The sequence below is a fragment of the Sphingomonas sp. 8AM genome, from assembly GCF_902506455.1.
Classification (GTDB): domain Bacteria; phylum Pseudomonadota; class Alphaproteobacteria; order Sphingomonadales; family Sphingomonadaceae; genus Sphingomonas.
In genome coordinates, this window is the sequence record NZ_LR733844.1 from 1,571,759 (window position 1) to 1,801,090 (window position 229,332).

Genomic DNA, 229,332 nt, shown 5'->3' on the forward strand with positions numbered 1-229,332 from the left:
TTACCGATTGCTTCAACCGCCCGGCGCGGGGCGGCGCGGCGGCAACGCCGGTGGTCGCGGAGAGGGCAAGGGAGGAAGCGAGCATGGTGCGCCGGGTCATCATGCCACAAGCGTAATCGAGATTCGGCGCGCCGCAAAGTGGCGCAGGCAAAAGCCTTGTCCGTGTAGCGAGGTGCGGGGTCCCGATCGTCATCGGTCGGGCAACGGTTGCTGCGTGCGACGCTCCCATTCGGCAGTCCGCAATGTGACATAGTCGCGCAGCATCTGCACCCGCCGCGGGCGGAAGCTGGTGTCGCCTCGCTCCAGACGCTCGATCCGCGGCACTTCGAACGTGCGATAACCATTTCGCAGCCGGCACCAGCCGACCAGCATCAGGGTTTGCGGACTGTACGACATGCCGAGCGGGAGGATCTCACGATCCGTTCGCTGGTCGCGCGCGTCGCGATAGGAGATGTGAACGCTAAACTCGTCCCAGCATGCGGCGCGCAGCAGCTCCAGGTCGATGCTGACAATCGCGCGCGGCGCCGGTGGCCGCCACGAGCGCATCGTGGCGTGCGCTGCCTGTCGCGCCTGCCGATCGGGCAAGCTCGCAATGATCCGCGCCAACGCATTGCGCCCGGCAACTGAGAGTGCTTCGTCGCCGAGATCGCCGAGACTGGCGACCCCGAGCAGCAACGCCTCGATCTCGAGCCGCGAGAAGCTCTGCGGCGGCAGCGTCGGATCCTCGGTCAACGTGTAGCCAAAGCCGGCGGTGCCGTCGATCAAGACGCCACCGGCGCGCAACGTCGCGATGTCGCGATACAGCTGCCGCACCGAAATCTCGGTCTCGGCCGCGAGCCGGAGCGCGGTGACCGGCTTGGGCAAGCGCCGCAGTGCCTCCAGCAGGCGCATCAAGCGGTCCGATCGCGCCATTCCCTGCTGCCCGATATTGTCAGGATGCCCTGCGTAGATCGACCGCATCGTTCAACACAAGGAGCAGAATGATGCGTACCCTCTACCACTCGCCCAGGTCGCGATCGGACACGATCGTCGCGCTGGTGCGGATGCTATCGGCCGATGTTGCATTGCGCGAAGTGACGATCGCCCGTCAGGACGGCACGGGCGGGCGCGATCCCGCCAACCCGCATCCGGAAGGCAAGGTCCCGTACCTGACCGACGGCGACGAAGCCGTGCGCGAACGCGGCGCGATCATCCTCTATCTGACCGATGCCTATCCCGCTGCGGGTCTGGGACCGCTGGCGGGTGAGCCGGGACGGGCGGACTATTTGTCGTGGTTGTTCTATTACCAGGGGATCATGGAACCGCTGTTGATCCTGAAATGGGCGAATGTCGACCATTCGGCGATCGCGGCAGGGCTGCGCGACTTCGATACAATGATCGAGCGGCTGCTGGAGCCGCTACGCCACGGACCGTGGTTGCTGGGCGAGCGCTTCTCCGCAGCGGACATGCTGTGCAGTTCGCCATTCCTCTGGTTCGCGGAAATGCTGCCCGAGGATCCCGCACTGCGCGACTGGGTGGCACGGTGTGGCGAACGGATGAGTGCTGTGGCGGCGTAGCGCGTGCGTCCCGCGTGATGGGGCCACCGGTGCCAAGGGAACTATTCCGGTGCGCGAAGCGGTTGCGGCTGTCGTCGACCATCACGCGGGACAATTCATGAGCATCGCATCGGCACTGGGACTAGGCGGACGCAAGGTCCGTTACGCAATCGTCGGGCTCGGCGACATCGCGCAGGAAGCGTTGATGCCGGGCGTTGCGCATACCGGCAATTCGGAGATGACCGCGCTGGTCTCGGGCGATCCCGAGAAACTGGCGGCGCTCGGCGATCGCTATGACATCGCGGCGCGCTATTCATACGAGCAGCTTCCGGAGCTGCTCCGCTCGGGCACGATCGACGCCATCTATCTGGCAACGCCCAATTGGCGTCACGCCGAGTTCGCCATCCCCGCGCTCGAGACAGGCATCCACGTGCTCTGTGAGAAGCCGCTCGACGTCTCGGCCGAGAAGGCGCGCGCGATCATCGCGGCGGCGGAGCGCGGCAGGGCGAAGCTGATGACAGCCTATCGTCTGCACTTCGAACCCGCCACGCTTGACGCAATACGCCGGATCCGCGCGGGCGAACTGGGCGAGTTGATCGCCTTCACCGCGTGCTTCACGCAGATGGTCGATCCCGCCAATCACCGCGCGTCAAACGGGATCGAGGCCGGGCCGCTGTTCGACATGGGCGCCTATCCGATCAACGCAATCCGCTATTTGTTCGGTGCGGAACCGATCGAGGTCGTATCGGCCGTCGGGACCCGCCATGCCGCCGCCGGCTTGGGCGACTTTGACGACACGATTGCGGTCACGCTGCGGCTGCCTGACGATCGCCTCGCGCAGTTCACCGTCAGCTATTACGCCAACAACGTCGACACCCTCACCATTGCGGGAACCAAGGGCTCGATCACGATGAACCCGGCCTTCGGATTCGGCCAGGGGCTCGAGCATTATCGCCAGATCGGGGAGAAACGCTCCCACGAGACTTATAAGGCGACCGACCAGTTTGGGGGCGAGCTTCGCTACTTCTCCGACTGCATCCTCGAAGATCGCGCCCCGGAGCCCGGCGGCGAGGAAGGGCTGGCCGATCTGCTGGTGATCGAGGCGATCGTCGCAGCGCTGCAATCGGGTGGCACGGCGCCAGTCGAACCGCTGGCGCGGAGCCGCCGCATCGACCCCGATGCGCAGGAGCAGACACTGCGCGGCATATCACCGCCACAGCCGGTAAACGCCGCGCCGCCAACCGGCGCCTGATCCTCTTTCCTTGTTTCAGGAGATGCCGATGTCGAACCCCGCCCGCCTGCTTTCCGATCATGTCGCGATCGTGACCGGCGCCAGCTCCGGCATCGGCCTCGCGGTCGCCGCCGGGCTGGCCGAGGCCGGAGCCGCTGTGGTCGTCAATTTCCACTCGGATGCGGAGGCTGCCGAGGATCTGGTGACAAATATTACCGCAGGCGGCGGACGTGCCGTCGCTGTCGGCGCCAATGTTTCGGAAGAGGATGAGGTCGGCCGTCTGTTCGACAAGGCGGTCGCGGCGTTCGGACGCGTCGATGTGCTGATCGCCAACTCCGGGGTGCAGAAGGACGCCGCGATCGCGAACATGACATTGGCGGACTGGAGCACCGTCATCGACGTCAACCTGACCGGCCAGTTCCTGTGCGCCCGCGAGGCGGTTCGCCGTTTCCGGAGTCAGCCCACGGACGCTCGGCCCGCTCGCAGTGCGGGCTCGATCATCACGATGAGTTCGGTCCACGAAGTGATCCCATGGGCGGGCCACGTCAATTACGCCGCTTCGAAGGGCGGCAGCCGGATGTTTACCCGCTCGCTTGCGCAGGAGGTGGCGGTCGACGGCATTCGCGTGAATGCGATCGCGCCCGGCGCAATCCGCACCCCCATCAACAAAGAGGCATGGGACAGCGACGCGGCACTGGAGAAATTGCTGCGGCTGATCCCCTACGGGCGGATCGGCGAACCCGAGGACGTTGCGCGCGCCGCGGTGTGGCTGTCGTCGGATCAGGCCGATTATGTGACGGGGACGACATTGTTCGTCGACGGTGGAATGACCCTGTACCCCGAGTTCCGCGATAATGGCTGATCCGCTCCATACGATCGGCGACCACGGCATCATCGGCGATCTCGAAACGGCGGCGCTCGTGGCAGGCGACGCGACGATCGACTATCTATGCTGGCCAGCACTCGACAGTCCGACAATCTTCGCGGAGCTGCTCGACGAACAAAAAGGCGGAGCGTTCATGCTTGCTCCCGTCCTCGACCGGTCCAGGCAACTGCAGCTCTATGTTCCCGACACCAACGTCCTGCTGACGCGCTGGATGGCAGAGGAGGGAAGCGCCGAAGTGCGCGATCTGATGCCCTTGCCGGATGCGCGAGCCCATCCGGATCGGGCCGCACGCTGCCTGATCCGTCGCGTCACCGTGACCCGCGGCTGCGTCCGATTTGTGATGCGCTGCGCGCCGCGCTTCGATTATGCGCGCGAGGTGCCCTCGGTCGAGGCAGCGCAAGGCGGCATTCGCTTTGCGGGGTCCGGGTTGTCGCTGCGCCTGTTCGCCTCGGTGCCGCTTGTTGCGGAAAGCGACGCGGCGGCTGCCGACTTCACGCTCCGTGCCGGCGAGAGCGCGTGGTTGGTGCTCGGCGACGACGCGCTGATCTGCCCGGACGATGCGGCGATTACGGCGGACATCGCCGCCACCAGTGAGGCGTGGCGCGCATGGACGCGCAAGTCGACATACGACGGTCGCTGGCGCGAGATGATGACGCGTTCGGCGCTGGCGCTGAAGCTGCTGACCTCGGCACGGCATGGTTCGATCGCGGCGGCGGCGACCTTCTCCTTGCCCGAGGCGACTGGCGCGGGCCGTAACTGGGATTATCGCGCAACCTGGATCCGCGACGCATCCTTCACCGTCTATGCGTTCCTGCGGCTCGGTTACGTGGACGAAGCCGAGCATTTCAATCGTTGGGCAGCGAAGCGCGTCATGGCGGCGGACCCGGAACACCCGATCAGAATCATGTACGCGATCGACGGATCGGAGGCGGCAGACGAACAGGAGCTGTCCCATCTCGCCGGCCACGCCGGCAGCCGCCCGGTACGGATCGGCAATGCCGCGCACGCCCAGACCCAGCTCGACATTTTTGGCGAGTTGCTCGACAGCGTCTACCTATCGAACAAATACGGGCACGCGATCAGCCACGAAGGGTGGCAGCACGTGCGCGGGATCGTCGATCACGTCATTGCCCATTGGCAGGAACCCGATGCCGGTATCTGGGAGATGCGCGGCGAACCGCGCCACTTCCTGCATTCGCGGGTGATGTGCTGGGTGGCGCTCGACCGCGCGATCCGGCTCGCGCACCAACGTTCGCTGCCCGCGCCGCTCGTCGCTTGGGCGGAAGCGCGCGACGCGATCGTCGACGATGTCTGGACGAACTTCCGTCATCCCGAACATGGCTATTTCGTCCAGGAGCGCGGCGGTCGCGAACTGGACGCCGCCGTGCTGATGATGCCGCTGGTCCGGTTCGTCTCCTCCACCGATCCGGTCTGGCTCACGACGCTGGATGCGATCGGCGCCGGGCTGCGCGATGACGGGCTGGTGTATCGTTACTGCAACGCCGACGGGCTCGAGGGCGGCGAGGGGGCCTTCACCACCTGCACCTTCTGGTATGCCGAGTGCCTCGCGCGGGCCGGACGCATGGAGGAGGCGGAGATGATCCTCGCCAAGGGCATGGCCTATGCCAACCCGCTGGGCTTGTTTTCGGAAGAAGTCGATCGCCGCGGGCTCGCGCTGGGAAATTTTCCGCAGGCGTTGACCCATCTCGCCTTCATCAGCGCGGCCTATTTCATCGACAGGCGGCTCGACCCGACCTACCGCCCGAACTGGCAGCCGTAGACCGTCATCGTTCTCGTTCCGCTTTTTTCGTCGAGCCGAACTTGATCCGGGTACATGCTTCTTGTCCACCGGCCTTGCAAAGCAGATTCCCGAAGCGGGCCCGGGATGATGCACGAAGACCGTCAATTGAGGGATGTCGATCGGCCACAGTACGGCGAAGGTCTGAATTGACGCGCGGGCGCAACGTGCGATGTCTGCAGCGATGAATCATCCCTGCCAGCATCCCGCGAGTGTCACCCTGCCTCTTTCGGAAGAGCGCGCATGATCCTGCTTTCGGTGGTGGTGGCGCTGGTGGTGCTGATTGCGCTGGTGTCACTGCGAGCGCCGCCGTTTCTCGCCTTCGTCGTTGCTGCGCTCTGCGCCGCCTTGTTGCTGGGCGTCCCGCTGGCGCGCGTGCCGGGTGCGATCGAAAAGGGCATTGGCGATACGATCGGCCCGGTTGTCATCACGATCGTGCTGGGCGCCTTCCTTGGCAAGCTGATCGCCGACAGCGGCGCCGCGCAGCGCATAGCGGACACATTAATCGGCTGGTGCGGCCCGTCGCGATTGCCGATCGCAATGGCGGCGACCGGGTTCCTCGTCGGCATCCCGTTGTTCTACAATGTCGGCTTCGTCCTGATGGTGCCGCTGATCTTCTCGATCGTTCTGCGCTCGGGACTGCCGGCGGTGCACGTCGGCATCCCGCTGCTCGCCGGTCTGTCAATCGCGCACGGCTTCCTGCCGCCGCACCCGTCACCAACCGCGGTCGTGGCGCAGCTCGGTGCCGATCTTGGCGTGACGTTGGCCTATGGGCTGATCGTTGGCATCCCGACGCTCGCGATCGCCGGGCCATTGTTCGCCAGGACGCTGAAGAGGATTACGTCACCGCCGTCGCCGCTGTTCGAGGCCGCCGCTGCGTCGCGCGACCGCGCGTTGCCGGGCGCCTTCGCCAGCTTCGCCTGCGCCCTGATGCCGGTCGTGCTGATCGCCGGCGCCACCGGCCTCCATTATGCGCCACTAGCGCCGGCGAGTGCCACATGGGTGGCCTTCATCGGGCATCCGACCAACGTCTTGCTGCTGTCGATTGCCGTCGGGATCGTTGCGCTGGGGCGCAGCGCGGGATTGACGCGGGTCGAGATCATGGATGGGTTCGCGGTGGCGATCCGCGATATCGCGCCGATCCTGCTCATCATCGCCGGAGCCGGCGCGCTCAAGCAGGTGCTGGTGGAAAGCGGCGCGGACAAGATCATGGCCGCGCAGCTCGCCGACCTGCCGCTGCCGCCGCTCGCGCTCGGCTGGCTGCTGGCGTGCGTGATCCGCATCGCGGTCGGCTCCGCGACAGTGGCGGGGCTTACCGCGGGCGGGCTGATCCAGCCGGTGATCGTCGCCACCGGGGCCGACGCCAATCTGATGGTGCTCGCGATCGGCGCGGGCAGCCTGATGTGCAGCCACGTCAATGATTCCGGCTTCTGGATGTTCAAGGAGTATTTTGGCCTCTCGCTGCGCAATACGTTCCGGTCGTGGTCGCTCATGGAGACGCTGGTCGGGGTGTTCGGGCTGATCTTCGTCCTGCTGCTCGACGCCGCGCTGCGCGTTTTCTAGACTTTCCTGAGCGCTCGGCCCGGACGCGCGCATCGTTACCGTAGCCATCGCGCGACTTTTCCGCGATGGCGCTCGGGATGCGATGGAGACGACGCAACCTGGCCTCGATGAGCGCCGATGTCGGAGACGGCCTCGCTCCTGCGGTGGAGGCGGTCACCGGTGCCCGGCTCCATGCCAGCGAAACGCCGCCCACGCGTGGCTATCGCGTCATCGCGCTGGTCGTCGCCTCGGCGCTGTTCATGCAGCAGCTCGACGGGACGGTGCTGACGATCGCGCTGCCGACGATGGCGCGCGATCTTGGCACTCCCGCCGCGAGCCTCAGTCTTGCGCTGACCAGCTATCTGCTCGCCCTCGCGCTGTTCATCCCCGCCAGCGGCACGCTTGCCGACCGGTTTGGGTCGCGCAGCGTCTTCTGCGCGGCGATCGGCGTGTTCCTGCTCGGCTCGATCGCGTGTGCGCAGGCCGGGTCGTTGCCGATGCTGGTCGCGGCGCGCTTCGTGCAGGGGATCGGCGGGGCGATGATGGTGCCGGTCGGCCGTCTCGTCCTGCTGCGCAGCGTCGCCAAGGAGGACATGGTGCAGGCGCTATCGTGGCTGGTGATGCCGGCGCTGATCGGCCCGATACTGGGACCGCCGCTCGGCGGGTTCATCGTCACCTGGCTCGACTGGCGGTGGATTTTCTACCTTAACCTCCCGATCGGCGTCATCGGCATGATCGGCGCCCTGCTGCTGGTGCCCGAGGTGCGCGGGGACGCGCGGGCGCGGTTCGACGGCGCTGGATTCGTGCTGTCCGGGCTGTCGCTCGGCTGCTTGTTGTTCGGGTTCGAGCTGGCGAGCCGGCCGGCGACCGGCTGGGTCGGCGCTGTGTTGCTGCTGGCCGGCGCGATGCTGGGACTCGGCTATGTCCGGCACGCACGCCACGCCGCCGATCCAATCCTCGACCTGACGCTGATGCGGGTTCCGACCTTCCGCCTGTCGGTGATCGGCGGCTCGCTGACCCGCATCACACAGGGTGCGCAGCCGTTCCTGCTCCCGCTGATGTTCCAGCTCGGCTTTGGCCTGTCGGCCGCGAAGACGGGTTCGATCACGATGGCGGGGGCGATCGGCGCACTGGCGATGAAGGCGCTGGCGCCGCGCGTGCTGCGCCGCTGGGGGTTCCGCCGCAGCCTGATCGTCGCCGGGCTGGCGAGCAGCGCTGGTTACGCCACCTGCGCCTTCGTCCGTCCCGACTGGCCGACCGCCGCGCTGCTGGCGGTGCTGGCGGTCTCCGGCTTCTTCACCTCGTTCCAGTTCACCGGCTTCAACGCGATCGCCTATGCCGATGTCGACAAGACGCGGATGAGCGCGGCGACCAGCTTCTACGCGACCTTTCAGCAACTGACGCTGTCATTGGGGATCTGCACCGCGGCGACGGTGCTCGAGCTCGGCACGCTGCTGAATGCCAGCCGCCAGCCGACGCTGGAGACCTTCTCGATCGCCTTCCTGCTCGTCGCGACGATCTCGGCCTCGGCGGTGATCTGGAACCGCAAGTTCGCGCCCGACGCCGGGGCCGAGATGAGCGGGCATCACGGCTGACCGGATACGGACCGAACCGCGATCCCAGCCGTTCCCGTTACATGGCGCTCGCAAGACAGGACCGCATAGCAGCGGGCGAGGGCTGGCGCCCGCGCCGGCTTCTGGTGACGCGGTCGTCGCTCGGCTTTGCGCAGGGGCGCGCGATCGTCGAGCGTGCGGCGGCGCTCGGTGTGGAGATCGTCGAGCTCCGCGGCGACCGCCTGGCGCTCGACCTCCCGAACGATCCGCGCCGCGCCTATGCGCTGGCCAAGTCGACGCTCGCGGTGGTGGTCGCGCCGCCATCGAAGCGGCGGCTCCAGCCGATCGCGCCGAGCGCCGACTGGCGCGTCGACCTTGCCGAAGGGTGTCCGGCGCATTGCAGCTATTGCTATCTCGCCGGCTCGTTGAAGGGCCCGCCGATCACGCGCGTCTATGCCAATCTCGACGAGATCCTCGACGGGTTGGCGGCCTATGTCGGGCAGGGGCGCGTCACGTCGGGCAGCCGGGATCGCGCGCATGAGGGAACCACCTTCGAGGCGTCTTGCTATACCGACCCGCTGGCACTGGAACCGATCACCGGCGCGCTGTCGACGACGATCGCGTGGTTCGGGCGGTGGGAGGCACCAGTGCAGCTGCGCTTTACGAGCAAGTTCGCCGATGTCGATCCACTGCTCCCGCTGAACCATCACGGCCGCACGCGGATGCGTGCCTCGATCAACCCGCCGCTGTTCGGACGCTTCGAAGGCGGGACCGCGCCGGTCGCTGCCCGCGTCGCGGCACTCGCGCGGATGGCGGCGGCGGGCTACCCGGTCGGATTGACGATCGCGCCGATCATCGCCGCGGATGGCTGGGAGGCAGCATACAGCGCGCTGCTCGACGACGTCGCGGCAAGCTTCGCCGCGGCGCGCGACATCGATCTGACCGTCGAGTTGATCACCCACCGCTTCACCGCCGCATCGAAGGCGGTGCTGGACAGCTGGTATCCGGGATCGTCGCTCGACATGGGCGCGGCAGGTCGAACCACCAAGCGCACGAAGTTCGGTACCGAGAAGCAGGTATATGACGCCGCGACGATGCGGGCCTTGCGCCGCTTTTTCGAGGAACGGATCGGCGTGGTGCTGCCCGCGGCGCGGATTCTCTACTGGACATGACGGTCTTCTTCACCGCCGACACGCATTTCGGCGACCACCGCACGATCAACATTCAGAAGCGGCCGTTTTCGAGCGTTACCGAGATGGACGATGTGTTAATCGCGCGCTGGAACGCGACCGTCGCGCCCGAAGATATCGTCTGGCATCTCGGCGACGTCGCGCGGCGCGCTGCCGACGTTCCAGCGTTGCTCGACCGGCTGCACGGGACCAAGCATCTGCTGCGTGGGAACAACGATCCCGAGGGCACGGTGGCTGCGAAGGGATGGGCGAGCGTTCGCGATTACGCCGAAATCGAGCTGGGCGACCGTCGGCTGGTGCTTTGCCACTATCCCTTTCGCAGCTGGAACGGTCAGCACAAGGGCGCGCTCAACCTGCACGGGCATAGCCATGGACGGTTGAAGCCGATGCCGCGCCAGTTCGACGTCGGGGTCGACGTCCATGACTTTGCACCGGTGCGACTGGACGCCCTCCGCGCCTAATCGATATCCCGTAAGTCGCGCCCGCGGGTCTCGCGGCCAAACCAACCGACCAGTACGAACGACAGTGCGGTCGGCACCATCACGACAAGGGCGGAACCGCTCATCGACAGCGCGAAGCCACTGATCGTAAGCCCCTGCGCGATCAGGCCACCTGCCTTGGTACAGGCCGCGACCCAGCCGGTGGCGCGCGCTCGAACGCGCAGCGGGAAGCTCTCCGCCGCATAAGGAAGAACGATGGCGATGATACCGTTCGTTCCGACGATCAGCAGCGCGACGGGCAGTACCGGGCTTCCGCTGCCCGCCACTTCGAGCCGCAGCACCAGCAGCAAGCCGACGAGCGTCAGCGCGATCATCGTCGCCAGCGCCCATTTGGTACTCCAGCGGCTGTACAGCAACGCCGCGACGAAGACGGTCGGAAAGGCGATCAGCGCGCTCTCGGCGAGCAGGCGGCTCGACACGCCGACCGAATAGCCTTTCGCGACCAGATCGGCGGGCAGCCAGAGCAGCAGCCCGAAATTGATGAGTCCCCACGACAGCGCGCAGATGCTGAGCGCCGCCAGTTTCCCGTAAAGGTGAAGCCCTTGGAGCGGCTGGGTATGCCGCGCAGCGGAATGCACCGGCCGCACCGTCTGTGCCGTCGCGCCGAAGCGTCGCATCACCACCTCGGCCTCCGCCACCCGCCCGCGCGCGAGCAGGAACTTGGCCGATTCCGGGATCAGCGCCCCCAGCAGCACCAGCGTCAGCCCGGTCGGCAAGTTCGCCAGCCACAGGATCCGCCACCCAAACACCGGTTGCAGCACCGCCGACATCCCGCTGGCGGCGAAATAGCCCCCGACCGCGCCCATCCCGCCGACGAGCACAAGGCTCCAGCCGCGGTGCCGGCTCGGCATCATCTCGGCGAGCAGCGCATAGGTGACGGGCAGCATCCCGCCCGCAGCGGCGCCCATCATGAAGCACATCGCGATGTTCCAGGCGAGGCTCGGCATCGCGCCGCAGATCGAGGTGCCGACGAACATCACCGCCGACAGCAGGATCGACGCCTTGCGCCCGTAGACGTCGGCGATCCAGCCCCACAGCACCGATCCGGTGACGGTGCCTGCCAGCGCGAAGAACGGCACCAGCGACACCGTCTTCTTTGGCACGCCATATTCGGCGATCATGCCGGGCACGGTGAAGCCGAGCGAGGCCGGCTTCATGACGTCGATCACCAGCGCGACCACCAGCACCGCCATCAATCCCCAATGCGCCGGCCCCAGCGGCGCATCCTCCGGTGCAGCGACGACAATCTCCGCCGCTGCGGCGCGCTGCGCGGCGACGTTGCGGGGCAGCAACCCGTAAGCCGCCACCAGCGTGCCGAGGACGATCAGCGCCATGCCGCCGACCATCAGATTGTCCATCGGCATTCCGGCGAGCTGGTAATGCATTGCGCGCGCCATCGCGAACATCGGCAGATGCGCAACCACTCCAATCGTCACCGCGACACAGCCGAGCACAAACGCCCACACCGCCTGCCGATCCGACAACGTGCTCTTGATCGAACCCATTCCCTACTCCCGGCCTTTGCGATACCCGCAGCGGCCGGCGCCGAAAAGCGGCAACGGCACAGATTCAGAGGTCGGCTGCATTGGCGGCGCAGGCACGCCCGTGCCGGCGACCGCAAGTCCTTGATGCGACAACCTGGACCTTTTACCGCGGCATGTGGGTAAGCTGCTGATCAGGCGCCCGATAAGGGGAAAATCGCCATGACCGCACCCGTGGAGGAAAGCATCGCGTCGCCGGGCACCACCGCGACCGGGCCGCGCGATCCGCATGACCGCGCCGGGCGGCGGCTGCGCTCGCTCGACCTGTTGCGCGGGGTGACGGTGGCGGGAATGATCACCGTCAACGCCACCGCCGGAGTGCAATCGCTTGACAAGCCGGTGTTCGCGACGCTCCTCCACGCCGAATGGGTGGGCTTCACGCTCGCTGATACGGTGTTCCCGGCCTTTCTGACGATGGTCGGCGTGTCGATTGCGATATCGTCGCGCGGCGGAGCGGGGAGTGCGGCGACGCAGCGGGTGCTGGCGCGCGCCGCACGGATGATCCTGATCGGGCTGCTGCTCGGCCATATGTTCTTCCTCGCCGATTTTCATAGATATGGCGTGCGGCTCCCCGGCGTGCTCCAGCGGATCGGTATCGTCTTCGCAGTCTGCGCTTTGCTGTATCCCCGCATGGGCACGCGCGCCCGCGCGATGACGGCGGGCGCGTTGTTGCTGGGCTATTGGGTGCTGTGCCTGCTGCCGGTTCCCGATGGTAGTGCGACCGACCTGTGGGTGCCGGGGCACAATTTCATCGCGTGGGTCGACCGTTTGGTGTTCGGCGAGTGGCGCTACGTTAAAGGGCCGTTCGGCTACGATCCCGAGGGACTGCTGGGCACGCTGCCTGCAGTGGCGCAGGCGTTGCTCGGCACGTTGGCAGGGGATTATCTCGGCCGCGGTTTGCGGGTCGACCGCGCCGCGAAGACGCTGCTCGTCGCTGGCGCGGCCGGCATCGCTGCGGGGCTGGTGTGGGGCGTGGTGTTCCCGATCGCCAAGAGCCTTTGGTCCAGCAGCTTCGTCCTTTTGTCGACCGGGCTGACCATCGTCCTGCTCGGGCTGTTTCACCGCTGGTTCGATCGCGACGACCGCCCTGCGCGCAAGGGCGACCTGTTTGGCAGCTTCGGCCGCAACGCCATCGCCGCCTATGTGCTTCACGAGGTCGCGTCGATTATCCTGACCGGCGACGCGATCCAGTTGCCCTTCAAATGGCTTGCTCCGCTGGTCGGGACGCAGGTGGCGGCGCTGGCGCCAGTCGCGCTGTTTGTCGCAATCGTCTGGTACCCGATTGCTTATATGGACAGGCGCGCCTGGTACTTGCGCGTCTGACCCGCTGCTGGCGTAATCATTGCGGATCGAGGCGGTCAGTCAGGAACGCGCGCAGCAGCGACGTCACCTCGCCCGGACGTTCCATCGGCGCGAGATGGCCGCAGTGTCGGATCAGCCGGAAGTACGCCGTCGGAATGCTCGCCGCCAACGCACGCGCATCATCGGGCAGACAGATCCGGTCGCGCTCCCCAACTGCCACCAACGTCGGAACGCGAACGCCGCGGATCGCCCCGTCGAGGTCTGGGCGGGCGAGCAGCGCCCGTTGCTGGCGCTCGAACACCGCCGCACCGACGCGCTCGGCCATCGCCTGGACCGGGCCGCTGATGATCGGGGTCAGCATCGGATCGGCGTGTGGCGCGGTTGCCAGCAAGCCCTGTTCGCCGAGCGTCCGCGCCCGCATCCGCAGCGAGGCGCGCGTGCCGAACAGCGCGATCCGCTCGATCCGCTCCGGCGCCTGCCGGATCATTTCGAGCGCGACGTAGCCGCCGAGGCTGACACCGGCGACCGCGAAGCGCGGCGGGGTGTGGGCGAGCACGCGCGCCGCCATCGCCTCCAGCGTTGTATCGACGGTCAGGTCGCCGAGTTCGGGATGGCTTACGTCGCCGAGGGCGATGATCTGCTGTGCCCAGAGCTGCCCGTCACACGCCATCGCGGGCAGCAGGACGAGCGGGAGGGTGGGGGAAAGCGGCATCCTATTTCCCCCTCAACCGACCAGCGGAAAGGCGAGCACCGCAACCCCGACCAGGGTCATGACCGTGCACACGGCGATGGCGGGGACCAGGGTAAAGCGCTGGTGGTCGGCAAGGTCGATCCCCGCGAGGCTGACCAGCAGATAGGTCGACGGGACCAGCGGACTGAGCAGATGCACCGGCTGCCCCATCAGCGAGGCACGCGCGATCGCTATCGGTGCGACGCCGTAATGCGTCCCCGCCTCGGCGAGGATCGGGAGCATCCCGAAATAAAAGGCATCGTTCGAGATGAAAAAGGTGAAGGGCAGGCTGAGCAGCGCGGTGATCGGCGCCATATACGGCCCGAGCACCGGCGGGATCATGCCCACCACTTCCTTGCTCATCGCCTCGACCATTCCGGTCCCCGACAGGATGCCCGTAAAGATGCCTGCCGCGAAGATCAGCGACACAACGGACAACACGTTGCCGGCGTGTGCGGCGATCCGCTCCTTCTGCTCGGCGACCTGCGGGTAATTGACGATCATCGCGACCGCGAACGCCAGCATCATCAGTACCGAGAGCGGCAGGATACCCGAAACAAGACCCGCGATCAGCGCGATCGTCAGCGCGGCGTTGAACCACCGCAGCTTCGGACGGCGTGCCTCGGGGAATTGCGAGACCGCCATGCCGGTAAAGCTGGTCGGCTCGTTTGCCTTCACATGCCCGATGCGGCGACGCTCCTTACGTCCAAACCAGATCGCCAGCCCGATCAGAAAGGCCAGTCCCGCGATCATGCCCGGGATCAGCGGCAGGAACAACGTCGCCGGGTCGAGTTTCAGCGCACTCGCTGCGCGCGCGGTCGGGCCACCCCATGGCGTCAGGTTCATGATCCCGCTGGTGCTCATCAAGAGGCAGCACAGGTACAGCCGGTTCATGTCGTAGTGCTTGTAGAGCGGGAGGAGTGCGGCGATCGTTATGATGTACGTGGTCGATCCGTCGCCATCGAGGCTGACGATCGCACACAGCACTACCGTGCCGATCAGGATCGCCAGAGGGTCGCCGTGCACCACGCGCAGCAGGCGGTTGACCAGCGGATCGAACAGCCCGGTATCGGTCATGATCGAGAAGAACAGGATCGCGAACAGCAGCATCACGCCGGTCGGCGCGAGGTTCTTGATCCCGTCGATCATCATGTCGCCCAGCCCGGAGGCGAAGCCGGCGAGCAGCGCGAACGCGGTCGGCACGACGATCAGTGCGACAAGCGGCGTCATCCGCTTTGTCATGATGAGCGTCATGAAAGTGGCCACCATCAGGAAGCCGAGCAGGGCAAGGTCCATCGAAAGGATGCTTTCGTCAGGAGGAAAGAAGATCAGAAGGTGACGGCGATGCGCGTGCCGAGCGTTTCGCCGCTATCGCCGCCCGTGTACGCACCCGCGCGATTGTCGGTGTTCCAATGGGCCAGGTTGATCTGGAACCGGGTAAAGCTGTTGAGGTACCAATTGGCCCCGATCGTCGCCGCCCAGCCGCGCCCGCCGCTGAGCAGGCTGGTGTAATCGAGATTCTCGTAGCGGGCGGTGAGTTCGATCGCGCCGGGGCCGCCGTCGAAGATCGGCTTCAGCACGCGTGGTTGCCCGAAGCTCCCGAGACGCGGGTTGTACGGGGGCAGGTCGCCGGTGACGAACCAGCCACCCGAGAGGCTCCACGCCTTGCTGACGAAATCGGGGCGTCCACCGTCAAGCCGCGCGTGGCGCTGACCCGCTTCGCCCATCACCCAGATCGGGCCGACGTAGCCGCCGGCTTCCACGCCGTACCCGGTCGTGCTGCGGCCGCCGGGCAGCGCGCCGGTCGACACGCGGAGTGCGCCGTTGAAGCGGCCGCCGATCACGGTGTTGCGGGTCAGCGTGGTGGCCGCCGACGACAGGGCTTCATCAAACCCCCAGAGTCCGAGGTGCAGCACGCCGCGCCCGGTCTTGATGGGGTTCCAGTGCGCGCGGGCGAGCGCGGTTCGGCTGTCGCTGACGCTTTGGTGCCGTCGATCCGGTCGCCGGTGACCGTCAGCGAGGCGTGCCCGCTCTTCCAGAACACTCGCGGCATAATACCGACACCGTAGAAGCCGCGCTGTGGGATGATCGCGGTGGCGACCACCGTCCGCTCCATGAACGGCGTCGAGTCCGATCCGGTCGCGCCCTCGGAGCCGCGATCGTTGAACAAATGGCCGGCGCGGACGTCATAGTCCAGCCCCTTGCCGATGCGGTCGCGCCAGCCGACGAAGGCGGTGACGATATCGACCTCGTTCTCGGAAAAGTCAGACTCGAACTGGTAGAAGAAGTGCGTACCGACTCCGCCTTCCAGTCCGAGGCGCAGCGCGCGCATCCCGGTGGTCGTGATGTTGCGCGCGCCGTACTTGGAGCCGAACGTCGAGCTGACATCGGTCAGGATGCGCCCGCGCGGCTTGAAGGTGTAGATGCCATCGGCGGAGTGGAACACCGGCAGCCCGGCGCCCCATTCGGTCGTAACCCCGGCCGCATTCGCCTGCCGTGCCTGCACGATATCGCGCTCGGCGGGGCCTGGCGGTACGAGCTGCGGGGCGAACGGCCGCGTCACGGTATCGCGCCCCGACCTGTCGGATTGTGCCAGCTGCGGCGCCGCCGGCGTTACAGGGGCAGGAGCAGGGACAGGGGTTGCGGTAATCTGCTGCGCGCCTTCCAGCCGATCAAGCCGCGCGCGCAGCGTCGCGATCTCGGCGGCCTGTTGGCGGACCAGCACGGCCAGCTCGTCGGCAGTCAGCGTCTGCGAGAGCGCCGGCGTCGCGGCGAGCAGCGCGACCAGCGCACTGGCGGTTCGGAACAAGGTCATGGCGTTCTGGCCCCTTCGGCGAGGATCGCGCGCCAGTCGGCAAGGAACCGTCGGCGGGTGATCGTATCAAGATTGACGAGCAGCTGCGGCCCGACGCGGATCGGTCGCTGTCGTTCGCGTGGCAGCCGCGGCGCACGCACGTCGGCGCGCACCGGCAGCAGCCATTCGCGCGCCAGCAGCGTCTGCCCGGGGCGCGACAGCAGAAAGTCGAGGAACAGCCGCGCCGCCGCGGGTCGCCGCGCGTCGCGGGCGATGAAGGCGACGCGCGAGGCGATGATCGTGTAGTCGCGCGGAAAGATGACGCCGATGCGCGGATCGCGACGCGCCCGCGTCAGCGCATAAGGCCCGACGACGTTGTAGGCGACCGCGATCCGCCCGGCGGCGATCGCGTCTAGCATCGGCCCGGTGGTCCGCGACAGGACCGGGCGTGTCGCGGCGATTGCCTGTACCAGCGAGCGCGTGTCGCGGGTGATCGCATGATCCTCGCTGAGATAGAGATAACCGACGTTCGACTGCGCGGGGTCATAAGTGGCGACCTTGCCCGTCAGCGCGCCGCGCCGGTCCCGCAGCAGCCGCTCAAATGCCTCGTGCGTGTACGGGATCAGTGCTGGCGGGATCAGCCGCCGGTTGACGACGAACGCCACCGGTTCGGCGGTGACGCCATAGCCCATGTTCTTCCACACTGCCGTTGGAGGCAGCGCCGGCTTCTCGGGGCTGAGATACGGCTGCGCATAGCCGTCGTTGATGAGCTTGGCCTGCAGGTCCATCGCGGATGACCACACCAGATCGGGTCCCGGCTTCCGCATGGCGGCATCGGTGACGACGCGGCGATAGATGTCGCGCGACTCGAGATCGTCGTACCGGACTGCGATCGCCGGATAGGTGCGCCGGAACGCGGCGATCACCGGCTGCATCGCAGCCGCATCGGCGTTGCCATAGACGTGCACCTCGCGCTCGGCCCGAGCCGCGGCGATCAGCGCGTCGTAGGAGCGGGGATAGCCCGCCGGGCGTTGCGCGGCGGCGGGGGTGACGATCCCCGCCGCCAGCATCAACAGGATCAGTTTCCGCATCGTTCAGGTCCTCTCGCTTCCCGCCTCTGAGTTCGGGTAAGCTGTTCAACATGAGTTATGCGGGCAAGCTGTCATCCACCTTTCACGGTTCGGCGGCGTAATGCGGATTCTGATCGTCGAGGATGATGCGGCGCTCGCCCGCGGGATCGTCGCGTTGCTGCGCGGCGCCGGCCATGCGGTCGATCATGTCGCGAGCGGCGAGGACGCGCTGATGATCGCCGGCGACGAGGCCTATGCCCTGATCGTGCTCGACGTCGGGCTGCCGGGAGTCGACGGCTTCGCGGTGCTTCAGGCGCTGCGCCGACAGGGCCATCGCGTGCCGGTGCTGATGCTGACCGCGCGCGACGCGCTGGACGATCGGGTGCGCGGGCTCGATCTCGGTGCCGACGATTACCTGCGAAAGCCGTTCGCGCCCGAGGAACTGGAGGCTCGCATTCGCGCCCTCGGACGGCGGCGCGGCGGCGATCCGACTCCAGAATTGGTGGTGGGGACGCTGGTGCTGGATCGCTCGGCCGGTGCGGCGCGCGTCGGCGAACGCGCGCTCGACCTGCGTCGTCGCGAATGGGCCGTGCTTGACGCGCTGGCGACGCGCGCCGGACAGATCGTGACGCGCGAGACGCTGCAGTCTGAGGTCTTCGGCTATGACGAGCCGGTTGGTCCCAACGCGATCGAGGTGAACATCACGCGCCTGCGCGGCAAGCTGGCACCCGACGGTCCGGCGATCCGTACCGTGCGCGGCGTCGGCTATCTGCTCGATGGCGGATGAGGCGCTGCGCGGTCGCGCGCTGGCGCTGCGGACGCGCCTGCTCGCGGCGCTGCTCGCCCCGTTGCTGGGAATTGCGGTTCTGCTCGGGCTGGCCGGGGCAACGCTGATCGCCGACACCGTTCAGCGCACCAACGATCGCGTGCTCGGCGGCGCGCTGGGCGCGATCGCCGAGACGGTGCAGGTCGAGCGCGGTGAGGTGACGATGGACTTGTCCCCCGCCGCCTTTGGGATGTTGGAGAACAGTGAGCGCGACAACGTCTATTACCGGATCGCGGTCGGTGGGCGCCTGCTGACGGGGTATGCGGACCTGCCGGCGCCGAACGATGCCGAGCTGACGCTGGACATGCCGCGCTTCCGCTCGGCGCGCTATCGCGGGCAGGACATCCGCATCGCGGAAGTCCGCCGTGCGCTGCCGCGGATCGCGGAACCGGTGGTGGTGCAGGTTGCCGAGACGCTCGACGGTCGGCGCGCATTGCGCCGCCGCCTGCTCGCCGCGCTGCTGCTGGGTGAGGTGGTGCTGGTCGGGGTCGCGCTGTTGCTGATCCGTCCCGCGCTCTCGTGGAGCCTGCGCCCGCTGTCGCGCCTGCGCGATGCCGTGGCAGCGCGGGACACGCGCGCCACGCCCGACCTGTCGCCGCTCGACGCCGGCCCGTTGCCCACCGAGTTGCGCCCGCTCGCCGATGCCTTCGACCATCTGCTCGCGCGGCTAGACACCGCCACCGCCGGGATGCGCCGCTTCACCGCCGACGCCTCGCACCAGATGCGCACGCCGTTGGCGGTGCTGAAGGTGCAGGTCGCGCTGGCGCGGCGCGGCGATCCTGCGGCATTGGGGGAGATCGCCGACGCCGGCAACCGGCTCGAACATCTCGTCAAGCAATTGCTGGCGCTGGCGCGCGCAGAGGAAGCCGGTATGGCTCCACCGTCGGAACGTGTCGACCTCCGCGAGGTCGCGATCGCGGTCATCAACCGGCGGATCGCGCAGGCAATAGATGCGTCGGTGGAGTTGCATCTGGATGCCCCCGAGCCGGTGGCGATCAACAGCCATCGGACGTTGGTCTTCGAGATCCTGTCCAATCTCGTCGACAATGGCATCCGCTACAACGGCGGCGGCGGGCAGGTCATTGTGGTGGTCGCGCAGGGCGACAGCGCCGCGTCGGTGATCGTCGCGGATGACGGTCCTGGGCTGCCCGACGCCGAGCTCGACAAAGCCGGACATCGCTTCGCACGCCTGTCCACCAGTCAGGGAACCGAAGGCACCGGCCTCGGGCTCGCGATCGCGCAAACGGCCGCGCAGCGCATCGGCGCGGAGCTGTCGCTGGTCAACACATACCCGGGCCTGCGCGCGACCCTGAGTTTCCCGGATATGCCTACGTCATCGGCTTAGCGGGGCATTAACGGGTTTTCGCTATCCTTGACTGAATAAGTCGAGGGGAATCCATGTTTTTTCGCAATCTGCCCATACCGCGGAAGCTGGCGCTCGCCTTTGCCTCGTTGGTTGCCACCTTCACGGCGGTCAGTGTGATCGTCTTCGTCAACGTCGCGCGGCTGCACGACGTTGCGGTGGTGCGCGACCAGGCCAAGCAGGCTTCGGACCATGCCGACGACATGCTCACCGGGGTCGTGGAGGGACAGAGCGCGATCCGCGGATATGTGCTGCTCGGCAAGCAGGCATTCCTCGACACGCATGACGAAAATCGTGCGGCGATCGGCTCGGCCGCCGCCAAGTTCAAGCAGAGCGCGCCGCGCCCGGACCAGTTGCGGCGCGTCGACGAGTTTCTCGCAGCCGTCGCGGAATGGCAGCGGATGAAGGTGGCGCCGACACTCGCGGCCTACGCGAACCCGGCAACGCGCGAGACCGCGCGCGAACTGGCCGGTGCCAAGCAACTGAGCGCGATCCGCAAGGCGCACAAGGAAATTCAGGCGGCGCAGGCGGAATGGGTCGTGCATCAGGATCTCGAGCAGCATCACGCCGAGTTGATGGTCGAGCTGGCGCTCGGGCTCGGCGGGCTGGTCGCGATCACGCTTGCGGGGGCGCTTGGCGTGCTCTTGTCGCGCGCGCTGGCGAAGCCGGTCGTCGATATGGCGGCGATCATGGTCGAGATGGCATCCGGACGCACCGACATCGCCGTCCCCAGCATCGACCGCAGCGACGAGATCGGCAGCATCGCCAAGGCGGTGCTCGTTTTCCGCGACTCGGCGGTGGAGAAACAACGCGGCGACCACGAACGCCAGATGGTAATGGAGCAGATGGCGACCGGGCTCCAGCGGCTTGCGGATGCCGATCTCGGCGCGCGGCTGTCGGGCTTCCCGCCGACCTATGCCCGGCTCGAGGCCGACTTCAATCGTGCGATCGAGGCGATGGCGCAGGTGATGACCGCCGTGATGCGCGCCTCCAGCGACATCCGGAGCGGGGCGGCGGACATCCGCTCCGCGTCCGACGATCTTTCGCAGCGCACCGAGCAGCAGGCCGCCAGCCTTGAGGAAACCGCAGCGGCGATGGAGGAGATCACCAGCACCGTGCGGCAGACCGCGAAGGATGCCGCACAGGCCGACACGATCGTCGCCGCCGCGCGCCGTGAGGCGGCGGTGTCCGGCGACGTCGTGCGGCGCGCGGTCGATGCGATGGGGGGAATCGAGCGGTCGTCGGGCGAGATCAGCGACATCATTAGCGTCATCGACGCGATCGCCTTCCAGACCAATTTGCTGGCGCTCAACGCCGGGGTCGAGGCGGCGCGCGCCGGCGATGCGGGCAGAGGTTTTGCGGTCGTTGCATCGGAAGTGCGCGCGCTGGCCCAACGCTCCGCGGACGCCGCCAAGGACGTCAAGACCCGGATCACTGCCTCGACCGAGCAGGTCGATCTGGGCGTGGGGCTGGTCGCCGAGGCCGGCACTGCCCTGCAAACGATCAACGCGCGCATAGATGAGATCAGCGCGTTGATGTCGGCGATCAGTGCGGCGGCGGAGCAACAGGCGACCGGGCTGCAGCAGGTCAATACCGCCGTGTCAGAGATGGACGGCGTGACCCAGCAGAACGCCGCGATGGTGGAGCAGGCGACCGCCGCTGCTCGCAGTCTGTCGAGCGAGGCGGACGAACTATCGCGACAGGTGTCGCGCTTTGCGGTGGCCGCGCCAGCGGATCGCGGTCGGTCGGGCGGACCCATTACGCGGCTGGCCGCCTGACCCTCGCGCGCCGGCCAGCGACCTGAGCCGTGAAAGCTCGCACTCTAATCAAATAATGAAATCAAAGGGCTGCTAAATTAGCGAAATTTTTATTGTTAAATCATCTTGGCAGTGACAAACCCGCGTCGCTGACGCCGGGAGATCAGCCTTTGCGACAAACGCTCACGATCCATCGTCAAGGTGGGCAGGGCATGTTCTTCCGGGCGCTTCAGGGAGCGTAAGGGGAAGATAATAATGATGACGATGAGGAATTTGCTGGCCAACGGCTGTTGCGTGGCCGCGCTGATGGCAATGCCGTCGATCGCCGCCGCACAGACCGACACTGGGCCTGCCACGTTGATCGGCGATCCGGTCGCCTCAGCCAAGCTGGCCGGCGATGCGGGTCGAATCAACAGCAGCGACAGCGCACAGGATGTCGTTGTCACCGGCACGCGCATCGTGCGTCCGAACAACCGCTCCGCTGCGCCGATCGTCACCACCACCGCCTTTGACATTGCCGCGCAGGGCGCGACGACGATCGAGGAAGTCGTCAACCGGCTGCCGCAGGTGCAGGTCAATTCCGAGCAGAATTTCAGCGACTCCGAAGGGCGCCAGCGAATTAAGCTGCGCAGCCTCGGCTATGAGCGCACGCTGATGCTGATCGACGGGCTGCGGATCGGCCTGCCGAACACCGTCGACGTCGGGATCATCCCCAACGCACTGGTCGAGCGAATCGACTTGCTGACTGGCGGCGCCTCGTCGGTCTATGGTTCGGACGCGGTCTCGGGTGTCGTCAATTTCATCCTGAAGAAGAATTTTTCGGGCATCCGGATCGATGCCAATTACAGCTTCTTCAACCATGACAACTCCGCCAACGCGGTGACCGAGGCGGCGCGACGCGCCGGCTTCGCCTCGCCGGACGGTTTGACCAACGACGGCGGGCGCAGCGACATCAGCCTAGCGGCCGGCACGAACCTGTTCGATGGCCGCGTCAATTTCAGCAGCTTCATCAACTATCGCCAGTCGAATATCGTCAAGCTCGGCGATCGTTCGACCGCGGTCTGCGAAGTGACGCAATCCGCCAACAACGCCCCACTCGGCTGCAACCGCGCCAGCTTCACGCCGGCCGGAACGATCATTCCGCAGTCCGGCCCGCGCAACGGCCAGCAACTCGTCAACAATCCCAACGGCGACGGCACGTTCATCCCGATCAACAGCGGACCGGCGGGCGCGTCGGCGAACCCGTATGACGATCACGCCTTTCAGCGGCCCTTTGAGCGCGTCAACGTCGGCGGCTTCCTGACCGCCGAGATTAGCGACAGCATCGAGCTCTACGCCAATGCGCTGTTCTATCGTGACAAGTCGTACAACACGATCCTGAACCGGACTTTCAACTTCGGCGCCTATGGCACCGACCCGTATCGGGTGAATTGCGACAATCCTTTCCTGTCGGCATCGCAGGCCGGCGATCTGTGCGGCGCCAACGCCGGGGTGGCGGGGCAGTATGCGCCGATCGACGTACGCTACCGTTTTGACGGTCTTCCGCTGGTCCGGTCAAAGTTCACCAACGAGGGGTATCGCATCGTTGCGGGCCTCCGTGGCAAGGGGTTGAACGACGTCTGGAGCTATGATGTGGCGGCGATGATCTCGCGCGCACGGCTCGACACGATCGACCAGCCGTTCGCGCAATTCGCCAACGTCAATCGCTCGCTCGACGTCGTCAACGTCGGTGGCGTGCCGACCTGCCGCTCAGTGGTGAACGGAAGCGACCCGGCATGCGTCCCGTTCAACGCCTTCGCCCCCTTTAACAAGGACCAGGCGCTCAACGACTACCTGTACGGCGGCGCGACCGGCGGCATCAGCACGCGCATCCCGCGGCTGTTGCAGTTCCTCGCGACCACCAGCGGCGATCTCGGCAAATACGGCATCACCTCGCCGTTCGCTGAGCAGGGCGTCGCGATCGCGCTCGGCGCCGAATATCGTGAGGAGATGGAGCGGACGATCGTCAACCAAATCTTCATCGACAACAACGGCGGCCAGAGCCAGCGCGTTACGCAGAATATTCTGGAGGCCAACGCCGAAATCCAGGCGCCGCTGGTCGAGAACCAGTCGTGGACGCGGCTGCTGCAGTTCAACGGTGGCTATCGCGTGTCCAAGTACAACCGGCTGGAGAATCGTTTCTCCACCTGGAAGGTCGAGGGTCTGTGGTCCCCGATCGAGGATATTACTTTCCGCGCCTCGTATAACAAGGCACAGGCGGCGCCGGGCGTGGGTGCGGCAGCGGGCGCATCGAACATCTTCTGGAACCAGGGTTTCTACGCCGATCCGTGCGCCCCGCGCGTCGACAGCAGCAACCCGAATGGTCCGCGTCTCGCACCGCTCTACAGTGCGGCGCAATGCGCCAACACCGGCCTGCCTGCCAACCTCTACGGCAGCACGACGCTGATCTGCCCCGATGATCGCTGCACGGTGCGTGAGGGCGGGTTCAACCTGAAGCCGGAGACCGCCTATACCAAGACGTTCGGCGTCGTCTTGCGTCCGCGGTTCATTCCCGGCCTGACGGTATCGGTCGATCGCTGGCTGATCGATCTCGAGGACCAACTGACGTTCCTCCAGCCGCAGGACATCATCAACGAATGCCTGACCACCGGGCTCGACTATTTCTGCCGTGGCATTATCCGCAACCCGGGCACTGGCACGCTGTCGAGTTCGCCGGCGACCAGCCCGTCGACCGGCTGGGTCGCGCGCGGATCGTCGAACGGCTATAAGGAACAGTCCTACGGCTGGGACTTTCAGGGTCAGTACAATGTCGGCCTGGGCGGCGCCGGTCTGCTTGATGTCAGCTTCAACGGCACACTCATGACCCGCAACGGCGGGCAGGCGTCGCCGGCCGCGATCCAGCGCAACTGCACCGGCTATTTCAGCAGCGGGTGCGGCGAGAGCATGCCGCGCTGGGCGCACCAGATGCGCGTGACGTGGTTCGCGCCGGAGCGGATCGCCAACGTCTCGGTCAATTGGCGTCACCGCAGCGGGATGCCGACGACCTTCTATGCGCCCGCAAGCACCGGCATCCCGGCGCAGGACGAGAGCCAGCGCCGCGATCAGTATCCGGGCATTGCCGCCTACGACTGGATCGACCTCGCCGTTGCTTTCGACATCAACAAGCGCATGACGTTCCGGATCGCCGCGAACAATCTGTTCGACCGCGACCCACCGATCGTGCCGGACAGCCGCTCGAAGATCGGGCTGCTGCGCGGCAACACGATCATGGGCTACGACCTGCTCGGCCGGCAGATCGTCGCGGGTGTCTCGTTGAAGCTGTAACATGCGTCGCCGCCCGTCCCGGCCGGGGCGGGCGGACATTTCTTCAGTTCACGGGATGAGCCGCGCAGTGCGCAACCGCTCGAACAGCAAGAAAAACGCGTCGTCGGTCGGCTGGTAACCGGTAAAGCCGAGCCGCCGGCTCTTGCTCATGTCCGTCACCACCTCGATCGGTCGACCAAGATCGGCGTCGGTGTGCCACGGCGAGGCGAGACGATCGAGATCCGGCTCGGCCAGACCTTCACGTGCCGCGATCTCGCGCCAGAGCGGGGCATCGTTCGCCATCTGCTGTTCCAGCGGGCGGACCACGCCGTCGAAGGGCGCCGCTTCCACGCCGAACCATTCCGCGATCCGCGCCCACATCCACTGCCAGCGAAAGACGTCGCCGTTGACGACGTTGAACGCCTGATCGTGCGCGGCTCCGGTCTCGGTGGCCCAGAGAAGATGCGCTGCGAGTTGCCCGGCGTCGGTCATGTCGGTCAGCCCCGACCATTGCGTCGCCGAACCCGGAAAGACGAACGGCCGCCCGGCTTCGCGACATAGCGTCGCATAGACCGCCAGCGTCGTTCCCATGTTCATCGCATTGCCGACCGCGAGCCCGATCACGGTATGCGGCCGGTGCACGCTCCATGTGAAGCCATCGCGCGCGGCGGCGGCGAACAGCTCATCCTCCTGCGCATAATAGAAGTTCTCGACGTCGAGCCGACCCTGTTCCTCACGGAACGGCGTCTGCGGAAGCGTGCCTTTGCCATAGGCCTCGAACGGCCCGAGATAATGTTTGAGGCCGGTGACCAGCGCGACATGGCGCGGCCCGGCCGCACGCGGCAGTCCATCCAGCAGGTGGCGGACCATCGCGCTGTTGACGCGAATGTTCTCCGCCTCGCTGTCCTGCCGCGCCCAGGTCGTGATGAACACCGCGTCGGGGTGGATGTCGCGCAGCGCCCCGGCAGTCGCTCCCGCATCCTGCAGGTCAGCCGCGACCGGCTGCACGCCCGGCTGTTCGACCGGACGGCGCCCGAGCCCGTGCACCGTCCAGCCCCGCTCGACCAGCAACGCCGCGGCGGCCGCGCCGACGATCCCGCTCGCGCCGACCACCAATGCTGTCTTCGCCATATAATCTCCTCATCTTCAAGACAGCTAGGCAGTGCGGTGGGTGTCTTCTAGACGGCACCATTCACCTCCCCAGGCACCGAAGGGTAACCACATGCAGCCCGGCACGCGCGACGAGGAATGGCGCGAGGATTGCGCGCCGCGCCGCGTGCTGGAACTGTTCGCCACCAAATGGACGAGCATGGTGCTCCACACGCTCCACGTCCGCCACGGTGGTGCGGCGCGCACCGGCGTGCTCCAGCGCAGCCTGCCCGGTATCTCCAAAAAGATGCTGACCCAGACGGTGCGCGACATGGAGGAAAGCGGTCTGCTCAGCCGGCATGTGCAAAGCGTGATGCCCCCGATGGTCGAATATCGTCTGACGCGGCTCGGCCGACGCTTCGTCGAGCCGATCGAGCTGCTCTATGCCTGGGGGCGCGACAATGCTGACGCGCTTGACCAGTTACGACCACGCGTCAGCTCGCGACGAGAGTGATGCTGATCTGCATCGGCGATCACGCCCGGTGACTTGGCGCGCGTGCCGCGCTACCGACGGGATGTGACGGCGATCCGCCATCTTCTCGCGCAACGCCGATGCGTCCTGCTGCTGTGCGCGGCGGCATTGTTGCTGAAATTGTTGGTGCCGGCCGGCTATATGATCGCGGCCGGGCAGGGACGGCTGGTGCTGGTCGCCTGCTCTGGGTTCGGTCCGGTCGCGACGATGCCGGCGATGAACGCGGCGATGCCGCGGCACGAGCGCCCCTCCGAGCACGGCCGCGCCGACCTGCCATGTGCGTTCGCGGGGCTGTCGGCGGCGACGCTGGGTGCAGCCGGTCCGTTGCTGCTCGCGGCGCTGATCGCCTTCGTGATCGCGACCGGCTTTGCGCCCGCCGTAATCCCTCCGCTTCGTCGCGCGCCATATCTTCGTCCCCCGTTGCGCGGACCACCCGCCACCTTCTGACCCGCCATCACGTGCCGTCGTCGACGGTATGCATCCGCTGTTCGCCCGGTACGCCCTGCCGGGCAGGTCGAAGGTTACCCTGAATGACGAGACATACCCTTTGGGCGGGATCCGTCCTGTGCTGCCTTTTGCTTGCCGTTCCCGCCACCGCACAGGATCGCGCCGACCCGACGGTGGTGGTCACCGGCCAGCGTGATCCCCTGCGCCTCAGGGAACGCCCGCAGGCGGCGAGCCGGCTGGGGCTGACGAGCCTGGAAACGCCGGCGAGCATCGAGATTCTGACTCAGGAAGATCTCCAGCGCCGTGGGTTGCGGACTATGCGCGAGACGTTCAACGACGTGGTCGGCGCGATCGCGGGCAACGTCCCCGGCAATCCGGCGGTCATCAGCCTGCGCGGCTTCTCCGGCAACACCGTCGCGATCCTGCAGGACGGCGTGCGTGTGTCGGCGTCGACTGTCGTACAGCGCGATACCAACAACTGGCATTACGACCACGTCGAGGTGCTGAAAGGCCCGGCCTCGGTGCTGTACGGTGAAGGAGCGTTGGCAGGTGTCGTCAACAAGGTGACGCGCAAGCCCGTGCTCGGCGAGCGGCGCGCCGACCTGCTGCTATCGGGCGGTAGCTTCGACACGCTCTTCGCGGCGGCGGGTGTGAACCTGCCGGTCGATGCGACGATCGCGATCCGCGCCGATGCAAGTTATCAGCGATCCGACAGCCTATATGATGTCGATCGCAACGCCACATTTTCGGGCGGGCTGACCACCAGCCTGTTGTGGCGCCCGGACGATCGCGTTTCGTTGCTGGTGGCGATCGACCATTTCGAGGATCGCTACGCCTCCAGCTATCAGGGATTGCCGCTGATCCCGGCCGCTTACGCCGAACGGCCGAGCGATGCGGTCCGCTCGACCGCCGGGCTGGTCGCCGATCGCGCGCTGCGACGGCGCAACTACAATCCGCTCGGCGCTTATTCGGGTGCTGACGACACGACGATTCGCTCGCGGCTCGACTGGGCGGCAGGTACCGGTTGGACCGTCGCAGTCGACCTGACCGCCTATACCGCCGACCGCGCCTTCCTGCTCGCCGACAGCCAGACCTTCGTCGCGCCCGGCGCCGCTTTTCCGCACGGCGGTTTCCGGCAGAGCTTCCAGGATTTTCGCCACGACCACCGCTTCTGGAACGCACGCGGCGTCATCGGTAACGACCGCAACGTCGCCGGGCTGCGCAACCGCTTCAGCCTTGGCCTGGAGCACAACGCTACCTACTTCATCAGCCTGCGCCGGCAGGCGCCCGCGGCGGTCCTGCCGACGCTGGATGTCCGCAACCCCGCGGTGGTGGCGGTGCCGGACGGGACGGGCGTCTTCACCAGCCTCAATGTCACGTTCGACTCCCGGCTGCGGCAGACGTCGTTGTTCGCGGAGGATGCGCTGAACATCACGCCGCGCTGGCTGCTGGTCGGTGGTGTCCGCTGGGACCATATCGCCCTTGATCGTGCGACGATCCAGAACGTCGGCGGAGCGATCGACCGGAACCAACCGGGCTTCGATCCGGTCTCCTGGCGCACTGGCACGACCCTGGAGGCAACGCGCGGCGTCACGCTATACGCGCAATATACCACCGCAGTGTCGCCGGTATCGTCGGTGCTGCTCGCCTCGATCGCCAACAGCCGCTTCCGGCTCACGAGCGGTCGTTCGTATGAGGCAGGGATCAAGGCCAGCGGCTGGAGCGACCGGGCCACGCTGACGGCCGCCGTCTTTCGCATCACGCAGCGCGACATCCTGACGCGTGATCCCGCTAATCCGACGTTGGCGGTGCAGGGCGGACGGCAATCATCGCAAGGTGTCGAGGCCAGCGTCGCGGTGGTGCCCCTCACGGCACTGCGATTGTCGGGCGGTGCTTCGTGGACCGATGCGCGTTATGACCGGCTGGTCGAGCTGATCGGCGGCGTGGCGGTCGACCGGACGGGCAAGCGGCCGATCAATGTGCCCGCGACGACCGTCAACGCGTCGGCGCTCTATAGTATCGGGCGGGCGGTGACGGTCGGCGGGTTCCTGCGGCATGCGGGGGCATTCTACACCAATACCGCAAACACGATCCGGGTGGCGGGCCACACGGTACTGGACGCGAGCGTATCGGCCCCGGTCGCGTCAGGGCTGACGCTTACCGCGCGCGTACGCAACCTGACCGACGCCTTTTACGGCGAATACTCCGGCTATCCCGCGACAAACGTCTATATCGGGGCGCCGCGCTCGTTCGACATCGCGTTATCCGCGCGGCTCTGATCCGTTTCGGGGAACCGCCGGGGGTTCTTTTACTATCCCCGGCGGTCGCCGCCCGCCGTCGTGGGCGCGGTCAGGCGCGCTCGAGCCATGCCGACAGGGGGAGCGCGTCACTGGCGGCGGTTTCGGCGCACATGCTGTGCCGCATCAGCTCAAGCGCCCATTGCTGATGCTCGCGCTGCTCGCTGGCGACCGTGTCCTCCGGCACCCACAGGTCATAGTCGCGCATATGCGCGTCGGCGGCGGTGAACAGCACGCAGATGTCGGCGGCGATGCCGGTCAGGATCAGCCGGCTAACCCCCAGTTGCGGAAGCAGCACCGGCAGGTTGGTCGCGTAAAAGCCGGAAAATTGCGGCTTCACGACAAAATAATCGCCGTCACGCGGGTGCAGCAGGTCGATCAACGGCTTGCCGCGGCTCGCTGCCGCGCGGCAATGGTCGACGATCGCACCGCGCTCGGACAACCAATCCCCGAAATTGTCGTTGACGTAGATCACTGGCACCTGTGCCGCGTCCGCGGCGTCGCGCACGTCACTGATACGCTTCGCCGCGGCGATCGCAGCGGGCGCGAGGTCTTCGCCACCATCGAACGCCAGATCGTTGATCATGTCGATGATGAGCAGCGCGGAGGCGCCCGGCGAGGGGGTCTGTGCATCGGCCATGGGGCCTCCTTCTCCTGGGGCCCTGTCATGCGCAGTCGCCACGCCGCTGTCGTTGATCCACATGAACGCTGCGACGGCGGCTCAGTAGATGTCGCGGCGGTAGCGCCCCTCCGACAACAGCTGTTCGAGCAGCTCCTCACCGAGGATGGTGGCGAGCGCAGCATGGACCCCAGGCGCCATGCCGGTGACGCTGCCGCACACATAGATCGCCGCGCCATCCGCCACGGCAGCCGCGATCCGCTCGCCGGCCAGCGCGACCGCATCCTGCACGTACCGCGAACCGTCGGCGTGGCGTGACCACGCGGACCACGTCTCCGTCAGCACGCCACACGCCGTCAACGCCGCGCGGACCTCGGCATAAAGGTCGTCGTGCGCGGCATGGCGCTCCCCGAAGAACAGCCATGCCGCCGCCCCGCCGTCGGCCGCGCGCTGCCGCAGGTGGGCGAGTAGCCCGGCTAGCCCCGTGCCGTTGCCGATCAGGATCAGCGGCGTCGCCGGATCGGCGGGCGCGTGGAAGGCCGGGTTGTTCCGGATCCGCGCCTGCACCACGCCATCGAGCGGCGCGCCGTCGATCAGCCACCCGGAGCCGAGCCCGGCGAACCCGTCCGCCGCCGCGCAGGCTCGGACAATCAGCTCGACCCGACCGTCCGCGGCGATCGACGCAATCGAATAGTCACGGTGCGGCAACGGCTTCAGCGTGGCCGGCTCAAAGCCGTCGTCGATGCTTGCCGGGAGCAGGCGGGTCATCAGCGTCGCACGCAGCGCAGGGGTAGCGACGAGATCGTGCGCGCGCAGGAACGCATCGACGCGTGCCGGATCTTGCTGCGGCAGCACTTCGAGGATGTCGCCAGCTTTCCATGTCGCCGGCCCGCCGACCGGCGTCAGCGCGATATGCCACGCCGCCCCGCCGACGCTGTCGGGATTGAGCAGCCGCCGCTCGATCAATCGCCATTCCGTCATCGGCGCTGGCGCCCAGTCGGGCTGGTCGGTCCGCGCGCCGATACCCGCCAGTTGCTGCTGCCATTGCCGTAGCGCGTCCGCATCCTCGCCGTCCGCTTCGATCAGGTCGAACGATCGCGCCGCGCCGGCCGTGTGCAACCACTGATCGATACGATGCCCGAAGGCGCAGAAGTCGCGATATTCCCGATCGCCGAGGGCCAGCACCGCATAGGAGAGATGCGAAAGTTCGCCGCCGCTATGCATCATCATGCGGGCGAACCTGCGAGCGGCGTCCGGCGGCTCGCCTTCGCCATAAGTGCTCGCGACGACGAACAGCTGCTTCGCGCTGGCCAGGGCTGTCGCATCGAGCGCAGCGACCGGCAGCGCAACCGCGCCCGGCAATGCCTGCGCGGTCAGGCGCGCGATCCGCTCCGCCGCGCCCGTCTGGCTCGCAAAGGCAACCAGCGTCGTCGCGTTACCCTGCGACGTCGAGGGAGGTGTCGGCGACACGACCGCTGCCAGCGCGCGCTTGCGACGGCGGCGTGCGAAGTACAGCAGGAAGCCGGTGATCGTGAACAGCGGCATTGTCAGGCTCGACAGCATGATCGCGATTCGCCCCGCGAGCCCGAAATAGGCTCCGCGGTGGATCTCGAGGACGCTCGCAACGATATCTGCCCCCGTCGATCGGTCGGCGTAGCGTGTGTCGGAAACGACCCGTCCGGTCTGGCTGTCGATCGTCAGTTCGTCGGATACCCGGTCGTGGCGAGCACCGGGCAAGGTGCCGCGGAATTGCACTTCCGGCCCGTTGCGGCCGGTGGCGGTGATCGTGTCGTAGCGCCGCCCCGCGGTAGCGCGCGCGAAAACCTCCCAGGCGCGGGGCAGGTCGGCGTCCGGTCCCGTGCCGGGGCGCGGGCGTGGGTCGTGCGGTCGCTCCACTGCCAGCAGCTGCTGCACGCCGCGGCGATACCAATCATAGGACCACCACAGCCCCGTCCCCGCGCTGACGAGATAGAAGACCAGCACCCAGCCGCCAACCACTGCATGAAGTGCACGGTACAGGTTGCGGCCGGTCATGCGCAGATCGAGCACCAGCCAGTTGCGCCAGTCGAGCGGGCGCCGTGGCCAGCGCAGGTAAAGCCCTGACAGCGCGAAGTAGATCAGTGACAGCGCGGCGAGGCCGGTGATCTGCCGGCCGAGGCCATTGCCGCCGCCGGGTAGCGCCAGCCAGCGGTGCAGGTCCTCATCGACGCGGTAGAAGCCTTCGCCGCGCGGCTCGCCGAGCAGTGTACCGGTCGCCGGGTCGATGAAGCTGCGAAGACGGGCCTTTGATCCCTTGACCGCAAAGGTCACCGCCGCGGCGCGGTGCGGGTCGCGCTCCAGCACCAGTCGCGTGATCGTCGCGTCGGGGCGCTGGGCACCGAAGCGCGCGATCAATGCGGTTGCGGGCAGGGGAGCGGTCGGCGCGGGCGTGACGATGACAACGCCGGGGTTGAGCGCGGCGAGGACTTCCGCCTCGAAGCTCATCAACGCGCCGGTCACTCCCATCACCGCCAGCACCACGCCCGCGGTGATCCCCAGAAACCAGTGAATTTGAAACAGAACCGAACGCGTCATCAACCCAGCACTTCCCCGCTAGTGCGAGTAAGTCGCGTTAACGGCAGGTCAGCGCCGGGTCAATGATCGTGGCGTTGCCACATGACGCCATCCCCGATCCGTCCGGGATGACGCGATCCGATCATGGTCGCGCCATTCCGCGCGTGCGATAGCGATCGAACCATGCGATGATTGCCGCCGCTTTCGCCGCCGATTGCGAGGGCCGCGACGTGAATCCGCCGTGACTGGCGCCGGGCACCTTCACCAGCGCGGTCGGCACGCCCCGGATCTGGAGCGCGGCATAATATTGCTCGGACTCGCTCACCGGCGTGCGATAGTCCTCGCTCCCGACGACGACCAGCGTGGGGGTCTTGACGTTGCCGACGAGACTGAGCGGTGAGCGGTTCCAGTAGCTCATCGGATCCTCCCAGGGCAACTTGCTGAACCAGTAGCGCGAGGTGAACAGCATCGCGTCCATGGTCAGGGCTTCGCTGGTCCAGTTGATGACCGGTTTCTGGGTCGCCGCCGCCTTGAAGCGATCGGTCTTGCCGACGATCCAGGCGGTCAGCACGCCGCCGCCCGATCCGCCGGTGACGAACAGATTGTCGGGGTCGGCGGTGCCGTCTGCAATCGCGGCGTCGACTGCGGCGATCAAGTCGTCATAGTCAGCGGAGGGATAATTCTTGTCGATGAGGTTCGCGAACTCCGCACCATAGGACGTGGAGCCGCGCGGATTGGTCCACAATACGGCATAGCCCGCCGCAGCGTAGAGCTGGACGTCGGAGGCGAAGCTGGGGCCATAGGCGCTGTTCGGCCCGCCGTGAATTTCCAGGATCAGCGGCACCCGCGCTCCCGGCGCGCGGCCGGCGGGGGTCGCGAGCCAGGCGTCGATCGCGCGACCGTCGGGGGCGGTGACCGCGATCTTGCGGACACTCGCCAGCGTCTTCGCGGATGTCAGCACGTCGTTGAGCTGCGTCAGCCGCCGCGGCTTGCCGCCGCTCCACACCCAGACGTCGGCAGGAGCGCTCGCGTCGCCGCCGGTATAGGCGATCGTCCCGCCCTTCGAGACCGAGAAGTCGCCGCCGGTATAGGGCCGGTCGATCCCGCCGCCCTCGACGTTGTCGATCAACGGCTGAACGCGCCCGTCGAGCCCGATCCGGGCGATCCGCCGCTGCCCGCGATCGTCGTAGCTGGCGTAGAGGCTCCGCCCGTCCGCCGCCCAGCTCGCCTCCTCGATCGCGCGGTCGAGCGGCGCGGTCAGGGAGCGCGGCGCGCCGGCATTGCGATCGCCGACGTAGAGCTGGGTGTTCTCATAGCTGCGCCGCTTGTCGTCGAAGCCGAGCCACGCGATCCGCGTGCCGTCGGGCGACACGCGCGGCTGTCCATCCGGCCCGTCGCGCGTCGTCAGCGTCCGCAGCGCGGCGGTGTTCACGTCGACCGCCATCACGTCGGAATTCAGGATCTGCCGCTCGGCATCCGGTCCGCGGATCGCCGCGAACACGATCTCGCGGCCATCGGGCGTCCACGACAGCGGCCCGCCGTCGTCGAACGCGCCGAACGTCAGCTGCCGCGCCGCCCCGCCTTCGGCTGCGACCACGAACAGATGGTCGCGCCCCGGCTTCACGTAACCGCCGCCATCGTTGCGATAGTTGATCCGGTCGATGACGGTCAGCGGCTCGGCCCATTTCGCGCCCTCCGGCCTCGCCGGTGCCTTGCCGAGTGTGGTCGGCTCGCCCGCGACCGTCGCGATATAGGCGAGCCGGGTGCCGTCCGGCGACCAGGCGAGCGCCTGCGGGTCGCCGGGAAAGCCCGTGACGCGCGCGCTCGCGCTGGTGGCGAGCCAGCGGACGAACAGCTGCGATCCGTTGCCGTCGCCCGCCACATACGCGACGCGCGTCCCGTCGGGCGACCAGCGCGGGCTCGATCCCTGCGTCGCGAACGGCGATTGCCGCCCGCTGGCGACATCGATCAGCCACAATGACGACTGCATCCGGTCGGTCATGATGTCGGCGCTGCGCCGGACGTAGACGATCGTGCGACCGTCCGGGCTGATCTGCGGATCGGCGGCGATCGACAGGCCGAACAGATCCTCACCGGTGAAGCGTCGGTTCGGCGCGTCGACGGGGGCGGCATTGGGCTGTTGCTGCGCGACAGCCGGGCTGGCGGCGAGCAGGGCGAGGGCGGGAATGAGGGTGGGGGTCAGGCGCAAGGAGGCGTTCCTTCAGAGATCAGCTGGCGGTGGCGGGAAGCGTCACGACGGTGCCGCGATGCATGACGAACGCGACATGCTCGAGCCGCGTGACGTCGTCGAGCGGCGAGCCACGCACCGCGATGATGTCGGCGGTCTTGCCCGGCGCGATCGTGCCGATGTCGTCGCGCCCCAGCAGGTCGGCGGCGCCGGTGGTCGCGGCGGCGATCGCCTGTGCCGCGGTGAGGCCGTTCTTGACGAGCACCGCGAACTCGGTGGCATTGTCGCCATGCTTGGAGACGCCGGTGTCGGTGCCGAACGCCACCTTGACGCCGGCGGCATAGGCGCGGCGGTGGCTGGCCGCCATCGCCGCCGCCGCCTGCTCGGCCTTGGCGATCGTCGCGGGTGGCAACGCGCCGCCGCGCGCCTGCGCCAGCGCCGCGACCGGCGCGATTTCGGTCGGGACCAGATACGCGCCCTTGGCCTTGAACAGTCGGATCGTATCGCCGTCGAGGAACGTGCCGTGCTCGATCGAGTCGACGCCGGCCTCCAGCGCGGCCTTCGTCCCCTCGGCGGCGTGGCTGTGCGCGGCGACCTTGCGGCCGAGCGCATGCGCGGTGTCGATGATCGCGCGCATCTCTTCCGGGGTCATCGCGCGCCCCAGCCCGCCGCTGACGTTCGACAGCACCCCGCCGGTCGCGGCGAACTTGATGACCTTCGCGCCCATCCCGACCTGCGCGCGCACCGCGCGGCGGCAGTCGTCGGGGCCGTCGCACAGGTTGATCTCATGTGCGTGAACCGCCTCGGCGAACTCTTCGGCAAGCCCGTTCCCGGCATCGCCGTGCCCGCCGGTCACCGAGATCATCTCGCCGGCATTGGTGATGCTCGGACCCTCGACCGTCCCGGCGTCGATCGCATCGCGCAGCGCACGGATGCCGCGCGGATCGCCGCCGAGGTCGCGCACCGACGTGAACCCTGCCGCCAGCGTCGCGCGCGCGTTGGCGACCGCGGTCATCTCGTCGTCGAAGCTGTCGCGCGTCAGCGCCTCCAGCCGCGCGCGCATCGGATCGCCGCCGATGCCCCACAGATGGACGTGCATGTCGACCATGCCCGGCATCACGAACGCATCGCGCAGGTCGACGAGCTTCGCCCCTTGCTCGGGCGCGACGAAGCCATCGCGCAGCTCCGCCACCTTGCCGTCGCGCACGACGATCGTGGTGCGCCCGCGCGGCGCCTGTCCTGGCCGGTCGAGCAATGCACCGGCCTGAATGTAGGTCACCGTGCCCGGCGCCGGGGCTTGAGCGAGCGCCGGCATTGCCGTCGTCATCGCAAGAGCCGCGAGTAAAGCCTTGAACATCCCTGAACCCCCCTTTTGCCGCATCGTTGCCGAGCCGGCGACCGAAGGCAAGCGGGCGTGTGCTCAGCCAGGCTGGTCGATATAGCGGGAGACGTTGTCGGCCAGCACGTTCAGCGGCACGTTGCCGCCGTCGACCACCGCCTGATCGAAGTCACGCAGGTCGTAGCGCGTGCCGAGCGCCGTCCGTGCCCGCGCGCGCTGCGCGACGATCTCGGCGCGCCCGACCTCATAGCCGCACGCCTGACCCGGCCATGCGCAGTACCGATCGACCTCGCTTTCGGCGTTGCTGCGCGGCAGCCCGGTCGCGGCGACGAACTCGGCCAGCGCCTTGTCGCGCGACCAGCCGAGCGCATGGATGCCGGTATCGACGATCAGCCGCACCGCGCGCCACGCCAGTCCCATCAGATAGCCGAGCCGTCCGGCCGGATCGCGCTCATACATGCCCAGCTCGTCGGCCAGTTGCTCGGCATAGAGCGCCCAGCCTTCCGAATAGGCGTTGAAGGCGAGGATCGAGCGGATCAGCGGCAGGCGCTGCGCATATTCGCCCTGCCAGACATGGCCGGGAATGCCCTCGTGATAGACGAGGTCGGGGATCGTCACGCGATTGTGGATCGAGGGATCGCCGAGGTTGATCCACACCTTGCCCGGCTCGCGCCCGTCGATCGTGCCGGGCCCGCCATACGCCGCGGGCGCCCCCGGTTCCTGCGCGAGCGGCATCCGCCGGATCTCAAGGTTGCCACGCGCCAGCCGACGGAACGCCTGTGGCAGCTTGGGACGGATCGCGCCGATGCGGCCCTGCATATAGGCGACGATCTGGCGTCGCCCTTCGTCGCCATCCGGAAAGCCGATGCCGGGGCGCTGCTGATAGGCGATCGTGCGCTCGGCGACGCTGCCTTGCGTCAGCCCTTCCTTGCGCAGGATCACGTCCATCTGCGCCTGAAGGTCGGCCAGCCGCGCACGCCCCATCGCGTGGAGGTCCGCTGCGCTCCGCCGCGTCGTGGTGCCCGCGCGCAGGCCCCAGGCGTACCATTGTTCGCCGTGCGGGCGCGCGTTCATCCCCGGCGCGGCGGTCGCCACCGCCCGCTGCGCACGGATCTCCGCCAGTTGCCGCTCCAGCGCCGGTACGATCGTGCTGCGCACGATCCCCGCGGCGCGCGCCGTCCAGTCGCCCGCAACCGCCTTGCCCTTGCGCGCCAGCGGGCCGATCAGCGGCCCGTCCGCGTTCGCTGCCTCGGCAAGCGTCCGCGTCATCCCCGCGATCGTCTTGTCGAGCAGGAACGACGGCGGCACGACCCCCATCGCGCGTGTCTGTCGAATCCGCTGCGTCTCACCGTCAAGCTGCGTCGGCATCGCCGCAAGCCGCGCGAGATAGGCTTCGGCATCGGCCTTGTCGCGCACCGGCTGGTCGCCGTCGAGCATCTGCGGCACGTCCAGCCATGCGCCGACGTTCTGCACGACACCATAGGGCGTGTTGCGCCAGTCACCGATCGTCGCCACGCCGTAAGGCAGCGCCATGCCGTCGAGCGCGGTCCGGAACGCGCTCTCGACCACCGCGAGGCTGGTCGCGGTCGAGGGGTCGAGCCCGGCGCGCGGCACCTTCGCCAGCTCGGCCAGCGCGCCGCTCAGGAAACGTTGCCGCGCCGCGACGCCGGTCGGGGAGCGATCTTCCAGCCGCCGCCGCAAGCCCGCATGCGCGCCTTCGTCGACGCCCAGCGTCGTCGCGCGTTCGGGCTGAAGTTCGAGCACCTGCCATGCGACCCGATCAAGGAACGCTTGCGCGTTCTCGCCGGACGGCGCCGCCCCGGCGGCGGTGGCAGCAGTAACGGCGGTCAGGCCGAGCAAGGTGTCGCGACGCGAGACGAGATGGTTCATCCGCCTGTGATGACCGGCACAGGCGGGAAGGTCAAACGACGGTGGGCGGGGAGGTGCCCCGCCCACACCCGCCTCATGCCGCCGGACAGGTCGCCCCGGCCGGATCGGTCGCGAGCCGCACGTCCGACACCGACAGCGCGAACGGCGCAGTGGCGTCGATCGTCATCGGGGTCGATACCTCCTCGACCGTCGCGCCGCGCTCGCGGAAGCATTTCAGCGGCACGCGCAGTACCTGCCACCCGCTCTTGCCGAGCAGCGGGGCGATGTCGACGCGCCCGCCACCCAGCGCCAGCCCGACCGGACCCGTCGCCGGCGTATCGACGCGATAGGTGATCTGCAGGTTCAGGTCGGCGTTGGTTTCGCGGAGCAGCGACAGCTCTGGACCGGCGATCTTCGCTGAGCCCTTGCCCTTCCACGTCAGCCGGGTTGCACCCTCCTGCGCGGTCGCGCTGTCGACCGCGGCGCGCGTGACCGCCGGATCGAGGTCGAGGCGGAACGGGGCAGGGACGCGCCCGCGCGCAAAGAACAGGCTGGTGTTGGCGAGGCTCGCATCGACGCCAGCGACTTCGCTGAGCGCGGGGACCTTGCCCGGCCTGGCGTAGCTGAGCCCATAGCCGAACGGGAACAGCGGGTCATAGCCGGGCGCGCCGCGGTTGAGGGTGAACTGCCCCGCGGTCTTCGGCCAGCTGAACGACAAGGTGCCGGTGAAGTCGCGCTTGCCGCCGATCAGCACGTCCGCGACGCCTTCGCCTTCCGAGCCGGGGAACCACGATGCGACGAATGCATCCGACTGGTTCAGCTCCGGGTTAACCCACAAGGGCCGGCCGGACAGGAACACCGACACCGTCGGGATGCCTGCCGCCTTCAATTGCTTGAGCAGCGCCAGCGCTTGCTTGTCGCCGGCCTCGAACTCCAGCGTGCGGACGTCGCCGCGCATTTCGGCATAGGGCTGTTCGCCGAACACGATGATCGCGACATCGGGCCTGGTCGTGAACCGACCATCGGCCGACAGCGTCGCGCTGCCGCCGCCCGCTTTGGCCACCGCGGCGATCCCGGCGAAGATCGACGTCGCGCCCGGGAAGTCGGCATTGGTGTTGCCGTCACCCTGCCATGACAGCGTCCAGCCGCCCGACTGCCGCCCGATATCGTCGGCCGCATCCCCCGCGACGAGGATGTTGGCGCTGGCCTTGATCGGCAGCACGCCGTTGTTCTTGAGCAGCACGAGGCTTTTGGCCACCGCCTCGCGCGCGATGGCGCGGTGCGCCGCCGACCCGAGTTGCTGCGGCTGCGTCTCATAGGGGCGGGCAGGGTCGAACAGCCCCAGCTTCATCTTGACGCGCAGGATACGGCGCACCGCATCGTCGATCCGCGCCATCGGGATCTTGCCCGCGCGCGCCGCGGCCAGCGTCGTGTCGAACAGTCCCTTCCAGCTATCCGGCGCCATCGCCATGTCGAGCCCGGCATTGAAGGTCGCCGGGCAGTCGGTGTTGGTGCAGCCGGGGATCTGCCCGTGGCCGTTCCAGTCGCCGACCACGAACCCCTCGAACCCCATTCGGCCCTTGAGCACGTCGGTCAACAGCGAGCGGTTGCCGTGCATCTTCTGCCCGTTCCAGCTCGAGAAGCTCGACATCACCGTCATCGCGCCGGCCTTGATCGCGGGCGGGTAGCCGGCGGCATGGATGCGGATCAGCGTGGCTTCGTCGACCTGCGTGTCGCCCTGATCGACGCCGTCCTTGGTGCCACCGTCACCGAGGAAGTGCTTGACGCTTGCAGCGACATGGCCGTGCTGGATGCCGCGATCGCCGCCCACGCCCTGCAATCCCTCGACCATCGCGCCCGAATAGGAGCCTACCACCGCGGGATCCTCCGAATAGCCCTCGTAGCTACGCCCCCAGCGGTCATCCTGCGGCACCGCCACGGTCGGCCCGAATGCCCAGTCGATCCCGGCTGCCGCCGTCTCTGCTGCGGTCGCCGCGCCGATCTGACGGATCAGTGCAGGGTCGCGCATTGCGCCAAGCGCAATATTGTGCGGGAAGATCGTTGCGCCGACGACATTGTTGTTGCCGTGCACCGCATCGACCCCGAACATCAGCGGGATCGCGACGTGCCCGGCGCGCTGTTCCATCGCCACCGCGTTGAACGCGCGCGACGTTTCCACCCACGGCGCGGCGGGCGAGCGGTCGGGGCTGCCGATCGGCGGCGAGCTGCCGCCGGCGAGGATCGAGCCGAGCGGATATTTGCGCAAATCCTCGGGCTTGATCGCCCCGATATCGGCCTGGATCATCTGGCCGATCTTTTCCTCCAGCGACAGCCGGGCGAGCAGGGCGGTGACCTTCGCCTCGGTCGCGGGATCGACCAGCCCGGTGCTCTTCGCGACCGGCCAGCGGTCTGGATGCGCGACCTGCGCTACGGCCCCGCCCGCCGCGACCGTCATCAACGCCACCGCCAGATAGCTCACGCCCCGCATCGTCATCCCCGCCCGTCCTGGTTCTCGATTGTGTCCGAACAATGCTGATAGCGCTATCCCGCTAGCGACGCCACAGGACGAAAGTCTTGGACGATGCCACCGCCGGTCACCGGCCGCGGGCGTGGCGATCCAGCGGTCCACGACCGCCTCGTTCCGGTCGTGGAGGCGGCTGAATTGTGCCACGCCGTCACGACGTCATCTCACCACCAGGTTGCGTAGAGCGCGATCAGGATCAGGACGATGCCGAGGCATGCGACGTTGAAGCCGGTGGTGGTACGGAAGTCGACGTCCTGCACGGTAACGCGATTGGCATTCGCGCGCGACGGTACCAGCAACGACAGCACCACTGCCAGCGCGAGGCTCAGCAGAAAAACCAGGCTCATGCGGTTGAGGAACGGCAGGTCGGGCAGCGCCGCACGCAGTACGTAGGACAACACCACCGATGCCACCGCCGCGCCGATCGCGCCCGCCTCGTTCGCGCGCTTCCAGAACAGGCCCAGCAGGAAGATCACCGTGATCCCCGGCGTGAAGAAGCCGGAGAACTCCTGGATGAACTGGAACGCCTGATCCGATTGCCCGATCAGCGGACGCGCGGTCAGCATCGCGATCACGATCGACACGCAGGCAGCGATCCGCCCGACCAGCACCAATCGGCGCTCCTGCGCCGGATCGGCGCGCCCGTTTTCGGCAACCGTCTTCCGGCCGAATTGCTTGGCGTAGAGGTCCAGGGTGAAGATTGTCGCGATCGCGTTGATCTTCGAGGCGGTCGACGCGATGATCGCCGCGATCAACGCCGCGAACACCAGCCCCAGCAGGCCGGGCGGCAGCAGCCGCAGCATCGCGGGATAGGCTTCGTCAGGCTTGGCGAGGTCCGGCGCCAGCACCACCGCGGCGATACCCGGCAGCACGATCACCAGCGGCATGAGCAGCTTCAGGAACGCGGCGAAGACGATGCCCTTCTGTGCTTCGGGCAGGCTCTTCGCGGCCAGGGCGCGCTGGATGATGTACTGGTTGAAACCCCAATAGCTCAGGTTGGCGATCCACATGCCACCGATGAGCACCGCAAGTCCCGGGAGCTCCTTATAATGCGGATTGTCCGGCGACAGGATCATGTCGAAATGATCCGGGACGCGCCGCGTCAGCTCCCCGAAACCTCCGATGATGCCGGCATCGCCGCCGATGGCCCGCAGCGTCAGCGCGGACACCAGCAATCCGCCGAACACCAGCAGCGTCACCTGCACGATATCGGTCAACGCCACCGCCTTGAGACCGCCACGCAGTTGGTACAGAACCGCAAAAGCACCCAACCCGACCAGCGCCAGATCCTGGTTGATCCCGGCGACCTGCGTCACCGCGATCGAGCCAAGCCAGATGATCGAGGTCAGATTGACGAAGATATACAGCGCCAGCCAGAACACCGCCATGATCGTCCGGATCGAGGTACCATACCGCTGCTCGAGAAACTGCGGCATGGTATAGATGCGGTTGTGCAGGAAGATCGGCAGAAAGAACTTCCCGACAATCAACAACGTAGCGCCGGCCATCCATTCGTAGGAGGCGATAGCCAGCCCGATTGCATAGCCCGATCCGGCCATGCCCACGATCTGCTCGGCGGAGATGTTGGCAGCGATAAGCGAGGCGCCGACCGCCCACCACGGCAACGACTTGGACGCCAGGAAATAATCGGACGTGTCCTTGGTCTCGCCGGCCTTGTCCCGGCTAACCCACTGCGCCAGCGCGAAGATGCCGATCGCATATCCAATAACCACGACCAGATCGATCGTTTGCAACGTCATTCATTTCCCTCCCGCAATCGGCGGCAGCGCGCGACCCCGGATCCTAGTGTAGCGTATGTCACCGTCACGTCCACGGCGCAGACGACGTTACCGTCGCCGCGCCGTGCCGCTCTGCCAACACTTCAGCGCCGGTCAGAATATGAAACGTGTTAGAATTTGGCGCGAACGCCAAAATTGTAACGTGCGCCGGTCTCCTGCTGCAGCAGATAGCGCTCCTTGATGGCCGACCATTCGTCGATATATTCATTCGTGACGTTCACGCCCTGCAGATAGACCTGGAAGTTGGGCGTGAGGTCATACGAGACGTTGAAGTCGAGCTGGCCATAGGAGGAACGGTTGCGTGGCCGCGACTGGCTGTCGCGACAATTGCGCAAATAGTCCGATCGCCAGTTGTAAGATACGCGCGCCGAAATGCCATATTTTTCGTAGAAGACGCTGCCATTCGCGGAGTGTGGTGACAGCCCGTTGTAACCACACTGAAAATCCGCAAGCACCTGATCGCGCTCGGCACTGCTGGCGACATAGGTGTAGTTGCCGGTGAGCCCAAAGCCGCCGACAAATCCGCCCAACGCGTCAAACGAATATTGTCCGCCGACCTCGATGCCTTTGATCGTGCCGCTCTGCCCGTTGCGCGTCCGGGTGTCCTGATAGACCCGGTCGAAGCGCTGGACCGGCAACGTCTGCAATTCGAGGAAGTCCGACAGGTCCTTATAGAAACCGCCGACGCTAATGTAGCTGACGCGCGAAAGGTACCATTCCAGTGAAAGATCGTAGTTGGTCGAGCGGAACGGCAACAGGTTCGGGTTGCCGCCGGACGATAGCGGCACCGCGATGCGCCCGCCGTAATCGTTGTTGACGCCGAGGTCGGTCAACGTCGGGCGCGTGATCGTCTGCGAGAAGGCGGCACGCGCGATCAGCTTGTCGGTCAGGTTGTACTTCAAATTGGCCGAGGGCAGCGCGTTGACGTAGCTGTTGCGCACCGCGATCGCGGTCGCCGGGCCATAGGTATATTGCAGCGTATCGTCGCCGGGAGTGTTCCTGATCCCCGTGACCGGCGTGTCGAAGCCCGCGGAGAGTACCTGAGTGCGGATCACGCGCACGCCGGCGTTGCCGGTCCAGCGATCATTGCCGAATTGCATGCTGATATAGCCTGCAGTCAGCCGCTCCTGCACGTTAACGGTGCCGCGAAGTTGCTCGCGCACGCCGAACGGACCGCCGTCTAACGCCTGAACCTGCGCCGCAAACGCCGCCTGCTGCTCGGGCGTGCGGCCGTTCGACGGGATGTTGAGCGTGGCGGGATCATTGAGATAGGCGAGGAAGGCCTGCGGATCGACTTCGAACAGCGAGGGCGGGATGTTCTGCCCGCCGCCGAGCAGGTCGCCCCATTCATAGGGCTGGAGCAGGCCGGAGGCGATCGGCACCTGATAGCCGCAGTAAGTGCAGTTGGAGTCGCTGTTGTTGAACTGGCGGTTGATCTTGCGCCGTTCGGTATAGGATCCCCCCAACGTGACATTGCGCATGATCGAGCCATCGACGTCCCACTTGGTGTCGAAATGGTATTCGGAGCCGCGATCGCGCGATCGGTTGGCGTCGATCCCCATGTAATGCAGCCGCATCAAATCGGGGTTGTTGATGATGTTGTTATCGTACGAAATTGACGGGATGCCCTTCCCGCCATCGAGCGAGAACTGGTAGCTGTAGGGTAGCAGCGCTCCGTAGACGTAATAAGCGTTTGGCGAATTGCGATTGGCGCCGGTGGTGGAAACGTCGAGTCGGAGCTCGACGTTCTCCGCCGGGTTCCACTTGATGTTGCCGCCGATCTGGTAGCTGTCCGACTTGCGGTTGGTCGTGTTGTAGACGTGATCGACCTTGGCGTTGACGCCATTGTTGGTGAGTGTCGGGTTGTCTGCCAGGAACTGCGGGTTGGCCGCGATGAAGTCACGCCCCAACATGGTCAGGCCGGTCGCGGTGTTGGTGCCGTCAAACGTCGGCTGATAGTAGGGGGCAGCCATGAAATTATCGAGCCGGCGCGTCACGCCCGAAATGTTGAAGCGCGAGTAGATGCCATCAACGGTGATTTCGAGATTGTCAGCCGGCCTGAATTGCACCGCCCCCGAGACGTTGATGCGCCCGCGCTCCTCCTGCGCGCGCTGATAGTAGACGCTTTGCGGCAGGTTGGCGTTGCCAGTAACCGGGTAGCGCGGGTCCGATCCGGTGATAATGGTAGGCACACCGCCGATCGTCTGCACGATGTCCGGCCGGCCGTTGATCCAGCCGTCGATCGCGATCGTGTCGGTCTGGCTCTCGCGCTTGGTGTACGAGCCGGCGAGTAAAATGCCGAAGGTCTTGTCCGGGTTCGCGTAGGAGACGGTCGCGGCGAGGTCGGGCGTAACGCGCTCGCGCGAGCGGTCATAAATGCCCCCGATCTGCGCCGCGGCATGGAGGCCGCTGCGGCCGTCAAGCGGTCGCGCGGTGACGATGTTGACGGTCGCGCCGATCCCGCCTTCCTGCAACTCCGGCACCGGCGACTTGAAGACGTCGGTACGCTGGATCATGTTCGACGACAGCACGTCGAACGAGAATTCGCGTCCGGCATTGTCGGTCGCCATCACACGGCCGTTGACGAGCACAGTGTTGAACTCTGGTCCAAGCCCGCGCACAGTGATGAACTGCCCTTCACCGCCCGAGCGGTCGATCGCGACGCCGGTAATCCGCTGGAGGGACTCCGCGATGTTCGCGTCGGGGAATTTGCCGACGTCCACCGCGGAGATCGAGTCAACGATTTGATTGGCGTCGCGCTTGGTCTGTGCCGACGAACTGAGACTGGCGCGGATGCCCGTCACGACGATATCACTGGCCGCGCCGGGCTCGGCCTGCGCGCTGGATTGGTCGCCTGCCGCCGGACCCGAGGCCTGCCCGGGCAGCGCCAGTGCGCCGGGGCCTTGCGGATCAGCCGGAGCAGGCGGTGCACTCTGCGCCAGTGCCAACGACGATACCGAGCAGCTGGCGCTCAAGGCAGCCAGCATCCACCACGATCTCATATTCCTCTCCCGACCTTATGTCTTCGTTCTCTCGAGCAGCGTGCGACGCTGTGTCCCTGTTCGTCCGCTGCGCGCACCAAGCGGAGCGGGCGGGCTTGGTAGCAGCAATGTTTTTGCGGCAAGCGACCGAATTTATACGATGAATGAACTCTGCATGAGGATTGTCGCCCGCGCCGCATGGTCAAGTCGTCGGGGCTCGCTATAGAAACGGCGAGTTGAGCTTCCCCGGGGGGTTGTGCGTGTCCAAATCGCGTTGTGCGGCATTCCTTTCGGGTGCGCTGCTGTTCGCCGCTCCTGCTGCGGCTCAGGTGGAAGACCAGCAATTCTGGGAGCAGGTGAACGTCAACGTTCCGCTTACGCCGGAAGTGCGCGTGACGCTTGAACAGATCGGACGGTGGGGCGAGCGGGCCGACGGGATCAGCCAGACCGAATATGGCGGACTGCTCGGCTGGAAAGTCAGCAAGGCGGTCGAGCTGGGCTTCGGTTATCGCCGGGTGGGGCTGTATAGCGCCTCCGGCCCGTCGGTACACGAGAACCGGCTGCGGCAGCAGATGGTGCTGACCCACGGCAATCTGTTCGCCCGTCTCCGTGTTGACGAGCGCTTCAATCCGGGTGGTGACGAGATAGGGGTCCGGATCAGACCCTTGCTACGCCGAAACTTCCCGCTGCGCCGCGCCGGGTTCGCGCTCTTCGCCTCGCACGAAAGCTTTGTCCTGCCGAATTCAACCCGCTGGGGCCAACGGTCAGGCTACGAGCGCATGCGCAACATGCTGGGCGTGACGATCCCGCTGATCACCCGCAAGGCGTTGCTGGATATCGGCTATCTCAACCAGTATCGCTTCGGGCGCAACGGGATCAGGCCGCAGATGGAGCATGCGCTGAGCCTGCAACTGACGATTAACGCCATCGGTCCGATCCTGCACGACTAGGCGTCGACGGGCGCCAGACTGGGCCAGCGCCGCGGTCGCCGCCCCGCGCTGATCGCGCCACGCTGATCGGTACGGGCCGTCGGCCTGCTATATTTGCGTCATGACCGTTCGCGCCAAATTGTTCGCTGCCCTGTGGGGCCTGGGGGTGTCGATCGCGCTCCTCGCCGGTTTTGCGTTCTGGAGCATGAGCACGAGCGAGGCGGCGATTGACACGATCGTTCAGGACCGCGTTGCGCCGATGCGCGACCTGAAGATCGTCGCGGACAGATATGCGGTCGACATCGTCAATGCGTCGCACAAGGCACGCAACGGGAATATGTCGTTCGAGGAAGCGGCCGAGAAGGTGCGGAAGGGGAGCGAGGCGCTGCATGAAAGCTGGCGGGCCTACACGCTGACCAAGGTCGTTCCGGAGGAGGAAGTGCTGGCGCGCGTCGCCGAGGCCCGGATGCGCGCAGCGGACGATCGTGTCGACGAGTTGCAGTCGATCCTCGATCATGGCGACCGCCCGGCGCTGGATCGCTTCGTACGGACGCGGCTTTACCAGACCATCGATCCGGTTTCGGCCGCCATCGCCAAGCTGGTGGACGTTCAGCTGAAGGTCGCTACCCAGGCCGGGAATGACGCCAGCGCGACGGCGCATCTTAGCGGATTATTGATGACGGCGCTGATCGTGGCGGCGGTTGGCGTGCTGGCGGCGTCGCTCTACATCATTTCCGGCCAAGTGGTCGCACCGATCCGGCGGCTGGCGAACACGCTGCCCTCGCTTGCGACGCAGCAGGGCGCGGTGACGATGCCGCATCTCGATCAACAGGATGAAATCGGCGAGATCGCGCGCGCCGTCGACGAGTTCCGCTGCGCGGTGATCGAAACCGAGCAGCAGAAGACGCTCGTGGTGGCGCGCGTTACCGAGGTTTTGGCCAGCGGGCTCGCCGCGCTGGCGCACGGCGACCTCACGTCACAGATCGTCGACGACTTCCCCGATGCTTACGCGAAGGTGCGCGCCGACTTCAACAAGGCCGCGGCAGCCCTGCATGACACTCTTGCGCAAGTCGCTGCGGCAGCTGCAGGCATCGACAGCGGCACCGGCGATATCTGGCAAGCGTCGGACGACCTGTCCCGGCGCACCGAGCAACAGGCCGCTTCGCTCGAACAAACCGCTGCGGCGATGGACGAGATCACCGCGACGGTACGGAGCACGGCCGGACACGCCTTCAGTGCGAATGCCGCCGTGCGCGACGCCGCCGTGGAGGCCGAGCGATCCGGCGCGATCGTGCGCCGAGCCATGGAGGCGATGGGCGGCATCGAACGTAGCTCGAGTGAAATCAGCGAGATCATCAGCGTCATCGATGGGATCGCCTTTCAGACCAACCTGCTCGCGCTAAACGCCGGGGTCGAGGCTGCGCGCGCCGGGGATGCCGGTCGGGGCTTTGCCGTCGTCGCCTCCGAGGTTCGCGCGCTCGCGCAGCGGTCGGCGGATGCGGCCAAGGATGTGAAAACACGGATCACGGCGTCGTCGGCGCAGGTCTCCGCGGGGGTCGAGTTGGTCGACGAGGCGGGGAGAGCGCTGGATCGTATCATCCGCAAGATCACTGAGGTCAACGAACTGATCGCGACCATCGCCAGCTCCGCCGAACAACAGTCCACGGGTCTGCAACAGATCAATGTGGCCGTGGCCGAGATGGACGGCGTGACACAGCAGAATGCCGCGATGGTTGAGCAGGCGACCGCCGCCGCGCGCAGTCTGGCCGGCGAAGTCGACGAAATGATGCAGCAGATCGCCCGCTTCCGGCTGCATGTCGCGCCATCGGTGCATCGCGCGCCGCCTCACAACCGGCAGCAACGCGTGGTCACCGCGCCAGTGCAAGCGGGTAGGGGTGCTGCGTCTTCGACCAGCCTTTCGCTTCGCCTTCGATCAAGGGTTACCGATGGCGTCCGCCTCGCGCAGCCGCCACTCTCCCCCGCCACCGACGTCGAGTCCGATGTCAACCCGCGTTGGCGAACCATCCCCGAACCTCCTGCACTCCCGCGGCCATCCGGCGCTCGAACGGGCCGTCGCAACCGCCTGACGGCGCCAAGATCGCGGGGAGCGTGAGGAGCGGGACTACGGTGACGAAGCGCGGCCTCGATGGCAATTGCGACGGGTCGGCGACGCGCAACGGCATGCTGCTGGTGCAAGCCGGGGGTTCAAAGCCGCGTCGCAGAGTGTCCAAGTGATCGCGCGGCGGGTCTAATTGCTTTGGAGCAGCATAAATCCCGGCGGCGTCATCAACATCGTCGCAAAGAAAACTGCTGCTCAATCCACAGCTCGCGATCGCGCTGATCGGGTCGAGTTAGCGGGCGCCACGTTGAATATCGGCCAGGCAACGGCGCAAGAGCTTCCGACTCCCGGCCTGTGTCGCAACCAGGGCGTTCCTCACCTGCAGTGCGCAACCGGCAGCACGGCGGATAACGCTTCCGTTCAACCTCAAGAACATTCTGGACGCGAGCTGTTACACGTCAGCGGCCGGTCGATGTGGCGTGGCAGTCAGCAATCCGCGTCGAGCGATCGAAACAATCCACTTAGCCGTGCAACGTCATATGCCGTACGATTTGTGAATGTTGACAGGCGGCCGCCTCGGCAACTCCGCCTACACTCCGCGCGCCGCTGGTGACCCCTACGAGAATCGAACTCGTGTTTTCGCCGTGAGAGGGCGACGTCCTAACCGCTAGACGAAGGGGCCGAGCGCGGTGTTGAGGCGCGCTGTTAGGAGGCGGGGGCAGGCGCGTCAAGCGACTTTAGCGACTGCCCGCGCTTTTGCAGCCTACCGGCGTGCACGTTGTGGCGCCGCCACCGTTCAGGCCGCCGCCTTGCGCCGCTCCGCCATCTCGGTGTTCAGCATCTCTGCCAGCAGGAACGCGAGCTCCAGGCTTTGCCCGGCGTTGAGGCGCGGATCACAATGCGTGTGGTAGCGATCAGCGAGGCTCTGCTCGGTGACGTCGATCGCGCCGCCGGTGCATTCGGTAACGTTCTGCCCCGTCATCTCGGCATGGATACCGCCGGCATGCGTGCCCTCGGCGCGGTGAACCGCGAAAAATCCACGCACCTCGGACAGGATGCGCTCGAACGGTCGCGTCTTGTAGCCGCTGGTCGCCTTGACCGTGTTGCCGTGCATAGGATCGCAGCTCCAAACAACCGAATGCCCTTCGCGCTTCACTGCGCGCACCAGCCTCGGCAGATGAGCCTCGATCTGGTCGTAGCCGTAGCGCGTGATGAGCGTCATCCGCCCCGGCACGCGTTGCGGATTGAGCGTGTCGAGCATCCGCAGCAGCGCATCCGGATCGAGTGATGGCCCGCACTTCACGCCGATCGGGTTGCCGATCCCACGCAGGAACTCGACGTGCGATGAGCCCTCGAACCGGGTGCGGTCCCCGATCCACAGGAAATGCGCCGACGTGTCGTACCAGTCGCCGGTCAACGAATCCTGCCGGGTCAGCGCTTCCTCGAACGGCAGCAGCAGCGCCTCGTGGCTGGTGTAGAAGGTGGTTTGCGAGAGCTGCGGCACCGTGTCCGGGCTGATCCCGCACGCTTCCATGAAGTCGAGCGCCTCGCCGATCCGGTCCGCGGTCTCGGCGTACTTTTTCGCCCACGGGCTGCGGCCCATGAAGTCGTGCGTCCAGCGGTGAACCTGGTGAAGGTTCGCATAGCCACCCTGCGCGAACGCGCGCAGCAGGTTCAGCGTCGCCGCCGATTGCGCGTAGGAACGGATCATTCGCTCCGGATCGGGGACGCGCGACTCCGCGGTGAAGGCGATGTCGTTAACGTTGTCACCGCGATAGCTGGGCAGCTCGACGCCATCGATCGTCTCGGTATTGGCCGAGCGCGGCTTGGCGAATTGTCCGGCCATGCGCCCGACCTTCACCACCGGCAATTTCGAGGCGAAGGTCAGCACCACCGCCATCTGCAGGATTACCCGGAAAGTGTCGCGGATGTTGTTGGGATGGAATTCCGCGAAGCTTTCCGCGCAATCGCCGCCTTGCAGAAGGAACGCCTTTCCGTCCGCCACCTTGGCGAGGTCAGCGGTCAGATTGCGGGCCTCACCGGCAAAGACCAATGGTGGGAAGGAGGCCAGCCGCCGGGTCGCATCATCCAGCGCGGCCGCGTCAGGATAGATGGGGAGCTGGCGCGCTTCGGCATTTGTCCAGCTGTGCGGGGCCCAGGTGGCCATGGTATTCATCCTTCCAAATAAGACCTGCGCCTTGGACCAACCATAGGCGGGTCGCAATCAACTTCCTCTTTACAACACGCCCGGATAGGCGCCGCCGTCGATCAGCAGACTTTGCCCCGTGATGAAACCGGACGAGGCCGCGCAGAGAAAGGCGCAGGCATCGCCGAACTCCTGCGGGTCGCCGAAGCGTTTCGCCGGAATGCGCGCGCGCGCGCTCGCCGCGGCTTCCTCGACCGACACGCCGTTCGTTTGCGCGTTGAAGGCATGAACGCCCGCCAGCCGCCGGGTCTCGAACAGACCGGGCAACAGGAAGTTGATCGTAACATTGGCGTGCGCGACCTGTCTTGCGACGCCGGCGAGAAATCCCGTTAGCCCGACTCGCGCGCCGCTCGAAAGGTCGAGGCCGGGGACGGGGGCCTTCACCGAACCGGAGGTGATACACACGACCCGCCCAAAGCGGCGCTCGATCATGCCGTCGATCACCTTCTGCACCAGCCGGATCGGAGTCACCATATTGGCGTCAACTCCGGCATGGATCGCAGCGCCGTCCAGCGCGCGAAAGTCGCGGAGCGGCGGACCGCCATTGTTGTTGACGAGAATGTCGACCCGACCATCCGCCGCGTCGATCAACGCCTGCTGCACGCATTCCTCGCCGACATCGCCCACGACCGTCAGAACATTGGCGCCAGCGTCGCGCAATTCACTGGCCGTCGCCCCGAGCGCGGCCGCGTCCCGACCGTTGAGCACCACCCTGCTGCCAGCCTGCGCCAGCGCAGCCGCGCAGGCGCGCCCCAGCCCGTGGCTAGATGCGCAAACGATCGCCGTTCGCCCGGTCAGTCCAAGATCCATTTCGATCCTCCTTCTCGCTCGCTCAGCCCGGCAGCTTCCAGTCCCAGCCGAGCGGATCGCCGTCCATTACCTCGACGCCGGCAGCGGCGAGTTCGTCGCGTATCGCATCGGAGCGTCCGAAGTCCTTGGCCGCGCGTGCCTCCTTCCGCTCGAGCAATCGCGCTGCGATTGCCGGTTCGTCAATCCGCGCGTCGGCCGGACGTACGCGCAGCGTCGCGCGGTCGAGGCGGGCGAGGTCGAGCCCCAGCACCTCGTCGAACGCGCGCAGCGTCGCCATCCGATCCGCGGCGGCGACCTTCTTGTCGCCCAGCAGTGCGTCGAGCACCGGCAAGGCACGCGGGGTCGCGAGATCGTCGCTGAGCGCAGTGTCGAGCTGGTCGAGATAGGACGCGGCCGGTTTGCCGGCGTCGCCGGCGCGCGGGCGCAATGTTTCGACCGCATGCACCCAGCGCTTGAGACGCACCTGCGCCGCCGCCAGATTTTCCCACGAGAATTCAAGCTCGCTGCGATAATGCGCCTGCAGGCACATCAACCGGTAGGAAAGCGGGTGGAAGCCGCGCGCCACCACGCGCGACAAGGTCAGGAAGTCGCCAGACGATTTGCTCATCTTTCCCGTGCGATCGACGAGGAAGTTGTTGTGCATCCAGAAGGTCGCGCCGGTGTCCGCGCACGCGCAATGCGCCTGGTTCTGAGCGATCTCGTTGGGATGGTGGATCTCCCGATGGTCGATCCCGCCAGTGTGGATATCGAACGACGGGCCGAGATATTTCGCCGCCATCACCGAACATTCGAGATGCCACCCCGGCGCCCCGCGCCCCCATGGCGAGTCCCACTCCATCTGCCGCGGTTCGCCCGGCGGGGTGGTGCGCCAGATCGCGAAATCCTGCGGGTGGCGCTTGCCGGCGACCGTTTCGATCCGCCCATGCGCAGCATCGTCAGCCGTTCCCGCGAGTCGGCCGTAATCGGGAACGCTGGTCGTGTCGAAATACAGCCCGTCGGCCAGTTGGTAGCAATGGCGGTCCGCGATCTTCTCGCCCCACGCGATCATCTCGCCGACGTGATCGGTGGCGAGCGGCATGTGCGTCGGCGTGCGGACGTTCAGGTCGGCGAGGTTCTGCCGGAAGGCGTCCGTGTAATGCCGCGCGATCGCCCAGATGTCCCGACCGCTTGCCCGGGCCGCGGCTTCCATCTTGTCGTCGCCCGCGTCGGCGTCGGAAGTCAGGTGGCCGACGTCGGTGATGTTGATGACATGCGTCAGCCGCCAGCCCTTCCACGCGATCGTCCGGCTGAGCGTGTCGGTGAACACATAGGCCCGCAGATTGCCGAGATGCGCATAATGATAGACGGTCGGGCCGCACGAATAGATGCGGACGTTGTCAGGATCGAGCGGCGCGAAGGTCTCGGCACGTCGCGAAAGGCTGTTGTAAAGGATGAGGGGAATGCCGGTCATGGCGCGCTCTTAATCCGCCCGCCCCGCTGCGCCAACCGTTTGCAGATGTTGCCGCGATGCAACACTTGCGCATGTGATGCGCTTGCTGTTCCGGAGCGTGCAGCAGCAAGGAGCCCCATGTGACGAAGATTGCCGTCGTTCAGACCACGACCGGGATCGATTCTGCGCAAAATGCGGCCGCGCTGGTGGCGGCGATCGACGAAGCCGGGAACGCCGGTGCCGCGATGGTCTTTACGCCGGAGATGTCGGGCCTGCTCGATCGCGACCGCGCGCGCGCGGCCCCGTCGCTGGTCCGCGAGGGCGAGGATCGCGTGCTGGTGGCGGTGCGCGAGGCGGCGGTGAGGGCGCGGGTCTGGGTTCACCTGGGCTCGCTCGCGCTCCGCCGACCCGACGGCCGGCTCGCCAATCGCAGCTTCGTCATCGATGCGATCGGCAACATCCGCGCGCGCTACGACAAGATGCATCTGTTCGATGTGGACCTTCCGAACGGCGAGAGCTGGCGCGAGTCGGCGAGCTATGCCGCTGGCGACCGACCGGTGGTGGTCGGCACGCCGCTTGGGCCGATGGGCCTGTCGATCTGCTACGACATGCGCTTTCCCGATCTGTATCGCGCGCTGACCGACGCCGGCGCACATGTTCTGTCGGTTCCTGCCAGTTTCACGCGCCCGACCGGCGCTGCGCACTGGCATGTGCTTTTGCGCGCCCGCGCGATCGAGGCGGGCGTCCATTTGGTCGCGGCGGCGCAGACGGGAGAGCACGAAGACGGCCGCGCCACCTACGGCCACTCGCTGGTGGTGGATCCCTGGGGCGAGGTGTTGCTCGACATGGGCGAGGCAGCCGGGATCGGCTATGCCGACATCGACCCGGTACGCGTTCAGGACGTGCGCAGCCGCGTGCCCGCGCTCAAGCACCGCCGTGTCGTAACCGCTCCGATCAGGATCGCGTGATCGCTTGCGGGACGTGAACGCTTGCGGGACGTGAACGCTTGCGGGACTGGGCACTTGCTGCTAGGGCCGGAGTGTTCGGCGCGGGCCTCGCTCGCCGCCGCATTACTTGTTTGATCCGGAGTTGAAGGTTCCAATGCAGATCATCGTTCGCGACAACAATGTTGACCAAGCCCTTCGCGCGCTCAAGAAGAAGCTGCAGCGTGAGGGCGTTTATCGCGAAATGAAGCTGCGCCGGCACTACGAGAAGCCGTCGGAGAAGCGTGCGCGTGAGCGTGCGGCGGCGGTGCGTCGTGCGCGCAAGCTGGAGCGCAAGCGTGCGGAGCGTGATGGCGCGCGGTAAGACGCTGCGTTGACTGCAGCGCCGTTCGACACGGTGCTGCGCTCACCCCGTTTCTGCCAGCGCGTCGTGGCCTCGACGCGTGCAAGCCTGAGGTTTCCCGCCGATGTCGACTGTCACCGCCGTTCCGATTGCGCCCGTCCGGCGCGCGTATGTGCTGTGGCTGGTGGTGGGCTTGCTGATCGCTCTGGTCGCGGGCGTGACGTTGGCGCGGCTCGGGAGCACCGGGATCGCGACGACCGCTTCGGGGCTGCGGTATCAGGTGCTCAAGGCCGGCGAAGGCAAGGGCAGCCAGCCGACCGACACTGATGTCGCGCTCATCAATTATGAGGGCCGGCTGGTCGATGGCACGGTCTTCGACAAGTCGCAGCAGCCGACCCCGCTGCCGGTTGCGGGTGTCGTGCCCGGCTTCTCCGAAGGCCTGAAGCTGATGCACAAGGGCGCCAAGTACCGGTTCTGGATCAAGCCGGAACTCGGCTATGGTGCGCGCGCCAACGGCCCGATCCCTGCCAATTCGACGCTCGTCTTCGATGTCGAGCTGCAGGACTTCCTTCCCGAGGCAACCGTTCGCCAGATGCAGATGCAGCAGAGCATGATGGGCGGAATGCCGGGCATGGGTGGGCCGGGCGGCGCGTCCGGCGGTCCGGCTGGGCCGGCGCCCGGCGGGCGCTGATACGGTTTGCTTCGGAGCTAGGTAAGGGCGGCCTGCGGGTCGCCCTTTTCGTATGTCGTTGAGATAGATGCACCTGGCGTCAGCCGAGATCTGACCGCAAGACGCGTCTTGATTTACGCTCATCGGACGTAGTGACAAACCAAGTCCCGCAATTTTCGCTATTGCAGTGCCTCGCGGGCCATGACGATTGAGACGGTAAACGTGTCGCCCCCACGATCCGGATGAGCGCGGCAGAAATCCACGGCGCCTCTCTTCTGTCACGTGGCCACGCCTCCAGCCGCCGTGATCTGGCGGACCAGGTTGTAAGCGGAATTCGGAAACACGTAAGCAGTGGCGAGATGCGGCGAAGGTCGCAGCGCCGCTCCCGCGACAAGGATGCGGCTCAGGGAAGCTTGATCGCCCCGGGCGTAGACGCCGGCACCTGTTCTTCGCGTCGACGCACCCCTTCCAGTCCGACGGTCCCGCGCAGCACCGGCGCACTGGTCGGCATTGCGACCGGCACTACCTGCCGGCGCATGCACAATCCCGGACCGGTGCGCGGAAACTCGCGGCAGTTCCATAGCTCGCGCTCCAGTCCGGCGTCCTTGTCGCGCAGATAGCTAAACGACATGCCGGCCATCTGCACCGGTGTCATTGCGGCACCGTTGGGCAGCATCGTCCGGTCGGTCCAGCCGAGGAACTTACACCTTGGACGCGCGCCACACGCCGCTTTCGCTACCGCCGGATAGCTTTCGGCTGCGCCGCCGCTCAGCAGGGCAGTGAAGCTGTCGGGTTCGCCCGCGATCGCGCTCGTCGCGATCGGCGGCGCCGCGACGAGCGGCGAGGCGGCAGCCACGGCGTCCCCAGCTTCCAGCAACGCGTCGCCCAGCCGGTGCACCGGCGAAATGGCTCCCAGCAGCGCAATGATCGGCTCGTCGCTCGAGACGGTGCGCCGGAACGCCGCGGGCGTACCCCACCAACCGGTCCAGCGGAAGAACAGATGCGTGTGAACCTCGGCGAGCTTGTCGAGGCTCGCGCTCCAATAGGGCACTACCCAGTCGGTATGGTAATGCGTGGCGTAGCCCACCTTCGCGAACACCGCGCCGTTCAGCGCCTTGGTCGCCACTTGCCGTGCGCGCTCCCACGCCGGCTCCGATGGCCGGCGCGTCAGCGCACCGTCGCAGGTGAAGGTGAACTGGCAACCGGTCGCGCGCTCCTGGCCCTGGAACACCACGCCGCACACCGTCTTCGGAAAGGCCGGATGACGCAGACGATTGAGCACCACCTGCACGACCGCCTGTTGACCGACTGGATCGTCGCCGGCCTCATACCAGGCAGCGGCCGCGAGGCAGTCGGTCGCGCGCGCGCGCTGCTCGTCATCTCCGGCAAACAGGAACGGGCGCGCCGCAGGCCGCGGACCGCGAACGAACGGAATCGCCGCATTGTAGGTTCGCGCGTCCTCGGGGGTCAGGTCCTGAAGCTCGACCGGCTCGACCGCCGGCACCTCGCCCGCCACCGCAACACGCTGCGGCCGCACGACCTTTTCCGCGATCGCGCTTGGCACGGCAGGCGCACGGCGCGCGACCAGCGCCGGAATTACAAGCGCCGACGTCGCGATTCCGCCAAGGATCGCGCGCATGGTCCAGCTCAGTTCGCGCAGTTCAATTCTCCGGGAGGAAATCCGGTACCGACAGGTAGCGCTCGCCGGTATCGTAGTTGAAGCCGAGCACCCGCACGTCGTCCGGAAGATCGGGCAGCTTCTGCAGGATTGCCGCCAGCGTCGCGCCCGACGAAATGCCGACCAGCAGCCCTTCCTCGCTCGCCGAGCGCCGCGCCATGTCCTTGGCGACGGCGGCATCGACCTCGATCACGCCGTCGAGCACCTGCGTATGGAGGTTTGCCGGGATGAAGCCGGCGCCGATCCCCTGGATCGGGTGTGGCCCGGCCTGACCGCCGCCGATCACCGGCGAGGCCTGCGGCTCGACGGCATAGACCTTCAGGTTTGGCCATTCCTTCTTCAACACCTCGGCGACGCCGGTGATGTGCCCGCCAGTGCCAACACCGGTGATGAGGACGTCGATCGGCGCGTCTCGAAAATCGTTGAGGATTTCCAGCGCGGTGGTGCGAACGTGCACGTCGATGTTCGCCGGATTTTCAAACTGCTGCGGCATCCAGGCGCCCGGGGTCTGCTCGACCAGCTCCAGCGCACGCTCGATCGCACCTTTCATGCCCTTCTCACGCGGCGTCAGGTCGAACTGGGCACCATAGGCGAGCATCAGGCGGCGACGCTCAAGGCTCATGCTCTCGGGCATGACGAGGATCAGCTTGTAGCCCTTGACCGCGGCGACCATTGCCAAACCGATGCCGGTATTGCCGCTGGTCGGCTCGATGATCGTCCCGCCGGGCTGAAGCGCGCCGGACTCTTCCGCCGCCTCGATCATCGCCAGTGCAATCCTGTCCTTGATCGAGCCGCCGGGGTTCGCCCGCTCGGACTTGATCCAGACCTCGGAGCCAGGGAACAGCTTCTGGATGCGGATATGCGGCGTGTTGCCGATCGTCGCGAGGACGTTCTGAACCTTCATGGCTGCGCTACTCCATGTTGTGGGACGGTATCGATCATGTCGGGCGGATCAAAGGTTCGCGCGCGGCGGAGTTCCGGGAACAGTCGGGACCAGAGCAAGGTCACCGCGATCGCGCCGACTCCGCCGAACACCACCGCGCCGACCGGGCCCAGCAGCGAGGCGAGCAAGCCGCTCTCCGCTTCGCCCAGCTCGTTCGACGCCGAAATCGTCAGCTGCGAGACCGCGCTGACCCGTCCACGCATCTCATCGGGCGTGTGAAGCTGGATCAGCGACGTTCGGACGTAGACCGACACCATGTCCGCGCCGCCCGCGACGATCAGCGCGATCAGGCTGATGACGAAATCGACCCGGATCGCGCCCTCCGCGCCGACGCGCGTAATGCCGAGCGCCTCGGTCACCTGCGTGGCGATGCCGAACGTGAGGATCGCCAATCCGAAGATGACCACCGCGCTCAGCATTTTGACGCCGACGTTCGACTTCATCGGTCGGAACGAGAACCATACTGCGGTTGTCCCAGCGCCAATCCCCATGCCGGCCGCGAGAAAGCCGAGCCCGCTGGCGCCAACGTGCAGGATGTCGCGGGCATAAATCGGCAGCAACGCCGTCGCACCGGCCAGCAGCACCGCAAACAGGTCCAGCGTAATCGCAGCCAGAACCAGCCGGTTACGACGCACATAGGAGAAACCGTCGAGGATGCGCTGGACCGGACGGCGGTCCTTTTGTGAAGGCGGCTGCGGTACCTTCCCGATCAGGAACATCGTGGCCAGTGCCAGCGCGAGCAAGGCCGAGATCACGCCATAAGCGACATCGGGATGGATCGCGTAGAGCAGGCCGCCGATACTCGGCCCTGCGACCGTCCCGAACTGCCATGCAATCGACGAGATCGCGATCGCGGTCGGCAGACTTTCCTTGGGAACGAGGTTAGGAGCGAGCGCCGAATAAGCCGGTCCGGAAAAGGCGCGCGCGATCCCGATCAACACCGCAGCGGAGAAAAGCGCCGGCAATGAAAGATTACCCGACCAGGTCAGCATGCCCAGGATTGCCGCGTTGACGACGAGCAGCGCGGTGGTCGCGCGCACGATCCAGCGGCGGTCGACGCTGTCGGCGACCAGCCCGACGACAGGGGTCAGCAGGAACAAGGGGATAAACTGTACCAGCCCGATCATGCCGAGCATGAAGGCGGCCTGCCGGATGTCCATCGTCTCGCGCGCGATGCCGTAGACCTGCCAGCCGATGATGATCGCCTGCGCGCTGACCGCGATCGTCCCGGCAAAGCGCGACAGCCAATAGGCGCGGAAGTTGGCGATCCGCAGCGGATGCTGCGGGGCAGGCGAGGGGTCCGGCGCACTCATCGACGTCCGCCTAGACCGCGCCCCAATCCCTTGCAAGCCGGTGGGGTTTGCAGTCTGTGCCGTGCCGTGGCTATAGGCCGCTACGTCTTTCAAGAAACGAGGTAGTGTCCATCGTGGCAAAAGCCCCAGCAGCACGCAGCGAAGCACCGGCTGCCGACCCGCAGAAAACGAATCGCGAGCGTCCCGCCGAGCCGCGCCCTTATGAAGCGAGCAAGGACGAACTCCTCAAATTCTACGAGGACATGCTGCTGATCCGCCGCTTCGAGGAGAAGGCCGGGCAGCTGTACGGCCTTGGCCTGATCGGGGGCTTTTGCCACCTGTATATCGGGCAGGAAGCCGTGGCGGTCGGTCTTCAGTCCGCGCTGACCGAGAAGGACTCGGTCATCACTGGCTATCGCGACCACGGCCACATGCTGTTGTGCGGGATCCCGCCCAAGGACGTCATGGCCGAGCTGACCGGACGTCAGGCCGGCATCTCGAAGGGCAAGGGCGGCTCGATGCACATGTTCAGCGTCGAGCACAAGTTCTACGGCGGTCACGGCATCGTCGGCGCGCAGGTCTCGCTCGGGGCCGGGCTGGCGTTCAGCCACAAGTACAACAACGACGGTGGGGTGTGCCTAGCCTATTTCGGTGACGGCGCGGCCAACCAGGGTCAGGTGTACGAAAGCTTCAACATGGCCGAGCTCTGGAAGCTCCCGATCATCTTCGTGATCGAGAATAACCAGTATGCGATGGGCACCAGCGTCAATCGCGCCTCGGCCGAGGATCAGCTGTATCGCCGCGGCGAAAGCTTCCGTATCCCCGGCATCCAGGTCGACGGAATGGACGTGCTGGCGTCGCGCGGCGCCGCCGAGGAAGCGCTGGCGTGGGTCCGCGCGGGCAAGGGGCCGATCATCCTGGAGATGAAGACCTATCGCTATCGCGGCCACTCGATGTCCGATCCGGCCAAGTACCGCTCGCGCGACGAAGTGCAGGCGGTTCGCGACAAGTCCGACCCGATCGAGCACGTGAAAAAGCTGCTGACCGAGGGCCACGGAGTCAAGGAAGAGGACTTCAAGGCGGTCGAGCAGCGCATCCGCAAGCAGGTCGCCGAGTCGGCCGATTTCGCCGAAAGCACGCCGGAGCCGGATCCGGCCGAACTGTATACCGATATTCTGGTGGAGAAGTATTGAGATGGCGATCGACATCAAGATGCCGGCGCTGTCGCCCACCATGGAGGAGGGCACGCTTGCCAAGTGGCTCGTCAAGGAAGGCGACACGGTGAAGTCGGGCGACATCATGGCCGAGATCGAGACCGACAAGGCGACCATGGAATTCGAGGCCGTTGACGAAGGCACCGTCGCGAAGATCCTCGTGGCCGAGGGAACCGACGGCGTAAAGGTTGGCACGGTCATTATGCAGCTCGCCGGTGAGGGCGAGGACGCCGGTGTTGTCACCAAGGACGACTCGCCCGCCGCGAACGCGCCGGCCGATGAGAAGAAGGCCGACACCGTCGAGGACTCGGCCCACCCGGCGCAGGAGAAGGTCGACACCGGCGCACGCCAGCTGTTCGAGGCGGCGGCGCACAAGGCGGAAGTCACCGACCCGGCGATTCCGGCCGGCACCGAAATGGTGAAGGTCACGGTCCGCGAAGCGCTGCGTGACGCGATGGCCGAGGAAATGCGTGCCGACGAGCGCGTGTTCGTGATGGGCGAGGAAGTCGCGCAATATCAGGGCGCCTACAAGGTTACGCAGGGCTTGCTCGACGAGTTCGGCGACAAGCGCGTCATCGACACGCCGATCACCGAATATGGCTTTGCCGGCGTCGGCACCGGCGCGGCGATGGGCGGGCTGAAGCCGATCGTCGAGTTCATGACGTTCAACTTTGCGATGCAAGCTATCGATCACATCATCAACTCGGCGGCCAAGACCAATTACATGTCCGGCGGCCAGATGCGCTGCCCGATCGTATTCCGTGGTCCGAACGGCGCGGCGAGCCGCGTCGGTGCGCAGCATTCGCAGAACTACGGCCCGTGGTACGCCTCGGTGCCGGGGCTGATCGTGATTGCGCCCTACGATGCCGCCGATGCCAAGGGTTTGCTCAAGGCCGCGATCCGCAGCCAGGATCCGGTCGTGTTCCTCGAGAACGAGCTGCTGTATGGTCGGTCGTTCGAGATCCCCAAGCTCGACGACTGGGTACTCCCGATCGGCAAGGCGCGGATCATGCGTCAGGGCACGGACGTGACGATCGTCAGCTATTCGATCGGTGTGGGGCTGGCGCTCGAAGCGGCCGAGAAGCTGGCGGGCGAGGGGATTGAGGCGGAGGTCGTCGACCTGCGCACGTTGCGTCCGCTGGACAAGCAGGCCGTGCTCAAGTCTCTCGCCAAGACCAACCGTCTGGTCGTGGTCGAGGAAGGCTGGCCGACCTGCTCGATCGCGTCTGAAATCGCGGCGATCGCGATGGAGGAAGGGTTCGACGACCTCGACGCGCCGGTGCTGCGTGTCACCAACGAAGACGTGCCGCTGCCCTATGCCGCCAATCTCGAGAAGCTCGCGCTGATCTCGACCGACAAGATCGTCAAGACGGTCAAGAAGGTTTGCTACCGCGGCTAAATGAAGGCCCGCCCTCTTCGCCGCCGCTCAGGTGGCGGAGAGGTGCGCGGCGTCGCACAGCCGACGTTGCGCATCGGTCATGTTGGTGCTGTTCGTCAACGTCTGTGACGAGCGGTCGCGCACCGTGAACGACTGCAACGACGACAGCTCGCGCGGCGCCATGAAGCCGCGGCCGACGATCGGCTGGTAGGTGTAGCGCAGCTCGGCGAAGATCAGCGCCGAATTGTCGACCGGCTTCACCTTGTTTGTCGCGGGTCCCATGCCGGTCGCGAGTGTGGCGTCGGTTGCTCCCGCCCCTTCCAGACCGAAGGAGGAGGCGACGTTCTTGGCACCGAAACAGCGTTGCCACGTAATTTTGTAGCCGGTCTGGGTGCCGGTTTGTCCGTTGCTCTCCATTGTCGAGACGATGACGCGCCCGCGTCCACCAAAGTCGATGTTGCGCCCGGCGAACGCGACCCCGGTCATCACCTCGTCGACCTGCGCCTCGTCGATGCTGCCGCGGTACCGCGCGACATTGTCGGCCACCATCATCGAAAGCTGGTTCAGGCGCAGCGTCACCACCGCCAGATTGGCCAGCTCGATCCCAATCATCGCGATCGGCACCAGAAAGATGAGCGACAGCGCGAATTCGAGCATCGCAACGCCCGATCGGTCGCCGACGAGCCGACGCCAGTTGCGCCGGCTGGTTGCTGCGGGAGTCACGAGCAGCGAACCCGGATTTGCTGATCGCCATAGGGTTGGTTGCGGATCAGCGTCCGTGCGTCGACGATCGCGAACGGGCCGAGCCCGATCGCGTTGGCCAGCGGGAACAGCCGCGGTACCTTCACCAGCACATCATAATACATGACGTCGTCGGCGCTCCCGAGGTCGTCACCACCGCCAACCGTGGCATCGTACCGCCCGTTGTTGTTGCGATCCTCGTAGCAATCGGTCGAATTATACTGACCGACCGGCGCGGTGTCGGCGACGATCCGCTCGCCTTTCCCGACCGAAGCGAAATTGGTGTAGCTGAGCGGTGTCACCGTCACGGCCGCCGGATCGTCGCGGGTGCCTTTGGGCAGGATCGTGCGGACCTCCGAGCGGATCACGGTCACCACCTGATCCTTGCTGATGCTCCCGACCGTCGCCTTGCGCGCCGCCCGCTCCATCGCGCCGTTGGTCAGCGCGCTGAGATAGACCTGATAACCAAGGTCGAGCGCGCCCATCACCAACGTGAAGAACGGCAGCACCACCAGCCCGAACTCGACCATGGTCGCGCCGTCACGCGCGCGGAACAACGCCCGCAAGGACCTTCGTGCACCGATCGTCACGACAGTCGCAATCCGCCGATCGTCTGCGCGATCTTGGCAAAGGAACGCCGCAAGGCCGTTGTATCGGAGGCGATTGACCAATGGTCCGGATCGGTCGCGCATTCCTTCAGTTCTTGCGACAGCCCTTCGGTCCCGAAACCCACGATCCAGATGATGAAGCCGCGCTTCTTCATTTCGTTGCAGATGATCTGGGTGCGGCGGAGATGGCTCGCATAGATCCGGTCCTCGCTCGCGTCTGCTGGCGCCACCGCATTGTCGGGCTGGACCTTGTCCATCATCCAGTTCACACCCCAGGCGTCCGAGATGGTCCCTTCTGTATCAAGCTGCCCATCAGTCATGAACACGATGTGGCGGGAGACCTGATATCCCCCCGGAGCTACTGCATCTGAGTTGGTCGCGCTGAATATTCCTGCTGGAGCAAGGAAACGGGCGCCCCAAGCCAGCCCGATGTCATGATAGGTCTTTCCGGTTGGAAAGAGCGTGTCGACGTAGGCATTGAAGGCTGCGGATGTCTTGGAGGTCGGGTTGTAATCGCCTGTATATTGCTGCAGCGGGCTGGCTTCTTGTGGGCAGCTATAGGACACGCTGAGAAGACGGTTGTTATAGGTCGCGTTATGATATTGAAGCTGTGACAATGCCGGCTTCCAGCGCGTTGCAGCGCTGTTCGGTTTGAGGTCGATTTGCAGGTCGTACGCAGTGGCGGGCGCCTCAAGCGAGGACGATCCATCGATGCCCTGCACGGTGCTTGCCTCTCGAATGCAGCCGTCCCAGGCGAACGAAGCAGGTGCACCATCGTTCTGGCCGGTCGGGTTACCCTGCCAGTACGCCGGATTTGTGATTTGATTGCCGGTTTGCACCCAGCTTTTGGTATTTACTGAAAGGCTCGTCCAATACCATTGCACATAGTCGCAGTTGTAATACCCCCCAGAGCTATTCTGGCAGGTCTGACGTCGGTACTCCCCACGCCGAGACGGGAAATTGACGTTCTCATCCCCGGCGCCGCCGGCGATATAGCTCGGATTGAGCCGGTAGATGACGCGGCCGACGTTGACGTTCTGCGCGTAGGGCACGAACCCGTAGCGGATTCGACCGGCCCCCGTCGTCGCACCGGGGCCAAGGGCCGCCAGAAAGTCTTTGACGGCTTGTTTCAAGCCATAGATGCGTGTCAGGGTCTGATTGCTGGTCGATTGACCGGATGGTGTCGCCGCCATCGAGCCGGTAACATCCAGCACGAACATGACGTCCGTGTTGGGGATGTTCAGCTCCGCCTGACACGTCGTGGTGACCGGGATCGACCCGAACCCGAACATCCGCATCAGCGTCGTAGGCATCGACAGCGAAGCCCGGCCGACGACCACGCCGTCCGCAGCCTTGTCGTAGACCGCATTGATCTGCTCCGCCGAATAGGTGCCGGCTGGGAAATTGAAACGGAAGAACTCGCTGGCCTTGGCCTTCTCGGCGTCGGTAAGCCGCGTAACGTTCGACATCGCCTTGCGGCCGGCGAGCGCTCCGGCATCACAGGCCTGTTGCAGGCGCGTATAGGCCATATAGGTGCGGCTGGTATCGATCGCGCCACCGATCATCGCCAGCAGCGGGATGACTGCAAACGCCGCCATGATCGCGACGTTGCCGGCAACGTCGCGCAGCAGGCGGGGCAGGGTACGCGACAGGAGAAACGACACGCGCATTTTCTCGTTACACATCAGATCGCTAGGGCGTGAAGCCATGGAGCAGGAACAGGTAAGGACTGCTAAACTTTGATGGTTAATCAGCCGTTTATTGGGTCCGGAACCGACCCCGAACGCACGCTGGCGATGACCTATGCGGCGCCGGAGCAGCGCCCCGCACTGGCCGCGCTGTGGGGGCTCGACGACCGGCTCGCCGACATCCTGCGCACGACGCGTGAGCCGATGGTTGGACAGATGCGGCTGACGTGGTGGCACACCGCACTGTCGGCGCTCGACGAGGCGCCACCGCCTGCCGAGCCGGTCCTGCAGGCACTTGCCCGTGATGTCGTTCCGCGGGTGAACGGCGCGCGACTCGCCACGCTGGTCGAGGGGTGGGAGGCGCTGCTCGAACCGGCGTTGAACCGCGACGCGATGCTTGCTTATGCCACGCACCGTGGCGGCGGGCTGTTCGCCGCGATCGGAACGATCGTCGGCGTCGACGATCCTGCGGTCGCAACGTCAGGCGAGGGCTGGGCGCTGGTCGACCTGGCGCGGCATATCGAAGCCCCCGACAAGGCGGCACTGGCGCGCGCCATGGCGCAGGAACTGCTTGAGATCACACGCGCCTTTCGCTGGCCGGCCGCAGCGCGTGCAATCGGTGCGATGGCGCAGACTGCCCGGCTCGATCTGGCAGCCCGGCCGCGACCACACGGTCATCCGGCTCGCGCGGCGCGGCTGTTGTGGCATCGGGTCACTGGACGCTGATCGTCGTCTTGCACCGGCCTGTTCGGACGCTAGCGTGCCGGTGATCGCAACGGGGAGCATGGGGGCATGTGGCGGTATCTGGTGGGCGGTCTCGCAGCGTTGTCGCTGGTCGGGGCAGGGTGGCTGATCTTCGACGGAGACGCCCATCCGGACGGGTTGTCGAAGCAGGTTGCCGCGGTGGGCGCACCCGCGGCAACTGCACCGGACGATCCTGCGGTCACGACGCTGCCAGAGGCGCCGGCGCGCACCCGCGAGCAGAAAAGGTTCGAGCGTTACGACAAGGATCGCGACGGCCGGATCAGCCGCGAGGAATATCTGGTGCCCCGTCGCAAGGCATTCGCCAAGCTCGACAGCAATGGCGACGGGCGCCTGACCTTCGATGAATGGGCGATCAAGACCGTTACGCGCTTCACGGACGCCGATCGCGATCACTCCGGCGCGATGGACGCCGCCGAGTTCGCAAAAACCGCCCCGACGCGCAAGGCATCGCGTCCTGCGCGCCGCTGTGACGATACTGCAAAGTCCGAGGAATGAGCGGCACCGCGCTCAGACCGGCGCCTCGATCTCGAACCGCGCACCTTCGGGTGGGTAGCGCATCGCCGCGGTACCGCTCACCCGGCCGGCGAGCACCCGCTCGATCATCCGCGTTCCGAACCCGACCCTGGTCGGCGGGACGACCAGCGGGCCGTTCCGCTCGATCCACGCAAAGCGGAAGCGGCGCTCGGCGGCGCTGCCCGCCAGCGCCCAGCTGATTTGCACCGATCCCTCCGGGACCGACAACGCGCCATATTTGATCGCGTTCGTCGCCAGCTCGTGGAGCGCCATTGACAGCGCCAGCGTGATCTCGGGCGAGAGACGAACAGCCGGTCCCGCTATCGCGAAGCGCTGGCCGCCAGCGTCGATGAACGGTGCGAGGACGCGCTCGACGATCTCGCTGATCGCCGCGCCTTCGACCTCGTCGCGCACCAGCAACTCGTGCGCCGTGCCAAGGCTGGCGATCCGCCCCGCGACCGCGCGCCTCCCTTCGGCCAGCGAGCTGGCGTCGCGCAGCGTCTGGCTGACGACCGCGCCCACCGTCGCCAGCGTATTTTTCACGCGATGCGTCAGTTCGCGTGCGAGGATCCCGCGATGCTCCTCGGCAAATTTGCGGACCGAGATGTTGGCGGAAAATCCTGATAGCGCCAGCGGCGTCCCGTCGGCGCGCCGTTGCAGCGCGCCCTGTGCATGGATCCAGCGCTGCTCACCCGCCGGGGTCAGCACGCGATATTCAATGTCGTAGGGCAAATCATGATCGATCGTATCGGTCAGCGCCGCGCAGACCCGCTGATAGTCTTCGGGGTGAAGGCTTTGCTCGAAATCGGCGAAGCTGAACGTCGAGACCTCGTCCGCCGGGCGCCCGAGATTGTCGAGATACGCGGCCGACACCGTCAGGCTCACCTCGGGCAGCGCGACCGTCCAGGTCCCGAGCCCGCCCGCCTTCAGCGCCATCGCCAGCCGGGCTTCGCGCTCGGCCAGCGCAGTCTCGCGGCGGGCGACCTCGGCGGTCAGTGCGTCGCGGTCGTCCTGCAACTGCCGCAGGCGATATCGCTCGATCGTCACGTCCGTTTGCGTGGCGACGAAATAAAGCAGCGTGCCGTTGGAGTCGAAGACCGGCGCGACCATCAGCCGGTTCCAGAACGGCGTCCCGTCGCGACGGTGGTTGAGCAGGTCGATCTCGATCCGCTCGCGCCGCGCGATTGCGTCACGCAAACGCTGGATGTCGGAGTCGGCAGTCAGCGGACCCTGCATGAAGCGGCAGTTCCGACCGATCAGCTCGACCGCCGGGAACCCGGTCAGCGCCTCGAAGGCGGCGTTGACGAATACCAGCGGATTGTCAGGCAAGCGCGGATCGCTGACCACCATCGGCGTGATCGAATGCGCAACAGCCGCAAAAAACGGATCGCTCGGGTCCAGCGTGCGGGCGAATGCCGCCACCGCTGCGCCGATCTCGGGAGACGGCACGAACGGAGCGACCGGACGGGGGGCGAGAGGAGAACGATCCAAGATGCTTCCAACCTAGATCAGTAAGAAGGGCGGGACAATGCGCTGCCGCAGCGGAACGACGATTTTAATCCGTTGCTGGATCACTCGGCGTGCCGTGGCTGGCGGCGCTCCACAGGATCAGATAGCCGAACAGCCCCGCGACCAGCGACGCGACGAGGATGCCGAGCGCGGCGATCTCGGTGCCGGCCCCCCCGGCGAAGGCCAGCTCGGCAATGAATAGCGAGATCGTGAAGCCTATTCCCGCGACACCCCCGATCCCGACGATCATCCGCCACGTGACACCGTCTGGCAGCCGCGCGGCGCCGACGGCCGCGGCCGCCCAGGTGGCCGCGAAGAAGCCGACCGGCTTGCCGATCACCAGTCCGGCGACGATCCCCAACGCCAGTGGAGATTGGAGCGCCGCTCCGATCAGATCGGCCGAGAGATGGATCCGCACGTTCGACAGCGCGAATAAGGGCAGAACTAGGTACGACACCCAGGGTGTCAGGATCCGCACCAGCCGCTCGGCTGGCTCGTCGGTCGCCGCCGCCATTTCATGGATGTAACCGAGCTGGCTCTGCGCCTCCTCGCGTCCACGCTCGGCGATCGCGTCGTCGTCGGCGGTGGTCGCCACACGTTGCGCGCGGCGAAGCCGGTCGACGGGGCGCTGCACGCGCTCGGCGAAGCGCTCCTCCGACAGACGCGAGCTGGTCGGCAACAGCAAGCCGATCGCGACCCCCGCGATGGTCGGATGAACGCCGGAACCGAGCACTCCGACCCACACCGTGGTGCCGAGCACCACATAGGCGACCGATGCCACCCACCCGAGCCGCTGCAACAGCAGGATGCCCAGATACGCCGCCGCTGCGAGCAGCAGGTAGGTGACTTGCAGGGTCTCGGTATATGCGACCGCGATGACCAGCAGCCCGAAGACATCGTCGATGGCAGCGAACGCGAGCAGCACCGCGCGGACGGCGCCCGGTAACCGCGTCGTGAACATCGCGACGATCGCCAGGCTGAACGCGGTGTCCATCGCCGCGACGACGCCCCAGCCATGTTGCGTTGGTGCGCCGTAATTAAAGGCCAGATAGATGCCGATTGGCACCACCAGACCGCCAATCGCCCCGGCGACGGGCAGCACGGCCGTCTTGATCGACGACAGCGAGCCCTTGCTGAACTCGCGTTTGACCTCGGTGCCGATGATGAGGAAGAACAACGGCATCAACGCATCGTTGACCCATTCGGCCAGTGGCATGGCGACGCCCTCGCCACCATAGCTCAGCCGCAGGTCGGTATCCCAGATCTGCTCGTAAGCGGCGCCGAGCGGCGAGTTGACGAGAACAAGCGCAATCAGCGAGGCGATCAGCAACGGTCCGCCGGATACCTCGCCGATCGCGAAGAAAGGCGCGGCACGTTTGAGAAGGCGCGCCGCGCCGGAATGATGCGCCCGGGCAGCAACCTGCCCGGATAGGCGCGGGGTGAGCGCCATGAAGTTCCTCGATCGTGTATTAAGGCTATACGGCTCACCCCGGCGGCCGTTCCGGTACCGTCACGCTGCCTTGACCCACATCAACGTCAATTGAGGCTCATCAGGCTCGCATTGCCGCCGGCGGCGGTGGTGTTGATCGAGGTCGACACTTCCTCGACCAGCCAGTCGAGCCGGTAGCCCGCGCTCGCCGCCTGCGGCAGCACGATCGGTCCCGGCAACGCCGACAGTGCGGAAAGCGCCCCGCCGACCCGCGCGGCATCGCCCTCGATCAGCGCCCCCGCGAATGCCGGCTCACGCTGCCAATCCTCCGCGATCCGCACCCGCGCCGCTACCGGACCGGGCAGCCCTGCCAGCGTGTCGCGCACCGTCGCCGCATCACCCACCACCACATCGTTGCCGGCAGCCAGCGCGACACCGAGCTGCTCGAACAGCCCGTCGCGCGTTTGCGGCAGCAGCAGAACGCGGCCGCGCGGGTGCAGCGCATAGAGGTTGCGCTCGCCGACCGGTCCGGCGAGTTCGACCTCAGCCCCCAGCATCGAGGCGGCGATCGCATCGCGGACCCGCGCTGCTGGCATGATCTCGCCACGCTCCTCCAGCCACATCGCCAGGTCGCGCGCCGCGGGATCAGCATGATCGCTGACCACGGGCGGTGGAAGCGCGGCCCCGGCGACCAGCCGTCCAAGGTAAAGCGGACCGCCCGCCTTCGGTCCGGTGCCCGAGAGCCCACGCCCGCCGAACGGCTGCACTCCGACCACCGCGCCGATCACGTTGCGGTTGATGTACAGGTTGCCGGCCTTCACCCGGCTGGTGACGTGCGCGATCGTCTCGTCGAGCCGGGTGTGCAGTCCGAAGGTCAGGCCGTAGCCGGTGGCGTTGATCCGGTCGATCAACCGGTCGAGATCGGCGCGCCGGAAGCGAACGACGTGCAGCACCGGGCCGAACACCTCGCGCTCCAGTTCAGCGATGTCGTTCAGCTCGACGATCGTCGGCGGCACGAACGTGCCGTTTGCGGTGTTGCCCGTTACGGCGACCTGCTCGACACGCAGCCCGCGGTCCCGCATCGACGCAATATGCCGCTCGATCATCGCCTGCGCCTCGGCGGTGATGACCGGACCGATATCGACCGACAGGCGGTCGGTGCGCCCGATCGACAGCTCGTGCAGCGCACCGCGGATCATTGTCAGCGTGCGATCGGCAATGTCCTCCTGAAGGCACAGGATGCGCAATGCCGAGCACCGCTGCCCGGCGCTGTCGAAGGCGGAGGCGATCACGTCCGCGACCACCTGTTCGGCAAGGGCGGACGAATCGACGATCATCGCGTTCTGTCCGCCGGTTTCGGCGATGAACGGGATCGGCGCGCCACCGGGAAGCAGCCGCGTGGCGAGCTCACGCTGAATCAGCCGCGCGACCTCGGTCGAGCCGGTGAACATTACCCCCATGGTTTCGGGAGCGGCAACCAGCGCCGCGCCGATCGCGCCGTCGCCGACGATCAGTTGCAGTACCTCGCGCGGCACACCCGCCTCGTGGAGAAGGGCCACGCCCTGCGCAGCAATCAGCGGCGTCTCCTCCGCCGGTTTGGCGAGCACCACGTTGCCCGCGACCAACGCGGCGGCGACCTGCCCGGTGAAGATCGCGAGCGGGAAGTTCCACGGGCTGATGCAGGTCACCACGCCCAGTGGCATATGCCCCGCGCCCAACGTCGAGCGCGCCTGTTCGGCGTAATAGCGCAGGAAGTCGATTGCCTCACGCACCTCGGCGATCGCGTTGGGCAACGACTTGCCCGCCTCCCGCACGATCAGCGCGAGCAGCTGCGGCATCCGCGCCTGCATCGCGTCGGCGGCGTGGTCGAGAAGTCCGGCGCGCTCGGCAGGCGGCCGCGTCCCCCAATCCGCTACGGCGCCAGCGGCGATCCGAGCGGCCGCCTGCGCCTGCGCAATCGACATCTCGCGCACCGTGCCGACGTGATCGCGATGATCCGCCGGGTTGCGGACGATCCGCTCGGCTCCAACCTCACCTGCTTGCCAGGGTCCCTCGGTCGCCAACGTGTCGCTCAGCGCTGCCAGCACCGTTTCGTCGCTCAGATCGAGGCCGGCGGAGTTGCGGCGCGGACCGTAAAGCTCGCTCGGCAAGGCGATCTGCGGGTTCTTCTGCCCGGGCGACGCCATCCGCCGCACGGTCTCGACCGGATCAGCGACCAGGTCGGCGATCGCGACGTCGGGATCGGCGATCCGGTTGACGAACGACGAATTGGCGCCGTTCTCGAGCAACCGGCGGACGAGGTAGGCGAGCAGCGTCTCGTGCGTGCCGACCGGCGCGTAGATCCGGCAGGGCCGGTCCAGTTTCGCGGCACCGACCACCTCGTCGTACAGCGGCTCGCCCATGCCATGCAGACATTGGAACTCGTAATCGCCGACGGTGAAGTCGGGGCCGGCGAGATGATAGATCGCGCTCAGCGTCTGCGCATTGTGCGTGGCGAACTGCGGGAACACCACGTCGCGCGCCGCCAGCAGCTTGTGCGCGCAGGCGGTGTAGGCGACGTCGGTATGGACCTTGCGCGTGTAGACCGGGAAGTCGGCGAGGCCGTCGACCTGCGCGCGCTTGATCTCCGCGTCCCAATAGGCGCCCTTGACCAGTCGCACCATGATCCGCCGACCGGCACGCCGCGCCAGATCGACGATCCAGTCGATCACGAAGGGACAGCGCTTGCCATAGGCCTGCACGACGAAGCCCAGTCCGTTCCAGCCGGCAAGGTCCGGATCGGTCGCGAGGCTTTCGAGCAGGTCGAGCGAAAGCTCCAGCCGATCGGCCTCCTCGGCGTCGATATTGAGACCGATGTCATAGCCCTTGGCGAGCACCGCCAGCGACTTCACCCGCTGCAACAGCTCGGTCATCACCCGGTCGGCCTGCGCGCGAACATAGCGTGGATGGAGCGCCGACAATTTGATCGAGATACCCGGCCCTTCGTAGATGCCGCGGCCATTCGAGGCCGCGCCGATCGCCTTCACCGCGTTCTCGTAATCGCGATAATAACGGTCAGCGTCAGCGGCGGTCGTCGCCGCCTCGCCCAGCATGTCATAGCTGTAGCGGAAGCCACGCGCCTCGAGCGGGCGGGCGCGCTTCAACGCTTCGGCGATCGTCTCGCCGGTGACGAATTGCTCGCCCATCATCCGCATCGCCATATCGACGCCGCGGCGGATCACCGGCTCGCCCGCGCGCGCGATCAGCCGCGTCAACGCAGCGCTGAGCCCACTGTCGTTGACGCTGCCGGTCAGCTTGCCGGTCACGACCAGCCCCCAGGTCGCGGCATTGACGAACAGCGAGCGACCGTCGCCGACATGCGCGCGCCAGTCGCCGCCGGAGATCTTGTCGCGGATCAGCGCATCGCGCGTCGCCGTATCGGGGATACGAAGCAATGCCTCGGCAAGGCACATCAATGCCACGCCTTCCTGACTTGACAGCGCATATTCCTGCACCAGACCCTCGACCCCGCTACCGGTATGCTTGCCACGCAGCGCGGTGACGAGCGCGGTCGCGGTGGCCAGCGTCGCGTCGCGCACCTCATCCGGCAGCGTGGCGGCATCGAGGAGCGGGGCGAGGCATTCGGGCTCACTGCGGCGATAGGCGGCGGTGATCGCCTGCCGCAACGCGCTCTGCGGGCGGATCGGCGGAGCGAAATCGGCGAACGGGGGCAAAGCGGCACGCATCGCGGAATATCCTCTCGTGGTGCCCGTTCCATAGCCGAAGAAGCTATGGCAATCCGCCCGCATTTGGCGCATTTTCGACCCGAACGCAGCTAATCGGATCATCATGGCAGGCCAATCGGACCATAAGGTCGTCGCATCCGGGCCGATCGATGCGTTCGATCGGCGGATCATCGAGGCGCTGCGTGCCGAAGGGCGATTGTCGGTGACCGAACTCGCGCGGCGGGTCGGTTTGTCCAAGACGCCGTGTCAGGTTCGGCTGCGGCGGCTGATCGACAACGGCTACATCCTCGGCTTTCGCGCGATCGTCGATCCGACGCGCCTGGGGCTCGACCATGTCGCGTTCACCGAGGTCAAGCTGTCGGACACGCGCGAGACCGCGCTGGAGGAATTCCGTCGCGCCGTGCTGCGCATTTCCGAGGTCGAGGAATGCCACATGATCGCCAGCAGCTTCGATTATCTGCTCAAGGTCCGCACCGCCGACATCCGTCGCTATCGCGAGGTGCTCGGCGAGCGTATCTCCTCGCTTCCGCATGTCGCGAGCACGTCGACCTTCGTCGCGATGGAGACGATCCGCGACGCGGGGGTCTAGAGAAGGGTGGTCAGCCCTTCAGAGCGAACAGGCACAGCCCGGCGCTGGCGACCGCCACAAGCGTCAGGAAGATCGTGAAGGCGAGGACCTTGGTCCGGCGGCGCAGACGATGGTGACGGCGGTAGCGATTATCGATGAGGCGATCTCGATCGTTGTGCACGCTCCGCGCTGTATGGCGCCCGCCATCTTGCTCCGCGATGAAGCGACACCGACGCGCGCGCTAGCGACCGCAGCCGCCGTTGGTCGCGATCGCGTCAGAGGCGGACTGCTGGAGCGCCACCGTCTCGGCCTCCGAAAAGCCGAGGTCCCCGGCTGCCGCCTCCCGCGCGCCCAGCGTGCGCGGATCGACACCGGTCACGCGCGCGAACAGTACCAGCGCCTCCAGGTAATAGCCGTAGCTGCTGGCATGGTAATGATCGTACGACCACAGGGGCACCCGGGTATAGTCGATACCATCGAACGGGTTGGCGTCGGCGACCCCGCTGCGGATCGCGCAGGTGAAGGCTTGCCCGACCGGCGCGACATTCGCACGTGCGCGCCGCGCCGCGCTGTCGGTCGCGCGGCGCAGATCGTTCGCCATCACCTCGACGGACGTCCCCGACCAGCGCTTGCCGGGCAGAAAGACGAGGTCGGGCCGCGTCCACGTCGCGGTCATCGTGATCGCTACCTTTGGATTGCGCGCCCGCAGCAACTCGGCAATCCGCTGCGCATCGGCGATCGTCGCAGTGCCGTCGCCGGGGCGATGCGGGTCAAGCGTGCTATACTCCTGCAGAACGACATGGTCCCACGGGCGGTCGAGCAGCGGGCGCCGCTCGGCGAGATGCCAGCCGAGCGTCTTGCCTCCAGAGGTTTCCAGCGACACCTGCCAGTCGAGCCCGGCCTGCTCGGCGAAGCGCTTGAAAAGACCCGGCACCCCGCCGATCCGCTCGTTGTTGAGATCGGTCACCCGGTCGGCATTCAGCACCCGCACCGGTGCATTGGCGCCGAAGGTGAAGCTGTTGCCGACGAAAAGGATCGTCTCGGCCGCTGCGGGTGCGGCGGTCGACAGCAAGGCGGCGAGGGCGATCAGCAGGTTACGCATGGTGACCCGCATAGCGCCGCCGCCGCGATCCGTGAACCGCGGCGGCGTGAACCAGATTACCAGTTCAGATTAAGCCGGCCATAGATTTGCCGCCCGTTGAACCCGAAGGGCGAGTAATAGGGGAAGGCGGTCACGCCATTGTTGTTGAGCGCGGCCGGCATGGTGTCCGGATAGATGTCGAACAGGTTCTCCGCCCCCAGCGCCAGCGTGACCTTGTCGTTGAAACGGTACCGTGCCTCCAGATCGATGATCGTGTGGCGGCCGGTGTAGACGTCGTTCGCCAGCACCGTGCCGGGCTGCAGAACGTTGCCATAATGGACGGCACGAAGCGTCGCGCCGAGTGCGTCGCCTCGCCAGTCGACCGCGCCGACGATCTTGGTACGGGGCGTGCCTTGTTCGATCGTGAGGATGCGGTTGCGCCCGAACAGGCCGGGGGCAGGGTTGAGCGCCGCGGTCGAGGTCGGAATGCGGTCAACCGAGATGTCGTTCAGGTTCGCCGCGGCGCTTAGATTGAAGCTGCCGAGGCTTTCCGTCCGCAGCGTATAAGCGGCGACGATATCCAGCCCCTTGGTGGTGGTCTGGATGCCGTTGATGAAGAACCGTGCCGCCTGCACCCCGAACGGCGCGAGCAGCGCACCGACCTGCGCGCTAGCCGTAGCCTGGATATTCTCGGAAAGCGCGATCTGATCGCGGATGCGGATGCGGTAGCCATCGACCGTCAGGCTGAACCCGCCGACGCGCACCACCGTGCCGAGCGAGTAGTTGCGCGACTTCTCGGGATTTAACGGCAATGCGCCCAGCGCGCGGGCAATGTTGCTCGATACCGGGTACAGACCGGTTTCCTGCGGGCCGAGGTTGCCGGTGACCAGGGTCTGCGTCGACGTATAATATTGCTGCTGCAGCGATGGCGCGCGGAAGCCGGTCGACACCGAGCCGCGGAACGCCAGCCACGGCGCCACGTCATAGCGTGCCGACAGCTTGGCGGTCGCGGTCTCGCCGAAGTCCGAATAGGTCTCGCCACGCGCCGCCGCGCCGAAGGTCAGCTTGTCCCACCACCGCGCCTCGACATCGAGATAGAGGCTGCCGTTGCTGCGATGAACGTCGACCTCGTTGCCGGGCTGGAACCCGACGAAGCCCTGCGCGCCGGATGCCAGCGTGCTCGGCGCCCCCGCGGCGCGATTGTAGCTTTCCGGCTGCCCGGCGCCGATCGCAAAGCCCTCACGACGATACTCGCCACCCGCGGCGATGTTGATGACCGCTGCGCCGAGCGTATATTCGCGCGCCAGGTCGAGGCCGGCGGTCAACTGATCGTAGCGCAGCCGGCCGCTGTCGAAATCACGTGGCGAGGCGCTGCCCAGGGTCGCGTTGCCCGAGTTGCGCGTCTCGAAATCAATCGTGTTGCGACCGTAGCTGACGGTCAGGTCGGTATTCCACCCGCCCAGATCGCCGCGGACGCCGACCGTTCCGTTATAGTCCTTCGACCGCGATCCGATCAGGGGCAGGAAGCCGTCCGGATAAATGCCGACGAGCGCATCCGCGTTGCTGTTCTGCGAATTAGGCAAGCCGGGAAACGGGCCGCCGGGGACGCGCGGGAAAGCGCCGCTCTCGCTGTCGCGCTGCTGGAATCCGCCATTGACATAGGCGGTCCAGTTGCCGTCACCCAGCGGCACCGCGGCATTGACGTAGACCGTGCCCTGCTCGACCTCGGGATCGCCGAACCGCGCGCGGATCCGGGGTGTTGTCAGCCCACGCGGATCTATGTCGGCGCGATTGGTCGGCTGACGCGAGACATATTCGCCCGAGACGGTGAGGAACCCCTCGCTGCCGAGCGCAAAGCCCTTCCACCCGCTGAACGTCGCCGTCTCGCCGTCGCGTATCGACCGCGAGGTCCGTGCCGCATCGTATTTCGTCGCATAGGTGCCGAAGGTGACGTTCGCGCCGCCGCCCTCGCGCGCCTCGCGCAGTCGCAGGTTAATGACGCCGGCGATCGCGTCTGAGCCATATTGCGCTGATGCGCCCTCGCGCAGCACCTCAACCCGGTCGAGCGCAACGGTCGGGATCGTATTGAGATCGACCGCCGCCGAGCCGCGCCCGATCGAGCCGTTGATGTTGAGCAGCGCCGAGGTATGCGCACGCGTGCCATTGATCAGTACCAGCGTCTGGTCCGGCGACAACCCGCGCAGCGTCGCGGGGCGGATCGCATCAGTGCCATCGACCGCTGCCTGGCGCGGGAAGTCGATCGAAGGCGCCACCGTCGACAGCGCATCGGCCAATTCGGTCGTTCCCTGGGCCCGAAGTGCGTCGCCGGTCAGCACATCGACCGGCGACACCGTGTCAAGGCGGCTGCGCCCGGGCGCGCGCGTCCCGGTGACGACGACCTCGCTACCGACCGGCTCTGCGGCTGCAGAGGCGACGTCGCCGGTGTCGGCGGACGCACCCTGTGGCGCAGTCTGCGCCGTAGCGGCCACCGTCAGCGTCGGCAGCAGCAGCGTGGCGCCGGCCAACAGCGCGGCTCGGGTGGTGCTCATCGGAATTCCCCTTCTTGTTCTTCAGGCTTTCTAAGATCCGTCATTCTCTACGTCTCTGATGGTGATTAGGCGGCGAAGGCTTGCTTGCATCCGCCTAAGCGGGGCTTGCCCGCGCCTGTGACGTGCTTAGAGACATAACGGAGCGTGGCGCCGGATGACCGATCGCTCACCACCGTGCCGTTGCGCGGATAGCTTGCACGCGCCGGTCGCCGGCCCGATGTCGCTCGTCGCAACGGCGTTGACGCCTGGGTCTTTAGCGACAAGTGGCTCATCTCCCGCCGCCGGCGACGCGCTGGCATGATCGAAAGAGCGACGCCTGTGCAATTTTTCTCGATGCTCGGGCTGCGGTCGCATGATGTTGCGATCGATCTGGGAACCGTCAACACGCTGGTCTATGTCGCCGGACGCGGCATCGTCATCGATGAGCCATCGGCGGTCGCGCTGGAGGTGCGCGAGGGTGTCCCGCGCGTTTTCGCGGTAGGTGCCGACGCCAAGCTCATGATGGGCAAGACCCCCGAGAACATCCGCACGATCCGCCCCCTGCGCGACGGGGTGATCGCCGACCTCGATGTCGCCGAACAGATGATCAAACATTTTATCGACAAGGTGCACGGTGGTGCGAGCCGTATGCAGCGCCGGCCGCGAATGGTCATCTCGGTCCCGACGGGCTCGACACAGGTCGAACGCCGCGCCATCAGGCAGGCTGCGTTGAGCGCGGGCGCGTCCGAAGTGCGGTTGATCGAGGAGGCGTTGGCGGCGGCGCTTGGCGCCGGCCTTCCGATCACCGCACCGACCGGTTCGATGGTCGTCGACATTGGCGGGGGCACGACCGAAGTCGCCGTGCTGTCGCTGAGCGGGCTGGCCTATAGCAGCTCGGTGCGGGTCGGCGGTGACAAGCTCGATGACGCGATTATCTCGTACATCCGACGCCGCCATAACCTGCTGGTGGGGGAGGCGACCGCCGAGCGCATCAAGATCGCGCTCGGCGCAGCAAGCCGGCCGCATGGACCCGAACGGCGGTTGCGGGTGAAGGGGCGCGACCTTGTCGACGGTATTCCGAAGGAGATCAGCATCGGCGAAGCCGAAATCGCCGACGCGCTTGCTGATCTGGTCGGCCAAATCGTCGAAGCCGTTCTGCGGACGCTCAGCGAGGTGAAGCCGGAACTTGCGGCCGACGTGGTCGACCAAGGCATCGTGCTGACCGGCGGCGGTGCCTTGCTCTCGCGCCTCGATGAGGTGCTCAGCACGGCGACCGGCCTCCCGGTGATGGTTGCCGACGCACCATTGCTTTGTGTCGCGCTGGGCGCCGGCCTCGCGCTTGAGAATGCCAGCCTGCGAGAAGCGCTGTCAGAAGGGTGACTTCGGTTGAGGCCGCCGCCGGCAAGGTCAAATTATAAAGCGGCCTTCTTCAGCGGCTCTGGCTTCTTGTCGTTGGGCAGGATGCGCTTCAGGTGATCGTGAACCGTCCGCTGATTGAAGGGCTTCGACAGGAACGTCGCCTTTTCCGGCATATCTCCCTGGTTTGGTGAGACATGACCGGACGCGATGACGATCTCGATCGGCGGCCAATGTTCGGCGACGTGCCGCGCGAGAGCGAAACCATCGATCGCGCCGGGCATATCCACATCCGAGAATAGCAGGACTGTCCGCTCCCAATGGTGGGACAGGTGCGCGATGGCCTCGTCGCCACCGAGGCATTCGTGCACGCGAAAGCCGGCTTCTTCGAGGATGTATGCCGTCTCCATGCTGATGATGGGGTCGTCCTCGACGACGACGGCATAGGGTGTGAGTGAGGTTGGCATGCCGCCCCAAACCTCCTGCCATCACGCAAGTTGCAAGAGTAACTTAGATCGATCCCTTATTGCCGATGTCCAAATCCGCCACGGTGGGCACTGTATTTACGCCATGCCCTCTAAATGCCCGTTCCAGGGTGGTGCTGCCGGCTATCGGAGCGTCGATCAATCTCATCAACCGCGTAGCCGGCCCCGGGCAGCACACGAGTGGCGAACGGCTCCCATTCACGCCGCATGGCGACGTAGCGACCGAGGCCGTCTGGTCGCACCGCGATTCCGGCGTGCGCGAGGGTTGCCATTGCGGCATCGTCGCTCTTACCGTCTCGCGAGGCTTCAGCCGCGGGGCTGTGGGTTCGAGCCGCCACGGCAAAATGCCGGTGGAGTGTCTGAACCAGCAGAAGAGCGCCCCCGTGGAGTGTCGCGACCGGCGCGGAGTCGACCAACGTCCGGTATCGCTGCCGATCGAGTGCGGAGCCGATCAGTGTCGTCAGGTCGAGAAGCACGACCGTAAACCGCGACACGGCGTAGCGCGGTTCCCTGAATCGGAAGTAGAAGAGCAAGGGGTAGAAATGATGCGCTTCCTTGGTGGCGACGAGGGCGCGGGCCAGGTTTCCGAGCTCGCTGGTCGCGCCGCTGCTGTCACCGTCTGGCAGGAGCCGCGCCAGCATCACCGCGGCATCGCCGGTACCATCGCTCATGAGGTCGATCGTCAGCGCCAGCGCGTTGCGTTCGCGAAGCGCCGAATATACCTGAACGAGGTAACTCAGCACCAGCGACAACACCGACGCACCGATCAACGAATTGGCAAGGAATAATAGCCGCGTCGCGGTCGTGTGGGGGCTGTAGTCGCCGCCGCCGACGATCGACAGACTGTTGCCTGCGATGAGCAGCGCCGTACCAAAATCCGTCGATGCTTCACCGGTCGAGGGCCGGATCGCGGTGCCGAGTTCCGGTTGGATAACCAATGCGGCCCCGACCGCCAGCCCCACTGCCCAGAAGCCGATCAGCGAGACGATGATGATGGGCCCGGCAAAGGACAGGATCGCTCCATGCCATCGGCGGAGCGCCCTGGCGGCAACACGAAAGAGCGCCCAGATCGCGCGATCCCAATAGGGTGCGAACAGCCCCGTACCGACCCGCGCGTATAATATGGTCAGGAAGATGTCGGCGAGGAAAAGCAGCATCAACGCGGCCCCGCCGACCTGTTCGAGTGAGATGGTCGCTTGCATGGCCGGATGCCTCAGGGGATGAAGACCGCGCGCAGGCAGCCGTCCTCCTTGTGCTTGAACATATGATAGCCTTTCGGGCTGTCCTCCAGCGCGAAGCGATGCGTGGCGAGGGCGGCGGGCGTCAGTTCGCCGCGTTGCGCGTGGTCCAGCAGACGCGGAACATAGGCCTGTCCATGCTGCTGCGCGGTCCGCACGGTGACACCCTTGTTCATCAGCAGCCCGAGCGGAAACTTGTCCATCATCCCGTAGACGCCCAGGATCGACAGCGTGCCGCCCTTGCGCACCGCCAGCATCGCCTCACGCAGCGCGGTGCCGCGGTCTGTTTCCATGTACAACGCCTGCTTGACCCGATCATAGGCCTGCTGGAGCCCGGTGCCGCCCGCCTCCATCCCGACGGCATCGATGCAGGCGTCGGGACCTCTGCCGCCGGTCAGTTCCTTCAGCGCCTCGACGACATCGACCTTGGTGTAGTCGAGCGTCATAGCGCCGAACGCGGCAGCCTGCGCCAGCCGTTCGGGATAGCGGTCGATCGCGATCACGCGCTCGGCGCCGAGGATCATCGCGCCTTGCTGCGCCATCAGGCCGACGCCCCCGCAACCCCAGACCGCGATCACGTCGCCGCGCTGGATGTTGCAAAAATCGGCACCCATGAAGCCGGTGGGCGCGGCATCGGAGATGAAGAGCGCGGCTTCGTCCGACACGCCTTCGGGGACGACGAAGCAATCGGTGTCGGCGAACGGCACGCGCACATATTCCGCGTGTGCACCGGCATAACCGCCGAACGCGTGGGAATAGGCGTAGATGCCGGCGGTCGGATAACCGAGCAGCGGCTCCTGCAATTCGGGCTTGGGATGGGTCGTGTCGCACAGCGAATAGAGGTCGTGCTGGCAATACCAGCATTGGCCGCAGGAAATGAACGACGGCACGACGACACGATCGCCGCGCTTCACCTTGGTTACGTCGCGACCGACATCGACGATCTCGCCCATGAATTCATGACCCAGAACGTCGCCCGCCTTCATCGTCGGGATCAGGCCATCGATCAGGTGCAGGTCCGATCCGCAGGTGGTCGACAACCGGACCTTGAGGATCACGTCATTGGGGTTCAGAATCGAAGGATCGTCGACTGTTTCGACGCGCAGGTCGTTGACGCCGTTCCAGCAGAGTGCACGCATCCGGTTTCTCCTAGCGATCGGTGCCGCCGTTGCGGGCGGCGGGTTGCGGATCGGTGGTGGGGATCTCGCCGGTCAGCGCGAGCGCACGGAACCGGTAGAGCGCCTTGGCCACGATCTCACGCGGGACGACGTGGAACAGCTTGCCCACCGCTTCGCCGACAACACCACCGGGGGGATCGAACCGCACGTCGAGATGGAGTTCGGTCCCACGATCGCCGGGCGCGGTGCGGAAGGTGAGCACACCCGTGTTCGCCACATCGGCGCCGTCGAGCGTAGACCAGCGGACCTCGTCATCCGTCGCCTGCGCCGCCGTCCGCCAGCGATACGTGCCGCCGGCCGGACCGTGCGCGACCCAGTCGGTCGCACCATCGTCGGCGGTCGAGACATCGGCAAAGTCCGCCCAGATAGCGGATTGGACATCGGGGCTGAGCCATAGTGCACGAAGTTCGTCGGCGGGCCTTCCGATCGTGATGGCGGCGCGCGCCGCCGCATCCAGAACGTCGTCGGTCGTATCTGCGGTCATTGGTAAGCCCTTTCTGTTGCGACCCGGGATCGCGTGAGGGAAGGCAGCGCAGCCGCCGCAGCGCCGCCGGGGATGACGCGGGTTTGGTGCTGCGGTGCGTTGTCCGGCGCTAGGCAACCACCATGGGCAGCGCGTCCGCGACGGTGCCTTCGGCGCGATAGTCGTCCGGGGTCTCGAAATCCTGCCGGGCCCGCCCGCGGGCCGCCTGCTCGCCGTTCGGCCAGCCGCTGCGATCCGAATAGTCGCGATCGCTGCCTGCGTCGCGCCGGTGGGCGGCCTTCACACCGGTATAGGCGGCGATGTCGAGCAACGTGACGCCCACGACCAGCGCCGTCGCCACCGCAGCATTGTGTCGCTTCGGGTTGTCACGATGCAGTGCAGTGGCAAGCGTCGCGAGATCGAGCGCGTCGCCGCCGATCCGTGCCGCCAGCCCGATCGGCTTGTCGATCGACAGCGTCGGGACTGCACTGGCCAGTTCGCGCGCGCCATAGCCGCGGATCAGCGCCTCCTTGCCTTCCAGACCAAGGCTGCGGGCGAGCTTGCCCGGCGCGACCAGTTCGGCGACGCCGAGCCCGATCGAAAACCAGCCGAGCGCACGGGCGAGCCGGTCGGCACCGCTCATCGAGCTGGGACCTTTACGCTCGACGCGAGGATCGCCGGGCGAGCGGGCGATGCCGGTAAGATTGGTGAGTGACATGGGTGCCTCCGTCAGGGCTGGAGCATGACCTTGATGCAGCCGTCCGCCTTGTCGCGGAACGTCCTGTACATTTCGGGACCTTGGGACAGGTCGACCTTGTGGGTGATGACGAACGAGGGATCGATCTGACCGTCTTCGATCCGGCGCAGCAGGTCGCCGGTCCAGCGGGGCACATGCGCCTGCGCCATGCGGAAGGTCAGGCCCTTGTTCATCGCCTGTCCCATCGGGATCTTGTCGACCAGGCCGAGATAGACCCCGATGATCGAGATGACGCCGGCCGGGCGACAGACAAAGATCATCTCGCGCAACACATGCGGCCGATCGTTCTCCGCCATCAGCATCTGCTTGGCGCGATCAAGCATCGTGTCCGGCTGGCCGAAGCTGACATGGCTCTCGGTGCCGACCGCATCGATGCATTTTTGCGGGCCGAGGCCGCCGGTCAGCTCGTTCAGCCGCTCGACGACGCTTTCCTCGTCGAAGTTGATCGTGATCGCGCCCGCCGCAGCCGCCATCGACAGCCGTTCGGGCAGGTGGTCGATCGCCACCACCTGTTCCGCGCCGAGCAGGATCGCCGAGCGGATCGCCATCTGCCCCACCGGCCCACAGCCCCAGATCGCGACGGTGTCGCCGGGCTGGATGTCGGCCTGCACCGCCGCCTGCCATCCGGTCGGCAGGATATCGGACAGGAACAGCAGCTTTTCGTCATCGATGCCGTCGGGCACCTTGATGTGCGTGGTGTCGGCGAAGGGCACGCGCAGATATTCAGCCTGGCCGCCGGGATAGCCGCCGGTCAGGTGCGTGTAGCCGAACAGCCCCGCAGTGCGGTGGCCGAACGCCTTGTCGCCCAGATCGCCCTTGCGGTTGGTGCGCTGGCACACCGAGAAATTGCCGCGCAGGCATTGCTCGCACTCGCCGCACTGGATGGTGAAGGGGATGACGACGCGATCGCCCTTCTTCAGCTTGCCTTTCGACCCGCTGCCGACCTCGACCACTTCGCCCATCGTCTCGTGCCCCATGATGTCGCCGGGCAGCATCGCGGGCACGAGATTGTGGAAGAGGTGAAGATCGGAACCGCAGATCGCGCAGCTTGTAACCTTGATTATTGCGTCGCGCGGATCTTCGATCGAAGGGTCAGACACCGTGTCGTACCGTATGTCCTCCTTGCCGTGCCAGACTAGGGCCTTCATGCTGGTCTCCTCGGTTAAGGGAGATCACCTAAACTTCTATAATCAATGCCGAACATGCGGGTGATCCCTAGGGAACATCACGCGTCTTCCGGCGCTTGCGCGGCTGCGATGCCGATGTGCGAAGGCCGCGCGCCTTGATCGAGAAGGCATCACCGACCGCTGGGTCAAAAGACGTTGCGAAAGGCGTCGGCGATCAGGATCTGGCGCGTCAGTTGCGCTTTCTCGAAGCCAACCTCTCGTCGTTCCCGGATTACGTCTACGCCTTCGATCGGGAACGTCGGTTCGCCTATGCCAATCCCCCCATGCTGGCGCTCTTCGAGCTCACCTCGGATGAGATGGTCGGCAAGACCTTTGCCGACCTCGATTACCCGCCTGATCTGGCGGCGCTGCTGAATGGCCACATCGATCGCATTTTTGCCGAGGGTGTGACCGTGGAGGATGAGGTATTCTATCGCACCCCGTCCGGTCACGCCGCGTTCTTCGCCTACCTCTGGGGGCCGGTCCGTGGCGCAGATGGGGTCATCGAGCAGGTCGTCGGGGTATCACGCGACACCAGTGAGCGGCGCGCCTGCGAGGAGGCGTTGCGCAAGAGCGAAGCGCGGCTTCGCGCCGCGACTGAGCTGGTGGGCGTCGGTATATACGCCTGGGACCCTGTCACCGGCGCGCTCGACTGGGACGAGCGGCTGCGTGCGATGTGGGGTCTCCCGCCTGACGCAGCAGTCGACGTCGACGTGTATGAGGCCGGCATTCACCCGGACGACCTCCCGCGTGTCCACAGCGCGATAGCGGCATGCATCGATCCGGCGGGCGACGGCCATTACGGCATCGAATATCGTGTGATCGGGCGAGACGACGGCGTCACGCGGCACATCGCGACTTCCGGCCAGACCAGCTTCCGGGAGGGTCGGGCCGTCGGCTTCGTCGGTGCGGCGATCGATATGACAACGCAACGCACCGCCGAGGCGGCAATCCGGGTGAACGAGGCGCAGTTTCGCGGTTTTGCCGCTCACAGCAGCAACCTGATCTGGATCGGAGACCCGGTTGCGGACACGATCATCTATCGAAGTGCCGCCTATGAACGGATCTGGGGCATACCTTGTCCGGCCGGAGCGACCGGTTTCGTCGAATGGATGAACGACGTTCATCCCGATGACCGATCGCAGGTCGAACATGCGCTTTCCTCCGTCAAGGCCGGTGAGGTTGTCCAGTTCGAATACCGGATCATCCGTCCGCAAGACGGCGCGATCCGCTGGCTTCGCGACACCAGCTTTCCGATCCCCGACGATGCCGGTGTCGTGGCCCGGATCGGCGGCATCGCGGAGGATTTGACCCAGGAGGACATTCGTCAGGCGTACGTGGTCAGCGCCCGGGCAACCGAAGCGCGCAAGCTGGGAAACTTCGTCCGGTCGCTCGGTTACCGCGTGCGGACATTCGACAGCGCCGCGGCGTTCCTCGACATTGCGGCGGTCCTCGCTCCCGGCTGCGTACTCGTGGACCTGCGCAAGGCAAGGAGTGACGGACTTTCGGTGCCGCGCGAGCTCAAGGCGCGATCGGTGGCGCTGCCGGTGATCGCGATCGATGCGCCCGGGGCAGACACTGCGGCGGCGGTCGCCGCCATGAAAGCCGGTGCCATCGATTATGTCATCGCCGGGGACGAGGGATTTGCGGCCAGCACGCTCGCAAACGCCATGGCGGAATGTCACGGCGCGGCTCGTCCGACGACTCGCGACGAGAACGCAGGTGCGCGCATCGCCCGGCTGACCACGCGCGAGCGCGAGGTGCTCGCCGGCCTTGTCGATGGCGGCACCAACAAGATCATCGGTCAGAAGCTCGGCATCAGCCCGCGGACCGTCGAACTGCACCGCGCACAGGTCATGAACCGACTCGATGTAGGCAATCTGACCGAGTTGCTCCAGGTCGCGCTCGCCGCCGGCTTCACGCCATCGGGCGGGGACGGCAGGGATCCGGGCAAAATCACCTAGGGATCCTCCGTTTGCCGCCGGCGGCGGCGCATCATCGAACAGGCTTAGTGCGACGTAATGTCCAGCGATGACGCGATTCATGATCCTGACCACGCCCTGGTGATCTTACGGCGACGCTTCGCCTCGCCGCTCGCTTGCGGGCCGGGCGGAAACCGCGCCCGTCGCGCGCTCGATGCGGAGGAGCATTGGGTCATGACCGATGCTATCGCAGATCGCGGCATGCGGATCGTCGTGTGTGACCGCGCCAAGCGCTATAGCGCTCCCCGAACAAGGTCCTGCCGCTATTCGATTGGTGTTGATATCGTCGCGTAACGATGAACTGCGCTTGCTTCGTGTCGGAAGTTCGGAGTTGGCCGTCATGATACCCGATGAAGCAGGAGCAACCGGCCGATGCGCTCGGCCTTCCCTTTTTCACGCCAAAAGGAAGTACGAACGCGGCATCATGATGATCTGGTCCCGGTCCGGATGGGACAAAGCTTCGAGGGAAATCGGGAGGCCGGAGCGATACGCTTCGGCCACGACGATCGGCTGAACCGAGCACGTCAGCAACTTGATCGTGCCCGATCGGCAACAATCGCCTGCACCCGCCTTCATGCCACGGGATGAACGACGCCGGATCAGCCCAGCATGAGAACGGCCTGGCAACATCCAATTCAACCGTGAGCGCCGGCAAAGCGAGCCGAAAGGTGATGCAGCCGGCGGCGATTGCATACTCATAGCCGGCCCAACCGGGAAAACGGCGGCGGAAGAGGTGGGATTCGAACCCACGGAGAGCTTGCACCCTCGCTGGTTTTCAAGACCAGTGCCTTAAACCGCTCGGCCACTCTTCCCGTCGCGCGGTGGCGGTGCCTATGGCAGCAAGGCTCGGACGTGTTCAAGCCCCCTGGTGTCGCTGCGGTCGTCCGTGCCGCGGGCGCGACGATTTGCGGTACCGCCGCAGCACGCGCTGTGTCAGAACCGGACGATCATGAAAGCGGTAACAACTCTCACGCGCGGTCTGGCCGCAGGGGCGTGCCTGATCGCGCCGACGATGGCCCCGGCACAGGACGACAGCGCGTTCCGGACCTATCTGACGCAGGTACGCGGGCGTGCGCTGGCGGCGGGCGTCTCGGCGGCGACGGCCGACAACGTACTGCCCGCGCTGACCTTCAACCCGCGCGTGGTCGCGCTCGACCAGCAGCAGCCCGAAGCGCGCCCCAATGCCCCGGTCCCACGCTTCGCGCCCTATCGCACCATGCACGTCGACACCGCGCGCATCTCGCGCGGACGCGCCACCTACACCGCACAGCGCGCCCGGCTGGCGCGGGTCGAGGCGGCGACCGGCGTACCCGAGGAGATCATGGTCGCGATCTGGGGCCATGAGACCAACTACGGCAGCTACACCGGCGATTTCGACACGGTGCGCAGCCTCGCAAGCCTCGCGTACGAGGGGCGCCGCCGCCCGCTGTTCGAGGGCGAACTGATCGCCGCGCTGAAGATGATCGATCGCGGCGTCTCGCGCACGCAGCTCACCGGGAGCTGGGCCGGCGCGATGGGCAATCCGCAATTCCTGCCCTCCGTCTACCTCCGCCTCGCGCGTGATGGTGACGGAGACGGCCGCGCCGACATCTGGAACTCGGCGGCCGACACACTGGCGTCGATCGGCAATTACTTCGTCCAGGCCGGCTGGCGACGCGGCCAGCCGTGGGGCGTCGCGGTCAACGTGCCCGCCAGCTTCGACCGTAGCGAGGTGCGCAACCGGCTCGTCTCGCCGCGCTGCCCGCGCGTGTTCGAGCGGCACAGCGGCTGGCACTCGATGGCGGAGTGGCGCGCGCTGGGCGTGTCGACGCAGGGCCGCACGCTGGCTGACGACGTGCAGGCGACGCTGATCGAGCCCGATGGCCCCGGCCAGACCGCCTATCTGCTGACGGGCAATTACCGCGTGATCCTCGACTATAACTGTTCGAATTTCTACGCGCTGTCCGTCGGCCTGCTCGCCGATGCGATTGCGTCATAGCGGCGGGTGACGCGCGCGCGGCGCGGCGCTATGGCATGTCGCCACATCGTTAATTCTCGCTTCGACACACGGAATCATAAATGACCAAGCTGCTGACCGTCCTTGCGCTTCCCGCTGCCGTCGTCGCGCTGGCGATGCCCGCCGTCGCCGCCGCGCCGCAGTTCGACACGCCGGCACCGGTCGCCTTCATGGAGGATCTGTCGTCGGGCGCGGTGCTGTTCGCGCGCGACGCCGATCGCCGGATGCCCCCGGCGTCGATGGCGAAGATGATGACGGTCTACACCGCGTTCCAGATGATCGCGCACGGCGACCTGAAGCTCGACACCGAGTTCGAGGTGCGGCCCGAGACGTGGCAGAAGTGGCACGGCCCGCAGGCGGGGTCGACGATGTTCCTGTCCTCGGGCGAGCGCGTTTCCGTCGCCAACCTGCTCTACGGCATCGTCACCTTGTCGGGGAACGACGCGTGCATCGTGCTCGCCGAGGGTATCTCGGGTACCGAGCAGGCGTTCGTCGAGCGGATGAACGAGGATGCCGCGAAGCTGGGGCTCAAGAACAGCCACTTCGGTACCGCGAACGGCTGGCCGGACGGCGGCGTCACCTATGTCACGGCGCGCGATCTCGCCACGCTGGCGGCAGCAACGATCCAGCAGCACCCGAAGCTCTACAAGCAATTCTATTCGCGGCGTGATTTCACCTGGGGCAAGACGTTGGGCGGCGGGCAGGCGATCACCCAGGCCAATCGTGACCCGTTGCTCGGCCGGGTTGCCGGCGCCGACGGTCTGAAGACCGGCCACACCGATGAAGCCGGCTATGGCTTCACGGGTTCGGCCGAGCAGAATGGCCGCCGGCTCGTGATGGTGCTGGCCGGGCTGACCAGCTTCAACCAGCGCGCGAGTGAATCGGTGCGCTTCATGGAATGGGGCTTCCGCGCGTGGCAGGCCAAGCCGGTCGTGAAGGCCGGCCGCGAGGTCGGCACTGCCGCGGTCCAGCTCGGCAGCGCACGCGAGGTGAAGCTCGTCGCGCCGAAGGACCTGACCGTCACGATCCCGTCGGGCAGCCGGCCGAAGCTCGCCGCGAAGATCGTCTATGACGGCCCGATCAAGGCGCCGATCAAGCAGGGCGCGCACATCGCCGATCTCGTCGTGTCGTCGCCCGGCCTGCCCGAGCAGCGGATGCCACTAGTCGCCGGTGGCGACGTCGGCGAGGCGGGCTTCTTCGGCCGTGCATGGCAGGGGCTGTTCGGCTGACCGGCAGCACCGGCATGACAAGAGGGCGGTTCCTCAGCCTCGAAGGCGGGGAGGGGGCAGGCAAGTCGACGCAGGTCCGCGCGCTCGCCGCCGCGCTTGGCGACCGGGGGATCGACACCGTCGTCACCCGCGAGCCCGGCGGCAGCGAGGGGGCGGAGGCGATCCGCGCGCTGCTGATGCAGGGCGAAGCGACGCGCTGGAGCGCGCGCGCGGAGGCATTGCTGTTCGCTGCCGCGCGGGCCGACCATGTCGAGAAGGTGATCCGCCCCGCGCTGGATGCCGGGCATTGGGTGATCTGCGACCGTTATCTCGACTCGACCCGCGCCTATCAGGGGCTGGCGGGCGGGATTGACGATGCAGCGATCCGCGCGCTGCACGATTTCGGCGCGCAGGGGCTGCTCCCGGATCGCACCTTCCTGCTCGCGCTGCCGACTGCGATCGGTGCGGCACGGGCGGCAGCGCGGGACGGTGCCGCAGCCGACCGGTTCGCGCGGCGCGATCCGCACTTCCACGCCGCCGTCGCCGCCGCGTTCGAGGGCTTCGCAGCGCGCGAGCCTGCGCGCTTCACCCGCATCGACGCCACGCTCCCGCCCGAGGCGGTGACCGCAACGATACTCGACGCGCTGGCGGACCTGCTGCCGTGACATCGCTCCGCGGTCATCGCACCGCGATCGACGCCTTTCTGGCGGCGAGCACCGGCGGTGCGCTCCACCACGCCTGGCTGCTCGCCGGCCCGCTTGGCGTCGGCAAGGCGACGTTCGCGCAAGCCGCCGCGCTTCGGCTGCTTGCCGATGCGATGACGCCGGGCGTGGTGCCGCCCGGCTTCGCGGTGCCCGATACCCATCCCGCCGCAAAGCTGATGGCCGCAGGCTCGCATCCCGATTTGCGCGTGCTGCGCCGGCTCGCAAAGAAGGACAAGGAGGACGAACTCGCGCGGTCGATCACCGTCGACCAGATCCGCAGCCTCGGGCCGTTCCTCGGCACCATGCCCTCGCTGTCACCACGCCGTGTGATCGTGATCGACGCCGCCGACGATCTCGAACGCCCCGGCGCGTCGAACGCGCTGCTCAAGAGCCTCGAAGAGCCCCCCGCCGGCACGGTGTTTCTGCTGGTCAGCCACGCGCCCGGCCGGCTGCTGCCGACGATCCGCTCGCGTTGCCGACTGCTGCGCTTCGATCCGCTCGACGACGCCGACATGGCGGCAGTGCTGGCGGACATCCTGCCCGATACCGATCCCGACGAACGTGCGGCGCTGGTGCGGATCGGGGAGGGGGCCCCCGGCCGTGCGGCCGGCTATGCCGGTCTCGACCTCGGTGCGATCGACACTGCCGTGGAAGCGATCGGCCGCGACGGCGACCCGACCCTCACGCGCCGCTCGGCACTCGCCCGCGCGCTGTCACCGAAGGCCGCGCAGCCCCGCTACGAGGCGTTCCTCGATCGGGTCCCGACGGTGATCGCGCGCATGATCGCGCTGCGCGTCGGCACCGATCTGCGTGCCGCGCTCGACGCCTATGACGAGGCGCGCAAGGTCGCCGCCGCGGCGCGCAGCCTGTCGCTGGATGCACAGGGCACCGTCTACGAACTCACCGGGATCGTCGCCCGCCTCGCCGGCCCCAACCAGCCGGTCCGCTGACTTCGTCGCCCCTGCGCGGGCAAGGGCCCATGTCTGTCTCGTGCCGCGGCCGGTATGACACATGGCGCTCCCGGCCTGTGTCACCCCCGCTTGTTCTGCCGACCATCAAACCCTAGTGAAGCGGCATGGGCGACCCCTTCTATATCACCACCGCGATCAGCTATCCCAACGGCCGTCCGCATATCGGCCATGCCTATGAGGCGATCGCCGCCGACGCCATCGCGCGTTTCCAGCGTCAGGCCGGGCGCGACGTTCGCTTCCAGACCGGCACCGACGAACACGGCCTGAAAATGGTCCAGACCGCACGCGACAAGGGCGTCGAGGTCCGCGCGCTCGCCGATGAAATGTCTGGTTATTTCAGGGGGATGTGCGACGCGCTGAGCATCAGCTATGATCGGTTCATCCGCACCACGGACGCCGATCATCATGTCGCCAGCCAGGCGCTGTGGCGTGCGATGGCCGCCGCCGGAGACCTGTACCTCGATCGCTACGAGGGCTGGTATTCGGTCCGTGACGAGGCGTTCTACGACGAGAAGGAACTGGTCGACGGGGAGGGGGGCGAGAAGCTTTCGCCGCAGGGCACCCCCGTAACGTGGACCGCGGAGGAGACGTGGTTCTTCCGTCTCTCCAAATACCACCAGCCGCTGCTCGATTTCTACGCCGCCAACCCCGACTTCATTCGCCCGGAATCCCGCCGCAACGAGATCCTGCGCTTCGTCGAGGGTGGCCTGTCCGACCTGTCGGTGTCGCGCACCAGCTTCGACTGGGGCGTGCCGGTTCCCGACAGCCCTGGACACGTCATGTACGTGTGGGTCGACGCGCTCACCAACTACCTGACCGGTGCGGGCTATCCCGACGGGAAGATGCCGCACTGGCCGGCCGATCTGCACCTGATCGGCAAGGACATCGTCCGCTTCCACGCCGTCTACTGGCCGGCGTTCCTGATGTCGGCCGGTGTCGCGCTGCCCAGGACGGTGTTCGGCCACGGCTTCCTGCTTCATCGCGGCGAGAAGATGTCCAAGAGCCTCGGCAACGTCGTCGATCCGCTCGGTCTGGCGAATGCGTTCGGCGTCGACGGTCTGCGGTATTTTCTGCTTCGCGAAGTCAGCTTCGGGCAGGACGGCAGCTACGCGGCCGACGCGATCGTGACGCGCGTCAACGCCGAACTGGCGAACGCGTTCGGCAACCTGGCGCAGCGGACCTTGTCGTTCATCGCCAAGAACCTCGGCGGTGCGCTTCCGGAAACGGGGCGCACGGACGTGGCGGACGCCCAGCTGATCGAGGAGGTCGTCGTCGCCTGCGCCGGCTTCAAGGCGGCGTTTGACGACCTGCTGCTCAGCCAGGGCATCGAGGCATGGATGCGCGGCGTCTTCGCCTGCAACCAGTACATCGACGCGCAGGCCCCGTGGGCACTCCGCAAGACCGATCCTGAGCGGATGCACGCGGTGCTCGGCACGCTGGTCCGCGCGATCCGGATGCTGGCGATCACGATCCTGCCGGTGGTACCGGCCGGCGCGGGGCTTATCCTCGATCTGCTCGGCGCAGAAGACCGTGGCCACGCCGCGATCGACGACGACGGCTGGTACGCGCGACAGGCGGCGGCCGGCTTCGTGCTCGCGACCCCGACGCCTGCGTTCCCGCGGCTGGAGATGCCGGCGGAAGTGGAGCCGTCCTGATGCTCGCCGACAGCCATTGCCACCTCAATTACAAGGGGTTGGTCGAGGAACAGCAAGCGGTGCTCGAACGTGCGCGGGCGCGCGGCGTCACCGCGATGCTCAACATCGCCACGCGGGAGAGCGAGTGGGACGCGGTGCTCGCCACCGCCGAGCGTGAGCCCGACGTGTGGGCGACGGTCGGCATCCACCCGCACGAGGCCGACGCGCACCCGCATGTCGATACCGCCAGGCTGGTCGCGCGCGGCCGGCATCCGCGGGTGGTCGGCATCGGCGAGAGCGGGCTCGACTATCATTACGATCATTCCGACCGCGATCGCCAGCAGGCGAGCTTCCGCGCGCACATCGCCGCCGCGCGCGAATTGCAGGTTCCGATCGTCGTCCACACTCGCGACGCCGAAGAGGACACCTTGGCCATCCTGCGCGAAGAGATGGAGCAGGGGACGTACACCGGCGTGATCCATTGCTTCACCGCAAGCGCCAATTTCGCCGATGCGGCGCTCGAACTCGGATTCTACATTTCTATTTCCGGCATCGTGACGTTCCGAAACGCGACCGACCTGCAACAAACCGCCACCCGGCTGCCTCGCGAGCGGCTTCTTATCGAAACCGACGCGCCATTTCTGGCGCCGATTCCGCACCGCGGCAGGCCCGGCGAGCCGTCGTTCGTTGCCGACACTGCTGCGTTCCTCGCTCGTCTGCGCGGCGAGGATCTCGAGGAATTACAAACCTATACCGCGCGCAACTTCCACGATTTGTTCAGCAAGACGCACCCGGCGTGAAGGTCCGCATCCTCGGCTCCGGCACTTCGTCCGGCGTCCCTCGCATCGGCAACGACTGGGGCGACTGCGATCCGACCGAGCCGCGTAACCGACGGAAAAGATCGTCGATTTTGGTCGAGCACGAAGGCACTCGCATCCTCGTCGACACCAGCCCCGACATGCGTGAACAATTGCTGGAGGCGCGTGTCGAGCGGTTCGACGCCGTGATCTGGACCCACGAGCACGCCGACCATGTCTTTGGAATCGATGATCTTCGTCAGGTCTATCATGTGCTCGGTCGCCCGGTAGAAGGCTATGCGCGGTCGCGCACCGCCGCCGCGCTCCGCCGGCAGTTCGGTTATGTGTTCGAGGGTAACCGCGGCTACCCACCCACAGTCAATCTCAACGACTTACCTGATCGCCTTCAGATCGGCGCGATCGCGATCAGCGTCGTCGATCAGCCCCACGGCGGGATTACTTCTGCCGGATTGCGCTTTGAGGCCGCCGGGCAGGTTATCGGATATGCAACCGATATCAGCGCGATGACGGCCAGTATGCATGATCATTACCAAAACCTGGACGTCTGGATTGTCGACGCGCTGCGCCGTCGTCCACATCCGACGCATCCCGACCTTGCAACGGTGCTGGCGTGGCAGGAAGCGCTGCGACCACGCCGCACCGCGCTGGTCCATATGGACCAATCGATGGACTATGCCTCGCTATGTGCGGAACTTCCGGCCGGCGTAGAGCCAGGTTTTGACGGATGGGAATGGTCGGCGTGACGGACCGAAGCATGCAGGTCGCGATCCTGCTCCTTGTGCTGGTCCTGCCGCTGACCAGCTTGATAGCGCGACGCGTACCAGCACGTACCATGTTGATCTACGGCGCGATCTGGCTCGGAATCGCCACGACCCTCCTCGTTACGGCATCCCTATTTACATAACGTGGATTATCGAGACAAGCAGCTGCTCCGAACCAGTCGTCTCGCTCAGCTTTTTGTTGCCCGTGTGGCCTTTGCTTCAGCAGTCAGCACAAGCTCTGCTGCCAGCAACGCACCGGCCTGATCCTGCGCCACCGAGGTCCGCTCGACGAGGTCAATGATGAACTGCGGCCCGAACGGCAGCGGCACTTTCGAACAATCAATGTAACGCGTGCCCTTCCGATCGGCGACGAACAGATGGTTGCCGCCCGGACGTCCGGCGATGTCGACATATTTCCGCAGTTCAATGTAGCCCTCGGTGCCGAGGATGAAGAGCCGCCCGTCGCCCCAGGTCGGCAGCCCGTCGGGCGTGAACCAGTCGACCCGAATATAGCCCGCTCCGCCATCGCCGTGGAGCATCATGTCGCCAAAATCCTCGAATTTCGGATGGTCCGGATGCGCGAAATTGCCGGTTTGCGATGCCAGCACCTGCGCGCGCGTGCTGCCGGTCAGGTAGACGAACTGGTCGGCCTGATGGCTGCCGACGTCAGTCAGGATGCCGCCATTGCGCGCCGGATCCCAGAACCAGTCCGGGCGGTTGGGCGCAGACACCCGATGCGGTGCGAGGTTGATCGTCTGGATGACGCGCCCGATCGCGCCGTCATGCACCATCTGCCCCGCCATCACCGCGGCGGGCACCTCCAGTCGTTCCGAATACATGATCCCGTATTTGCGCCCGGTCTCCTTGATCGCGCGACGCACGTCAGCCAGCTGCGACAGCGTCGTTACCGCTGCCTTGTCGCTGAGATAGTCCTTGCCCGCGCGCATCACCCGGATACCGAGCGGTGCTCGCAGGCTCGGGACGGCCGCGCTGCACACAAGCTTGATTGCGCGATCCTGGAGGATTTCGTCCTCGCTTCGTGCCAGCTTCGCGCCCGGATAGCGTTTGCGGAAGGCGGCGATCTGCTGTGGGTCGGTAGCGAAGAAGCTGGTGAGCACCCCGCCCCCCCGGATCATCGCGTCGGTAATGCCGTAGATGTGATTGTGATCCATGCCGATCACCGCGAACGGCACCCGGTATTTCGCTTCGGGCGCCGGCTTGGCAACCGCGGTCTCGGTCGGCGCATCGCCGCGCGTGGCGGACTGCGCCAGCGCATCGCCCGCCAGCCCCATCAACCCGGCAGTCAGCCCCATGCCCAGCACAGCGCGGCGATCGGAATGCGTCATGATATTGTCCCTCTCAAACCGTCACCAGCGACGTTGGCCATGTCTTTGCTTCGCCCTTGTCCATCGCCTGCTCGCCAAGCAGTGAGGCCACGCTGGCATGATAGGCCTGCTGCAACAGCCCCGGCAGCGGCTTGCCGGATCGTACCGCCTCGCCAAACCCCTCGAACTGCAGCATCGTCTCGTCATACTCACCCCAGCCGAGCGACTCCCCCGGGGTCGTCACCGGCAGCTCCGGAAACCATGTCGCGCCGCCGATCGGAATGGTCCGCTTGTGCCCGCGCTTCACGTCGGCCTGCATCCGCTGCAACGCCAGTGCGCGCGCGGGCACCTCCTGGTAGATGCGGCCCAGCTCGGGTTCGATCGTCCCCTTGCTGCCTTGTACCTGCTCCTCGCACCCGTAGCGCGCATTGTTGAGCAGCGACGTGTAGATCACCTTCCGCCCACCGGCATATTCGTAGATCAACGCAACATGATCGTAGACTTCGCGGCCATCCTTCCAGAAGCAGATGCTGCCTGATCCGATCACCCGCGTCGGTACCGCATCGAGGAACCAGTTGCCGACCTGTAGTTGATGCGTTGCCAGCTCGGTCATCAATCCGGCCGAGCTTTCACGATACAATCGCCAGTTGATCCGACGATCGTCACTGTCCGCCGGAACGGGGCGTCGCCACGCATTGTTGCGGTGCCAGCTGGCGCGGATTTGCGTCACGGTCCCGATCTCACCCGCCTTCACGCGCCGTAACGCGTTCAGATAGGTCGGGTGGAACATCCGCTGATGCCCGATCTGCAGAACCTTGCCACGGGCTCGCGCACGCTCGACCATCGCGCTGCAATCGGCGATCGTCCGCGCCATCGCCTTTTCGCACCAGACGTGCAGCCCGGCATCCATCGAGTCAAACGTGTGCTGCGCATGGCGATGAAGCGGCGTGGCGATCACGACAGCGTCCAGCCCGCGCGCATCGAGCATCGCGCGATGATCGCTGAACTCGGGCGTGCCCGCCGCTACCCACTGCCGCGCCTTGGCAAGATTGGGCGCATACGTGTCGCAGAGCGCAGCGACTCGGCAATTGCGCGTCTTGGCGATATTCTGGATCAGCGCACGCCCGCGGTCGCCGGTGCCGATCACGCCCAGACGCACCTTGCCGGCACCGGCGGTTTCCGCCCCGGCCGCCATGGCCACCCATGGCGTGGCGGTTGCCATCACGCTGCCCGCGCTGGCCGTCAGCACGCGGTCGAGAAACGTCCGGCGGCTCAGGTCGAAGGTCTTGTCGGTCATCAAGCGAACATCCTGGTGGAGGCGGCGGACGCGAAATCGAACAGCATCCGTCGTTTGTCATCATGCAACCGTCGCGCGGCGACGTCATCCGCCACGATCAGGGCAGTACTCAACATCTCGGCCATTGCGCCGCTTCGGTCCACGACGACGGCCGTTCGCGGCGAAATAATGGGTGCTGACGCACCTGGCCGCAGCAGTGCCGCGCGCTCCGGAGCGGCGGTGCCGAACCCGACCGTCGCGGAAATCGACAGCGCCTCGTCGACCAGCTCGACCACGACCAGCGACCGCTCCGGATTGCGCGGATCGGGTACCGCGAGCGACCAGCTGCCGCCCAGGGGGTGCTCGCCGATTACCGCGATCGAACTCTCTCCGGCGGACAGCAGCGCGCACCCTACCCCCGCCGCGCGCAACGCCAATACCGCAAGATCGAGGGCATAACCTTTTCCGAAGCCGCCGAAATCCAGCGCGACCGACGCGTCAAAGGCAATCGTCGCCGCGTGCCGGTCGAGCCGGATCCCCGCCCAGCCGACGGCATGTCGCGCATCGATGGTCGGATCGAAGAGCCCTTCGGTCGCAGCGCGCGCATCATCGATCCGGATCAGCGCGTCGAACAGGATCGGATCGGCGATCTTTGCGGTCTGCCCGGCGCGCAGCGCCTCGTTCATGGCGGTCGCTGGCGACGGGCGGTGGATCGTGAGCGTATCGTCGACCCGCTCGATGGCATCCCGCGCGAGCGCCAGCGCGTCGGAGGCGCCGCCGCCGAAGCGATGCAGCTCGATCCGCGTGCCCATTGCAGCGAAACACAGCTCTCCGCTCGCGGGCAACGCGCCTGTCGAGGCCGCCTGCGGCGTCAGGCTTTGACTTCCCAACCGGGCTGGTAATCGACCGCCCACAATTTCATCGCCTCCGGACTGGTCGGCTTGCCGGTCGAGGGATCGATCGTCAGCTCACTGTTGGTGCGATAGGCAATGTTGCCGAGGTGGCAGAGCGTTGTGCTGATATGCCCCTCCGCGATTGGCGAGGCCAGCGTCGACACATGGCCACGGATCACGTCGACGAAATTGCGGGCGTGATAGACATCGAGGACCCCTTCGCCGACCGTACCGGTGGTCTCGGACGTCGCAGCAGCCTTGACCTGCCGGGTCGGCTTTCCAGCCAGATCGAACAACTCAAAGCCATTGCGGTCGACGACAGCCGACCCCTTGGTGCCGAGCAGCAGGACCCCGCGCCCCCGGCCATAAGCCTGTTGCGCGTTGCAGCTCTGCCCGTTCCAGCGGATCGCACGGTCGCCGTCGTAGATCAGGTCCAGCGCGAGCGAGTCGTACATCTCCCAGTCGTCGCCCTTGTGAAAACGCTTCGCTCCGCGCGCAACCACCGTCTTGGGATAGGTCAGCCCCATCAGCCAGCGCGCGACGTCCAGTTCGTGCATCGCATTGTTGCAGATCTCGCCGGTGCCATACTTCCAGAACCAGTGCCAATTGTAGTGGACGAGGTTCGAGCGATAGTCACCACGTGGTCGCGGACCCTGCCAGAGATCCCAGTTGAGGTTGGCCGGTGGCGCGACGACGCTGCCGTTGCCGATTGAGCCCCGATTGTTCGCGTACCAGGTCTGTGCCTCATAGACGTCCCCTAGTTCCCCGGCGCGGATCAGCGCACCGAGCTGCTGCGTCTCCGGGCTCGAGCGCTGCTGGTTACCGACCTGTAGCTTGCGCCCGGTGCGCTTCTGCATGGCTATCAGCGCTTCACCCTCGGCGGGTGCGATACCGATCGGCTTTTCCAGATAGCAGTCGCGCCCGGCATCCATTGCATCGACCGCCAGCTTGGCGTGCCAGTGATCGGGAGTCGCCACCGTGATGATATCGACGCTCTTGCGATCGAGCAGCCGGCGGTAATCACCCTCGGTCTTCACACCGCTGTTGCCCTTGGCGGCGAACGCCGCGGCGCGCTTCGCGAGCACATCCGAGTCCACGTCGACGAGATGCGTGATCGTGACGTTCGGCTGTTTGGCAAAGGCGCTCAAATGCGCCTGTCCGCGGCCGTTGACCCCGACGACCGCGACGCGGAGCCGGTCGTTGGCGCCCTTGATCTGCGCATAGCTTCGCGCACTGATCGCGACACCCAGCGCCGCACCGGCGCCGGTTAACATCGTTCGACGATCGATCATCGGCTCATCCCTTTGAATTCACGAATCTTGATCGACCGGAAGTCGACGCGGTCGCCATGGTCCTGCAACAGGATCGGGCCCTGCGCGCGCTCGCCGAACTGCGGCCATTTGGCATACTTGCTTTGCGCCACCAGCGCCCGGAAAGCTGGTGATCCACGCTCATATTCCACGACCTTGAAGCCGTTGAGCCAGTGTTCGACATGATGGCCACGCGACACGATCACGGCGCGGTTCCATTCGCCCGGCGGGTTGATCCGCTTGCCCGGGCTGTCGGGATCCGACAGGTTGCGGGCCGGGATGAGGTCGTAGAGCGAGCCGAGCGTGCGATTGCCGTCGCGGCCGCGCTTGGCATCGGGATGCCGCGCGTCGTCGAGAAGCTGGTACTCCAGCCCGATGGCCGACCCCTCGCCCTTCGACAGCGCCGGGTCGACGAAATATTTGATCCCGCTGTTGGCACCCTCCCTCAGCCGGAAATCCACCGACAGTTCAAAATCCCGGTATTCGCGGGTCGTGATGATGTCACCACCGTTGGTCGATTCCGCGCCGTTGGCGCCTTCCACGGTCAACAGGCCGTTGGCGATCGACCAGCCCTTCGCCGGAAAGCCGCTGCCCTTCGCCGCGGTCCAGCCGCTGGTACTCCGCCCGTCCCACAACAGCTTCCAGCCTGCGCCGCGCTCGTCGTCGGACAATTGGTTCGAAAGCCAGCCCTGCTGCGGTATCCCGGTCGCCGGCCGCGCAAAGCGTGCCGGCCGATCCGTGATCATCCGAACGTTGCGGAAGCGCGCCTCGGGGTGGCGTGCTGCGTCCGCGTCGGGGATGGCGTGCACCTGAAAGGCGATGAACCCGCGGGCGTCCATGTCATCGACGACGTCGGCGGCCGGCACGCCGTTGATCCACGTCCGCAGCCGATTACCGATCGCCTCGACACGATAGTGGTTCCAATCGCCCGAGCGGAAAGCCCGTCGCGCCGCTTCGTTGCGTCCAAGCGTATAGAGCCATTGTCGCCGCTGCTCGTCGTAAAGTCCGCCACTCCATGCCCGTTTCGAGGGATCGATCTCCGCCTGGTAGCCGAAGACAACTCCATTGCGGTAGTCCGGGCGGCTCTGCCCCCGGATCATCACCCCTGAATTGAGCGCCGGATCGGTCTTCGCATCGAATTCGATGATGAAGTCGCCATATTGCGCGTCGGATACCAGCCAGCTGTTCGTCTTGCCCGGTTCGGCACGGCCGACCAACTCGCCGCCGGCGACATCATAGGTCGCGTTGCCCCCGACCTTGTGCCAGCCGCCGAGTCCCGCGCGTGGGGTCACGTCGCGCCACGGCGCGCCTTGCCGCGCAGCTTGGGGCGGCCGGGCGGTGACGATGGTGGGCAGCGAGGTCGACAGCAATGCCCCCGCTACGAGTGTTCGGACCTTCATCAAGCACCCTGCCCTGTTGCGAGGCCCGGACGCGAACGCCCGAACCGTTTTGTGACGGGTGCCATTGCACCTCTCCCGACACTGAGCCTAGGTCGCGGCCCGACCACTTGCAATAGACATGTCAGACATTGGCGACCGCCTTACGTTAGGCTAGGGTCACATCCCGGCGTCGCAACGGTCGCCTGCGGACGAAACAGGACGATCGATGCGGAAGACAGAGAGTGGCGGCAAATTGTACCGCGGGATTGTCGACGCGATCATGGCTGACGTCGCCGACGGCATCTACCCGGTCGGGACGCGCCTGCCTGCCGAACGCGACCTGACCGAGCGCTTCGGGGTAAGCCGCCCCACCGTCCGCGAAGCGATGATCGCTTTGGAGATGCAGGGGATCGTCGAAGCACGCAAAGGTTCGGGCGTTTTCGTGCTCGCGACCGGAGCAGTCGATGCGAGTCGCGAGCTCGACATCGGCGCGTTCGAGATCACCGAGGCACGGCGATTGCTGGAGGGCGAGGTGGCCGCGGTGGCCGCCACCGAGATCGATACGGCGCAACTCGCTGAACTCAGGTCCTTGCTCGCCCAGATGGAGCAAAGCGACGTGTCGGCCGCCGAGGATGCCGACCGCCGCTTTCACATCGCGATTGCCGAAGCGACCGGGAATGCGGTCATCATCGCTGCAGTCACCGATTTCTGGGACATGCGCTTTCGGTCGCCACTTGCGCGCGAGGTGCTCGTGAAGGCGGGCAGCCTCGGAACCGAGAGCCGGATGGCGGAACACGGCCGCATCCTTGCCGCGCTGGAGGTGCGTTCGCCCGTCGACGCGCGCAATGCGATGCGCGACCATCTCTCGCGCGTGATCGACCATCTGCTCGACGTCACCGAAACCGAAGCAGTCGAGCGCGCACGCGCGGAAGCCACGCAGCGCCGCCATGCGCTTGCCCGTCGTGCCGTATGAAATCGCGGTGAGCATTGTCAGCATGGACTGACAATGCTACCTGACAACTAGGTAAGGACGCGTTCGGCGGACTGTCACAAGGCAGCAGCCGTTTTGCACAATGCAGCGCGCCAGCCGGCAGGGAGAGGGCTTTTGTCCAGTCAGCACCGCTACAAGCGCCATCTGTACGTCTCAATCAGCCTGATAAGCATGGTCGCCGCTGCGCCGATCCGCGCGCAGACCAATGCACAGGCGCCCTCCCCGGCCGCTGCAGATCAGGATCTGCCCGAGGGCCAGGTCGCCGACATCGTCGTCACCGGCTTCCGCGCCGCACTGAACAACGCCCTTAACCAGAAACGGAACGAAACCGCGGCAATCGACAGCATCGTCGCGGAGGACATCGGTAAATTCCCCGACTCCAACCTTGCCGAGTCGATGCAACGCATCCCCGGCGTCGCCTTGTCGCGCGGCGACGGCGGCGAAGGTCGCAACATTTCGGTTCGCGGGTTGGGCGCGCAATTTACGCGAGTCCGCATCAACGGCATGGAGGGTGTATCGCAGGTCAGCGGCAGCGATATCCGCGGTGGCGTCGCCACCGGCCGCTCGTTCGACTTCGTGACCTTCCCGACCGAGATCTTCTCGGCGTTGTCCGTGCGCAAGACGATGTCCGCCGACGTCGAGGAAGGCTCGCTTGGCGCGACCGTCGACCTGCGTGCACCACGCCCGTTCGACCAGAAGAAGGACTTCGTCCTTTCCGGAACGGCGCGCGGCATCTATAACGACATCAAGAAGGACGTCGACCCGCGCCTGTCGGCGATCGTCTCGAAGAAGTTCGGCGATACGTTCGGCATCCTTGGCAGCGTTGCCTATTCGAAGCGGCGGATCGACGAATACGCCTATTCGGCTGTCGACGTCGTTCCGACCTATGTCTACGGGCAGGCCGCCCCCAACGGTGCGCCGAATGCGGGCGTGATCTTCCCGTTCTGCACCCCGGTGGGCTACAGCTACAACGGCGCCGCCACGACCAGCCCGGTGCCGGGCTACGCCCAGCCCAACGCGGTCGCGATCGGTGCGGACGCCAATAATTGCAGCGCCGGCAATCCGCGTACCGGCACCGCCGCAGCGTATGATTACATCATGAGCCGCACCGGCGTCAGCGGCCGCCCTGGCGGCGGCGTCTTCCTGCCGCGCCTGCCGCGCCCGGTGAAGAGCAGCCAGGACCAGCAGCGCCTCGCCGGCACGCTCACCTTGCAGTGGAAGCCGAGCGACAACACCGACATCTCGCTCGACGGCCTCTACTCGCGCTTCAAAGTCGACCGGCTCGACGCCTATTTCGATGCGCGGTCGTTCGGGCGGGCGATCTCCAATAACGGTCAGCCGCTTACCTCGGTGCGCGAGATCGAGGTCGACGACAATGGCTCGCTGATCCACGGCCTGTTCGATGGCGTCGATCTGCGCTCGGAGATGCAGCAGGAGCGGTTCACCTCCGAATACCGGCAGGCCAATCTCAATTTTGACCATCGCTTCTCGGACAAGGTCCGGCTGTTCGGTCTTGTCGGCATCAACGAATCCCGTCTTGATGTGGACCGTCTTCAAGTCGCGGTCGATTCGAACGACACGCGCGACTGGTCGATCGACTTCCGCGACAATCCCGACATTCCGAAGATCGGTTACGGGATCGACACGACCAACCCCGCACTGTTCCGCTACGGGCCGCCGCTCACCAACGGCGACCAGCAGGGGCAGCTGTCGAATTTCATCCGCCGCAACGTCATCCTCAGCAAGACCTTCGAGCTGAACGGCGAATGGGAGGCCGCGCACGGCTTTACCGTCGTGGCTGGCGGCCAGTATCGCACCAACAGGTACACCGCGCGGGAACGCCAGCTGGGCACGACGACGCCGCTGACCCTGCCCGCCGGCGTGTCGATCGCCGACTTCACCTATACCACGAACGGCATCGGCAAGAACCTTGACGGGCAGCTTCAGGACTTTGTGTCGGTTGATCCGATCAAGTTCCGCAACGCGGTGGGTCTCGACGATTACGCCTATTGCAGCATCGAATGCGCGCGCGGGACGTACGGCGGCGTCGATGAAAAGTACAAGTCGGGTTATCTGATGGTGCGCTTCGATACCAAGGATGTGCTGCCGTTCGGGCTCCGCGGCGACGCCGGTGTTCGCTACGTCCACACCGATCTCGATACGTACGGGCCGATCACCACTGCCGCGCCGGCCGGTTCGACCTATTCGTCGCGGTTCGTGATTTCGGAAGTTAGCCGATCGTATGAGGATTGGTTGCCGGCGGTAAACCTCGCACTGGATATCACCCCCGAGCTGATCGCGCGCTTCTCGGCAGCGCGCGTGATGTCGCGGCCATCGTACGGCCAGCTCATCCCGGCGGGATCGGCGAACCTCGTCATTCAGACGGCCTCGTTCAGCAATCCATTTCTCGACCCGATCCGGGCCAACACGATCGATGCCGCACTGGAGTGGTATTTTGCGCCGGGTTCGCTGGTCTCGCTCGGCTATTTCTACAAGAACATCGAAACCTACATTCAGGCGCTGCCGCAGCTGGTGCCGTTTCAGGATATCGGCCTTCCGCTTTCGCTGCTGACCGGCACGCAGTTGCGCCCGACCGACCTGTTCAGCGTGCAGCGCAACGTCAACACCCCTGGCGGGCCGCTGCGCGGCTTCGAGGTCAACGTACAGCTGCCGTTCCGCTTCCTTCCCGGCGCGCTCAGCAACTTCGGCGCGCTCGGCAACTTCACCCGCGTTCGCTCGAACATCACGTACCTGCTTGGCAACGGCCGGACTCGCGTGGCGCCGCTGGTGGGCCTGTCGGGCGAAACCGCAAGCGGCACCCTCTATTACGAGGACAGCAAGTTCAGCATCCGCTCGACGGTCAATTACCGTTCGCCGTTCCTGACGGCAGTCCCGAGCGGCTCGGTTGATGCGGATGCCTCCGTGAACGCCAGCTCGATCTTCGTCGATGCCTCCGCCTCGTACAATCTGACGGAAAACATCAAGCTGATCGCCGAGGTATCGAACATCACCAACGAGACCAATCGGCTTACGGCCGACACCGTTCGTCAGGACCCGCTCTACACCGCCTATTTCGGGCGCACTTACGCGCTTGCGATCAATTTCCAGCTCTGACCCACGGATGCCGATGACCGATCAGCGACCTGCACCGCTAAAGGCCGGCGGCAACATCCGCTGGGTGATTTGCGCCCTGCTGTTTTTTGCCACGACCATCAACTACATCGATCGGCAAGTCATCGGCATCCTCAAGCCGACGCTCCAGTCGGAGCTTGGCTGGTCCGAGATCGACTACGGCACGATCGTCTTCTGGTTCCAGGCCGCTTATGCGATCGGCCTGCTGGCGTGCGGGCCGATCATCGACAAGGTCGGCTCGAAGCTCGGCTATGCCGCCGCGATCACCTTGTGGAGCGTCGCGGCCATGGTCCACGCGCTGGTGCGCAGCCCCGGCGGGTTCGCCATGGCCCGCTTCGCCTTGGGCCTCGGTGAATCCGCCAACTTTCCGGCAGCGATCAAGTCGGTGGCGGAGTGGTTTCCCAAGAAAGAGCGTGCGTTGGCTGCGGGCATCCTCAACGCCGGCGCCAATGTCGGCGCGATCGCAACGCCGATCGTCGTGCCGATGATCGCGCTCAGCTACGGGTGGCAGGCGGCCTTCCTCATCACCGGCGCGCTCGGTTTCCTCTGGCTGGCGGCGTGGCTGCTCTTCTATCGTGCTCCGGCCCAACATCCCCGCGTCGGAGCGCAGGAGCTAGCCTATATCGCCGCCGATCAGGACAATGACGCCGGCACCGAACCGATCCGCTGGTCGCAACTGTTCCGCCGCCGCGCGACCTGGGCGTTCGTCATCGCCAAGTTCCTTACCGATCCGGTCTGGTATCTGTTCCTCTTCTGGCTTCCCGATTTCTTTGCCAAGCGCCACGGGCTTGACCTCAAGACCTTCGGCCCCCCGCTGATCGCGGTCTATCTGCTCGCCGACGTCGGCAGCATCGGCGGCGGCTGGCTGTCGTCGGCGCTCATCAAGCGCGGCTTCAGCGTCAATGCGGGACGGAAACTCGCGCTGCTCGTTTCCGCGATCCTCGTGACGCCGATCGTCTTCGCCAGCAGCGTATCGAGCCTGACCGCCGCGGTAGCGATCATCGGGCTGGCGGCCGCCGCGCATCAGGGCTGGTCGTCCAACCTCTACACGATGGTGTCCGACACCTTCCCGCGCACGTCGATCGCCTCGGTGATGGGGATCGGCGGGGCGGCGGGCGCGATCGGCGGGATGATTATGGCGAAGTACGTTGGGCAGGTGCTTGAGACGGTAGGGACCTATGTGCCGGTGTTCCTGTGGGCTGGTAGCGCCTACCTGATCGCTCTTTTGCTCGTCCACCTGCTGGTGCCGAGGCTCGATCGCAAAATCGCCAGCTGACCTCCTGCGCCCGCACGTGATCCCGGGCGCCCCTCTACCTCTACCTCTACCTCTAGCTTCTCGCGGTCAGCGTCTTGGCAAGCGCCGCGTGCCAACCGGACGCGAGGATTGCGCGTGCCTCGTCCGGCATCTTCGGCTCGAAGCAGGCAGCGCGCGCCCAGGTTGCCGTCAAGGCGTCCAGATCCTTCCAGACTCCTGTCGCCAGCCCGGCGTGAAACGCAGCCCCGAGCGCGGTCGTCTCCAGATGCCGCGGCCGCTCGACCGGGACCTGCAGCATGTCGGCGAGGAACTGACACAGCCAGTCGTTCGCCGCCATTCCACCGTCGACGCGGATCGTCGCCGGCGGTTCACCGCCATCGGCGACCATCGCGTCCGCCAGATCCATCGTCTGATAACCGACCGCCTCCAGCGCGGCCCGCGCCAGATGCGCCTGCGTCGAGCCGAGCGTCAGCCCGAAGATCGCGCCGCGTGCATCCGGATCCCAGTGAGGCGCGCCGAGCCCGACGAACGCCGGGACCATATAGACGCCGTGACTGTCGGGGACCTGCGTCGCCATATCGTCGGTGTCGCGGGCGTGGGTGATGACGCCGATCCCGTCCCGCAGCCATTTTACCGCCGCGCCGGCAATGAAGATCGACCCCTCCAGCGCATAGGTCACCTTCCCATCCAGTCGGTAGGCCGGTGTGGTCAGCAATCGATGCTCGGATGCGACCGCTTCCGCACCGGTGTTGAGAAGCATGAAACAGCCGGTACCATAGGTCGATTTGACCATTCCCGTCGCGAAACACGCCTGCCCGAACAGCGCCGCCTGCTGATCGCCCGCGACGCCGGCGATCGGGATCGCAGCGTCGAACAGCCCGTTGGCGGTGTGGCCGAAGATATGGCTGTTGTCGTGCACTTCGGGCAGCATCGCCATCGGCACGTCAAACAGCGCGCACAACGCCTCGTCCCAGCGCTGCGCATGGATGTCGTAGAGCAAGGTGCGGCTGGCATTGGTGATGTCGGTCGCATGCACCGCGCCGTTGGTCAGCCGCCAGAGCAGGAAACTGTCGATCGTGCCGAACGCCAGCTCGCCTCTCTCCGCCCGTTCCCGCGCACCTTCCACATGATCGAGGATCCACGCCAGCTTCGTCGCCGAGAAATACGGGTCGAGCAGCAGCCCGGTCTTCGCACGCACGACGCGCTCGTGCCCTTCTTCCTTCAATCGCGCGCAGAGTTCGGCGGTACGCCGATCCTGCCAGACGATTGCGTTGTGGATCGCTGCGCCGGTCGCGCGATCCCATACGACGACCGTCTCGCGCTGGTTGGTGATACCGATCCCTGCGATGCCCTCCGCACCAACGCCGCTCTGCCGGATCGCCTCGCGCGCCGTGTCCAGCGTGTCGCGCCAGATGTCCTCGGGATCGTGCTCGACCCAGCCGGGATGCGGGTATTGCTGCGCGAACTCGCGCTGCGCGGTCGCGACCGGTCGCGTGTCGACGCCGAAAACGATCGCCCGCGTCGACGTCGTGCCCTGATCAATCGCGAGAATATGCTGCGGACCCGCCACGTCTGTCTCCTCGATTGTCAGTTGCGCGCGCGCGGCGGCAGGTAGGGCCGCACGAGATATTGGTAGATGGCGGCGCCCGTCACCCCGCCGACCAGCGGCCCCGCGATCGGCACCCACCAGTAATTACCGGGCCCGGGCAGCGCAGAGTCGCCCCAGCCCATCAGCCAGCAAAAGAGCCGTGGGCCAAAGTCGCGCGCCGGATTGATCGGCCATCCCTCCAGATAGCCCGCCGACGCACCGATGCACGCCACGAGCAAGCCGATGATCAGCGCACTGGCATTCGCCATCGGCGCCTGGGTGTTGAACTCGTCGGTGATCGCGAAAATACCGAGCAGCAGGATCGCGGTCAGCACCACTTCGTCCCAGAACGCGTGGGCCCGGGTAATATGCGCGCCCGGCGCGGTGAAGAACACGCCTGCTGCGCCACCAGCGGCGCGGGTCAGGCCGTGTGCGCTGTTATATGCCTCGATCACCGGGCCGAACAATTGGTAGACCAGCGCCGCGCCGATCATCGCGCCGACGATCTGCGCCGCCACGTAAGGCAGGATCTTGCGTTTCGGGAAATCTCGGAAGATCGCGAGTGCGATCGTCACCGCCGGGTTGGCATGCGTGCCGGACACGGCACCGGTTACATAGATCGCCAGCGTCACGGCCAGTCCCCAGGCGATGCACACGCCCCAATAGGCGGTCGCATAGGGACTTGGATCGTAGAGGATCAGCATCGCCGCGGCGGAGTTGCCAAGCGTGATGATGATCGTCACCGCCAGTGCCTCGGCGATCAGTTCGCCCCTGAAGCCATGCTGCCGCGCCACGTACCATCCTCCCCACGCGCCTCATGGGGGCGCTGTGCGATACCTTCCTATGTTTGCGAGCAAGGTCAATGCCGGTTTGAAGCGCAGCCTGAACTTGCCATATGTTGGCCCGACCCAACCGTTATGAGGCGCTTCCCGTGCAGCATCCGAACCAAGCCCTCGACGAAGAGGTCGACCTGCTGATCGTCGGCGGCGGGATCAACGGCACAGGTATCGCGCGCGACGCGGCGGGCCGCGGATTGTCGGTACTGCTCGTCGAACAGGAGGATCTGGCGAGCCATACCTCGTCTGCCTCTACCAAGCTGATCCACGGTGGCCTCCGCTATCTCGAATATCGCGAGTTCCGGCTGGTTCGCGAGGCGCTGATCGAGCGCGAGCGACTTTGGCGGATGGCACCGCACATCATCTGGCCGCTGGAGTTCGTGCTCCCGCAAAGCAATTCGCCACGTCCGGCGTGGCTCGTCCGGCTGGGTCTGTTCCTGTACGATCATCTCGGCGGTCGTAAACGGCTGCCCGCCACCCGCACCGTCGCGCTCGACCGCGATCCGGTCGGTCGAGGACTGAAGCCCGGCAATCCCAAGGCGTTCGTCTATTCGGATTGCTGGGTCGAAGACAGTCGACTGGTCGTGCTGAACGCGCGTGACGCCGCCGATCGCGGCGCGACGATCCTCACCAGGACCCGGCTCATCGATGCCCGGCGAAACGGAGGCGACTGGGTGGCGACGATCGAGGATACGGCGGGACAACGCTCCGTGCGCGCCCGCGCGGTCGTCAACGCTGCCGGCCCATGGGTGGCTGACGTGCTTGGAAAGGTACCCGATGCGCGGCGGGATCGCGGCGTGCGACTCGTCAAGGGCAGTCACATCGTCGTGCCGCGGCTCTATGACGGCGCACACGCCTTCCTGCTCCAGAACCCCGACCGTCGGGTGGTATTCGCCATCCCCTATGAGCAGCATTATACATTGGTCGGGACGACCGACGAAGCCTGGCAGGGAGCGCCAGGCCGCGCGACCATCGACCATCAGGAGACCACCTATTTGCTCGACACCATCGCGCGCTATTTCAAACGCCCGGTGCTCCAGGACGAGATCGTCTGGAGCTATTCCGGAATCCGCCCGCTCTACGACGACCACGCCACCAGTGCCTCAGCGGTGACGCGCGACTATGTGCTCGATCTCGACACAGGGACCGACGGCGCGCCGATGCTCAGCATTTTTGGCGGCAAGATCACTACTTATCGCAAGCTTGCCGAACATGCGCTGCGGGAACTCACCCGCTTCTTCCCCGGCATCGGACCGGCATGGACTGCTGACGCCACGCTTCCCGGTGGCGACATCGCCGATCTCGACGTTGAACGCTACCTTGCAACGCTCCAGCGGCGCTATGCGGCGTTTCCCCCGCCGCTGCTGCACCGCCTCGTGCGCGCCTATGGCACGCGCGCCGAGCGGATGCTGGGTAATGCGCAATCCCCGGCGGATCTGGGCGATGACCTGGGCGCCGGCCTGTCGACCCGAGAGGTCGATTATCTGCGGGTCGAGGAATGGGCACGCTCAGCCGAGGACATCCTCTATCGCCGCAGCAAGCTTGGAGTCCACGTCCCGCCGGAGACGGCGGCGCGGGTCGACGACTATCTTGCAAGCCTCATCAATGGCTAATGGATCAGTCCGTGGCGACTGACCAATGCGTTGAAGGCGTCCGCGGAAAGCGGAGAGGCGAAGACGCAGCCGGCGACGAGGTCGTCCGCCCATACCACCATCGCGGCGATCATCCCGAGCCCGGGAAGGTTCAGCCAGATGGGCTGGTTGCGGTCCATGCTGGAGAAGGTCAGCAGCCGGCAGCCATGCTCCGACAAATCGACGACCTTGCACAAGGTGCGGGCCATCCCGCTTTGCTCTGCGGGCGTGTCGAGCTCGAGTCGCGCGCGCTTGCTGCGGCGGAAGGGACGAGCGGCTGGCGTATATTCGGCTGCGAACATGGCGGCGAACCTACGCCGCCATGCTTAACGCAACGTTAAGGCTGTCGCACTTACTTGCGGAGCGTGAGCCCGCCACCGAAGCGCTTGTTGAAGCGCGCGACCTGGCCGCCCGAATCGAGCAACTGACCACGACCGCCGGTCCAGGCCGGGTGCGCCAGCGGGTCGATTTCCAGCGTCATCGTGTCGCCTTCCTTGCCCCATGTGGAGCGCGTCTCGTACACAGTGCCGTCGGTCATCTGGACCTTGATCATGTGATAGTCGGGGTGCGTGTCTTTCTTCATGGTCGTGCTCCGAAATGGCTGGTTCCGACCAGCCTGAAAGGAAGGCGCGCGCCTAATCGATACGCGCGCCGAAGTCAAAGCGTGTGGTGGATCAGCCGCGCTTGGGCGGATCCGCGATCATCGCCGTGAAATTGGCCTCTGCCGCAACCTGTCCGTTGATCTTCGCGACCCCGGCGAACTTGCACACCGACGAGCGCTTCTGGACGAACTCGACCTCAAGCGACAGCAACACACCGGGTTCGACAGGCTTGCGGAACTTCGCGCCCTCGATGGCCATGAAATAGACCAGCTTGCCCGATCCGGCGAGTCCGAGGCTCTCGACCGCCAGCACACCCGCGGCCTGCGCCAGCGCCTCAACGATCAGAACGCCCGGCATGATCGGACGTCCGGGGAAATGCCCCTGGAAGAAGCCTTCGTTGATCGACACCGCCTTGGTCGCCCTGATCGAGCGATCGCGAACGATCTCCTCGACCCGGTCGACCAGCAGCATCGGATAACGATGCGGCAGCGCCGCCATCACGTCCACGATTTCGAGCGGGCCGATCGGCCCGCCCGTCGTGGTGGCCGGCGCCTCGCTCACCGGCCGGTGGGCGCGCGGGTAGCTGCCGCGGGAGCCGCCGCGGGCGCGGTCGCTGCCGGCGCACCGGCGGCCGCGTCGCCCTGCTGGCCAGGCTGCCAGTTCGCCGGCGGGGTGATCCCGACGGTCGGCACCAGCCGGTCGAGCTCCGCGGTGATCGCCGAGGTGATGTCGGTGGTCGGCTGCGCGAACAGCGCGGCGTTCGGACGCAGCAGCAGGCTGACGTTCTTGGCACGCACCGCACCGCTCACCGCGTCGGGCAGCTTGGCCGAAATCTGCTCGACCGCATAGGCCTGCGCGCGGCTCGCCGGCGCCGTCAGGCGCTGCAATTCGGCGTTGGCGGTCTGCTCGCGGGTCTGGATCGCCTGCGCTTGCGTGCGCAGCGATGCCTCGGTCGCGCCGGGGGCGGCAGCGGCCTTCTGATAGGCGGCGACGAGCGGCTGCAGCTCGGTGGTGATCGCCTGACGGCGGGTGTTCGCCTGATCCAGCTGCGCCTTGTAGGTCGCCTGGATCTGCGTGCGCGCGGTGGCCCACGCCTTGGAGTTGGCAACCGCCGCCTCGGGGTCGCCCACCGCGATACCCGCAACCTGCGCGGTCGCGGTAGCGGCGGTGAACGCGCCCGGCGTCACGAGCGCCGCGGCAAGCAGGAGGTGCTTGAAGTTGGTCATCAGAACTGCGTCCCTACGTTGAAGGTAATAAGCTTACGGTCGTCGCCGGGCTGCGAGATCAGCGCCTTGGCGAGATCGATGCGCAGTGGGCCGAACGGCGAATTCCAGTTGACGCCGACACCCACCGATACACGCGGCCGCGCCGAATTGCCGAGGAAGCGCTCCTCGAATGGCTGCGACGCGATCTGCGGTGAGTTGGGGACGATGCCGTTACATCCGCCATTGCCGTTCGGGATACCGGCGGCGCAGGTGGTCGGCACCAGCGCGCCCCCGGCATTGACGTACGAATAGAGCGGATTGCCCGCGGCATCCTTGACGGGCAGCGGCAGCACAACCGTGTTGCCGTTGGCATCGGTGGTTGTCGGGAACGTCGCGGTCGGCAGCGGCTGGGTGATGTTGAACAGGCTGCCGAACTGCGCATAGATCGACGGCCGCAGCCCCATTTCGCGCGCGCCCGAGCCGAGCGGAATCTCGACCTCGAACCGGCCGAGATAGTAGGCCGTGCCGCCCAGCGCGTCGTCGACCAACTGGTCGCGATCGGTGATCAGCACCTGCTTGCCCGCGGAGTCGGTCGTGTAATAGCGTCGCTGAACGCGCGGCCCGACGCCGCGGATGTCGAAGCCGCGGAACTGCGGCTCGCCAAGATAGAAGCGGTCGTTGATACGGACGCGATCGACGCCTTCGCCGCGCGACTTCTCCAGCGACTTGATATAGCCGCCCTCGCCCACGAACGAGCCAATGAAACCGCTGCCGAGATTCACGAACTTCGAGAAGTCTAGCTTCGAGCGGATGTACTTCACATCGCCCCCCAGCCCCGCAAAATCCTGGCTGAACACGAAGCGCTGCCCCGCGGTCGGACGAAGCCGGCTGTTGAGGCTGTCGAAGATCAGCGAATAGCCGACCGACGAGGTCAGACGATTGCCCAGCGAGTCACACAGATAGCGGCCGGCCTTGAGCGGGTCGCACTTGCCGTTGGTGTAGAAGCTGTTCTGGTCCAGCCCGACCTCGTCATAGGAGAAGCCGTAACGGCCGGCGAGCTGCCAGTACTCGGTCAGCGGCACGCCGGTACGCACCTGGAAGCCGGTCGAAACCTGACTGTAGGTGGTATTGCGGTTGGTACCGATGAAATTAAAGGCGTTATAGTCGCGCCGGAACACGTCGACGCCCAGCGCAATGTTCTTGTCGAACACATAGGGTTCGGTGAAGCCCAGCTGGATCGACTTGGAATAGGTCGAGTAATTGACGCCGGCGCTGAGCGTCTGACCCTTGCCGCGAAAGTTGTTCTGCGTGATGTTGGCCTGGATGATGAAGCGCTCGAGGCTCGAGAAGCCTGCCGAGAGCTGCAACTGGCCGGTCGACCGCTCCTCGACATTGGCGTCGAGCACGACGCGGTCGGGTGCGGAACCCGGCGTCTGCTTGATCTCGAACTTGTCCTGAAAGAAGCCGAGCGAATTGATGCGGTCCTGCGAACGCTTCACCTGGAAGCTGTTGAACGCGTCACCCTCGCCCAGACGCACCTCGCGCCGGATCACCTTGTCCTGCGTCTGCGTGTTGCCGGTAATATCAACGCGCTCGACGTAGGTGCGCTGCGCCTGACCGATGTGGAAGTTGATCGACATCGTCAACGTTTCACGGTCACGCTGGAATTCGGGCGCGACGTTGCTGAACGCATAGCCGAACAGCCCGGCCGTCTCGCTCAGATTGTCGACGGTGTCCTCGACGGCCTTGGCGTTATACCAGTCGCCCTTCTTGATCGGTAACCCGGCGGCGAGCTTCTTCCCGTCGAAGTCACGGATATCGCTGTCGACCGTGACGTCGCCGAACTTATACCGCGGGCCTTCCTCGACCACATAGGTGATGATGAAGTCCTTGCGGTCGGGCGTCAGCTCGGCGACCGCCGAGGTCACCCGGAAATCAGCATATCCTTCGGTCAGATAAAATTGCCGCAGCTTCTGCTGGTCGTAGGCCAGGCGGTCCTGATCGTAGGATGTCCCCGACGACAAAAGGCGGTAAAAGCGCGCTTCCTTGGTCGCCATCTGGGCGCGCAGCTTGCCATCGTCGAACACCTGGTTGCCGATGATGTTGATCTGGCGAACCTTCGACTTCGGCCCCTCGTTCACCTCGAAGATCACGTCGACGCGGTTCTGGTCGAGGCTGACCATCTTGGGCTGGACAGTTGCAGCAAAGCGGCCCTGCCGGCGATACAATTCGATGATCCGCGCTACGTCGGCGCGCACCGCCGAACGGGTGAAGATCTGCCGCGGCTTGAGACGCACCTCCTTGCCGATCTTGTCTTCCTTCAGCCGCTTGTTGCCCTCGAAGATCACGCGGTTGATGATCGGATTTTCCCGCACGCGGATCACGATATTGCCGGTCGCCGCGCCATCGATCTGCACGTCGGCGAACAGGTCGCTCGCGTAAAGGTCCTTGATCGCCTGATCGAGCGTCTCGTTGGTGTAGCTGTCGCCCTGCCGCAGCTTGGTATAACTCAGGGCGGTCTCCGGCTCGATCCGCTGCGTTCCGTCGACGCGCAGCGTCGTGATCGTGCGGGCGGCCGGCTGCGCGATCGCCGGGCCCTGTTGCGCCGCCGGCGCCACCGCAGGCGCAGTCGTCGCCGGACGGACGGTTGCATTGGCGGCCGGGCGCGTCTGGGCGGTCGCGGCCAGCGGCACACCGGCCAGCATGGTGCAGCCCAGCAAGGTCGCCGAGGCACGCGCCCGCGAAGTCGAAGTGTTCAGCACCGTCACTGCATTCCTACCCGAGAGTAAACGCCGTCCATCGAGGCCCGGTCTTCGGCGCGTGCGCCGCCCTGCCTTACCTTGCTCACCCGATCAACCCGGCCAGATGCCGCCAGAGGCCGAAGTTGCCCAGATCGTTGAACGTCACCAGCAACATCAGCGCCAGCACCGCCACCAGCCCGCCGCGATACGCCCACTCCACCGCCTCCGGCGCCACCGGCCGGCGTCGCACCGCCTCGATTGCATAGAAGAGCAGGTGCCCGCCATCCAGCATCGGCACTGGCAGCAGGTTGATGAACCCGAGATTGATCGAGACGAGCGCGATCAGGAAAACGAAGGCGTCCAGGCCCAGCGTGATCTGTTCGCCCGACACCTTCGCGATCGACAGCGGCCCGCCGAGTTCCTTGACCGAGCGCCGTCCGGAAATGATCTGGCCGATCGTCTCCACCATCATCCCGACGATCTGCCCGGTGCGCCGCACCGCGATGACCGGCGCTTCCAGCACCCCGACCCGCTCGATCACCGGGGCGGCCGGCGAGATGCCGAGCAGCCCGACGCGGTAGCTGTTGCCGAAGCGGTCGCGTTGTTCCTGCGTGCCGATCACCGCCTCGACGCTGGCCGGAGTGGCGCCGCGGACATAGTCGACCCGCGCCCGCTCGCCCGCCCGGATCTTCACGAACCGGACCATGTCTTCGAACGTCTCGACCGGCCGGCCGCCGAGCGCCGTGACGCGGTCGCCGGCCTGCAAGCCCGCAGCGGCGGCGGCCGTGCCGGGGATGGCCTGTCCTACAACACTCGGGGTCCGTGCGTCGCCGTAAGCGATGGCGAAGCCGGCGAGGATCAGGATCGCGAGTATGAAATTCACGAACGGCCCGGCTGCAACGATGATCGCGCGCTGCCATACCGGCTTGGCCTGGAACGTCTGCGCGCGCTCGGCGGGCGACAGCGCCAGCCACTCGCCGGTCGGCTGGCTTGCCGGGTTCATGTCGCCCGCGAACTTCACGTATCCGCCCAGCGGCAGCCACGCCAGCTTCCAGCGCGTACCGCGCCTGTCGGTCCAGCCCGCGACCTCGCGCCCGAAGCCGATTGAAAAGGCGTCCGCCTTCACGCCGAACCAGCGTCCGGCGAGATAATGTCCCATTTCATGAATGAAGACGAGCGGACCGATCACCAGAAAGAAGGCGAGAACGGTCAGCAATAGTCCGGGTGTCTGGATCAAGCCACGCAATCCTTCACGCGCTCGCCCGCTAATTGCCGCGCTTCCGCATCGACGTGGAGTACCGCGTCGAGCGTTTTCGGCGCGGCCGGGTCGTAGCGCTGCAGGGTATCGTCGACGATTGCGGCGATTTCAAGAAAGCCGATGGCTCCTTTCAGAAACGCTGCCACGGCGATCTCGTTTGCCGCGTTCAGGATCGCAGGACGCGCGCCGCCGGCATTCACCGCAGCACGCGCCAGCGCCAGTGAACGAAAACGCGTCTCGTCAGGGGCTTCGAAGTCGAGCCTGCCGATCTTTACCAGGTCGAGCGGCGCCATCGGGGTCGCCATCCGTTCCGGCCAGGCAAGGCAATGCGCAATCGGCACGCGCATGTCGCTCGGCCCGAGTTGTGCGAGCATCGAGCCATCAACATAGTCGACGAGGCTGTGAATCACCGACTGCCGGTGGATGACGATCTCGATCCGCTCGGCGTCGACTGGGAAAAGCGCTGCCGCCTCGATCAGCTCCAGCCCCTTGTTCATCATCGTCGCGCTGTCGACCGAGATCTTCGCGCCCATTGACCAGTTCGGATGCGCGACCGCCTGCGCCGGCGTCACCGCCGCCATGTCGGCCAGCGACCAGTCGCGGAACGGCCCGCCACTCGCGGTCAGGATGATCCGCCGCACGCGGTCGACCTGCGCTAGGTCGAGGCACTGAAAGATCGCGTTATGCTCGCTGTCGGCGGGTAGCAGCGTCGCGCCGTGGCACGCCGCGGCGGCGGTGATGATCGCGCCCGCGGAGACCAGCGGCTCTTTGTTGGCGAGCACCACCGTCCCGCCCTGCTCGATCGCCGCCAGCGTCGGTCGCAGGCCCGCGCAGCCGACGATCGCCCCCATCGTCCAGTCCGCGCCGTTCGCCGCTGCGTCGCATACCGCCTGCGCCCCGCCCGCGATGGCGATCCCGGTTCCCGCAAGCGCGGTGCGCAGCGCTTCGAGGCACGCCTCGTCGGCGACCACCGCCAGCTCGGCATTGGTGCGGATCGCTGCCGCGGCAAGCCCGTCGACATCGCAATTAGCGGTCAGCGCGCGCACCCGGAACGCCTCCGGCGCGCGTTCGACGAGGTCGAGTGTCGAAGTGCCGACCGAGCCGGTCGCGCCGAGAATATTGACGGTCCTCATGCCGCCAAACCCGTGAGGGTCAGCACCAGGATCGCGGCAACCGGCGCGACCGGCACCAACCCGTCGAGCCGGTCGAGCACGCCGCCATGGCCGGGGAGGATATTGCCCGAGTCCTTCACGCCGGCGCGCCGCTTCAACCAGCTTTCATACAGGTCCCCGAGCTGCGCCAATACCGCCAGCACCGGCGAGCATAGCGCCAGCGCCAATGGCAGCCCGGCAGTGACATGAAGCACCAGCCCAAGCGCGCCCGCCGCGATGGTGCCGCCGATCAGTCCGGCCCAGGTCTTGTTCGGCGACAGCCGCGGCGCCAGCTTCGGTCCACCGATCGAGCGCCCGGCGAAGAACGCGCCGATGTCGCACGCCCAGACCAATGCCATCGCCCAAAAGGCATAAAGCAGCCCGTGCGCGTCATGGCGCCGCAACACCACCAACGCCAACACCGGCACGCCGCAATAAACGACGCCAGCCGCAAGTCGCGGCAGCCTGGTGACGATCACCACGAAGAACGCCGCCCCACCGATCAGCCCCAGCGTAAAGAAGTCATGCGGCTCGATGATGAGCCAGGCGGGTGCCATCGTCGCCAGCGGCACGCTCAATGCCATTTGCGCCAGTCGCTTGGTGCGGGCATCGACATGGTGAAGGTCCGACCATTCGGCCATCATGAACAGCGCGATCACCACCGCGAGCAGCCAGAAGGCGACATCGCCAACGACCAGCGCGACCGAGGCGACCGCGATCATGCCGACGCTGGCGATCATCCGCAGCCGCAGGTTCGATGGCGTCCGCAATTTCGCGTCCGGCGTCGGCGGAAGCGGGGCGTCGTCGCTCATGCGCGGTGGATCACAGCCCGCCGAACCGGCGCTGGCGCTGACCGAAAGCGTCGACCGCCCCGGCCAGCGCGTCGGCGTCGAAGTCGGGCCACAGCGTATCGACGAACAGCAGCTCGGCATAAGCCGCCTGCCAAAGGAGAAAATTCGACAGCCGTTGCTCACCCGACGTGCGGATCAGCAGATCGAGCGGTGGCAAGTCATGCGTTTCGAGCTGCGCCTCGATCGCCTCGGCGTCGATCGTCGCCGGATCGAGCGTGCCGTCGGCAGCACGCGCCGCGAGCGACTGCGCCGCCGCGACCAGCTCGGCCTGCGCGCCATAGTTCAGCGCGATCGCGAGGATCGGGCCGCGATTGGCGGCGGTTCGTGCCAGCGCATCGTCGATCAGCGCGACGACATCTTCGGGAAAGCGGCGATAGTCACCCAGCACGCGCAACCGCACATCCTCGCGGACCAGCTCGGCGAGATCGTTGCGGATGAACAGCTTGAGCAGCTTCATCAATCCGCCGATCTCCTCGGCCGGCCGCCGCCAGTTCTCCGAGGAGAAGGCGTAGAGCGTCAGCGCCTCGATCCCGATCGCACGTGCGGCGCGCGTCACGCTCCGCACCGCCTCAACCCCCGCACGATGCCCCATCGCCCGGGGCAGCCGCCGCGCGGCGGCCCAACGGCCGTTGCCGTCCATGATGATCGCCACATGACGCGGCAGGACGGCGGGTGCGGCCTGCGGGATCGCCGCGGTCGCCATCAAATCCCTCCCCGAAGCGCGCACGACGTCACTTGTTGAGGATTTCCTTTTCCTTCGCGGCCGATACCGCGTCGATGTCGGCGATCGTCGCGTCCGTCAGCTTCTGCACCTCGGTCTCCAGGCGCTTGCGATCGTCCTCGGAGATGACATTCTTCTTCTCGTCGGTCTTCAGCGCGTCCATGCCGTCGCGGCGGACGTTGCGCACCGCGATCTTGGCCTTCTCCGAATATTGCCCGGCCAGCTTCGCCAGCTCCTTGCGGCGCTCCTCGGTCAGATCCGGGATCGGCAGCCGGAGCGTCTGGCCATCATTGATCGGGTTGAGCCCGAGTCCGGCCGAGCGGATCGCTTTTTCGACGGGACCGACGTTCGTCTTGTCCCATACCTGCACCGACAGCATCCGCGGCTCGGGCACCGAAACGGTCGCGACCTGGTTGAGCGGCATGTGCGCGCCGTAGACTTCGACCGTCACCGGATCGAGCAGCGACGTCGAGGCACGGCCGGTGCGCAACCCGCTCAGATCGCCCTTCAGCGCTTCGATCGCGCCGTTCATCCGCCGCTCGAGATCGGCCTTGTCATACGCGGGCATCGATAGTCTCCATCTTCTTCTGCACGACCGTCGACACGCCCTTGCCGTCCAGCACGGCGGCAAAATTGCCATGCTCGCGGATGTTGAACACGACGATCGGAATGTCCGAATCACGGCACAGCGCCACTGCGCTGGCATCCATCACCTTCAGGTTCTTTGCCAGAACCATGTCGTAACTGACTGTGTCATAACGCTTCGCATCGGCCACCTTCTTCGGATCGGCATCATAGACGCCGTCTACCGAGGTACCCTTGAACAAGGCGTCGCAATTCATCTCGGCAGCGCGCAACGCTGCGCCGCTGTCGGTCGTGAAGAACGGCGAGCCGACGCCGGCGGCGAAGATCACCACGCGGCCCTTCTCCAGATGCCGCTCGGCGCGACGCCGGATGAACGGCTCGCAGACCGAATGCATCGGGATCGCCGACTGGACGCGCGTGTCGACGCCGATCGTCTCCAGCGCGTTCTGCACCGCCAGCGCGTTCATGACCGTCGCCAGCATCCCCATGTAGTCGGCGGTCGCGCGCTCCATGCCATTCGCCGCGCCGGAAATGCCGCGAAAAATGTTTCCACCGCCCACAACGATGCACAGCTCATAGCCCTGCGCCTTCACGCCGGCGATTTCCTCGGCGACGCGCGCGGTCACGGCGGTGTCGATCGCGAGCCCGCCCTGCCCCATCAGGACCTCGCCCGACAGCTTGAGCAGAATGCGTTTGTAGCGGGGCTCGGTCACAGGAATTCCGTTGTTGTGGGAGGGCGAAGCGGCGCGGACCCTAAGCGGCGGGTGCGCGGCTGGCAATGGGTTGACACGTTCGCGATGCGCGCCGCACGCCGCACAAAAAATGAACCGCCGCCCCGGTCTGAACCGGAGCGGCGGCATAATATTCCGGCAGCCACCGCGAAAGCCCGCGATGCAGCGGGGCGGATCAGCCCTGCGGCACGCCCGAAGCGGCGGCGACCTCGGCGGCGAAGTCGGAGACTTCCTTCTCGATGCCCTCGCCGAGCTGGAAGCGGACATAATCCTTCAGCACGATCTCGGCACCGGCGTCCTTGCCGGCCTTGGCGACCACGTCGCTGATCTTGGTCTTGCCGTCCATGACGAACAGCTGGCTGACCAGCGCGTGCTCCTTGCGGTACTTGGCGATCGAGCCCTCGACCATCTTGGCGATGATGTCGGCCGGCTTGCCCGACTCGGACGCCTTCTCGGTCGCGATCGCGCGCTCACGCTCGATCTCGGCCTCGTCGAGGTCGTTCTCGTTCAGCGCCTTCGGGAAAGCGGCGGCGATGTGCATCGCCAGCTGCTTGCCCAGACCCTGCAGCACGTCGTCGGCGGCGGTGCTCTCCAGCGCGACCAGCACGCCGATCTTGCCCAGACCCGGCGCCTGCTGGTTGTGGACATAGGCGACAACCGCGCCGTTCGCGACACTCAGCTGACGCGCGCGGCGGATCGACTGGTTCTCGCCGATCGTCGCGATGTTGTTGGTCAGCACCTCCTCGACGGTAGTGCCCGACGGCATCTTCTCCGCCTTGATCGCGTCGACGTCGCCACTGGTGGCGAGGGCGATCTGCGTCACCTCACGAACGAAGTTCTGGAACTGCTCGTTCTTCGCGACGAAGTCGGTCTCGGAGTTCACCTCGACCGCCGCACCCTTGGTGCCGGCGACGGCGACGCCGACCAGACCTTCGGCGGCGGTGCGGCTCGACTTCTTCTGCGCCGCAGCCAGACCCTTGGTGCGCAGCCAGTCCAGCGCCGCGTCGGTGTCACCACCGGTCTCGTTCAACGCCTTCTTGCAGTCCATCATGCCCGCGCCGCTCTTCTCGCGCAGGTCCTTGACCATCGCTGCCGTGATATCGGCCATTTGACTGTCCTCGATTGTGATGGAGTCGACGCGCGGCGATACTGCATCGCCGCGCGTCGATCGGAAAATAGTGGAGGCGCCAATTACGACGCCTCCATGACATTCGCTTTACGCGGCGGCGGGTTCGCCCTCGGCCGCTGCAGGCTCGGCGGCCGGCTCGGCAGCCAGCGCCTCTTCGGCCGGCGGCTCGCTCATCGCGCCCAGATCGACGCCACGGCTCGCCTGCTGCTGCTGGTTGCCGCGGGTCGAGGCGATGGCGATCGCCTCGCAATACAGGCGGATCGCGCGTGCCGCGTCGTCATTGGCGGGCACCGGGAAGGCGATGCCGTCGGGCGACACGTTCGAATCGAGGATCGCGACGACCGGAATGCCGAGCGTATTGGCTTCCTTGATCGCCAGCTCTTCCTTGTTGGCGTCGATCACGAACATCACGTCCGGGATGCCGCCCATGTCGCGGATGCCGCCCAGCGACAGCTCGAGCTTGTCGCGCTCGCGCGTCAGCTGCAGCACTTCCTTCTTGGTGAGGCCGGCAGTGTTGCCCGACAGCTGCTCCTCAAGGCTCTTCAGGCGCTTGATCGAGTTCGAGATCGTCTTCCAGTTGGTGAGCATCCCGCCCAGCCAGCGGTGGTTGACGAAATGCTGGCCGGCGCGACGTGCCGCCTCGGCGACCGGCTCCTGCGCCTGGCGCTTTGTGCCGACGAACAGCACCTTGCCGCCCGACGCGACGGACTGGCTGACGAAGTCGAGCGCGCGCGCGAACAGCGGCACGGTCTGCGACAGGTCGATGATGTGGACGCCGTTACGCTCGCCGAAGATGTAGGGCTTCATCTTCGGGTTCCAGCGGTGGGTCTGGTGGCCGAAGTGCGCGCCGGTTTCAATGAGCTGCTGCATGGAGACGACAGGAGCCGCCATGGTGTGTTTTCCTTCCGGTTGAGCCTCTGGGGAGCGAGTGACGCGACCTGAAAGGCCAGCGCACCGGTTGATAATGCTCCCCATGCGGGGTTGAGGCGCGCGCCCTACCCGACCGTCACCTATAATGCAAGTTCCGGCCGGTTGTTGACAAAGGCGAACATAGCTGGAACAAGGCGATGGAACAGAGCGGGAACTATGTTGCTAAACGTCCGCTCTGACACTGATTTAGGAACCACGCCGCTGTGCGGGAATTTACAGCGGGACGGTTCGCACGATGTGCGAGGAGGCGAGCATGGCAACCTTGATGGCAGTGATGGTGTTTGGCGGCGCGGCAACGATGGCGCTTTATGCGCTGGCCGCAACGGTGCTTCCGCAAGCGTCCCGGATCGCTGCGGTATTGCGGGGACAATCGGGCGGCGGCCGGTTCGAGCCGCTCTCAACGCTGGTACGTGCCGAGCGTCGGATCGCGGTCAGGCGCTGGGCGGCAGGCTCGACGGTGGCGTCGATGACGCTGCGCTCGCGCGAAGCCGCTTGATCCGCGCGTAGCTGGCGACGCTGAACGGCAGCGCGACGAGATAGGCCACCCCGGCCGCCGCAGCGGTTTGCCACGGCGCGCTGACCGCCGCGGCACCCACCGCGACAACGATCGCGATCGCCTCGAAACGGATGTTGGGGCGGAGCTTCAGCGAGCCGGTCGAGAAGGTGGCAAGGCTCGACACCATCAACAGCGCGACCATTACCGTCCACGGAGCGATCAGCCGTGGATCGCGGAGGACGGGCGCCTCGGTGACGAACCACAGGAACAAGGGCAGCAACGCCAGTGCGGCACCGGCGGGGGCAGGCACGCCAGTGAGGAAGCCGGCGGACTTGTGGGGCTGGTCGTCGGCATCGATGTTCGCGTTGAAGCGCGCAAGGCGCAGCGCGCAGAAGACGGCGAGTACCAGCGCCGCCATCCAGCCGAACCGCGGCAGCGTGTGAAGCGACCAGAGATACAGGATCAGCGCCGGCGACACGCCAAACGAGATCGCGTCGGAGAGCGAATCGAGTTCGGCGCCAAAGCGGCTCTCCCCGTGCAGCATGCGCGCGACGCGCCCGTCGAGGCCGTCGAGCACGCCGGCAAGCAGCACCATCATCACCGCCAGTTCCCAGTTCGCCGAGATCGCGAACCGGATCCCCGACAGACCGGAACATAGCGCCAGCGCGGTGACCGCATTGGGGGCGACCGCGCGCAATGGCAGGCCGCCCGGCGGGCGGCGGAGCGGACGGCGAAGCGGCGGTCTCATCGGCGCGCGCCTATTGCGACTTGCCGGTGATGCGCGGCACGCCGAAGCGACCCAGCACCGTTTCGCCCGCCACGGCGCGCTGCCCCAGCGCGACCTGCGGCTCGAACCCTTCCGGCAGATACACGTCGACGCGGCTGCCGAAGCGGATCAGCCCGACGCGCTGCCCGGCGGCGACGATGTCGCCGATCTTGGCGAAGCCGACGATCCGGCGCGCCACCAGCCCGGCAATCTGCGTGAACCCGACGCGGCGGCCGTCGAAGCCCTCGACCACGAAATGCTGGCGCTCATTCTCCTCGGACGCCTTGTCGAGATCGGCGTTCAGGAACTTGCCCGAGATATAGACGACCTGCCGGATCGTCCCCGCGATCGGCGAGCGATTGATGTGGACGTCGAACACCGACATGAACACCGAGACGCGCACCATCGGGGCCTCGCCGAGATCGCCGACCAGCTCACGCGGTACCGGCACGCGCTCGATCATGGTGATGAGCCCGTCGGCGGGCGACACGATCAGGTCGTCGCCGATCGGCGTGGTGCGCACCGGATCGCGGAAGAACGCCGCCACCCACAGGGTAAGTCCCAGAAACGGCCAGAAGAATACCTTGGAGACGATCGTCATCAACAGGGTGATGCCGAACGCAATGGCGGTGAATTTCTGCCCTTCCGGGTGGACGGCGGGAAAGCGCCACTTGACGGTGGTCGTGACGACCGGCGGCTTGTCGAGCGAAGTCATCGCTTCGTCCTATCGAGCGAAGCGCGCGGTGACAACGCCGTAGGTTGATCCCTGCCCCCCTTCCCCCTATCGCCGCACCAAACCACCCACTCGAAGGACAAGCGAGCATGGCGAAGATCAAGGTAAAGACGCCCGTCGTGGAGATCGACGGCGACGAGATGACGCGGATCATCTGGGAATGGATCCGCGAGCGCCTGATCAAGCCATACCTCGACATCGATCTCGATTATTACGATCTCGGCGTCCAGGAGCGTGACCGCACCGACGATCAGGTCACGATCAACAGCGCCAAGGCGATCCAGAAATATGGCGTCGGCGTGAAGTGCGCGACGATCACCCCCGACGAGCAGCGCGTCGAGGAGTTCGGCCTCAAGAAGATGTGGCGATCGCCCAACGGCACGATCCGCAACATCCTCGGCGGCGTCGTCTTCCGCGAGCCGATCGTGATGAAGAACGTCCCCCGCCTGATCCCGGGCTGGACGCACCCGATCGTCGTCGGCCGTCACGCCTTCGGCGACCAGTATAAGGCGACCGACTTCAAGGTGCCCGGCAAGGGCAAGCTGACCATGAAGTGGGAAGGCGAGAACGGCGAGACGATCGAGCACGAGGTGTTCGATTTCCCGTCGTCGGGCGTCGCGATGGGCATGTACAATCTCGACGAGTCGATCCGCGACTTTGCGCGTGCCTCGCTCAACTACGGGCTCGGCCGCAACTGGCCGGTGTATCTCTCGACCAAGAACACGATCCTCAAGGCCTATGACGGCCGCTTCAAGGACATCTTCGCCGAAGTGTTCGAGAGCGAGTTCGCCGACCAGTTCAAGGCCGCCGGCATCGTCTACGAGCACCGCCTGATCGACGACATGGTCGCTTCCGCGCTCAAGTGGAACGGCGAGTTCGTCTGGGCCTGCAAGAACTATGACGGCGATGTTCAGTCGGATCAGGTCGCGCAGGGCTTCGGCTCGCTCGGCCTCATGACCTCGGTGCTGATGACCCCGGACGGCAAGACGATCGAGGCCGAGGCGGCGCATGGCACCGTCACGCGCCACTATCGCCAGCACCAGCAGGGCAAGGCGACCTCGACCAACCCGATCGCGTCGATCTTCGCATGGACCGGCGGGCTGAAGTACCGCGGCAAGTTCGACAACACGCCCGACGTGACGCGCTTTGCTGAAACGCTTGAGCAGGTTTGCGTCGAGACGGTCGAGAACGGCGACATGACCAAGGATCTCGCGATCCTGATCGGCCCGGACCAGCGCTGGATGACCACCGAGCAGTTCTTCGAGGCGGTTCGCGTCAACCTCGAGAAGAAGATGGCCAACTGGGCCTGACCTGATGCCCGGGCGGCGGACGAACGATCCGTCGCCCGGCATTCTTCTACGCGGCGCTGACGCCTTCGGCGGCGACGCGCCCCTCCCCGCACACCACGCCCTGCACGCGGACACGCTTCTGGACGTGATCGACCGGCACGCGCGGCAACTCCAGCACATAGCGGCCACCGCGATCGCGTTGCAGGACGAACGCGCCATGCTCGCGCACCAACAATCCGGTTTCGTCGATGGGGGTGCCGATACTGCTCATCGGCCGCACATGGCGATGTCGATCGCGACGCGCAATGCGCCGCCGAAAGGCGGTGGTGGGCCCGGCAGGACTCGAACCCGCAACCTAGCCGTTATGAGCGGCCAGCTCTAACCATTGAGCTACAGGCCCCGACACCGCGCCGCCCCGTAGCGCCGCGGCCGGCCCGCTGGCAAGCGCCTACGTGGCGCCGCCTGTCGCATGCCCGCTGGCATCGTCCTCGACCGCCGGTAGCAGCAGCGTCAACAGCGCCGGCGCGATTACGAACCGGCCGCCCATCTCGGCGGCGAGATTGCGGACCAGCCGGAACGCGAAACCAACCCCGAGCAGCGGCGCGCCTTCGTCACGCGACGCGTCCTCGTCGTCGAGCGCGTAGAGACTCGCCTCGTCACGATGCGCAAGTGCCGCCGGCGGCACCAGCGCGAGTGCCAGCGTCCCGACGCCCCCGACCAGCGCCATCGAGAGCTGCTCACCCGGCGCAGCCGCCGACAAGGCCGTCGACAGCAGCCGCGCGATCAGTCGCTCCGCGTCGTGCGGATTCACCGACCAAGCCGCGTCACGCACCGCCGGCAAGGCCAGTGCCGCGCCACGCAGCGCGGCGAGCGGCGCGAGATCGTCCGCGATCTGCTCCAACAGCGCGCAGGCGGGGGTCACGCCGTCACGGCGTTCCAACGCATGGCCGTCGATCCGCGCCGCGAGGTCGAGATCCTCGATGGCCCCGATCAGATCGCTGACGCGGCGGCGGATGTCCCCCGCCCGCTCGCGATAGGTCGGCGCCACCGGCCCCAACAGTTGCTGCTCGATCAACTCGGAGAAGCCGGCGATCGCGCTGGTCGGCGTTCGCAGTTCGTGGACCAGTCGCCGCAGTCCCTCGGCCCCCGCCGCACGGTCGCGCTCGACACCGCGCTCGGCGCGTTCGTCGGCGCGCGGGCGGCGTGCCTCGCCACGCATGCCCGTGAACCCGCCCGTCGCCTGATCGAACATCGGCACGCCGGCGATCCGCCATTCGCCCGCGATCGCCGACTCGCCGGGCACGCGCAGCCGGGCACCCGCGAACGGCGCGCGTTTGCGGAACGCACCCGACGCGACGCCGTCGACGGCCGCCCCGGCCCAGATGCCGGCGCGCGGGTCGAGCGTCAGCCCGATCACCGCACCGCGCGGAGCGGCGTCCAGCCAGCGGATCACCCCGGCGGCATCGGTCTCGAACTGGAAACTGGCGAGCGGCCTGATCGGATCGCCACCCTTGCGTTGATGCGCACCGATCCGTTCGACGAGATCAGCGATATCGAAGCGCACACCCGGTCCGGCGATCGGGACGGGAGCGCTGGCGGGCGTGTAGCTTAGCCGGAGATCGCTGCCGCCGAAGCTGTCCAGCGCGCGCTCCACCGATGGCGGCAGGTCGCGGCGCTGCCTGACCACGCTGCGCCCGACCGGCCCCAGCCGCGGCAGCAGCGTCTCCCACTCCGCCGCGTCGAGCCGCACCGCGCGCAGCGTCGCTGCTGCGACTTCGGCGGTGTCGGTGGCAAATAGCGTGACCAGAGCCAGCGGCGCATCGACCAGCGCCAGTCCGCGAGCGCATGCGATCCGCACTGCCTCCGGCACCCGTTCCCGCAACTGGATCAATCGGGTCAGCAGCGTGTCGTCGGCAGGCGCCCGGCCCCGCGCGATCAGGTCGACCAGCTGCCGATAGGTCGCACGCGCGCCCAGCGCCGAGCGCGCCTCGGCTGCCAACACGGTCCTCAGGCTGTCGTTGAAGCGCACGGAAACGATCGACCTCTTGTTTCTTGCGGGTTGATCCCGCCGCCGTACCTAGAGACGCGGCCGCTTCGGAGCCATCGCGGAGATTTCGGGGTCATCCCGGATTGAAGCAGCTTTGGACAATTGCGTTTCAGCGCAACAATCCTATAGCCGTCGCTTCAGATGCTATCGCGAAGATGCGTAGCCAGTTGAGTGAGATATGATGTCCCTGGATCGGATCGATCGTGAAATCCTGGCCCTCCTACAGGAGGACGGCCGGATGACCAATGTCGAGCTGGCCGAACGGGTCGGCCTGACCGCGCCTCCCTGCCTGCGCCGCGTCCGCGCGCTGGAGCAGGCCGGGGTGATTCGCGGCTATCATGCCGAGTGCGATGCAACCAAGCTCGGCTTTCCGATCACCGTCTTCGCTATGGTCAGCCTGCGCAGTCAGGCCGAACCGGACCTCGCCGCGTTCGAGGCGCATGTCGCCGCGATCCCGGAAGTGCGTGAATGTCACATGCTCAACGGCGAGATCGACTTCATTCTGAAAATCGTCGCGCAGGATCTGGAGAGCTTCCAGCGCATCCTGACCACCAAGCTGACCTCCGCCCCCAATGTCACCAGCGTCAAGTCGTCGCTGACGATCCGCACCTTCAAGGCGCAGGCCGGCGTCCCGATCAGCTGAGCAACGAAAAAGGGGCGACCCACCGGCCGCCCCTCTCCCTTCGTCCCGGGATCGAGCGCTTACGCGACCGGCGGATGATCGAGGAAGTCGATCCACCAGCCCGCGATATCGGCGCGTGGCGAACCGGTCACCGCCTGGAACGCGGTCCTGGCGCCAGCCTTGTCGCCCGAGTTCGCCAGCGCAATGCCCAGACGCGTGTTCACGGCATTGGCGTCGACACCGCCCTTCTGCAGCGCGGCGCGATACAGCGCGATCGCCTTGGGATATTCGCCCGTGCCCAGATACGCGTCGGCGGTGCTCGCGGCGAGCTTGCCGTCCGCCGCCTTCATCGCGCGCGCTTCGACGGCGGCCATCGAACCTTCGTTCGAGATCGACTTGTTCGCGGCTGCCAGCAGGCTGCCGGCGTCGGGGCTGTTCGCCGGAATCTTGCCCGCGGCCTTGCCCTCGGTCAGCACCGCCTTCGATTCCCACGGCAGGCCCTGATCGAAGGTCCACTGTGCGTAGATTTCATAATCGTACTGATCGGCCAGCGCCTTGCCCGAACGCAGCAGGCGATACAGGTCGACCTTCTGCGCCTTGTCCAGCGTGGCGATCGACTGCGGCTGGATGCCCCAAACCACCAGCATGTCGCGCCAGTTCTTCGCGGTCGGATAGGCGGTCAGATAGCGACGCATCCACGCCCGGGTCTCCGTCGGGTTCTTCGCCTGGTTGTTGCGGGCGATCGCATAGCGGAAAATGTCTTCCGACGGCTTCTGCCCCGCGGCCATCTGCTCGTCGACCATCTTGGCCAGCGCGGCGGATCCACCGGCGACATCACCCGAGTCCATCTTCAGCTTGACGAGCTGGAGCGGCAGGTTCGGATCGTTGTAGCCGAGCTGCTGCGCCTGCTCGAAGAAGCGCATCGCGCCCGCCGCATCCTTGGCATTCGCCTGGATCACGCCGCGCTGATACGCATATTTCGCCTTGTCGGCCTGCGCGGTACGCGGGCTGGCGATCAGCGCGTCAAGCGGCGCGGCGAGGTTGGCGTTGTTCGGACCGCCCGGCTGAATCACCTCCAGGTTGAGGCGCAGCGCGGCGGCGATGTACTTCTCGTCGTCGGTCTTGGCAGCGGCCTCGACTGCCGCGACCAGCGGCGTCGCGGTCGCGACATCCTTGGTGGCGAGCGCGGTCTGCGCCTGCGCGGCCGGGCCGCGAACCTCGTTGCTGAGCTTGAGCTGATCGCCCTTCTGCTCTTCCTTCTTCTTCTGTGCCACCGCCGGCTGCGACAGTGCGACCGTCGCACCACCAGCCAGAAGCACAGCCATCACGGCGTTCGAAAGGGTCTTCATCGACACGTCTCTCCAGATTTCGCGGGCGTAACGCTCGGTCGCTGCTCTAGTGCCCACCGCGCGCGTGTACAAGGAATGTACCGTAGCAATGCGTTGCCGCCGCTGAACCGCAATTGAACGCGGCCGGGCCCCGGAGTACGGCGCGGCGATGATCGCCGTTCTCTCGCCGGCCAAGACGCTGGACCTCGAAACACCACCGCCCTTTTCCGCGACCCCGGCCCGCTTCGCGGCCGAGGCTGCGACGCTGGCGAAGGCCGCCTCGCACCTGACGCAAAAGCGCCTCTCCGAGCTGATGAAGATCTCGCCTGCGCTCGCCAAGCTCAACGCCGATCGCTTCCGCGACTTCGACACTGCCGAAGAGCGCCCCGCCCTCTATACCTTCGCGGGCGACGTCTACACCGGGCTCGACGCCGCAACGCTCGACGAGCCGGCGGTACGTTTCGCACAGGATCATCTGCGCCTGCTCTCCGGCCTCTATGGCCTGCTCCGCCCGCTCGACGCGATGCGTCCGTACCGGCTGGAGATGGGCACACGCTGGGCGCCGCGCCGCGACAAGCTCACCGACTGGTGGGGACCGCGCATCGCGGATGCGTTGGCGCAGGACGTGGCAGACGAGGGGTCGAAGGTGGTGCTCAACCTTGCCAGCAACGAATATTGGGAGGCGGTCGCCGGAAGACTCCCGTCGGCCGTCCGCGTCGTCGCCGTCGACTTCCGCGAGGCGGACGACCGCTTCATCAGCTTCCACGCCAAGAAGGCGCGGGGCATGATGGCGCGCTATCTGGTCGAGCATCATGTCGCCGATCTGGACGGCATGAAGGCGTTCGACACCGCCGGCTATCGCTTCGACGCCAATGCCAGCGACGAGGCCCGCTGGACCTTCCGGAGGGCCGCCTGATGCGCGCCGTGGTGATTGGTGCCGGCGGCGGCGTCGGCGCGGCACTCGCCGACGCGTTGGCGGAGGAAGAGAATGACGTCGTCCGCCTCACCCGCGCCGAGTTGGACCTGACGGACGAACCGACCATCGCCGCAGCAGCCGCGCAGGTCGGCAAGGCCGATATGGTGGTCGTGGCCACCGGCCTGCTTCACGACGCGGAACACGGGCCGGAGAAAGCGCTGCGCGATCTCGATCCGGTGTGGCTGGCGAAGCAATATGCGGTGAACGCGATTGGCCCGGCGCTGGTGGCCAAGCACTTCCTGCCCATCCTGCCCCGCACCGGCCGCTCGGTGTTCGCGGCGTTATCGGCGCGCGTCGGCAGCATTTCCGACAACCGGCTCGGCGGCTGGTACGGCTATCGCGCGAGCAAGGCGGCGCTCAACCAGTTGATCCGCACGCTGGCGATCGAGGACAAGCGCCGCAACGATCGCGGGATCGTCGTCGCGCTCCATCCCGGCACCGTCGACACCCGGCTGTCCAGGCCGTTCCAGCAGAGCGGACGCGACCTGTTCCAGCCCGATCGCGCCGCGGTGCAGTTGCTCGACGTGCTCGACGCGCTGAAGCCGACCGACAGCGGCAAGCTGTTCGCGTGGGATGGTGCCGAGATCACGCCGTGATCGCCCTTCTTCGTCATTGCGAGCTAGGTCGCAATGACGCGGCGGTGATTGGGGCCGTCAGGACAGGACGAGGCAGACGCTCGCCCATCCCGGTCGCCCCGGGCGTGACTTTGTGCCTCATGCCGCCTAGACACGCGCCTGAAACGAATCCGTAAAAAGAAAGTACCTAAAGTTGGCCGACGACACCGTCCTCGCCGATCCTTCCGCTATCGCCAACATCTCCATCGTCGAGGAGATGAAGACCAGCTACCTCGACTATGCGATGAGCGTCATCGTGGCGCGCGCGCTGCCCGACGTGCGCGACGGGCTGAAGCCGGTGCATCGCCGAATCCTGTTCTCGGCGAACGAAAGCGGGTTCCTGTACAACCGCCCGTATCGCAAGTCGGCGCGCATCGTCGGCGACGTGATCGGTAAATATCATCCGCACGGCGACAGCTCGATCTACGAAGCGCTGGTCCGCATGACGCAGGACTGGTCGATGCGCGTGCCGCTGATCGACGGTCAGGGCAATTTCGGCTCGATGGACCCCGATCCCGCGGCCGCGATGCGCTATACCGAGGCGCGGCTGGCGAAGTCCGCCAACTATTTGATGGATGACCTCGACAAGGATACGGTCGACTTCCAACCGAACTACGACGGGTCGGAGCGCGAGCCGCAGGTGCTGCCGGCGCGCTTCCCCAATCTGCTGGTCAATGGCGCGGGCGGCATCGCGGTCGGCATGGCGACCAACATCCCGCCGCACAATCTCGGCGAGGTGATCGACGCCTGTTTCGCCTATCTCGACAATGGCGCGATCACGACCGAAGAGCTGATGGAGATCGTCCCCGGCCCGGACTTCCCGACCGGCGCGATCATCCTCGGCCGCGCCGGCGCGCGCTCGGCCTATGAGACCGGGCGCGGCTCGGTGATCGTGCGCAGCCGCCACAAGATCGAGACCGGGCGTGGCGACCGCACCTCGATCGTGCTGACCGAAATCCCGTTCCAGCAGGGCAAGAACGCGCTCGTCGAGAAGATCGCTGAGGCCGCCAAGGACAAGCGGATCGAGGGCGTCAGCGACATTCGCGACGAATCGAACCGCGAAGGCGTCCGCATCGTTATCGACCTGAAGCGTGACGCGACCCCCGAGGTGGTGCTCAACCAGCTCTGGCGGCACACGCCCGCGCAGGGCTCGTTCCCCGCGAACATGCTCGCGATCCGCGGCGGCCGCCCCGAATTGCTCAACCTGCGCGACATCATCAGCGCGTTCGTGCAGTTCCGCGAACAGGTCATCACCCGCCGCGCCAAGTTCGAGCTGAACAAGGCCCGCGAGCGCGCCCATATCCTGCTCGGCCTCGTCATCGCGGTAACGAACCTCGACGAAGTCGTGCGGATCATCCGCGGTTCGTCGAGCCCGGCGGAGGCACGCGGCAAGCTGCTCACCCGCGACTGGCCGATCGCCGAGATCGCGCCGTACCTGCGGCTGGTCGAGGCGCTCGAAACCGATGTCGCGGGCGACACCTACCGCCTGTCGGAAGTGCAGGTCCGCGCGATCCTCGACCTGCGCCTTCACCGCCTCACCGCTCTGGGCCGCGACGAGATCGGCGACGAGCTCAAGACGCTCGCCGATTCGATCGCGGAACTGCTGGCGATCCTCTCCGACCGCGTGAAGCTCTACGCGGTGATGCGCGACGAACTCCGCGAGGTGCGCGAGCTGTTCGCGACCCCGCGCCGCACCGAGATCGCTGCGGCCGCCGACGGGATCGACGACGAGGACCTGATCGAGCGCGAGGACATGGTGGTGACCGTCACCATGGCCGGCTACATCAAGCGCACCCCGCTCGATGCCTTCCGTGCGCAGGCGCGCGGCGGCAAGGGTCGCGCCGGTATGGCGACCAAGGACGAGGATGTCGTCACCAAGCTGTTCGTCACCTCGACGCACACGCCGGTGCTGTTCTTCTCGACGCTCGGCCGCGTGTACCGCATGAAGGTCTGGCGCCTTCCCGAGGGCGGGCCGGCGACGCGCGGTCGCCCGATGATCAACCTGCTCCCGCTCGATCAGGGCGAGACGATCTCGACCGTCCTGCCGCTGCCCGAGGACGAGGCGGAATGGGGCAAGCTCCACGTCATGTTCGCCACCGTGAAGGGATCGGTGCGCCGCAACTCGATGGACGCGTTCACCAACGTGCCCTCGAACGGCAAGATCGCGATGAAGTTCGAGGGCGAGGATGCCGACGACCGCCTGATCGGCGTGGCGTTGCTTGACGAGGGCGACGACGTTTTGCTCGCCACCCGTGCCGGCAAAGCGATCCGCTTCGCCGCCGACGAGGTCCGCGAGTTCCAGAGCCGCAACTCGACCGGCGTGCGCGGCATCGCGCTCAAGGGCGACGATCAGGTGATCTCGCTGTCGGTGCTGCACCGCGTCGGGGTCCGCGATCAGGAAGAGCGCGACGAATATCTCCGCAACGCGCCGTGGAAGGAACGCGAGGGCGAGCTGACGATGCCGCTCGACCGTTTCGAGGATTTGCGCGCGCGCGAGCAGTTCGTGCTGACGGTCTGCGCCAACGGTTACGGCAAGATCAGCTCGGCCTATGAATATCGCCGCACCGGCCGTGGTGGTCAGGGCATCACCAACATCGACAACATCGCGCGCAACGGCCCGGTCGTCGCCAGCTTCCCCTCGACCAAGGCCGAGCAGCTGATGCTGGTGACGGATCAGGCGAAGATGATCCGGATGCCGCTCGGCTCGCTGCGCGTCATCGGCCGCGGATCGGCCGGCGTGCGACTGTTCAACGTCGCCAAGGACGAGCATGTCGTGTCCGCCGCGCGGATCGACGAGGAGCCCGAGCCCGAGGATGCCGCCGAGGCGCTGGTCGCGGAGGAACTGGCCGGCGATCAGGCGGTAGCGCCGGTGGATGACGCGACGGTCGGCGACGATGCCGCCGCCGGCCCGGAGGATGGCGAATGACCGACCTGCCGCTGACCGCCTATAAGGTCCTGACCGCCGGGCAGATGGCGACGCTGGAACAGCATGGGCAGTTCGGCGGCGCGCCGGTCGACGTGGCGGACGGCTACATCCATCTGTCGACCGCCGAACAGCTTGCCGAGACGATCGGCAAGCATTTCGCCGGACAGGCCGATCTGCACATCGTCGCGGTCGACCTCGCCGCGCACGGCGACAAGGTGAAGTGGGAAGAGTCGCGCGGCGGCCAGCTCTTCCCGCACCTTTACGGTGAGATGCTGCTGGAAACGGTCATCGCCTACGGCCCGCTCGACCGCCGCGCCGACGGCACGATCAAGCTCCCCACCACCGGCTAACCGTCGCCCGGCGGAGGTAGGGGCGACGATCAGGCGTATAGATCCACCACCTCACGCCCCTTGCCCACCGCCTGCAACAACAACGTCCGGTGGCAATGGCACGGGTCCCGCTCGAAACAAAGCAACGCGCTCGGCACCTCGTCCGCCAGCGCCAGCATCTGCGCCGCCTGCGCCTGCGCCTCGGGCAGCTCCAGCTGGTCGTCATATACCGCGGTCAGTGTCGCGACGTCGCCCTTCTTCGCCGCATCGCGCCCGCGCTTCGGCGTGCCCAGCGCCTTCAGGTGCACATAATCGATCCCCGCCTCGCGCAGCGACGCCGCGAGCGGCGACTTGGAGAAGCCCGGTCGTCGCGACAATGGCAATGCCCGCACGTCGATCACCCGCCGCACGCCCGTGGTCTGCAACGCCGCGATGAACTCCGCCATCGTCACGCCTTCGTACCCGATGGTATAGATCGTCATGTGCCCAGAGGTGGTCGCGCGCCGCTGACAAGACAAGCCGCACCCGCTATCCGCCCCCGATGACGTATGACATTCATATCGTGGGCGGCGGGCTCGCCGGGTCGGAAGCAGCGTGGCAACTGGCCGGCGCCGGGTTCAGGGTCCGCCTGTCCGAAATGCGCGGCGGCGGCGACACCACCCCCGCTCACCACACCGACGATCTCGCCGAGCTGGTCTGCTCGAACAGTTTCCGCAGCGACGATGCGGACAGCAACGCCGTCGGCCTGCTGCATCAGGAATTGCGCGCGCTCGGCTCGCTGATCCTGCGCGAAGGCGACCGCCACCGCGTCCCCGCCGGTTCGGCGCTGGCCGTCGACCGCGACGGCTTCTCCGCCGGCGTGACGGCGGCGGTGGCGGCGCACCCGAACATCACCGTCGTCCGCGAGCGGATCGACACGCTCCCCGACACGCCTGCGATCATCGCCACCGGTCCGCTCACCGCGCCCGGCCTGTCGGAACGGATCGCCGCCGAAACCGGCCGCGACTCGCTGGCTTTCTTCGACGCGATCGCCCCGATCGTCCACCGCGACTCGATCGACATGGAGACAGCGTGGTTCCAGTCGCGCTGGAATAAGGGAACATCGGGCCGTCTGCCCCCCGGGCAGACTGAAGACAGCCGGGGGCTGTCTTCACCCGATGTTGGGACGGACTATATCAACTGCCCGCTCGACAAGGACCAGTATCACGCCTTCGTCGCCGCGCTGATCGACGGCGAGAAGACCGAATACCGCGAATGGGAGAACGTCCCCTATTTCGAAGGCTGTATGCCGATCGAGGTGATGGCGGAGCGTGGCCCCGAAACGCTGCGCTTCGGCCCGATGAAGGGCGTCGGCCTCGACGATCCGCGCACCGGCCGCTGGCCCTATGCCTGCGTCCAGCTCCGGCAGGACAATGCGCTCGGCACGCTGTGGAACATCGTCGGCTTCCAGACCAAGCTTAAGCACGCCGAGCAAGTTCGGCTGTTCCGCACCATCCCCGGCCTCGAAAACGCCGAGTTCGCGCGGCTCGGCGGGCTGCACCGCAACACCTTCCTGCGCTCGCCCGAATTGCTCGATGAAACGCTGCGGCTCCGCTCGCGCCCGAACATCCGCTTCGCCGGGCAGATCACCGGCTGCGAGGGCTATATCGAGAGCGCCTCGATCGGCCTGCTCGCCGGCCGCTTCGCGATCGCCGAACTGCGCGGTGAGACGCTGGCGCCGCCGCCGGTCGAAACCGCGCTCGGCGCACTTCTGTCGCACATCACCGGCGGCGCGGAGGCGGACAGCTACCAGCCGATGAACGTCAATTTCGGGCTCTTCCCGCCGATCCCCGGCCGCACGAAGAAAGCCGATCGCAAGAAGATGTATACCGACCGTGCACGCACCGCGCTCGCGGAGTGGCTGGCGGCTTAATCATCCGTCATTGCGAGCGTAGCGAAGCAATCCAGGGCCGGACCAGGACGCCCTGGATTGCTTCGCTACGCTCGCAATGACGACTCAAACCGGAATCGCCGTCGTATATTTCGTCATCGACAGCGCGAAATGCGACGACGCGCCCGCCACGGAAGGATGCCCCAGCAGCACCTGCATAAGGAAGTGATTGTAATCACTCACATCCGCCACGACGATCCGCATTAGATAATCCCATTCCCCCGACATCGAGAAACTCTCGACGATCTCCGGCCGCCCGTCGACGAATTGCTCGAACGCCTGCCGCGCCTCCACCGCGTGGCTGCGCATCCGCACGTTGCACAGCACGTTGACCCCGCGCCCGACCGCCGCCGGATCGACCAGCCGCACCGTCCGCGTCAGCACGCCCGACGCCTCCAGCGCCTTGACCCGCCGCCAGCACGACGCCGACGACGCGCCGACGCGCTGCGCCAGATCGGCGTTGCTCAGCGTCCCGTCGTCCTGCAACGCAGAAACGATCCGGCGATCGATCGGGTCGAGTTGATCGGACTGGTTCATCTAATCGCCATATAGCGCGCTGCCCGTTTCACCGGAAGCCACGAAGGCCCATATTCTGATAAGCATTGATCGCCGCCATATGCGATCGTGCCCTTATGGCAGACGCAACGATCACCCGCCCCGATGGAGCCGCCGCCGATTGGACGATCCCGCAGGGCTGGGATGCGTACACGGCCGAGGAACACGCCACCTGGGACACTTTGTTCGCGCGCCAGATCGCGATGCTGCCCGGCCGCGCCACGCCGGAGTTCTTGGACGGCCTCGACGTCCTCCGCCTGTCGAAACCCGGCATCCCCGATTTCGACGAACTCTCGGAGCGGCTGATGAAGGCAACCGGCTGGCAGGTCGTCGCCGTCCCCGGTCTCGTCCCCGACGACGTCTTCTTCGATCATCTCGCCAACCGCCGCTTCGTCTCGGGCAATTTCATCCGCCGCCCGGACCAGCTCGACTATCTTCAGGAGCCGGACGTCTTCCACGACGTCTTCGGCCACGTTCCCCTGCTCGCGAACCCGGTGTTCGCCGATTACATGCAGGCCTATGGACGAGGCGGGCAGCGCGCCGCGGCGATGGGCGCGATCGATCGCCTGTCGCGGCTCTACTGGTACACCGTCGAGTTCGGGCTGGTGCGCGCGGGCGACGGCCTCGCGCTCTATGGCGCCGGTATCGTCTCCTCGCGATCCGAATCGATCTTCGCGCTCGACGACCCCTCCCCGAACCGGATCGCGTTCGACCTGAAGCGCGTGATGCGCACCTGTTACCGGATCGACGATTTCCAGCAGAGCTACTTCGTCATCGACAGTTTCGAGGACCTGCTCGAGCAGACGCTCAACACCGATTTCGCCCCGCTTTACGCCGAGCTGGAAGGCCAGCCGGATCACGACCCGGAGACGATCCTGGCGGACGACCGCGTCTACGCGCGCGGCACGCAAGCGCACGCCCGCCGCTAACCTCTTCACCTGAAAGGCCCGACCATGACCGATCCCGCCAATCCGCTCGGCCTCGCCGGCTTCGAGTTCTGCGAATTCACCTCGCCCGATCCCGACGCGCTCGCCAGCCAGTTCGAGCAGATGGGCTTCGTCGCCGCGCACCGTCACCCGACCAGGCAGGTGACACGCTACGTACAGGGTCGCATCAACCTTCTGCTCAACCGTGAGCCGACCGGGCAGGCCGCCGACTTCCGCGCGCTTCACGGCCCGTCGGCCAGCGGCATGGCGTTCCGCGTCGCCGATCCGCAGGCCGCCTATGACCATGCGATCGCGGAGGGCGCGACCGCGGTCGACGCCGCGACGGGCACGCTCGGCGACGGCAGCTTCCCGATCGAGGGGATCGGCGGCAGCTACCTCTATCTCGTCAAGGCGGGCGAAGACCTCTACGCCGATTGGGAGGAAGTGCCCGGCTGGCGCGAGGCCGCCGCACAGAACAACGTCGGGCTCGATATCCTCGACCACCTCACCCACAATGTCCGCCGCGGCGAGATGCGGACGTGGTCGAGCTTCTACGGCCGGCTGTTCGGGTTCGAGGAGCAGAAGTTCTTCGACATCAAGGGCAAGGCCACCGGGCTGTTCAGCCAGGCGATGATCGCCCCCGATCTGGCGATCCGCATTCCGCTCAACGAGAGCAAGGACGAAACCTCGCAGATCGAGGAATTCATCCGCGAGTATAACGGCGAGGGTATCCAGCACCTCGCGCTGACCACCGACGATATTTTCGAGACGGTCGAGAAGCTGCGCGCGCGCGGCGTGCGGCTGCAGGACACGATCGAGACCTACTACGAACTGGTCGACAAGCGCGTCCCCGACCATGGCGAGGACCTCGAGCGGCTGAAGCGCAACCGCATCCTGATCGACGGCAACGTCGGCGACGAGGGTATCCTGCTCCAGATCTTCACCGAGAATATGGTCGGTCCGATCTTCTTCGAGATCATTCAGCGCAAGGGCAATCAGGGTTTCGGTAACGGCAATTTCCAGGCCTTGTTCGAAAGCATCGAGCTGGATCAGATCCGGCGCGGCGTGGTCAAGGTCGAGGCGTAAGTTACCTTCCCGTCGCCCCGGACTTGATCCGGGGCCCCGCTTCTTCTTCTATGTCCGAGGAGAAAAGAAGCGGGATCCCGGATCAAGTCCGGGATGACGAAAGAGGCAGGCGGTCCGCGAACCGGCGGGTTGATAAAAGGAGAGAGCCATGACCGAAACGCCCCGCTACCACCCCGGCTTCGGCAACCATGTCTCGACCGAGGCGGTCCCCGGCGCGCTCCCGATCGGCCGCAACTCGCCGCAACACGTCCCCTTCGGCCTCTACACCGAACAGCTCTCCGGCACCGCCTTCACCGCGCCGCGCCACGAGAATCGCCGAACGTGGCTCTATCGCCTCCGCCCGACCGCCCAGCACCACGCCTTCACCCGCTACGATGGCGCGCCGAACCTCCGCGCCGCGCCCTTCGACACGCCGCCCTCGCCCAACCGGATGCGCTGGGACCCGCTCCCGTGGCCGGACGCCGCGACCGACTGGCTCGACGGCCTCGTTACTTATGGTGGCAACGGCAGCGTCGCAGAGCAGACCGGCGTCGCGATCCACCTCTACGCCGCGACCGCTGACATGGACCGCGCCTTCTTCTCCGCTGACGGCGAGCTGCTGATCGTGCCGCAGAAGGGCGCGCTGACGATCGACACCGAGATGGGCCGCCTCGACGTCGCCCCGCTCCAGATCGCGGTGATCCCGCGTGGTGTACGCTTCCGCGTTCGGCTCGACAACAACGGGCGCGCGCGCGGCTACGTCTGCGAAAACTACGGCGCGCCTTTTCGCCTCCCCGATCTCGGCCCGATCGGTGCGAACGGCCTCGCCAATCCCCGCGACTTCGAAACGCCGGCCGCATGGTTCGAGGATCGCGACGAGCCCTGCACGATCATCCAGAAATTTCAGGGCGCGCTCTGGCAAACCACGCTCGATCACTCGCCGTTCGACGTGGTGGCATGGCATGGCAACCTCGCCCCCTATCGCTATGATCTGACACGGTTCAATGCGATCAACACCGTGTCTTTCGACCATTCCGATCCGTCGATCTTCACCGTGCTCACCTCACCGAGCGACACTCCCGGCACCGCCAATTGCGATTTCGTGATCTTCCCGCCGCGCTGGATGGTCGCCGAGGGCACGTTCCGCCCGCCGTGGTTCCATCGCAACGTCATGAGCGAGTTCATGGGCCTGATCGTCGGCGCCTACGATGCCAAGGAAGGCGGCGGATTCGTGCCCGGCGGTGCGAGCCTCCACAACCAGATGAATGGCCACGGCCCTGATCAGACGAGCTATGAGAAAGCGGTCACAAGCGACTTGAAACCGGTCAAGATCGACGGAGCGATGGCGTTCATGTTCGAGACCCGTCACGTCGTGCGTACCACCGCCTGGGCGCAAACTTCGCCAACAATGCAGCTCGATTACGACGACGTGTGGCGCGGCTTTCCCAAGGCGACACTCCCGCGGTGATCCACCGCACTGGAAAAAACCGTCGACCCTGCTAGCGTGCCGCTTATGCAGTTTCTCAAGATCCTGTTCTGGTCGCTGCTGGCGTTCGTCGCCGCGGTGTTCACGTTCGGCAATTGGACCAATGTCACCGTCCAGCTTTTCGGCGGGCTGGTCGCGGAGGTGAACCTGCCGCTGCTGCTGCTGGTCACTTTCCTGCTCGGCTTCGTGCCGACGCTGGTCTACCAGCATTGGGTGCGCTTCCGCCTGCGTCAGCGACTTACCGCCGCGGAACGCGCGACCGAGAGCGCGCTCGCCGCTGTCCGCGGTGCCGAGACGCCAGCGGCCCACACACCCCCAGCGGCCCCCGCAACCGGAGCCGAGTGATGGCCAGCCGCATCTTCGTCGCGCTCGACACCCCCGATCTCGATCGCGCCCGCACGCTGGCGCAGAAGGTCCGCCACCATGTCGGCGGCATCAAGCTGGGACTGGAATTCTTCTGCGCGCACGGCCCCGCTGGCATCCGCGCGATGGAAGAGATCGGCCTCCCCGTCTTCCTCGACCTGAAGCTCCACGACATCCCCAACACCGTCGCCAAGGCGGTGCAGTCGCTGGCGGGGCTCGCCCCCGCGGTGCTGACCGTCCACGCCAGCGGCGGCCGCGCGATGCTGGAGGATGCCAAGGCGGCGGCACATCCCTCGACGAAGGTGGTCGCGGTCACGATGCTCACCAGCCTCGACGAGGATGATCTCGCCGCGACCGGCGTGGCGGGCAGCGCGCACGACCACGTCCTGCGCCTCGCCGAGCTGGCGCACGCGGCCGGGCTCGACGGCATCGTCTGCTCCGGCGCCGAGGTGAAGGCCGCGCATGCCGCGTGGCCGAAGGGCTATTTCGTCGTCCCCGGCGTCCGCCCGGCGGATGGCGAGGTCGGCGACCAGAAGCGCGTCGTGACGCCGCGGATGGCGGTCGACCACGGCGCATCGATGCTTGTGATCGGCCGCCCGATCACCCAGGCCGAGGACCCGGACGCCGCCGCGCGCGCGATCGCCGCCACGCTCTAACGCGTTATTGGCAGGGTGGCAGCAAGCGCCTAAAGCCACGCGATGCCCGTCACCGCCAAGATCTGCGGCCTGTCCACGCCCGAAACGCTTGACGCCGCGCTCAAGGGCGGCGCGAGCCATGTCGGCTTCGTCGTCTTCCCGCCATCACCTCGCCACCTGACGCTCGATCGTCTCGCGGGCCTCGCCGCGCAGGTACCCGCGCACGTCCGCAAGGTCGGCGTGTTCGTCGACCCCGACGACGAATTGCTCGCCGCCACGGTCGCCGCCGGGCGGCTCGACGCGATCCAGCTCCACAAGACCACGCCCGAACGCGTCGCCGCACTCCGCCGCCTGTCGCAACGCGAGACCTGGGCGGCGATCGCGGTCAAGACCCGCGCCGACCTATCCGCCGCCCCCGCCTTCGCCGACGCCGCCGACCGCCTGCTATACGACGCCAAGACGCCGGAAGGCGCGACGCTCCCCGGCGGCATGGGCCTCCGCTTCGACTGGCAATTGCTCGACGGCTTCCGCCACCCGCTCCCCTGGGCGCTGTCGGGCGGGCTCGACAGCGCGAACGTCGCCGAGGCGATCGCACGGACCCGCGCCCCGCTGGTCGACGTTTCGTCAGGCGTCGAGTCCGCGCCCGGCGTCAAGGACGTGGACAAGATCGCCACCTTCCTGCAACGGGTTTCCGCATCATGAACGCACCCAATTCCTTCCGCGCGCAGCCGGACGAGCGCGGGCATTTCGGCCCCTATGGCGGCCGCTATGTCTCCGAAACGCTGATGCCGCTGATCCTAGACCTGGAGCGCGAATATCGCGCCGCCAAGCAGGACCCGGCGTTCGCCGCGCAGTTCGGCGACCTGCTCGAACATTATGTCGGCCGCCCGTCGCCGCTCTATTATGCCGAGCGGCTGACCGACACGCTGCGCGACAGCGCGCCCGACGGCCAAGATGGCGAAAAACGAGGCGCACAGGTCTGGTTCAAGCGCGACGAGCTGAACCACACCGGCGCGCACAAGATCAACAATTGCATCGGCCAGATCCTGCTCGCGATCCGCATGGGCAAGACGCGGATCATCGCCGAGACCGGCGCCGGCCAGCACGGCGTTGCCACGGCGACGGTCTGCGCACGCTTCGGGTTGCCGTGCGTGATCTACATGGGCGCCAAGGACGTCGAGCGGCAGCAGCCGAACGTCTTCCGCATGAAGCTGCTCGGGGCCGAGGTCCGCGCGGTCGAGAGCGGCGCGCGCACGCTGAAGGACGCGATGAACGAGGCGCTGCGCGACTGGGTCGCCAACGTCCACGACACCTTCTACATCATCGGCACCGCCGCCGGCCCGCATCCCTATCCGGAGCTGGTCCGCGACTTCCAGAGCGTGATCGGCCGCGAGGCGCGCGCGCAATTGCTCGACCGCACCGGACGGCTGCCCGACCTGCTGGTCGCCGCGATCGGTGGCGGGTCGAACGCGATCGGGCTGTTCCACCCGTTCCTCGACGATGTCGACGTCAAGATGCTCGGCGTCGAGGCGGCGGGCGAAGGCCTGGAGGCCAAACATGCCGCCAGCCTCGCCGGCGGCTTCCCGGGCGTGCTCCACGGCAACAAGACCTATCTGTTGCAGGACGACGACGGGCAGATCGCGGAGGCGCATTCGATCTCCGCCGGGCTCGACTATCCCGGCATCGGCCCCGAACATGCGTGGCTGAAGGACGGCGGTCGCGTCGAATACACTGCGGTCACCGATCGCGAGGCGCTCGACGCCTTCCAGCTCCTGTGCCGGACCGAGGGCATCATCCCCGCGCTGGAACCGTCGCACGCCATCGCCGCGGTGGCGCGCATCGCCAAGGACATGCCGCGGGATGCGATCATCGTCGCCAATCTGTGCGGACGCGGCGACAAGGACATCTTCACGGTCGCCGAAGCGCTGGGAGTGCAGATTTGACCCGTCTATCCGACGCGTTCATCGCCGATCGTCCGGCGCTGATCTGCTTCATCACCGCCGGCGATCCGTCGGTCGCCGCCACGCCCGCGATCCTCGATGCGCTGGTCGAGGGCGGCGCTGACGTGATCGAACTGGGGATGCCGTTCACCGATCCAATGGCGGACGGTCCGGCAATCCAGGCCGCGAACATCCGCGCGCTGGGCGGCGGGGTAACCACCGCCGACATCCTGCGGATTGCGACGGATTTTCGCGCCCGCCACCCGCTCACCCCGCTGGTGCTGATGGGCTATGCCAATCCGATGCTGCGCCGCGGGCCGGAATGGTTCGCCACCGCACTGCGTGACGCCGGTGTGGATGGCGTGATCTGCGTCGACGTTCCCCCCGAGGAAGACGATGCGCTTGGACCACAGTTACGCGCGATGGGAATCGATCTCATCCGCCTCGCCACCCCTACCACCCGCGACAAGCGGATCAGCGATGTCCTGAACGGCGCGAGCGGCTTCATTTATTACGTCTCGGTCGCCGGCATCACCGGCAAGCAACAGGCGCAGCAGGCGTCGATCGAGGAAGCGGTCACGCGGCTGAAGCAAGCCACTGATCTCCCGGTCGCGGTCGGCTTCGGCGTTCGCACGCCCGAACAGGCGCGCGCGATCGGCCGTGTTGCAGACGGCGTCGTCGTCGGCTCGGCGATCGTCGAGATTGTCGCCAAGCATGGTGCCGCTGCGCCTGCGTCCGTCGCGGCCTATATTCAGACGCTGTCGGCTGCGCTTGCCGACGCACGAAAGGTTTCCGCATGAGCTGGCTCAGCAACGTCCGCAACGCTTTGTCCGGGATCGTCCCCGGCGGCGCGAAGGCGCAGACTCCCGACCACCTCTGGCACAAGTGCAAGGGCTGCGGGACGATGGTCTTCACCAAGGAGCTGGAGGAAAACCTCCACGTCTGCCCGACCTGCGACCATCACGAGCGGATCGGCCCGGGCGAGCGGTTCGAGCATTTGCTCGACCCCGCCAGCATTGACGTGCTGCCCGCCCCGCGCTCGCCCGAGGACCCGCTCAAGTTCCGCGATTCTAAGCGTTACACCGATCGCCTCAAGGCCGCGCGCGCCAGCACCGGCGAGCAGGACGCCTTCGTCAACGCGCGCGGTACAATCGACGGCCACCGCGTCGTGATTGGGGTCCAGGACTTTGCCTTCATGGGCGGCTCGATGGGCCAGGCGGTTGGCGAGGCGTTCATCCAGGGCGTAGAGACCGCGGTGAAGGACCGCGCACCGTTCATCGTCTTCACCGCCTCGGGCGGCGCGCGGATGCAGGAGGGCATTCTCAGCCTGATGCAGATGCCGCGCAGCACCGTCGCGATCCAGATGCTCCACGATGCCGGGCTGCCCTATATCGTCGTGCTGACCGACCCGACCTCGGGCGGCGTGATGGCCGCCTACGCGATGCTCGGCGACGTCCACATCGCAGAGCCCAAGGCGACGCTCGCCTTCACCGGTCGCCGCGTGATCGAGAGCACGATTCGCGAGAAGCTGCCCGAGGATTTCCAGACCAGCGAATATTATCTGGAGCATGGCATGATCGACATGGTGGTCCACCGCCGCGAATTGCGCGCGAAGCTTGCCACCGTGATCAGCTATCTCTCCGGCGAGCGCAAGGCCGCCTGACCGACTGCCCGAATTACGTGGGCCAATCGACAGTCGCCGATCACGTGCCGTTTTCCGTCATCCCGGACCTCATCCGGGACCCCGCTTCTGGCCTCGGTCGTCGCTAGGAAGCGGGTCCCGGATCAAGGCCCTTCTGAGCTTTAGAAGGGTCCGGGACGACGAACCAGGGGGACGGACAGAAACGTCAAGTGACGACAGCAGGTAGATCAAGCTGGATGGATCACGCCCCGACCACACCACCGGTGACAGCCGACCACGCCGTCTCCACCGACGCCGCCGTTCAGGCGCAGCTTGACCGGCTGTGGTCGCTGTCGCCGGGCGCTGACGTGCTCGGGCTCGACCGGATCACGCGGTTGCTGGCGCGGCTGGGCGATCCACATCGCGCACTCCCGCCGGTCTTCCATGTCGCCGGTACCAACGGCAAGGGGTCGACCTGCGCGTTCCTGCGCGGCGCGCTGGAGGCGGCGGGGCACCGGGTCCATGTCTACTCCAGCCCGCATCTGGTCCGCTTCAACGAGCGAATCCGGCTGGCGGGGCGGCTGATCGACGATGCCGCGCTGGCGGCGCTGCTCAGCGAGGTGCTCGATCATGCCGATGGGATCGGCGCCAGCTTCTTCGAGATCACCACCGCTGCCGCCTTTCTCGCCTTCGCGCGCACGCCGGGTGACGCCTGTGTGATCGAGGTGGGTCTCGGCGGCCGGCTCGACGCCACCAACGTGCTGCCAGCGCCGGTGGCGTGCGGAATCGCGGCGCTCGGGATCGATCATCAGGCGTTTCTCGGCGACACGCTCGAGCAGATCGCCGCGGAAAAGGCGGGCATCGCCAAGCCCGGTGTGCCGCTGGTGACGATGGCCTATCCCTCCGCCATCGCCGCGAAGGTTGCGCACGTCGCGACGGCGCGTGGCGCGTCGTTTTTTTCGCAGGGAGAGGCGTGGCACTACGCCGCTGTCGACGATCGACTTCATTACGACGACCGGAATGGGTCGCTCGACCTGCCCTCGCCGTCGATGCCCGGCGCGCATCAGGGCGCCAACTTGGCGCTGGCGGCCGCGATGATCCGACACCAATCGACACTGTCGGTGCCGGCCGGTACGCTCGCTGCGTCGTCCGTAACGACCCGCTGGCCAGCGCGCCTGCAACGCCTGTCGCCGGGGCCGTTGATCGCGCCGCTCTCCGACGTGCCGGTCTGGCTCGATGGCGGGCACAACGCCTCAGCCGGGCGGGCCGTGGCCGCCGCGCTGCCGCATCATCTCGGCGACCCTTGCACGCGGTCGCTGACCGTGATCGTCGGGATGCTTGCGAACAAGGACGCGGCCGGGTTCCTCGCGCCGTTCGCCAATGCAGTGGGCACGCTGATCGCGGTACCCGTTCCCGGCCACGCCTGCCACGCGCCTGCCGACCTGCTGCGCGTCGCCGCTGAATTGGGCGTGCCACACCGCCTGAGCGCGGTGAATGTTCCCGCAGCCCTGGCCACAATCGCTGTCGTGCATCCGCGACCGGCTGGCGTGCTGATCGCCGGATCGCTCTATCTGGCCGGCGAAGTGTTGAGGGCGAACGACGAAGTGCCGGACTGATCCATAAACCTGAGATTGACTTGCAATAGCCGATCAGCGACGTTGGGTGGGCAAGAGGAGTCGCCTGTTCATGACCGAGCTTCCCGCCCCCGTTCTAACCGCTAGTGCCTTGCCCCACCCACTGCCGGACTGCCCCAACGCGCGGGTTATCCTGTTCGCGATGCGCCGGATGGGCGCACATGGGCTTGCGGATGCGCGTGCCGCTCATGGCTTTTTCACCAGCTTCGGCGAGGCGTTTCGCCGCCCGCTGCTCCTGATGCGCGCGCTGATGGCCGATCTCGCCGGCAATGCGACCGTGCCGATCGCGATCGCTCCGTGCTGCTGCGCGCGGATGACGCCGTCGGAGCATGTGTTGCTCGCGATCCTCGCGCGGGTAGAAACCCGGATCGATGGCGCGCGCCTGCTGATGCAGGATCTGTTGGGTCAGCGCCACGTCGACGGCGCGCTGGCCAGCGCTGCCGCGCTCGCCGCCGCCTTCGCCGATGAAGGCCGTCCGGTCTGTCTCTAGTCTAGCCGGCGGCGCCGTCGCGCGCGTCGCCTGGCCCTTCGGTGGCGGCGCTGCCGACCGAGCGGTCGACCAGCCCTGACCGGCTCATCCACCAGAACAACGCAACGCCCGGCAGCGCCAGCACGACTGTCAACAAATAGAAATTAACGTAGCCGACCCGCTCGACCAGCGCGCCCGCACTCGCGCCGGTAATGATCCGTCCCACCACGCTCGCCGCCGCCGAGATCAGCGCATATTGCGCGGCGGTAAAGCGCAGGTCGCACAATGCCGAAAAATAGGCGACCACCGTCACCCCGCCGATCCCGGATGCGATATTCTCGAAGGTCATCGCACCGGCGAGCCCGGGGTTGCTGTGCCCCGCCGCCGCCAGTGCCGCAAAGCTGGCGTTGGATACCGCCATCAGCACGAGGCTGATGAGCACCGAGCGCTTGAGTCCAAGCCGCGCGTACATGACCCCGCCGAGGAAAATACCGATCAGATAAGCCCAAAATCCGATCCCGACGTCGTACAATGCGATTTCGTCGTTGCTGAAACCGGTGTCGTTGAGCAACAGACGGAGCACCAACTGGCCCAGCGTATCGCCGATCTTGTGGATGAGGATGAATAATAGCACCACCAACGCGCCCGGACGCGCAAAGAACTGCACGAATGGTCGCCAGACCGCCGCTAGTGTCGTACCCGCTCCGCGCTTTGGCTCGACCTCGCGGTGCCGCCGCGGCTCCCCGACGATCAGACCTGCGACCATCGCCGGCAATGCGAGCACCGCGGTCGCCAGATAAGCCGCCGTCCAGCCATGCCGCGCGGCCACGAACAGCGCCAACGACGCCGCGCCCGCTGAGCCGATCCGCCAGCCATATTGACTCATTCCCGAGCCGACACCCAATTGGCGCGGCTCCAGTATCTCAATGCGATAGGCGTCGATCACCACGTCGAACGTCGATCCCGCGACCGCCACCAGGATCGCGGCCGTGACCGTCGCCCCGATGCTCGCCCGCGGATCGACCAACGCCAGATTTGCGACCGCAGCGATCACCAACACTCCTGCGACGAGCAGCCACGACACCCGCTGCCCCAAGGCGCCGAGCAACGGCAACCGCACGCCATCGACCACCCACGCCCACAAGAACTTGATATTGTAGACAAGGAACGCAAGGCTGAACGCCGTCACCGTTTTCTTGTCGATCCCGCTCTGCGCCAGCCGCGTGGTCAGCGTCGCCGCGATCATCGCGTAGGGGAAGCCCGACGATACGCCCAGGGCGAACGCCGCTACCGGCCCGCGTTCCAGATACGGTCGCACACCATCTACCCAGGTTCGTCCGTCGGTGCGCACCGTCATCCACATCGCCTTTGCTAAGCTCGGTGCTCGGCTTAGCGGGAAATTGCGATCAGGTAAGCCCGGTCATCGATGATCCCCCGCTGAATAACCGTAACCCGAGCGGCATTCGCGGTGGCTTTTTGCCGCCCGCCCGCAGCTCAATCACGTCGATCGAGCCCAGCAAGTCTCGCGACGTATAGGGTTTCGCGAGGCAGCCGACTGCAACCCCTTCCGCCCCGACCGGGCATGCACCGGTCACGAACAATACCGGGATGGCCTGCGCAGACGCGGCCCGTGCGACGTCAATACCGCTGCCATCGGCGAGGTTGACATCGACCAGCACCAGATCGATCGCCGCTCCGCTCTCGATCAGCTGGACGGCGTCCGCGACACGGTCGACGGTCGCTACGACGGTGAAGCCCTGCGTGCCAAGCATATGTTCGGTATCGAACGCGACCAGGGGCTCGTCCTCGACGACCAGCAACTTCTCGATCGTCCGCTGTTTCCGCCCGAACAACATGATCCTTCAATACCCCCGCTTCGCCGCTTTCGTCTAACACGGCTGACGTGAATAATGTCCCGGCTCTTTCCGCAATTGCTCGCCCGCGCACGATCACGGTCCTTGTTGCGGGCGCTCACAGACCCTAAGCGACCAAGATGGCCGACGAACGTTCCCCGCACCGCATCGCCAAGCTGCTCGCCCGCGCGGGTGTGGCCTCCCGTCGGGAAGTCGAGCGGATGATCGCTGAGGGCCGCGTTGCCAAGGATGGCGTCGTGCTCGACACCCCGGCGACGGTTCTCCCGTCGCTCGACGGGGTGACGGTGGACGGCGCGCCCATCGCGGCGGCAGAACCGACGCGCTTGTTCCTTTTCCACAAGCCGACCGGTGTGCTGACAGCTGAGCGCGATCCGGCAGGCCGGGCAACGATCTACGACCGGCTGCCCAAGGACCTGCCGCGGCTGGTCCCGGTCGGTCGACTCGATCTCAATACCGAGGGTTTACTGCTTCTCACCACGGACGGCGAGTTGAAGCGGCAGCTCGAATTGCCCGCTACGGGGGTCGAACGCAGCTACCGCGCCCGGGCTTATGGTCAGATCAGCCAGGCGCAACTCGAGGAGTTGATCCACGGCATCGAGATCGAGGGTGTGCGATATGGCGCGATCGACGCCAATCTCGAGCGCCGCACCGGCGCGAACGTCTGGATCGAGATGACGCTCACCGAGGGGAAGAACCGCGAGGTCCGGCGCGTGCTCGAACATCTCGGACTGCGCGTCAGCCGGCTGATCCGTACCCGCTACGGCCCGTTCGTGCTCGGCGATCTGCCGGTTGGTGACATCGGTGAGGTCCGGGTCGCGGACCTGATTGCTTTCCGCCAGACCCTGAAGGCCGCCGCCCGCCTTCGCCCACCCGTCGCCGATGTCGCGGTGACAGGGAGCCGCCGCGCTCCTGCCTCACGCTCGGTGTCCACGGGCCGTTCAGTCGCTGGCGTTCCTCGGCCGGCGGGCGGTGCGCGCGCAGCCAGTCCGGTACGGTCTGGTGCCCCGCAACGCGCTGGCGGTGCACCGTCGCCAGTGCGGACACCCGAACGCGCGCCGGCAAAGCGCGCAGCTGCCGGCCCGCGGGACTCGCGCCTCGCAGCGAAGGAGACTGCGCCAAAACCCGATGAACAGGCACTCACGCCAGCGCGCCCCGAGCGCATCAAGCGTCAGCCGGGTTGGGCCAAGCCGAAGCCAAAATCCGGCGCCCGGCCGCGGGGCCGCAAATGAGGATTATCGCCGGTCAGTGGCGCGGCCGACCGCTCGCCGCGCCGAAAGGCGACGCCACCCGCCCGACCGCGGATCGCACGCGCGAGGCGTTGTTCTCGATGCTCGCCAGCCGCGTCGGCAGCTTCGACGGGCTAGCCTGCGCAGACCTTTTCGCCGGGTCGGGCGCACTTGGCCTGGAGGCGCTGTCGCGTGGCGCCGCCTCCTGCCTGTTCGTTGAGCAAGACAAGGCCGCGCTCGACGCGTTGCGCGCCAACGTCGCGAAACTTGGCGCCAGCGGCGGGGACATTCGCCCAGGCTCCGTCATGGCGCTCGGACCCGCGCGCGCGCCGCTGGACATCGTCATGATGGACCCGCCGTACGCCACCGCCGCGGGCGCAGTCGCCGCCGACAAGCTGGCGCGACTTGGCTGGATCGGTCCCGCAACCTGGGTGTCGATCGAGACCGCCAAGGCCGAAGGCGAGGTGCCGCCCGGCTTCGTCGTCGACGCAGACCGCACGCATGGTCGGGCGCGGTTAATGCTGCTGCGGCTCGCCTGAGCGTCAGACGACGCCGCCGCGGGGACGCATCGCCAGCAACGCGACCAGGCTCACGAGCGACATCGCAGCGAGATAGCCGCCGACCAGCGACAGGCCGCCGTGCCGCGCCAGCGTCTCGGCGGCGACCGGTGTCAGCCCGCCGCCGATGATGCCCGCCATGTTGAAGGCGAGGCTGACGCCGGTGTAGCGCACCCGTGCGGGGAAGAGCCCCGGCAGCCACGCGCCTAGCGGGCCATAGACGAACCCCATGGCAAACAACGCTATCGCCAGACTGGCGAACATCAAGGGCGGCGACCCCGAGCCGAGCCCCGGCGCCAGCACGAAGCCCGCCACCACCGCGAACACGCACCCCCAGGTCAGCACATGCCGCGCGTCGCGCCGGTCGGCCCAGATTCCCGACAGCACAATGCCGGCCGCCATGAAGAGGATCGCCCCGAGCTGCATCGACAGGATCGTCGGCCGGGCGATCCCCAGCCGCGTCGTGGCGTAGCCAAGCGCGAACGCAGTCGCGATATAATAGACGGCAAAGCACGCGATCGCACCCGCGGTCCCACCCAGCGCGGCACGCCAGTGATCGCGCAGCAATTCACCCATCGGCACCGCCGGCGGCGGGCCTTCCTCGAGCACGCGCGCAAACGCGGGCGTCTCGGCAATCTTCAGTCGCACCCATAAACCGACCCCGACGAGCACAATTGACAGCACGAACGGCACTCGCCAGCCCCAGGCCACGAAATCCTCCGCGCTCATCACTAACCCGAGAAGCAGGAACAAGCCGTTGGCGGCAACGAAGCCGACCGGTGCGCCGAGTTGTGGCACCATGCCGTAACGCCCTTGCCAGCCTGGCGGTGCATTCTCGACCGCCAGCAACGCCGCCCCGCCCCATTCACCCCCGAGGCCGAAGCCTTGCCCGAATCGCAACAGGCAGAGGAGCAGCGGGGCGAGATAGCCGGCCTGCGCGTAGGTCGGAAGGAAGGCAATGGCGAGCGTCGACCCGCCCATGAGCATCAGGCTTACGACCAGCGTCGACTTGCGCCCGATCCGATCGCCATAATGGCCGAACGCCCAGGCGCCGACCGGTCGCGCGAAAAAAGCCACCGCCAGGCTTGCATAAGCCGCGAGTAGCTGCGCCGACGGGTCACCTGCCGGGAAGAAGAGCGGGCCGAAGACCAGTGAGGCAGCTGTTGCGTAGATGTAAAAGTCGTAAAACTCTACCGATGTGCCGACGAGGCTGGCGAGCAGGATGCGGCGGTGTGAGGCGCCCGGCTGAACGGTGGCGGCGGAGGAGGAAACGTCCATGTCCCCTTTCCACGCAGCCCCGCTCCCGCGTCAACGCACAAATATATGTCGTTGCAGTCACGAAAACGGGCTTCAAAGACACATGACAGCAATGTTGTCGCGTTACAGAGACTTGTGCGGTGCCCCGTTGGGTGCGCATCGCATATCGCCGGGCAATCCCCCTCGCCCGGCCATTCCCTGAACTACGGGGCGACCCGTTAGGGTCGCCCCGATTTTTCGGGCTAGCCCGACAGCGCCGCGTGGAGTTGCGCCTTGGTCATCGTTGATCGCCCTGCGATCCCGCGCTTCTGCGTAAAGCTGGTCTCGGGTGCGAGGGTCGCGGGCAGCAGCGATTTTCGTCGCAAGCTCGTGCGGCTGTGCCGAAAACTGTTTTCCCTTCCTCTTGTCGGCGCGCTTCTTCGCGGTGGTACGCGCATATTCCTCGTCAGACAGCCCCGCGAGCGCCTTTTTCGGCAGATAGCGCTCGCCAGTGTCCTCGCTTCGCTCGCCCGACTTGGTACTCCAATCCTCCTCGGTCCATTGGTGCAGCGAATTGTCGGCGTCCTTGCTGCCCTTGTAGCCGCCGCCGCGCTTCTTGTACTCGGCGACCGCCAGTTGCGCCTTGCGCGCCGACCACTGCCCTTTCCGGCCGCCCTTCGCGCCGGCGGTAACCTCGTCCTTTACCTTGTCCCAAAGCGCAGGATCGGATTTCTCAGCAGTATCGGACATTGACGCACCTCCAACCGCTTCAACCCGCCGCTCCGGTAGTAAGTCGCATCGCTCAACTGGCGGAGACGAAGCTATCCATCACCCGCTTTCGCCCGGCCTGTTCGAAGTCGATTTCCAGCTTGTTCCCCTCGATCTCGGCGATCGCGCCGTAACCGAATTTCTGGTGGAACACGCGCTGCCCGACGATCAGGTCATCGCGTCCCTTGTTGCCGAGGCTTACCGCCGACGCGCGACTCTCGACGACTCGCACCGGCTCACGCGTGAAGGTGCGGCTCGACCATTCGCCGCCCGGCTTCGCACCAAGCGTCCCGGCCGCGCGCTGCCAGCCGGGCCCGCGTCCGGTGCCACGCGCCACATCGGCAAACGGGTCCGCCCGCTCTGACCAGTTGGCGCGCCACAGGCTTTCGCCCCCCGACATGCTCGTCTCGCTCTCGATATGCTGCGGCGGCAGTTCGCCCACGAAGCGCGAGGGAATCGAACTGGTCCACTGCCCATAGATGCGGCGGTTCGCCGCATGAAGGATCGTTGCCAGCCGCCGTGCACGGGTGATCGCGACATAGGCCAGCCGTCGCTCTTCCTCCAGCGAGCGTGTCCCGCCCTCGTCGAGCGAACGCTGGGAAGGAAAAAGCCCCTCCTCCCAGCCGGCAAGAAAAACCGTGTCGAATTCCAACCCCTTGGCAGCGTGGATCGTCATGATCGTCACCTTGGGATCCTCGCGCGTCGCTTCATTGTCCATGACGAGGCTGACGTGTTCGAGGAATGCGCCGAGGCTTTCATATTCTTCCATCGCGCGCACCAGCTCGGTGAGGTTCTCCAGCCGTCCCGCCGCCTCGGTCGACTTCTCCGCCTGATACATTGCGGTATAGCCGCTTTCGTCGAGGATTTGCCGCGCCAGTTCGGGATGCGGGAGGTCGCGTGCCATATCGCGCCACCGCGCGACATCGCCGACGAACCGTCCGAGCGCCTTGCGCGCCTGCGGGGTCAATTCGTCGGTATCGAGAATGCGCGCGGCTGCGATTGACAGCGGCAGCCCATCGGCCCGCGCGAGCTGGTGCAGCTTGGCGATCGCCTTGTCGCCAAGACCGCGTTTGGGCGTGTTGACGATCCGCTCGAACGCCAGGTCGTCGGCCGGCTGGTTGACGACACGCAAATACGCCAGCGCGTCCCGGATCTCCGCGCGCTCGTAGAAGCGGAATCCTCCGACGATCCGATACGGCAGCCCGATCGCGATGAAACGATCCTCGAACTCGCGGGTCTGATGCTGCGCACGGACCAGGATCGCGACATCGTCGAGACTCTTTCCGCCGCGCTGCACCGTCTCGATCTCGTCACCGACGCGCCGCGCCTCCTCCGGACCGTCCCATACGCCGAGCACGCGTACCTTCTCGCCGGCATCCAGCTCGGTCCACAATTCCTTGCCGAGACGCCCGCCATTGTTCGCGATCACGCCCGAGGCAGCGCCGAGGATGTGCGGGGTCGAGCGATAGTTCTGCTCGAGGCGGATCACCTTGGCACCGGGAAAGTCCTTCTCGAACTTCAGAATGTTTTCTACCTGTGCCCCACGCCACGAATAGATCGACTGATCATCGTCGCCGACGCAGCAGATGTTACGCCGCTCCTGTGCCAGCAGCCGCAGCCACAGATACTGAACCGAATTGGTGTCCTGGTATTCGTCGACCATGATGTAGCGAAAGCGTTGCTGGTACTGATCGAGCACGCTGCGCTCGCGCTTCAGGATCGTCAGGACATGCAATAGCAGGTCGCCGAAGTCGCACGCGTTCACCGCCTTCAACCGCTCTTGATACTGCTGATACAATTCGCCACCGCGGCCGTTGGCGTAGCGCTCGCTCTCAGCGGCGTCGACGTCGGCGGGAACTAGGCCCTTGTTTTTCCACTCGTCAATCAGCCCCGCAAGCGACCGCGCCGGGAAGCGCTTCTCGTCGATGTCCGCGGCGAGAACGAGTTGTTTGAGCAACCGCAGCTGATCGTCAGTGTCGAGGATCGTGAAATTGCTCTGCAGCCCCACCAATTCGGCATGGCGGCGCAGCATCTTCGCGCCGATCGCATGGAAGGTGCCAAGCCACGGCATCCCCTCCACGGCATCGCCGACCAGCCGACCGACGCGGTCGCGCATCTCGCGCGCAGCCTTGTTCGTGAAGGTCACCGACAGGATTTCGGACGGATAGGCGCGGCGGGTCCAGAGCAGGTGCGCCAGCCGCGCGGTCAGTGCCGCGGTCTTCCCCGTTCCTGCCCCGGCCAGCACCAGCACGGGTCCGTCGGTGGTCAGCACGGCGTCGCGTTGCGGCGGATTGAGGCCGGCCAGATAGGGCGGGTCCTGCGTAGCGGCGGTAAGATCGGTCACCCCGAACAGGTAGGGAACGAGCGCGCCGCGAGCAAGCGAAACGGCGTTACATTTCAGCGCGCATGCATCGCCGACCGGTAGGCCGGGTAGGCCGCCTTGTCGGCCCACCGGTTCTTTCGCTCGATCGTTGCAACATATAGAACATTACGACAACGGCAGCGGGAGTGCGCCATGACGGTGAGCGGGCAATGTCATTGCAGTGCAGTCCGGTACACCGCGGATGGTTCGACCGAGCACCACGCGTCGTGCCATTGTACCGATTGCCGGCGCTGGTCCGGCGCCCCGCTCGTCGGCTGGATGGCGTTCCGCGCCGATCAGGTGACGATGACCGACACAGTGCAGACTTATGCTTCTTCCGAACATGGCGGGCGCGAATTCTGCCCGCGGTGCGGAACGCCGTTTTGCCGGGATTGGTCGACAGCCAGACCAGTACGCTCGACGCGCCGGAAGAACATGCGCCCGACGGGCAGATCATGTGCAAGCAGCGGTTGGCGTGACTCGACGACGTCGCATTGCTGCCCGTGGTCGCCACCCACCTGGGCGGGGGATGATCCACTTTAATAGCCCCGGGAGGTGACGATCGATCGTCGGTCATCAAACTGTCACGCTACGCGCCGACAGCGCGACTCATCATGGCATCCAATGTCCTTGAGGCGTCACCTTCGCCCTCGCCCGCGACGACCCGCTCGTTCGACGGTGCGGCTCATCCCGTCGCCCGGCTAGCGTTCCTGGCTGTGGTTCTGCTGGGCTTCGGCTATGCCGGGATCAGCATCCTGATCGACACCCAGCAGGTCGGCGAGCAGCTTGCATTGGGCGCATTCGCGTTCCTCGGACTCGCGCTGCTGATCGCGCTCGGGTTCGAATTCGTCAACGGCTTTCACGATACCGCCAATGCGGTCGCGACCGTCATCTACACCAACGCCCTGCCCGCGCAGGTAGCCGTGATCTGGTCGGGGTTCTTCAACTTTCTGGGCGTGATGCTGTCCTCCGGCGCCGTCGCCTACTCGATCATCACCTTGCTGCCAGTCGATCTGATCCTGAACGTCGGATCGGGAGCAGGCTTCGCGATGATCTTCGCGCTGCTTTTCGCCGCGGTGCTGTGGAACCTCGCGACCTGGTATGTCGGCCTGCCCAACAGCTCCAGCCACACGCTGATCGGGTCGGTGCTCGGCGTCGGTCTGGCCAACCAGTTGCTCACCAGCGAGGGTGGCGGCACATCGGGGGTCGATTGGGCGCAGGCGACGAAGGTCATGACCGGACTGTGGATGGCGCCGCTGATCGGGTTCGCTGCCGCCGCCTTGCTGCTGCTGGTCATCCGTCGACTTTCGCAGAACCCTGAGCTGATGACGCCGCCAGAGGGCGACACGCCGCCGCCGCGCGGCATTCGCGCGTTACTTATCTTCACCTGTACGGCAGTGTCGTTCAGTCACGGGTCGAACGACGGGCAGAAGGGCATGGGACTGATCATGCTGATCCTGATCGGCTGCGCCCCGACCGCTTACGCCCTCAATCGTACGCTGCCCGCCAGCGAGACCCCCGCCTTCGTGAGCAGCGCTGCCGACGCTCGCGCGACGCTGAGCCGACACGGTGCCACGATGGTCGATGCGGCGCGCGCACGCGCGGTCCTGCGCGGAGCGCTGAAGAAGCGTGAGGTGCTCAACGGGCAGACTTATGGTGCGGTGATCGCCGTCTCCGACGATCTGGCGCACCGCGTCGCCAGTTATGGCTCGCTCGGGCAAGTGCCCGCCAGCGCCGCCCCCAACATCCGCAACGATATGTATCTCGTCATGGACACGACGCGGATGATCGCTGCAGCGGAGAAGAACGGGTTGACGGAGGGCGAGAAGGCGGTGCTCGTCGACTATCGTACCCGTCTGGAGCGCGGTACGCGCTACATCCCGCTGTGGGTGAAAATCGCGGTGGCGCTGGCGCTCGGGCTCGGCACGATGGTCGGCTGGAAGCGGATCGTCGTGACGGTCGGCGAGCGCATCGGCAAGCAGCACATGACCTACGGCATGGGGGCGTCGGCCGAGCTTGTTGCGGCCGGGACGATCCTTGCGGCGGATCGGTTCGGCCTGCCGGTCTCGACGACCCATATCCTGTCGTCCGGGGTCGCCGGCGCCTCGGTGGCGAGCGGGCATGGTCTGCAACGCCGCACCCTCGTCCAGCTCGCCGCCGCCTGGCTGATGACCTTGCCGGTGGCGATGCTGCTCTCCGGCGGGCTTTACTGGCTGCTGCTGACGGTTGTCAGGACCGCTGGCCTCTGAACAGCGCCGGTCCCGATCGCGAAGCCCCCGATCGCGAGGATCAGAGTTCGACCGACAGCAATGTCACCCCGGCGTAGCGCTCTTCGCCGGGTACAAACAACTCGCTGGGCTTGAACCGCCGCGGCGTGATGCGCAGTGCCGACAAACCGGCGAGCTTGAAGGCGCCAATCTTCGGCTCCTTCGGCGGCTGACCGTCACGCTCCAGCGTCAGGGCATCGAGATAGATCTCGCCATGTTTGGTGTAGAGGATGTGCGGTGCCAGTGTCACGCTGCCGCGATTGTACATCGCAGCGATCGCCTGCATTTTGACGATCGCCTCGAAGACGACGGGAACGGTATCGGGCACCGCCGGCGCGGGCCGGCTGTCGGGTTCGGCACTCATTGCGGGCCCCATAGCCGATCTCGCCGCAGCGCAGCAAGATCAGCCTGAGGAAACGCTGCGTTCCGCGTCGGGACGCTCAGCGCGGCCCGATCAGCTTTTGCGCAAAATAGGTCATCTGCAGTGCCTGCAGCCGCGCGCCCTGTTCGATATCCGCATCCCCCGAGTGACCGCCGGCCGTATCCTCGTAGAAGAGATAAGGCAGGCCATATTCCTTGAGCCGCGCGGCGAACTTGCGGGCGTGCTGCGGCCCCACACGATCGTCCTTCGTCGTCGTCCAGATATAAGGTTCGGGATAGGCCACCCCGCGGCGGATGTTGTGGTACGGCGAAATGCGCCGCAGGAACGCCCGCTCCTCCGGCACCGTCACCGACCCGTATTCGTCGACCCACGACGCGCCGGCAGCGATCTGTTCGTAGCGGAGCATGTCGAGCAACGGCACCTGGATCGTCACCGCCCTCCACAGCTCGGGATGCTGGTTGAACTCAACTCCCATCAACAGGCCGCCGTTCGATCCACCGTAGATCCCGAGTTTCGCCGCACTGGTGAAGCGCCGCGCGATCAGGTCCTTGGCGACCGCCGCAAAGTCGTCGTAGATCACCTGCCGCTTGGTCTTGCGCCCGGCATCGTGCCACGCCGGGCCGAACTCACCCCCGCCACGAATATTGGCGAGGACATAGGACCCGCCCTGCTCCAGCCACAGCTTCCCGGTGATCGCGGAATAGCTTGGCAGCATCGGCAGTTCGAAGCCACCATAGGCGGTCATGATCGTCGGGGTGCTACCGTCGCGGGAAATGCCCTGCTTGTGGACGATGAAATAGGGCACCTTGGTGCCATCGGTCGAGGTCGCCTGATGCTGTTCGACGACCAGCCCCGTGGCGTCGAATTTGGCCGGCAATGTCTTCACCGCCGGCCCTGCGGTCGCCGTCGCCGCATCGAGCGGCAGCAGGGTCGTCGGCGTCAGGAAGCCGGTGACTGTGACATAGGCATGATCGCTTTTGTCGTCGGCGCTCGCCACCCCCAGCGCGGCGTTGTCAGGCAACACGATCGCTCGCGTTGTCCAGCCATCCTCACCCGGCGTGTAGACCGCTGCCCGCCCGCGGACATTGTCGTTATAGATCAGTACCAGCCGATCCCGGGTCGTCACCACCTCGTCGACCGACTGGCGCGGATCGGGCGCAAACACGATCGTTGGATTTAGCGTGCCCTTCTCGACATCGGCGAGCGGCACGGAGGCGATCGCCCCCGCTGGCACCTTGCCCCATGCGTCGCTAGTGCGGAACAGCACCTGCCCGTGGACCATGCCCTCCGGGAAGGTTCGCGCCGGCACGTCGAGCCTGCGCGTCCCCGCCGGCGTCCAGACATGGGTCTCACCGCCGAAGAAGGTCGTACGCCGCGTGATCGCGACCAGCCGATGACCCTGACCATCAGTGATCACACTGGCATAGGTGCCGAGCTGGTCGCTCGGCTGGCCGCGGAAGACCTCGGTCGCCGCGCTCAATGGTTGGCGACGCCTCACCATCTTGACCACGAATGGATAGCTCGACGCGGTCATCGTGCCTGCGCCCCAGTCGCGACTGACCAGCAGCGTGTCTTTGTCGAGCCAGCTGGCACCCTGTTTGGACTTGCTCAAGGAAAAGCCGCCCGCGACGAACTGGCCGTTCGCAAGATCAAATTCGCGATAGCTGATCGCGTCCTCGCCACCCTCGGACAGCGCGACCAAGCACAACCGTTCCTCGGGCTGAAGACAGGTCGCACCCTTCCAGACCCATTTCTTGCCCTCCGCCTTGGAGAGCGCGTCCAGATCGAGAACCGTCGTCCACCTCGGCTGGGGCTGGGCGTAATCGGCCGCGTTGGTCCATCGCCAGATGCCCTGCGGATGATCGGCATCGCGCCAGAAATTGTAGATACGGCCATATAGCTGCGTCGGCATCGGAATGCGGTCCTTCGCCGCAGCTATCGCCACCGCTTCGGCATGGAATCGTGCGTAGCGGGGATCGCTCTGCAGGCGCGGCAACGTACGGGCATTCTCGGCCGCGACCCATGCCTGCGCACGCGCACCGTCCTTGTCTTCCAGCCAGACATAGGGATCGGCACCCACCCCGCGCTGCGCCCATGCCGCGCCAGCGGCCAGCGTCAACGCCGCACCTGCCAGCCACCAACCGATCCGCTTACGCGCCATGCCGCTCACTCCGTTCGTTATGATAGTCTTGTGCGTTACCATCGCGGCGGGAACAACCCCGCCCCCGACGCGTCGTCGGCCGCACCATGACCGAAATGCGACCGGCCGCCGACGGCCTTCCCCTGCCGCGACGGTATGCGGCGATCGGCGCGCTGTCGTTCGGCACGGCGCTCGTCATCATCGATGGCGGCGTCGCCAACGTCGCGCTGCCGACGATCGCGCGCGATCTGCATGTCGGGTCGTCGTCCGTAGTCGCGATCGTCACAATCTATCAGCTGATGCTCGTCATGCTGATGCTGCCGTTTGCCGGACTGGGCGAGCGGATCGGGCTGAAGCGGATGTACCAGCTCGGGCAGCTGGTCTTCATGGTCGCGACCCTGCTGTGCTTTTTCGCCAGAAGCCTTCCCTTTCTGCTCCTGGTGCGGGCAGTGCAGGCGGTCGGTGCGGCCGGTGCGCTGGCGGTGGCGTCGGCGCTGATCCGGCAAACCTATCCGACGGCGCAGCTCGGCCGCAGCTTGGGGATCAACTCGGTGGTGGTCGCCTCCTCGGCGGCCGCGGCGCCCACCGTCGGCGGGCTGGTGCTGTCGGTCGCGCCGTGGCCATGGGTGTTCGCCAGCGCGATCCCTTTCGCCATCGCGTCGCTGCTGCTCGGCCGCGCGCTGCCCGACCCGGCGCCGCGCGATCGTCCATTCGACGTAACCGGCGCGGTGATGTGCGCGGCGATGTTCGGGCTTATCATCGGCGGCGCCGAAAGCGCGGTGCATGGCGACAGCCCGGTCATCTCGCTTGCGATCGTTGCGCTAGGCGTGGCGATCGGGCGATTTTACATCCGCCGCGAACGGGGCGCGGCGCAGCCGATCCTGCCGGTCGATCTCTTGTCGCGCCCCGTGATCGCGCTGTCGACGATCGGCGGGTTCACCGCGTTTACTGCGTCGATGACACTGCTGCTGTCGACGCCATTCCGGCTGACGCACAGCTACGGCATGACCGCTGCGGCAGTGGGCGCCGTGATCGCACCCTGGCCGCTGACGAACATGATCGTCGCGCCCTTAATGGGCTGGCTGTCGGATCGCGTGCCCGCGGGTCTGCTCGGCGGGATCGGCATGGCGATCTCGACGACGGCGCTGCTGCTGCTCTCCTTCATGCCCGCCGATCCAACCTGGTTCGATATCGCGTGGCGCATGTCGCTGTGCGGCGCGGGGTTCGGAACCTTTCTTCCCCCAAACGCGCGGCTTATCATCGGCTCGGCACCGCGCGACCGGGCGGCGGCGGCGGGCGGCCTCGTCAGCACCGTCCGGCTCGTCGGGCAGACCACGGGCGCAACCGTCGTCGCCGCGCTACTCGCGCTGGAAGTGGGCGCCGGGCCGGTGCCGCCGATGGTTGCCGCAGCGCTGGCGGTCGTCGCGGGGGTGTGCAGCCTCGCCCGGCTGCGTCCATCGATCCGCGACCCCGAGCGCGGTGAGGTCGAGGAGGTTCAGCCGGCCGCTGCGCTCCGGTGAACCGTCAGCCGCGCGCAGCGGTCCACGCCAGCCACAGCCAGCCCGCGATCAGCAAGGCGCCGCCGATCGGCGTCACCGCCCCCAGCCAACGCGGCAGGCCGAGCGCCATCAGGTACAATGTACCGGCAAATACCGCCCCCCCGGCGATGAACAGCCATGCTGGTCCCTGCGCTTCCATGCGCACCGCAAGCATCGCTGCCAGCGCATGGACGAGCTGGTAATGCGCACCGGTCTTCAGCCACTCGATCGCTGCGCCCGAAGCGCCATGCGCCCCGAACGCCCCCGCGCCGACCGCGATTGCGCCTGACAGCGCCGCCAGCATGACGATCAGGTTCATGACCGCTCTCCCCCGCCCCATGGATGCTGCTCGGCGATCATCGCGCGCGCGGTGCGCTGGTCGACCGCCTCGATCTGGATACGCAGCCGTTCCTTGTCACTGGCGCGATACATCTGCTCGGCCCGGTCCACCTCGCCCGGTGCGATGCCGAGGTGGCCCATCGCGAGCCGCGCCATCTTCACCGCAGACTCGAGCACTTCGCGAACCACCGCCCGCGCCGGGCCGTTCTTTAGTTTGACCAGCGCGCGGCGATCGTAGGCACGGACATAAAGCGCGGCGTTCGGGAATGCCTCGTGTACCGCTTCCAGTTGTTCGAGCGACAATTGGTCACCGTCCATGCAGAACAGGATCAGCTCGGCCTCGGCCGCGCCCGCCTGCCGCAACAGATCGAGCCGCGTGCCGTCGCCATAATAGACTTTGGAGCCGAGTTCACCCGCGATGTCGATCATCTCGATGTCGGTGTCGATCAGCGTGACGGGAATGTCCTGCGCCATCAGCATCTGGCCGACCGTCTGACCGAAGCGACCGTAGCCGACAATGATTGCGTTCGCGCCGTCCGCGCGCGGCCCGTCCCGATCAGTCTCCGCCGCGATCGGCTGCTCGCGGAAGCGGCGCGTGAACATCATCAGGAACGGCGTCGTCGCCATCGACAGCGTGATGATCGCACCGAACAGGCTGGCGGCATCGGGAGCGATCAACAGCGCCTGTTGCGCCTGCGCAAGCAGCACGAACCCGAACTCGCCGCCCTGGCTGAGCAGCAGGCCGAGCGCCAGCGCCTGGCGCCAGCCCATGCGGAACGCCAGCCCGAGCACGGTAATGATCGCTGCCTTGCTCGCGATCAGCGCCGCGGCCGTCGCGATCACGAACAGCGGCCGCTCGGCGATCGCGCCAAGGTTGAGCATCATGCCGACCGCGAGGAAGAACAGTCCGAGCAGGATAGCGCGGAACGGCTCGACGTCCGTTTCCAGCTCGTGCCGGTAGGGGCTGTCCGCGAGCATCACCCCTGCCACGAACGCGCCGAGCGCGGTCGACAGACCGAGCCGCTCCATGACCGCCGCGGCGGCGATCACGGTGAACAGCGCGGCAAACACGAACATCTCGCGTTCGCCGAGGTGACCGATCAGCCGGAACAGCGGCCGCATGACGAAGCGCCCCGCGGCGACGAGCCCGCCGATCGCCAGCACCGTATAGACGCCGAGCAGCCAGCCTTCCGGTCCGGTCGCGCCGGCCGGGTTGCGGCTCATCGCGGCGATGATCGTGATCATCGGGATGATCGACAGATCCTGGAACAACAGGATCGAGAAGGCACGCTCGCCGAACGGGGTACGGAGCCGCCCCGAGGATTGCAGCATCGGCAGCACCTGCGCGGTCGACGACAGCGCAAGCGGCATCCCGACCGCGAGCGCAGCGGCGAGCGAGAATCGCGCCGCCAGCGCAAGGATTGCGGCCAGCGCGATACCACATGCGACAACCTGGATGAGCCCGAGCCCGAAGATATCCTGTTTCAGCCGCCACAGCCGCTGTGGGCTCAGCTCGAGCCCGACGATGAACAGCAGCAGGGTGATGCCCAGTTCGGCAAATCCCAGCTTCGCCTCGGCATCGCCGACCAGCCCGAGCAGGTGCGGACCTACCACCGCGCCGGCGACGAGGAAGCCCAGCGTCGCACCAAGGCCGAGGCGCCGGAACAGCAGCACGAACACCAGTCCGGTGCCGAGCAGGATCGTTCCGTCGCGAATCATCGAGACGTCGGCGTGCTCCATCAGCTGCTCCTCGCGGCGCGTGCCTGTTCGGCGGCCTCCGCAGCCGCCTCGAAGGCGAGGCGAATCGACGGGTGGCGGGCGGTGAGTTTCAGGCCCGGGGTGAAGATGTCGATTCCGGGCCAGACCGGCACGTCGCCGGTACCCGCCAGCCAGTGCGCGAGGGCGTCGCGGGCCGCCGCCAGTTCCTCGGGCGAGCGGCCGAGCGCGTGACGCGCCAGCAGCGTTGAGGACGCCTGACCGAGCAGACAGGCGCGCACCTGCGTGCCGAGCGCGTCGACCCGCCCGTCCTCGCCCAGCCGGACGTCGATCGTCACGCGGCTGCCGCAGATCGGCGAGCGGCGTTCGGCCGAGCCATGCGGGTCGACGAGACGCTCCGGATACGGATTGCCGATCGCCAGCGCACTGACATCAGGGGTGTAAAGATCGAGGCTCATGAACGTCCGTCACTGGAGCGGGAAGAGGTGCGCGGGCCGAACACCGGCTGCCCCTTGCGCCGGCGATCAACGAAGTCGGCGATCGCGCCGCTGGTCGCCACCAGCAGTGGGAAGGTGCGGGCGTTCTTCAGCCAGGCCGGGCGCCGCGTCGGCCCGCCGCCGGTCAGGTCGAGCATGAGGACGAGGAAGAGGAACGCCAGGCTGGCGAGAATCAGTCCCTTCAGTGCGCCGAAGCCGAAGCCGAGCGCGCGGTCGATCGGCCCCAGCACCGACGTGCGGGTCCTTGCCGAAATCGCGCTGATGATCAATCGGCTGACCAGATAGGTGCCGCCGGTCAGGACCACGAACGCCAGCACCGCTGCGCCCGAGACGCTCGCGATCGACCCGGCAAGTGCCTTCGACAGCGGCAGATGGAAGATCTTGAGCGCAAAGATCATCGCCACCCACGCAAACAGCGCCAGCACCTCGCCGACGAACCCGCGCCGCGCCCCGCCGAACGCGGTCAGCGCGACGAGCACGAGGACGGCGATGTCGAGCGGTTCGAGGTTCATGCCCCCTCCTTATGGCGCGATCCCGCAATCGGCTAGGGCCCGATGTTGGCGAAGGTTACGCAAAACGGCGGTCGCGGCGCCGGCCGCGCGAACGCACTGGCTCCGTCGGTCTGCCAGCCTGCCCGATGTTGGACGCTGTAGGACAGCCCGGCTCAGCCGCGTCCGAGCAAATGATCGACGAACTGTCCCAGCGTCCGGAAGGCCGATTGCCGCATCGCCCCGCGCTCGACCGCCGCCGGCAGCAACGCGCGCTCGAAGCCGAGCTTGGCAGCTTCCTTCAGCCGCAACGGGGCATGCGCGACCGGGCGCAATTCCCCCGACAGCGCGATCTCGCCGAACGCGACCGCGTCGGCGGGCACCGGGCGCTCGCTGAGCCCCGAAACCAGCGCCGCGGCAACTGCGAGGTCGGCGGCCGGATCCTGAATGCGATAGCCGCCCGCGACATTCAGATAGACCTCGCAGGTCGAGAAGCTGAGCCCGCAGCGCGCCTCCAGCACCGCGAGGATCATTGCCAGCCGCGCCGCATCCCAGCCGACCACCGAGCGGCGTGGGGTCGCCCCGCTCGCGACACGCACCACCAACGCCTGGATCTCGACCAGTACCGGGCGCGTGCCCTCCAGCGCCGGGAACACCGTCGCGCCGGTCACGCCCTCCTCACGCTGCGTCAGGAACAAGGCCGAAGGATTCGACACCTCGACCAGCCCGTCCCCCGCCATCGCAAACACGCCGATCTCGTCGGTACCGCCAAAGCGGTTCTTTAGGCTGCGCAAGATGCGATATTGATGGCTGCGCTCGCCCTCGAAGCTGAGCACGGTGTCCACCATATGTTCGAGCACGCGCGGGCCGGCGATCGATCCGTCCTTGGTGACATGCCCGACGAGCACGACCGCGGTGCCGCGCTCCTTGGCGAAGCGGATCAGCTCCTGTGCGGTCGCGCGCACCTGACTGACCGTGCCCGGCGCGCCCTCGATAAGGTCGGAGTGCATCGTCTGGATCGAGTCGATCACCACCAGGCGCGGCGGCGTGCCTTGACCCAAGGTCGTGAGGATATCGCGCGTGGATGTTGCCGCCGCGAGCCGCACAGGTGCGTCGCCGAGCCCCAGCCGTTGTGCACGCAGCCGCACCTGATCGGCCGCCTCCTCGCCGGAAACATAAGCGACATCATGACCAGCGCGTGCCAACGCCGCCGCGGCCTGCAACAGCAGGGTCGACTTGCCGATCCCCGGATCGCCGCCGATCAGCGTTGCCGAGCCCGCCACCAGCCCACCTCCCAGCGCGCGATCGAACTCGGCAATCCCGAAGGGCAGCCGATCAGGAAGGACGGATTCCGCATCGAGCGCGGTCATCGCGATCATCCTCCCGCCGCCCTGCAGATTGTGCTTCGCCTGAAATGGCGTGGCATTGAGCGGCGCTTCCTCGACCAGCGTGTTCCACTCCGAACAATCAGCACATTGTCCCTGCCAGCGATGACTGACCGAGCCGCACGACTGGCAGACAAATCTCTTCTGAACCTTCGCCATCGTTCGCCCCTAGCGCATCAGGAACGATCAGGGAACACGCTTGCGATGAACAAGACGTTCATCGCAGGGCAAGGCAGGTTGTTACACATTCGGAACCCTGCCCGGGAACGACCGTTTGGTCCCGACCAAGTTTCTTGCCAACGAGTAAAGGAGTTCCTCGTGAAGCATTTCGCCATCCTCGCTTTGGCTTCTGCCGCATTGATCCCGGGCGTTGCCCTGGCACAGGCGCAGACGCCGGCAGCGGGCCAGACCGCCCCGGCGGCGGGCGCAGCGGTGACCACCGGTGCGACCGTCTATGACACGTCGGGCGGGGTCGTCGGAACCGTCGAGTCCACCGACGGCACCAACGCGGTCGTCAACACCGGCACGGTCAAGGCAGCGATCCCGCTGACCTCGCTCGGCGCCGGCGCACAGGGACCGGTGCTGGCGATGACCAAGGCGCAGCTTGAAGCGGCCGCAGGTCAGCAGCAGGCGCAGGCCTCCGCCGAGTTCAAGTCAAAGCTGGTGCCCGGCGCGACCGTCTATGGCACTGGCGGTTCGCAGCTGGGCACGATCAAGTCGGTTGACGCCAGCGGCGTGACGCTGACCACCACCGAAGGTGACGCGGTGTTGCCGGTAACCGGCTTCGGGCCGGGGCCGCAGGGCATCCTGCTCGGCATGACCGCGGCGCAGCTCAAGGCCGCGATGTCGGCGGCGGCGCCGACAGCCGGTGCGAGCGCGACGGCGGGTGCCACCGCGGATGCGACGGCAGCGACGACCGATACTGCGGCAGCTCCGACGACCGAAACCGCAGCGCCGGCCAAGTCCAAGCGCAAGCCGCGCTGAGTGCTGGGCTAGGAGGTGGCGGGGCGTCGGCCCCGCCGCTTTCCCGGCGAGACGCCGTCCGTGCGGTCAGGCGCGGGCGGCGTTTTGTTTTTGTGTTTCGGAGGGGGAAAGAAGCGGGATCTTGAGTCGAGCGTGTGACGGGGGCTTGTGGGCCGAACGTCAATTCGCCCCACCGTCATTGCGAGCGCAGCGAAGCAATCCAGAGCCGGATCAGGACGCCCTGGATTGCTTCGCTACGCTCGCAATGACGGTGAAAGCGGGGCCCCGGATCAGGTCCGGGAGCGACGTAGCCGAAAGTGGGCGACGTCGCCTCAGGCGGCGACGGTGCGCGCTTCCAGCGCCGCGCGGATCGCCGCGATCGCGTCGGCGGCCTTGTCGCCGTCGGGCCCGCCGCCCTGCGCCATGTCAGGGCGGCCGCCACCGCCCTGCCCGCCGAGCACCGCCACCGCCTGACGCAGCAGCTCGACCGCGCTGATCTTACCCACGAGATCGCCGGTCACACCGACCGCAACCGACGCGCGACCGTCATTGACCGCGACCAGCGCGGCGACCCCGGAGCCGACGCGCGCCTTGGCTTCGTCGACCGCGCCGCGCAGCCCCTTGGCCTCGAAGCCGTCGAGCACCTGACCGACAAAGCCGACGCCGCCGACCGTCTCCGGGCCAGCAGCCGCACCGCCGCTGCCGCCGCCGAGTGCCAGTGCCTTCTTTGCCTCGGCCAGTTCACGCTCCAGCCGGCGGCGATCCTCGACCAGCGCCGCGACGCGCGCGGGCACTTCGTCGGGTGACGCCTTGAGCGTCGCCGCGGCCTCGCGCAGCTTCTCGTCGCGCGCGTTGAGCCATTGCCGCGCGGCCTCGCCGGTCAGCGCCTCGACGCGGCGGACCCCGGAGGACACCGCGCTTTCGCCGACGATCTTGAACACACCGATGTCGCCGAGCGCGCGGACGTGCGTGCCGCCGCACAGCTCGATCGAATAGGTTTTCCCGTCGTCCTCGGCGCCCATCGACACGACGCGCACCTCGTCGCCGTACTTCTCGCCGAACAGCGCCATCGCGCCTTCGGCAATCGCCTCGTCGGGGGTCATCAACCGCGTCTCGACGCTGCCGTTGCGGCGGATCTGCGCGTTGACAGCGCGCTCGGCCTCGGCGAGTTCCTCAGACGTCATCGCGCTGTTGTGCGACACGTCAAAGCGCAGCCGTTCGGGCGCGACCAGCGAGCCCTTTTGCGCGACATGCGTGCCGATCTTCTGGCGCAGCGCCTCGTGCAACAGGTGCGTGGCGGAGTGATTGGCGCGGATCGCCGCGCGGCGCGCGACGTCGATCGCCAGCTTGACGGTATCGCCGACTTTCAGCTCACCCGCGGCGATCGTCGCATGGTGGACGAACAATTTGCCGAGCTGCTTAGAGGTTTCGGCAACATCAGCGCGCACGCCATTGTCGCTGCTGATGAGCCCGGCATCGCCGACCTGCCCGCCGCTCTCGCCATAGAAAGGCGTCTGGTTGACGATCACGTCGACCGTATCGCCGATGCCGGCGTGATCGACGCGCGTGCCATCCTTGATCAGCGCAAGCACCACGCCTTCGCCGACGTCGCTGCTATAGCCGGTAAACTCCGTTGCGCCGACTTCCTCGACCAGATCGAACCACAGCTCGTCCGACGCTTTCGCGCCCGAGCCCTTCCATGCCGCGCGCGCGGCGCGCTTCTGCTCGGCCATCGCGGCGTCGAAGCCGGTACGATCGACCTTGAAGTCCTGCGCGCGCAGCGCGTCCTCGGTCAGGTCGTAGGGGAAGCCATAGGTGTCGTAGAGGCGGAAGGCGGTGTCGCCGGACAGCGTGTCGCCGGGCCTCATCCCCGTCGTCGCATCGTCGAGCAGCCGCAGGCCCTTGTCGAGCGTCTGGCGAAAGCGCGTTTCTTCCTGGCGCAGCGTCGCCTCGATCAATGGTTGCGCACGGATCAGTTCCGGATAGGCGACGCCCATCTCGGCGACGAGCGCCGGCACGAGGCGGTGCATCAACGGCTCCTTGGCGCCGAGCAGATGGGCGTGCCGCATCGCGCGGCGCATGATCCGGCGCAGGACATAGCCGCGGCCTTCGTTGGCGGGCAGCACGCCGTCGGCGACGAGGAAACCCGAACAGCGCAGGTGATCGGCGATCACGCGGTGGCTCGCCTGATTGTCGCCGGCGGTGTGCGTGTGGGTCAGCGCGCCGGAGGCGGCGATCAGTGCCTTGAACGTGTCGGTATCATAATTGTCGGTAACGCCCTGCAGCACCGCCGCCACGCGCTCCAGCCCCATGCCGGTGTCGATCGACGGGCGCGGCAGATCGCCGACGATCGCATCGGCCTCCTGCACATGCTGCATGAAGACGAGATTCCAGATCTCGACGAAGCGGTCGCCATCCTCGTCGGGGCTGCCCGGCGGGCCGCCGGCAATATGCTCGCCGTGGTCGTAGAAGATTTCCGAGCACGGCCCGCACGGCCCGTCCGACCCCATCGCCCAGAAATTGTCCTTGGTGGGGATGCGGATGATGCGGTGATCGGGGAGGCCGGCGATCTTCTTCCACAGATCGAACGCCTGATCGTCGGTGTGGAAGACGGTGGCGGTCAGCCTGTCGGCGGGCAGGCCCCATTCCTTGGTGAGGAGCGTCCAGGCGTGGGTAATCGCCTGTTCCTTGAAGTAGTCGCCGAAGCTGAAATTGCCCAGCATCTCGAAGAAGGTGTGGTGACGCGCGGTATAGCCGACATTGTCGAGATCGTTGTGCTTGCCGCCGGCGCGGACGCATTTCTGCGACGAGGTCGCTGTGCTGTACGGGCGCGTCTCCAGCCCGGTGAACACGTTCTTGAACGGCACCATGCCCGCGTTGACGAACATCAGCGTCGGATCATTCTGCGGCACCAGCGGCGCCGAGGGCACGATCTGGTGCCCGGCCGAGCCGAAATAGTCGAGGAACGAGCGGCGGATGTCGTTGGTAGCGGTCATGGCGCCCGACTTAATCCGCGAACGTCGCGCTGCCTAGAGCCCCGGTGTGCGCTTCTGTTCATCGCATGCGGCACAGCGCGCGATTGTCACTTTCACCTATGTATGCAAAGCCGCCGATGACGAATCGGGGGTTAAGCTGAATGAAACATTTACTGAAAATGGCCGCTTTGTGCGCCGCCTTCGGGGCGGGAGGCGCGTCGGCGGCGACGTTGATCCAGTACGACAGCGAGCAGGGGGCACTGCGCGGGTTCGACGGGTTCGACAGCCGGATGGGCACGCTCGACAAGGTGACGCTGACCGTCGACCTCGCCAAGACGCGCGGCTGGGTGGTGAGCGCGCCGGCGGGCGGTGCGACCACCGCCAGCCTGTCGTGGACGATCGCGGGCGACTGGCGGCTGGCGTCGACCAATGCCGCGCTGGGCAATCCGCTCGTCGCGCTGGCCGGGACGGGCAGCAGCCTTGTCGCGCTCGACCGCGGTGGCGATCAGGGGCGGTACGGGTTCTTCGAGGTCACCGCGTTCGGATCGAAGACCTTCACGTTCGACCCCAAGCAATTCCTCAATCGCCGGACGATCTTCAACGGCTATGATCTCGGGCAGAATGTCGGCTCGGGCGATACCGGCTTCTCCGGCGTTCCACTGGGCGGCACGGTCGACCAGCTGCAAGGCGCGTGCATCGTCGCCGGCGGCAACCCCATCAGCCCGGGCGAGGATTTCTGCGGCAACGCGAGTTATACGCTGACCTACGACTATACGCCCGCGGTGCCGGAACCGGGGACGTGGGCGCTGATGATCGCGGGTTTCGCGACCACCGGCGCGGCGCTGCGCCGTCGCCGCCGCCGGGCGACCGCGACCGCCTGACGGTCAGACCGGACGGTCGAGCGAGGCCGGCGGGGTGCTGAACCACGCCGGCCCGTCCGCCGTCATGTGGAAGCAATCCTCGAGCCGCACCCCGAACCTGCCGGGCAGGTAGAGGCCGGGTTCGTCCGAGAAGCACATGCCGGGCGCAAGCGTCGTCGTCTCGCCGTGGACGAGGTTGACCGGTTCGTGCCCGTCCATGCCGATCCCGTGCCCGGTACGGTGCGAAAGGCCCGGCAGCCGGTAGCCGGGACCGTAGCCGAGCCGCTCGTAGAAAGCGCGGACTGTATCGTCGATCGCGCCTGCCGCAACACCGACCTGCGCGGTGCGGAACGCCAGCGCCTGTGCGGCCCTGACCTGCTCCCATACCTTCCGCTGCCCGGCGGTTGCGCGCCCGTGCACCCAGGTGCGCGACACGTCGGACTGATAGCCCTGCACCGTGCAGCCGCAATCCATCAGCACCACCTGCGCATCCGCGACGCGGCCCACCTCGCGGCTGCCATGCGGCAACGCCGCGGCGGGGCCGATCAGCGCGAGCGCGAATTCGGGATCGCCGCCCAGCCGACTGGTCGCCGCGTTCATCAACGCGCCGATCTGCGCGCCGGTCATCCCGGCCTCGACACGCGGATAGGTCCAGCGATAGGCGGCAATCGTCACATCGGTAGCGAGTTGCATCAGCGCGATCTCGGCGGGCGTCTTGATCATCCGGCAACCGCGCACGACCGGATTGGCACTGACGAGCGTTGCGCCGGGTAAGGCGTGGGCCAGACCGTCAAAGGCGAAGAAGCGCGCGCTCTCCTCGACCCCGATCGCCCGCCCCGCGAGCTTCCGGTCGCGCAGGAAACCGGCGACAACCGTCAACGGGTCCTGATCCTCCTGCCACACGCGGACCTCCGCCGGGACGGCGAGCGTCTGGCGGACCGATGGCTCCTCGAAGAACGGGGTGACGATACACGGCTCGCCCTCCGCCGGGATGACGGCTGCGGTCAGCCGCTCGCTGCGGTGCCAGACGACGCCGGTAAAATAGATCAGGCTCGAGCCCGGTTCGATCAGCACCGCGCCGATGTTGGCGGCGCGCATCAGCGCCTGCGCACGCACGAGCCGGTTCTGGCGCTCGACCACACCGATCGGCTCGGCGGCTCCGGTCATGTCCACGAGGCCGGCGAGATCGGGTTCGGCGGCGCGGACGATCGAGGTCGCCAGAATGGCAGCGGCACCGCCGAGAACGGACCGGCGCGAGGGGCGGAAGCGGGCAGTGAACATGGTTGCGAACGATACGGTGCTTGACCGCGGCGCCGCAATCCCCTTCCCTGTCGCGCATCAAGTGGAGCAGTGAATGGCCAAGCGGCTGACCTTATATATTCTCGGCGGGCTGGTGCTCGGGTTGATCGTCGGACTGGTGCTCAATACCTTGCTCGACGACGGCAGCCCGGCGGCGCAGGCGCGACTGACCGAGATCGCCGGCTATTTCTCGATTTTGACCAGCATCTTCCTGCGCCTTATCAAGATGATCATCGCGCCCTTGGTTTTTGCTACCCTGGTTTCGGGAATAGCGCAGATGGGCGACACCGCTGCGCTGGGGCGGATCGGTGCGCGCAGCCTCGCGTGGTTCATCACCGCCAGCCTGTTGTCGCTGACGCTGGGGCTGGTGATGGTCAATCTGCTCCGGCCCGGCGTCGGCATCGGTCTGCCGCTGCCGCCCGCGGGCGAGGCGACCGGCCTCGCGACGGCGGCGTTCAATCTCAAGGACTTCTTCACCCATATCGTGCCAGCCTCGATGGTCGACGCGATGGCCAAGAACGAGATCCTGCAGATCGTCGTGATGTCGGTGTTCGTAGGGGTCGCGATCACCGCGGTCGGCGAGAAGGCCGCGCCGCTGGTCAAGGCGATCGACGCGCTGGTGCATGTCATGCTGCGGGTCACCGACTACGTCATGCGCGTCGCGCCGGTCGCGGTGTTCGCGGCGGTGGCGGGAACGCTGACCGAGCGCGGGCCGGCGGTGATCGGGCAGCTCGCGTATTTCATGGGCAGCTTCTACCTGACTTTGCTGGTGCTGTGGGCGGTGCTGCTCGGGATCGGCTTCCTGTTCATCGGTGCGCGGATCCGCGAGCTGATCCGCTACGTCCGCGCGCCGTTGCTGGTGGCGTTTTCGACCGCCTCGTCGGAAGCGGCGTACCCGCGGATGCTGGAGGCGCTCGACCGCTTCGGTGTGCCGCCGCGGATCGCCAGCTTCGTGCTGCCGCTCGGCTATTCCTTCAACCTCGACGGGTCGATGATCTACATGACGTTTGCGTCGATCTTCATCGCGCAGGCCTATGGCATTGACATGTCGCTGGGGCAGATGGTGACGATGCTGCTGGTGCTGATGGTCACATCGAAGGGGATCGCGGGCGTGCCGCGCGCCAGCTTGGTGGTGATCGCGGCGACCTTGCCGATGTTCAAGCTGCCAGAGGCGGGGCTGCTGCTGGTGCTGGCGATCGACCATTTCCTCGACATGGGCCGCACCGCGACCAACGTGATCGGCAATGCGGTGGCGAGCGCGGTGATCGCGAAATGGGAGGGCGGGCTTGACCCGCGCGAACCACCGGTGATCGTGGGGGCTTCTGCACCGTCCGGGGATGGGCCGGCGCGTGAGGTGGAGAGTTTTCGCGAGGTTTGAGGGTTTGGCAGCCTCCCTGCGCCCAAACCGTCATTCCCGCGCAGGCGGGAATCCAGAACCTCTGACGTTTCGCTTCTACAAATGGAGCCGCGCGTCTGGATTCCCGCCTTCGCGGGAATGACGCAGTGACAGATTTTCTGTCTGTTCAATTTCGGGGCGGCTGGCGGCGGTAGCTGAGCGCTTCGGCGACATGGATGCGCCCAATCGTCTCCGTCCCGGCCAGATCGGCGATCGTACGCGCGACCCGCAGGATGCGCGTATAACCGCGCGCCGACAGCTTCATCGCTACTGCCGCTTGCGCCAGCAACTCGCGGCCGCCAGCGTCCGGTGACGCGAAGCGGTCGAGCGCATCACCATCCAGTTCCGCGTTCGTCCGTAGTCCGCTCTCCGCCAGCCGCTTTCTCTGGACCGCGCGTGCCGCAGCGACCCGCGCAGCGACCTCCGCCGAACCCTCGGCCGGCGGTGGCAGCGTCAGGTCGACCGCGCTGACCGCAGCGACGTCGACGTGCAGGTCGATCCGGTCGAGCAGCGGCCCGGAGACCTTCGCCTGATAGTCGGCAGCGCATTTCGGCGCCCGCGCGCACGCCAGCGCCGCATCGCCGAGATGCCCGCAGCGGCAGGGGTTCATCGCGGCGATGAGCTGGACGCGCGCGGGGTAGGTGACATGCGCGTTGGCGCGCGCGACGCTGACGGTGCCGCTCTCCAAGGGCTGGCGGAGCGAGTCGAGCACTGCGCGCTGGAATTCGGGCAGCTCGTCGAGGAACAGCACGCCGTGATGGGCGAGGCTGACCTCGCCGGGTTTGACCTTGAGCCCGCCGCCCGTCAGCGCCGCCATGCTCGCGGAATGGTGGGGCGCACGGAACGGGCGCGTGCGGGTGAGCGTGCCGGCACGCAAGGTGCCCGCGACCGACTGGACCATCGACACTTCCAGCGCCTCGGCGGGGTCGAGCGGCGGCAGGATGCCGGGCAGACACGCCGCCATTAGCGACTTGCCCGCGCCCGGCGGCCCGACGAACAGCGCGTTATGGACGTCGGACCCCGCGTAAGGTACACACGATCATGACGACTTCCCAAGGTGCTGCCGGTGGTGCCCGCCGTAAGGCCTACTCATACCTCCGCTTTAGCACTCCCGAGCAGAGTAAGGGCGATAGCTACAGGCGGCAGACGACAATGGCGACGGCCTACGCCGCCAAGCACGGGCTAGATCTTGATGAGACCCTGACGTTTCATGACGTGGGCGTGTCGGGCTATCGCGGCAAGAACAAGGACGATGGACGCCTAGCCGACTTCCTAGAGGCCGTTCACGTCGGACGGGTAACGCCCGGTTCCGTGTTGCTCGTTGAGCAGCTCGATCGCCTCAGCCGCGAAGTGCCTCGCAAAGCCATCAAGGTCCTAGAGTCGATCGTGGACGCTGGTGTGGCAGTTGTAACCCTCGCAGATGGCCAGGAGTACACGGAAGCTCGTCTGGATAACGACCCCATGGCGCTCATCACGGTCGTTATTACGGCCCAGAGGGCTCACGAGGAAAGCGCAACGAAGGCTCGCCGGCTTGCTCAGGCGTGGGTGGGTAAGCGGGAGGCGATGCCTTCACGCCCGCTCACCAGCGTCGTTCCCGCTTGGCTACAGCTCAACCGCGAGCTGTCGCAGATCGAGGTCATACCCGAGCGAGCGGAGCTAGTTCGCCGCATCTTCGATCTGACCCTCTCCGGTGTCGGTAAGCATGAAATTGCAAAGCGCTTCAACGAGGAGGGCATCGCCCCATGGGGACGCGGACGCATATGGTACCGAAGCTACGTCGCCAAAATTCTCGGGAATACCGCCGTTATTGGCACCGCGGTGCCCCACGTCATGGATCACTCGACAGGCAAGCGAGTGCGGAAGCCTTTGAAGGCGGTGCTTGGGTATTACCCTCCCGTAATCCCGGACAGCGTCTTTTTCGAGGTGCAGGCCTTAGCTCACGGTCGCGCAGCACCCGCACCTGCCGCATCGGCGATCGTGAACGTCCTCTCCGGACTCGCGAAATGTCCCCGATGTGACGCAACGATGACACGCGTCCAGAAGGGTAAGAAGTCACACCCTGCCCTCGTCTGCACTCACGCCAAACAAGGTGCGGGCTGTGAGTACAAGTCGGTGAGGTACGAGACGATCGAAAGGAGGCTCATCCGTGTTTTGCCGGACCTCCTTAGAGACCGCGAGGGCCTCGATGCCGTCGAGTGGCATGAAAACGAAGTCTTCCATGCGGAAGAGACTGTACACGCCCTCCGCGATAAGATCGAGAACCTCGTTGACGCTGTCGCTGAGCGTCGATCGTCTTCGTTGCTTCAGAAGCTGTCCAGCCTTGAGGAGGAGCTGGTCCGGGCTCAATCGGAGCTGGAGGTACTTCGCGAGCGCCGGGACCTCCACGCCGGGCCCGTCCTCTGCTCAAGGATCGAAAAGGCCGCGGCGGCCATCGAGCGGGGACGTGAAGGCGACCTGGACCGGCAAAGCGTTAATTTAGCCCTTCGAGGCCTCTTTAAGAAAGCGGTAATCAATTATCCGGCAGGGACCGTGGACTTCGAATGGTCCGCCGGGGGTGTCTGCAAGGTCCACTACGGGTGGACGGCGGGCCCTTACACCGGACCGATACCCGAGAACGAAGCGACGGCCTGAGGGCCATTGCTGAAACCAGACAGGCCCGCGGGGGGCGTGTGAGAGTAAAGGCAGAGTGATGACGAAGGCAGTGGCGATGGCTCCGATCAAGGTGAAGCTGGACGAGGGGACCGCGGAGTACATGGGTGACGGGATGTTTGTGGTCGACCAAACGGACGAGAGCGGTCGCGGGGCTTCTCGCTTTCAGCGGGTCACGCTAAGCCGCAGGGACTTGGAGGCGCTACTAGCCGCGGCTTGATTGCTACTAGGGCTTGAGGCGCTTGCGGCCCTCGGTTCCTGAAGGAGCCGGGGGCTTCGTGCATCAGGTGACTCACGGAGGGCCGCTGAGGCACATCAATGACCTTAAGCCCCCTCACCTACTTCTAGGCGTCAAATCGCTCCAGCGGGGCCCTGAGCGACTCCCGAGGGCTCTACCAAGCGCCAACTTTCAGCCGGCCTCGGGAGCCGTGAAGCTCGGGGTCCAGCGCCCCTGGTCCTCCATCCGGTTCGCCGCTGTAGAGCTTCCAGCTCGCGCGACGGAGCCTCGCCGTACTCGCGCGGGTTGGCGAGCTTCTCCCTTGTCCGTTCTGGTGACACGGGGCGGAGCCGAGGTCCTCGAAAAAAAAGACCCCCAGCGATCCCGAGGAGGGAAGCTGAGGGTCAAAATCGATAACGGATTGTGGGTGTATTTTGGGTAGCGAGCCAAGACGCCGTCAATGTCATTCTGGTCGGTCGGTTCACCTGCGAGGGTTAGAATTCTCGCTCCCGGTGATTAGCGTGTGTAGGCGGGACCTTGGATGTCAGGTTCCTCAGGGGCCCCTTCAGCATCCAGCGCGGCAGCGTAGGCCGCGGCGAGCTTCGTGGGGCGGACCCCAGCTCGGTTGAGCATCTCGGCGAACGCGGCGTCCGCCTGGGCGCGGCGCATGATTGCCTCCATGCCCTGTTGGACGTTCTGGGCCCCCTCGGCCGTCATGATCTCGGCGATCCGGTCTTGGACGTCGCGCTTGAAGGCGAAGGCGCCCCGAGGGTTGCCCTGGAACAGGAGGGAACTGATCGCGCCCACGATTTGGCCGGCGGCTATCTTAGCGGCGACCTGGAGCCCGTGGCCCGAAAGCGCTTCGTCGAGTACCTCGCGGGGCGCGGTCTTGGAGTTACCGAAGACCTCGTGAGCGGTCTTGAACGCTTGGTCCTCAGCTTCCAGCCGGTCGTCGAGGCCTCCGATCGCGCCGGGGCGCTGGGCCATGGCCTCAATCGCCTCCTGCTTGGCAACGTCGCCGCCCGCGGCGGACCTGCCGGCCCCTGAGAGGCCTAAAGCCTGCCGGATGCGCTGAGCGACGTTCGCCGTCGGCTTGAGGCCCGCTTGGGTGGCGTCGTCCGCCAGTGCCGTTCGGGCTCCGGTGGTCCACGCCTCGCGAGCGTTGGGGGCCCGCATGTCGCCCATCTGAGCCGCGATCTCGGGGCCGCTGAGCTTGGCTACGTCCTGTCCGTTGGTCAGTGCCTCACGGACGCCCATCTCGTCAGCGTACATGCCTGTCACGTCGCGGTAGGCGCCGTTCTGGTCTGCAAGCTGGTTGCGGAGGTCCGAGGCGCGGGCGTTGATGTGGACCGAGTTGGTCGTGTTCCGGGGGCGGAACCCACTCGTGTCCATGGCCGCCTGACCGTTGTCCCGCATGGCCCGGATGACCTGGTCGAAGCCCTCGGTGGAGAGGAACTCGGCGGCCTCTGGGTCGAGCGTACCGTCGTTGCGCATGACGAAGCCTAGGGCCTCGGGGTTGCGCTGAGCGTTGCGGATGTTGCGGATCGCATGAGGGACGGCGTCCTGAAAGGCCGGCGTCTGCATGATGCCCCGCATCTGCGGAGTGAGGACCATCGGTTGCGCGTAGGCTTCCGCGTACATCGGGGCCGCTTCAGCGGACGCACGGCGATTGATGTCGTCGACTGCCCGAATGGGGTCGACCGCCGGGCCCAGCTCGTCGGTGATGTGCCCGCGGATGCGGGTGCCCTGTCCGGCCTGGCGGGCCATGAGGAGCTGTCGGGCCCGGCTGGTGGACGGGCCATTGCCTTGGAGGGCCCAAGAGGTAATCCGCCGGCCGGGTTCGGTGACGTCGGCGGGGACCGCGGGGACGCCCATGGCAGTCCGGCGGGCGACCTCGGCGGTGATGTTGTCCGGGGTGGCGGGGAGGTTCCCCGAACCCATCCCGGTCGCGATCGTGCCCGATGGCAGCTCTTGAGCGAGGATGCGTTCCGCTTGAGCGCGGGCAGCGTCGCCCGGCTGGGCCTGCGGACGGCCACGGAAGCGGCGAGGGACGTTCTCAAGGAACCGGGCGGTGGCGTCGGCACCTGGGATCGTCCGGCGGGCCGCGCCTGCGGCATTGACGGCGCCTCGGAGTGCCAGAGTGCCTCCAGCTCCGATCACGCCGCCTACGCCAGCCCCTAGTGCCATGTTCTCCAGGTTGCCCCCGCCGGTCTCGTTGAGGACCCCGGAGAGTGCCCCGTAGCCGCCAGCCGTAAGGGCCGCGTTGGCCATGCCAGGGAGCAAGCCGGCCCCACGGACCACGCGGGCCTCGGGGAGCGTCAAGCCGGCCACCATACCGAGCCCGGAGGCGACGGTGCTGGCATCCGAATGGTCGACGCCGAAGCGTGCCTGGGCGTAATCCTGCTCGTCCTTGCCTTGCTGGAAGGCCGCGGCCGGGTCGAAGGTCTCGTCGCCGATCGCTGACTGGACGGCGTTGTTGATGACGCCATGGATGCCGCGATCGGTGCGGGCCACCCCCGGCAGGACGCCGTCTAGAGCCGTTCCTACCGCCGCGCCGATGTTCTGGGCCAGCGAGGCCTTGGGGGCCTTTGGGAGGTTCTCGTAGACGACCCGCTTGGAAACGCGGCTGCCCTTGTTGCGGGCGGCGAGGAAGGCGTCGATGTCGCCATCTCGGAGCGTGATGCCCTTCTCGGCCGCGAACGCCTTCAGCTCGGCCTTGCCGGTGCGTGGGTTGGCGGCGAGGGAGGCATAAGCCGCCTCGTCGTCCGGTGCCAGGCGCGAGGCCTTCTGGACCTGGGCGATAACGTCCTGTTCGGTCGCGCCCTCAGGGGCCTCGACCTCATAGGTCTCGCCGTTGGGTCCCATTACTTCGAAATGTTGCGCCATGCCGCTCTTACTTCTTCTTACCGGGCAGGAAGGACGCGCCGATGGCCGCCGCCCCCGCGAGCTGACCGAGGATCGACGATGACTCTCGTGTCTCAGTGGTGCCCTTCGAGGTGCCCGACGAGCCCCAGGCGTTATTGCCGATGATGCTGTAGTAGCGGGCGAGCAGGTCGGAGTTGCGAGTGTCCTCGCCCTTCCACTTCGCGAAGTCGGCGTCGAGCTGGCCCTGCCGGTCACCCTGGAGAGCCTCGTCGGCTCCGGTCATGGCGCCATATGCTCCGTAACCAGCCGCGGTGCCCGCGCCCAAGGCGCTGATCCCAGTGCCGGCGAGGCCCTGATAGGCCGATGCGGCGGAGCCAATGGCGTTGAGCTTGTTCGCCCGTTCGCCTGCCGCCAACGAGAGCCCGCGGTTGTACGCGTCGGAGCGGATGGTCGACGAGATGTCGGCGACGCGGTCCTCGGCGCCCCGGCGTGCAATGCCTTCGGCAATGCCCGCGCGGGAGCTGTTGATGTTGCCCCCGCCGGAAGCGTCCCGGTTGAGGGTCGGGAGGGTGTCCTCGTTGAGCGTCCGGGTGACGTCGCGGGTGCTGGCGTCGATCAGTCCGGAGATGTTCGGATCGTCCGCATAGGCCCTTGCGGAGGCCGTCAGGGACGCCGTGGGGTCCTCGGCGGCGAGTGCCAGGTAGTTGTCGATCGTCGAGCCTGCCTTACCGGCGTAGCCCGCCAGATTGGACCCGATCGAGCTGAGCTGGTTCGCCGAGTTAAGCCCGGCGCCGCTTGCGTAGCCCTTGAGGTTTTCGAGGGTCGCCTTGGCGCTGTCCGACATGCCGGCGAACGTCGCGCCCTGAAAATAGGGCGTGCCCTGCTTGGACGTGAAGTCCTTCTGGGCGGCATCGAAGGCGCCCGAGAGGTAGGGCTGCTGGAACTTGGACGGCCCGGTGTCGCTCTCGCCCGACTGGGTAGTCTTGGAAGACCCGGAGAAGAGGTTACCCATGAGGCAAGCCGCCTTTGTCGCTGCAAGGGCCCTGGGCGGTGGTTTGAGCTGGTGAGGGCGTAGAAGGATCGCTTTCGGCGTCGGCCGCGTCACGCGCCGGAAGGTTGAAAAAGAGTCGCATCTGCTGCGTGATTGGTGGTGTTGGTGGGTTCATGGCTTGGTGTTCACTAGAAGTCGGTGGATACCCATTCGGGCAGAAGATCGGCGGCCTAGCGGGCCATGAGCGCGTCAAGCTTCGCCGCCCGACTAGGGTCCTCGACAGACATTCGGTCCGCCGCGAGCCGGAGGTGCTCCATCACTGAGACCCTTTTGGCGGCTTCCCCGATCGGATCATGCGGGCCGGCCACCGGATCGTCGTCGAACAAGGCCGCTTGCGAGAGGTCGATAGGGTGGCGCTTACCGCGCTGGGTGCGCGTCAGGTCGTGCCATGGCAGATAGTTGTCGTGATCTGCCCTTGGGCGGGTGGGATGAGTTCCATCGGCAAGGAGCGTGTAACCGAGGTCGTCATGTCCCGCCTCGGCTGCGATCTCGTCGGTCACTCGTCGAAGAAACGCATCGAGCATCCTATCGTATGGATAGCCCAGACCCTTTGCTACCGTCACCGCGCCGAGAGGCGATACGGCAGTGAGCCGGACGCGCCCCGCATCAGATGAGAACGGAATTATCTGGAGATGAGCGGGATCGAAGTGGGCCAGGTAGCGGCGGTCCACGGGCTTACGGGCCAGAGCGTAGAGGTCGGCGGCGGCCAGCCAGATGCCGGCCTCGTTGGTGACGATGCGGATAGGCTTACGTGTGTATGTAAGAGAACGTTCAGTGTTCATGGTCTTGTCTGGGTTCGAGGGAATAGGCGGGCATGTGACGGAGAGCCGGCGTGGGAGCTTCAAGGTGAAAAAAGAGCTTTAGAAGCCACACTACTTGTCCAAATGGGGGGATTAATTGCGGCGTCAGCGTTCAAAGCACGATTTGCATACGGTCGGACCAATGGCGCGACCGACTTAGCTCAGGCCGGGGAGTCCCATGGGTCCCTCGGTCCAGCAAAGGAACCGGGGTGTCAGAATAGGGCCGGGGTGGTGCCTATCAGGGCCGGCTAGTGCCACATGGGACCCGGATGGGACCCGCAAAATAATCGGGTGGGGACCCGGAGGACCTGCGTGGCCCGGTGGCGGCCAAAAACCTGAGGAAGTCCGCGGGTTTAAGCAGGGTCAGACCGGCGGCAGCGGGCCGCAGCGAAAGTGCCGATTTCGAGCCGAGTTGCCGCGATTTCCAATGGGCTCCCGCCGGTCCGGGAAGGGGACCCAAAATCGAAATCCCCCCATCAGCACGTCCCCCACCTCAGCCGAAACCCGCAGAAGTCCTAGGGTTTCCGGGGGATGCTAGAACCCCCGCGTGTCCTGAGGGCCTGGTGATCGGTGGGGGAGATTGGCCCTTCGAGGCACGTCGGCCGGCGATGGCTGGGGACATTCAGGCCGCAGTGGACGGTCGGGGGTGAGGTGTACAGTGTAAACAGGACAGCGAGGGACTATCGACCCGCAGGCCCTCGCCGGCTCTCAGCGTCCATCACGTCCTCCCCCTGTCTCTCACTGACATGCCATGAGGGTGCCGGGCGACGCTAGGACCGAATGAACCGCGGATCGAACGGGGCGACCTTGCTGGCCTCGACGACAGCCGCGAGGAGCTGGTGGGCCAAGTCGATCGCCTCGTCAGTCTCAAGGGCCAAAGCGCACACGCCGGGCTCCTGTACGTCGATGAGGACTACGCCGTCGCTCTCACTCACATGGGCCTTCATAGCGGCCTCCATTTATCGTCGGCTATCCTCAACGGCCCCAGAGAGACGTACGATCCCTGTCAGCTATCATAGCTCAGTCACATCAACGCTTTCCTACATGTTCCCCATGTGTTCTTCAGCGCTTCATGTCCCCAAAGCACCGTCGAGTCGTCACCGAGCTCTCCCTAGAGGTCCTGCAAGAGGCCATGCGGCGGACAGGACACAGGCGGGAACAGGTAGCAGCGATCAGGCTGGCCTTGAGGTGCCTATGGCCTGTGTGTGCCGACAAGGCCCTGCTAACGGCCTTCTGGGACGCGATCACCCGCGAGGTCGACATCGGGCGCGAGCATGGGCTGGAACGTTCCTTTGGCGCCCTACGGGCCGCTGTAGTGGGGCCTCCCCCTAGAGGCGCCACCAGCCACGGCTAGCACGCTGCTGCGCCTGAACGAGCGCCTCAGTGAGTACCGGGTTGCTTATGTAGGCCAACCGCGCCGCGGCTAGGACGGACCGTGCCGCTGCCCGTTGTGCTGCTGGTGCCTCGCCCAGCTCGTGCGCTGCCGCGAGTTGCGACCAAAGGCCGATTTTTTCGTCGTGATTGTTGAGCGTGGCGGCCAGCTCGTTGAGGCGCCGCCATTGCACGAGATTGTTCTCCAGCGCCTTCGTATGCGTACTGCGAAGGCCTGCGAACGTTGCAATGACGACTGGGACAAGGATGCCCAATAACCCAGTAAGCTCGGTGAAAGTCGTTGGGTACATGGGCCTTAATCGCCTCCATCTACATTCGCCCAGTAGGGCTTCTCGTCGGGACCTGGAGTGGCTGGTGCTGCACACAGGACCACAACGCCTGCCGGGTGAGCCGCATAGTAGCGACGGCCCTGCGGGTCGACGACGAGCATCTTGGTCCAGTCGTACGCATCCTCGACCAGGAGGGGCACGGCGGCGCCCGGGAGTGACACACGAACCCGCCGGCCCTGGTCGATCTCCCGCCGGCACAGCATCGCGAGATTCTGGCTCCAGGTTGCCTCGGGGAGCCCGATGGGTGGGCGTTCCACGCTCAGATGTCCAAGATGCCTGCGACGGAGGACGGGATGCCACAGCCCTGAGCGATCTGCTTGCAGCTCTTCAGCCCCTTCCCTCCCGACACCAGCGTGCAGCCCTTTGATTGCGCGACCGCCACCGCCTCAAAGTGGGCGAAAAGCGGAAGGCCGCCCAGTATGCTTGAGCCGTGCATCTCTTGCATCGTGGTGGCCGCGGCGTGGTCGGCAACCGTAGTCCGAATATACCGCCGCGGCTTGATCGCTGTGACGAGGGGCCACAGATGCGGGTATACCTCCTTCATCTCCTCCGACACCGATTTCATAATCAGCATCTCGCCGCGCCGGATCGCGTCTATGACGGCGGCTTTGGCGGAGTTCGACGTCGTTGTTAGAGCGTCCGTCAGCCCGTGCAGGTCGATGACCCACTTGGGCGCAACGGTTACGGAGTTCGCTGCCGCCATGCGCTAGGCGGCTCCGAAAAGCTGTTCTTGGTAGACAGGTTTTAGGCCGCTGAGCCGATAAATATCGATCTCGTCGAGTTGCCCCATTCGTCGGGCTCTCTGAAGAAGCGTCAGTAGACGGGTGCCGTATTGCGTCCGCTTATCCCTGAGTGGGTCGGGCGTGCCACCGCTGCTCTTCTCGGCCTGATCGCCGGAGGGCACGAAGTTCCGATTGCCGAACTTCGACTTCCACAATCTGTAGTCGCTCCGTTGGAGATGCCCCGTCTGCACTAGGCGAACAAAGGTGGCCTCTTGGCTTAAGCCGAGGCGCTTGGCGAAGAGGCGGATGAAGTCATCGTCAGGGATGGCCCGGTACCGAAAACGTTGCAGCGCCGCTTCGACGAGCCGCTTGGGTGCGAGGAGGCATGCCGCGAACCGGTTGCAGAAGCGCTCTATCCGGTTCCTGACAATCGAGGGGTTTGACGCACCTTCTTTTCGGATTAGTACGTGACAGAACTCATGGGCCAGCGTGAAGAGCTTGCGTGCCTTGCTGCTGTTCGTGGTGTTGATGACGATCGTGTGGGGGCCGTCGTCAATGTGGACATACATCCCCGCGGCTTCGTCATTCTTGAATTGGCGATGGAGCACGAGCACGCCTAATCGCTCGACGAAGGCTCGAAGGCTTACATAGAGCTTGTTTGCGTCCTGCCACTCAAGTTGCTGCTCGTCGGAGATGCCCCAGCGAGTGCGCCAAACATGGGCGAGTTCCTCAGCCTCGGCGGGCCCCAAGCGAGAGATTGTAACGGGTGCGAGGCTTTCATCAAGACTGAGGTCTAGATCAAGCGCAGATAGGGTGCTCGACAGCCCCTCGACGTAGCTGATGGCCTGGAGCGTTCCCTTCTGAAACTTGCCGATACTCGGCGAGGCCGTCCGGAAATCAACCGATGGGAACAAGGGTAACTTTTGGCGGGTGAAGAGAGCCTGGAGCGGGACCGCAAGCTCTTCAGCGACGGATGCAATCTGATCATCCCTGAGATCGGCACCGCCATCAATGGCCTTTTCGAGTCTGTCCAGCGGCACGCCACTTCGCGTTGACAGGCTGGCCAGATCGAGGCCGCGGGCTCTAAGTACGTTCGCTAGGGCTTCGGCGGAAATTTTCACGTGTGTATCGACTTATTCCCTTGGGACAGTGCGACGGCCGGGCTGACCTTCGGCCAGCTCGCAAACGTCCAGACCGTTGGCATCGGACTGTATCTGGCGTTAGCGGTTATTCAAGCCGTATCAAGCACCGGCGTGGCCGGACTGTCGCGGCGACTGGCTACCCTCAGGAGCGCCGTGGCTACGAAGCGCATGAGAACGGAGATCGACAACGTGCGCCGTCTAAGCGGGGAGGTCAGCGGGATCGAAATCGGCTTCCACGACCTGAACCGGCGCCTCCTAGGCTTGGTCAGCATCCTCTTCACGGTGAGCGTCGGCTACTTCGCTTACTGTACCATCTGGCAAAACATCGACGCTGGCCACGACGGCGTGTGGTTCATCTTCTTCTACTACCTCGCGCTGCCAATAAGCATTTTCTTCGGCGTGGCGGCCCTCATCTGGAAACGCTGCCGTGACACGGCCAAGCACGTGAAAGAGGCAGAATCCCGCATCCGCCGCGCACTCCTCGGCCTATAGCTGCGTCCAAGGTCGGACCAGCACAGGCAGCTCGCAGCGAAACCGCCATTTGCGAACGCGATCCGCCGAGATCCCAACGGGCTCCCCTTGGACGGCGGAAGGCGACCCGTGGGTGCGCAGGGGGACCCAAAGCGGACCTAGGCGGGGCGAGCAGGCCGGGAGGCGAGATTGGAGTGGCTGACGGCAGTCGCCATCATCTCCGGCCTCCCCGGCCCTACTCGGCGCCATTGGGCCCCCGCTGGGCCGGGCCTGCCACACACGGATGATATTAGGTCGCGGTCTGTCGCTTTCGGGTACACCCTCGCGCATTCACCTCAATGCGACACATCGCCGTCGCATTTTGGATTGACGAGCATTTATGCGACAGGCAAAAGCATTACATCTTAGACCCATATGCAACAGGATCGACGATGGCGAACGTGATCGGCTACGCACGAGTTTCCTCCGAGGACCAAGACTGCTCGATCCAGGAGGAGGCGCTGAGGGCCGCCGGATGCAACATCATTCGCTCGGAGAAGAAGAGCGGCGCAGGCCGTCAGGACCGAAGCGAGCTGGAGATCGTGCTGGCCTTCCTCCAGGCTGGGGATACGCTCGTGGTCACTCGCATCGATCGCCTTGCGCGGTCCGTCAAGGACCTGGAGGACATTGTGGGCGACCTGCGGGCCCGCGGGGTGGCCCTCAAGGCGACCGAGCAGCCGGTGGACACCTCGACGCCGGCCGGCAAGGCCTTCCTCCAGATGCTGGGCGTCTTCGCCGAATTTGAGACGGCCCTGCGGCGCGAGCGACAGATGGAGGGCGTCGCCAAGGCTAAGGCCGCTGGGGTCTATAAGGGCCGGCCAGCCACGATCGATGGCGCTCGCATCCGCCAACTGAAAGCTGAGGGCGTGAGTCCCAGCGAGATCGCGCGTAAGCTCAACATCAACCGTGCCAGCGTCTACCGGGCCCTTGATAAGGCCAGCGAGGTCGCGCGGTAAGGACACGAGGAGCGAGGCCCCTTACGTGCCCGAGAGGTCCTCATGGTTGGACCGTGATTATCAACCCTCACGATCCCCTTCAGCTTGAAGTTACCAAAAGTCCCTATAAGGGGGATGTACAAGCATGATAATGGTAACTCCCAAAGCGGCCCTAAGGCTCTGTAGCGGATCGGTCCTAGCCGAGAAGGCCCTTAAGAACCTAAAGGCCGCCCTCACCTCATTCGGGTCCAACTTGTCTCCGCCCGCCGAGATGGCCCTCTCTGCCGTCCTCACGAGCATGGAAGCCGGCTTGAAGGGCGAGTTGCCCCCGTCCTTCTACCTGTCCGCAGTCGATCCGGGGAACGGCAAGTCCCTCGCAGTTGCCATGTTCCTACGGGCCTACAAGGCTTCCGGATTCCTTCCAGCCAACGGCGTTCTCGTGCTCGTGTCCCGCCTAGCGGAGATTGAGGCCTACCTCGTGAGCGCCGGTCTGGACCGAAACGAGGTTGCCGTTCTCACGAGTGATCCCGCAACTAATGCCTTGGGGGCTCCAGAGGCGCTCCACGATCAGGCGCCGATCATGTTCACGACCCAGCAGCGCCTTGCCGCTCGCGGGGCGAAGTCTACGATGAACGCCCTGCCCGCCTTCTTCTATCAGGGTGCGCCGAGAGCGCTTCGGGTCTGGGACGAGAGCATTCTCCCCGGCGAAGAGAAGACGGTGAAGGTCGATGACCTCGGCGCCCTCCTGGGACCGCTCAGGGCCTCAAGGAAGGCCATGGCGGCGTCGGTGCAGTCTACAATGGTCAAGGCTTGGAGCGCGCCGCCTAGCGACGTCCTGACGATACCCGAGGACCTGGGCGGAGGCTGGGGAAAGGCGTCGGCTCATGTAGGGTCCGCGGAGCTGGCAGCACTCGCGGGACACGAGGCTCGCGTAATCAGTTTCGGCGGCGATGTTCGACTAGCTGGCGCTGCTCCCACGCTTCCTGCCGACTTCGCACCCGCCGTGGTCCTTGATGCGTCCGGGCGGGTCCGTGAGACTTATCGACTGTGGGAGAGCCGCACGGCCTCGCTCACCAGATTGCCATCAGCAGTGAACGACTACAGCGACATGACTGTCCATGTGTGGCGACATGCCGCCGGCAAGCGGACACTGGCGGACGCCAAGGCCCGCCGACCGATCGTCGAGGCAATCGTCGAGGCTATCTGTAACCAGCCGGCCGAGGAGTGGCTCATCGTCCACTACAAGGACGTCGGAACGCTTGTGCCCGAGGTGCGCCTCAAGCTCGATCCCGAGGTTGCCGATCGCGTCCACGGGCTGACTTGGGGGCGCCATCACGGCACCAACGCCTTTGCTCACGTTCCCAACATCGTTCTCGTAGGCTACCCCGACTACGGAGAGCACGGCTACGAGGCGGTGGCTGCGGCGGCGATTGGCGACGGGAAAGTGCCGGAGCTTACTGAGGAAGAGCGTGTGGCGCTCCGGGAGGGCGAGGTGGCTCACAACATCCTGCAAGCAGTCTGCCGCTCTCACGCCCGCGCGGCTCAGGATGGCGTTGCCGGGGCCTGTCAGGTCTATCTTTGCATGTCGCCAAGCCTAAACCTTCGAGCCGTGCTCGACAGATGCTTCCCGGGTCACCAGCGCCGCGCCTGGGCGCCAGGAGCATCGGCGGAACTAGGAGGCCGCAAGGGTCAATTGGTTCGTTACCTGACCGACCTTTTCGAGGCATCCCCCGAAGCCGTCGTGCGAAAGGGCGAGGTGACCGAGGCGCTCAGCTTGCAGCGGCCGGCCCTTTCTCGGCTCCTCTTGGACGGTGCGGTTAAAGAAGCACTTGACGCGTTGTGGATCGAGGAGAGTCGCTTAAGCTTCCAACTTCGGCGCCCCTCGTTCAGGCCTTATCCAGGCGGCGGCTTCAATGTGAGGGACCTCCTCCGCTAATTCGCCGGGGCGGCCTAAGTGATAGCCTTGGATAGATGTTCGGGGAAACCCAATAGCTTGTCAGCGCCGCCCGCTACCTTCTCGGACCAGATTACGCCCTCGCCGATCAGCCTAAGCGTCGCACGAGCCTTGCCCCACCATGGATCAGAGCTTACGTCTTCGCTCGTGGCGGCTACGCCCCAAGTCCTAACCACTTCCGATGCCACCATCCCGTACGCCTTAGAAAGCCCCTCTATACCTAAAGCCTCAAAGTTGGCAGCCGCCCACTCGAGGAATACCAGCTGAGATCGAAGAAATGTCTTTAGATCAACATCAATCTCTGACTCAGCCAAACCTTCCCGAAGCTCCACTAGCCGCGCTACGACAGCTTGCAGCGTGGCGACCTCTATAGTTGGAGCAGCTTTCTCGGGAATAATGCTATTTGCAAGATGTATGATGTTGAAGGTTTCATCAAGGCCCGCCAAGCTTGAAACAGAGCTGCCTAAGTAAGATGCGTCAAGGGGGCCCTTAAGCTTATTGATCGCCGACAGGAATAGGCTTCGAGACCGATCATCTTTTGCTCTCGCGACGATCTCTACCGACAGTCGCTCAAACTTCTCCAAATACTGCGAATACGCGAACCAAAACGCACTGCTGCCGTATTCTGTGCCCCAATAATTTGCCCACGCGACCTGCAACAGCACGTTAGGTTGCGGATTTCTTTTAACTGTCTCGTAGGGCACAAGCACATCCGAAATCAGTGACGTCGTCTCACTCACTAGTCAGCGCCTCTTCTGTTTCTCCGCATGAGCTAGACATTGTTGCGGCGGCTTGTGTCAAGGCGAACGATAACTATCCTCGCCGGCCCTCACCCCGTAACGGCGGCGGCAATTGCCCAGACGGCTTCTCGCCCCCTATCCGTCAACCAGTACACTTTATGGCGGCCGACGTTGTCACCGGGTCGCTCAACCACCAGCGGAGCCCCCGTGCGCTCACCGGTTAACGCGTCGATGTCGCGGCGGACTGTGGCCTCTAGGGAGTCTACGGCTACCCATAGGCGCTGGTAGAGCACCGGCTCGTGCTTGGCGATGTAGAACAAGGCCTGCAAGCGCCGGGCGGGGTAGTGAGGTCCTAGGTACGCCGCAGCGACCTCCAAGACGTGCAATTGCCTTTTTAGGCTCTCCATACCTCGATCGCTTGTCATCTGTGGCCCCGGCCCTTCACGACTTGCCGGCTAGTGCGAAAAATCCACCCGTCACAACCCTTTTGCGCTTTCGAGAACAGTCCGCAGATGCAGCTCCCACTCGCCGCCTTAGAGGTCTTGCGTTCACAACCTGAGGAGATTATGTGCGCCCGCCGCCGCGATCTCCAACGCGCGCTTGGCAACCTCCTGCCCCTTCACCTGCCGCAGGTCGGGGCCGGTGCGCGCCTCGACGACCTCGCCCGGCTTCGGCAACGCCAGCAGGCCGTGGCCTTTCAGATGGTTGAGCAGCGCGAGCAGATCGGGCGCGGCGATCACCTCGATGCTGCCACTCCACGCTGCCTCGCTGCCCTGCGCGTCGGGGCAGATCAGTCCCCTGCCCGTCTCGGCGGCGTGGAGCGCGGCGAGCAATACGCCTGGCGACGGCGCCAGCCGCCCGTCGAGCCCCAGCTCGCCGACAATCACATAGTCCGCCAGTGCCTCGGCATCGACCACGCCCATGGCGGCGAGCAGCCCGAGCGCGATCGGCAAATCGAAATGCGAGCCCTCCTTGGGCAGATCGGCCGGCGACAGGTTGACCGCGATCCGCTTGGGCGGGAGCGACAGGCCCATCGCGGCAATCGCACCGCGCACGCGCTCGCGACTTTCGCCGACTGCCTTGTCCGCCAGCCCGACGACGTTGAAGGCAGGAACGCCGGCGATCAGTTGCACCTGCACCTCGACGCTGCGGGCCTCCAGCCCCAGATAGGCTACCGTCGATACGATCGCGACCATGCGCCCCACCCCGTTTCCTGTTGCTTCGCGACGCCGTTTCGGCGGCGGATCGATCGCTGGTGCCTTGCAACTGCAACACACCTGCGCCACTTGTTTCCGCATGCCCCGCCGCCATCCGGCCCTGCGATATGCGCAATTGCTGCTCGGCAGCCTGTTGCTGTTACTCGCTGCGGTGATCGCCCCCTTACCGGGCCCCGGCGGCGTGTTCCCGATGGCGGCGGGGCTGGTGCTGAGCCTGCGCAACTCGCCGCGCAGCCGGCTGTGGTTTGTGCGCGCCAAGCGGCGCTGGCCGCGACTCGGCGGCATCGTCGACCTCGCGCTTCGCAGGCGCAGCGCGTTGCGCCGCCGCGCCCGCGAACGCGCCGCGGCGCGTTGACTTTGGCGACAGCCTCCCTTAACGGCGTCCTTCTTTCGGGCCGTCCGCTTGGGCGGCCTTTCGACATTCGATTTCGGGACATGAACGATGAAGCGGACCTTTCAGCCGAGCAATCTGGTGCGCGCCCGCCGTCACGGCTTCCGCGCGCGGATGGCCACGGTCGGCGGCCGGGCGGTGATCCGTGCGCGTCGCGCACGCGGTCGCAAGAAGCTGTCGGCGTAATCACGACGGATACCCGTCCTTCCGCGGCTTCGGTCGCGGTCGGGCGGATGACCAGACGGCCGGAGTATCTGGCCACGAACGCCGGGCGTCGGGTGCCGATGCCCGGCTTCGTGCTTCTGGTGCACCCGCGCGACGATGGTGACACGGCGATGCGGATCGGCATCACCGTCACCAAGAAGGTAGGCAACGCGGTGGTGCGCAATCGCATCAAGCGGCGCTTCCGGGCGCTGTCGCGCGAGATCCTGCCCGAACATGGCTGGCCCGGCGCCGATCACGTGCTGATCGGGCGCGAGGCGGCGTTGACCTCCGATTATGCAGGCTTGCGCGAGCATCTGGCCAAGGCGCTGGCGAAGAGCCGCAGCGTCGCGCCGGGCGGCAACCGGTCACGGCCGAAACGGTGATCGCGCGCGCGCTGATCCTGCTCGCGCGCGGGTGGCAGCTGGGGCCGTCGGTCCTGCTCCCGCCCTCGTGCCGGTTTCAGCCGTCATGTTCAGCCTATGCAATCGAGGCGCTTCGCCGCTATGGCGCGGGCAAAGGTAGTTGGCTGGCAATTCGCCGGATTGCGCGGTGCCATCCCTGGGGCGGGCACGGGCATGATCCGGTGCCATAAGGAAAGCGTGGGACGCTGGTGAAGGACGAGAGCAAGAACTTCGTGCTGTTCGCGGTGATCGCGGCGCTGATCCTGTTCGGATGGCCGCTGATCCAGAGCCGCGTCTTCCCGACGGCGAACCCGCCCGCGACCAGGATGGTCGACGGCAAGAACAAGCCGCTGCCCAACCCCGCCGCGGACCCGACCGCCGATTCGCCCGCCGCGCTCCGCGACCGCACCGTCGTGCTGGCCGAAAGCCCGCGCGTGCGGATCGACACGCCGGCACTGAAAGGCTCGATCAACCTGAAGGGCGCGCGGATCGATGATCTGGTGCTGACCCGCTACAAGGAATCGATCGCCAAGGATTCGCCGCCGATCCGCCTCTTCTCGCCGGCCGGGACGACCGACGCCTATTTCGCGGGCTTCGGGTGGCGTGCCGACGGCCTCACCCCGCCGACCGCCGACGCGGTATGGACCGCCTCCGCGCCGGTGCTGACGCCGGGCAAGCCGGTGACGCTGACTGCCAGCAACCCGCAGGGGCAGCGGTTCGCGATCGAGATCGCGATCGACAACGACTATCTGTTCACCGTCAAGCAGACCGTCGCCAATGGCGGCGCCGAGGCGGTACCGGTCGCGGCGTACGGCCTCGTCAGCCGCGTCGGCGTGTCGAAGGATCCGGACAGCTGGACGATCCATACCGGGCCGATGTCGGTCAACAACGGTGCAGCGCATTACAATCCGAACTTCAAGGACGTCGACAAGGAACCGACCCGCTTCACGACGACCGGCGGCTGGCTGGGCTTCACCGACAAATACTGGCTGGCGGCGCTCGTCCCCGATCAGGGCCGCGCCTTCGACGGGCAGTTCCGCGCCGGTGCCAACAGCGCCTATCAGGCCGACTTCACCACCGCGCCGCAGATGCTGCCACCCGGTCGTCAGTTGACGCAGACCGCCAAGCTGTTTGCGGGTGCCAAGGAGGTGAAGCTGCTCGATCGCTACACCGACACGGGTGCGGTGACGAAGCTCGATTATGCGATCGACTGGGGCTGGTTCCGGCTCGTCGAGAAGCCAATCTTCTATTATCTCGACTGGCTGTTCCGCCTCGTCGGTAATTTCGGCGTCGCGATCATCATCCTGACGCTGACGATCCGTCTGCTGGTCTTCCCGATCGCGCAGCGCCAGTTCGCCAGCATGGCGGCGATGCGTGCGCTGCAGCCGAAGATGAAGGCGATCCAAGAGCGCTACAAGGACGACAAGCAGCGCCAGCAGCAGGAGACGATGGCGCTCTACAAGGCGGAGAAGGTCAATCCGCTCGCCGGCTGCCTGCCGTCGCTGATCCAGATCCCGATTTTCTATGCGCTCTACAAGGCGCTGATGCTGACGATCGAAATGCGTCACCAGCCGTTCGCGCTGTGGATCAAGGACCTGTCCGCGCCCGATCCGGCCACGATCCTCAACCTGTTCGGCTATATCCCGATCACGCTGCCGCACTTCCTCGCGATCGGCGTGGTGCCGGTGCTGCTGGGCATTTCGATGTTCTTCCAGTTCCGCCTGAACCCGACGCAGATGGACCCGGCACAGCAGCAGGTGTTCGCGATCCTGCCGTGGGTGCTGATGTTCGTAATGGCGCCGTTCGCGGTCGGGCTGCAGATCTACTGGATCACCACCAACTGCATCTCGATCATGCAGCAGAAGTGGCTCTACAGCCGCCATCCGCAGCTGAAGAATGCGCCCGCCAAGTGAGCGACATCAATCCCAGCTTCGACGAGGACGCGATCGAGGCGGCGCGCAAGCGCTTCGCCGGGCCGATCGAGTTCCTGAAGTCCGCCCCCGCGCTTGAGTTCCTGCCCGCCGACGAGGTGCCGGAGGTGGCGTTCGCGGGGCGTTCGAACGTCGGCAAGTCGTCGCTGCTCAACGCGCTGACCGGGCGCAAGGCGCTGGCGCGCACCTCGGTGACGCCGGGGCGGACCCAGGAGCTGAACTTCTTCGACGTCGGCGACCCGCTGGCGTTCCGGCTGGTCGACATGCCCGGCTACGGCTTCGCCAAGGCGCCGAGGGACATCGTGAAGAAGTGGCGTTTCCTGGTGAACGACTATCTGCGCGGACGGCAGGCGCTCAAGCGCGCGCTGGTGCTGATCGACAGCCGCCATGGAATCAAGGACGTCGATCGCGAGATCCTCGAAATGCTCGACCGCGCGGCGGTCAGCTATCGGCTGGTGATGACCAAGGCCGACAAGGTGAAGGCCAGCGATCTCGCGGTGACGGTCGCGGCGACCGAGGCCGAGGCGCGGAAGCGGGCGGCGGCGCATCCGGAGATCATCGTCACCTCGAGTGACGGCGGCATGGGGATCGCGGAGCTGCGCGCTGCGGTGGTCGAGGCGATCGGCTGAGCGATCACGCGTTCACCCTGTTCTGTGCAGTGGGTGCCGCGGCCGGGCGTGAGTAAACATCGGCATGCCGGACTTGATCCGGGATCCACCTTTCCGGCCATCGACGAAAGAGAAGAACCGGCGTTCCGCAGCAGGTCCCGTGCGTTGACAGAAGCCTTCTTACCAGATCGTGGCACGCCGCGCGGTGCGCGCGGCTGCGATCTGCTGGCGGAGCACTTCCGAGCGGCTTGGTGCGGGTGCGTTGGTAGCGAAGACGAAGGTCGGCGCCTGTACGAACGCTGGCGTCGTGGCGCTCAGCGCGGCGTCGGTCGGGGTAAGGCTGGCCATGGCAATGCTCCTCCGGTGATCTTCCTTCTCTTGGATCCGTCATAAGCGCGGATGCCTGCCAGCCGATGGACGAGGGCGGTTAACGCGTCACTCGCCAATAACGCGCGCGGCGTTGCCCTGCGCGGCAATGACCCTTACTCCGGGGGGCATGAAGCTCATCATCGGCAACAAGGCCTATTCCTCCTGGTCGCTGCGCGGCTGGCTCGCGTGTCGGCAGTCCGGCCTCATCTTCGAGGAAGTGGTCGTCCCGCTCTACGACGACGAATGGGACCGCCGCCGCGAGGGCGACGAGTTTGCGCCGTCATCGGGCAAGGTACCGATCCTGTGGGACGGCGAAGCGGTTGTGTGGGACAGCCTCGCTATCGTCGACTATCTCGCCGACAAGGTCGGACGCGCGCCGTTCTGGCCGGAGGACGAGGCGGCGCGCGCCATGGCGCGATCCATGGCGGCAGAGATGCACGCCAGCTTCGCCGCGCTGCGCCGCAAGCACACGATGAACGTCCGGCAGATCTACCCGCCCGTTTCGCCTGACGATGATGTGCGGGCTGACCTGACCCGCATCTTCGAACTCTGGGCGCAGGCGCGCGCGCGATTCGGTAGCGGCGGCGACTTCCTGTTTGGCGACTTTGGGGCGGCAGATATCATGTTCGCACCGGTGTGCACGCGGATTGCGACCTACTCGCTCCCCGCCCCACGCTTCGCCGCCGCCTATGTCATGGCGGTGCTCCAGCATCCGTTCATGCAGGACTGGATCGCCGGCGCACAGGAAGAAGAATGGGTGATCGAGAAGTTCGAGCAGCCCGTCACCTGATGTCATTCGACCTCGTAGCCGGCGTCGGGCGACCAGCGCATGGCAATGTCAGGAAAATGGACCGGCGAGCATTCGGGCAGGCTGACCGCGAACAGGATGCAGGGCGCGTCCCCTTCGTTGCGAAGATGGTGAGCGTTGGCGTCACCCTTGCGGAACACCGCCACGTCGCCCGTGTGCATCGGGGTCGCGCCACTATCGTCGACGAGGGTCGCGCTGCCGGAGAGCACCACGACGATCTCGTCTTCGCCCTCATGCCAATGCCGTTGCGACGACCAGCCGCCCGGCGGCACCGTCACATAGGTGGCGACGAAATCCTCGAGCCCGCCCGCCGTGGCGAGATCGCGCACCAGCCGGCCCGAGGCCGCGGCGGCGAACGGCGGCGGATAGTCGTTTCCTTTGGCGATCGGCACGGCGGCGATGTCGAGCATCGGCATAGGAATTATCCCTGTGAATGATGTCGTTCAACTCGCCAGCGCCCTGATCGGTGCCGAAAGCGTCACCCCGGCGCGCGGGCCGGTGTTCGACGTGCTGGAGGCTGCACTGGTGCCGCTCGGCTTTGCCGTCGAGCGGCGCGTCAGCGGTGAGGCGCCGGATGGGCCGGTCGAGAATCTGCTTGCCACCCGCGGTTCGCAGGGACCGCATCTCGCCTTTGCCGGACACGTCGATGTCGTGCCGCCCGGCGACGGGTGGAGTGCCGATGCCTTCGCGCCGCACCTGCGGGACGGCCTGCTGATCGGGCGCGGTGCGGTCGACATGAAGGGCGCGGTTGCGGCCTTCATCGCCGCCGCGTCGCGCATGCCGGCAGACGCCGGCCGGCTGACCCTCATCATCACCGGCGACGAGGAAGGCCCCGCGACGTTCGGCACCGTCGCGCTCATCGAACGGATGCGCGAACGTGCGTTGCTGCCCGATCTGTGTCTCGTCGGCGAGCCGACCTCGGTCGCTGCGCTGGGCGATATGGTGAAGATCGGACGGCGCGGATCGGTCAACATCTGGATCGAGGTGCCCGGACGGCAAGGGCATGTCGCCTACCCGCATCTGGCCGACAATCCGATCCCGCGACTGATCGCGATCCTTGCCGAGCTGGACGCATTGGTGCTCGATCAGGGAAGCGACTGGTTTCAGCCGTCGAATCTCGAAATCACCGATGTGATGGTCGGCAACCCGGCGACCAACGTCATTCCGGCGCGCGCGACGGCGCGGATCAGCATCCGCTTCAACGATCTCCAGCGCGGACAAGACCTGGCCGAGCGGGTGGCGGCGATCGTGCATCGCCACGCGCCGGAGGCGATCGTCACGCCGCGGATTTCGGGCGAGGCGTTTCTGACCGAGCCCGGAATGCTGTCCGCGCTGGTATCGGCGGCGGTGCTGGAGGTGACCGGGCGCACGCCGGAGCTGTCGACCACCGGCGGCACCTCAGACGCGCGGTTTCTGCGCGCGCTTTGTCCGGTGGTCGAGTTCGGCTTGCTCAACGCGACGATGCACAAGTCCGATGAGGCGGTGTCGGTCGCCGATCTCGAGCAACTGACCGACATCTATACGCGGATCATCCAGCGCGCCTGTTCAGCGCCGACGGCGTAGCACCACATAGAGCGCCCCGGCGCCACCGTGCCGCGGGTGTGCGCCGCGGACGGCAGCGATCGCGCCGGCATAGGCCGAAAGTTTCAGCCAGTCCGGGATCGCCGCGCGGATCGCGCCGCGGACGTGCGGGCGCTGGCTTTCCGGGCGCGGCGGCTTGCCAGTGACGAGCAGGAGGACGCGATCTCCGCGCATCACCGCGTGCCCCAATCCCATCTCCAGCGCGGCATGAGCGCTGGCGAGCGTGTGGCCGTGGAGGTCGATCGTGCGATCGGGCGCAACGACGCCGCCCGCGAGCCGCCGGTCCCAGCCGCCGTCCAGCGTATGACCGGGTTCGCGACGGGCGTGAGACGGTGGAGGCGTAGGGACGCTTGGAGCCGGCATCCCCTTCATCGGTGCGGGCAGCGGCAGCCGTTCCGGCGAGGGCGCAGCGACCTTGCGGCCGGGCATCGCACGCACGGTCGCGCGCACCCGCGCCCAAAGCGCCTCCTCGTCAGGACCGAGGCGTCGTGCCGCCACTCGCCGCCTGCCCTGCCCGCCACCGTGCATAGCTGCCGCGTGGCAGCAACACGAACGCGGTACCGCGCGCACTCATCCCGCCGGCAATCGCGCGCGCTTCCTCGCCTGCGCCCCAGAAGGTGTCGAAGCGGTTGCTGCCCTTGATCGCGCCGCCCGTGTCCTGTGCTATCCAGATGCCGTTGGCGTCGGTGCGGTCCATCGACAGCAGCACCGGCGCGCCGAGCGGCACGAACTTCGGATCGGTGGCGACGGTCGCGCCGCCGCTGACCGGCAGGCCGAGCGCGCCTTGCGGAGCACCGGTCAGCTCGCGGAAGAAAACGTAGCTCTTGTTCTCGCGCATGATCGCGCGGCCTTCGTCGGGGTGCGCGTGCAGCCACGCGACGATCCCCTGCATCGACGACTGACCGGGGCCGAGCAGCCCACGGCTCTTCATCAGCGCGCCAATCCCGGTATAATCACGCCCGTTCTGCGTGTCATAGCCGATGCGCAGCACGCCGCCTTCGTCGAGCCGAATGAAGCCCGAGCCCTGCACCTGCAGGAAGAACAGCTCGACGGGATCGGCGGCATATCCGAGGATCGGCGCACGGCCGTTGAGGGCGCCCTCCTCGATCGCGGTACGATCAAAATAGGGAACTAGCGCCATGCCGTCGACGCGTCCGCGAACCTTCTTGCCGGTCCAGGTCGGGGAGAAAGCGCCGAGATCGACCTCGATCAGATCAGTGGGCCGCCCGTAAATCGGCGCATAGCCGGCGCGCGGTCGCCGCGAACCGGCGATTTCGGGAATGTAATAGCCGGTAGCGAAGGCCCGGCCGTCACCGACCTGCACCGCCTCGAACCAGCGTTGGAAGAACGCCGCGGCCCCGGACGGATCGGTGCGCGCCGCTTCGGTGCAGGCCGCCTGCCAGTCGGTCGGGATCGTCATTCCCGACGTGTCCGTGCGGCGCACGAGGCTCGGGCACGAGATGCGGAAGGCGGCGAGCGCGGCGCTTGCTTGCGAGGGATCGAGCGGAACGGTCGTCAGATCGATCGCGGGGGTAAGCCCGGCCATCGCCGCGCTGGTCGCGCCGGGCGCGACGTTCGCTGCGAGCGCCGGAAGCGGCACCGACGCGACCGGCTGGCGCACCGCCAGTGGCCGCGAGGGCAGCGTCGTCGGCACCGGTCGCGCCGCGACCGGGCGGGAAGCTGGGGACGGCGGCACCGAACGTCCGCCCGGCCCAACGCAGCCGGCCATCAACAGGGCGCCCGCCACCGCGAGCGTCGCTTTGCTCCGCAACCCCTAACCCCCTATCGTTTTCGGCTCAGGCTTCGTCGGTGTCGGCGAGGATCCAGTTCGGGTCCGAGGCACGTACCGTCCGGACGAATGTCCAGACATCGTGAGTCTGCACCGCATCGCTGGTCGAGCCGGCGACGACATTGCCGTCGGCATCGCGCGTCACCGCAGCGATGTCGGCATCGAAGCGAACGGCGACCCGCGCCTCGCCGTTCGCAACGCCCGCCGACACGATCGTCGCGCGCTCGATCGTGATCAGGCGGTTGTCGAGCACCTGGCCCTGCGCGTTGCGCGCCTCGATCGCCTGGGCGAAGGCGGCATGGACGTCATCGCTGACCAGCTCGCGCAGCGCCGTCTCGTCACCGCGCCAGAAGGCCTCGAGGATCATGCGATAGGCCGACTTCGCACCTTCCAGAAAGCGGGTGACGTCGAAGCCCGGCTCCGCCGACACGATCGCGCGGAGACCCGGTTCGGTCGCGCTGTCGAACGGCCGCGTTGCGGGTTCGCGCATTTCGGCGGCGGGCTCGATCGCGCGCGGCACCGCCACCGACGCCACCCGCTCCTCGGCGGGCTTGGCCAAAGGCTGTTCGTGGCCGGAGCGCTTGCCCAGAACCGAATAGAGTCGCAGCGCCAGAAAGCCGGCGACCATGGCGAGCAGGACAACGTAGAACACGGCAACTCCAGTAAGCTGGTGTGCGTACATAGGCGCGTGGGCACCGAACATCAAATCGCCCAACCCCTGCATTGTATCCGCGGCCGCCCGCATCGACGATTGTCACCACCGCGGGGCGCTGCTAACCGCCCGACACTTTCCCGCGCGGCGCCGCACCGGCGCGCGCCTGGCCTGACGATAGGGGTAGGACGATGGACGAATTTGGCAATGCCGGCGGCGAACCGCTCGCCAACGGTGCCGACACGGCGCCGGCCGCGGGGCTGATCTCGCAATATGTAAAGGACCTGTCGTTCGAGAACCCGAACGCCCCGGCGATCTATCAGGAGCCGCAGGCGCCCGAGATCAACGTCCAGTTCGACATCGGCGCGGCGCAGGTCGCCGACGAGGTGCACGAAGTGACGCTCAAGATCGACGTCCGCGCCACCACCGGCGGCAAGACCGCGTTCATCGCCGAGCTGTCCTACGGCGGGCTGTTCGGCCTGCGCAACGTGCCCGCCGAGCATGTCCAGCCGTTCCTGCTTGGGGAGGGCCCGCGCCTGCTGTTCCCGTTCGCGCGCCGCGTCGTCGCCGATGCGATCCGCGACGGTGGCTTCCCGCCGCTGCTGCTGGAGCCGATCGACTTTAACGCTTTGTTCCTCCAGCAGGCGCAGGCGCAGGGCGTGTCGTTTGGCAGCGAAGACGCAGGGCAGGCGTAAGCCAGACGAGCGGGTGAGGAACGACGCATGAACCTCGCCCGCGCTCTCGGATCGATCGGTGGGCTGACGCTGGTCAGCCGCGTACTGGCGCTGGTGCGCGACACGTTGCAGGCCAGCTATGTCGGCGCGAGCTTCGCGTCGGACGCGTTCTTCGTCGCCTTCCGGCTTCCGAACATGTTCCGCGCGCTGTTCGCGGAGGGCGCCTTCTCCGCCGCGTTCATCCCGCTCTTCAACCGCAAGGTCGCGGAGGGCGGCAGGACCGCGGCGGGGGTCGACTTCGCCGAGCGCGCGCTCGCACTGCTGTTCCCGGTGCTGCTGGTGATGACCGCGCTGATGCTCGCGGCGGCATGGCCGTTGACCTGGGCGCTGTCCGGCGGGTTCGACCGCCAGCATCCGACGACAGAGCAATTCGCCTTTGCGGTGACGTTGTCGCGCTTCACCATCCCGTATCTGCTGCTGATCTCGCTGGTGTCGCTGCTCGGCGGCATCCTCAACTCACTCCACCGCTTCTGGGTCAATGCCGCGGCGCCGATCCTGCTCAACATCGCGATGGTGGGCGCGCTGATCTTCTTTCACGGCGGCGACCCCTATGCGACCGCGCGGGCGCAGGCGATCTCGGTGACGGTCGGCGGCGCGCTGCAGCTGGCATGGCTATGGTGGGCGTGCCGACACGCGGGCGTAAGCCTCAAGCTGCGCCGGCCGCGCATTGACGATGACGTCAAGCAGATGCTCAAGCTGATCGTCCCCGCCGCGACCGGTGCGGGGGCGGCGCAGATCAATCTCGCGATCTCGACGGCGCTGGCCGGCGGGCTGCTGTCGGCGGGGTCGATCTCGGCGATCTATTATGCCGACCGGCTCAACCAGTTGCCGCTCGGCCTGATCGGCATCGGGCTCGGTACGATCCTGTTGCCGGTCGTGTCGCGATTGCTGTCGCAGGGTCGCGAAGCGGAGGCGATGGAGACACAGAACCGCGGGCTCGAACTCGCGCTGTTCCTCACCCTGCCCGCCACCGCTGCCTTCGTCTTCTCGGCCGAGCCGATCGTGCGCGGGCTGTTCCAGCATGGCGCGTTCGATGGCGGCGATACGGTGCGCGCGGCACGGGCGCTCGCCGCCTTCTCGCTGGGGCTGCCGAGCTATGTGCTGGTAAAGGTGCTCACCCCCGGCTTCTACGCGCGCGCCGACACGAAGACGCCGGTGCGGTTGGCGCTTTATTCGGTCGCGATCAACCTCGTCGGCAATCTGATCCTGATCCCGACGCTGGCGCACTGGAACATCGGGCAGATCGGCCCGCCGCTGGCCACTGCGCTCGCCTCGACCGTCAACGTCGTGTCGCTCTATGTGGTGCTGGCACGGCGCGGGCATTTCGCGCTCGATCCGCAGGTGAGGCGCAAGGTGCCGCGGCTGGCGCTGGCGGCCTTGTTGATGGGCGCGGCGCTGCTGCTCGTGGCACCCCATGTCGATCCCTATCTGACCGGCGCGCTGGTGGTCCGCGCCACCGCCCTGATTGTCCTCGTCGGCGCGGGCGTCGCCATCTATGCGCTGGCGTGCGTCGTGACGGGCGCGTACCGCCTCACCGATCTGAAATCCCTCCTTCGTCGCAGAGCTTCTACCTGATGACCAACATGCGCGTCCTTTCCGGCATCAAGCCGACCGGCAACCTTCACCTCGGCAATTATCTCGGCGCGGTGAAGCAATGGGTCACGATGCAGGACGACATCCAGGCGTCGGGCGGCGAGACGATGTATTTTATCGCCGACCTGCACGGCCTGACCGAGTTCATCGCGCCCGCCGAGATGACCGCGAACACCGTCGAGATGACCGCGACGCTGATCGCGGCCGGAATCGACCCGGCGCGCTCGATCGTGTTCAACCAGGCGCGCGTGCCGGCGCATGCCGAGCTGGCGTGGCTGCTCAACAATGTCGCGCGGGTCGGCTGGCTTAACCGCATGACGCAGTTCAAGGACAAGGCGGGGAAGAACCGCGAGGGCGCCTCCGTCGGGCTCTACGACTATCCGGTGTTGATGGCCGCCGACGTGCTGCTCTACCATTCGACCCACGTACCGGTTGGTGAGGATCAGAAGCAGCATCTGGAGCTGACCCGTGACATCGCGACCAAGTTCAACACCGACTTCGGTGTCGAGCTGTTCACGCTGCCCGAGCCGTTGATCAGCAAGGCCGCACCCCGAATCATGTCGCTGCGTGATGCCGGCGCGAAGATGTCGAAGTCGAACCCGTCCGAGCAGTCGGTGGTGAAGCTGGTCGACAGCGACGAGGTGATCGCCGACAAGTTCCGCAAGGCCAAGACCGATCCCGACCTTCTGCCCGCGACGATCGCCGAGCTTGAAGGCCGGCCGGAAGCGCGCAACCTGCTAACGATCTTCGCGGCGCTCGCCGATCGCACGCCCGATGCGGTATTGGCGGACTATGCCGGCAAGGGCTTCGGGCAGTTCAAGCCCGATCTCGCCGATCTGGCAGTGGCGAAGCTCGGGCCGATCCGCGACGAAATGTTGCGGCTGCTGAACGATCGCGGCGCGATCAATGCGATTCTGCGCAACGGCGCCGAGCGTGCCGCAGCGCTGGCGGAACCGACACTGCGCCGCGCGCAGGAGGCGATGGGGCTGTTGATCTGAGCCGAATGGCGTGCGGCACCATGCCGCGCGCCAACTTTCGGTAGATTCTGCCTGTTCGCGTTGGGCAAACCACGCGAATGCCGCAGAAACGCGTGGTCGTCGCGTTTGGCATCGGACTTGCTGAGTGTCTCGCAACAACGGAGCGAGACATGACCGACACCTACACCACCACCACCATCCCCGCCGCCCCGCGCGACAATCTGTTCGGCGTCTGCGCTGCGCTCGGCGAGGATTTCGGATTCAACCCGCTCTGGCTGCGGCTTGGTTTTGCGATGGCGTTGCTCTTCTCGCTCGAGAAGGTGCTGATTGCCTATGTCGCGCTCGGTGTGCTGGTGCTGGCCAGCCGGCTGCTGTTCCCGAACCGTACTGGCGCGGCAGCGACCAGGTTTCCGGTGGCCGCAGCGGCGATCGAGACGGCGGAAGCGGAATATCGGCAGGCGGCCTGATCGTGGACCTGCCGAGCCAGCTAGACTAGGCGGAGGCATTCCGGGCCAAGCCGGGAACGATCGGGTCAGGCGCCGAGCTGGCCCAGCAGCATGTGCACCGCCTGATCTACCTCGCGGTCGCTGTCGCGCAGCGCCTCGATGCGGCGGACCGCGTGGATCACCGTCGAGTGGTCACGCCCGCCGAACTTGCGGCCGATCTCGGGCAGCGAGCGGGTGGTGAGCCGCTTGGCGAGATACATGGCGATCTGCCGCGGCCGCGCTACGGCGCGCGCACGACGCGCCGAGAGCAGGTCGAGCGGCTTCAGCTCGAAATGGTCGCATACCAGCTTCTGGATCTGGTCGATCGTCACGCGACGCTGATGCCCGCGCAGCATGTCGCCGAGCGTCTGCGTGGCGAACTCGAGGTCGATCGTCTGCCCGGTCAGCATCGCATAGGCAGTGACGCGGGTCAGCGCGCCTTCCAGCTCGCGAATGCTCGAGGAGATGCGCTCGGCCAGCAGGTCGAGCACCGCCTCCGGCACGCGGACGTCGGGCATCTCGGCGACGCGGCGTGTGAGGATCGTGCGGCGGAGTTCGAGCGACGACGGGCGGATGTCGACGACCAGCCCCGATCCGAGCCGTCCAAGGATGCGCGGCTCGATGCCGTCGAGCGCCTGCGGCGCGCGATCGGCGGCGATCACCAGCCGCTTGCCGGCCGCCATGATCTCGTTGACGGTGTGGAAGAACTCGTCCTGAGTCACGTCCTTGCCGGCGATGAACTGGAGATCGTCGATCAGCAGCAGGTCGCAACTGCGCAGCTTCGCCTTGAACGCGAAGGTATCGCGCGCGCGCATCGCCGCGACGAACTCGAACATGAAGCGCTCGGCCGACATCAGCATGACGCGTGCCTGCGGATGATCCGCGAGGAAGCGATGCGCAATGGCGTTCATCAGGTGCGTCTTCCCCTGCCCGGTGCCACCGTGGATGAACAACGGGCTGAACCGCACCACGCCCGGTGCGGCGAGTGCCTGCGCGGCGTTGAGCGCCACCATGTTCGAGGCGTCGACGACGAACCGCTCGAAGGTCAGCCGCGGGTCGAGCGACGGTCGCTCGCTCACGGCGGCGCTGATGACCGGCGCCGCGAGCGGCACCGGAGCGACCGGGGCGGCCGGCACCGGCGCGGTGAGCACCACCGGCCCGCCAGCACGCGTAGCCGTGTCGATCGCGACGCTGCGCACACCGGGCAGGACGGCGCGGAATTCATGCAGCAAGCGATCGGCGTAGTGGCTCTTCACCCAGTTGGTGGCGAACGCCGTGGGCAGCGTCAGCCGCACATCGACCGTATCGTCCTCCGAGGCCAGCGTGACCGGTGCGAGCCATTGGTCGAATACGCGCGCTCCGGCCGAGCGGCGCAGGTTGGCGCGGACCCGGGCCCAGGCCCGTGCCAGTTCGCTCACCCCGTCGTCCAGCTCAGCCACTTGCGTCACGCATAATTCTCCCGTCGCCGCAAACGCAGGGTTCGCGGCGCCTTGGTTCAAAAAGTCAAACGTCCCCCCGCCCGCGGCCCCTAGCGCGTTGGCATCCGAACATTGTTCCTGTTCCGCGCAGCACGGACGGCGGCGCGGTTCGCAAGGATTAGGAACAGGCGGGTGAGTCGATCAACCCCGCGAACGGGTACGATTCCGAAATAAACCGGATTGACTCGTCTTCAACGGCACAAATGCGTCATATTTCTCGCAAGCCGTTGTTATTACAGCGTAATTCGCGAACCATCCGATAAAGTCTGAGCGCGAATCGCGAGGATTCCGAGCCTTTTGGACGGGTGCCTATTTGTTCCCGAAGCCGACTGACGCACACGCAAAAACGCCCGCCGGGTGATCCCGACGGGCGTCCTTTTTCGCGAGGTGTCGCAGGCGTCAGGCCAGCGCGGCAACCCGCTTCGTCAGACGCGAGAACTTGCGCGACGCGGTGTTGCGGTGAAGCACACCCTTGGCCACGCCGCGCTGCATCTCCGGCTGCGCCGCCGCCAGTGCAGTGGTCGCCGCGGTCTTGTCACCCGCTGCCAACGCGGCCTCGACCTTCTTCACGAAGGTACGGATACGACCGACCCGGGCACCGTTGATTTCGGCCCGGCGCTGGTTGCGGCGGATGCGCTTCTTGGCTTGCGGCGTGTTCGCCATGAACGTCCTCTGAAAGTTACGAATCGATGGAAAAAGGCGCTGGGATAACCCTGCACCCTCGTAAGGCGCGGCCCATACCCCGGCGCTGCGCCAGCGTCAACTCCGCTGGCAGCGTGGACACCAGAAGGTCGAGCGTCCGCCCTCGGCATAACGCTCTACCGTTCCGCCACAGGCGCATGGCTCGCCCGTCCGGCCATAGACCGCAAACTGCTTCGAGAAATAACCCAGCTCGCCATCGGGCCGTGCGTAATCGCGAAGTGACGAGCCGCCCGCGGCGATCGCCGCCTCCAGTACCAACTGCACCGCAGGCACCAGCCGCGCCAGCGCGGGCGCGTCGAGCGATCCGGCGGGCGTATGAGGATCGATGCGGGCGTCGTAGAGCGCCTCGCAAACGTAGATGTTGCCGAGCCCGGCGACGATCCGCTGGTCAAGCAACGCCAGCTTGATCGACAACCGCCGACCGGCCAGTGCGAGCCGCAGATGCCCGGGAGTAAACTCGTCACCGAGTGGCTCCGGGCCGAGCAGCCGGAATGCCGGAAAGCTCGCAACTTCGCTGCTCGGCATAAGGTCGACCGATCCGAAGCGTCGCGGATCGTTGAGCGCCAACGTGCGTCCCGCGTCCGTCGACAGGAGGAGATGATCGTGCGCGAGCAACTCGGTCGGATCGACGCGCCACCGCCCCGACATGCCGAGATGGAAGATCAGCGAGTCGGCGCGGTCGGTGTCGATCACCCCGTATTTGGCGCGCCGCCGCAGCCCGGTGACGCGCGCGCCGGTCAGCCGCTGGCGCAGGTCGGCCGGGAAGGCGCGGCGCAGATTGTCGCGGCGCGGCTCGACGCGGGTCAGCACCTGCCCCTCCAGCACCGGGCGCAGGCCCCGCACGGTGGTTTCAACCTCTGGCAATTCCGGCATGTCTGCCCTCTAGCCGCTCGCTTTCATGGCGGCTAGAGCGAGCGCCATGAGCGAAACCGTCTCCTTCGGCTACGAAGACGTCACCCCGACCGAAAAGACCGCGCGCGTACGCGGGGTCTTCTCCAATGTCGCCAGCCGCTACGACCTGATGAACGATGCCATGTCCGGCGGCATGCACCGGCTGTGGAAGGATCGCTTCGTGCGGCGCGTGAAGCCGCGCAAGGCTGAGCAGATCCTCGACATGGCCGGCGGTACGGGCGACATCGCCTTCCGCCTCGCCGCGAGCGGCGCGTCGGTGACCGTCGCGGACATCAATCCGGAAATGCTCGACGTCGGGATTGGTCGTGCGCAGCAGCGCGGGATCGACGGCTTGGTGTGGACCGAGGCCAATGCCGAGACCCTTACCTTCCCGGATCGTTTCTTCGACGCCTATACGATCGCGTTCGGGATCCGGAACGTCACCGACATCCCCAAGGCACTTCGCGAGGCGCATCGCGTGCTGCAGCGGGGCGGACGTTTCTTCTGCCTAGAATTCTCGACCAACGTCTGGCCGGGGTTCGCCGAGGTCTATGATGCCTATTCGCATCGCATGGTGCCGAAGCTTGGGCAATTGCTGGCGAACGATGCCGACAGCTATCGCTACCTGATCGAGTCGATCCGGCGCTTCCCGGACATGCCGACGTTCGAGCGGATGGTCGGTGAGGCCGGCTTCGTCCAGACGAAGGTCGAGCCGATCATGGGTGGGCTGGTCGCGATCCACAGCGGCTGGAAGATTTGACCTCCTCACTAGTCCACACCTGGCGGCTCCTGAAATGGGGCCGGACGCTGGCGCGCCACGGCGCGCTGCGTGGCCTGGAGCGCGACCTCAACACGCCGCCGCGGCTGCGCGGGCTGTTGCGCCTCGCGCGGCTGGGCGCGCGCGTGCCCGAGGTACCGCGCTATGCCGACGCGTTCGAGGCGCTGGGGCCAGCGGCGATCAAGTTCGGCCAGACACTGGCCACACGCCCCGACCTCGTCGGCGAGGCGGCCGCCGACGATCTGTTACGGTTGCAGGATGCGGTGCCACCGGTGCCGTACGCGACGATCGCGCAGACAATGCGCGGCAGCTTCGGACGTCCGCTGGACTCATTGTTCACCGAGATCGAGGAAGTGCCGGTCGGCGCGGCCTCGATCGCACAGGTCCACCGCGCGATCACCACCGATGGGCGGCGCGTGGCGGTCAAGGTGCTGCGCCCCGGCGTCGAGGAAGATTTCGCGCGCGCGATCGAGACCTATGAATGGGCCGCGGCGCAGATCGAGCCAATGGGCGGCGAGATCGCTCGGCTGCAGCCGCGACTGGTCATCGAGACGTTCAAGCGCTGGACCGCGCGCGAGCTGAACTTCACCCGCGAGGCGGCGTCGGCGTCGGAACTGGCCGAGACGATGACCTCGGAGCCGAACTTCTTCGTACCCGCGGTCGACTGGGCGCGCACCACTGGCAAGGTGCTGACGATCGAGTGGATCGACGGCATCAAGTTGTCGGATCGCAAGGCGCTGGTCGCGGCGGGCTATGACCTGCCCGAACTGGCGCGCGTGCTGGTGCACGCCTTCCTGCGGCAGGCGATCGCCGACGGCTTCTTCCACGCCGACATGCACCAGGGGAATCTGTTCGCGCTGCCCGGCAATTGCGTGGCCGCGATCGACTTCGGGATCATGGGGCGGATCGACCGGCGCGCGCGCGTCTGGCTCGCCGAGATCCTGTACGGGCTCATTACCGGCAATTACCGCCGCGTCGCGGAGATCCATTTCGAGGCGCAATATGTCCCCGCGCATCACAGCGTGGAGGAATTCGCGACGGCGTTGCGCGCGGTTGGCGAACCAATGCGCGGATTGCCGGTCAAGGACATGTCGATCGGGATGATGCTCGACGGGCTGTTCGGGATCACGCGCGACTTCGACATGGTGACGCAGCCCCATCTGCTGCTGCTGCAAAAGACCATGGTGATGGTCGAGGGGGTCGCCACCGGGCTCGATCCCGACATCAACCTGTGGGTGACCGCCGCGCCGCTGGTCGAGGACTGGATCCGCACCGAACTGGGGCCCGAGGCGGCGATCGCCGACCGGCTGGTAGCCGATGTGCGGACGCTCGCGCGGCTGCCCGAACTGGTGCGGCGGATCGAGGCGCGTTTCCCCGCCCCGGGCGGCGCCCCGCCGCGCCCGCCGCTGCGCGAGATCGAACGCGTACGCGTCGGTGGCGGGTGGCGCTATGCGCTGGTCGGCGCGCTCGGCGTGCTGGCGGGCGTTGCGGGCATGATGCTGGCGGGCGGATGGTAGCCGCGCCGGGGCGACCCGGACCGGCCGTCCGCTGGCTGGTCGGCTCCGACCGCCTGAGCGGAGTCGGCTGCAGACCGGCGCGTGCGATGCTGGCCGGGTTATTGATCGCGGTGCTCGGCGCGGCGTGGCTGATCCCCGCCGCGACCACGCCGCCCGAGTTCCTGCACGACGCGCTCGTCGCAACGCTGCGGCATGGCGGCGACTATTATGACGCGGCGCGCGACCTGCTCCGCACCGAACCCGACGCGCGCGCGGCGCGGGCGTTCCCGTCGACGCTGGCCGTGGTGGCGGCCGCGCTGCCGGCGTGGGGGCTGACCGCGCTGGTGGCGGCGGGGCTGACGGTGCTGCTATGGATCGGCGGCTTGCGACTTGGTGGATTGTTGGGCCGAAGCGCGGGAGCGCTGCTGGTCGTCAGCCTGCTTGCGTTCGGGATCGTCGCGATTGCCGCTCTGTGGCTGGCGGCGCCCCATGCGGCGGCGGCTGCCTTGCTCTCCGCGATCGCTCTGGTCGCCCGTGCACGCGAGCGCGTGCTGGCGGCGGTGGCAGTGGCATCTGCGGCGGCGCTGATCGACCCCGCAGGGCTGGTGACGCTCGCCGTGATGGGCACGCTGGCGCTGCTCGACGGCGACCGGCGCGAGCCGCTGTTATGGCTTGGTGGATTCCTGATCGCGACGCTCGCCTTTGTCCTGCATCTTCAAGCGCTCGGATCGACCCCCGTTCCGGCGGCAGCGTTGATCCCGGACGGCGCGCTTGCACGCTTGATCGGCGCCGCCTTTCCGGATGTGCCGGCTTCGCTCGCGGCGCCGCTGCTGGTGCTCGCCGCTTTTGGCTGGGCCATTGTCGCCGATCCGCTCGGGCCGCGCGTGCTCGCCCTGACCGTCGCGGGCGTCGCCCTCGACGGCGTGCTGGGCATGCGTTCGGCGTCGCTCGCGGTGGCGCTGATCGCGCCGGGGCTGGCGTTCGTACCGGCCGCGGTCACATCGCTCGGGCACAGCGTGCGCGCGCGACGGCGGATAACGGTGACGAGAGTGACGCGATGAGCCGGATCCTGTTGATCGTCGGTGGCGGGATCGCCGCCTACAAGGCCTGCGAGCTGATCCGCGCCTTGCGCGCCGCAGGATATGACGTGCGCTGCGTCCTGACCGAGGGGGGTGCGCATTTCGTCACTGCGATGACCTTGGCGGCGCTTAGCGAAAACAAGGTTCACACCACCTTGTGGGACCTGAAGGACGAAGCCGAGATGGGCCACATACGATTGAGTCGCGAGGCTGATCTGGTGGTGGTGTGCCCGGCGACGGCTGATCTGACCGCGCGGATGGCCGGCGGTCTGGCCAACGATCTTGCGACGACGCTGCTACTCGCCACCGACAAGCCGGTGCTGGTCGCGCCGGCGATGAACGTCCGCATGTGGCTGCACCCGGCGACTCAACGCAACGTCGCGCAACTCCGTGCCGATGGCGTGACGGTGATGACGCCCGACGAGGGTGCGATGGCGTGCGGCGAATTTGGTCCCGGTCGCCTGCCCGAGATCCCCGCAATCGTGGCGAGGATCGCGGCGGCGCTCGCCCCCTCTGCGCGATCGCTTGAGGGACGGCATGTGGTCGTCACCGCCGGGCCGACGCACGAGCCGATCGATCCGGTACGCTACATCGCCAACCGCTCGTCGGGAAAGCAGGGCTTTGCAATCGCCGCCGCGCTGGCGCGGCGGGGTGCGCGCGTGACGTTGATCGCCGGTCCTGTCGACCTGCCCACACCTGCGAATGTCAGCCGGCATGATGTTGAAACGGCAAACGAAATGGCCGCCGCGGTCAACGCGGCGCTACCCGCAGACGCGGCCGTGATGGTCGCGGCGGTCGCCGACTGGCGCGCCGTCAGCGTTGCCGCGCAGAAACTCAAAAAGGGGGAGGACACCCCTGCCCCGCTACAGCTCGCCCGCAACGTGGACATTCTCGCTTCGCTGGCGCATGATCCGCGTCGGCCGCGATTGCTGATCGGATTTGCGGCCGAGACCGAACAGGTGCTCGATCACGCGCAGGCCAAGCGGCGGCGCAAGGGTGCCGACTGGATCGTCGCCAACGACGTCTCCGGCGACGTGATGGGGGGCGATGCCAATACCGTCCATCTCGTTACCGCCACCGGCATCGAAAGCTGGGAGCGGCTGCCGAAAATTGCCGTAGCTGAACGACTTGCCGACAGGATTGCCGATGCGCTCTGAACCGATCAGGATTGCGCTGCGCCGTTTGCCGCATGGCGCGGGCTTGCCGCTGCCGGCCTATGCCACCTCAGGGGCCGCAGGGATGGATGTGGTCGCCGCGGAGGATATGACGCTCGCCCCTGGTGCGCGAGCTGCGGTTGCGACCGGCTTTGCCATCGCGATTCCGGAAGGGTTCGAGGTGCAGGTGCGGCCACGATCCGGGCTGGCGCTGAAGCATGGCCTCACCTGCCTCAACACGCCGGGGACGATCGACGCCGATTACCGTGGCGAGATCAAGGTGATCCTTGCCAACCTCGGCGCTGAGCCCTTCGAGGTGCGACGAGGCGAACGGATCGCGCAGCTCGTTCCCGCTGCGGTCACGCTGGCCGCGATGGTGGAGGTGGAGGCGCTCAAGGAGACGGATCGCGGGAGCGGCGGGTTCGGATCCACGGGGCGATGATCCTCGCCGCGCTCCTGCTGCTCGGACAGGCGATGTCGCTCAGCCCGCCGGTCGAATGGTCGCCGCTGCCACGCTTGCAGCTCGGACTCGCCGCCGCGGCACCTGCACAGCTCACCGACTTCGTCCGGCGCGAGGCGGCCTCGGAGCGGTGCGTGCTGCCCCCCGACCAGCGGACGCTCGATCTTGCCGTGCTCGTGACACAGAGCGGGCAGGTGCGACGAATCGTGCCGCGCGCGATCGGCTGCCCGTCGGTCGAGCAATTCGCCGCCGGGATCGTGCTACGCGCCGCGCGTGACAAGACCCGCCCGATCGCTGCCGACACCTGGTATGTCACCACCGTCGCGCTGACGCCGCCGTGACGCTCGGCGCAGACGAACTCGGCCGCTATGCGCGGCACATCGTGTTGCAGGAAATCGGCGGGAGCGGGCAGCTACGCCTTTCGCGGGCGCATGTACTGGTGATCGGCGCGGGCGGGATCGGATCGCCGGTGATCCAGTATCTGGCGGCGGCCGGGGTTGGCCGACTGACGATCGTCGATGACGACCGGGTCGAACTGAGCAATCTGCAGCGCCAGACCAGCTTCGCGACAGCCGATGTCGGGCGGCAAAAGGCTGACGTCGCGGCGGAGGTGGTAACCCGGCTCAACCCGCACGTCGCCGTACACGCGGTCATCACGCGCGTCGGGCGCGAAAACGTCGGAGCGCTGCTGGAAGATGCACCGTCGGTGATCGTCGACGGCTGCGACAATTTCGAGACGCGCCTGCTCGTCGCCGATGCCGCGCTCGCCCATCGCATCCCGCTCGTGTCGGCGGCGGTTGGGCGGTTCGAGGGGCAGCTTGGCGTCTACCGCGGCTGGGAGGCGGACAAGCCCTGCTACCGCTGCTTCGTCGGTGATGCGCCCGCGCGCGATGCGTTGACCTGTGCGGAGGAAGGCGTGCTCGGCCCGGTGACCGGGATCGTCGGCAGTATGGCCGCGCTGGAGGCGATACGGCAGATCGCGCCGTTCGGCGACGACAGCGCCGGTCGGCTGATGCTGCTCGACTTCCTCTCGCTGCGCTTCCGCACGCTGGCGCTGCCGCCCGATCCCGCGTGCCGCGCGTGTGGCGCGACACGCGGGTAACGATCAGCCGAGCCGCGCTTCCGCAAAGGCGCGAACCGCCGCGCCGATGTCGCCGCGCGCCATCGCCAGCGCGAGGTTGGCCGTCACGAAGCCGGTCTTGTCGCCGCAATCGAACCGCTCGCCGTTGAAGGTGAAGCCGTGGAAGGGCTGTTGCCCGATCAGCTTGGCCATCGCGTCGGTCAGCTGGATCTCGCCGCCGGCACCCTTCTCCTTCGCGTCGAGGATCTTCATGACCTCGGGCTGGAGGATGTAGCGCCCCGGGATCATCAGGTTCGACGGCGCGCTGCCCTTCGCGGGCTTTTCGACCAAGGCGGTCACCTCGGTCAGCGCGCCGTCGCGCGCGCCCGGCGAGATGATGCCGTATTTGTCGGTCTCTTCCGGCGCCACTTCGAGCGCGCCGATCACGTTGCCGCCGACCTTGTCATAGGCCTGCACCATCTGCGCCATGAAGTTCGGCGAGCCGACCATCAGTTCGTCGGGGAGCAGCACCGCGAACGGCTCGTCCCCGACGATGTCGCGCGCGCACCAGACCGCATGGCCTAGACCGAGCGGCTCCTGCTGGCGAACGTAGACCGGCGAGCCGGGCTGCTGGCGAATGTTCTCGATCACCGACAGGCTCTTGCCGCGCGCGCGCATCGTCGTTTCGAGCTCGAACGAAATGTCGAAATGATCCTCGAGCGCGCCCTTGCCCCGCCCGGTGACGAAGATGATCTGCTCGATCCCCGCCTCCAGCGCTTCCTCGACCGCATATTGGATCAGCGGCTTGTCGACGACCGTCAGCATCTCCTTGGGCATCGCCTTGGTGGCGGGCAGGAAACGGGTGCCGAGCCCCGCCACGGGGAAAATCGCCTTGCGTACCGGCTTGATGGTCATTCGATCCTCCTGTTGGCGCCGGCTCTGTACCGGCGGGCGCCAAGGATCGCAATTCGTTAGCGTAACGGTCGGCGTCCCGCGCGACCGGCGGCACGCGGCTTGCGATGACCGGACGATCGGCCTAAGCACCGCCTCCATCCCGACATCGCTGGTCTTTGCGTTCTCATGCTCAAGAAGCTGCTTCGTTCGTCACGTGTCGCTGCTGACGCCGCCCCCGCTCCCGCACCGGGCAGCCGCATCTACGCAATCGGAGACATTCACGGTTGCCGCGTCGAGCTGGAACGGTTGCTGGCGATGATCGATGCCGATGACGCGGCGCGCGGATCAGCCGAGACGACGTTGATCTTCCTGGGCGATCTCGTCGACCGTGGTCCCGATTCGGCTGGTGTGATCGCGCGGCTGATGACGCTGGCGCAGGAACGACCGCGCGTTCGCTTCCTCAAGGGCAATCACGAGGAATTGTTCCTGCATGCGCTGTCCGGCGCCAAGGACGCGCTCCGGATGTTCTGTCGCGTTGGCGGCAAGGAAACCGTGCTGAGCTACGGTGTGGGGCGTGCGGAGTATGATTCGCTCGATTATCCGGAGCTTGCCGCGCGGATGGAGGCGCTGGTCCCGGCCGGGCATCGCGCCTTCCTCGATGGTTTTGAGGATTTTATCGTCTCTGGCGATTACGCCTTCGTTCATGCCGGTGTCCGCCCTGACGTACCGCTGGAGGAGCAGAAACCCAGCGACCTACGCTGGATCCGCGACAGCTTCCTCGACCATCGCGGCGCCTTTCCGAAAATGATCGTCCATGGACATACGATCACCCCGGAGGTCGACCGCCGACCCAATCGGATCGGCGTGGATACCGGCGCTTACGCCTCGGGAAAGCTGACCGCGCTCGGCATCGAGGATCGTCAAACCTGGATACTGAACACATGATGCATCGCGGTGATCCGCGCTTGCAATTTCCACCCGCGCAGCTATGAGATGCCCTGCACGCAAAGGGAGTTCATCATGCGTATTGCGAAGTATATGCTCGCTGCTGCCGCCGCCACGCTGGCGGTTGCTCCGGCGATGGCTGCGCCTGCCAACTCGGCAGCGAGCCTCTCGGTCGCCAAGTCGGTTCGCGCTTCGGCCCCGTCGGCCAAGAAGAACGAGCTCGCCGGTGGCGGCGTGATCGTTGCCGTTCTGGCAGCTGCGGCCGTCGTGGCCGGCATCGTCGTCGTCGCTGACGAAGACGATAGCTCGGACAGCAACTGAGCTGTTTCCTCCTTCGGGAGAAGGAATAGCGGCCCTCGGGCCGCTATTTTTTTGTCTGGTGTCGGCTGGGCTTGAGCCTCCCAGGCGTTAGACCCGCCCTGCCCATCGACGTCGACGCACGGCTGAGAAGAAGATGCCCTGATCGGATCCGGGGAAACGAACGGATCGAGATTGTGCACGCTGTCGTCGGCTGCCCGCGGGGCGGTGTCGTCCGTCACGCCTGATGTGGCGAGCAGGATGCAGGACGCCGGATCCCGCTCCGTCAATCTTGCACCGGCGGCGAGTACGGGTCGCGCGCTGGAGCGCGACCCGACCCGATCCCTTCACGCCGCCGCGAACATCTCCGGCGGCAGGGCCATGATCGCTTCCGCCCCGCCCTCAATCTGGCGTCGCAGCGAACCCGCCTCCGGCAGTACGCGTTCGGCGAAGTAGCGCGCCGTGACCAGCTTGGCGTCGAGGAACGCGGCATCCCCCTGCCCCTCGCCCTTCAGCCTGACCGCCGCGCTCGCCATCCGCAGCCACATCAGCCCGGTCGCGACCGCGCCGACCAGATGCATGTACGGCACCGCGCCCGCGCCGACGTTGTTCGGGTCCTTCATGCCGTTGGCGAGGAACCACATCGTCGCCGCCTGCAACTCGCCCGCCGCCTTCTCGAGCCGTTGCGCGATGTCAGCGACCGCGGGGTTGTTCTTGCCAGTGGCGATCTCCTCCATCACCAGCCGCCCGAACGCCTGCACCGCACGCCCGCCATTCTGCGCCAGCTTGCGGCCGACGAGGTCCATCGCCTGCACGCCGTTGGTGCCTTCATAGATCATCGCGATCCGCGAATCGCGAACGTATTGCTCCATCCCCCACTCGCGGATGTAACCGTGTCCGCCATACACCTGCTGCGCGTTGGTCGCGATCTGATAGCCGCGATCGGTGCCGACGCCCTTGATGACCGGGGTGAGCAGGCCAAGCAAATCGCCCGCGAGCTGACGATCCTCTTCGGCATCGGCATTGTGCTCGAGATCGGCCTGGAGCGCGCCCCACAGACACAAAGCCCGCAGCCCCTCGGTCCACGCCTTGGCATCCATCAGCATCCGGCGGACGTCGGGGTGGACGAACAAGGTGTCCGCCTTCTCACCCGGTTCCGCCGGACCGGTCAGCGCGCGGCCCTGCCGGCGATCCTGCGCATAGTGCACGGCGTTCTGATAGGCGGTTTCGGCAACGCCGAGGCCCTGCAGGCCGACGCCGAGCCGTGCCGCGTTCATCATGATGAACATCGCGGCGAGGCCCTTCATCTCCTCGCCGACCAGCCAGCCGGTCGCGCCGTCATAGTTCATGACGCACGTCGAGTTGCCGTGGATGCCCATCTTGTGCTCGATCGAGCCGCAGGACACTGCGTTGCGCTCCCCGAGCGATCCGTCGTCGTTGACCATCACCTTCGGCACCACGAACAGCGAAATGCCCTTCGAGCTATCCGGCGCGCCCGGCGTCTTGGCCAGTACCAGGTGGATGATGTTGTCGGTCAGGTCATGCTCACCCGCCGAGATGAAGATCTTGGTGCCGGTGATGCTGTAGCTGCCGTCCGCCTGCGGCTCGGCGCGGGTGCGGATCAGCCCCAAATCGGTGCCGCACTGCGGCTCGGTCAGGTTCATCGTGCCGCCCCATTCGCCCGACACCATCCGCGGCAAATATTTCTGCTGCTGCTCGGGGCTGCCTTTCACGACCAGCGCGGCGATCGCGCCGTGGGCGAGCCCCGGATACATGGCGAACGCCATGTTCGCAGAAATCATATATTCCTGGAACGCCGTCGAGACGACATGCGGCATCCCCTGCCCGCCGAACGCTTCCGGCGCGCTGAGCGTACCCCAGCCCGATTCGACGAACCTGGCATAGGCTTCCTTGAAGCCTTTCGGTGTCGTCACGCTGCCGTCCTCGTGCCGCGTGCAGCCCTCCTGATCGCCCGACTGGTTGAGCGGGAACAACACCTCGGCAACGAAGCGTCCGCCCTCCTCCAGCACCGCCTCGACCGTATCGGGGGTAGCGGCGGCGAAGCCGGGAACATTGGCATAGCGATCGAGCCCGACGACATGTTCGAGTACGAAGCGGGTGTCGCGGATCGGCGGCGTATACTGCGGCATCGTCTCACTCTTTCCTGGTTGCGCCGCCGTCGAGCACGCCGACGAATTCGGTCAGCTCGGTGATGGCGGCGTCAAGGTCGTGCTTCTGCTGCTCCAGCGCCGCGATCCGGTCACGGCAGCGCTGTATCGCCACCGCACGCTGCGTCTGGCGACCGTCGCCGAGATCGTAGAGGTCGATCATCTCGCGGATATCGGCGAGGCTGAATCCGACGCGCTTGCCGCGCAGGATCCACGCCAGTCGCGCCCGGTCGCGATGCGAATAGATGCGGACCAGTCCGCGCCGCTCCGGCGCGATCAATCCCTCGTCCTCATAGAAGCGCAACGCGCGCGGCGTAACACCGAACTCCGCCGACAGGTCGGTAATCGTGAAGCTCTCGCGGTCAGGCCGCGGCGATACAACGGCATAGGCAGCAGAAGCGCTCATGGAGCTGAACATACCTTCCCTTTACGTGAACGTCAATTGTCGCACAGCAGCTTTCCGTCGCCGCCACGCAGTCGCTCCGCTTCGCCACCCGCCTCGCTCAGACGGTCGAGCACGAGCGCGTCGAGTGTCGCGCGCCCCTGACAGGCTCGCGCACAGGCCGGCGGACTGCGCGGAGGAAACAGCAAACGATCGCCGTTCCGCGTCGCGGTGAAAAGGCACCCGTTTCCGAGGTCGATCGCCAGCGCGTCGCGACCACGCGCGACGCCTCGGGCGATGCAGCGCTGTCCGTCCCCAAAGTCGACGTTGACGCCCACTCGATAGCGCGCGGCGCTCCCGACGAGGCACAGCCGGTCGTCGCCGGCAGCATAGACGCCACCGGCATCAGCCATGTCGCCGGCGATTCCCGCGCGACGCGCCGCGCTCTCCAGCGCCCGGCCGGCGTCGTCGTCATCGCTGGCGACGGGCGTCGCCGAACAGGCGGCAAGCAGCAGCGATAACGCCACCGCGACGCGCGTCATCCGGCGACGCGCTCCAGACCCGAGGCCGTCAGCCGACGATAGAAGCAACTGGGCGCACCGGTGTGACAGGCCGGACCTGCCGGCTCGGCGATGATCCACAGCGCATCCTGATCGCAGTCGACGCGGATCTCGACGACATGCAGCACATTCCCGGAGGTCTCGCCCTTCTTCCACAAGCGCCCGCGGCTACGCGAGAAGAACGTCGCTTCCCCGGTGGTGCGCGTCGCCTCGACCGCCGCGGCGTCCATATGCGCGACCATCAGCACCATGCCGGTGGCCCGGTCGGTGACCACAGCGGTCACCAGCCCGGCGGCGTCGAACCTGGGCAGGAAATCGCTGCCATTTTCTCGTGAATCGCTCATCTTGGCGACGGCGTAGAACAGCCAACGGCGGGCCACAACGCACGATATCGTCGACCGGTCCGCGGTGGTTGATGACATTCGCGCGACGCTCGCTATATGCGGCTCCGCACAACGCGAGCCTCCCACCGCTTATGCTGACCACACATCCGTTCGACGACGATCATCTGCATGAGGAATGCGGCATCTTCGGTGCTTCCGGCTCGGAGGGCGCGGCCGCGCTCGTCGCGCTGGGCCTCCATGCGCTCCAGCACCGCGGCCAGGAGGCCGCGGGCATCACCAGCTTCGACGGCGATGTCTTCCACACGCATCGCGCGATGGGGCATGTCGCAGGCAATTTCGATCGCGACGACGTGATCCGCGCGCTGGCCGGCGATGTCGCCTGCGGTCACGTCCGTTACTCGACCACCGGCGAGACCGCGCTGCGCAACGTTCAGCCGCTCTATGCGGAATTGCAGTCGGGCGGGTTTGCGATCGCGCACAACGGCAATATCTCAAATGCGATGCGCCTGCGGCGCGAGCTGGTGCGGCGCGGTTCGATCTTCCAGTCGACCTCCGATACCGAGACGATCATCCACCTGGTCGCGACCAGCCAGTATCGTACCTTGCTCGACAAATTCATTGACGCGCTCAAGCAGGTCGAGGGCGCCTATGCATTGATCGTGATGACTCCCGACGGGATGATCGCGTGCCGAGACCCGCTCGGCATCCGACCGCTGGTGATGGGCAAGCTCGGCGAGACCTATATCTTCGCCAGTGAGACTGTCGCCCTCGACGTGGTCGGTGCCACCTTTGAACGCTCGGTCGATCCGGGCGAGCTGGTGATCGTCCAGAATGGCGAATTGCGCTCGATCCGCCCCTTCGAGCAGCTCGCGGCACGACCCTGCATCTTCGAGTGGGTGTATTTCTCGCGTCCCGATTCGATCGTCGACGATCATTCGATCTATTCGGTGCGCAAGAACATCGGTGCGCAACTCGCGATCGAAGCGCCGGTCGACGCTGACCTCGTCATCCCGGTCCCTGACTCGGGCGTGCCGGCGGCGATCGGCTATGCGCAGGAATCGGGCATCCCGTTCGAGCTTGGCATTATCCGTTCGCACTATGTCGGTCGCACCTTCATCCAGCCTGGCGACAAGGTTCGTCATCTGGGCGTCAAGCTGAAGCACAATGCGAACCGCGCGCTGATCCAGGGCAAGAAGGTCGTGCTGATCGATGACTCGATCGTGCGCGGGACCACGTCGCTCAAGATCGTGCAGATGATGCGCGAAGCAGGTGCGGCGGAGGTGCATATGCGCATCGCCTCGCCGCCGACGCGGCATAGCTGCTTCTACGGTGTCGACACGCCCGAGCGCGCCAAGCTGCTCGCGGCGAAACTGGATCTGGGCGGGATGACCGACTTCATCCATGCCGACAGCCTGTCGTTCGTGTCGATCGACGGCCTCTACAAGGCCTTGGGCGAGGCGCAGCGCGCGGAGGGACGGCCGCGATATTGCGATGCGTGCTTTACCGGCGACTATCCGACCACGTTGACCGACCATGACGAGTCGAGTGCGGTCGATCAGTTTGCCATGCTGGCCGAGCGAGTGAACTGACGCGCATGGACAAGTCGTTGAAGGACAAGCTCGCGCTGGTGACCGGCGCGAGCCGCGGGATCGGCGCTGCGACCGCGATCGCACTCGCGGAACAGGGCGCGCACGTCGTCCTGACCGCACGTACCGCCAGCGGGCTCGAAGAGGTCGAGCAGCGGATTTTCGACGCGGGCGGCTCCGCGACGATCGCGCCGCTCGATCTGGCGCAGAGCGATTCGATCGCCCGGCTGGCGACCGCGATTGGCGAGCGCTGGCAAGCGCTGGATGTCATGGTGCTGAATGCCGGCATGCTCGGATCGCTCGCAGCGGTGCCGGCGATCGACGCCAAGGAACTGGCCCAGGTTCTGACGCTCAACGTCTCGGCACAGGTGGCGTTGATCCAGGCGTTCGATTCGATGCTGCGCCGCTCCGCCGCCGCACGCGTCATTGGCGTGACGTCGTCGGTCGGGCGTACACCGCGCGCCTATTGGGGCGCCTATGGTGCCTCGAAAGCGGCGTTCGAGACGCTCCTGGAGGCTTATGGCGACGAAACCGCCGAGGTGAGCAAGATCCGGGTGGCTGTGCTCGATCCGGGCGCAACGCGGACCAAGATGCGGGCGCGGGCCTATCCCGGTGAGGACCCCGCTTCGGTCAAGCCGCCCGAGACGGTTGCGGAGCGGATCGTGGCGTTGGCGATCGAGGGGTTCCCGGTGAACCATCGCGAGCGGGTCGGCTGACTTCACTGTACTGCCGCCCCGGCCTCAATCCGGAGCGACCCGTGTCAACCCGCCTTGACCAGCGTCACCTGCATGACGTCGATGCCGCCGCCGCGAAAACCGCCCTCGCAATACATCAGGTAATAACGCCAGAGTTGCTGGAAGCGCGTGTCGAAGCGGGTCGGCAGTCGCCCTTCGACGACCGCGCGATCGAAACGGCGACGCCATTCGAGCAGCGTTTCGGCATAATCGGGCCCGAAGCTTTGCTCGTCCTGCCACGCCAGCCCGTGCGCCTCGGCGAGCGCGCGGAAACGGCTGGTGGAGAGCAGCGAACCACCGGGAAAAACATAGCGCTGAATGAAGTCGGCGCTGCCGTTATAGGCGTCCCAGATATCGTCGGCGATGGTGATGAATTGCAGCGCAGCGCGGCCACCCGGTTTCAGCACGCGTGCGATCGTCGCGAGATAGGCGGGCCAGTATTCGGGTCCGACTGCCTCGACCATCTCGATGCTGGCAACCGCGTCAAACGTGCCCGCGACATCGCGATAGTCGGTCAGCGCGACCGTGACACCCGCCAGCCCGCGCGCGAGCACATGATCGCGCTGTTCGGTGGATAGCGTCAGCCCGTGCACCGCGACGTCGGAGGCAGCCGCGGTCGCCGCGAACGAACCCCAGCCGCAGCCGATCTCAAGGATCGACTGCCCCGCTGAAGCGGCGGTGCGGCTGAGGATCGCGTCGAGCTTTCGCTGCTGCGCCACCTCCAGCGGCTCACCCGCCACGATGCCGAGCGCGCTTGAATAGGTCAGTGTGGCGTCGAGCCATTCGCGGTAGAAATCGTTCCCCAGGTCGTAATGCGCGGCGATGTTGCGCCGTGCGCCGCTGCGGTCATTGCGGCGCAGGCGATGCCCGAGCCATACCGCGAGCCGGGCGATATGCTTGGCGCGCGCGACATTGCCGAGCGCGGCGCGGTTGCGCACGAACAGATCAAAGACTGGCACCGGATCGGGACTGGTCCAGTCGCCCGCCGCCCACCCTTCGTACCATCCGATCGAACCCGCAGTGACCAGCCGCCACAGCGCACGCCACCGCACCAGCCGCACCACCGCGACCGGCCCCGGCGCATGACCTCCGAGCAACCGCTGCGTACCGTCAGGGAGCTGCGCCTCGATCGCGCCTTCGCGCAGCCCGCGGTCGATGCGATCGAGGATGCGATGCAACATCGGCGCGAACAGCCGCGCGCGGCCCCGTGATGGGGAAGGATGAGAGGTGGCCGCGTCCATGGCGGACGCGCCCTAACGTACCTTCCGGCCCGCCGCCAGCGCGCGTTCGCGTGCCTCGCGGTGCCCGATCAGCTTGGGCGGATAATCGTCGGGGCGGCGGCCGGTGGCGTCTGGATCGTGGATCGCCTCGTCCGTCAGACCTTTCAGCTCAGGCACCCACTGCCGGATGTAGTCGCCCGCATCGAACTTCTCGGACTGGGTCAGCGGCGCCATGATCCGCCCGAACATGTTGGCGTCGATCCCGGTGCCCGCGACCCATTGCCAGTTGACGGCGTTGTTGCCGTAATCGGCGTCGACGAGGCAGTCCCAGAACCAACGCTCACCCTCGCGCCAGTCGATCAGCAGATGCTTGATGAGGAACGAGGCGGTGATCATTCGCACGCGATTGTGCATCCAGCCGGTCTGCCAAAGCTGCCTCATGCCGGCGTCGACGATCGGATAGCCGGTGTGCCCCGTCTGCCACGCGCGTAGATCGGCCGCAGATGCCTTGCCGGTGCGCCACGGAAGCTTGTCGAAGGCGTCGCGGCCGTTCTTGCGGGCATAGTCCGGCAGCGCGAGCACCACGCCATCGGTAAAGTCGCGCCACGCCAGTTCCTTGCGGAAAGTGACCTCATGCGCATCGCTGGCGTACCAGACCGCGCGCGGCGACACCTCGCCGAAATGGAGATGCGGCGACAGCCGCGACGTGCCTTCCTCGGAGGGCAAATTGCGCCGATCGTCATAGCCTTCGAGAGCGAGGGCTGCGATTTTCCGCTGCGCTTCCGCCTCGCCCGGGGTCCAGTCGAACCCGCCCGTCCAATCGGGCTTGGTCGGTAGAAGCTGCCAGTCGGCGAGCTTGTCGCCCCTCGGCCAATGATCCGGGGCGGGAATTGCGTCAGGTGCCGGCAGCGGCTTCTCGGGCGGCAGATGCTCCTGCAAACCCCTCCAGAAGGCCGAATAGATGCGGAACTGTCCACCGGAACCAGTCCTGACCTGCTCGGGCGGAGCGAGATGATTGCCGTCGTGGAGGCACAGGCGTTCGCCGAGCGCCGCCTCCGCCTTGCGCCACCATGGTTCGTAATGCCGTATCGCATGGATCGCCTCGGCCCCGGTCGAGCCCAGCAGTTCGGTGAGGACCGACACCGCAGCGCCGCGGCGCAGGACGAGACGGCTGCCGTGGTCACGCAGCGCGCTGTCAAGCGTGGCAATGCTGTAATGCAGCCACCAGCGCTGCGCGCCGCCGATCCGCCAGTCGCCGGGCGCGTCGTCGTCGAGGATATAGACCGGGATCACCGGTCCCTGCCGCGCGGCGGCGGCGAGCGCCGGCTGATCGTTGAGGCGCAAATCCTGTCGCAGCCAGAGCAAGGTGGTCATCGTTCGGGCTACGAACGATGCGGCTGCGCGGTTCCGGCAAAGGCATCGCCAAGTGTCGAAATCACCCGCACATGACGCGCCGCGATCGCCATCACGTCGTCGCCATAGCCGCCGCCCACCGTACACGCGAGCGGGATGCCGGCGGCAATCGCCAGCCGCGCGACCAGCCGGTCGCGGCGAACCAGCCCGTCCTCGCTGAGCGCCAACCGACCGAGCCGATCGCCAGCGAACGGATCAACACCGCCCTGATAGAGGATCAATGTCGGCTGCCAGTCGGCGATCAGCGGCGCGAGCGTTTCGTCGAGCACCGCCAGATAGGCGTCATCGCTGATCGCATCGGCCAGCGGCACGTCGAGGGTGGATCGCGCCTTGCGCGCGGGGAAGTTCTTCTCGGCATGGATCGAATATGTCGCGATCTGTGGGTGCCCGGCGGTGAGCGCCGCGGTGCCGTCGCCCTGATGCACGTCGACATCGACGATCAGCACGCGCGTGGTCGTTCCTTCCTCGACCAGCCGCAATGCCGCAACCGCCAGATCGTTGAAGACGCAATAACCCGCGCCAGTGTCGGCCAGTGCATGGTGGCTGCCCCCGGCGGTGTTGGCGGCGAAGCCGTGCTCGAGCGCGAGCAAGGCGGCGAGATAGGTGCCGCCGGGTACCATCTGCGCACGACGCGCCACGATTGGTGTGACGGGAAAGCCGATCCGCCGCTCCTTGATCGCGGGCACCTGCGCGGCGAGTACCTGCGCGACATAGTCGGGGTCGTGCGCTGCCTCGAGCCAGCGTTGCGGCATCGGCTCCGGCGCGTGCCAGGTGATCCGGTCGCCCTCGGCGCGCAGCAGATCGCGGATCGCTCCGTTCTTGCCCCAGCGATAGGTGCTGCGCGCGGGTGCCTCGGTGACGTAATCGGGATGGTGGACGATGGCGATCATCGATCTAAAATAGGTGCGGGTGCCCCCGTGCAGGAGTAGCGAATGACCAAGCCTGTCATTGCCGATACGCCGTTCGTCCGGCCTGATGTTGCGGCTTTCCTTGGCTATCTCAACAATCTTCCCGGCCCGCGCACGCACGAGATGGCTGTTGCTGACGCGCGCGCCGCCATGCTGGCGATGTGCGACGTCGCTGATCCGCCACGCGGTGAATTGGCGGTGGTACGCGACCTGACAATCCCCGGCCCGGCCGGCGCACTTTCGGCGCGGCTGTTCGATGCGCGTGCCGAGCGCGCGGCCGGGCCGGCGATCGTCTTCTTCCATGGCGGCGGCTGGGTGATCGGCAGCGTCGATAGCCACGCCAGCCTCGCCGCCGAGATGGCGAGGCAACTCGACCTGCCGGTAATCTCGGTCGACTACCGGCTTGCGCCTGAAGCGCCCTTTCCTGCCGCCGTCGAGGATGCCGAGGCGGCGGCGCGGTGGGTGGCGGAGAGCCCCGCCGCGCTGGAGCGAGCCGTGACCGGCCTCGTGCTGACCGGCGACAGCGCGGGGGGCAATCTGACGATCGTGACCAGCATGGCGCTGCGCGACCGCCCCGCCGCGGTGCCGGTGCTGGTTCAGGCGCCTCTGTATCCGGCAACAGATGCAACACGGCCTTATTCCTCGCTTGACGCCTTCGCTGATGGCTATCTGCTGACGCGCGAGGCGATGGGATGGTTCGGCGACCATTATCGTCCCGATGCGCACGACGCGCGCTTCTCGCCGCTCATCGGTGACGCAACTGCGTTGCCGCCGGCGGTGATCGTCGCGGCGGGACTCGACCCCTTGCGCGATCAGGCGCGCGCCTACGCCGCCGCGCTCGCCTTGGCGGGCGTACCGGTCGCCTATCAGGAGGCGCGTGGCAACATCCACGGCTTCGCGACGCTGCGCCGCGCGATCCCGTCGAGTCAGCAGGATCTTGCCGCCTTTCTGACGGCGGTACGCACGGCCGTCGCGTCGGCGGCGCGCGCTATCGAAAACGCGAAAGCGGCGGGTTGAAGCGCCTCGATACGCGGCCTATTCGACCGGCATGACTGCGCCAGACTCCCTGCCCTACCGCCCGTGTGCGGGCGTGATGCTCCTCAACCGCGACGGACAGGTGTTCGTCGGCCAGCGCATCGATAACGTGCTGGAGGCGTGGCAGATGCCGCAGGGCGGGATCGATCCCGGAGAGGATGCGCAGGCCGCCGCGACGCGGGAATTGTGGGAGGAGACCGGCGTCACCGCCGACAAGGTGACGCTGATCGCCGAGGCGCCCGACGACTTCTTCTACGACCTGCCGCCCGAGATGATCGGCAAGGTCTGGAAGGGCAAATATCGCGGGCAGCAACAGCGTTGGTTCCTGTTCCGCTTCGATGGCGAGGATGGCGACATCCGCATCGACACGCCGCATCCGGAGTTCCGCGCGTGGCGCTGGGCCGACCCGGCCGACCTCCCGCGGTTGATCGTGCCGTTCAAGGCGCAATTGTATCGCGACGTGCTCGCCGCCTTTGCCCCGCATCTGCCGGGTGGCGGCGCCACAGCGCGCTGAGCGACGCCTGCGATGTTGTCGGTGCTGATCGGGACGATGTGCCTTGCCGCGCTGCCGGAGCCGGCCGCCGCCGCGGCACCGCGACGGCGTACCGCGACGCGGCGCGTGCGGCGGCAGACGACGCTCGAACGACCCGAGCTGGAGGTCGAGGCGGTCGTGATCACCGCGCCGCCGCCGGAGGTGCCGCCACCGGTGCTCAACGACGTCGGCGTGACGCTCGGGAAGATACCCGGCCCGGAGATCTCGCCCGAGATGCGCGCGATGCTCGACGCGGCGATGCAGGCCGGCGACGAGGGCGGTGTCGACACGCTGGTGAAATATGCGCGCGCCGGCGATCCGGGTTCACGCGACCTCGTGCTGCGGCGTGCGACGGAGTGGAAGGAGGCTCGTGCCCGCGCGCGCAACGAGCGCGTGCGGCAGGCGAGCGCGTTTCAATTGTGGAGCGGACGCATCGAGGCGGGCGGGTTCGTCTCGACCGGCAATTCCGACGTCACGGGGATAACCGGGGTCGCCGACCTGACGCGCGAGGGCCTGCGCTGGCGGCATCGCGTGTCGGCGCAGGCCGATTTTCAGCGCACCGGTGGTGTGACCAGTCGCGAGCGCTATGCGCTGGGCTATCAGCCGAACTACAAGCTCAACGACCGGGGCTATATCTACGGTAATGGCCAGTATGAGTCGGATCGCTTCCTCGGCTACTTCAATCGATATTCGGCATCGATCGGCGCGGGGTACAGCGTGTTTCGTCGCAACGGCCTCACGCTCGACATCGAACTGGGGCCGGCTTTCCGGCAGACCGACTTCACCGACCGCACGATGCAGGGCAGCCTTGCGGCGCGCGGGAGCATGGAGCTGAACTGGACGCTGTTCAGCGGCCTGACCGCAACCCAAAGCGCCTCCGGCTATTGGGAACGCTACAACAGCACGATCCGCAGCGTATCGGCGATCGAGGCGAAGCTGCTCGGACCGTTGTCGGCGCGGCTGTCGTACACGCTGCAATATGAAAGCGAGCCGCCCCTCGGTCGGGTGACGACCGACGCGACCAGTCGCGCGTCCCTGGTCTACGCGTTCTAGGTCGGATCGACATTCAGCGTAGCCAGATCATGGCGGCGGCGAGATGTACGAAGCCGGTGAAGTGGACGGTGCGGCGATCATAACGTGTGGCGAAGCGGCGGAAGTGTTTGAGGCGGCCGAAGCATCGTTCGATCTGGTTGCGATGCCTGTAGATGCCTGCATCATGCGGGATGGCGACCTTGCGGTTGCGCTTGGACGGGATGACGGCCGCAGCGTTCATGTCNGTGCACCGCCGCCCCCGCCGCCGGGCGCAGGAGCTCCGCCGCCGGCACCGGGCGCTGGTGCCCCGCCGCCTCCTCCGGGAGCCGGCGCTCCGCCGCCGCCCGCGGTGAACGGGCAGGTGCCGCCCGCACCTCGCGCCCCGCGCGCGTAACCGGATCGGGGAGCAGCGCCGCGCGCGCTGCTCCCTTTTTCGTGGGTCAGGCGGTTTCGGGCACCGGGGTCAGCGCCGCGCCGGTGTCGAACCAGCTGATGAGATTATCGACCACCAGTTGCCCCATCGCCGCGCGGGTCTGTTCGGACGCGGAGCCGAGGTGCGGCAGCAGCACGACATTGTCCATGGCGCGCAACTCGGCGGGGACGTGCGGCTCGTCGGCATAGACGTCGAGCCCGGCGGCGAGGATCGTTCCCTTGCGCAGCGCTTCGATCAGCGCCGCTTCGTCCGTGACGCTGCCGCGCGCGACGTTGATGAAAATGCTATCCTTGCCCAGCGCCTCCAGCACCTCTGCGTTGACCAGGTGGCGGGTCGATGGGCCACCGGGGACGATCGCGATCAGTACGTCGCATGCCTGCGCGAGCGCGACCGGCGTGTCGTGATAGGCATAAGCCACATCCTCGCGGCGGGTGCGCTGGTGATAGGCGATCGCGACCTCGAACCCTTCCAGCCGCCGCGCGATCTGCTGCCCGATCGCGCCGAGCCCGAGGATGCCGACCGTCCGTCCACGCAGCGTCGGGGAGAGCGGGAAGGAGGCCTGCTCCCAGCGCCCGTCACGCACATAACGGTCGGCCTGCGGCAAGCGCCGGATCGTCGCGAGCAACAGCCCGAGCGCGAGGTCGGCGACCTCGGCATCGAGCACGCCGGGCGTGTTGGTGACCATGATCCCGCGCGCAGCCGCTGCCTGTGCGTCGATATTGTCATAGCCGACGCCGAAATTGGCGACGATCTCCAGCGCGGGGAGGCGATCGAACAGCGCCGCACCGACCTTCCCGGCAAGCGTATTGGCGGCCAGCCCGCGGATCGCCGCGCCGTGTTCGGCCAGATACGCATCGCCGTCGGGCTGCTCCCACAACCGGTGCAGCGTGAAGCGCGCGTCGAGTGCGGCGATCACCGCCGCAGGCATCGGGGCGGGCATGAGGATGTGTGTGTCGGTCATGCCCGCCAATGTAGCGGCTCGCGCGCTCCGCGTCAGCCGGCCGGCCGCGCGCCGGGCGTGCCGCATTTCGCGAACTTGCCGCTGGCGCCCTTGCAGCGCGTTGCTTTGACGGGCGGGCATTTGACGAATTTGCCGGTTTTCGGATCCTTGCACGGCGCAGCGGCGACGGGCGGGGCCATGAGCGTCAGCGCGGCGGCGACAGCGAGCAGACGAAGCATCGGACATCCTCCAGCCCGATCATCGGGCACGATCGAGATTAAGCCCTTCTTTGTGCGAGGGAAAGGAGAGGGGCTTGCCCGCTCAATGGTTTAGCGGCGATACATTGGCCGAGAAGAGAAGGAGGGGCTGGATGCGACTGATGATGTGGGCGAGCGTGGCGGCGATGCTGGCGAGCGGGGTAGCGCAGGCCGAGCCGGCGAAGCTCGATCCGAAGACTGCGGTCTACGAACTGCGCACTTACTATCCTGCGCCCGGCAAGGCGGCGGCGCTCAACGCGCGCTTCCGCGAGCATACGCTGGGGCTGTTCGCCAGGCACGGCATGACCAATGTCGCTTACTGGAACGAGATTCCTACCGAGGCCGCGCCGGAAGGGCGGGTGGTGTACGTGCTCGCCTATCCCAGTCGCGCGGCGCGTGATGCTGATTGGGCGGCGTTCGGGAAAGACCCGGAGTGGCAGAAGGTGGTCGCGGCTTCCGAGGCGGCGGGCAAGCTGGTGACCAAGGTCGACAGCGTGTTCATGACCGCCACGGATTACTCGCCGCCGATTTTGGGGAAGTAGCCGTCGTTTCGTCATTGCGAGCGTAGCGAAGCAATCCAGGGCGTCCTGATCCGGCTCTGGATTGTTTCGCTACGCTCGCAATGACGGTCGCTCGTGGCCGCGGACTCGATCCGGTCGCGCATTTAAAGACGGCTTGGAGAAGAAGCGTGACCCCGGATCAAGTCCGGGGTGACGGCGGGACGCCACCCGGCTTGAGCAAGTCGAGCACGGCAGCGGTCATCGCGGTTGCGCCGGTGGTGACGACCGCCTGCGGATCGACCTTGAACAGCGGCGAGTGATGCGACGGGATCGGCGGACCGCCCTTTGCCGCCGCGTCGAACGCCGCCTGCTGCGTGCCGCCGACCGCGAAATAATAGCCCTTGATGCCGTACTTCGGCTCGATAAACGCCGCGAAATCCTCGGCACCCATGCCCTTCTGCTGGAACGGGATCACCTTGTCCGCGCCCAGCGTCGTCGCCATCACCGCATTCAGGCGGCGGGCCAGCGCGGCGTCGTTGACCGTCGTCGGCGTGCCCTCGATCACCGTCACCACCGGCAGCTTGTCGGCGGGCATCCCGTTCAGCTCGCCGATGCCGCGCGCGACGCGCCTGATCCCGGCGAGCAGTTGCGCGCGCGTCGCCTCGTCGTTGGCGCGCACCGTCACCTGCAGTTTCGCCTGATCGGAGATGATGTTGTGCTTGAGCCCGGCGTGGAAGCTGCCGACGGTGATGACCGCGGGGCGCAGCGGCTGGCGCTCGCGGCTGACCAGCCCTTGCAGCGCGATGACGAGCTGGCTGGCCATATAGACCGGGTCCTTGCCAGCCTGCGGGCTCGCGCCATGTGCGCCGACGCCGGGGACGACGATGTCGACGCTGTCGGACGAGCTGTACTGGATGTCCTCCGAGGCCGAGACGGTACCCGCCAGCCCTTCGGAATTGGAGTGATAGGCCAGGGCGTAATCGGGTTTGGGGAACCGGGTGTAGAGCCCGTCCTTGACCATCGCCGCCGCGCCGCCGACGCGTTCCTCGGCGGGCTGGACGACGAAGACGATTGTCCCGGCCCAGCGATCCTTCATCGCCGCCAGCCGTCGCGCGGTCGCGACCAGCCCGACGATATGCGTGTCATGCCCACAGGCGTGCATGACCGGCGCCTCGACCCCGTCGACGCCGACCTGCCGGACGGTGCTGGCGTTGGCGAGCCCGGATTTCTCCTCGACCGGCAGCCCGTCCATGTCCGCGCGGACCAGCACGACCGGGCCGGTGCCGTTCTTCAGCACGCCGACCACGCCGGTGCCGCCGACCTTTTCGGTGACCTGCACGCCGGGAATCGCGCGCAACGCCGCCGCCATCTTCGCGGCAGTACGCTCTTCCTTGAACGACAGTTCGGGGTGACGGTGAAAGTCGTCCCACATCGCGGCGAGCGATTTGTCGTAATCGGCGCGGATCGCCGCGGCATAATCGGGCTCGGCGGTCGCCGGCTGTGCGAGCGCACCGAGCGCGACGGCGGCGAGAAGCAGAGAACGCATGGCAAGACCCCCTTGTTTTCCGCAGCCTAGGGTCTGCGTCCGGTCACAACAAGCGACCTGTCTGTCCGATCGTCATTGCGAGCGTAGCCAAGCAATCCAGTGCCGGACCAGGACGCCCTGGATCGCTCCGCTCCGCTCGCAATGACGGAGGTTACATCCGCAGCGTCGCCGACAGATAGAAGCTGCGGCCGTAGAAGCTGCTCTCCTGCCAGATCGCGGGATTGTTGTTGTAATAGGCCTCTTCGCGGCTGTTGTTCAGGTTGATGACGCCGGCCGCGAAGCTGAGATAGTCGGTCGGCGTGAAGCCCCCCGACAGATCGAACTGCGTGCGCGCGCGCACCGTATGGCCTTCGGTCGCGAAGAAGCTGTCCGCGCCATTCTGTTCGTAGGAGCTGCGGTAATTGGCCGACAGCCGCAGGCTGAACAGCCGGTTTTCCCAATAAGGCGTGATGTTCGCGGTGTTCTTCGACAGATTGCGCACCGTGAAGCCGGTGCCGATCGCCACCTTGGTCGGGATCACGCGCGTATAGTTCGCGAGCAGGCCGAAGCCATCGACCGGCAGCCAGCGGTCGAACGACTGGTTCCAGCTCACCTCGACGCCGCGGATGCGGATCGTGCTGGGGTCGTTCGAGGTCTGGGTGATGTTATAGGTGTTGCCCGCGGCATCGACGCAGTCGCCACTGGTCGCGCCGCTGCTGGCGCGCGACAGCGCGGTGCCGTTGAAATTACCCGGGCAGACCAGCGACGAGAAGGTGCCGTTCTTCACCCATTTGTAGAAGCCGTTGATCGACAGCGCGCTGGCCGGCCCGTAATACCATTCGACGCCCAGATCGAGCTGGTCGGCGGTCAGCGGCTTGAGCCCCGACTGGCCGAGATCGACTGTCAGCGTGCGCGTGCCGACCGGGAAGGTGTTGACGGTCGACGAGGTGGTCTGCGCCAGCGAGCTGCGCGAATCGAGGATCGGGCGCACCAGCACCTTGGCGGCGGCGAAGCGCACCTGCAGCGTGCGGGTCGGCTCCAGCACGAGATTCAGGCTCGGCAGGACGTTGTCATATTCCTGCGTCTCGACATATTCGCCGATCTTCTGCGTGACGTCGGTGTAGCTGCCGGTGCGCGGCTGGGTGATGTTGCCGTTCACGACCTGTTTGGTGTGTTCGTAGCGCACGCCGAGATTGCCGCGCAGGGCTGCGCCGAACACCATGCTGTCGAGCGAGGCCATCGCATAGACGGCGGGAATGTAGCGATCGACGGTGTAGCTACCCTCCGGCGCGGGCAGATCGGGCACCGCGATCCCGGCGTTGGCGAGCGCCTGACGATAGCCGGCGGTATCCGGCGCGATCCACGCATTGGGCAGATTGCCGTTGCCGTCGAGGAACCCGCCGACGCCATAGCTGGCTGCCGACAGCGCCGGGAAGAGTGTGCTGGTCGGCCCCGGCCGGTTGGCGATCGAGCCGAGATCGTGGCGGCCGACATCGCGCACGAAGCTTTCGTGGCGGAACTTGGTGCCCGCCGCGAACTGCGAGATTGGCCCGAGCGTCACGTCCTTGGTGACGTCGACCTGCGTCGAGACTTCCTTGCCGGTGGTGCGACGGGTCGCGCCGTTGGGGAATTCATTCCGCACCAGCGTCGCCTGATTGTAGAGCGACGGATCGGACAGGTTTGCCGCAACGGTGTATTTGGGGTTGCGCGGATCGGTGATGTCGAGCGTCGCCGACGGGATGGTGACGCCGACGATCGCGGCATCCTCGCGCGAATAGGCGTAACCGCGCGTGAAGTTGCCAACCGCGCGGACGGCGAGCCCGTCCTCGTCCTTCCACTTCATCGCCAGCGTATAGCCCTGGCTCGACAGCTTGCGGCTTTCCTCCTGCCGGTTGTTCTCCAGCGTGAAGTTGGTCGCGGTGGTCACCTTCGACGCGCCGTCGCTGATGCTGCCGGCGGTCAGCCGCGACGTGTTGAACAGGAACACCTGCTGGTTGACGTCGTACTTGGTGTCGTCGCG

Annotated in this window: 202 protein-coding genes, 3 tRNA genes and 4 pseudogenes (2 of these 209 only partly in view); 97 read left to right on the forward strand and 112 right to left on the reverse strand. The window is 66.4% G+C overall.

Annotated elements, in window-relative coordinates:
- Both BACI71_RS07515 and BACI71_RS07520 read right to left on the reverse strand, forming a co-directional pair.
- On the reverse strand, positions 1-100 hold the start of the coding sequence (locus BACI71_RS07515) for a hydroxypyruvate isomerase family protein (RefSeq protein ID WP_159757080.1). It extends 737 nt beyond the left edge of the window; 100 of the gene's 837 nt are visible here — the first part of the coding sequence; its start codon is at positions 98-100; the stop codon falls past the left edge of the window.
- Between the two features lie 89 nt (positions 101-189).
- Positions 190-960 carry a helix-turn-helix transcriptional regulator gene (locus BACI71_RS07520; RefSeq protein ID WP_236552889.1) on the reverse strand — a complete coding sequence of 257 codons (771 nt, stop codon included), beginning with the start codon at positions 958-960 and terminating at the stop codon, positions 190-192.
- 23 nt (positions 961-983) lie between these two features.
- On the opposite strand from BACI71_RS07520, the gene BACI71_RS07525 reads away from it, so the two are divergent.
- From BACI71_RS07525 to BACI71_RS07560, 8 genes are all read left to right on the forward strand, one after another.
- Positions 984-1,556, forward strand: coding sequence for a glutathione S-transferase family protein (locus BACI71_RS07525; RefSeq protein WP_159757084.1), 573 nt, complete (start codon positions 984-986; stop codon positions 1,554-1,556).
- 97 nt (positions 1,557-1,653) lie between these two features.
- Positions 1,654-2,787, forward strand: a complete 1,134-nt coding sequence (locus BACI71_RS07530) for a Gfo/Idh/MocA family protein (RefSeq protein WP_159757087.1) — start codon at positions 1,654-1,656, stop codon at positions 2,785-2,787.
- Positions 2,788-2,815: 28 nt separating this feature from the next.
- Positions 2,816-3,628: a glucose 1-dehydrogenase gene (locus tag BACI71_RS07535; RefSeq protein ID WP_159757090.1), complete on the forward strand. Its 813-nt coding sequence runs from the start codon at positions 2,816-2,818 to the stop codon at positions 3,626-3,628.
- Positions 3,621-5,432, forward strand: a complete 1,812-nt coding sequence (locus BACI71_RS07540; RefSeq protein ID WP_159757093.1) for a glycoside hydrolase family 15 protein — start codon at positions 3,621-3,623, stop codon at positions 5,430-5,432. Before BACI71_RS07535 ends, BACI71_RS07540 begins: the two co-directional genes overlap by 8 nt.
- Before the next feature lie 261 nt (positions 5,433-5,693).
- Positions 5,694-7,013 carry a GntT/GntP/DsdX family permease gene (locus BACI71_RS07545; protein WP_159757096.1) on the forward strand — a complete coding sequence of 440 codons (1,320 nt, stop codon included), beginning with the start codon at positions 5,694-5,696 and terminating at the stop codon, positions 7,011-7,013.
- A gap of 107 nt (positions 7,014-7,120) precedes the next feature.
- Entirely contained in the window at positions 7,121-8,587 is a 1,467-nt protein-coding gene (locus BACI71_RS07550; protein ID WP_159757099.1) for an MDR family MFS transporter, read from the forward strand.
- 41 nt (positions 8,588-8,628) lie between these two features.
- Positions 8,629-9,717, forward strand: coding sequence for a spore photoproduct lyase family protein (locus tag BACI71_RS07555; protein WP_159757102.1), 1,089 nt, complete (start codon positions 8,629-8,631; stop codon positions 9,715-9,717).
- On the forward strand, positions 9,714-10,196 hold the full coding sequence (locus tag BACI71_RS07560; RefSeq protein ID WP_159757105.1) for a metallophosphoesterase family protein: 483 nt from the start codon (positions 9,714-9,716) through the stop codon (positions 10,194-10,196). The genes BACI71_RS07555 and BACI71_RS07560 overlap by 4 nt, the downstream gene beginning before the upstream one ends.
- Here BACI71_RS07560 and BACI71_RS07565 read toward each other — a convergent pair.
- The gene (locus BACI71_RS07565; protein WP_159757108.1) at positions 10,193-11,740 is read right to left on the reverse strand and encodes an MFS transporter; all 1,548 of its coding nucleotides are present in this window, start codon (positions 11,738-11,740) and stop codon (positions 10,193-10,195) included. The genes BACI71_RS07560 and BACI71_RS07565 overlap by 4 nt on opposite strands.
- A gap of 198 nt (positions 11,741-11,938) precedes the next feature.
- On the opposite strand from BACI71_RS07565, the gene BACI71_RS07570 reads away from it, so the two are divergent.
- Positions 11,939-13,099 carry an acyltransferase family protein gene (locus BACI71_RS07570; protein WP_159757111.1) on the forward strand — a complete coding sequence of 387 codons (1,161 nt, stop codon included), beginning with the start codon at positions 11,939-11,941 and terminating at the stop codon, positions 13,097-13,099.
- 16 nt (positions 13,100-13,115) lie between these two features.
- Here the strand turns inward: BACI71_RS07570 and BACI71_RS07575 are convergent, their stop codons facing one another.
- From BACI71_RS07575 to BACI71_RS07590, 4 genes and pseudogenes are all read right to left on the reverse strand, one after another.
- Positions 13,116-13,790 (reverse strand): alpha/beta fold hydrolase, encoded by a 675-nt coding sequence (locus tag BACI71_RS07575; RefSeq protein ID WP_159757114.1) that lies wholly within the window; start codon positions 13,788-13,790, stop codon positions 13,116-13,118.
- Between the two features lie 12 nt (positions 13,791-13,802).
- Positions 13,803-15,104, reverse strand: a complete 1,302-nt coding sequence (locus tag BACI71_RS07580; protein WP_159757117.1) for a CitMHS family transporter — start codon at positions 15,102-15,104, stop codon at positions 13,803-13,805.
- Positions 15,105-15,136: 32 nt separating this feature from the next.
- A pseudogene (locus BACI71_RS07585) lies at positions 15,137-16,623 on the reverse strand (OprO/OprP family phosphate-selective porin).
- A complete protein-coding gene (locus tag BACI71_RS07590; RefSeq protein ID WP_159757120.1) occupies positions 16,620-17,693 on the reverse strand; it encodes an ABC transporter substrate-binding protein in 1,074 nt (357 codons plus the stop codon). Before BACI71_RS07590 ends, BACI71_RS07585 begins: the two are co-directional and overlap by 4 nt.
- Before the next feature lie 100 nt (positions 17,694-17,793).
- On the opposite strand from BACI71_RS07590, the gene BACI71_RS07595 reads away from it, so the two are divergent.
- From BACI71_RS07595 to BACI71_RS07610, 4 genes are all read left to right on the forward strand, one after another.
- Positions 17,794-18,459 (forward strand): response regulator, encoded by a 666-nt coding sequence (locus BACI71_RS07595; RefSeq protein ID WP_201297328.1) that lies wholly within the window; start codon positions 17,794-17,796, stop codon positions 18,457-18,459.
- Positions 18,449-19,843, forward strand: coding sequence for a sensor histidine kinase (locus BACI71_RS07600; RefSeq protein WP_159757123.1), 1,395 nt, complete (start codon positions 18,449-18,451; stop codon positions 19,841-19,843). The genes BACI71_RS07595 and BACI71_RS07600 overlap by 11 nt, the downstream gene beginning before the upstream one ends.
- Positions 19,844-19,896: 53 nt before the next feature.
- Positions 19,897-21,639, forward strand: coding sequence for a methyl-accepting chemotaxis protein (locus BACI71_RS07605; RefSeq protein WP_159757126.1), 1,743 nt, complete (start codon positions 19,897-19,899; stop codon positions 21,637-21,639).
- 237 nt (positions 21,640-21,876) lie between these two features.
- On the forward strand, positions 21,877-24,942 hold the full coding sequence (locus BACI71_RS07610) for a TonB-dependent receptor domain-containing protein (RefSeq protein WP_236552890.1): 3,066 nt from the start codon (positions 21,877-21,879) through the stop codon (positions 24,940-24,942).
- Between the two features lie 48 nt (positions 24,943-24,990).
- Here BACI71_RS07610 and BACI71_RS07615 read toward each other — a convergent pair whose 3' ends face one another.
- Positions 24,991-26,052: an SDR family oxidoreductase gene (locus BACI71_RS07615; protein WP_159757129.1), complete on the reverse strand. Its 1,062-nt coding sequence runs from the start codon at positions 26,050-26,052 to the stop codon at positions 24,991-24,993.
- 91 nt (positions 26,053-26,143) lie between these two features.
- On the opposite strand from BACI71_RS07615, the gene BACI71_RS07620 reads away from it, so the two are divergent.
- From BACI71_RS07620 to BACI71_RS07630, 3 genes are all read left to right on the forward strand, one after another.
- On the forward strand, positions 26,144-26,524 hold the full coding sequence (locus BACI71_RS07620) for a winged helix-turn-helix transcriptional regulator (RefSeq protein WP_159757132.1): 381 nt from the start codon (positions 26,144-26,146) through the stop codon (positions 26,522-26,524).
- A 63-nt stretch (positions 26,525-26,587) separates the two neighbouring features.
- Entirely contained in the window at positions 26,588-26,989 is a 402-nt protein-coding gene (locus BACI71_RS07625) for a hypothetical protein (RefSeq protein ID WP_236552891.1), read from the forward strand.
- 83 nt (positions 26,990-27,072) lie between these two features.
- Positions 27,073-29,268, forward strand: coding sequence for a TonB-dependent receptor (locus BACI71_RS07630; RefSeq protein WP_236552892.1), 2,196 nt, complete (start codon positions 27,073-27,075; stop codon positions 29,266-29,268).
- A 70-nt stretch (positions 29,269-29,338) separates the two neighbouring features.
- On the opposite strand, the gene BACI71_RS07635 is transcribed toward BACI71_RS07630, so the two are convergent.
- From BACI71_RS07635 to BACI71_RS07670, 8 genes are all read right to left on the reverse strand, one after another.
- The gene (locus BACI71_RS07635) at positions 29,339-29,926 is read right to left on the reverse strand and encodes an isochorismatase family cysteine hydrolase (protein WP_159757135.1); all 588 of its coding nucleotides are present in this window, start codon (positions 29,924-29,926) and stop codon (positions 29,339-29,341) included.
- 81 nt (positions 29,927-30,007) lie between these two features.
- Positions 30,008-32,479 carry a sulfite reductase flavoprotein subunit alpha gene (locus BACI71_RS07640; protein WP_159757138.1) on the reverse strand — a complete coding sequence of 824 codons (2,472 nt, stop codon included), beginning with the start codon at positions 32,477-32,479 and terminating at the stop codon, positions 30,008-30,010.
- A gap of 121 nt (positions 32,480-32,600) precedes the next feature.
- The gene (locus BACI71_RS07645; protein ID WP_159757141.1) at positions 32,601-34,667 is read right to left on the reverse strand and encodes an alpha/beta hydrolase family protein; all 2,067 of its coding nucleotides are present in this window, start codon (positions 34,665-34,667) and stop codon (positions 32,601-32,603) included.
- 19 nt (positions 34,668-34,686) lie between these two features.
- Entirely contained in the window at positions 34,687-35,973 is a 1,287-nt protein-coding gene (locus BACI71_RS07650) for a metal-dependent hydrolase family protein (protein WP_236552893.1), read from the reverse strand.
- Positions 35,974-36,066: 93 nt separating this feature from the next.
- On the reverse strand, positions 36,067-37,875 hold the full coding sequence (locus tag BACI71_RS07655) for a DUF885 domain-containing protein (protein ID WP_159757149.1): 1,809 nt from the start codon (positions 37,873-37,875) through the stop codon (positions 36,067-36,069).
- A 73-nt stretch (positions 37,876-37,948) separates the two neighbouring features.
- Entirely contained in the window at positions 37,949-40,348 is a 2,400-nt protein-coding gene (locus tag BACI71_RS07660; protein WP_159757152.1) for a glycoside hydrolase family 3 protein, read from the reverse strand.
- 194 nt (positions 40,349-40,542) lie between these two features.
- Positions 40,543-42,138: a sodium:solute symporter family transporter gene (locus tag BACI71_RS07665; RefSeq protein ID WP_159757155.1), complete on the reverse strand. Its 1,596-nt coding sequence runs from the start codon at positions 42,136-42,138 to the stop codon at positions 40,543-40,545.
- A 149-nt stretch (positions 42,139-42,287) separates the two neighbouring features.
- Complete coding sequence (locus BACI71_RS07670) at positions 42,288-45,179, reverse strand: TonB-dependent receptor (protein ID WP_159757158.1); 2,892 nt, start codon at positions 45,177-45,179, stop codon at positions 42,288-42,290.
- A gap of 239 nt (positions 45,180-45,418) precedes the next feature.
- On the opposite strand from BACI71_RS07670, the gene BACI71_RS07675 reads away from it, so the two are divergent.
- A complete protein-coding gene (locus BACI71_RS07675) occupies positions 45,419-46,108 on the forward strand; it encodes a DUF2490 domain-containing protein (RefSeq protein ID WP_236552894.1) in 690 nt (229 codons plus the stop codon).
- Between the two features lie 100 nt (positions 46,109-46,208).
- Positions 46,209-48,200 carry a methyl-accepting chemotaxis protein gene (locus BACI71_RS07680; RefSeq protein ID WP_159757161.1) on the forward strand — a complete coding sequence of 664 codons (1,992 nt, stop codon included), beginning with the start codon at positions 46,209-46,211 and terminating at the stop codon, positions 48,198-48,200.
- Positions 48,201-48,753: 553 nt separating this feature from the next.
- Here the strand turns inward: BACI71_RS07680 and BACI71_RS07685 are convergent.
- The 4 genes from BACI71_RS07685 to cysS all read right to left on the reverse strand — a co-directional run bounded on the left by BACI71_RS07685 (position 48,754) and on the right by cysS (position 52,612).
- Positions 48,754-48,828, reverse strand: a tRNA-Glu gene (locus BACI71_RS07685).
- Between the two features lie 114 nt (positions 48,829-48,942).
- Positions 48,943-50,322, reverse strand: a complete 1,380-nt coding sequence (locus BACI71_RS07690) for a class II 3-deoxy-7-phosphoheptulonate synthase (RefSeq protein WP_328804016.1) — start codon at positions 50,320-50,322, stop codon at positions 48,943-48,945.
- Positions 50,323-50,382: 60 nt separating this feature from the next.
- A complete protein-coding gene (locus tag BACI71_RS07695) occupies positions 50,383-51,162 on the reverse strand; it encodes an SDR family oxidoreductase (protein ID WP_159757167.1) in 780 nt (259 codons plus the stop codon).
- 22 nt (positions 51,163-51,184) lie between these two features.
- Positions 51,185-52,612 carry a cysteine--tRNA ligase gene (cysS, locus tag BACI71_RS07700; RefSeq protein WP_159757170.1) on the reverse strand — a complete coding sequence of 476 codons (1,428 nt, stop codon included), beginning with the start codon at positions 52,610-52,612 and terminating at the stop codon, positions 51,185-51,187.
- 119 nt (positions 52,613-52,731) lie between these two features.
- On the opposite strand from cysS, the gene BACI71_RS07705 reads away from it, so the two are divergent.
- The 3 genes from BACI71_RS07705 (at position 52,732) to BACI71_RS07715 (ending at position 54,569) form a co-directional block, all read left to right on the forward strand.
- Positions 52,732-53,559, forward strand: coding sequence for a carbon-nitrogen hydrolase family protein (locus BACI71_RS07705; RefSeq protein WP_159757173.1), 828 nt, complete (start codon positions 52,732-52,734; stop codon positions 53,557-53,559).
- 133 nt (positions 53,560-53,692) lie between these two features.
- Positions 53,693-53,899: a 30S ribosomal protein S21 gene (gene rpsU / locus BACI71_RS07710; protein ID WP_007404630.1), complete on the forward strand. Its 207-nt coding sequence runs from the start codon at positions 53,693-53,695 to the stop codon at positions 53,897-53,899.
- A gap of 103 nt (positions 53,900-54,002) precedes the next feature.
- Positions 54,003-54,569: an FKBP-type peptidyl-prolyl cis-trans isomerase gene (locus tag BACI71_RS07715; RefSeq protein ID WP_159757176.1), complete on the forward strand. Its 567-nt coding sequence runs from the start codon at positions 54,003-54,005 to the stop codon at positions 54,567-54,569.
- Between the two features lie 382 nt (positions 54,570-54,951).
- Here the strand turns inward: BACI71_RS07715 and BACI71_RS07720 are convergent, their stop codons facing one another.
- From BACI71_RS07720 to BACI71_RS07730, 3 genes are read right to left on the reverse strand one after another with little or no spacing between them, the layout of a single operon-like run.
- The gene (locus BACI71_RS07720; protein ID WP_159757179.1) at positions 54,952-56,187 is read right to left on the reverse strand and encodes a cell wall hydrolase; all 1,236 of its coding nucleotides are present in this window, start codon (positions 56,185-56,187) and stop codon (positions 54,952-54,954) included.
- A gap of 22 nt (positions 56,188-56,209) precedes the next feature.
- Complete coding sequence (gene cysK, locus BACI71_RS07725) at positions 56,210-57,130, reverse strand: cysteine synthase A (protein ID WP_159757182.1); 921 nt, start codon at positions 57,128-57,130, stop codon at positions 56,210-56,212.
- Entirely contained in the window at positions 57,127-58,482 is a 1,356-nt protein-coding gene (locus BACI71_RS07730; RefSeq protein WP_159757184.1) for an MFS transporter, read from the reverse strand. Before BACI71_RS07730 ends, cysK begins: the two co-directional genes overlap by 4 nt.
- Positions 58,483-58,595: 113 nt before the next feature.
- Between BACI71_RS07730 and pdhA the strand changes: the two genes are divergently transcribed.
- Complete coding sequence (gene pdhA / locus BACI71_RS07735; protein ID WP_159760994.1) at positions 58,596-59,654, forward strand: pyruvate dehydrogenase (acetyl-transferring) E1 component subunit alpha; 1,059 nt, start codon at positions 58,596-58,598, stop codon at positions 59,652-59,654.
- A gap of 1 nt (position 59,655) precedes the next feature.
- Complete coding sequence (locus BACI71_RS07740; RefSeq protein ID WP_159757187.1) at positions 59,656-61,074, forward strand: pyruvate dehydrogenase complex E1 component subunit beta; 1,419 nt, start codon at positions 59,656-59,658, stop codon at positions 61,072-61,074.
- A gap of 27 nt (positions 61,075-61,101) precedes the next feature.
- Here the strand turns inward: BACI71_RS07740 and BACI71_RS07745 are convergent, their stop codons facing one another.
- The 3 genes from BACI71_RS07745 to BACI71_RS07755 form a co-directional block, all read right to left on the reverse strand.
- Positions 61,102-61,710: a pilus assembly protein gene (locus BACI71_RS07745; RefSeq protein WP_159757190.1), complete on the reverse strand. Its 609-nt coding sequence runs from the start codon at positions 61,708-61,710 to the stop codon at positions 61,102-61,104.
- Positions 61,711-61,772: 62 nt separating this feature from the next.
- Positions 61,773-62,360, reverse strand: a complete 588-nt coding sequence (locus BACI71_RS07750) for a TadE/TadG family type IV pilus assembly protein (protein ID WP_159757193.1) — start codon at positions 62,358-62,360, stop codon at positions 61,773-61,775.
- Positions 62,361-62,380: 20 nt separating this feature from the next.
- Positions 62,381-64,066 (reverse strand): TadE/TadG family type IV pilus assembly protein, encoded by a 1,686-nt coding sequence (locus tag BACI71_RS07755; protein WP_159757196.1) that lies wholly within the window; start codon positions 64,064-64,066, stop codon positions 62,381-62,383.
- Between the two features lie 78 nt (positions 64,067-64,144).
- Between BACI71_RS07755 and BACI71_RS07760 the strand changes: the two genes are divergently transcribed.
- Positions 64,145-64,816: a squalene/phytoene synthase family protein gene (locus BACI71_RS07760; RefSeq protein ID WP_159757199.1), complete on the forward strand. Its 672-nt coding sequence runs from the start codon at positions 64,145-64,147 to the stop codon at positions 64,814-64,816.
- Between the two features lie 66 nt (positions 64,817-64,882).
- Positions 64,883-65,350 (forward strand): EF-hand domain-containing protein, encoded by a 468-nt coding sequence (locus BACI71_RS07765; protein WP_159757202.1) that lies wholly within the window; start codon positions 64,883-64,885, stop codon positions 65,348-65,350.
- A 12-nt stretch (positions 65,351-65,362) separates the two neighbouring features.
- Here BACI71_RS07765 and BACI71_RS07770 read toward each other — a convergent pair whose 3' ends face one another.
- From BACI71_RS07770 to putA, 3 genes are all read right to left on the reverse strand, one after another.
- The gene (locus BACI71_RS07770; protein ID WP_159757205.1) at positions 65,363-66,859 is read right to left on the reverse strand and encodes an HWE histidine kinase domain-containing protein; all 1,497 of its coding nucleotides are present in this window, start codon (positions 66,857-66,859) and stop codon (positions 65,363-65,365) included.
- Positions 66,860-66,923: 64 nt separating this feature from the next.
- Entirely contained in the window at positions 66,924-68,327 is a 1,404-nt protein-coding gene (gene nhaA / locus BACI71_RS07775) for a Na+/H+ antiporter NhaA (protein ID WP_159757208.1), read from the reverse strand.
- 86 nt (positions 68,328-68,413) lie between these two features.
- Positions 68,414-72,031: a trifunctional transcriptional regulator/proline dehydrogenase/L-glutamate gamma-semialdehyde dehydrogenase gene (putA, locus tag BACI71_RS07780; protein ID WP_159757212.1), complete on the reverse strand. Its 3,618-nt coding sequence runs from the start codon at positions 72,029-72,031 to the stop codon at positions 68,414-68,416.
- Positions 72,032-72,134: 103 nt separating this feature from the next.
- Here putA and BACI71_RS07785 point away from each other — a divergent pair, with 103 nt between their 5' ends.
- The gene (locus tag BACI71_RS07785) at positions 72,135-72,620 is read left to right on the forward strand and encodes an Lrp/AsnC family transcriptional regulator (RefSeq protein ID WP_159757215.1); all 486 of its coding nucleotides are present in this window, start codon (positions 72,135-72,137) and stop codon (positions 72,618-72,620) included.
- 10 nt (positions 72,621-72,630) lie between these two features.
- Here the strand turns inward: BACI71_RS07785 and BACI71_RS07790 are convergent, their stop codons facing one another.
- The 3 genes from BACI71_RS07790 to BACI71_RS07800 are packed head-to-tail and all read right to left on the reverse strand — an operon-like array spanning position 72,631 to position 76,229.
- The gene (locus BACI71_RS07790) at positions 72,631-72,780 is read right to left on the reverse strand and encodes a hypothetical protein (protein ID WP_159757218.1); all 150 of its coding nucleotides are present in this window, start codon (positions 72,778-72,780) and stop codon (positions 72,631-72,633) included.
- A 60-nt stretch (positions 72,781-72,840) separates the two neighbouring features.
- Positions 72,841-73,701: a PEP-CTERM sorting domain-containing protein gene (locus BACI71_RS07795; protein WP_159757221.1), complete on the reverse strand. Its 861-nt coding sequence runs from the start codon at positions 73,699-73,701 to the stop codon at positions 72,841-72,843.
- Positions 73,702-73,757: 56 nt separating this feature from the next.
- On the reverse strand, positions 73,758-76,229 hold the full coding sequence (locus BACI71_RS07800) for a TonB-dependent receptor plug domain-containing protein (protein WP_159757224.1): 2,472 nt from the start codon (positions 76,227-76,229) through the stop codon (positions 73,758-73,760).
- Positions 76,230-76,547: 318 nt separating this feature from the next.
- Here BACI71_RS07800 and BACI71_RS07805 point away from each other — a divergent pair, with 318 nt between their 5' ends.
- The gene (locus BACI71_RS07805) at positions 76,548-77,588 is read left to right on the forward strand and encodes a rod shape-determining protein (RefSeq protein ID WP_443018457.1); all 1,041 of its coding nucleotides are present in this window, start codon (positions 76,548-76,550) and stop codon (positions 77,586-77,588) included.
- Between the two features lie 32 nt (positions 77,589-77,620).
- Here the strand turns inward: BACI71_RS07805 and BACI71_RS07810 are convergent, their stop codons facing one another.
- The 6 genes from BACI71_RS07810 to BACI71_RS07835 all read right to left on the reverse strand — a co-directional run bounded on the left by BACI71_RS07810 (position 77,621) and on the right by BACI71_RS07835 (position 82,833).
- Complete coding sequence (locus tag BACI71_RS07810; RefSeq protein WP_159757227.1) at positions 77,621-78,031, reverse strand: response regulator; 411 nt, start codon at positions 78,029-78,031, stop codon at positions 77,621-77,623.
- Positions 78,032-78,141: 110 nt separating this feature from the next.
- The gene (locus BACI71_RS07815; protein WP_201297329.1) at positions 78,142-79,251 is read right to left on the reverse strand and encodes an ion channel; all 1,110 of its coding nucleotides are present in this window, start codon (positions 79,249-79,251) and stop codon (positions 78,142-78,144) included.
- Between the two features lie 11 nt (positions 79,252-79,262).
- Complete coding sequence (locus BACI71_RS07820; protein WP_159757230.1) at positions 79,263-80,426, reverse strand: zinc-dependent alcohol dehydrogenase; 1,164 nt, start codon at positions 80,424-80,426, stop codon at positions 79,263-79,265.
- A 10-nt stretch (positions 80,427-80,436) separates the two neighbouring features.
- Positions 80,437-80,949 (reverse strand): SRPBCC family protein, encoded by a 513-nt coding sequence (locus BACI71_RS07825; protein WP_159757233.1) that lies wholly within the window; start codon positions 80,947-80,949, stop codon positions 80,437-80,439.
- Positions 80,950-81,058: 109 nt separating this feature from the next.
- Complete coding sequence (locus BACI71_RS07830; RefSeq protein WP_159757236.1) at positions 81,059-81,646, reverse strand: hypothetical protein; 588 nt, start codon at positions 81,644-81,646, stop codon at positions 81,059-81,061.
- An 11-nt stretch (positions 81,647-81,657) separates the two neighbouring features.
- A complete protein-coding gene (locus BACI71_RS07835; protein WP_159757239.1) occupies positions 81,658-82,833 on the reverse strand; it encodes a zinc-dependent alcohol dehydrogenase in 1,176 nt (391 codons plus the stop codon).
- 134 nt (positions 82,834-82,967) lie between these two features.
- Here BACI71_RS07835 and BACI71_RS07840 point away from each other — a divergent pair, with 134 nt between their 5' ends.
- Entirely contained in the window at positions 82,968-84,815 is a 1,848-nt protein-coding gene (locus BACI71_RS07840; protein ID WP_159757242.1) for a PAS domain-containing protein, read from the forward strand.
- Between the two features lie 57 nt (positions 84,816-84,872).
- Positions 84,873-85,127 carry a hypothetical protein gene (locus BACI71_RS07845; protein WP_159757245.1) on the forward strand — a complete coding sequence of 85 codons (255 nt, stop codon included), beginning with the start codon at positions 84,873-84,875 and terminating at the stop codon, positions 85,125-85,127.
- 431 nt (positions 85,128-85,558) lie between these two features.
- Here BACI71_RS07845 and BACI71_RS07850 read toward each other — a convergent pair.
- Positions 85,559-85,645, reverse strand: a tRNA-Ser gene (locus BACI71_RS07850).
- 137 nt (positions 85,646-85,782) lie between these two features.
- Between BACI71_RS07850 and BACI71_RS07855 the strand changes: the two genes are divergently transcribed.
- The 7 genes from BACI71_RS07855 to BACI71_RS07885 all read left to right on the forward strand — a co-directional run bounded on the left by BACI71_RS07855 (position 85,783) and on the right by BACI71_RS07885 (position 92,907).
- Positions 85,783-86,811, forward strand: a complete 1,029-nt coding sequence (locus BACI71_RS07855) for a lytic murein transglycosylase (protein ID WP_159757248.1) — start codon at positions 85,783-85,785, stop codon at positions 86,809-86,811.
- Between the two features lie 80 nt (positions 86,812-86,891).
- Positions 86,892-88,058 (forward strand): D-alanyl-D-alanine carboxypeptidase family protein, encoded by a 1,167-nt coding sequence (locus BACI71_RS07860; RefSeq protein ID WP_159757251.1) that lies wholly within the window; start codon positions 86,892-86,894, stop codon positions 88,056-88,058.
- A gap of 14 nt (positions 88,059-88,072) precedes the next feature.
- Positions 88,073-88,702, forward strand: coding sequence for a dTMP kinase (gene tmk, locus BACI71_RS07865; RefSeq protein WP_159761000.1), 630 nt, complete (start codon positions 88,073-88,075; stop codon positions 88,700-88,702).
- Entirely contained in the window at positions 88,699-89,691 is a 993-nt protein-coding gene (locus BACI71_RS07870; RefSeq protein WP_159757254.1) for a DNA polymerase III subunit delta', read from the forward strand. Before tmk ends, BACI71_RS07870 begins: the two co-directional genes overlap by 4 nt.
- 125 nt (positions 89,692-89,816) lie before the next feature.
- A complete protein-coding gene (metG, locus tag BACI71_RS07875) occupies positions 89,817-91,367 on the forward strand; it encodes a methionine--tRNA ligase (RefSeq protein ID WP_159757257.1) in 1,551 nt (516 codons plus the stop codon).
- Entirely contained in the window at positions 91,367-92,146 is a 780-nt protein-coding gene (locus tag BACI71_RS07880) for a TatD family hydrolase (protein ID WP_159757260.1), read from the forward strand. The genes metG and BACI71_RS07880 overlap by 1 nt, the downstream gene beginning before the upstream one ends.
- Entirely contained in the window at positions 92,143-92,907 is a 765-nt protein-coding gene (locus tag BACI71_RS07885) for an MBL fold metallo-hydrolase (protein WP_159757263.1), read from the forward strand. The genes BACI71_RS07880 and BACI71_RS07885 overlap by 4 nt, the downstream gene beginning before the upstream one ends.
- A 206-nt stretch (positions 92,908-93,113) precedes the next feature.
- On the opposite strand, the gene BACI71_RS07890 is transcribed toward BACI71_RS07885, so the two are convergent.
- The 5 genes from BACI71_RS07890 to BACI71_RS07910 are packed head-to-tail and all read right to left on the reverse strand — an operon-like array spanning position 93,114 to position 99,129.
- On the reverse strand, positions 93,114-94,271 hold the full coding sequence (locus BACI71_RS07890; RefSeq protein ID WP_159757266.1) for a Gfo/Idh/MocA family protein: 1,158 nt from the start codon (positions 94,269-94,271) through the stop codon (positions 93,114-93,116).
- Between the two features lie 13 nt (positions 94,272-94,284).
- Positions 94,285-95,547 carry a Gfo/Idh/MocA family protein gene (locus tag BACI71_RS07895; RefSeq protein ID WP_159757269.1) on the reverse strand — a complete coding sequence of 421 codons (1,263 nt, stop codon included), beginning with the start codon at positions 95,545-95,547 and terminating at the stop codon, positions 94,285-94,287.
- Complete coding sequence (locus tag BACI71_RS07900; protein WP_236552896.1) at positions 95,547-96,371, reverse strand: FAD:protein FMN transferase; 825 nt, start codon at positions 96,369-96,371, stop codon at positions 95,547-95,549. Before BACI71_RS07900 ends, BACI71_RS07895 begins: the two co-directional genes overlap by 1 nt.
- A 26-nt stretch (positions 96,372-96,397) precedes the next feature.
- Positions 96,398-97,711: a Gfo/Idh/MocA family protein gene (locus tag BACI71_RS07905; protein WP_159757273.1), complete on the reverse strand. Its 1,314-nt coding sequence runs from the start codon at positions 97,709-97,711 to the stop codon at positions 96,398-96,400.
- On the reverse strand, positions 97,708-99,129 hold the full coding sequence (locus tag BACI71_RS07910) for a 3-keto-disaccharide hydrolase (protein ID WP_159757275.1): 1,422 nt from the start codon (positions 99,127-99,129) through the stop codon (positions 97,708-97,710). Before BACI71_RS07910 ends, BACI71_RS07905 begins: the two co-directional genes overlap by 4 nt.
- A 205-nt stretch (positions 99,130-99,334) precedes the next feature.
- Here BACI71_RS07910 and BACI71_RS07915 point away from each other — a divergent pair, with 205 nt between their 5' ends.
- The 3 genes from BACI71_RS07915 (at position 99,335) to BACI71_RS07925 (ending at position 104,507) form a co-directional block, all read left to right on the forward strand.
- On the forward strand, positions 99,335-100,081 hold the full coding sequence (locus tag BACI71_RS07915) for a FadR/GntR family transcriptional regulator (RefSeq protein ID WP_159757277.1): 747 nt from the start codon (positions 99,335-99,337) through the stop codon (positions 100,079-100,081).
- Between the two features lie 132 nt (positions 100,082-100,213).
- Positions 100,214-103,213 carry a TonB-dependent receptor gene (locus tag BACI71_RS07920; protein ID WP_236552897.1) on the forward strand — a complete coding sequence of 1,000 codons (3,000 nt, stop codon included), beginning with the start codon at positions 100,214-100,216 and terminating at the stop codon, positions 103,211-103,213.
- A gap of 13 nt (positions 103,214-103,226) precedes the next feature.
- Positions 103,227-104,507, forward strand: coding sequence for an MFS transporter (locus tag BACI71_RS07925; protein WP_159757279.1), 1,281 nt, complete (start codon positions 103,227-103,229; stop codon positions 104,505-104,507).
- Between the two features lie 52 nt (positions 104,508-104,559).
- Here the strand turns inward: BACI71_RS07925 and glpK are convergent, their stop codons facing one another.
- Positions 104,560-106,056 carry a glycerol kinase GlpK gene (glpK, locus tag BACI71_RS07930; RefSeq protein WP_159757281.1) on the reverse strand — a complete coding sequence of 499 codons (1,497 nt, stop codon included), beginning with the start codon at positions 106,054-106,056 and terminating at the stop codon, positions 104,560-104,562.
- A gap of 17 nt (positions 106,057-106,073) precedes the next feature.
- On the reverse strand, positions 106,074-106,868 hold the full coding sequence (locus tag BACI71_RS07935; RefSeq protein WP_159757283.1) for an MIP/aquaporin family protein: 795 nt from the start codon (positions 106,866-106,868) through the stop codon (positions 106,074-106,076).
- A gap of 137 nt (positions 106,869-107,005) precedes the next feature.
- On the opposite strand from BACI71_RS07935, the gene BACI71_RS07940 reads away from it, so the two are divergent.
- Positions 107,006-108,523 carry a glycerol-3-phosphate dehydrogenase gene (locus BACI71_RS07940; protein WP_236552898.1) on the forward strand — a complete coding sequence of 506 codons (1,518 nt, stop codon included), beginning with the start codon at positions 107,006-107,008 and terminating at the stop codon, positions 108,521-108,523.
- Here the strand turns inward: BACI71_RS07940 and BACI71_RS07945 are convergent.
- From BACI71_RS07945 to BACI71_RS08015, 15 genes are all read right to left on the reverse strand, one after another.
- The gene (locus BACI71_RS07945; RefSeq protein ID WP_159757287.1) at positions 108,520-108,843 is read right to left on the reverse strand and encodes a PilZ domain-containing protein; all 324 of its coding nucleotides are present in this window, start codon (positions 108,841-108,843) and stop codon (positions 108,520-108,522) included. The genes BACI71_RS07940 and BACI71_RS07945 overlap by 4 nt on opposite strands.
- Before the next feature lie 50 nt (positions 108,844-108,893).
- Positions 108,894-109,124, reverse strand: a complete 231-nt coding sequence (gene rpmE, locus BACI71_RS07950) for a 50S ribosomal protein L31 (RefSeq protein WP_159757289.1) — start codon at positions 109,122-109,124, stop codon at positions 108,894-108,896.
- 91 nt (positions 109,125-109,215) lie between these two features.
- Positions 109,216-109,704 carry a 3-hydroxyacyl-ACP dehydratase FabZ gene (gene fabZ / locus BACI71_RS07955; RefSeq protein WP_268894061.1) on the reverse strand — a complete coding sequence of 163 codons (489 nt, stop codon included), beginning with the start codon at positions 109,702-109,704 and terminating at the stop codon, positions 109,216-109,218.
- Positions 109,701-110,369 (reverse strand): OmpH family outer membrane protein, encoded by a 669-nt coding sequence (locus tag BACI71_RS07960; protein ID WP_159757291.1) that lies wholly within the window; start codon positions 110,367-110,369, stop codon positions 109,701-109,703. The genes fabZ and BACI71_RS07960 overlap by 4 nt, the downstream gene beginning before the upstream one ends.
- Complete coding sequence (gene bamA, locus BACI71_RS07965) at positions 110,369-113,053, reverse strand: outer membrane protein assembly factor BamA (protein WP_159761006.1); 2,685 nt, start codon at positions 113,051-113,053, stop codon at positions 110,369-110,371. The genes BACI71_RS07960 and bamA overlap by 1 nt, the downstream gene beginning before the upstream one ends.
- A gap of 139 nt (positions 113,054-113,192) precedes the next feature.
- The gene (locus BACI71_RS07970; protein WP_159757293.1) at positions 113,193-114,326 is read right to left on the reverse strand and encodes a M50 family metallopeptidase; all 1,134 of its coding nucleotides are present in this window, start codon (positions 114,324-114,326) and stop codon (positions 113,193-113,195) included.
- Complete coding sequence (locus tag BACI71_RS07975; RefSeq protein WP_159757295.1) at positions 114,323-115,480, reverse strand: 1-deoxy-D-xylulose-5-phosphate reductoisomerase; 1,158 nt, start codon at positions 115,478-115,480, stop codon at positions 114,323-114,325. Before BACI71_RS07975 ends, BACI71_RS07970 begins: the two co-directional genes overlap by 4 nt.
- Positions 115,477-116,310 carry a phosphatidate cytidylyltransferase gene (locus tag BACI71_RS07980; RefSeq protein ID WP_159757297.1) on the reverse strand — a complete coding sequence of 278 codons (834 nt, stop codon included), beginning with the start codon at positions 116,308-116,310 and terminating at the stop codon, positions 115,477-115,479. Before BACI71_RS07980 ends, BACI71_RS07975 begins: the two co-directional genes overlap by 4 nt.
- A 10-nt stretch (positions 116,311-116,320) precedes the next feature.
- The gene (locus BACI71_RS07985) at positions 116,321-117,052 is read right to left on the reverse strand and encodes an isoprenyl transferase (RefSeq protein WP_159757299.1); all 732 of its coding nucleotides are present in this window, start codon (positions 117,050-117,052) and stop codon (positions 116,321-116,323) included.
- A gap of 28 nt (positions 117,053-117,080) precedes the next feature.
- A complete protein-coding gene (gene frr, locus BACI71_RS07990; protein ID WP_159757301.1) occupies positions 117,081-117,638 on the reverse strand; it encodes a ribosome recycling factor in 558 nt (185 codons plus the stop codon).
- Positions 117,625-118,368 (reverse strand): UMP kinase, encoded by a 744-nt coding sequence (gene pyrH / locus BACI71_RS07995; RefSeq protein WP_201297330.1) that lies wholly within the window; start codon positions 118,366-118,368, stop codon positions 117,625-117,627. Before pyrH ends, frr begins: the two co-directional genes overlap by 14 nt.
- A 193-nt stretch (positions 118,369-118,561) precedes the next feature.
- Positions 118,562-119,494 (reverse strand): translation elongation factor Ts, encoded by a 933-nt coding sequence (tsf, locus tag BACI71_RS08000; protein WP_159757305.1) that lies wholly within the window; start codon positions 119,492-119,494, stop codon positions 118,562-118,564.
- Positions 119,495-119,602: 108 nt separating this feature from the next.
- Positions 119,603-120,406: a 30S ribosomal protein S2 gene (rpsB, locus tag BACI71_RS08005; protein ID WP_159757307.1), complete on the reverse strand. Its 804-nt coding sequence runs from the start codon at positions 120,404-120,406 to the stop codon at positions 119,603-119,605.
- A gap of 470 nt (positions 120,407-120,876) precedes the next feature.
- On the reverse strand, positions 120,877-121,689 hold the full coding sequence (locus BACI71_RS08010) for a CDP-alcohol phosphatidyltransferase family protein (protein ID WP_159757309.1): 813 nt from the start codon (positions 121,687-121,689) through the stop codon (positions 120,877-120,879).
- Positions 121,690-121,699: 10 nt separating this feature from the next.
- Positions 121,700-122,422 carry a phosphatidylserine decarboxylase gene (locus BACI71_RS08015; RefSeq protein ID WP_159757311.1) on the reverse strand — a complete coding sequence of 241 codons (723 nt, stop codon included), beginning with the start codon at positions 122,420-122,422 and terminating at the stop codon, positions 121,700-121,702.
- Positions 122,423-122,529: 107 nt separating this feature from the next.
- Between BACI71_RS08015 and BACI71_RS08020 the strand changes: the two genes are divergently transcribed.
- On the forward strand, positions 122,530-123,750 hold the full coding sequence (locus BACI71_RS08020) for an NADP-dependent isocitrate dehydrogenase (RefSeq protein ID WP_159757313.1): 1,221 nt from the start codon (positions 122,530-122,532) through the stop codon (positions 123,748-123,750).
- Between the two features lie 46 nt (positions 123,751-123,796).
- On the opposite strand, the gene BACI71_RS08025 is transcribed toward BACI71_RS08020, so the two are convergent.
- The 3 genes from BACI71_RS08025 to BACI71_RS08035 all read right to left on the reverse strand — a co-directional run bounded on the left by BACI71_RS08025 (position 123,797) and on the right by BACI71_RS08035 (position 125,731).
- Positions 123,797-124,000: a DUF5818 domain-containing protein gene (locus BACI71_RS08025; protein WP_159757315.1), complete on the reverse strand. Its 204-nt coding sequence runs from the start codon at positions 123,998-124,000 to the stop codon at positions 123,797-123,799.
- 53 nt (positions 124,001-124,053) lie between these two features.
- A tRNA-Ile gene (locus BACI71_RS08030) sits at positions 124,054-124,129 on the reverse strand.
- Between the two features lie 48 nt (positions 124,130-124,177).
- Positions 124,178-125,731 (reverse strand): histidine kinase dimerization/phospho-acceptor domain-containing protein, encoded by a 1,554-nt coding sequence (locus BACI71_RS08035; RefSeq protein ID WP_236552899.1) that lies wholly within the window; start codon positions 125,729-125,731, stop codon positions 124,178-124,180.
- Between the two features lie 226 nt (positions 125,732-125,957).
- Here BACI71_RS08035 and BACI71_RS08040 point away from each other — a divergent pair, with 226 nt between their 5' ends.
- The gene (locus BACI71_RS08040; RefSeq protein WP_159761010.1) at positions 125,958-126,419 is read left to right on the forward strand and encodes an Lrp/AsnC family transcriptional regulator; all 462 of its coding nucleotides are present in this window, start codon (positions 125,958-125,960) and stop codon (positions 126,417-126,419) included.
- A 59-nt stretch (positions 126,420-126,478) separates the two neighbouring features.
- Here the strand turns inward: BACI71_RS08040 and BACI71_RS08045 are convergent, their stop codons facing one another.
- On the reverse strand, positions 126,479-127,723 hold the full coding sequence (locus BACI71_RS08045; RefSeq protein ID WP_236552900.1) for a hypothetical protein: 1,245 nt from the start codon (positions 127,721-127,723) through the stop codon (positions 126,479-126,481).
- A 172-nt stretch (positions 127,724-127,895) separates the two neighbouring features.
- On the opposite strand from BACI71_RS08045, the gene yaaA reads away from it, so the two are divergent.
- The 4 genes from yaaA (at position 127,896) to BACI71_RS08065 (ending at position 132,592) form a co-directional block, all read left to right on the forward strand.
- Positions 127,896-128,642 (forward strand): peroxide stress protein YaaA, encoded by a 747-nt coding sequence (yaaA, locus tag BACI71_RS08050; protein ID WP_159757319.1) that lies wholly within the window; start codon positions 127,896-127,898, stop codon positions 128,640-128,642.
- A complete protein-coding gene (locus BACI71_RS08055; RefSeq protein ID WP_159757321.1) occupies positions 128,642-129,298 on the forward strand; it encodes an SDR family NAD(P)-dependent oxidoreductase in 657 nt (218 codons plus the stop codon). Before yaaA ends, BACI71_RS08055 begins: the two co-directional genes overlap by 1 nt.
- A 172-nt stretch (positions 129,299-129,470) precedes the next feature.
- Positions 129,471-132,242 carry a DNA gyrase subunit A gene (gyrA, locus tag BACI71_RS08060; protein ID WP_159757324.1) on the forward strand — a complete coding sequence of 924 codons (2,772 nt, stop codon included), beginning with the start codon at positions 129,471-129,473 and terminating at the stop codon, positions 132,240-132,242.
- On the forward strand, positions 132,239-132,592 hold the full coding sequence (locus BACI71_RS08065) for a DUF952 domain-containing protein (RefSeq protein WP_159757327.1): 354 nt from the start codon (positions 132,239-132,241) through the stop codon (positions 132,590-132,592). The genes gyrA and BACI71_RS08065 overlap by 4 nt, the downstream gene beginning before the upstream one ends.
- A 29-nt stretch (positions 132,593-132,621) precedes the next feature.
- Here the strand turns inward: BACI71_RS08065 and BACI71_RS08070 are convergent, their stop codons facing one another.
- Positions 132,622-133,053 (reverse strand): DUF488 domain-containing protein, encoded by a 432-nt coding sequence (locus BACI71_RS08070; RefSeq protein ID WP_159757330.1) that lies wholly within the window; start codon positions 133,051-133,053, stop codon positions 132,622-132,624.
- A gap of 59 nt (positions 133,054-133,112) precedes the next feature.
- On the opposite strand from BACI71_RS08070, the gene trmFO reads away from it, so the two are divergent.
- The gene (gene trmFO / locus BACI71_RS08075) at positions 133,113-134,483 is read left to right on the forward strand and encodes a methylenetetrahydrofolate--tRNA-(uracil(54)-C(5))-methyltransferase (FADH(2)-oxidizing) TrmFO (RefSeq protein ID WP_159757333.1); all 1,371 of its coding nucleotides are present in this window, start codon (positions 133,113-133,115) and stop codon (positions 134,481-134,483) included.
- An 84-nt stretch (positions 134,484-134,567) separates the two neighbouring features.
- On the opposite strand, the gene BACI71_RS08080 is transcribed toward trmFO, so the two are convergent.
- On the reverse strand, positions 134,568-135,038 hold the full coding sequence (locus tag BACI71_RS08080; RefSeq protein WP_159757336.1) for an Lrp/AsnC family transcriptional regulator: 471 nt from the start codon (positions 135,036-135,038) through the stop codon (positions 134,568-134,570).
- Positions 135,039-135,133: 95 nt separating this feature from the next.
- On the opposite strand from BACI71_RS08080, the gene phhA reads away from it, so the two are divergent.
- From phhA to BACI71_RS08135, 11 genes are all read left to right on the forward strand, one after another.
- Positions 135,134-135,985: a phenylalanine 4-monooxygenase gene (gene phhA / locus BACI71_RS08085; protein ID WP_159757339.1), complete on the forward strand. Its 852-nt coding sequence runs from the start codon at positions 135,134-135,136 to the stop codon at positions 135,983-135,985.
- Between the two features lie 24 nt (positions 135,986-136,009).
- The gene (gene hppD, locus BACI71_RS08090; protein ID WP_159757342.1) at positions 136,010-137,068 is read left to right on the forward strand and encodes a 4-hydroxyphenylpyruvate dioxygenase; all 1,059 of its coding nucleotides are present in this window, start codon (positions 136,010-136,012) and stop codon (positions 137,066-137,068) included.
- Between the two features lie 148 nt (positions 137,069-137,216).
- Entirely contained in the window at positions 137,217-138,515 is a 1,299-nt protein-coding gene (gene hmgA, locus BACI71_RS08095; RefSeq protein ID WP_159757345.1) for a homogentisate 1,2-dioxygenase, read from the forward strand.
- 45 nt (positions 138,516-138,560) lie between these two features.
- A complete protein-coding gene (locus BACI71_RS08100) occupies positions 138,561-138,878 on the forward strand; it encodes a lipopolysaccharide assembly protein LapA domain-containing protein (RefSeq protein ID WP_159757348.1) in 318 nt (105 codons plus the stop codon).
- Positions 138,878-139,552, forward strand: coding sequence for an orotidine-5'-phosphate decarboxylase (gene pyrF / locus BACI71_RS08105; protein ID WP_159757351.1), 675 nt, complete (start codon positions 138,878-138,880; stop codon positions 139,550-139,552). The genes BACI71_RS08100 and pyrF overlap by 1 nt, the downstream gene beginning before the upstream one ends.
- Positions 139,553-139,594: 42 nt before the next feature.
- Positions 139,595-140,233 (forward strand): phosphoribosylanthranilate isomerase, encoded by a 639-nt coding sequence (locus BACI71_RS08110; protein ID WP_159757354.1) that lies wholly within the window; start codon positions 139,595-139,597, stop codon positions 140,231-140,233.
- Positions 140,230-141,474, forward strand: a complete 1,245-nt coding sequence (trpB, locus tag BACI71_RS08115; RefSeq protein ID WP_159757357.1) for a tryptophan synthase subunit beta — start codon at positions 140,230-140,232, stop codon at positions 141,472-141,474. Before BACI71_RS08110 ends, trpB begins: the two co-directional genes overlap by 4 nt.
- Positions 141,471-142,271, forward strand: a complete 801-nt coding sequence (gene trpA / locus BACI71_RS08120) for a tryptophan synthase subunit alpha (RefSeq protein WP_159757360.1) — start codon at positions 141,471-141,473, stop codon at positions 142,269-142,271. Before trpB ends, trpA begins: the two co-directional genes overlap by 4 nt.
- On the forward strand, positions 142,268-143,134 hold the full coding sequence (gene accD, locus BACI71_RS08125) for an acetyl-CoA carboxylase, carboxyltransferase subunit beta (RefSeq protein ID WP_159757363.1): 867 nt from the start codon (positions 142,268-142,270) through the stop codon (positions 143,132-143,134). Before trpA ends, accD begins: the two co-directional genes overlap by 4 nt.
- Positions 143,135-143,349: 215 nt before the next feature.
- Entirely contained in the window at positions 143,350-144,708 is a 1,359-nt protein-coding gene (locus BACI71_RS08130) for a bifunctional folylpolyglutamate synthase/dihydrofolate synthase (RefSeq protein WP_159757366.1), read from the forward strand.
- Between the two features lie 70 nt (positions 144,709-144,778).
- Positions 144,779-145,216: a DUF6628 family protein gene (locus tag BACI71_RS08135; protein ID WP_159757369.1), complete on the forward strand. Its 438-nt coding sequence runs from the start codon at positions 144,779-144,781 to the stop codon at positions 145,214-145,216.
- 1 nt (position 145,217) lies between these two features.
- Here BACI71_RS08135 and BACI71_RS08140 read toward each other — a convergent pair whose 3' ends face one another.
- Positions 145,218-146,552: an AmpG family muropeptide MFS transporter gene (locus BACI71_RS08140; protein ID WP_159757372.1), complete on the reverse strand. Its 1,335-nt coding sequence runs from the start codon at positions 146,550-146,552 to the stop codon at positions 145,218-145,220.
- Positions 146,553-146,601: 49 nt separating this feature from the next.
- Entirely contained in the window at positions 146,602-147,051 is a 450-nt protein-coding gene (locus BACI71_RS08145; RefSeq protein ID WP_159757375.1) for a response regulator, read from the reverse strand.
- 137 nt (positions 147,052-147,188) lie between these two features.
- Between BACI71_RS08145 and BACI71_RS08150 the strand changes: the two genes are divergently transcribed.
- Complete coding sequence (locus tag BACI71_RS08150; RefSeq protein ID WP_201297331.1) at positions 147,189-148,298, forward strand: pseudouridine synthase; 1,110 nt, start codon at positions 147,189-147,191, stop codon at positions 148,296-148,298.
- Complete coding sequence (gene rsmD, locus BACI71_RS08155) at positions 148,295-148,834, forward strand: 16S rRNA (guanine(966)-N(2))-methyltransferase RsmD (protein WP_159757378.1); 540 nt, start codon at positions 148,295-148,297, stop codon at positions 148,832-148,834. Before BACI71_RS08150 ends, rsmD begins: the two co-directional genes overlap by 4 nt.
- 3 nt (positions 148,835-148,837) lie before the next feature.
- On the opposite strand, the gene BACI71_RS08160 is transcribed toward rsmD, so the two are convergent.
- The 3 genes from BACI71_RS08160 to BACI71_RS08170 form a co-directional block, all read right to left on the reverse strand.
- Positions 148,838-150,130 carry an MFS transporter gene (locus tag BACI71_RS08160; RefSeq protein ID WP_159757381.1) on the reverse strand — a complete coding sequence of 431 codons (1,293 nt, stop codon included), beginning with the start codon at positions 150,128-150,130 and terminating at the stop codon, positions 148,838-148,840.
- A 102-nt stretch (positions 150,131-150,232) separates the two neighbouring features.
- A complete protein-coding gene (locus BACI71_RS08165) occupies positions 150,233-150,838 on the reverse strand; it encodes a DUF5872 domain-containing protein (RefSeq protein WP_201297332.1) in 606 nt (201 codons plus the stop codon).
- Positions 150,839-150,890: 52 nt separating this feature from the next.
- On the reverse strand, positions 150,891-153,209 hold the full coding sequence (locus tag BACI71_RS08170) for an ATP-dependent helicase (RefSeq protein ID WP_443018500.1): 2,319 nt from the start codon (positions 153,207-153,209) through the stop codon (positions 150,891-150,893).
- A 162-nt stretch (positions 153,210-153,371) separates the two neighbouring features.
- Here BACI71_RS08170 and BACI71_RS18255 point away from each other — a divergent pair.
- Positions 153,372-153,569 (forward strand): annotated as a pseudogene (locus BACI71_RS18255) (GFA family protein); the annotation flags it as partial.
- A 263-nt stretch (positions 153,570-153,832) separates the two neighbouring features.
- Positions 153,833-155,467 (forward strand): inorganic phosphate transporter, encoded by a 1,635-nt coding sequence (locus tag BACI71_RS08180; RefSeq protein ID WP_159757391.1) that lies wholly within the window; start codon positions 153,833-153,835, stop codon positions 155,465-155,467.
- 40 nt (positions 155,468-155,507) lie between these two features.
- Here the strand turns inward: BACI71_RS08180 and BACI71_RS08185 are convergent, their stop codons facing one another.
- Entirely contained in the window at positions 155,508-155,849 is a 342-nt protein-coding gene (locus tag BACI71_RS08185; protein ID WP_159757394.1) for a hypothetical protein, read from the reverse strand.
- A gap of 76 nt (positions 155,850-155,925) precedes the next feature.
- On the reverse strand, positions 155,926-158,028 hold the full coding sequence (locus tag BACI71_RS08190; RefSeq protein ID WP_159757397.1) for a prolyl oligopeptidase family serine peptidase: 2,103 nt from the start codon (positions 158,026-158,028) through the stop codon (positions 155,926-155,928).
- Positions 158,029-158,114: 86 nt separating this feature from the next.
- On the opposite strand from BACI71_RS08190, the gene BACI71_RS08195 reads away from it, so the two are divergent.
- Complete coding sequence (locus BACI71_RS08195; RefSeq protein ID WP_159757400.1) at positions 158,115-159,527, forward strand: MFS transporter; 1,413 nt, start codon at positions 158,115-158,117, stop codon at positions 159,525-159,527.
- 4 nt (positions 159,528-159,531) lie between these two features.
- On the opposite strand, the gene BACI71_RS08200 is transcribed toward BACI71_RS08195, so the two are convergent.
- The 5 genes from BACI71_RS08200 to radA form a co-directional block, all read right to left on the reverse strand.
- The gene (locus BACI71_RS08200) at positions 159,532-159,864 is read right to left on the reverse strand and encodes a DUF423 domain-containing protein (RefSeq protein ID WP_159757403.1); all 333 of its coding nucleotides are present in this window, start codon (positions 159,862-159,864) and stop codon (positions 159,532-159,534) included.
- Positions 159,861-161,624 (reverse strand): cation:proton antiporter domain-containing protein, encoded by a 1,764-nt coding sequence (locus BACI71_RS08205; protein WP_159757406.1) that lies wholly within the window; start codon positions 161,622-161,624, stop codon positions 159,861-159,863. The genes BACI71_RS08200 and BACI71_RS08205 overlap by 4 nt, the downstream gene beginning before the upstream one ends.
- Positions 161,624-162,058, reverse strand: coding sequence for an iron-sulfur cluster assembly scaffold protein (locus BACI71_RS08210; RefSeq protein ID WP_159757409.1), 435 nt, complete (start codon positions 162,056-162,058; stop codon positions 161,624-161,626). The genes BACI71_RS08205 and BACI71_RS08210 overlap by 1 nt, the downstream gene beginning before the upstream one ends.
- Positions 162,055-162,609, reverse strand: a complete 555-nt coding sequence (locus BACI71_RS08215) for a CvpA family protein (RefSeq protein WP_159757412.1) — start codon at positions 162,607-162,609, stop codon at positions 162,055-162,057. Before BACI71_RS08215 ends, BACI71_RS08210 begins: the two co-directional genes overlap by 4 nt.
- A 152-nt stretch (positions 162,610-162,761) precedes the next feature.
- A complete protein-coding gene (radA, locus tag BACI71_RS08220; RefSeq protein ID WP_159757415.1) occupies positions 162,762-164,129 on the reverse strand; it encodes a DNA repair protein RadA in 1,368 nt (455 codons plus the stop codon).
- 159 nt (positions 164,130-164,288) lie between these two features.
- Between radA and BACI71_RS08225 the strand changes: the two genes are divergently transcribed.
- Complete coding sequence (locus BACI71_RS08225) at positions 164,289-164,954, forward strand: hypothetical protein (RefSeq protein WP_201297333.1); 666 nt, start codon at positions 164,289-164,291, stop codon at positions 164,952-164,954.
- A gap of 311 nt (positions 164,955-165,265) precedes the next feature.
- On the opposite strand, the gene alaS is transcribed toward BACI71_RS08225, so the two are convergent.
- Complete coding sequence (gene alaS / locus BACI71_RS08230; protein ID WP_159757418.1) at positions 165,266-167,929, reverse strand: alanine--tRNA ligase; 2,664 nt, start codon at positions 167,927-167,929, stop codon at positions 165,266-165,268.
- A 158-nt stretch (positions 167,930-168,087) separates the two neighbouring features.
- Between alaS and BACI71_RS08235 the strand changes: the two genes are divergently transcribed.
- Positions 168,088-168,789 carry a choice-of-anchor E domain-containing protein gene (locus tag BACI71_RS08235; RefSeq protein ID WP_236552901.1) on the forward strand — a complete coding sequence of 234 codons (702 nt, stop codon included), beginning with the start codon at positions 168,088-168,090 and terminating at the stop codon, positions 168,787-168,789.
- A 3-nt stretch (positions 168,790-168,792) separates the two neighbouring features.
- Here BACI71_RS08235 and BACI71_RS08240 read toward each other — a convergent pair whose 3' ends face one another.
- A complete protein-coding gene (locus BACI71_RS08240) occupies positions 168,793-170,049 on the reverse strand; it encodes a M24 family metallopeptidase (protein ID WP_159757424.1) in 1,257 nt (418 codons plus the stop codon).
- A gap of 73 nt (positions 170,050-170,122) precedes the next feature.
- On the opposite strand from BACI71_RS08240, the gene BACI71_RS08245 reads away from it, so the two are divergent.
- Positions 170,123-171,445, forward strand: a complete 1,323-nt coding sequence (locus BACI71_RS08245) for a dicarboxylate/amino acid:cation symporter (protein WP_159757427.1) — start codon at positions 170,123-170,125, stop codon at positions 171,443-171,445.
- Positions 171,446-171,590: 145 nt separating this feature from the next.
- Here the strand turns inward: BACI71_RS08245 and BACI71_RS08250 are convergent.
- Positions 171,591-172,472, reverse strand: a pseudogene (locus BACI71_RS08250) (YifB family Mg chelatase-like AAA ATPase); the annotation flags it as partial.
- Positions 172,473-172,504: 32 nt separating this feature from the next.
- On the opposite strand from BACI71_RS08250, the gene BACI71_RS08255 reads away from it, so the two are divergent.
- Positions 172,505-174,094, forward strand: a complete 1,590-nt coding sequence (locus BACI71_RS08255; RefSeq protein ID WP_159757430.1) for a recombinase family protein — start codon at positions 172,505-172,507, stop codon at positions 174,092-174,094.
- A gap of 751 nt (positions 174,095-174,845) precedes the next feature.
- Here BACI71_RS08255 and BACI71_RS08260 read toward each other — a convergent pair.
- The 7 genes from BACI71_RS08260 to BACI71_RS08290 form a co-directional block, all read right to left on the reverse strand.
- On the reverse strand, positions 174,846-177,215 hold the full coding sequence (locus BACI71_RS08260; protein ID WP_159757433.1) for a hypothetical protein: 2,370 nt from the start codon (positions 177,213-177,215) through the stop codon (positions 174,846-174,848).
- Positions 177,216-177,222: 7 nt separating this feature from the next.
- The gene (locus BACI71_RS08265; RefSeq protein ID WP_159757436.1) at positions 177,223-178,206 is read right to left on the reverse strand and encodes a hypothetical protein; all 984 of its coding nucleotides are present in this window, start codon (positions 178,204-178,206) and stop codon (positions 177,223-177,225) included.
- A gap of 209 nt (positions 178,207-178,415) precedes the next feature.
- On the reverse strand, positions 178,416-179,027 hold the full coding sequence (locus BACI71_RS08270; RefSeq protein ID WP_159757439.1) for a hypothetical protein: 612 nt from the start codon (positions 179,025-179,027) through the stop codon (positions 178,416-178,418).
- Positions 179,028-179,815: 788 nt separating this feature from the next.
- Entirely contained in the window at positions 179,816-179,992 is a 177-nt protein-coding gene (locus BACI71_RS08275) for a hypothetical protein (protein ID WP_159757442.1), read from the reverse strand.
- Positions 179,993-180,373: 381 nt separating this feature from the next.
- A complete protein-coding gene (locus tag BACI71_RS08280; protein WP_159757445.1) occupies positions 180,374-180,727 on the reverse strand; it encodes a hypothetical protein in 354 nt (117 codons plus the stop codon).
- Between the two features lie 298 nt (positions 180,728-181,025).
- Positions 181,026-181,469, reverse strand: a complete 444-nt coding sequence (locus BACI71_RS08285; RefSeq protein WP_159757448.1) for a hypothetical protein — start codon at positions 181,467-181,469, stop codon at positions 181,026-181,028.
- Positions 181,470-181,472: 3 nt separating this feature from the next.
- The gene (locus BACI71_RS08290; RefSeq protein ID WP_159757451.1) at positions 181,473-182,609 is read right to left on the reverse strand and encodes an ImmA/IrrE family metallo-endopeptidase; all 1,137 of its coding nucleotides are present in this window, start codon (positions 182,607-182,609) and stop codon (positions 181,473-181,475) included.
- Here BACI71_RS08290 and BACI71_RS08295 point away from each other — a divergent pair, their 5' ends adjacent.
- The 3 genes from BACI71_RS08295 to BACI71_RS08305 all read left to right on the forward strand — a co-directional run bounded on the left by BACI71_RS08295 (position 182,610) and on the right by BACI71_RS08305 (position 186,011).
- The gene (locus tag BACI71_RS08295) at positions 182,610-183,122 is read left to right on the forward strand and encodes a hypothetical protein (protein WP_159757454.1); all 513 of its coding nucleotides are present in this window, start codon (positions 182,610-182,612) and stop codon (positions 183,120-183,122) included.
- 410 nt (positions 183,123-183,532) lie between these two features.
- Positions 183,533-184,096 (forward strand): recombinase family protein, encoded by a 564-nt coding sequence (locus BACI71_RS08300; protein WP_159757457.1) that lies wholly within the window; start codon positions 183,533-183,535, stop codon positions 184,094-184,096.
- Between the two features lie 124 nt (positions 184,097-184,220).
- The gene (locus BACI71_RS08305; RefSeq protein ID WP_159757460.1) at positions 184,221-186,011 is read left to right on the forward strand and encodes a hypothetical protein; all 1,791 of its coding nucleotides are present in this window, start codon (positions 184,221-184,223) and stop codon (positions 186,009-186,011) included.
- Positions 186,012-186,025: 14 nt separating this feature from the next.
- Here BACI71_RS08305 and BACI71_RS08310 read toward each other — a convergent pair whose 3' ends face one another.
- Both BACI71_RS08310 and BACI71_RS08315 read right to left on the reverse strand, forming a co-directional pair.
- Entirely contained in the window at positions 186,026-186,769 is a 744-nt protein-coding gene (locus BACI71_RS08310) for a hypothetical protein (RefSeq protein WP_159757463.1), read from the reverse strand.
- 557 nt (positions 186,770-187,326) lie between these two features.
- Positions 187,327-187,965, reverse strand: a pseudogene (locus BACI71_RS08315) (magnesium chelatase domain-containing protein); the annotation flags it as partial.
- A 100-nt stretch (positions 187,966-188,065) separates the two neighbouring features.
- Between BACI71_RS08315 and BACI71_RS08320 the strand changes: the two are divergent.
- The 6 genes from BACI71_RS08320 to yihA all read left to right on the forward strand — a co-directional run bounded on the left by BACI71_RS08320 (position 188,066) and on the right by yihA (position 191,542).
- The gene (locus BACI71_RS08320; RefSeq protein WP_159757466.1) at positions 188,066-188,341 is read left to right on the forward strand and encodes a hypothetical protein; all 276 of its coding nucleotides are present in this window, start codon (positions 188,066-188,068) and stop codon (positions 188,339-188,341) included.
- Between the two features lie 87 nt (positions 188,342-188,428).
- Positions 188,429-188,563: a 50S ribosomal protein L34 gene (gene rpmH, locus BACI71_RS08325; protein WP_028056723.1), complete on the forward strand. Its 135-nt coding sequence runs from the start codon at positions 188,429-188,431 to the stop codon at positions 188,561-188,563.
- A gap of 47 nt (positions 188,564-188,610) precedes the next feature.
- Positions 188,611-188,964 carry a ribonuclease P protein component gene (gene rnpA, locus BACI71_RS08330; RefSeq protein WP_159757469.1) on the forward strand — a complete coding sequence of 118 codons (354 nt, stop codon included), beginning with the start codon at positions 188,611-188,613 and terminating at the stop codon, positions 188,962-188,964.
- Positions 188,961-189,173 (forward strand): membrane protein insertion efficiency factor YidD, encoded by a 213-nt coding sequence (gene yidD, locus BACI71_RS08335; protein WP_159757472.1) that lies wholly within the window; start codon positions 188,961-188,963, stop codon positions 189,171-189,173. The genes rnpA and yidD overlap by 4 nt, the downstream gene beginning before the upstream one ends.
- Positions 189,174-189,191: 18 nt before the next feature.
- On the forward strand, positions 189,192-190,895 hold the full coding sequence (gene yidC, locus BACI71_RS08340; protein ID WP_159757475.1) for a membrane protein insertase YidC: 1,704 nt from the start codon (positions 189,192-189,194) through the stop codon (positions 190,893-190,895).
- Positions 190,892-191,542, forward strand: a complete 651-nt coding sequence (gene yihA, locus BACI71_RS08345) for a ribosome biogenesis GTP-binding protein YihA/YsxC (RefSeq protein ID WP_159757478.1) — start codon at positions 190,892-190,894, stop codon at positions 191,540-191,542. Before yidC ends, yihA begins: the two co-directional genes overlap by 4 nt.
- A gap of 159 nt (positions 191,543-191,701) precedes the next feature.
- Here yihA and BACI71_RS08350 read toward each other — a convergent pair whose 3' ends face one another.
- Positions 191,702-191,869, reverse strand: coding sequence for a hypothetical protein (locus tag BACI71_RS08350; protein ID WP_159757481.1), 168 nt, complete (start codon positions 191,867-191,869; stop codon positions 191,702-191,704).
- A 148-nt stretch (positions 191,870-192,017) separates the two neighbouring features.
- On the opposite strand from BACI71_RS08350, the gene BACI71_RS08355 reads away from it, so the two are divergent.
- Positions 192,018-192,680 (forward strand): glutathione S-transferase family protein, encoded by a 663-nt coding sequence (locus BACI71_RS08355; RefSeq protein ID WP_159757484.1) that lies wholly within the window; start codon positions 192,018-192,020, stop codon positions 192,678-192,680.
- Between the two features lie 2 nt (positions 192,681-192,682).
- On the opposite strand, the gene BACI71_RS08360 is transcribed toward BACI71_RS08355, so the two are convergent.
- Positions 192,683-193,114 carry a cupin domain-containing protein gene (locus BACI71_RS08360; protein WP_159757487.1) on the reverse strand — a complete coding sequence of 144 codons (432 nt, stop codon included), beginning with the start codon at positions 193,112-193,114 and terminating at the stop codon, positions 192,683-192,685.
- Between BACI71_RS08360 and dapE the strand changes: the two genes are divergently transcribed.
- The gene (gene dapE, locus BACI71_RS08365) at positions 193,098-194,261 is read left to right on the forward strand and encodes a succinyl-diaminopimelate desuccinylase (RefSeq protein ID WP_159757490.1); all 1,164 of its coding nucleotides are present in this window, start codon (positions 193,098-193,100) and stop codon (positions 194,259-194,261) included. The genes BACI71_RS08360 and dapE overlap by 17 nt on opposite strands.
- Here dapE and BACI71_RS08370 read toward each other — a convergent pair.
- Genes BACI71_RS08370 through BACI71_RS08380 form a run of 3 tightly spaced genes read right to left on the reverse strand, consistent with a single transcriptional unit; the run spans position 194,244 to position 196,720 of the window.
- Positions 194,244-194,777 carry a Smr/MutS family protein gene (locus tag BACI71_RS08370; RefSeq protein ID WP_236552902.1) on the reverse strand — a complete coding sequence of 178 codons (534 nt, stop codon included), beginning with the start codon at positions 194,775-194,777 and terminating at the stop codon, positions 194,244-194,246. The genes dapE and BACI71_RS08370 overlap by 18 nt on opposite strands.
- The gene (mltA, locus tag BACI71_RS08375; RefSeq protein WP_443018458.1) at positions 194,752-196,050 is read right to left on the reverse strand and encodes a murein transglycosylase A; all 1,299 of its coding nucleotides are present in this window, start codon (positions 196,048-196,050) and stop codon (positions 194,752-194,754) included. The genes BACI71_RS08370 and mltA overlap by 26 nt, the downstream gene beginning before the upstream one ends.
- Before the next feature lie 25 nt (positions 196,051-196,075).
- A complete protein-coding gene (locus BACI71_RS08380) occupies positions 196,076-196,720 on the reverse strand; it encodes a Tim44/TimA family putative adaptor protein (protein WP_159757493.1) in 645 nt (214 codons plus the stop codon).
- 191 nt (positions 196,721-196,911) lie between these two features.
- Here BACI71_RS08380 and secB point away from each other — a divergent pair, with 191 nt between their 5' ends.
- The 4 genes from secB (at position 196,912) to BACI71_RS08400 (ending at position 200,491) form a co-directional block, all read left to right on the forward strand.
- Positions 196,912-197,415 carry a protein-export chaperone SecB gene (gene secB, locus BACI71_RS08385; RefSeq protein ID WP_159757496.1) on the forward strand — a complete coding sequence of 168 codons (504 nt, stop codon included), beginning with the start codon at positions 196,912-196,914 and terminating at the stop codon, positions 197,413-197,415.
- 27 nt (positions 197,416-197,442) lie between these two features.
- Entirely contained in the window at positions 197,443-199,029 is a 1,587-nt protein-coding gene (gene murJ / locus BACI71_RS08390) for a murein biosynthesis integral membrane protein MurJ (protein ID WP_159757499.1), read from the forward strand.
- An 8-nt stretch (positions 199,030-199,037) separates the two neighbouring features.
- Complete coding sequence (trpS, locus tag BACI71_RS08395; protein WP_159761016.1) at positions 199,038-200,045, forward strand: tryptophan--tRNA ligase; 1,008 nt, start codon at positions 199,038-199,040, stop codon at positions 200,043-200,045.
- A 149-nt stretch (positions 200,046-200,194) separates the two neighbouring features.
- Positions 200,195-200,491, forward strand: coding sequence for a PspC domain-containing protein (locus BACI71_RS08400; protein WP_159757502.1), 297 nt, complete (start codon positions 200,195-200,197; stop codon positions 200,489-200,491).
- A gap of 65 nt (positions 200,492-200,556) precedes the next feature.
- Here BACI71_RS08400 and dnaA read toward each other — a convergent pair whose 3' ends face one another.
- The 3 genes from dnaA to mutM form a co-directional block, all read right to left on the reverse strand.
- A complete protein-coding gene (gene dnaA / locus BACI71_RS08405) occupies positions 200,557-201,957 on the reverse strand; it encodes a chromosomal replication initiator protein DnaA (RefSeq protein ID WP_159757505.1) in 1,401 nt (466 codons plus the stop codon).
- A gap of 429 nt (positions 201,958-202,386) precedes the next feature.
- Positions 202,387-202,650, reverse strand: coding sequence for a 30S ribosomal protein S20 (gene rpsT / locus BACI71_RS08410; RefSeq protein ID WP_028965918.1), 264 nt, complete (start codon positions 202,648-202,650; stop codon positions 202,387-202,389).
- Between the two features lie 96 nt (positions 202,651-202,746).
- Entirely contained in the window at positions 202,747-203,562 is an 816-nt protein-coding gene (gene mutM, locus BACI71_RS08415; RefSeq protein ID WP_159757508.1) for a bifunctional DNA-formamidopyrimidine glycosylase/DNA-(apurinic or apyrimidinic site) lyase, read from the reverse strand.
- Positions 203,563-203,608: 46 nt separating this feature from the next.
- On the opposite strand from mutM, the gene BACI71_RS08420 reads away from it, so the two are divergent.
- The 7 genes from BACI71_RS08420 to BACI71_RS08450 all read left to right on the forward strand — a co-directional run bounded on the left by BACI71_RS08420 (position 203,609) and on the right by BACI71_RS08450 (position 209,649).
- Positions 203,609-204,340 carry a class I SAM-dependent methyltransferase gene (locus BACI71_RS08420; RefSeq protein WP_159757511.1) on the forward strand — a complete coding sequence of 244 codons (732 nt, stop codon included), beginning with the start codon at positions 203,609-203,611 and terminating at the stop codon, positions 204,338-204,340.
- Positions 204,337-205,875: a 2-polyprenylphenol 6-hydroxylase gene (ubiB, locus tag BACI71_RS08425; RefSeq protein ID WP_159757514.1), complete on the forward strand. Its 1,539-nt coding sequence runs from the start codon at positions 204,337-204,339 to the stop codon at positions 205,873-205,875. The genes BACI71_RS08420 and ubiB overlap by 4 nt, the downstream gene beginning before the upstream one ends.
- Positions 205,876-205,961: 86 nt before the next feature.
- Complete coding sequence (locus BACI71_RS08430) at positions 205,962-206,915, forward strand: hypothetical protein (protein WP_159757517.1); 954 nt, start codon at positions 205,962-205,964, stop codon at positions 206,913-206,915.
- A complete protein-coding gene (coaBC, locus tag BACI71_RS08435) occupies positions 206,912-208,090 on the forward strand; it encodes a bifunctional phosphopantothenoylcysteine decarboxylase/phosphopantothenate--cysteine ligase CoaBC (RefSeq protein ID WP_159757521.1) in 1,179 nt (392 codons plus the stop codon). The genes BACI71_RS08430 and coaBC overlap by 4 nt, the downstream gene beginning before the upstream one ends.
- Positions 208,080-208,529, forward strand: coding sequence for a dUTP diphosphatase (gene dut / locus BACI71_RS08440; protein WP_159757524.1), 450 nt, complete (start codon positions 208,080-208,082; stop codon positions 208,527-208,529). Before coaBC ends, dut begins: the two co-directional genes overlap by 11 nt.
- On the forward strand, positions 208,526-208,888 hold the full coding sequence (locus tag BACI71_RS08445; RefSeq protein ID WP_159757527.1) for a hypothetical protein: 363 nt from the start codon (positions 208,526-208,528) through the stop codon (positions 208,886-208,888). The genes dut and BACI71_RS08445 overlap by 4 nt, the downstream gene beginning before the upstream one ends.
- Positions 208,885-209,649, forward strand: a complete 765-nt coding sequence (locus BACI71_RS08450) for a HesA/MoeB/ThiF family protein (protein ID WP_159757530.1) — start codon at positions 208,885-208,887, stop codon at positions 209,647-209,649. Before BACI71_RS08445 ends, BACI71_RS08450 begins: the two co-directional genes overlap by 4 nt.
- Before the next feature lie 3 nt (positions 209,650-209,652).
- Here BACI71_RS08450 and galU read toward each other — a convergent pair whose 3' ends face one another.
- Positions 209,653-210,522, reverse strand: a complete 870-nt coding sequence (gene galU / locus BACI71_RS08455; RefSeq protein ID WP_159757533.1) for a UTP--glucose-1-phosphate uridylyltransferase GalU — start codon at positions 210,520-210,522, stop codon at positions 209,653-209,655.
- Positions 210,523-210,687: 165 nt separating this feature from the next.
- Here galU and BACI71_RS08460 point away from each other — a divergent pair, with 165 nt between their 5' ends.
- Positions 210,688-211,446, forward strand: a complete 759-nt coding sequence (locus tag BACI71_RS08460; RefSeq protein ID WP_159757536.1) for a metallophosphoesterase family protein — start codon at positions 210,688-210,690, stop codon at positions 211,444-211,446.
- Positions 211,447-211,521: 75 nt separating this feature from the next.
- Entirely contained in the window at positions 211,522-211,767 is a 246-nt protein-coding gene (locus BACI71_RS08465; RefSeq protein ID WP_159757539.1) for a hypothetical protein, read from the forward strand.
- 323 nt (positions 211,768-212,090) lie between these two features.
- Here BACI71_RS08465 and BACI71_RS08470 read toward each other — a convergent pair whose 3' ends face one another.
- The 4 genes from BACI71_RS08470 to hisI are packed head-to-tail and all read right to left on the reverse strand — an operon-like array spanning position 212,091 to position 215,197.
- Positions 212,091-213,893 carry an acyl-CoA dehydrogenase C-terminal domain-containing protein gene (locus BACI71_RS08470; RefSeq protein WP_159757542.1) on the reverse strand — a complete coding sequence of 601 codons (1,803 nt, stop codon included), beginning with the start codon at positions 213,891-213,893 and terminating at the stop codon, positions 212,091-212,093.
- A 4-nt stretch (positions 213,894-213,897) separates the two neighbouring features.
- Positions 213,898-214,317 (reverse strand): MerR family transcriptional regulator, encoded by a 420-nt coding sequence (locus tag BACI71_RS08475; protein WP_028965930.1) that lies wholly within the window; start codon positions 214,315-214,317, stop codon positions 213,898-213,900.
- A gap of 32 nt (positions 214,318-214,349) precedes the next feature.
- Entirely contained in the window at positions 214,350-214,835 is a 486-nt protein-coding gene (locus BACI71_RS08480; protein WP_159757545.1) for a hypothetical protein, read from the reverse strand.
- The gene (gene hisI, locus BACI71_RS08485) at positions 214,832-215,197 is read right to left on the reverse strand and encodes a phosphoribosyl-AMP cyclohydrolase (protein ID WP_159757550.1); all 366 of its coding nucleotides are present in this window, start codon (positions 215,195-215,197) and stop codon (positions 214,832-214,834) included. The genes BACI71_RS08480 and hisI overlap by 4 nt, the downstream gene beginning before the upstream one ends.
- Positions 215,198-215,328: 131 nt before the next feature.
- Here hisI and purF point away from each other — a divergent pair, with 131 nt between their 5' ends.
- Positions 215,329-216,786 (forward strand): amidophosphoribosyltransferase, encoded by a 1,458-nt coding sequence (gene purF / locus BACI71_RS08490; RefSeq protein WP_159757553.1) that lies wholly within the window; start codon positions 215,329-215,331, stop codon positions 216,784-216,786.
- A 5-nt stretch (positions 216,787-216,791) separates the two neighbouring features.
- Positions 216,792-217,499, forward strand: a complete 708-nt coding sequence (locus BACI71_RS08495; protein ID WP_159757556.1) for an SDR family NAD(P)-dependent oxidoreductase — start codon at positions 216,792-216,794, stop codon at positions 217,497-217,499.
- Between the two features lie 44 nt (positions 217,500-217,543).
- Here BACI71_RS08495 and BACI71_RS08500 read toward each other — a convergent pair whose 3' ends face one another.
- From BACI71_RS08500 to BACI71_RS08510, 3 genes are read right to left on the reverse strand one after another with little or no spacing between them, the layout of a single operon-like run.
- Positions 217,544-218,758 (reverse strand): SAM-dependent methyltransferase, encoded by a 1,215-nt coding sequence (locus BACI71_RS08500; RefSeq protein WP_159757559.1) that lies wholly within the window; start codon positions 218,756-218,758, stop codon positions 217,544-217,546.
- A 12-nt stretch (positions 218,759-218,770) separates the two neighbouring features.
- A complete protein-coding gene (locus tag BACI71_RS08505; protein ID WP_159757562.1) occupies positions 218,771-220,111 on the reverse strand; it encodes a cryptochrome/photolyase family protein in 1,341 nt (446 codons plus the stop codon).
- Positions 220,112-220,119: 8 nt separating this feature from the next.
- Positions 220,120-221,040, reverse strand: a complete 921-nt coding sequence (locus BACI71_RS08510) for a histone deacetylase family protein (RefSeq protein ID WP_159757565.1) — start codon at positions 221,038-221,040, stop codon at positions 220,120-220,122.
- A 42-nt stretch (positions 221,041-221,082) separates the two neighbouring features.
- Between BACI71_RS08510 and BACI71_RS08515 the strand changes: the two genes are divergently transcribed.
- Genes BACI71_RS08515 through BACI71_RS08525 form a run of 3 tightly spaced genes read left to right on the forward strand, consistent with a single transcriptional unit; the run spans position 221,083 to position 223,678 of the window.
- Positions 221,083-222,075, forward strand: coding sequence for an alpha/beta hydrolase (locus BACI71_RS08515; protein ID WP_159757568.1), 993 nt, complete (start codon positions 221,083-221,085; stop codon positions 222,073-222,075).
- A 31-nt stretch (positions 222,076-222,106) separates the two neighbouring features.
- A complete protein-coding gene (locus BACI71_RS08520) occupies positions 222,107-222,607 on the forward strand; it encodes an RNA pyrophosphohydrolase (protein ID WP_159757572.1) in 501 nt (166 codons plus the stop codon).
- Positions 222,608-222,619: 12 nt separating this feature from the next.
- A complete protein-coding gene (locus tag BACI71_RS08525; RefSeq protein ID WP_236552904.1) occupies positions 222,620-223,678 on the forward strand; it encodes a DUF481 domain-containing protein in 1,059 nt (352 codons plus the stop codon).
- 13 nt (positions 223,679-223,691) lie between these two features.
- On the opposite strand, the gene BACI71_RS08530 is transcribed toward BACI71_RS08525, so the two are convergent.
- The 3 genes from BACI71_RS08530 to BACI71_RS08540 form a co-directional block, all read right to left on the reverse strand.
- On the reverse strand, positions 223,692-223,901 hold a 210-nt coding region (locus tag BACI71_RS08530), incomplete at its 5' end, for a transposase (protein ID WP_236552905.1).
- Positions 223,902-224,097: 196 nt separating this feature from the next.
- On the reverse strand, positions 224,098-225,051 hold the full coding sequence (locus tag BACI71_RS08535; protein WP_159757578.1) for a 2-hydroxyacid dehydrogenase: 954 nt from the start codon (positions 225,049-225,051) through the stop codon (positions 224,098-224,100).
- Positions 225,052-225,083: 32 nt separating this feature from the next.
- Entirely contained in the window at positions 225,084-225,269 is a 186-nt protein-coding gene (locus BACI71_RS08540) for a hypothetical protein (RefSeq protein WP_159757581.1), read from the reverse strand.
- A 131-nt stretch (positions 225,270-225,400) separates the two neighbouring features.
- Here BACI71_RS08540 and BACI71_RS08545 point away from each other — a divergent pair, with 131 nt between their 5' ends.
- Positions 225,401-225,829 (forward strand): NIPSNAP family protein, encoded by a 429-nt coding sequence (locus BACI71_RS08545; protein WP_159757584.1) that lies wholly within the window; start codon positions 225,401-225,403, stop codon positions 225,827-225,829.
- A gap of 157 nt (positions 225,830-225,986) precedes the next feature.
- Here BACI71_RS08545 and BACI71_RS08550 read toward each other — a convergent pair whose 3' ends face one another.
- Positions 225,987-227,333, reverse strand: a complete 1,347-nt coding sequence (locus BACI71_RS08550) for an amidohydrolase (protein ID WP_159757587.1) — start codon at positions 227,331-227,333, stop codon at positions 225,987-225,989.
- Positions 227,334-227,484: 151 nt separating this feature from the next.
- Positions 227,485-229,332, reverse strand: partial view of a TonB-dependent receptor gene (locus BACI71_RS08555; RefSeq protein ID WP_236552906.1) — the 3' portion only. It continues 933 nt past the right edge of the window; only the last 1,848 of its 2,781 coding nucleotides appear in the window; its start codon lies off the right edge, out of view — the gene reads right to left on this strand; the stop codon is at positions 227,485-227,487.

What these genes read in the sequence shown, in the direction of transcription:
- rnpA (WP_159757469.1), top strand. Translation starts at nt 188,611, where the DNA reads ATGACCAGACGGCCGGAGTATCTGGCCACGAACGCCGGGCGTCGGGTG.
- BACI71_RS08460 (WP_159757536.1), top strand. Translation starts at nt 210,688, where the DNA reads ATGCTCAAGAAGCTGCTTCGTTCGTCACGTGTCGCTGCTGACGCCGCC.
- BACI71_RS07545 (WP_159757096.1), top strand. Translation starts at nt 5,694, where the DNA reads ATGATCCTGCTTTCGGTGGTGGTGGCGCTGGTGGTGCTGATTGCGCTG.
- BACI71_RS07635 (WP_159757135.1), bottom strand. Translation starts at nt 29,926, where the DNA reads ATGGCCGATGCACAGACCCCCTCGCCGGGCGCCTCCGCGCTGCTCATC.
- BACI71_RS08445 (WP_159757527.1), top strand. Translation starts at nt 208,526, where the DNA reads ATGATCCTCGCCGCGCTCCTGCTGCTCGGACAGGCGATGTCGCTCAGC.
- BACI71_RS08535 (WP_159757578.1), bottom strand. Translation starts at nt 225,051, where the DNA reads ATGACCGACACACACATCCTCATGCCCGCCCCGATGCCTGCGGCGGTG.
- BACI71_RS07895 (WP_159757269.1), bottom strand. Translation starts at nt 95,547, where the DNA reads ATGACCGACAAGACCTTCGACCTGAGCCGCCGGACGTTTCTCGACCGC.
- BACI71_RS07915 (WP_159757277.1), top strand. Translation starts at nt 99,335, where the DNA reads ATGCGGAAGACAGAGAGTGGCGGCAAATTGTACCGCGGGATTGTCGAC.
- BACI71_RS08130 (WP_159757366.1), top strand. Translation starts at nt 143,350, where the DNA reads ATGGATCACGCCCCGACCACACCACCGGTGACAGCCGACCACGCCGTC.
- BACI71_RS07665 (WP_159757155.1), bottom strand. Translation starts at nt 42,138, where the DNA reads ATGACGTTGCAAACGATCGATCTGGTCGTGGTTATTGGATATGCGATC.
- BACI71_RS07880 (WP_159757260.1), top strand. Translation starts at nt 91,367, where the DNA reads ATGCTCGCCGACAGCCATTGCCACCTCAATTACAAGGGGTTGGTCGAG.
- BACI71_RS08180 (WP_159757391.1), top strand. Translation starts at nt 153,833, where the DNA reads ATGGCATCCAATGTCCTTGAGGCGTCACCTTCGCCCTCGCCCGCGACG.
- BACI71_RS07910 (WP_159757275.1), bottom strand. Translation starts at nt 99,129, where the DNA reads ATGAAGGTCCGAACACTCGTAGCGGGGGCATTGCTGTCGACCTCGCTG.
- BACI71_RS08520 (WP_159757572.1), top strand. Translation starts at nt 222,107, where the DNA reads ATGACTGCGCCAGACTCCCTGCCCTACCGCCCGTGTGCGGGCGTGATG.
- BACI71_RS07835 (WP_159757239.1), bottom strand. Translation starts at nt 82,833, where the DNA reads ATGAAGGCCCTAGTCTGGCACGGCAAGGAGGACATACGGTACGACACG.
- BACI71_RS08465 (WP_159757539.1), top strand. Translation starts at nt 211,522, where the DNA reads ATGCGTATTGCGAAGTATATGCTCGCTGCTGCCGCCGCCACGCTGGCG.
- BACI71_RS08275 (WP_159757442.1), bottom strand. Translation starts at nt 179,992, where the DNA reads ATGAAGGCCCATGTGAGTGAGAGCGACGGCGTAGTCCTCATCGACGTA.
- BACI71_RS07730 (WP_159757184.1), bottom strand. Translation starts at nt 58,482, where the DNA reads ATGAGTGCGCCGGACCCCTCGCCTGCCCCGCAGCATCCGCTGCGGATC.
- BACI71_RS08270 (WP_159757439.1), bottom strand. Translation starts at nt 179,027, where the DNA reads ATGAACACTGAACGTTCTCTTACATACACACGTAAGCCTATCCGCATC.
- BACI71_RS08065 (WP_159757327.1), top strand. Translation starts at nt 132,239, where the DNA reads ATGACCGACCTGCCGCTGACCGCCTATAAGGTCCTGACCGCCGGGCAG.
- BACI71_RS07535 (WP_159757090.1), top strand. Translation starts at nt 2,816, where the DNA reads ATGTCGAACCCCGCCCGCCTGCTTTCCGATCATGTCGCGATCGTGACC.
- BACI71_RS07590 (WP_159757120.1), bottom strand. Translation starts at nt 17,693, where the DNA reads ATGCGGAAACTGATCCTGTTGATGCTGGCGGCGGGGATCGTCACCCCC.
- BACI71_RS08305 (WP_159757460.1), top strand. Translation starts at nt 184,221, where the DNA reads ATGATAATGGTAACTCCCAAAGCGGCCCTAAGGCTCTGTAGCGGATCG.
- BACI71_RS07670 (WP_159757158.1), bottom strand. Translation starts at nt 45,179, where the DNA reads ATGAGATCGTGGTGGATGCTGGCTGCCTTGAGCGCCAGCTGCTCGGTA.
- BACI71_RS07760 (WP_159757199.1), top strand. Translation starts at nt 64,145, where the DNA reads ATGGTTAATCAGCCGTTTATTGGGTCCGGAACCGACCCCGAACGCACG.
- BACI71_RS07570 (WP_159757111.1), top strand. Translation starts at nt 11,939, where the DNA reads ATGACCGCACCCGTGGAGGAAAGCATCGCGTCGCCGGGCACCACCGCG.
- BACI71_RS07720 (WP_159757179.1), bottom strand. Translation starts at nt 56,187, where the DNA reads ATGCGCGCGATCCTTGGCGGAATCGCGACGTCGGCGCTTGTAATTCCG.
- BACI71_RS07555 (WP_159757102.1), top strand. Translation starts at nt 8,629, where the DNA reads ATGGCGCTCGCAAGACAGGACCGCATAGCAGCGGGCGAGGGCTGGCGC.
- BACI71_RS07695 (WP_159757167.1), bottom strand. Translation starts at nt 51,162, where the DNA reads ATGGATCTTGGACTGACCGGGCGAACGGCGATCGTTTGCGCATCTAGC.
- hmgA (WP_159757345.1), top strand. Translation starts at nt 137,217, where the DNA reads ATGACCGAAACGCCCCGCTACCACCCCGGCTTCGGCAACCATGTCTCG.
- BACI71_RS07795 (WP_159757221.1), bottom strand. Translation starts at nt 73,701, where the DNA reads ATGCGTAACCTGCTGATCGCCCTCGCCGCCTTGCTGTCGACCGCCGCA.
- BACI71_RS07960 (WP_159757291.1), bottom strand. Translation starts at nt 110,369, where the DNA reads ATGACCAACTTCAAGCACCTCCTGCTTGCCGCGGCGCTCGTGACGCCG.
- radA (WP_159757415.1), bottom strand. Translation starts at nt 164,129, where the DNA reads ATGGCGAAGGTTCAGAAGAGATTTGTCTGCCAGTCGTGCGGCTCGGTC.
- BACI71_RS08205 (WP_159757406.1), bottom strand. Translation starts at nt 161,624, where the DNA reads ATGGAGCACGCCGACGTCTCGATGATTCGCGACGGAACGATCCTGCTC.
- BACI71_RS08525 (WP_236552904.1), top strand. Translation starts at nt 222,620, where the DNA reads ATGTTGTCGGTGCTGATCGGGACGATGTGCCTTGCCGCGCTGCCGGAG.
- BACI71_RS08360 (WP_159757487.1), bottom strand. Translation starts at nt 193,114, where the DNA reads ATGCCGATGCTCGACATCGCCGCCGTGCCGATCGCCAAAGGAAACGAC.
- galU (WP_159757533.1), bottom strand. Translation starts at nt 210,522, where the DNA reads ATGACCATCAAGCCGGTACGCAAGGCGATTTTCCCCGTGGCGGGGCTC.
- BACI71_RS07975 (WP_159757295.1), bottom strand. Translation starts at nt 115,480, where the DNA reads ATGAGGACCGTCAATATTCTCGGCGCGACCGGCTCGGTCGGCACTTCG.
- BACI71_RS08470 (WP_159757542.1), bottom strand. Translation starts at nt 213,893, where the DNA reads ATGCCGCAGTATACGCCGCCGATCCGCGACACCCGCTTCGTACTCGAA.
- trmFO (WP_159757333.1), top strand. Translation starts at nt 133,113, where the DNA reads ATGACGTATGACATTCATATCGTGGGCGGCGGGCTCGCCGGGTCGGAA.
- BACI71_RS08545 (WP_159757584.1), top strand. Translation starts at nt 225,401, where the DNA reads ATGCGACTGATGATGTGGGCGAGCGTGGCGGCGATGCTGGCGAGCGGG.
- purF (WP_159757553.1), top strand. Translation starts at nt 215,329, where the DNA reads ATGCTGACCACACATCCGTTCGACGACGATCATCTGCATGAGGAATGC.
- BACI71_RS07815 (WP_201297329.1), bottom strand. Translation starts at nt 79,251, where the DNA reads ATGCAAGCGACCATCTCACTCGAACAGGTCGGCGGGGCCGCGTTGATG.
- BACI71_RS07905 (WP_159757273.1), bottom strand. Translation starts at nt 97,711, where the DNA reads ATGATCGATCGTCGAACGATGTTAACCGGCGCCGGTGCGGCGCTGGGT.
- BACI71_RS08475 (WP_028965930.1), bottom strand. Translation starts at nt 214,317, where the DNA reads ATGAGCGCTTCTGCTGCCTATGCCGTTGTATCGCCGCGGCCTGACCGC.
- accD (WP_159757363.1), top strand. Translation starts at nt 142,268, where the DNA reads ATGAGCTGGCTCAGCAACGTCCGCAACGCTTTGTCCGGGATCGTCCCC.
- BACI71_RS07860 (WP_159757251.1), top strand. Translation starts at nt 86,892, where the DNA reads ATGACCAAGCTGCTGACCGTCCTTGCGCTTCCCGCTGCCGTCGTCGCG.
- BACI71_RS08430 (WP_159757517.1), top strand. Translation starts at nt 205,962, where the DNA reads ATGCTGGCCGGGTTATTGATCGCGGTGCTCGGCGCGGCGTGGCTGATC.
- BACI71_RS08185 (WP_159757394.1), bottom strand. Translation starts at nt 155,849, where the DNA reads ATGAGTGCCGAACCCGACAGCCGGCCCGCGCCGGCGGTGCCCGATACC.
- BACI71_RS07845 (WP_159757245.1), top strand. Translation starts at nt 84,873, where the DNA reads ATGTCCAGCGATGACGCGATTCATGATCCTGACCACGCCCTGGTGATC.
- putA (WP_159757212.1), bottom strand. Translation starts at nt 72,031, where the DNA reads ATGCGTGCCGCTTTGCCCCCGTTCGCCGATTTCGCTCCGCCGATCCGC.
- BACI71_RS08165 (WP_201297332.1), bottom strand. Translation starts at nt 150,838, where the DNA reads ATGTCCGATACTGCTGAGAAATCCGATCCTGCGCTTTGGGACAAGGTA.
- BACI71_RS07715 (WP_159757176.1), top strand. Translation starts at nt 54,003, where the DNA reads ATGTCGACTGTCACCGCCGTTCCGATTGCGCCCGTCCGGCGCGCGTAT.
- BACI71_RS08515 (WP_159757568.1), top strand. Translation starts at nt 221,083, where the DNA reads ATGACCAAGCCTGTCATTGCCGATACGCCGTTCGTCCGGCCTGATGTT.
- BACI71_RS07630 (WP_236552892.1), top strand. Translation starts at nt 27,073, where the DNA reads ATGACGAGACATACCCTTTGGGCGGGATCCGTCCTGTGCTGCCTTTTG.
- BACI71_RS08100 (WP_159757348.1), top strand. Translation starts at nt 138,561, where the DNA reads ATGCAGTTTCTCAAGATCCTGTTCTGGTCGCTGCTGGCGTTCGTCGCC.
- BACI71_RS07615 (WP_159757129.1), bottom strand. Translation starts at nt 26,052, where the DNA reads ATGGCGAAGACAGCATTGGTGGTCGGCGCGAGCGGGATCGTCGGCGCG.
- BACI71_RS07765 (WP_159757202.1), top strand. Translation starts at nt 64,883, where the DNA reads ATGTGGCGGTATCTGGTGGGCGGTCTCGCAGCGTTGTCGCTGGTCGGG.
- BACI71_RS07825 (WP_159757233.1), bottom strand. Translation starts at nt 80,949, where the DNA reads ATGACCGCAGATACGACCGACGACGTTCTGGATGCGGCGGCGCGCGCC.
- BACI71_RS07610 (WP_236552890.1), top strand. Translation starts at nt 21,877, where the DNA reads ATGACGATGAGGAATTTGCTGGCCAACGGCTGTTGCGTGGCCGCGCTG.
- rpsT (WP_028965918.1), bottom strand. Translation starts at nt 202,650, where the DNA reads ATGGCGAACACGCCGCAAGCCAAGAAGCGCATCCGCCGCAACCAGCGC.
- BACI71_RS07985 (WP_159757299.1), bottom strand. Translation starts at nt 117,052, where the DNA reads ATGGCGACCGCGGCGATCCCGCAGGCCGCACCCGCCGTCCTGCCGCGT.
- secB (WP_159757496.1), top strand. Translation starts at nt 196,912, where the DNA reads ATGGACGAATTTGGCAATGCCGGCGGCGAACCGCTCGCCAACGGTGCC.
- rsmD (WP_159757378.1), top strand. Translation starts at nt 148,295, where the DNA reads ATGAGGATTATCGCCGGTCAGTGGCGCGGCCGACCGCTCGCCGCGCCG.
- pyrF (WP_159757351.1), top strand. Translation starts at nt 138,878, where the DNA reads ATGGCCAGCCGCATCTTCGTCGCGCTCGACACCCCCGATCTCGATCGC.
- trpS (WP_159761016.1), top strand. Translation starts at nt 199,038, where the DNA reads ATGCGCGTCCTTTCCGGCATCAAGCCGACCGGCAACCTTCACCTCGGC.
- BACI71_RS08235 (WP_236552901.1), top strand. Translation starts at nt 168,088, where the DNA reads ATGGCCGCTTTGTGCGCCGCCTTCGGGGCGGGAGGCGCGTCGGCGGCG.
- mutM (WP_159757508.1), bottom strand. Translation starts at nt 203,562, where the DNA reads ATGCCGGAATTGCCAGAGGTTGAAACCACCGTGCGGGGCCTGCGCCCG.
- trpB (WP_159757357.1), top strand. Translation starts at nt 140,230, where the DNA reads ATGAACGCACCCAATTCCTTCCGCGCGCAGCCGGACGAGCGCGGGCAT.
- BACI71_RS08260 (WP_159757433.1), bottom strand. Translation starts at nt 177,215, where the DNA reads ATGGCGCAACATTTCGAAGTAATGGGACCCAACGGCGAGACCTATGAG.
- BACI71_RS08145 (WP_159757375.1), bottom strand. Translation starts at nt 147,051, where the DNA reads ATGTTGTTCGGGCGGAAACAGCGGACGATCGAGAAGTTGCTGGTCGTC.
- nhaA (WP_159757208.1), bottom strand. Translation starts at nt 68,327, where the DNA reads ATGGCGCTCACCCCGCGCCTATCCGGGCAGGTTGCTGCCCGGGCGCAT.
- rpmH (WP_028056723.1), top strand. Translation starts at nt 188,429, where the DNA reads ATGAAGCGGACCTTTCAGCCGAGCAATCTGGTGCGCGCCCGCCGTCAC.
- BACI71_RS08200 (WP_159757403.1), bottom strand. Translation starts at nt 159,864, where the DNA reads ATGAACCTGATCGTCATGCTGGCGGCGCTGTCAGGCGCAATCGCGGTC.
- BACI71_RS08015 (WP_159757311.1), bottom strand. Translation starts at nt 122,422, where the DNA reads ATGACTTCGCTCGACAAGCCGCCGGTCGTCACGACCACCGTCAAGTGG.
- BACI71_RS07655 (WP_159757149.1), bottom strand. Translation starts at nt 37,875, where the DNA reads ATGAACCATCTCGTCTCGCGTCGCGACACCTTGCTCGGCCTGACCGCC.
- BACI71_RS08020 (WP_159757313.1), top strand. Translation starts at nt 122,530, where the DNA reads ATGGCGAAGATCAAGGTAAAGACGCCCGTCGTGGAGATCGACGGCGAC.
- BACI71_RS07945 (WP_159757287.1), bottom strand. Translation starts at nt 108,843, where the DNA reads ATGTTCGCAGCCGAATATACGCCAGCCGCTCGTCCCTTCCGCCGCAGC.
- BACI71_RS07595 (WP_201297328.1), top strand. Translation starts at nt 17,794, where the DNA reads ATGCGGATTCTGATCGTCGAGGATGATGCGGCGCTCGCCCGCGGGATC.
- dapE (WP_159757490.1), top strand. Translation starts at nt 193,098, where the DNA reads ATGTCGAGCATCGGCATAGGAATTATCCCTGTGAATGATGTCGTTCAA.
- BACI71_RS07580 (WP_159757117.1), bottom strand. Translation starts at nt 15,104, where the DNA reads ATGGACCTTGCCCTGCTCGGCTTCCTGATGGTGGCCACTTTCATGACG.
- BACI71_RS07830 (WP_159757236.1), bottom strand. Translation starts at nt 81,646, where the DNA reads ATGTCACTCACCAATCTTACCGGCATCGCCCGCTCGCCCGGCGATCCT.
- BACI71_RS08045 (WP_236552900.1), bottom strand. Translation starts at nt 127,723, where the DNA reads ATGGCTGTGCTTCTGGCTGGTGGTGCGACGGTCGCACTGTCGCAGCCG.
- BACI71_RS07575 (WP_159757114.1), bottom strand. Translation starts at nt 13,790, where the DNA reads ATGCCGCTTTCCCCCACCCTCCCGCTCGTCCTGCTGCCCGCGATGGCG.
- BACI71_RS07520 (WP_236552889.1), bottom strand. Translation starts at nt 960, where the DNA reads ATGCGGTCGATCTACGCAGGGCATCCTGACAATATCGGGCAGCAGGGA.
- BACI71_RS08300 (WP_159757457.1), top strand. Translation starts at nt 183,533, where the DNA reads ATGGCGAACGTGATCGGCTACGCACGAGTTTCCTCCGAGGACCAAGAC.
- BACI71_RS08480 (WP_159757545.1), bottom strand. Translation starts at nt 214,835, where the DNA reads ATGACGCGCGTCGCGGTGGCGTTATCGCTGCTGCTTGCCGCCTGTTCG.
- BACI71_RS08320 (WP_159757466.1), top strand. Translation starts at nt 188,066, where the DNA reads ATGCCCCGCCGCCATCCGGCCCTGCGATATGCGCAATTGCTGCTCGGC.
- BACI71_RS08255 (WP_159757430.1), top strand. Translation starts at nt 172,505, where the DNA reads ATGACGACTTCCCAAGGTGCTGCCGGTGGTGCCCGCCGTAAGGCCTAC.
- BACI71_RS07525 (WP_159757084.1), top strand. Translation starts at nt 984, where the DNA reads ATGCGTACCCTCTACCACTCGCCCAGGTCGCGATCGGACACGATCGTC.
- BACI71_RS08215 (WP_159757412.1), bottom strand. Translation starts at nt 162,609, where the DNA reads ATGAACCTCGAACCGCTCGACATCGCCGTCCTCGTGCTCGTCGCGCTG.
- BACI71_RS07785 (WP_159757215.1), top strand. Translation starts at nt 72,135, where the DNA reads ATGGCAGGCCAATCGGACCATAAGGTCGTCGCATCCGGGCCGATCGAT.
- BACI71_RS08025 (WP_159757315.1), bottom strand. Translation starts at nt 124,000, where the DNA reads ATGAGCAGTATCGGCACCCCCATCGACGAAACCGGATTGTTGGTGCGC.
- BACI71_RS08420 (WP_159757511.1), top strand. Translation starts at nt 203,609, where the DNA reads ATGAGCGAAACCGTCTCCTTCGGCTACGAAGACGTCACCCCGACCGAA.
- BACI71_RS08550 (WP_159757587.1), bottom strand. Translation starts at nt 227,333, where the DNA reads ATGCGTTCTCTGCTTCTCGCCGCCGTCGCGCTCGGTGCGCTCGCACAG.
- BACI71_RS08135 (WP_159757369.1), top strand. Translation starts at nt 144,779, where the DNA reads ATGACCGAGCTTCCCGCCCCCGTTCTAACCGCTAGTGCCTTGCCCCAC.
- murJ (WP_159757499.1), top strand. Translation starts at nt 197,443, where the DNA reads ATGAACCTCGCCCGCGCTCTCGGATCGATCGGTGGGCTGACGCTGGTC.
- BACI71_RS08355 (WP_159757484.1), top strand. Translation starts at nt 192,018, where the DNA reads ATGAAGCTCATCATCGGCAACAAGGCCTATTCCTCCTGGTCGCTGCGC.
- BACI71_RS08400 (WP_159757502.1), top strand. Translation starts at nt 200,195, where the DNA reads ATGACCGACACCTACACCACCACCACCATCCCCGCCGCCCCGCGCGAC.
- BACI71_RS07745 (WP_159757190.1), bottom strand. Translation starts at nt 61,710, where the DNA reads ATGCTCGAATTCGCGCTGTCGCTCATCTTTCTGGTGCCGATCGCGATG.
- BACI71_RS07740 (WP_159757187.1), top strand. Translation starts at nt 59,656, where the DNA reads ATGGCGATCGACATCAAGATGCCGGCGCTGTCGCCCACCATGGAGGAG.
- BACI71_RS07660 (WP_159757152.1), bottom strand. Translation starts at nt 40,348, where the DNA reads ATGACGATGCGGGGCGTGAGCTATCTGGCGGTGGCGTTGATGACGGTC.
- BACI71_RS07540 (WP_159757093.1), top strand. Translation starts at nt 3,621, where the DNA reads ATGGCTGATCCGCTCCATACGATCGGCGACCACGGCATCATCGGCGAT.
- metG (WP_159757257.1), top strand. Translation starts at nt 89,817, where the DNA reads ATGGGCGACCCCTTCTATATCACCACCGCGATCAGCTATCCCAACGGC.
- BACI71_RS07600 (WP_159757123.1), top strand. Translation starts at nt 18,449, where the DNA reads ATGGCGGATGAGGCGCTGCGCGGTCGCGCGCTGGCGCTGCGGACGCGC.
- BACI71_RS08500 (WP_159757559.1), bottom strand. Translation starts at nt 218,758, where the DNA reads ATGGACGCGGCCACCTCTCATCCTTCCCCATCACGGGGCCGCGCGCGG.
- BACI71_RS08350 (WP_159757481.1), bottom strand. Translation starts at nt 191,869, where the DNA reads ATGGCCAGCCTTACCCCGACCGACGCCGCGCTGAGCGCCACGACGCCA.
- BACI71_RS08540 (WP_159757581.1), bottom strand. Translation starts at nt 225,269, where the DNA reads ATGCTTCGTCTGCTCGCTGTCGCCGCCGCGCTGACGCTCATGGCCCCG.
- BACI71_RS08010 (WP_159757309.1), bottom strand. Translation starts at nt 121,689, where the DNA reads ATGAGACCGCCGCTTCGCCGTCCGCTCCGCCGCCCGCCGGGCGGCCTG.
- BACI71_RS07980 (WP_159757297.1), bottom strand. Translation starts at nt 116,310, where the DNA reads ATGAGCGACGACGCCCCGCTTCCGCCGACGCCGGACGCGAAATTGCGG.
- hisI (WP_159757550.1), bottom strand. Translation starts at nt 215,197, where the DNA reads ATGAGCGATTCACGAGAAAATGGCAGCGATTTCCTGCCCAGGTTCGAC.
- BACI71_RS07640 (WP_159757138.1), bottom strand. Translation starts at nt 32,479, where the DNA reads ATGACGCGTTCGGTTCTGTTTCAAATTCACTGGTTTCTGGGGATCACC.
- BACI71_RS07810 (WP_159757227.1), bottom strand. Translation starts at nt 78,031, where the DNA reads ATGCCAACCTCACTCACACCCTATGCCGTCGTCGTCGAGGACGACCCC.
- hppD (WP_159757342.1), top strand. Translation starts at nt 136,010, where the DNA reads ATGACCGATCCCGCCAATCCGCTCGGCCTCGCCGGCTTCGAGTTCTGC.
- BACI71_RS07890 (WP_159757266.1), bottom strand. Translation starts at nt 94,271, where the DNA reads ATGACGCATTCCGATCGCCGCGCTGTGCTGGGCATGGGGCTGACTGCC.
- BACI71_RS08080 (WP_159757336.1), bottom strand. Translation starts at nt 135,038, where the DNA reads ATGAACCAGTCCGATCAACTCGACCCGATCGATCGCCGGATCGTTTCT.
- BACI71_RS07620 (WP_159757132.1), top strand. Translation starts at nt 26,144, where the DNA reads ATGCAGCCCGGCACGCGCGACGAGGAATGGCGCGAGGATTGCGCGCCG.
- BACI71_RS07550 (WP_159757099.1), top strand. Translation starts at nt 7,121, where the DNA reads ATGAGCGCCGATGTCGGAGACGGCCTCGCTCCTGCGGTGGAGGCGGTC.
- BACI71_RS07690 (WP_328804016.1), bottom strand. Translation starts at nt 50,322, where the DNA reads ATGAATACCATGGCCACCTGGGCCCCGCACAGCTGGACAAATGCCGAA.
- yaaA (WP_159757319.1), top strand. Translation starts at nt 127,896, where the DNA reads ATGATCGCCGTTCTCTCGCCGGCCAAGACGCTGGACCTCGAAACACCA.
- bamA (WP_159761006.1), bottom strand. Translation starts at nt 113,053, where the DNA reads ATGCTGGCCGGTGTGCCGCTGGCCGCGACCGCCCAGACGCGCCCGGCC.
- BACI71_RS08245 (WP_159757427.1), top strand. Translation starts at nt 170,123, where the DNA reads ATGGCCAAGCGGCTGACCTTATATATTCTCGGCGGGCTGGTGCTCGGG.
- BACI71_RS08040 (WP_159761010.1), top strand. Translation starts at nt 125,958, where the DNA reads ATGTCCCTGGATCGGATCGATCGTGAAATCCTGGCCCTCCTACAGGAG.
- BACI71_RS08505 (WP_159757562.1), bottom strand. Translation starts at nt 220,111, where the DNA reads ATGACCACCTTGCTCTGGCTGCGACAGGATTTGCGCCTCAACGATCAG.
- BACI71_RS08510 (WP_159757565.1), bottom strand. Translation starts at nt 221,040, where the DNA reads ATGATCGCCATCGTCCACCATCCCGATTACGTCACCGAGGCACCCGCG.
- rpsU (WP_007404630.1), top strand. Translation starts at nt 53,693, where the DNA reads ATGCAGATCATCGTTCGCGACAACAATGTTGACCAAGCCCTTCGCGCG.
- coaBC (WP_159757521.1), top strand. Translation starts at nt 206,912, where the DNA reads ATGAGCCGGATCCTGTTGATCGTCGGTGGCGGGATCGCCGCCTACAAG.
- BACI71_RS08070 (WP_159757330.1), bottom strand. Translation starts at nt 133,053, where the DNA reads ATGACGATCTATACCATCGGGTACGAAGGCGTGACGATGGCGGAGTTC.
- tmk (WP_159761000.1), top strand. Translation starts at nt 88,073, where the DNA reads ATGACAAGAGGGCGGTTCCTCAGCCTCGAAGGCGGGGAGGGGGCAGGC.
- alaS (WP_159757418.1), bottom strand. Translation starts at nt 167,929, where the DNA reads ATGACCGCTACCAACGACATCCGCCGCTCGTTCCTCGACTATTTCGGC.
- BACI71_RS08240 (WP_159757424.1), bottom strand. Translation starts at nt 170,049, where the DNA reads ATGTTCACTGCCCGCTTCCGCCCCTCGCGCCGGTCCGTTCTCGGCGGT.
- rpsB (WP_159757307.1), bottom strand. Translation starts at nt 120,406, where the DNA reads ATGGCGGCTCCTGTCGTCTCCATGCAGCAGCTCATTGAAACCGGCGCG.
- BACI71_RS07800 (WP_159757224.1), bottom strand. Translation starts at nt 76,229, where the DNA reads ATGAGCACCACCCGAGCCGCGCTGTTGGCCGGCGCCACGCTGCTGCTG.
- BACI71_RS08160 (WP_159757381.1), bottom strand. Translation starts at nt 150,130, where the DNA reads ATGGACGTTTCCTCCTCCGCCGCCACCGTTCAGCCGGGCGCCTCACAC.
- BACI71_RS07560 (WP_159757105.1), top strand. Translation starts at nt 9,714, where the DNA reads ATGACGGTCTTCTTCACCGCCGACACGCATTTCGGCGACCACCGCACG.
- BACI71_RS07820 (WP_159757230.1), bottom strand. Translation starts at nt 80,426, where the DNA reads ATGCGTGCACTCTGCTGGAACGGCGTCAACGACCTGCGCGTCGAAACA.
- BACI71_RS08280 (WP_159757445.1), bottom strand. Translation starts at nt 180,727, where the DNA reads ATGTACCCAACGACTTTCACCGAGCTTACTGGGTTATTGGGCATCCTT.
- frr (WP_159757301.1), bottom strand. Translation starts at nt 117,638, where the DNA reads ATGCCCGCGTATGACAAGGCCGATCTCGAGCGGCGGATGAACGGCGCG.
- BACI71_RS08055 (WP_159757321.1), top strand. Translation starts at nt 128,642, where the DNA reads ATGCGCGCCGTGGTGATTGGTGCCGGCGGCGGCGTCGGCGCGGCACTC.
- BACI71_RS07530 (WP_159757087.1), top strand. Translation starts at nt 1,654, where the DNA reads ATGAGCATCGCATCGGCACTGGGACTAGGCGGACGCAAGGTCCGTTAC.
- BACI71_RS08150 (WP_201297331.1), top strand. Translation starts at nt 147,189, where the DNA reads ATGGCCGACGAACGTTCCCCGCACCGCATCGCCAAGCTGCTCGCCCGC.
- BACI71_RS08285 (WP_159757448.1), bottom strand. Translation starts at nt 181,469, where the DNA reads ATGGCGGCAGCGAACTCCGTAACCGTTGCGCCCAAGTGGGTCATCGAC.
- dut (WP_159757524.1), top strand. Translation starts at nt 208,080, where the DNA reads ATGCGCTCTGAACCGATCAGGATTGCGCTGCGCCGTTTGCCGCATGGC.
- BACI71_RS07925 (WP_159757279.1), top strand. Translation starts at nt 103,227, where the DNA reads ATGACCGATCAGCGACCTGCACCGCTAAAGGCCGGCGGCAACATCCGC.
- BACI71_RS07565 (WP_159757108.1), bottom strand. Translation starts at nt 11,740, where the DNA reads ATGGGTTCGATCAAGAGCACGTTGTCGGATCGGCAGGCGGTGTGGGCG.
- BACI71_RS07680 (WP_159757161.1), top strand. Translation starts at nt 46,209, where the DNA reads ATGACCGTTCGCGCCAAATTGTTCGCTGCCCTGTGGGGCCTGGGGGTG.
- phhA (WP_159757339.1), top strand. Translation starts at nt 135,134, where the DNA reads ATGGCAGACGCAACGATCACCCGCCCCGATGGAGCCGCCGCCGATTGG.
- rpmE (WP_159757289.1), bottom strand. Translation starts at nt 109,124, where the DNA reads ATGAAGAAAGACACGCACCCCGACTATCACATGATCAAGGTCCAGATG.
- BACI71_RS08265 (WP_159757436.1), bottom strand. Translation starts at nt 178,206, where the DNA reads ATGGGTAACCTCTTCTCCGGGTCTTCCAAGACTACCCAGTCGGGCGAG.
- BACI71_RS08495 (WP_159757556.1), top strand. Translation starts at nt 216,792, where the DNA reads ATGGACAAGTCGTTGAAGGACAAGCTCGCGCTGGTGACCGGCGCGAGC.
- BACI71_RS07855 (WP_159757248.1), top strand. Translation starts at nt 85,783, where the DNA reads ATGAAAGCGGTAACAACTCTCACGCGCGGTCTGGCCGCAGGGGCGTGC.
- BACI71_RS07650 (WP_236552893.1), bottom strand. Translation starts at nt 35,973, where the DNA reads ATGACGACGGCAATGCCGGCGCTCGCTCAAGCCCCGGCGCCGGGCACG.
- BACI71_RS08210 (WP_159757409.1), bottom strand. Translation starts at nt 162,058, where the DNA reads ATGAGCCTCGATCTTTACACCCCTGATGTCAGTGCGCTGGCGATCGGC.
- BACI71_RS07605 (WP_159757126.1), top strand. Translation starts at nt 19,897, where the DNA reads ATGTTTTTTCGCAATCTGCCCATACCGCGGAAGCTGGCGCTCGCCTTT.
- BACI71_RS08110 (WP_159757354.1), top strand. Translation starts at nt 139,595, where the DNA reads ATGCCCGTCACCGCCAAGATCTGCGGCCTGTCCACGCCCGAAACGCTT.
- BACI71_RS08195 (WP_159757400.1), top strand. Translation starts at nt 158,115, where the DNA reads ATGACCGAAATGCGACCGGCCGCCGACGGCCTTCCCCTGCCGCGACGG.
- BACI71_RS08190 (WP_159757397.1), bottom strand. Translation starts at nt 158,028, where the DNA reads ATGGCGCGTAAGCGGATCGGTTGGTGGCTGGCAGGTGCGGCGTTGACG.
- tsf (WP_159757305.1), bottom strand. Translation starts at nt 119,494, where the DNA reads ATGGCCGATATCACGGCAGCGATGGTCAAGGACCTGCGCGAGAAGAGC.
- BACI71_RS08140 (WP_159757372.1), bottom strand. Translation starts at nt 146,552, where the DNA reads ATGACGGTGCGCACCGACGGACGAACCTGGGTAGATGGTGTGCGACCG.
- cysS (WP_159757170.1), bottom strand. Translation starts at nt 52,612, where the DNA reads ATGACCGGCATTCCCCTCATCCTTTACAACAGCCTTTCGCGACGTGCC.
- cysK (WP_159757182.1), bottom strand. Translation starts at nt 57,130, where the DNA reads ATGAAGGTTCAGAACGTCCTCGCGACGATCGGCAACACGCCGCATATC.